This is a genomic window from Pseudoxanthomonas sp. PXM04 (assembly GCF_014851695.1).
GTDB classification, from domain to species: Bacteria; Pseudomonadota; Gammaproteobacteria; order Xanthomonadales; family Xanthomonadaceae; genus Pseudoxanthomonas_A; species Pseudoxanthomonas_A beigongshangi.
The window spans coordinates 226019-452353 of the sequence record NZ_JACVAG010000001.1 but is presented as its reverse complement, the minus strand read 5'-3'; the positions used below and the strand labels follow the sequence as shown (position 1 = coordinate 452353).

The following is a 226335-nucleotide window of genomic DNA, read 5'->3' as shown; positions in this document are numbered from 1 at the left end:
TTGCCCCTGAACGAACCATCCGGAGATTCCGGACAGTTGGGCGCGCTGGAGCAGCGGCCGTCCCCGAGGTGGCGGCCAATGGAAACCTGCCCTGTCGATACGAAAGTCCTGCTGTGGAACGACGACACACAGGAAATCTCCATCGGCCACATGCCGTCTGATGCGCCCCGGCCGGATTGCGTGGTCGTTGCACGCACGGCCAGCTATGCCGATGCCTGGCATCCACTGCCTGCCGAGCCCGAAGTCGCCGCCGAGGATTCCGACCATGTGTGACCTGGAAAAGCGGGCTCAAGATCTCTTCTGGGCCATGATGCAGGCGCCCTACGCGGACACCACCATCGGCAACATCGTGTGCGCCGAGACGACGCCCCAGAAGTTGGAGTCGGCGTGGATTCCCCTCATCACCGCCGCCCTCTCCGCGCAGCCGCGTGGCGGGGAGGCGTGTAAGGGTCCGTGCACGCCCAATGATTTCTTCAACGGCAAGGCGTGTGACAACTGCATCGCCAATCGATACGCACCCCAGTCGCGCGAGGTGCCGGGCGACGTGTGGGGCCAGCTGGAAAAGTGGCTCGGCACCTACGCCGATTCCATCCCTACCGCCGCATACCACGAACTGGTTTCGATCCAGCGCGCCACAACCCCGCAGGACGCCGCCGGGGTGGAGGGGAATGCCTCCAGTCACGACCTTTGGTGCCTGCACCTTCAAGGCCCGGATGACGTGCATGCGGCGCCTAGCAAGGCTGAGGCTGAGCGTGTCGCCACTCAGGTGAATGAGCGCTTCTCTAGCCATGAGGTGAGCCCGAATGCTGTTGCTGCGCTATGGCCGCACTCCCCAGAGTCCCACGCTGAATCATTGACGAACTGGTCGGCAGAATGGGGAGCTGGCTCGGCGACTGCTCGCGCCTCAATCTGGATTCAGTTCAGCGAGGACGGGAGAAACATTCGGTTTTGGACCAGAGACCAAGACCGCGCACTTTCGGAATCATTCTGTCACGCTCGCCCATTGACGGCGTTCTACACCACCCTTCCGCCGGGCGTCGATGTCGGAAAGTTGCGGGAGTTGGTGGCGCGGTGGAAGCACGAAGCTGGACAGATGCTCAATACCATTGGCAACACCGATGCCGGCGTTGCTGTGGCGGATTCGGTCGCGGTCTGTGCCGACGAACTAACCGCAGCCATCGACGCCGCCGCGCCGGGGGTGGGCAATGGTTGAGAAACTCCACATCGGCGGCGTTGACCCTGAACACGAGCGTTGCCTGCGTTGCGGTTCTCCGCACCTAGACACGGGCTGGGAGTGCAATGACTGCGGCTACGACAACATGCCGCACTACGCCAATCCAGCGAGTGAGCGGCCCACCACGCCCGACGGCGCGAAGGGGGAGCGGTGATGGGCTGGTCAATCGGCTTTGATTCAACGTGGAAGCGGGACATCGGCTACGGCGTCCCGGCAACGTGCGACCACCCTGGGTGCAGCGAAGAGATCGACCGTGGTCTGTCATATGTCTGCGGTGGTGATGCCTACGGCGGCGAACATGGCTGTGGACTGTTCTTCTGCGGTAAGCACCAGAAGACCGCAGGAGACCGGCGGGACAATGCCCAACTCTGCCGGCGGTGCTATCACGGCCGTGCGCCGTTCAAGCCAACCGCCGACCTCCCGGTCTGGATTCGATTCAAGTTGCGCGATTCCAGCTGGGCCGGATGGCGGAAGCGCCACCCTGATCTGGTAGACGCGATCCGCGCGCAACTACGGGCGGCTGCGAGGGGGAGATGATGTCTGATTCCTGGCTCACCCCTGAAGAGGTGCAGCAGTTGACCGAACGACAGAGGTGGTCAGCCCAGTGCCGCGCCCTTGCCGCCATGGGCATCCCCTTCCGTCCGAATGCTGTTGGTCGGCCGCTAGTGGAACGGGCCGCGGTGCTCAGCGCCGAGCGCAGCGGTTCGCCGCGGAAGAAGTCTGAACCCAACTGGGAGAACGTCGGTGGGAAGGCCGCGTAAGCACAACAAGCACCTGCCCCGCTCCATGTTCCAGCGGCGCGGGGCGTACTACTTCGTCAAGGACGGGAAATGGCATCCGCTGGGCCGCGAGTACGGCGCTGCGCTCACGAAATATGCCGCCTTCGTCGGCACCCCGAAGCGGGTGCGGACGATCAACGACGCCATGTGGAGCGCCATCGAGCACGGCAAGACGCGGAAGCACAAGCGCCCGCTATCGAAGGCTACGATTGAAGGCTACCAGCACAGCGCGACCAGGCTCGGTCCGGTATTCGGGCACATGCCGCTGGAGGACCTGGAGGCGGACCAGGTGACCCGCTACGTGATCTCCGAGGGCACCGTGCAGGCCAATCGCGACAAGGCGTTTCTGTCGCTCACCTACACCCACGCCCGCATCTTGCACGGGTTCCGTGGGCACGACCCGACGAAGGGATTGCAGCTGCGCAACGAGGAAAACCCGCGAGACCGATACGTGACCGACGAGGAACTGGACATACTGATCGAGGCGGCGAGCCCGAAACTCGGTTGCATCGCCCGCTTCATCGAGCTCACCGGCATGCGCCAGAGCGACGCGCTTCGGGTGAAGATGACCGACCTCGACGACGAGGGATTCACCTACTGGAACACGAAGAGCAAGAAGTGGCAGGGCCTGGAATGGTCCGACGAGCTCAAGTCCGTCGTGGAAGATGCGAAGCGCCTATGGCGGCGGTTCGGGCGCGAGTGGCTGTTCGAGAGCAAGCCCAAGGGCAAGCACGCGGCGCGCGGTGTCGGTCCGTACACCCCGAGCGGCCTGCGCGCTCTCTGGCGCACAGCGCGCGCGAATGCCGCCAAGGTCGATCCGCGGGTGGCCGACGTCCGACTCCATGACTTGCGCGCAAAGGCTGGCAGCGACAAAGCCACCGACGAAGAGGCGCAGGCCCTGCTCGGCCACTCCGATTCGAAGGTCACCCGCAGGCATTACCGGCGCAAAGTGCAGCGCCAGAAACCCACCCGTTAGCGTCCAATATGAGTAATCCTGCTAATTTGCTTTCGACGTTTCAGGGCATATCGCGCAGGCCAGTATTGGACGAGCCAAGCGACGGGGAATCCCTGGAAACAGGCTCCGAGCTCGATGTTGCAAAAGGAGACTGTTAATCAGGGGGTCGTTGGTTCGAGTCCAACTTCGGGCGCCAGATTCGAAAGCCTCGCAGCGATGCGGGGCTTTTTTGTTGGGCCGGCATATGCCGCAATGCGGCGCATCCGCGGAGTCGCCGCCCTATTCCGGCCGTGACCGGCAACCACCTGCCTTGACAACGCGTATTTCCGACGGCGGGTACCTGTCCAGCAGATGCGCCGGGCGTATGGGACGCGCGCTGAAGTTGCCGCCGCAATTGGGGCATATCCCGTTCAACACCTCGCGGGCGCAGTCCATGCAGAATGTGCATTCGAAGGTGCAGATGACCGCTTCCGGCGATTCCGGCGGCAGCGCTTTTCCGCAGCATTCGCAAAAAGGGCGCAGTTCAAGCATGGCTCGTACCGAGGTCGGGCGCTCCGGGAAATCGTATCCCGCCGCGCACGGATGGATGGTCGCGTGTCAACTCCTGTCGGCAAAGCACGACGACCACGCCGTGCCCGTGCTTCATCCCCTTGACGCGACGGCGGGCCAGCGGCCCGCGGCGCGTGTCACCAGCAATCCGCCACCGTCCCGGTTCCGCTCTCGCCCTTCTCTCCTCTGGAGTTCAGCGTGAGCGTGCCGCATTTGGGATCCGGCTGTTCTTCTGTCGGAACAGCCTCGATCGCATAACTGGTGTCGTCGAAATCGCCGACCGGTTCAATATTGTAGAACTGCGCCACTTCCGCATCGCACTCACCGAGTGGAGCTTCCCGGTAGGTCATATTCGTCGTGTAAAAACGCTCCAGGTACTGGGCCCGTTCCTGCAGGCAGGCGGCGCCCGCCGATCGCCGTGACTTGATGACCTGATCCCGATAACTGGCGTAGGCAATCGTCGCCAGGATGGCGGTGATCGCCAGCACGATCAGCAGTTCGAGCAGGGAGAATCCTCGTTGCTTCATTCCGGTTTCCTCAGGTTCGAACTTGGCTAGTCACGGACAATCTCGCGCCACGAGACCCGTCTGGGTGCGCCCATGTCGGGATCGATCGCGGTATCGTTCAGCGTGCCCTTCGAGCCGCCCACCACCATCAACTTGTCGATCACCGTCGGCAGTGTCGGCATGCCGACGCCCGGATCGAACGATCCCACCGGCAAGCGTGTATTGCCATTCGCGATCTGATCGGAGCTGTTGACGGTACCGTCATTGTTGGCATCGAAGAACGTCTTGCTGGTGCTGGTACCGGTGAACGCATCGATCGCGTTCAGGAAGCCGGAACCGCCGGCGGCGCAGGGGTTGTCATCCTGTGGCGGGATGATGCTGCTGAAGATCAGCACCTTGCCCAGGATCGCGGGTCGACTCACCACGCGCTCGCCCGCGGTGGGCGTGCCCAGGTTGAGGTACCAGCCCTTCGCGGTGTCCACCAGGCCACCATGGGTTTCGAAGCCGCGCACCACGGAGCCATTCATCGTGCCGGTCACCACGATGTCCCGGCTGATCAGGTCGTCACGCCCAATCGGCTCGCTCGAACTGTCGATGAGCGCGTACACGGACTGGGTCGTCGTGTTGTCCACGTCGTCTTCGCTGATGAAGCTGCCGGTGCCGACGAATACCCAGCGCCGTCCCGACTGCGGCTCGCGGGCGAGCGCGAGACCCGTCGTGATCGGCTGGCCGGAAGCGGTGGTGAACATCGGTTGGCCGCTGAAGGCGATCGAAGCGGTCGCACCGGTGAAGTCGAATTTCCACAGATTGCCGCGCATGTCGCCGGCATAGATGTAGTCGACCGTGCCGTCGCCATTTTCATCCCAGCCACGCGGCGCGGCCATGCCGTTGTCGCCGCTCACGCCGGTATCGATGGTCTGGATAACGGCGCCTGTAGCGATGTTGATCACGAACAGGACCGCATTGCCGCTGGTGCTGTTGATGCCGTTGCCGACCACGATGGCCTTGGTGTGGTTGGCGTCATTCAGCGTGACGATGAGTGGCTCGCCCAGGACGTTGCCCATATGGGTGCCGCTGGTGAGTTCCCACTTCACGTCGGTGGCGCGGAAGCGCGCGGGGTCGGTGACGTCCAGCCCGAACAGGCCCTTGCCGCCGCGCCCGAGCGCGCCAACCAGGTAGTTGCGGCCGCCGGTCTGCGCGCGGGTGGATACCACGATCGGGCCATCCACGAAGTACTTGTGCTGGTAGTTCGGGTTGCTCAGCGAAGCCAGGTCGGTGAAGTTCACCCCGGCCGGAACGTAGGCGAACAGCTCCCGTCCTCCCGGAATCGCGTTGTTGCCGCTACCCACGCTGATGGCCGAGAATGCGTGCAGCATGCCGTCGTTGGCGCCCACGAAGATCGTCTCGCTGTCCTTCACGTACATCGGCGACGAGTTGACGATGTCGCCCAGCAGCACATCCCGGTTGCGCAGGGTGCCATTGGTGTTCTTGCGCTCGCGCGACGCGTCGCCCTTGATGTAGTTGGCATTGTCCGTGCCATTGACCGGAGCGACCAGGCGCGAACTCTGGTTGAGCAGGGTGACCTGATCGCTGGTCGGGAACGTCGCCCCCTGGGTCCCGTTCCAGGTGAAGATGCTGCGGGAACTCCACACCGGGAACTGCCGCGAGGCCTCCCAGGCCGGGTTTCGCGCCACGCCCGCCGCGGTGGCGTCATAGGCGGACAACTCGCCGGTCCAGCTGCCCGACATGTACTTGGCCTGGTAGACACGCGTGTCCGATACGAATGAGGTACTGTTGGCGGTCACGTTGGATGCCGACCCCTGGCGCTTGGCCATGGTGTTGATGGCATCCTGCAGGCCCTGGACGAAGTTCTGGGTATTGTTGGCCACGATGAAATCGCCACGCCCATTGACCGCCGCGTGCCAGAGATCGTCGATGCGCTGTGCGCCGCTGTTGCTGATGGGGTCCGGCCAGCGCGTGCTGCCGTTGGTGATTGCATCCAGGGTGGCCTGGGTGGGATTCAGGGTGCCCTTCTGTCCGATGGAGACGCCGAAGGTGACCATGTGCTGCCAGAACGCCGGATCGTCGTCCGAATCGGGGACATCGTTTTCCAGGTCGCGCAGGTCGCGCTTCCAGTAGTACATGGCGATATCGGCCAGGGTGTTGCCCCGGCTGCCGGGCGAGGTCGCGAAATTGTCCCGGTAGGGCGAGGCGACCGCGTAGGTATAGCTCTTGTCGTTGGGACCGGTGACGGTGGGCCCAGCCGTGCCATCCGCGTCGCCCACGGCATTGAAGCCAGAATCGCTGTTCCAGTAGCCATCGGTGGTGAGAATGGTGAAGTTCTGGCGGCAGCTCAGCATGGAACCCTCGATCACCGGTCCCATCGGATCGGGCGCCCCCGTGGCCAGGCCCGAAAAATACTGTCCGGCCCGGTGCAATGCGCGCCGCAATGGCGTATTGCCACCGCCCGTCGCCGTTTGCAGGTAGGTGAACCAGGTTGTCTTGTTGGCGCCTTCGAACCGGCCGCCACTGGAATCCACGGGAATGTAATACGGCAGGCCGCTGATGTTGCGGTTGAGCGTGTCCAGGCCCACGCGGATGTTGCTTTCAAGCTGCGCGAATGCCTCGCTGGCGCCGGCCTTGGCGACCTTCATGCGGGTGCGGTGATAGGAATACCAGGTCGCATAATTGATCTTCTCGGCGGCCGCATCACGCCCCGTGGTCGGGGTCGTAACCATGCAGGCTCGCCAATAGACATCGTTGGTGCTGTCGTAGCCGCCATTCCGATTGTTGCCGCAGCCGGAATCCGCCACGCCGTTCGCATCGTTGCGATTGCCCACGGCGCTGCGGATGATGCGCCCGTCCGTCAGGATCTGGAAACGATAGTAGTCGCCGAGACCGGTGGCCGTTGTCGCCGTGGCGGGATTCTTCGGCACGAAGAAGGTCTGTACCTGCTCCCCCAGGTCGATGGCATCGGTCAGCGCGCTGGGATTCCAGTAGGCCGAACCGTAGGTGGTGCCGCCGGTGTAGCGGGACCGATTGGCGCCCATCCACGCGTGGTACGTCACCGCAGGGTTGTAGTAGATGCTGTTGTTGATATAGGACTTGTCGGCAAGGTTGTCGCGCAGCCCTATCCGCACACCGTAATCGTCGCGCTGCGGGTCCCAGGGGTCCGCCACGTCATGCGGCATGGCGATGAAATTCATCGAACCGGAGTCGTCCAGGATGAACATCATGTTCGGCGGAGGGTACGGCCGGCCGGACTGCAAAGGCACGTCCGGAACCGTGATCGCCCCGCCTGGCAGCGAAACAAGCGTGGCCGCGCAGGCCAGCAGCATCGGCAACAGGCGGCCACCATGGCTCCCCTTCCTGTTTCCACGCGGTTTGTTGTTGGGGATGTTCATAGGAATGTCCGTCACGGCACGGCGTAGGTGGATTGCAGCAGCACTTCGGCACGATCGTTGGCCTGGCTGCGCGCGGTGATGCGGTAGCGGTACTCGGTGCCCGTGCAGCCGCTGGTCAGCGACACGTCGCCGGTGGTGGTGCAGGTGCCCTTGGGAGGCACGTTGGTGGCCAGCAGCTCGATGATGTACTTCGGCTGCGCGGTCTGGTCGCCCAGTTGTGTCTGCGCTACCGGCGCCGCGGCCCAGACGTCCTCGCTGGTCCACACCGGCGCTGCCTGGGGATCCGGGATGCCGCAGCGTCCGTTGGCGCATCCGGCCGCATATATCTGCTTCTGCGCGGCGATGGCCTCACCTTCGCGCAGGGCGGCTTCGACGGCCTGGAAAGACAGACTGCGATCGCGCTGGTTGGCGCTCATGCGCTCCTCCAGCAGCGTACCGCGCATGCTCGCCAACGCCAGCAACGTCATCACCAGCAACAGGATGAGCACGACGATCAGGGTGGCGCCGCGCTGGCGTCCGGCACCCCGGCCTCGAGTGGAATGTTGTCGATTCATGGCGCGCGGTTCCTCAATGCCACGGTATGCTCGAGCCGGCGGTTGATCGGGTTGCCATCCGTGCCGACGTTCTCGTTGGTTCGCAGGGTCAGGACAATCTTGACCGCGACCACATTGGGCCAGTCGGGACTGGGGTCCGCATCGACATATTCATCGTCCCCCCGCACCAGGTATTCCAGTTGCATGTCGGTGACGCCGTCGGCGATTTCCTCGGCCTGGGCCTCGGGCGCGGCCCCGTTGAAGCGAAGCGTGCGGCGATACAGCGATCTTCCCCCGCGCGCATTGTTGCCGACGTACCATTGCATGGCGCGATACACGGCGATGACCGCGTTCTGGTCATACAGGTAGGGGCTGTTGCCCGCACCATTGGTGCAGACCACCGGATAACCCAGGTGCTTGGTGCAGTTACCCGGTGTGCCCGCACCGCTGTTGTGCTGGATCTTGAGGCCGGCCGGGGTCTGGGTGACCTGGACGATCGAGGCCTGGTTGAAATCGCAGATCATGATGACGTCGTTGTTCTGCAGGCCCGTGGTCGCGTTGACCTCGATGTCCGCCGAGGGTTCGGGCATCTTGACCACCACCCGGATGCTGCTGTCGACGCTGGCCTTGATTTCAATCGCATCCGTGCCCGCGACGCGCTCTGCGGTGCCACCACCGGTATTCAGTCCCTGGGCCGCGGTTCCGCCGTCGTAACCGATCAGCCCTCCGTTCCAGTTGGACCACCACGACGCCGCCGGGTCGTTCAGCACATTGGCTATGGGCAGGTCGTTGGCGCATGGGTTGCCGCCGGCTTCGCGCACGTCGCGTGCCATCAGCTCGAACGAGGTGCGAAGGTTCTCTTGGACGCGTCCCAGGTTGTCGGTCGCGCGATAGGTCTCGCGGTTGCTCATGAAGATGGTGATGGCCGCGCCCGCGACCAGCATGCCCAGCAGCATGGAGATCATCAACTCCACCAGCGAAAGGCCGCGGATGGAAAACCGGCGTTGGGGTTGCACGCGCCTCATAGCCGGGTCCTCGTGGTGACCTGCTGGGTGGTCTCTTCCTGTCCGCGGGCACTGCGCGATTCATCCCATTGCACCGTGATCTCGCAGCTCACGCCGCCACAATTGATCTGCCCGCAGGTTGTTTCACCGATCGTGGCGTGCAGGGACTGGATCCAGTTGTGCAGATCGGTGGCGGCCAGCGACGCACCCCCATCGGGGGCATTGCAGGTCATCGCGGTGAGGTTGTATCCCCCGATCCGCGCGACGTCGATGTTGGCCCGCATCGCATCCAGGATGGCGTAGGTCTGGATGATCGCCTGACTGCGCTCGAGCGAACTCTGGCTGTTGCGCAGGGCGGTTGCCTGCATCGCGGCGATGCCAAGCAGGCCGACCCCGAGAATCAACACGGCGATCAGCACTTCCAGCAGGCCCGCGCCGATCTGCTGCGTTCTGGCGGGAAAAGCATGACGCAATCGATTCATGGAAATGCCCATGGTTTCAGGGACAAACGCCGTTGCCATTGTTCGACGAGGTGGAAATGCGGCTGCCGCTTCCCATGTTGATGACGCGACGGTTTTCCGCGGGTTGCGTGGTGGGAATGCAGACGGTGACGATGTCGGCGGAAACCAGGGCGCCCCCCGTGCGGGCAAGACCATCGGCACGGAAGGTGATCGTTCCCTGCCCGCCGCTCAGGCGCAGCGGAGCGGTCGCGGTTCCCGAGCGAAGCACCTCGCCGTCGCTGGCCACCACCACCAGCCAGCGTCCCCAATTGCCGGCATCGTTGGCGCAGGTGGCGCCGTCGGTGGTCCGGCAGACCGAGACGCTGCCATTGCGCCGGATGGCCTCCATGCGCGCCTGCTGGAACGCCGCGATGATCTCGTTGGTCCCGCTGGCCAGCCGGTTGTTGTTGACCACGGCCAGCAGGTACGGCGATGCCACCGCCGCCAGGATGGCCAGCACGGCCGCGGTCACGAGCAGTTCAATCAGGCTGAAACCCGCTTGGCCGGCACCCCTGCCAGCCCATCTCCGGGCCTCACGCTTGCATCCAGATGACATAGGTTGCTTCCCCGGTGAGCAGGCGCACCGTAGACCCGGTGCGCCGCGACCGCCAGTCGGGAGCCGATGGGCGGCGGCGTTGAAGGCATCAACGGGCGGACGCTGCCAATCGCCGGTCCTTCGGGCATCATGCGGCCGGGTCTCCCCTTTTTCGCCGGTCCATGAAGGCAGTCCAGCAGAACGCGCCACTCGATGCCCTCTGGCAGGCCCCCGCCATCATCTGGGTCGTGCTCGCGGGGGAAGGCGTCGCAGCGGTACTGACCCTGGCACCGGGCGGAGGCGTCAGTCCCTGGGTCTATTTCGGGCTCACCTCGCTGGTCGTCCAATGGATCTCGCTGACCACCCTGGGCGCCCTTTATCTGCTGCGGCGCCCCTTGGGCAGGCTGCGTCCGCCCTATGTCGCATATACCGCGCTGTGCCTGCTGGTACTGACCACCTGGCTGTTCTGCGCAGCCACCTGGTTGTTGCTGGGCGATCTATGGTCAAGCCTGAAGGACGACTGGAAAGATATGTTCCTGCGCTTCACCGGCGTGGCCATCACCGTCGGCCTGCTCGGTCTGGCCGCCTTCCAGAATCATTGGCGCGCGCGCCAGATGGCGGTGAAGGCCAAGCAGGCGGAACTCGAGGCGCTGCAGGCGCGGATACGGCCGCACTTCCTGTTCAACACGCTCAACAGCGCCACCGCGCTGGTCCATCAACGACCGCAGGATGCCGAACGGATGCTGCTGGATCTGTCGGATCTGTTTCGCGCGGCCCTGGCCGGTCCCCGCGAGATCCCGCTGGCCGAGGAGTTGGCGCTGACCCGGCGCTACCTGGAGATCGAGGGCCTGCGCTTCGGCGAACGCCTGCACGCACGCTGGGACCTGCCCGACACCGTGCCGGAGGTGAGGGTTCCTACCCTGTCCATCCAGCCGCTCGTGGAGAACGCCATTCGCCACGGCATCGAACCCAGTCCGTCCGGCGGCACGCTCGACATCGGCGTGGCGGCATCGGTGCGCGACATCGTCATCACCATCCGCAATCCGATCCCGGAACGGGCGATGCCGACCCGCGGGCACCAGGTCGGCCAGAGCTCGGTGCGCGCCCGCATCCATGCGCTGACCCAGGGCCTGGGGCAACTGGAAACCCGCCAGGAAGACGGCCATTACCTGGCCGTCATCACCCTACCGCGCGAGGGCGGGAATGAAGCCGGGAAAGCGGCGCTTTCCGCTTTCCCGGATGGGCCTGATCAGGTCAGCACCCGGTAGCAGGGCTTGTACTCGCCGGCGATCTTCATGCGCCGCTGCTCGACGAAGGCGCGCAGGAGCGCGTCCAGCGCCTGCATCATGTCGGCGTCGCCATGGATCTCGAACGGACCGAACTCCTCGATCCGGCGCATGCCGTCTTCCTTGACGTTGCCGGCGACGATGCCGGAGAACGCGCGGCGCAGGTCCGCCGCCAGCGCGTGCGCGGGACGGCCATGGTGCAGATCCAGCGCGGCCATCGCTTCGTGGCTGGGCACGAACGGCTGCTGGAAATCGCCCGGGATATCCACCGCCCAGTTGAAGAAGAACGAGTCCTTCTGCTGGATTCGGTACTCGCGCACCTTGCGGATGCCGGCCCCCATCTTCTTCGCCACCGCGACCGGGTCACCGATGATGATTTCGTAGCGCCGGGTCGCTTCCTCGCCGAGGGTCAGGCGGATGAACTGATCAATCTGCTCGAAGTACGGCGCGGCGATGGTCGGTCCGGTCAGGAACAGCGGGAACGGCAGTTCGGCGTTTTCCTCGCGCAGCAGGATGCCCAGCAGATAGAGGATTTCCTCCGCCGTACCGACGCCGCCGGGGAACACGATGATGCCGTGGCCGATGCGCACGAACGCCTCCAGGCGCTTCTCGATGTCCGGCATGATCACCAGGTGGTTGACGATCGGGTTCGGCGATTCCGCGGCGATGATGCCCGGCTCGGTGATGCCGATGTAGCGCGTGGTGCGGCGGCGCTGCTTGGCGTGGGCGATGGTGGCGCCCTTCATCGGCCCCTTCATCGCGCCCGGACCGCAGCCGGTGCAGATGTCCAGCCCGCGCAGGCCCAGCTCGTAGCCGACCTGCTTGGTGTACAGGTATTCATCGCGCGAGATCGAGTGGCCGCCCCAGCACACCACCAGGTTCGGGTCGGCCGGGCGCAGGATGCGCGCATTGCGCAGCAGTCCGAACACCGCGTTGGTGATGCCCGAGGAGGTGTCCAGGTCGTCCTTGCAATCCGGCCCCAACTCGATGGCGGTATAGGCCAGGTCGCGAACCACCGCGAACAGCAGTTCGGCCACGCCCCGGATGATCTCGCCGTCGACGAAGGCCATCGCCGGCGCATTGAACAGATCGATGCGGACGCCACGGTCCTGCTGCAGCACCTGGATGTCGAAATCCGGGTACAGGTCGCGGGCGGCGCGCGGGTCGTCCGACGCGCTGCCGCTGGTCAGGACGGCCAGCGCGCAGCGGCGCAGCAGGTCGTGCATGCCGCCCGCCGAAGCGTCGCGCAGGCGGGCCACTTCGGCCCGGGACAGCACATCCAGCGCCCCGCGGGGGTGGATCTGCGCGTTCTGTACCGGCAACGCCCTCGATGGCGCTTCACTCATATGTTTGTTTCCCGTCGTTTTTTCGTGTCATGACCCGATGACTTTAGCGCAGTCCCGCGCTCAAGGCATTCCCATAAAAAAACGGCCGGGTTGCCCCGGCCGTTTCTGGTGTTCCCTGGCCTTGCGGCTTAGAACTTGTACTTCAGGCCCAACATGACCGACCAGCGCGACACGCCGGTGTTGCCCTTGTCGTTGTTGTTTTCCTGGATCTGCGAGCTGTCGGTGCTGCCGCTGAAGTGGTAGACGTACTTGCCGGTGGCCGGATCGATACCGGCGTAGCTGGCCACGCGGCGGGTCGAGTTGAAACCGTAGTCGTCGATCAGGCCCCACTTCTTGTTCAGCAGGTTGCCGATGTTCATGATGTCCAGCGACAGCTCGGTCTTGTGGCCCTTCATGAAGCCCGGCAGTTCCTGGCTGAAGCGCACGTCAAAGCTGTTGACCCACTTGGCGCGGAACGCATTGGCCGGCGCGATCTGGCCGCGATACTTCTGCAGTTCCGGGTTCTGGCTCAACCAGTCGAAGAACGCCTGCTCCATCTGGGCGCCGCCGGTGAACAGCACGTCGCCCGGGGCCGCCGGCACGTAGAACAGGTCGTTGAACAGACCGGCGTTGCTGGTGCTGGTGGTCGGGTTGCTGTCGCCGTTCAGATCGTTGTAGTAGATGTAGCTGTACGGACGGCCGGTGCGGCCTTCGTAGAACAGGCCGATGCGGGTGTCGTAGTCACCGAAGAACTGGTGCTTCCACTCCACGGTACCGGTGATGCGATCGCGGATGGCATAGCGCGAGTCCCACGCGGTATCGCCGTTGACCGCACCGATCAGGGTGCTGCCCCAGTTCGAGGTGTTCTGCGAGCTGGTCAGCGGGCTGACTTCGGTCGCCTTGGTGTAGGTGTACGCCAGCGACCAGGACCAGTCGTTGAGCATCGGCTTGTTCAGGCCGAAGGTGTACTGGCGGCTCTTGCCCTCGTCGGTGTTGCGCAGAAGCATCACATCGCCGATGCCGGCCGGGCGGTTGGCCTTGGGAGACGGGCCATTGGGCGTGTAGACAATGCCCCGGGTCGGATTGGCGTTGGCCGGGTTGAGGCCAGCCGCGTTCCAGAAGATTGGACGACCATCCTGACCGTAGGCGGTCGGGCCCTGGCCGGTGGCGTTGTACATGTCCAGGCGGTCCACCACGATGCCGTCGTTGACCTTGGTGAACAGCAGCTCGGCCGACGCGACAATGCCGTACCACGGCAGTTCGTGATCCAGGGCGATGTTCGCCTTCCACACCGACGGCAGCTTCAGGCCGGGCTCGACGATGTCGACGTTGGCGCGCGCGTTGCCGGCCTGGCAGTTGGCCGGGATGTTCGGCGCCGGGCTCGGCGAGAACACCGGGGCCTGGTCGCCGGAGCAGCTGTATTCGACGTAGTTCAGGCCGGTGTTCTGGTAGGTGCCGGCCAGCCACACGTTCGGGGCAGCGCCACCGAACAGGCCCACGCCACCACGCAGCTGGGTCGGGCGGTCGCTGTCGAAGGTGTAGTTGAAGCCGAAGCGCGGCTGCACCAGCTTGTCATCGACGGTCTGGGTGTTGTCGTAGCCGTAGGTCTGCTCGATCAGCGGGTTGTACAGGCGCTGGTCGCTGAAGTCCGGGATATCGACGCGCAGGCCGAAGGTCAGGGTCAGGTTGTAGTTGACCGCCCAGGTGTCCTGCGCGAACAGGCCGACGTTCTTCAGGGTGTACTCGGCCGGGATGTCGTTGATGCTGCCGCCCGGACGCGGGGCACGGATCTGGTAGTTGCTCGGCGTGCCGGCGCGGAACGCGTCGATATTGTCGAACGAATAGACGCCGTTCACCGCGCGGCCGTAGAAGTTCAGGATGTCGTTCTTCGAGTAGTCGAAGCCGAACTTCACGGTGTGGTCACCGATGTACCAGTTGGCCGCACCGAAAGCGGTCGTTTCCTTGGTCTCGATGATGTTGACATGGCTGTTGATCTCGGTGCCCAGGAACACCGACGACTGGCCGTTGGAGCCAAAACCGCGGACTTCGATCTGCGGCAGGTTCGAGAAGGTGCTGCGCACCGCCGAGTAGTCCTTGTAGCCGACCTTGAACTCGGTGGAGAAGTTCTCGTTCCAGTCGCTGAACAGTTCGCCGACGTAGCTTTCGAAGGTCTTCGGCAGCGCGTACCAGAAGCTGCTCAGCGAGACGCTGTTGTTGTCGATTTCCGGGAAGCGCAGGACGCTCTGCTCCAGCTTGCTGTAACGCAGGGCGGCGCGATGGTTTTCGTTGATGTTCCAGTCCAGCTTCAGCGCGTACTCTTCGATCTCGGTCTTGTTGGTGCCCGGCAGCGTGAAACCGCCCGCGCTGATGCCGTGGTCGTTGGCCGCCGAAACGAGGTCGGCGATGTCGGCGTCGGTGATGTTGCCGGTGCCGTAGGGGGTGTTGGTCAGGCTGGTGCCCGGCGCGCTGCGCTCGTACTTCTCGTAGTTGGCGAAGAAGAACAGCTTGTCCTTGACGATCGGGCCGCCGAAGGTGGCACCGTAGGTCATTTCGTCGTCGAAGCCGTTGAACTTGACGCCTTCCAGTTCCTCGCGCACCCAACTCTTGTCGCGATAGGTGCCGTAGACGGTGCCGTGGAATTCATTGGTACCCGACTTGGTGACCGCGTTGATCACCGCGCCGGTGCCGCCGACGATGGTCACGTCGTAGTTGGCCAGATCGATGTTGATTTCCTCGATGGCGTCCATCGAGACCGGCTGGCGTTCGGTCGGCAGGTTGTTGGATTCCAGGCCGAACGGGTCGGCGACGCTGACGCCGTCGATGCGGATGGCGTTGTAGCGCGTGTTCTGGCCGCCCGCGGAGATCGCGCCGTCCGCCTTGCTGACCTGCGAGATGCGCGGATCCAGGCGGATGTAGTCCTGGATGTTGCGGTTCGCCGACGGCAGCGCTTCGATGCTCTCGCGGTTGATGTTGGAACCGGTGCCCATCTTGGTGGCGCTGAACACTTCCGAGCCGCCCGCCACGCCGACCGCGGTGACGGTCTCGAGGGTGGTGGTGGCATCGCCGGTCAGCGCGGCATTGACCGTGTTGACCTGGTTGAGGTTCAGGTAGACGTTGTCTTCGGTCTTGGTACCGGAGCCGGACTTGGTCACGGTGATCTGGTACGGGCCGCCCACGCGCAGGCCGCGGGCGCTGTAACGGCCGCTGGCGTCGGTGGTGACGCGGCTGGTCGTGCCGGATTCGACGTGGGTGATGACCACCTCGGCACCGGTGACGGGCTGGCCATCGGCACCGGTGACCACGCCGCCGACGCCGGCGGAGGTGCTCTGGGCGAAGACCGGGGCGGCGGCAAGCGCGGCGACGAGGCCAAGGGTGAGCTTGGACATCCGGAGACAACGGGATTGATTCATGAGTGTGAGCCTCGGTACGGGAATTGGCGTTGCGAAACTGGCTGGCTAAATGCGGACGCGCAGGCGGCCCGCCTCTCGGCGGGTCGTGGGGGGGCATTTCTGGGGTTCCCTGAGCCTACGCGGAACGGCCGCGTTGGTTAATAACAGGTTAACACGATAGGACCATTTTGTGACCGCCGCGTGACAAAAATTCCGCGCTGCAGCACTTTTTCCCGGCGCCGGCTCAGATGCTCGGCGGCAGCTTGAGGTAGGTCCCGATGCCGTCCAGGAACATCTGCACGGAAAGGGCCACCAGCAGCATGCCCATCAGGCGTTCGACCGCGGTCAGGACGCGCCGGCCAAGCCATTTGTAGAGCAGTGTGGCGGAGAAAAGGATCGCCGAGGTCGCGCCCCAGGCCAGGATGAGGGCCAGGCTCCAGTCCGCCAGCCGGGCCGGCTCGTTGCTGCCCATCAGCATCACCGCCGCCATGCCGGACGGGCCGGCCACCAGCGGGATGGCCAGCGGCACGATGAATGGCTCGCCGCCGGGGATTTCCCCCATCAGGCCTTCCGGCCGCGGGAAGATCATGCGGATGCCGATCAGGAACAGCACGATGCCGCCGGCGATCGCCACCGACTCCTGCCGCAGGTGCATCATTTCCAGGAAATACTTGCCGCCCCACAGGAACATCATCAGCACGGCCAGCGCGATCAGCAGTTCGCGGGCCAGCACGACCCGCTGCCGCTGCGGCGTCAGTGGTTTGAGCACGCTCAGGAACACCGGGATGTTGCCCAGCGGGTCCAGGATCAGGAACAACAGCAGTGCGGCCGAAAGGATGGTCATGCCCGGACGGTCCAGACGCGGCCCCGGTGTTCGGCGCCCGCGGATGACAGCAATGTGACACAGGCGGCCCCGTACCGGGCCGGATCACAGGCCTGGCCGTCGCTGTCGTCGGCATAGGCGCGCGAGCGCAGGCCGGTGCTCATCGGCCCGGGCTGCAGGCCCGAGACCCTGACCGGTCCACCGGCCAGTTCGGCCGCCAGCATGTCCACCAGGCCGGCCAGCCCATGCTGGGCCACGCCGTAACCGCCCCAGTAGGCCTGCCCCACCCGGGACAGGTCGTCCATGGCGAATACCAGCGCGGCGTCATCGGACTGCTTGAGCAACGGCAGGCAGGCCTGCGACAGCCACCACGGCGCGGTCAGGTTGACGTGGAGCGCGCGCGCGAACGCCGCCGGATCCGTGTGCTCCAGCGGGGTCAGGCCGCGGAACTCGGCGGCGCAATGCAGCACGCCGTCCAACCTCCCCAGTTCCGCGTACAGGCGGTCGACCAGTTCGGCATAGTCGTCGGGCGAAGCGCCTTCCAGATCCAGCGGATACAAGAGGGGCTCCTGTCCCGCCTGCGCCACCGCGTCGTAGATGCGGTTCAACTTGGGCACCTTGCGTCCCAGCAGCACCAGGGTCGCGCCCGCTTCGGCGCATGCCAGCGCGGCGGCGGCGCCAAGGCCACCATGCGCGCCGCTGATCAGCACCACGCGGTTGTCCAGCGCGCGTACCGCGCGGGTAGGCAGATCGATGAGGCTCACGGACCTGGCCTCACGGCGACAGGGCTTCGGCGACGATGCGCCGCAGTTCGCCGGACTCGTGCAGTTCCAGCGTGATGTCGCAGCCACCGATCAGTTCACCCTGGATGAACAGTTGCGGGAACGTCGGCCAGTTGGAGAAGCGCGGGAGGTTGGCGCGGATTTCCGGCTCCTCCAGCACGTTGATGGTGTATAGCTGTTCGGCGCCGGCATCGCGCAGCGCCTGCACGGCGCGGCTGGAAAAGCCGCACATGGGAAATTCCGGCGTGCCCTTCATGAAGAGGACGATCGGATGGCTTTCGACTTCGGCCTGGATGCGTTCCATCACCGGCATGCTGTTTTCTCCTGCTTTTACGGTAACCCAACCGGTGTCGGGTACACTTCCGCCCGTCCCGACGGACCGCGTCCGCCGGGAACGCCATTGTAAGCCCCCGTGCGCCGCCCTGCCGACGCCCCCCTTCCACCGCCTAGCGCAAGGATCCCAGCCATGGCCATCGAACTGCCCCCCCTGCCCTACGACCGTACGGCGCTCGAGCCGCACATTTCCGGCGAAACCATCGACTACCACTACGGCAAGCATCACAAGACCTATGTGGACAACCTCAACAAGCTGATCGAAGGCACCGAGTTCGCCGATCTTTCGCTGGAAGAGATCGTGCGCAAGTCCCAGGGCGGCATGTTCAACAACGCGGCCCAGATCTGGAACCACACCTTCTACTGGAACTGCCTGAAGCCCAATGGCGGCGGCGAGCCGACCGGCAAGCTGGCCGAGCTGATCAACAAGGCGTTCGGCGATTTCGCCAAGTTCAAGGAAGAGTTCACCAAGACCGCCATCGGTACCTTCGGTTCCGGCTGGGGCTGGCTGGTGCAGCGTCCGGACGGTTCGCTGGCGCTGGCCAGCACCTCCAACGCCGCCACCCCGCTGACCGGCGAGGACAAGCCGCTGCTGACCATCGACGTGTGGGAACACGCCTACTACATCGACTACCGCAACGCGCGTCCGAAGTACGTGGAATCGTTCTGGGCGCTGGTGAACTGGGACTTCGTGGCCGGCAACCTGCGCTGAATCCAGAGTTTCACCGCCGCAAACCAGGGAAGGCCGGGGCATGCCCCGGCCTTCTGCTTTTCACGCAACCCGCCCGCGCTCAGCCGCGCAGGCGTTCGATGACCGGCGCCACCTGCGCCTCGCGGCCCAGCGCGCGGCCGGCACGCTCCAGCGCCTGCGCAAGTTCCGCCACGTCGTCGGCGCGCACGGTGGCGTGCCCGACCTTGCGGCCGGCGCGCGGCAGCTTGCCGTAATCGTGCCAATGTCCGCCGGCTTCGCCCAGCAGCGCCAGCGCATCCGGCATCTGGCCGATCCAGTTGAGCATGCACGCATGCCCGAGCATGCGCGTATCGCCCAGCGGCAGGCCGAGCACCGCGCGCAGGTGGTTCTGGAACTGCGAGGTTTCCGCGCCTTCGATGGTCCAGTGCCCGGAGTTGTGCACGCGCGGCGCCATCTCGTTGGCGAGCAGTTGGCCGTCGCGGTAGAACAGTTCCAGCGCGAACACGCCCACGTAGTCGGTGCGCTCGGCCAGGCGGCGCGCGTAATCGATCGCGGTCCTGGCGACCGCGTCATCGGCCCGCGCCGGCGCCAGGCTCGCCGACAGCACGCCGTCGACGTGCCAGTTCTCGGTCAGCGGCCAGGTGCGGAACTCGCCGTCGCGCCCCCTCACGGCGACCACGGAGAGCTCGCGCTCGAACGGCACGAAGGCTTCCACGATCAGGCCGACCTTGGCCGCCTGCGCGCCCAGCGCGTCCCATGCCGCGTCGGCATCGGCCAGTGCACGGATGCGGAACTGGCCCTTGCCGTCGTAACCCAGGCGGCGGGTCTTGAGGATGCACGGCACGCCGACGCTGGCCAGCGCCGCGTCCAGTTCCGCGCGGTTGGATACCGGCGCGAAATCGGGTACCGGGATATCCAGTTCGCGAAACAGCGTCTTCTCCGCCAGGCGATCCTGCGCGGTCGCCAGCGCGCGCGGGTTGGGGAACACCGGCACCCGCGCGGACAGCCATTCGGCACTTTCGGCCGGCACGTTCTCGAAATCGAAGGTGGCGACATCGACCTTGCCGGCGAACTCGGCCAGTGCGGCCTCGTCGCGGTAGTCGCCCACCAGCAGCGGCGCGAACTGGCCGGCGCAGGCGTCGGCCTCGGTGTCCATCACCAGGAAACGCAGGCCCAGGGGAGCGCCGGAAAGGGCGAGCATGCGGGCCAGTTGCCCGCCGCCGAGGATGCCGACCGTGGTCATGCCGGCAGGCGCGGATCGTCGTGCGCCATCACGTCGTCGGTCTGGCGCGCGCGGAACGTCGCCAGCGCGGCGCCGATCGCGGGGTATTCGGGAGACAGCAGGGCCGCGGCGAACAGCGCCGCGTTGGCGGCGCCGGCATTGCCGATCGCGAACGTGGCGACCGGGATGCCGGCCGGCATCTGCACGATCGACAGCAATGAATCCATGCCGTTCAGCGCCTTGGACTGCACCGGCACGCCGAGCACCGGCACCGCCGTCTTGGATGCCAGCATACCCGGCAGGTGGGCGGCGCCGCCGGCTCCGGCGATGATCGCGCGCAGGCCGCGGGGACCGGCGGTCTCGGCATAGGAGAACAGCACGTCCGGGGTCCGGTGCGCGGACACCACCTTCACCTCGTAGGGCACGCCCAGCGCGTCGAGCTTCTGGGCGGCGTTCTGCATGGTTTCCCAATCCGAACGGGAACCCATCACGATGCCCACGACGGGGCTGTCAACGGTGGCGGTCATGGCCGTCCTCTGTCGCAAAGACGTATTCTACCCTCCTTGCCGAACGACGTTGGACCCATGGACCGCAAACTGCTGGACATCCTCTGCTGCCCCACCACCCGCCAGTCCCTGTCGCTGCTCGACGGTCGTGGGCTGGACGCGGCCAACCGCGCGATCGCGGCGGGCGGGGTGACCCGCGCGGACGGTTCGCCCCAGGCCGAAGCGCTGCGCGAAGCGCTGGTCACCCAGGATCGACGGACGCTCTACCGGGTCGACGACGGCATTCCGGTATTGCTGGCCGAGGAGGCCATCGCCACTTCGCAGTTGGCGGATTTCCCCGCGCGATGAGCGGGTTGCAGCCACCTCCCGCCGAGGTCGTCGAAGGCGACGTTCGCCGCGCGCTGGCCGAGGACATCGGCGATGGCGACGTCACCGCCGCGCTGCTGCCCGACCGTCCCGACAGCGCCTACCTGCTGTGCAAGGAGGATGGCGTCATCGCCGGACGCCCGTGGTTCGACGCGGCCCATCGGATGCTCGACCCGCAGGTGCGGATCGATTGGCGCGTGGCCGAAGGCGATCGCATCACCGCCGGCACCGTGCTCGCCACCCTGCAGGGCCATTCGCGTGCGCTCGTCACCGCGGAGCGGACCTCGCTGAACTTCCTGCAGACCCTGTCCGGCACCGCCACCGCGACCGCGCGCCATGTCGAGGCGGTGGCGGGAACCCGCGCGAAGATCCTGGATACCCGCAAGACCCTGCCCGGCCTGCGCCTGGCGCAGAAGTACGCGGTGCGCTGCGGGGGCGGACACAATCACCGGATCGGCCTGTACGACGCGGTGATGCTGAAGGAGAACCACATCCGTGCCTACGGCTCGCTCGGCGGCGCCATCCGCGCGGCGCGGGAAGCCCGGCCCGGCCTGCCGTTGATCGTGGAAGTGGAAACGCTGGCGCAACTGGAAGAAGCGCTGCGCGAAGGTTGCGATCGCATCCTGATCGACGATTTCGACGCGCCGACGCGACGGGAAGCCGTACGCATCGCCGCCGGCCGCATTCCGCTGGAGGTTTCCGGCGGCGTGGACATGGGCACGCTGCGCGGCATCGCCGAGGACGGCGTCGACTGCATCTCCATCGGTGGGCTGACCAAGCACGTCCACGCCATCGACCTGTCGCTCAAGCTCGGTCCGCCGCCGGGCGAGCGCGGCTAGTTCCCGCCCGGTTCCGCCATCCCATGCCCAGCCTGATCCTGCTGATGATCGCCGGCGCCGCCGCCTTCGCGTACTGGAACGCCGCGCGCGCGGCCGCCGAGCGCGCCGAAGCGCTCGGCCGCAATGCCTGTTCCGCCGCGGGCGTCATCTGGCTGGACCAGACCGTGCACGCCGCCGGCCTGCGCCTGCGGCGCAACGAGGACGGCCGGCTGGGCTGGGAACGCACGTTCCGCTTCGAGTACTCCTACGACGGCATGGACCGGCATACCGGCCGGCTGGTGCTGCGCGGCGAAACGCTGGTCTCGTTCGTCGGTCCGGCGCGGCCCAGCGTGGTGCCGTTCGAGCACTGAGTCCCGGTCGGGCTCCTACAGTCGTTACCGTGGGATGGCCTCGCCTACTTGACCACCCGCAGGTGCGGACGCTTCGGCGGCGCGGGGGTGTCGTCGTCGCCCGGGCTGTCGGGACCGGCACCGTCATCGCCACCGTCATCGTCCGGTCCGGGCGAATGACCATCGTCGGGCAGGGCCATGCCCTGTCCGGTCTCGCGCGCATAGATCGCCAGCACGGCGGAAATCGGCACCATCACCGGGAAACTCACGCCACCGAAACGCGCCGTGAAGCTGACCGAATGATTGTCGATGTGCAGCTGCACGACCGCGCGCTCGGCGATGTTGAGCACCACCTTGCCTTCCTTCACCGCGCTGGCCGGCACCTGCACGCCCGCCTGGGTCGCGTCGACCAGCAGGTGCGGGGTCATGCCGTTGTCGGCGATCCATTCCACCAGTGCCCGCAACAGGTACGGACGGTGGCTGGTCATGCGGGGGGTTTCATCATTCATCGGTACTGCCTGGTGAAGTCGTCCGCTGCACGGACGTCGGAGCCGGCGGCATACGCCACCGACCTAGGATAAGTCACGACCGTCCCGCGGTTCCATGCCAGCGCCGCGGCAGCGACTTCACTCGCGTCGTCCCGGATTCAGTTCGGGATGTCGCGCAGCTTCTTCTCCGCATCGGTGAGACTGCGGATGAAGCCGGGGTTGCGGAAGATGCGGTTGCCGTAGTCCTCGATGGCCTTGCCATCCTTGGGCAGCGGGATGTCCAGCGACGGCAGCCGCCAGATGATCGGCGCCATGGCGCAATCGGCCAGGCTCATTTCGGGGTTGAGGAAGAACTTGCTCGCCTTGAACAGCGGCACCGACGCGGTCAGCAATTCCTTCAGGCGCTTGCGGCCGGCCTCGGCCTGCTGCTTGTTGCCCAGCTGGATGGCCTGCACCTGCGGCACCCAGTCGTGCTCGATGCGCAGCATCGCCAGGCGCAGGCGCGCGCGCGAAAGCGGATCCACCGGCATCAGCGGAGGATGCGGATAGCGTTCGTCCAGGTATTCGCTGACCACCGAGGCGGCGTACAGCACCAGATCCCGTTCCACCAGCGTGGGCACGGAATGGTAGGGATTCAGATCGATGAGATCTTCGGGCGGGTTCTGCGGATCCACCGGCACGAAGTCGTAGCTGACGCCCTTGGCGGCCAGCACCAGCCGTACCCGATGGCACAGCACGTCATCGATGGAGGAAAACAAAGTCAGTGTATTGCGCATACGTGGACTCGCAGCCATCAGGCTCTCCGACGATCGGAATCCGCCGATCGCACCGACGCCGCCAGCCCCTTGCCGGCGGTCGCCACGGTCCCCGAGTGTGCAATCCCTTCAGGAAAATGCCAAGCGGCTACCATGCCACCGGGCATTGCCCCGCGCCCGGCGTATGCGGCCGGACGGCATCAGGGAGCGCCGGACGTGTCAGTGCACGTCCTTCCAGTACTCCTGCTTGAGCAGATAGGCCAGGAACGACAGCGCCGCCAGGAACAGCACGACCCACACGCCCAGGCTCTGGCGCTTGAGGGCCGCCGGCTCGCCGGCGTACTCGAGGAAGTTGGTCACGTCGCGCGCGACCTGATCGAACTCCTGCGTGCTCAGGCGACCCGGCTGGGTCAGCTTCAGCGATTCGACGTGGCGTTCGCCGGTGGCCGCGTCGGGCTTGCCATACTCGGCGTGCTGCAGGCCCTGCAGTTCCCAGAACGGGTTCGGCATCGAGGCGTTCGGGAACAGCTTGTTGTTCCAGCCCAGCGGACGCGACTCGTCCAGGTAGAACGACTTGAGGTAGGTGTAGATCCAGTCGCTGCCGCGGACACGCGAGATGGTGCTCAGATCCGGCGGCATCTTGCCGAACCACTTGCCTGCCGGGTCGTGCGGCATCGATACCTGGATCTGCTCGCCGAACTTGGCGCCGGTGAAGTTGAGGTTGTTCATTACCTCTTCTTCGGTCAGGTCCAGATCCTCGGCCATGCGCGAATAGCGCAGGTACTTGAGCGAATGGCAGCCCGAGCAGTAGTTCATGTACAGCTGGGCGCCACGCTGAAGCGAGGCGCGGTCGCTCAGGTCGTTGCCGGCCTGGAGCTTGTCGCCGCCCTCGGCGGCCAGCGCGGAGAACGAGATCAGCAACCCGCTGGCGAATACGGCTAGCCGGGAAGTCAAGGTCTTAGTCATGCGTCGTCACCCGTTCCGGCACCGGCTTGGTCTTGTCGAACTTGGTCCACAGCGGCATGGTCAGGAAGAAAAGGAAGTAGTAAACGGTCAGCACGCGGCCGATGTAGGTCTCGACCATGTCGGTACCCGGGCCGGCGCCGATCTTGCCCAGCCACAGGAAGCTGACGGCGAAAGCCAGCAGCAGGGCCCACGACAGCTTGCCGCGATAGCGGTAGGACTTGACCTTGGCGCGGTCCAGCCACGGCACCAGGAACAGGATCGCGATGGCGCCGAACATCACCAGCACGCCGCTCAGCTTGTGCGGGACCACGCGCAGCATCGCGTAGTACGGGGTGTAGTACCACACCGGCTTGATGTGCTCCGGCGTCACCAGGCGGTTGGCCTCGGTGAAGTTGTCATGTTCCAGGAACCAGCCACCGAAGGCCGGCGCGAAGAAGATGATGAACGCGGCGACCATCACCAGCATGCACACGTAGAACAGGTCCTTGCCGACCGTGTAGTACGGGTGGAACGGGATGCCGTCGGCCGGCGCGGTCGGCGACCAGCGGTTGCCCTTCGGGCCCTTCTTGATTTCCACGCCGTCGGGGTTGTTGGAGCCGACTTCGTGCAGGGCGAAGATGTGCAGCACCACCAGCAGCAACAGCACCAGCGGCAGCGCGATCACGTGCAGGGCGAAGAAGCGGTTGAGGGTGGCGTCGCCGGGCAGGTAGTCGCCCATGATCCACTCGGTCAGGCCGTTGCCGATCACCGGGATGGCACCGAACAGCGAGATGATCACCTTGGCGCCCCAGAACGACATCTGGCCCCACGGCAGCACGTAGCCCATGAAGGCTTCGGCCATCAGCACCAGGTAGATCAGCATGCCCAGGATCCACACCATCTCGCGCGGCTTCTGGTAGCTGCCGTACATCAACCCGCGGAACATGTGCAGGTAGACGACGATGAAGAACAGCGAGGCGCCGGTGCTGTGCATGTACCGGATCAGCCAGCCCCACTCCACGTCGCGCATGATGTACTCGACCGAGGCGAACGCTTCCGCGGCGCTCGGCTTGAAGTGCATCGTCAGGAAGATGCCGGTCAGGATCTGGTTGACCAGCACGATCGAGGACAGGACGCCGAAGATGTACCAGATGTTGAAGTTCTTCGGAGCGTAGTACTCCGACATGTGCTTCCGGTAGAACGGCATGAAACTCGGCGCACGCGCAGTGAACCAATCCATCACGCCATCGGCGGTACGGGTAATGATGTTCGACATGGCTTACGCAGCTCCCTTCGGATCGACGCCGATCACGATCGTCGTGTCGTTCTCGTAGTAGTGCGGCGGCACCACCAGGTTGGTCGGGGCGGGAACGCCCTGGAACACGCGGCCGGCCATGTCGAAACGCGACTTGTGGCAGGGGCAGAAATAGCCGCCCTTCCAGTCCGGGTCGTACGGCTCGGGACGGATTTCCGCGACCATTTCCGGCGAGCAGCCCAGGTGGGTGCACAGGCCGACCAGCACGGAGATTTCCGGCTTCAGGGAGCGCGTCTCGCCCTTGATGTAGGCCGGCTGCTGGTCCGTGTTCTTGGACTCCGGATCCCGCAGGCGGCTGTCCAGGGTCGGCAGCGCGTCCAGGATCGCTTTGGAGCGCTTGACGATCCAGATCGGCTGGCCGCGCCATTCCAGGATCAGGCGTTGCCCTTCCTGCAGGCCGGTGAGGTCGGCGGTCACCGGGGCGCCGGCCAGCTTGGCCCTCGCACTCGGATTCCACGACTTGATAAACGGTACTGCTGCGAAACCGGCTCCGACCGCACCAACCACAGCCGTGGTCGCAGTCAGAAACCGGCGTCGGCCTGTATTCACAGGCCCATTGACCCCATCGTTGGCCATTCCGGCACTCCGCAAAACAATCAGGTAGCTAAAAGGCTGCCAGCACCCGCGCCCGAAGCTCGGGGCGGGCCGCAAAGACAGCAAAGTGTAGCGGAAGCCTTAACCGACCGACAACGTTTTGCCGTGGATCAAGGGTTTGCGACGGTCCGAACCCGCCGCGCGGCGGGATTCCGCGTCAACGCGCGGCGGCGATGTTGCCGCGATAGCGATCCGCCAGGACCGCCACCCGCTCGACGTAGCGCTGGGTTTCCCGGTATGGCGGCACCCCGCCGTGGCGGTCCACCGCGCCCTCGCCGGCGTTGTAGCCGGCCGCGGCCAGGCGCAGGTCGCCGTTGAAGCGCTTGAGCAACCAGGACAGGTACTGCACGCCGCCGCGGATGTTCTGGCCGGCGTTGAAGGCGTCGCTGACACCGAACCGTCGCGCGGTGGCCGGCATCAACTGCATCAGGCCCTGGGCTCCGGCGTGGGAAAGGGCCATCGGGTTGTACGAGGATTCGGCGTGCATGATCGCGCGGATCACCGCCTCGTCGACCCCGAATTCGCGGGACGCCGCGGCGATCTCGGCCTGGTAGGCCGCGGTGTTCAGGCGCAGGGTCCCGAAGTTGAGTCCCGGGTTGCCGCAGGCGAAGCAGGTTTCGATGAAGCTGTACTTGATGGTGCGCAGGCTGGCGACCGCACCGGCACCGCCGCGCGGACGGGCACTGGTGTAATGGCGCACGCCATCCTTGATGTAGGAGTAGACCTGTCCGCTGACCACCCGGCGGGTTCCGCCCGCGGGATTGGCGGCCGGCAGCGGTGCCGGGGTGATCGCCGTCGGTGTCGCCGATGCCGCGGTCGTGACCGGAGCGGCCGCGCTGGTCGTGCCGCCCATCGCGGTTCCGGGCCGGGTCGGCGGGGCCGCCGGCGCGGACAGGGTGGAAGCATCGGCCGGGCGGGACACGGACGAAACCCGGCGGCCGCCACGCTCGGGCGTGTACTGGCTGATCACCTCGCAGCGGGCACCGCTGACGCGCTTGCTGACATAGGCGGGAACGCCATCGGCGCCGGTGCACTTGTACAGCGTGCCGGCACTCGCGGCCGGCACCGCGCAGGCAAGCGCGGCCAGCATCCCCAATGGCAGTAGCGTCCCCCTCATGCGGGGCAGTGTCCAGGATCCGGGAGTGATTGCCAAGTCCTTGTCCAAGAAAGGAATCCTCGAATCTGTGCAGTGGGTCCGGGATCCGGATATCCACTCCGCATCCCGCCCGCGCGTCCGCCCCGACGGGCGTGTTCCTCACCTTCAACGCCGAATCGGCGCGGAACCGGACCGCCCCGCGTAAACTATGCGGTTTCCGCCCGCCCACCCGACTGGAATAAGCGCCATGACCGGGACGCAAGCCCCCGATACCGCCCTGACGGGCGAGCCGCCCGTCGCCTCCCCCGCCCGTCCGGCCGTCGCGCCGGCCCGCGGCAAGCTGTTCATCAAGACCCACGGTTGCCAGATGAACGAGTACGACTCGGCGAAGATGGCCGACGTGCTGGCCGCCGCCGAAGGCCTGGAACTGACCGACAACCCCGAAGAAGCCGACGTGGTGCTGGTCAACACCTGTTCCATCCGCGAGAAGGCGCAGGAAAAGGTGTTCAGCCAGCTTGGCCGCTGGAAGTCGCTGAAGAAGGACGGCAAGCCGGTCCTGATCGGCGTGGGCGGCTGCGTGGCCTCGCAGGAGGGCGAAGCCATCGTCAAGCGCGCGCCCTACGTGGATCTGGTGTTTGGTCCGCAGACCCTGCATCGCCTGCCCGAGCTGATCCGCGAGCGCCGCCAGTCAGGCCGGCCGCAGGTGGACATCAGCTTCCCGGAAATCGAGAAGTTCGATCGCCTGCCCGAGCCGCGCGCCGAAGGCCCGAGCGCGTTCGTCTCGATCATGGAAGGCTGCTCCAAGTATTGCTCGTTCTGCGTGGTGCCCTACACCCGCGGCGAGGAAGTCAGCCGGCCGTTCGAGGACGTGCTGGTGGAAGTGGCGCAACTGGCCGCCCAGGGCGTGCGCGAGATCAACCTGCTGGGCCAGAACGTCAACGCCTACCGAGGTCCCTATGGCGACGGCGAAGTGGCCGACCTGGGCCTGCTGATCCGCGCCATCGCCGAGATCGAGGGCGTCGGCCGGATCCGCTTCACCACCTCGCACCCGCTGGAGTTCAGCGATTCGCTGGTGGAGGCCTACCGCGACGTTCCGCAACTGGCGAACTACCTGCACCTGCCGGTGCAGGCCGGCAGCGATCGCATCCTGGCGGCGATGAAGCGCGGCTACACGACGCTGGAGTTCAAGCAGAAGATCCGCAAGTTGCGCGCGGTGCGGCCGGACATCTCGATCTCCTCTGACTTCATCGTCGGCTTTCCCGGCGAGACCGATGCGGATTTCGAGAAGACCATGAAGTTGATCGAGGACGTCGGCTTCGACCAGTCGTTCTCCTTCATCTACTCGCGCCGGCCCGGCACCCCTGCCGCGGATCTGGAAGACGACACCGCCGAGTCGACCAAGCACGCCCGCCTGGAGCAGTTGCAGGCGCATATCAACGCCTACGCCGCCGGCATCTCGCAACGGATGGTCGGCAGCGTGCAGTCGGTGCTGGTGGAAGGTCCCTCGCGCAAGAATCCGAACGAACTGACCGGCAAGACCGAGAACATGCGCTCGGTGAACTTCCCAGGCCACGCGCGGATGATCGGCCAGTTCGTCGACGTGGTGATCACCGAGGCGCTGACCAATTCGCTGCGCGGGCGGGTGGCCACGGTGGACGAGAACGCGGCTTGAAAACCTCTCTTGTGGGAGCGACGTAAGTCGCGAATTCGGACTCCGCGAGCGAAGAGCATCGCGACTTACGTCGCTCCCACAGGAGTTGTTCCGAAAAGAAGGGTGTTCAATCCAGCCGCTTGCGGAAGCGCAGGATGGCGGCGGACATCATGACCGTGGTGAAGGCCAGCAAGGCCAGCACGTCGGGCCACAGCTCCCACAGGCTGGCGCCGCGCAGCATGATGCCGCGGATCAGGCGCAGGAAATGGGTCAGCGGCAATGCTTCCGCCAGCCACTGCACCGGCCGCGGCATGCCCGAGAACGGGAACATGAAGCCCGACAGCAGGATCGACGGCAGGAACACGAAGAAGGTCATCTGCATCGCCTGGAACTGCGACTGCGCGCGGGTCGAAATCAGCAGGCCCAGGGTCAGGTTGGCGGCGATCAGCAGGATCGCCGCCACGTAGACGTGCCAGACGCTGCCGTTGAGCGGCACGTCGAACAGCCACATGCCCAGTGCCAGCACCACCGTGGTCTGGATCAGGCCGATAGCGATGTAGGGCAGCACCTTTCCGATCATCAGCTCGGCGCTGCTTACCGGCGTGGCGATCAGCAGTTCCATGTTGCCGCGTTCGCGTTCGCGCACGATGGCCACTCCGGTGAACAGCACCATGGTCATGGTCAGGATCACGCCAATCAGGCCCGGCACGATATTCACCGCGGAGCGTCGTTCCGGGTTGTAGAACGCCACCACGCTGATCGGGCGCTCGATCGGAACCACCGCGCGGACCGCGGTATCGGCGGGCATCTGGGCCAGTTGGGCGGCCGCGCTCTGCTCCGCGTTGTCGCTGCCGTCGACCAGGATCTGCACCTGTTCGCGGCCCTCGGCGCGACGGCGCTCGAAATCCGGCGGCACCACGATGCCCAGGCTGATCTCGCCGCGCCGGATGGCTTCCATCAGTTCCTGCGGCGTGCGTGCGGCCAGGGTCGGCTTGATCACCGTGGTTGCGACGATATCCATGACCATCGCGCGCGAGGCCGTGGTGTTCGCCTGGTCGGCCACGCCCGCCTTCAGGTCGCGCAGGTTGGTGTTGATGGCGTAGCCGAACAGCAGCAACTGCATGACCGGGATGGCGACGATCATCGCCAGGGTGATGCGATCGCGGCGCATCTGCCGCACTTCCTTCAGCATCACCGCCGACAGCCTGCGCCAGATCATGCCGCATGCTCCTGCCCGTCCTGATCGGGGCGGCCGCGGGTGGCGGCGACGAACACGTCTTCCAGGTTGGCCTGCGAAGGGGTGACTTCCGCCGCCATGCCCGCTTGGCGCAATCCCGCGGCGACCCGCCCGGCGGCATCACCATTGCCCGCCATCAGCACGCGCAGGGTATTGCCGATCTGGGCCACGCTGATCACGCCGGGCAGGCCCAGCAGGACCTTCTGCGCCTGGCGCGGCTGTTCCGCGTCCACCGCCAGCGTGCGTCCGGCCAGCTCGCCTGTCAGATCCGCCGGTGTGCCGTCGGCCACCAACACGCCGCGGTCGAGGATGGCGATGCGGTGGCAACGCTCGGCCTCGTCCATGTAGTGGGTGGACACGAGGATCGTGGTGCCGGCATCGGCCAGTTCGAACAGCTTCTCCCAGAAATCGCGGCGCGATTCCGGATCCACCGCGCTGGTGGGCTCGTCCAGGAACAGCAGTTCCGGCTGGTGGATCACCGCGCCGGCCAGCGCCAGGCGCTGCTTCTGGCCGCCACTCATGGTGCCGGCCAGTTGCTTCTGCCGATCCTGGAAGTGGTATTGCTCGACCAGTTCGTCGATGCGCTTGCGTGCCTCGGCTTTCGACAGGTTCTGCACGGCCGCGAGGAATTCCAGGTTCTCGCGCACGCTCAGGTCCTCGAACAGCGAGAACTTCTGGGTCATGTAACCGATGCGCATGCGCAGCTGCTCGGCCTGTTCGGGAATCCGCAGGCCCAGCACCTCGATGTCGCCCGCGCTGGGCGTCAGCAGACCGCACAGCATGCGGATGGTGGTCGATTTGCCGGAACCGTTGGGCCCGAGGAATCCATACACGTGGCGTCGCGGCACGCTCAGGTCCACCGCGTTCACCGCGACCAGTGGGCCGAAGCGCTTGGTCAGTTCGCGCGCCTGGATCGCCAGGCCGCCGGAGTCACTTGCCGTGGCCATCGCCGAACTCCACCCGCACCGGGAAACCCGCCGGCAGTTCCGCCGCGTCCTTGCCCAGGCTGACTTCCGCCAGATAACTCAGGCGCGCGGCGTCCTTGCCGGTCAGCGCGTAGTACGGGGTGAACACCGGCTCGCTGCGAATCATCCTGACCTTGCCGGCATACACCTGTTCGCGGCCGTCCACGTGCACGCGCACCGCGTCGCCGACCTTGACCCGCGCGCGCAGCGGTTCCGGCACGTAGATGCGCGCATACGGCGCCTCGCCGACCAGCATCACCGCCAGTGGCGCGCCAATCGGCGCCTGATCGCCCAGGCGATACGGCAAGCTGTCCACGCGCCCGGCGCGCGGCGCCACCACGTTGAGCTTGTCCAGGGTGACGGCCTGCACCGCCGCCTGCGCCTCGGCGGCGGCAAGCGCCGCTTCGCCCTGCGCGACCTGCTCGCGGCGGGTGCCGCGCTCCAGTTCCAGCAATGCCGCCTGCGCCGAACGCACCTGCGCGGCGGCGTTGTCGGCGGCGGCGCGGGCGCGATCCACTTCGGAAGCCGCTACCAGTTGCTGCCTGCCCAGCGGTTGCAGCCGATTGAAGTAGGCGCGGGTGTCACTGGCCTGCGCCTGCGCGGCGGCCAGCGCGGCGCGCGCCTGCGCGATGGCTTCCACCCTTGGTCCCGCCTGCAGCTCCGACAGCACGTCGCGACTCTGCCTGGCCTGCGCGCGCGCCGCTTCCAGTTGCGACTGCGTGCGGGTCAGTTCGAGCTGCAGCAGGGGCGCGCCGGCCGCGACCTGCTGGCCTTCGCGCACGTCGATGCGCACGATTCTCTCGGCCACCGGCGCGGGCAGGGTCACCCGGTCCCATTCCAGCGTTCCCAGCGCCTGCGGCGTGGCCGGCTTGCAGGCCGCCAGCGCCAGCAGCGCGCAGGCGGCGATCAGGTTGCGCTCACTTCGCATCATCAAGCTCCAGTCCACGATCAAGCAGCACCAGCGTGTGCCGGCGCAGGTCATCGAAATCGACATCGCCGGCACCGAACAGCGCGCGCCAGATCGGCGCGCTGGCCAGCGGGAAGAAGGTCAGCCCGACCAGCGAGACCATCAGCAGGCGGGGATCGAGATCGGCGTTCAACCGCCCCTGCCGCTGCGCTTCGGCGAAGCGCCCGGACATCATCCGCGGCAGCATCGGACCCACCTGTTCGATCAGCAGGTCGCGCAGCGCGCCGCCCTCGCACAGCACTTCGCGCACCCACAGGGTGGGCAGCCAGGGATGGCGCGCGACCAGCCCGCCAACGCCTTGCACGAACGCGGCGATCAGGGCGGCCACGTCGTCACCCGCCTGGCTGACCGGCTCGCGCAGTTGCGCTACCACCGGCAACAGCCGCTCGGCCACCACCGCCTGCTGCAACTGCGGCTTGTCGCCGAAGTAGTAATGCACCAGCGCCGGGGTCACCCCGGCCTCGCCGGCGATGTCGCGCAGCGAGGTCGCCGCGATGCCCTGGCGGACGAAGCAGGCCAGCGCGGCGTCGAGCAGGCGTTCGCGTTGATCGGCCTGATCGGCGCCGGGCCGGCCGGGGGCGCGCTTGCGGCGTCCGGCGGCGCCGCGCGCGCTTTCGGCGGCGGACGTGCGGGAACGGGAGGGAGTGGGTGATTTCGGCATGCGCGCATTATTTAATTCATCATTTAATTAATGCAAGACCGAGCCGACGGACGGTCGCCGTCGGGCCTTCCATGTGGCGCGGACGGGGTCAGCGGTTTAACCTTCCGCTCCAGACACCTCGGTCGAGAACGCCGCCGTGATCCCGCACTTCCGCTGATCTGCCGCTTGCAAATCCGCCGTGCCCGCTCCACATCGAAGCGGCCGTTCCCCATTTCCAATTCCGCCCTGCCCGTCCGGCACCGCCGGCCGTCTTCGGCCCGTCCGCCGCGGCAAGGCCATTTCCTCCGCTTCCCATGACTGCACCCAGCAAACGCGAATTCACCCTGGAACCCGAAACCGCCGAACGCCTGGCCAACCTGACCGGCCCGTTCGACGCCCACCTGCGCCAGATCGAGCTGCGCCTTGGCGTGGAGATTGCCAACCGCGGCGCGGTCTTCCGGGTCACCGGCCCGGAAAAGGCGGTCGCCGCCGCCGAGAAACTGCTGCGCTCGCTCTACGAGGAAACCGCCAGCGAAACCTTCGACAGCGAGGCCATCCATCTGCGCCTCAACGACGCCAACGTCGACCACGTCGCCGCCGGCGGCTTCGAACCGCAGGAAGTGGCGATCAAGGTCAAGCGCGGCACCGTGCGCGGGCGTGGCGCCAACCAGGCCAACTACCTGCACGCCATCGCCACCCACGACATCAATTTCGGCATCGGCCCGGCCGGCACCGGCAAGACCTTCCTGGCCGTGGCCAGCGCGGTCGAGGCGCTGAACGAATCGCGGGTGCAGCGGCTGATCCTGGTGCGCCCGGCGGTGGAGGCCGGCGAGAAGCTGGGCTTCCTGCCCGGTGATCTCACCCAGAAGGTCGATCCCTATCTGCGCCCGCTGTACGACGCCCTGTACGAGATGCTGGGCGTGGAGAAGGTGGTCAAGCTGCTCGAGAAGAACGTGATCGAGATCGCACCGCTGGCCTACATGCGCGGACGGACGCTTAACGATGCGTTTGTCATCCTCGACGAGGCGCAGAACACCAGCATCGAGCAGATGAAAATGTTCCTGACCCGCATCGGCTACGGCAGCACCGCGGTGGTCACCGGCGACCTGACCCAGATCGACCTGCCGCGCCACCAGAAGTCCGGGCTGAAGGACGCGCTGGACGTGCTGCGCAACGTGGACGGCATCTCCTTCACCTTCTTCAGCAGCCGCGACGTGGTCCGGCATCCGCTGGTCGCGCGCATCGTCCAGGCTTACGATGCGCGCGAGGGCAAGGATTCGGAGACAGGTCCGGCATGACGCAGGGTCCGACACGGCTGGAGGTTTCGGTCAGCTACGCGCTGCCGCGCGCGGGCCTGCCCGCGGCGGTCAGCTTCCGCAAGTGGGTGGCGGCGGCGCTGCACGGGCGCATCCGCGAGGCCGACCTGGCCATCCGCATCGTCGACAGCAAGGAAGGCCGCGCGCTCAACCGGCACTACCGTGGCCGCGACTACGCCACCAACGTGCTGAGTTTCCCGGCCGACGTCGCCGAGGGCGTCAAGCTGCCCAAGGGCGTGAAGATGCCCTTGCTGGGCGACTTGGTGATCTGTGCGCCAGTGGTGGCGCGCGAGGCGCGCGAGCAGAAGAAACCCCTCGCCGCCCACTACGCCCATCTCACCGTGCATGGCACCCTGCACCTGCTGGGCTGGGATCACGAGGACGACAAGGAAGCCGAGTGCATGGAGCAGTTGGAACGCGAGATCCTGGCCGAACTGGGCATCGACGATCCCTACGCCGAGCAGTAGTCCCGGCCGCGCGCAGCCGCTACGCTTCGCGCTTTCCCGATGTTCCGGATCCGTCACATGCGTCCTGCCCGTTCCGCTCTCGCCCTCCTGCTGCTGGCCGCGGCCGGCGGCGCGCCTGCGCAGGCATCGGAACAGGCGGCGGGGCCGGATCCCGCCAAGGTCGACCTTGCCCGGCTGATCGCCTGCCAGGGCCAGCCGGAGGAATTCATGGCGCTGGCGGTCGCGCAGCAGGATCCGCTGAAGGCGGTCGCGCTGGGCTGGCGGCCGCTGCCCCAGGCCAACATGTTCCTCAACGAATACGAACTGGCCGCGCCGCTGACGGTGTTCGGCCATCCCACCCGTCGCATCGCCTTCGCCGGTTCCAGCGTGATGGCGGTGCTCGACCTGCCGGACCCGCGCCCGCTGGCCCGGCAACTGGAACTGGAAACGGCGGTCGATACACCCGACAAGGCCATGTTCGGCAAGGAACTGGTCAGCGAGGAGGTCCGCGATCCGGCCACCGGCGCGGCCCTGGTCCGCTCGGCGGTACTCAACGTCTCCAACGTCACCTCCCACCCCGGCAAGACCCTGGTCGGCTGCACCTACAGCATTGATCCGCTTGAGGAAGAGCCGGCCGAGGCGCCCGCCGCCGGCTGAGCGTCCGCCGCGCCTGCTAGACTCTGCCCCGTCGCCCGCACCGCGGGCGCCCCTTTCCGAGAGATGTCAGAAGACGACAGTACCCCCGCGCCGGAGCACCACGAAAAACGGCGCAGCTGGCTGGAACGCCTGAGTTCGGCGTTTTCCGGCGAACCCACCTCCCGCGAAGACCTGGTCGCGATCCTGCGCGATGCGCAGAGCGACGGCCTGATCGGCGGCGACACCCTGCGGATGATGGAAGGCGCGCTGACGGTCGCCGAGCTGACCGTGGGCGACGTGATGGTGCCGCGCGCACAGATGATCTCGCTGCCGGTGGACGGCCGCTTCCTGGACCTGATGAAGCTGGTGGTCGAATCCGGCCATTCGCGCTTCCCGGTGCACGGCGACAACAAGGACGAGATCCTCGGCATCCTGCTGGCCAAGGATCTGCTGCGCGGCGTGGTCGCCGACAACGGCCCGGGCAGCATCCGCGAACTGCTGCGCCCGGCGGTGCTGATCCCCGAGTCCAAGAAGCTCAACCTGCTGCTCAAGGAATTCCGGCTGTCGCGCAACCACATGGCGATCGTGGTGGACGAGTACGGCGGCGTCGCCGGCGTGGTCACCATCGAGGACGTGCTGGAGCAGATCGTCGGCGAGATCGACGACGAGCACGACGAAGCCGAGGACGGCGCCTCGCTGATCGCGGTGCAGGCCGACGGGCAGTACGTGGTGGATGCGCTGACGCCCATCGCCGATTTCAACGAACGCTTTGGCGCGGATTTCCTGGATGACGAATACGACACCATCGGCGGCCTGGTCACCGCCGCCATCGGTCACCTGCCGGAAACCGGCGAGGAACTCACCCTGGGCCGTTTCGCCTTCCGTGTCGCCAAGGCCGACGCGCGCCGCGTGCATGCGTTCCACGTCGGCATCCTGGCCGACGCCTGACATGCTGCGCCGCCTGATCCTCGTCGCCGCGCTCTGGCTGCTGGCGGCGTCGGCCTTCGCCGCGCCGCGCATCGGGGTGGCGACGATGCAGCCGGGCGAGGTGTTCTTCGAACGCTTCGGCCACAACGCCATCGTGGTGGTGGATCCGGCCACCGGCGCGGCCACCTCCTACAACTTCGGTTATTTCGATCCGGGTGAATCCGACTTCGTCGGCAACTTCGCGCGCGGGGTGATGCAGTACTACCTGGTCGACCTGCCGCTCGGCGAGGACCTGGCCCAGTACCGCGACAGCGGCCGCGGGGTGCGCCTGCAATGGCTGGACCTGCCGCCGGAACAGGCGCAGGCGCTGGCCGCGGCGCTGGCCGTGCGGGCCAGGCCGGAAAACGCGCGCTACCGCTACGACTACTTCACCGCCAACTGCTCCACCCAGGTGCGCGACGCGCTGGACGCGGCGATGGGCGGCGCGCTGAAGCCGCAGCTGGCCGGCCGCTCGCGCGGCAATACCTACCGCAGCGAAAGCGTGCGGCTGGCCTCGCCGGCGACCTGGATGTGGCTGGGTTTCGACCTCGGCTTGGGGCCTTCGGCGGACCAGCCGATGTCGCGCTGGGAGGAAGCCTTCATTCCGATGCGCCTGGCCGACAGCCTGCGCGAGGCGAAGAACGCCGCCGGCCGTCCGCTGGTACAGGCCGAGGAAGCCCTGCTGCCGCACCGGATCGCGCCGGAACCGGCCGAAGCTCCGCGGCGCTGGTGGCCATGGCTGATCGCCGGCCTGGTCCTCGCGGCCTTGCTGGTGCTGGCAGGTCGCCGCCATCCGCGCGCGGTGGCCGCGGCCGCGCTGCCGTTCTGGCTGCTGTGCACGATCGCCGGTGGCCTGCTGGCGTACCTGTGGGGTTTCAGCGAGCACTGGGCCGCCTGGCGCAACCACAACCTGTTGCTGCTCAACCCGCTCTGCGTACTGCTGCTTCCCGGCGCAATCGCCGTGCTGCGCCGCCGCAATCCGGGCCGGCTGTTCCGTTCCACCCTGCTGGTGGTCGCGTTGTGCGCGCTGTTCGCGTGGTTCGTGCAGTGGCTGCCTTTCGCGTTCGGCTACCAGTTCAACCAGCCGTGGATTGCGTTGCTGCTGCCCGTCCACCTCGCGCTCGCATACGTATTCAGACGGTCGCCTCACGCCGGCTGACGCAGGATGCGGCCTTTCCCGCCGCATCCGCAGGGTCCGCATGCTGATTCGACTGTTCGCCCTGACCGTCCTGTCGCTTCCGCTCACCGCGCTGGCCGCGCCGCCGGTACGCGTCAGCTCGCCCGATGGCCGCATCGTGGTGGAACTGGATTCCGATCCCGATGGCCGCCCGACCTATGCGGTGCAACGCGACGGCAAGCCGCTGCTGGCGCCATCGCGGCTGGGCTTCCTGCTGGTCGACACGCCCAAGCTGGATCGCGCCATCGCGGTGACCGCGCCGCGCACGCGCAGCTTCGACGAGACCTGGGAACAGCCCTGGGGTGAGCGCCGCCGTATCCGCAACCATTACAACGAACTGCGGGTGACCCTGGCCGAGAACGCCAAACCGCGCCGGCACCTGGATCTGGTGTTCCGCGTGTACGACGATGGCCTCGGCTTCCGTTACGAGTTCCCGCGCCAGGAGGGACTGCCGACGGTGAGGATCCGCGAGGAGCTCACCGAGTTCACCCTCGCCGGCGATGCCACCGCGTGGTGGATTCCGGCCGGCGAATGGAACCGCGAGGAGTACCTGTACCACCGCACGCCGGTGGAAGCCGTCGGCGACGCGCAGACGCCGATTACCTTCCGGCTGGCCGACGGCACCCATCTGTCGATCCATGAAGCCGCGCTGGTCGACTATTCCGGCATGAACCTCACCCGCGTCGAAGGCCGGCGATTGAAGGCATCGCTGACACCCGGCATCGACGGCGCCAAGGTCACGCGCGAGGCACCGTTCAACACGCCCTGGCGCACCGTGCAGATCGCCGATGACGCGGGCGGACTGGTGACCTCCAGCCTGATCCTCAACCTCAACGAACCGAACGTGCTGGGCGACGTGTCGTGGGTCAAGCCGATGAAGTACGTCGGCGTTTGGTGGGAAATGCACCTGGACACCAAAACCTGGGCGTCGGGCCCGCGCCACGGCGCCACCAACGAGAACGTGATGAAGCACATCGACTTCGCCGCGAAGAACGGCTTCGGCGGGGTGCTGGTCGAAGGCTGGAATGTCGGTTGGGATGGCGACTGGTTCGGCAATGGCGAGGACTTCAGCTTCACCCGCTCGTATCCCGATTTCGATCTGGAGAAGCTGAGCGCGTACGCGAAGTCCAAGGGCGTGGTCCTGATCGGCCACCACGAGACCTCCGCCAACGCCGCCCACTACGAATCGCAGATGGGCGCGGCGTTCGATCTGTACCAGCGGGTCGGCGTGCCGGCGGTCAAGACCGGCTACGTGTCCGACGCCGGCCAGGCCAAGGTGATCGGTGCCGATGGCAAGGTCCACTACGTCTGGCACGAAGGCCAGGACCTGGCCCGCCATCACCTGAAGGTGGTGACCGAGGCGGCCAGGCGCCACATCGCGATCAACGCCCACGAGCCGATCAAGGACACCGGCCTGCGCCGCACCTATCCCAACTGGATCTCGCGCGAGGGCGCACGCGGCATGGAGTACAACGCCTGGGGCAACCCCGGCAATCCGCCCGAGCATGAAGCCATGCTGGTGTTCACCCGCCTGCTGGCCGGGCCGATGGATTTCACCCCCGGCGTCTTCGGCATGAAGACCCGCGCGCCGGACGGCGTGGCGACCACCTGGGCCAAGCAACTCGCCCTCTACGTGGTCATCTACAGCCCGATCCAGATGGCCGCGGATCTGCTGGAAAACTACGAGGCCAATCCGGGCCCGTTCCAGTTCATCAAGGACGTGCCGGTCGATTGGGAAGAGACCCGCGTGCTCAATGGCGAAGTCGGCGACTACGTGACCCTTGTGCGCAAGGAACGCGGGGGCGACAACTGGTACCTGGGCGCCATCACCGACGAGGAGCCGCGCACGCTGAAGGCGCCGTTGTCGTTCCTGGATCCCGGCCGCCGCTATACCGCGCAGATTTACCGCGATGGTCCAATGGCCGACTGGAAGGACCGGCGCGAGGACATCGTCATCGAGGAGCGCGAGGTCGGCTCGACCGACACACTGGAACTGAAACTGGCGCCCGGCGGCGGCCAAGCGATCCGCTTCGTGGCCCGGTAAAGCCAGCCTCCTGTAGGAGCGACGTAAGTCGCGACCGTCATCCCACCGTACAGGGCTTCCCGGCCGCGCTGGCAACGTTTGGCGGTGGGGACCGCGGGTCGCGACTCACGTCGCTCCTGCACGGCATGCCGGCGACCGCTTGCCGCTCAAGGTCAACTGGCGCACGATCCGGCACATGAACCAATCGCCTTCGCTGAACCCCGTCCAGAACGCCCTGCCCTCCTGCGTCATCAACTGCGTGGTCTATGACCAGCACGGCAAGCGCCGGGACATCGGCCTGGATGAAATCAGCGATGTGCTGGCGGTGGACGACGGCACGTTCATCTGGGTGGGCCTGTACGAGCCGGCCGATTCGGTGCTGGAGAAGCTGCAGGAGGAATTCTGCCTGCACGACCTGGCGGTCGAGGATGCGCAGAACGCGCACCAGCGGCCCAAGCTGGAAGCCTATGGCAATTCCCTGTTCATCGTCATGCAGACCGCGCAGGTGGTGGACGACAGGATCCGCTACGGCGAAACCCACGCCTTCCTCGGGCCACGCTACCTGGTCACCGTGCGCCATGGCGCCTCGCTGTCGTATGCGCCGGTGCGCGAGCGCGTGCAGCGCGAACCGGACCTGCTGGGACTGGGACCGTCGTACGGTCTGTATGCGGTGCTCGACTTCATCGTCGACAACTACCGCCCGATCGTCGACGAGTTCCGCCAGACACTGGACACGCTGGAAAAGGACATCTTCGCCGACACCTACCGGCGGGTGACCGTGGTCAAGCTGTACGAACTCAAGCGCGAGCTGACCAAGATGCGGCTGGCGGTGGCGCCGCTGCAGGACGTGCTGGCGCAACTGTCGCGCACGCAGAGCGCGCTGATCCCGGAAGAGGTGCGGCTGTATTTCCGCGATGTCCACGACCACGTGCTGCGGGTCAACGAATCCACCGACACCCTGCGCGAGATGCTGACCACCGCGTTGAGCGTCAACCTGTCGCTGGTAACCCTGGCCCAGGGCGAGACGGTCAAGCGCCTGGGCGCCTGGGCGGCGCTGCTCGCCGCGCCCACCCTGATCACCAGTTGGTACGGCATGAACTTCGAGCACATGCCCGAACTGGCGGGCCGGTTCTCCTATCCGCTGCTGATGATCGGCGTGGCGGCGGTCTGCATCGGCCTGTATCGCCTGTTCAAGCGCGTGCGCTGGTTGTGACGATCCGGTGACCGCCGGCCGGTTTCGACCAAAGTCGAAGGCGGGAATCCGGCTTACGGATTGACCCTCCCCCGGCATCGGAGGACTCTAGCGGCAGTCTCCGTGGAGGGTGGATTCATGAAAGGTCTGTCGAAACTCGGCTGGGCGGCGCTGGCCGTACTCGGCGCATTCGCGCTGGGCACGGTCGCGCTGCGCCGGGGCGAGCACATCAACGCGATCTGGATCGTCACCGCGGCGGTCTCGATCTATCTGATCGCGTACCGCTTCTACGCGCAGTTCATCGCCAGCCGGGTCATGCAACTGGATCCCACTCGGGCCACGCCGGCGGTGCTGCGCAACGACGGCCTGGATTACGTGCCCACCAACAAGCACGTGCTGTTCGGCCACCATTTCGCCGCCATCGCCGGTGCCGGCCCGCTGGTCGGCCCGGTGCTGGCCGCGCAGATGGGCTACCTGCCCGGCCTGTTGTGGCTGGTGGTCGGCGTGGTGCTGGCCGGCGCGGTGCAGGACTTCATGGTGCTGTTCATTTCCAGCCGCCGCGACGCGCGCTCGCTGGGTGACCTGGTGCGCGAGGAAATGGGGCCGATTCCCGGCACCATCGCGTTGTTCGGCGCCTTCCTGATCATGATCATCATCCTGGCGGTGCTGGCGATGGTGGTGGTCAACGCGCTGGCCGAAAGTCCGTGGGGCATGTTCACCGTCGCCGCGACCATGCCGATCGCGATCCTGATGGGCATCTACATGCGCTACATCCGGCCCGGCCGGATCGGCGAGATTTCGGTGGTCGGCCTGCTCCTGCTGCTGGGCGCGATCTGGCTGGGCGGCAAGGTCGCCGCGGATCCCACCTGGGGGCCGGCGTTCACCTTCTCCAAGGAATCCATCACCTGGATGATGGTCGCGTACGGCTTCATCGCCTCGGTGCTGCCGGTGTGGCTGCTGCTGGCACCGCGCGACTATCTGTCCACCTTCCTCAAGATCGGCACCATCGTCGCGCTGGCGATCGGCATCCTGATCGTGATGCCGGATCTGAAGATGCCGGCGGTGACCGAGTACGCCCGCACCGGCATGGGTCCGGTCTGGACCGGCGGCCTGTTCCCGTTCCTGTTCATCACCATCGCCTGCGGTGCGGTGTCCGGCTTCCATGCGCTGATTTCCTCCGGCACCACGCCCAAGCTGCTGGCCAGCGAGCGCCACATGCCCTACATCGGCTACGGCGGCATGCTGATGGAGTCCTTCGTCGCGGTGATGGCGCTGGTCGCGGCCTCGATCATCGAGCCGGGCGTGTACTTCGCGATGAATGCGCCGCCGGCCGCGGTCGGCAAGGACGTGATCGCGGTGGCCGCCAAGGTCAGCGAATGGGGCTTCGCGATCAGCCCGGACGTGCTCACGGCCACGGCCAGGGACATCGGCGAAAGCACCATCCTCAACCGTGCCGGTGGCGCGCCGACCCTGGCGGTGGGCATTGCCCAGATCCTGCACAGCGTGCTTCCCGGCGAAGACACGATGGCGTTCTGGTACCACTTCGCGATCCTGTTCGAGGCGTTGTTCATCCTGACCGCGGTCGACGCCGGCACCCGCGCGGGGCGCTTCATGCTGCAGGATCTGCTCGGCAACTTCGTCCCGGCGATGCGCCGCACCGAGTCCTGGACCGCGAACATCATCGCCACCGGCGGCTGCGTGGCGTTGTGGGGCTACCTGCTGTACACCGGCGTCACCGATCCGTTCGGCGGCATCAAGACCCTGTGGCCGCTGTTCGGCATCTCCAACCAGATGCTGGCGGGCATCGCGCTGATGCTGGGCACGGTGGTGCTGTTCAAGATGAAGCGCGATCGCTACGCCTGGGTCACCGCGGTTCCGGCGGTGTGGCTGCTGCTGTGCACGACCACCGCCGGCCTGCTGAAGATCTTCGACAGCAATCCGGCGCAGGGCTTCCTGGCGCAGGCGCACAAGTACCAGGCCGCCATCGCGACCAACACCGTCACCGCGCCGGCGCAGAACATGGGCGAGATGCACAAGATCGTGGTCAACGCCTACGTCAACACCGGCCTGACCGCACTGTTCCTGTTCGTGGTCGCGGCGATCCTGATCTACTCGATCAAGACCATCCTCGCCGCGCGCCGCAGCACGGTCCGCACCGATCGCGAGACGCCCTACGTGCAGGTCGATCCGCAGCAACTGGCGAACCTGTGATGGGTACCGCGCTCGTTCCCGTCAGCCACTACCAGATGCACCGCCGGGTGTGGCGCCGGCTGGTGCAGACGGCGCGGCTGTGCTGTGGCGTGCCGGACTACGACAACTATGTCCGGCACATGCTGGAGAAGCACCCGGATCGCGAGATCATGGATTACCGGACCTTCTTCCGCGAGCGCCAGGAGGCGCGCTACGGCGGCAGGAGCGGCTTCCGCTGCTGCTGAGGCCTTTTCCGTTCCAGGCCGGGGCGGGACCATCAGGTCCCGCCCTTTCTGTTTCCATCGACCGCTCATCGGCTGAACCGACATGCGCTGGCCGTATCGCCGACGGCCCGGCGTTTCCCCAGACACCAACGGAACTGCGCGCCGCGTAGCCGCCGTTTCACTCGACGCCAAAGGGGTTCGCCATGAATGCACCGTCCCGCCGCAAACCGGCGCGCACGCTCACATCCTTCCGCAGGTTCCTGTCCACCGTCACCGCCACCGCCGCGCTCGGCCTGGTGCTGTCAATGCCCGCCCACGCCACCGGTACCATCGGCACGCCGACGCCGGTCGACGTCGGCCTGAGCTGCAAGGACTTCGATACCGCCGGCATCCTCAGCGAACTGGTCATCAATCCGCTGCCGGACGGCGTGCAGGCGCACACCGACGGTGTCCTGACCGTGGATACCATCCATTTCGAATCCACCAGCGGCTGGCTGCTGTACTGGGAGCAGCTGAGCACCGGGCAATCCATCCACAGCGTGTCGATCAGCGACGATAACGGCGGCGTTCTCTACAGCTACGATCCGCCGGTCACCAGCGACGCCGGACTGCACCTGCCCGCCGCGCCGGGATTCACCATCCTCACCAACAATCCGTATCCGCACATCAGCCGCGCCAGCTTCTGCTACTCCATGCCGGATCAGACCGGCTTCGAGGGTTGCACGCTGGGCTACTGGAAGGTCAAGAAGCACCACGATTCCTGGCCGGCACCGTTCACCATCAACACGTCACTGCAGAGCTACTTCGGCAGCAGCGCGCCCGACGTGACCTTCCTGACCGCGCTCAATTTCCAGGGCGGCCCGGGCGTGGATGGCGGCGAGCGCATCCTGCTGAAGCAGGCGGTGGCATCGTTGTTGAACGCGGCATCGTCGGGCGTGGACTTCCCGCTGACCACCGCCCAGGTGATCCAGCAGGTCACCTTCGCGCTGGACAGTGGCGATCGCGACGTGATGATCTCGCTGTCCGCCACCCTGGATGCCTACAACAACCAGGGTTGCCCGCTGAACTGAAACGCGATACCCCTGAAAAAAACACGGCGGCCTGATGGCCGCCGTGTTTTTTCATGGGTCCAGTATCCGCATGGCCGGCGGCCTCCGGCTATCCCTGCCCCGCCATCGCGCGCAGGATGATGCCGACCAGATAGGCCGCGCCGGTACCGGTGGCGTAGCCCAGCGTGCCGAGCAGCACGCCCACGGGCGCCAGCGCCGGATGGAACGCGGTGGCCAGCACCGGTGCCGAAGCCGGACCGCCGATATTGCTCTGCGAGGCGATCGCGAAATAGAAGAACGGCGTGCGCAGCAGCTTGCCAACGCCCCACAGCAGCACGATATGCACTGCGATCCACATCACGCCGAGCAGGAACAGCCACGGACGTTCCAGCAGCGCCAGCAGATCCATCTGCATGCCGATGCAGGCGATCAGGAAATACAGGAACAGCGAGCCCCACTTGGACGCGCCCACGCCTTCCAGCGTGCGCATGCGGGTGAAACTCAATAGCAGACCGGCGAAGGTCGCCAGCAGCACCACCCACACGAACGGTTTGTCCAGGCTCACCATCGGTGACCATGCGATGTTGGCAGCGAACCAGTCCGCCAGCGGCGCGGCGACCGCATGTGCCAGACCAACGGTGCCGAAGGCAACGCCGCCCAGCACCATCAGATCCGTGAGCGTGGGAATGCGTGCATGCTGGGCCTGGTAGCTGGCGATGCGCTCGCGCAGCTCGTCAATGGCCGAAGTGTCTGCTCCGCTATGGCGATCCAGCGCCGGCGCGCGGGCGGCGAAGAAGATCAGCACTGCCATCCACACGTAGCCGACGCCGACATCGACCACGGCGAACTGGCCGAAAGTGGTCGCGTTGACCTCGAAGATCTCCTTCATCGCCAGCATGTTCGCACCGCCGCCAATCCAGCTGCCGGCCAGCGCGGCCATGCCGGCCCAAGTGTCGCCGGCGACGGTTTCGGGATGGAACCAGCCCATCAGCTTGAAGGCCACCACCGCGCCCAGCATGATGCTCAGCACCGCGGCGACGTACATCACCAGCATCTTCCAGCCCAGGCCGAGGATGCCCTTCAGGTCGATGCTCAGGGTCAGCAGCACCAGCGCGGCCGGCAGGAACACGTCGCGCGCCACCGGGTTGTAGAGCTTGGTGTTCTCGCCATCGATCAGGCCGATGGTGTTGTAGACGCCGGGAATGAAGTAGCACAGCAGCAGCGCCGGCACGAAACCGTAGAACTTGCGCAGGAAGCGGTTCTCGCTGCTCGAGGTCCAGAAGATCGCGCCGAGGGTGGCCGCGATCAGGCCGAACACGATGATGTCGTTGGTGATGAGTGCGCCGCCGGTGCCTGCTGCCGCCATCCGGTATGTCTCCCCTGGTGATGAAAGCGTGCCCCCGGCCCAGCCGTTTCCCTGGCACGAAAAAAGGGCACGCCGCGATCGCGGCGTGCCCTGCGTGCGTCACTGGCCGATATGCTGCTTCAGCCAGGCGTTGACGGTGTCATGCCACTGCACGCTGTTCTGCGGCTTCAGCACCCAGTGATTCTCGTCCGGGAAGTACAGGAACTGCGACTTGATGCCCTGGCGCTGCAGCGCGGTGAACGCCGCCAGGCCCTGCTCGACCGGAATGCGGTAATCGAGCTGGCCGTGCACGACCAGCATCGGCACCTTCCAGTCCTTGACGTGGTTGACCGGATTGAACTTCTCGTAATTGGCCGGCACCGCGTACGGCGTGCCGCCCTGCTCCCACTCGGTGAACCACAGCTCCTCGGTGGAGTAGCCCATCATGCGCTGGTCGAACACGCCGTCGTGGTTGACCAGGCACTTCCACGGCTGGTTCCAGTTGCCGGCTATCCAATTGACCATGAAGCCGCCGTAGCTGGCGCCCAGCGCGCAGGCCTTGTTGCCGTCGAGGAAGGAATACTTCTGTTGCGCCGCGGCCCAGCCCTTCTGCAGATCCTCCAGCGGGCGATCGCCCCAATGCTGGCTGATCGCGTCGGTGAAGGCCTGGCCGTAGCCGGTGGAGCCGTGGAAGTCGATCATCACCACCGCATAGCCCTGGCCGGCGTAGGTCTGCGGATTCCAGCGGTAGCTCCAGCCATTGCCGAAACTGCCCTGCGGACCGCCGTGGATCAGGAACGCCACCGGGTACTTCTTGCCTTCCTGGTAGTTGTACGGTTTGACCACGTAACCGTGCACGGTCTCGTCGTTCCAGCCCTTGAAGCTGAACTGCTCGAAGTCGCCGAACGACACATCCTTCAGCATGTCCTGCGCGCTGGACGTGATCGCGCGTTCCGGCGCGCCGGCGAGCGAAGTGGTGAACAGCTGGTCGCCGCTCTTGAGCGAATTGCGGGTGAAAGCCAGGGTGTCGCCGGCGATCTCGAACGCGGAGATGCTGCCGTTGCCGATCACCTTCTCCGCCTTGCCGCTGGCGATGTCGACGACGAACAGCGGATGCTCGCCCATGTCCTGCGCGGTGGTGTAGATGCGCTTGCCGTCGGCCGAGAGGGTGATGCCGTCGGCGGAACGATCCCAGTCCGCGGCGATTTCGCGCGCCGCGCCGCCGGCGGCATCCATCGCCATCAGCGCGAAGCGATCGGCTTCGAAGCCGGGGCGCTTCATCGCGCGGTAGTAGAGCGTCTTGCCATCGGCGCTGAATGCCGGACCGGTATCCCAGGCCGGGTTGGCGGCGGTCAGGTTGGCCGGCGTGCCCTGGCCGTCGGCGGACAGGCGATACAGATCGAAGTTGGTCGACCACGGCTCGCCCTTGGACTGCACGCGCAGGCTGGCGACCAGCGACTTGCCATCCGGCGCCCAGGTGTATTCATCGGCGCCGCCGAACGGTTTGGAAGGCACGTCGCCATCCAGGCTGTCGGTCAGCGAGGTCGCGCTGGCGACCGGCTGGGCGCCGGCGGCCGGCAAGGCGGCCACGAACAGGCGGCTGCGACGGCCATCGGCCCAGGTGTCCCAATGGCGCACGAACATGTTGTCGAACAGCACGCCGGTGTTCTTTTTCGCGGAAGTGGCTTCAAGCTTCTTCCGGGTGCAGGCGAAGTCGGCCTTGCAGTCGGCGAAGGTGTCGGCGCTGAAGGCGATGCGGCTGCCGTCCGGGGAGATCTTGTAGCTGCCCACGTCCAGCGCGAACCCGGTCAGCTGGCGCGGCTCGCCGCCGCTGGTCGGGATGGCGTACAGCTGCTGGCTGCCGGACTTGCCGCTGAGGAAGTAGACCGTCTGGCCATCGGCCGAGAAGGATGGGGAATTGACGTTCCAGCCTTCCGGGGTCAGCCGCTTCGGCGGCGCCAGGTCGCGGGTGAGCAGGTTGCGCACGTACAGCGCGCTGCCGGCCTTGGTCAGTTCCTTGTCGATCTGGCGCTTGGCGAACACCACCGCGCGGCCATCCGGCGACAGCGTCGGCGAGGAGACGCGATCCAGCGCGGCCAGATCGCGGATGTCCAGGCCCCGCTGGGCGGCAAGCGCCGGCAGGGTCGCCAGCAGGCAGAGGGGCAGTACGGCGAGACGCAATTTCATCCGGGGCTCCGGGCAAACAGGAAAACCCCGATGTTAGGCCGATACGGCGGCCCGGCGCAAAGGCATGAGGTCATGCCCCTGCGCCGCTATGGCGCGGCCAGGCGCCGGTTTCAGGCCTTTTCGCCGCGCTGGCCGGTCCGGTACAGCAGCCAGCCGACCACCGCCAGCACGGCCAGGCCGATCCACTGGCTGAAGTGCCAGGCTTCCGGCAGCGCCAGCACGTCGGCGCGGGCCGAGGCGACGATCGGAATCGCGATGGCGATGCCCATCAGCGCTTCGCCGGTGATCAGGCCGGCCGAGAACAGCACGCCCGGGCGATGCACGCGATCGCGCCCTTCCTCGTCGTCGGCGCGGACCTTGTGGAAACGTTCCACCAGGTGAGCCAGCAGGCCACCGAGGAAGATCGGCACCATCAATTCCAGCGGCAGGTAGATGCCGATCGCCGCGGCCAGCACCGGCACGCGGAAGCGGGCCTTGCGCGACTTCAGCCATTCGTCGAACGCAATCACCAGCGCACCGACCACCGCACCGATGCCGATCATCGCCCACGGCAGTTCGCCGCCGAACAGGCCGCGCGCCACCGACGCCATCAGGTTGGCCTGCGGCGCGGCCAGCGAATTGGGATGCTCCGGGGTCGGCGCGCCGATGCCGTAGGCCTGCGCCAGCAGGTTCAGCACCGGCGCCATGATCAGCGCGCAGGAGAACGCGCCGATGCCCAGCATCAACTGCTGCTTCCACGGAGTCGCGCCGACCAGGTAGCCAGCCTTGAGATCCTGCAGGTTGTCGCCGCCCACTGCCGCGGCGCAGCACACCACCGCGCCAATCATGATCGCCGCGACCGCGCCCAGCGGGGCGCCGCCGGCTCCGACCGGCGACATGCCGCTCTTGCCCAGCAACAGCACCAGTACCGCCGAGGCGAACAGGATGGTGGAAATCGTGATACCCGAAACCGGGTTGTTGGAGGAACCGATCAAGCCGGCCAGGTACGCCGAAACACTCACGAACAGGAAGCCGGCCGCGATCATGATCAGGGTCATCGGCACGCTGACGTGCCACTGGCCGACGATGGCCTGGTACAGGCCCAGCAGCGGCAGGGTGAACACCACCAGGGCCACCAGCATCCACTTCATCGGCAGATCGCGTTCGGTCTCCAGCAGCGCCTGGCCACCGGCACCGCTGCTACGCGCCGCGGCAAAGCCGCTCTTGATGCCCTTGAGCAGCGACTTGCGCAGCGAGAACAGCGTCCACACGCCGCCGACCAGCATCGCGCCCACGCCCAGGTAGCGGACCTTGGCGCCCCAGATGGCGAACGCCGCGTCGGCGGAGGCGGCGTTGGCGATCGAGGCCGCCAGATCCGGATCCGAACCGATGAAGAACGCCTGGTACAGCGGGATGGCGATATGCCAGGACAGCACCGCGCCGGACAGCACCACGATGCCGACGTTCAAGCCGACGATGTAGCCCACGCCCAGCAGCGCCGGCGACAGGTTGGTGCCAAGGAAGGCGGTGACTTTGGAGCTGCCGACGTAGGCCGACTGGGTCCAGGTATCCGGAATCATCCGCAGGCCGCTGGCCGCGGCCAGCTTGACCACCGCGCCGATCACGCCGGACAGGGCCAGGATCTTCAGGCCCGGGCCGGGGTTGTCACCGGCCTTGAGCACTTCCGCAGCGGCCTTGCCTTCCGGGAACGGCAGCGGGTCCTCGACGATCATCGAACGGCGCAGCGGCACCGAGAACAGCACGCCCAGCAATCCGCCCAGTCCGGCGATGCCCAGCACCCACCAGTACTTGAAGTCCGGCCAGTAGCCCATGATGACCAGCGCCGGGATGGTGAAGATGACACCGGCGGCGATCGACGAGCCGGCCGAGGCGCCGGTCTGAACGATGTTGTTCTCCAGGATGGAGCCGCCTCCCAGCACCCGCAGCACGCCCATGGACACCACCGCGGCCGGGATGGCGGTGGCGATGGTCAGGCCGGCGAACAGGCCCAGGTAGGCGTTGGCGGCGGACAGGACGACCGCCAGCACGACGGCCAGCAGCACGGCACGAAAGGTAAGTTGAGGCGTCGCAGCCTGGTTCATGACGCGGTTCCGGGGATACAGAAGCCCGACAAACTATCGGCTACGCCCCGGCAAGTCCAGCCGGAAAGGTCCGCGTGGCTATACTCGGCCGGTTCCGCATCGCCCGTCCGCCCATGGCCCAAGCCTCCGTTTCCGCCACGCCCCTGCCCGCCCGCGAGGACTTCCTCGGCCATCCCAAGGGCGTCTACATCTGCTTCTTCACCGAGATGTGGGAGCGCTTTTCCTTCTACGGGATGAAGGCGCTGCTGCTGCTCTACCTGACCAAGTACCACCTGTTCGGCGACAAGGCCGGCCTGGATCTCTTGGGTGCCTACGGGGGACTGGTGTACTGCATCCCGGTCATCGGCGGCGTGCTGGCCGATCGCTGGCTGGGCATGCGCAAGGCGGTGGTGTTCGGCGGCCTGCTGCTGGTTGCCGGCCATGTCGGCATGGCGTTCGAGGGCCATGCCGCCACCTACGTGGACGGCGGCGTCGTTCGAGACGAGGGCTCGCTGCGCATCACCTACCTGTCGCTGGCGCTGATCATCATGGGCGTGGGCTTCCTCAAGCCCAACATCTCCACCATCGTCGGCCGGCTCTATGCCGAGAACGACTCGCGCCGCGACGCAGGCTTCAGCCTGTTCTATGCCGGCATCAACCTGGGCGCGCTGTTCGCCTCGCTGGTCTGCGGCTACCTGGGCGAAACCCTGGGCTGGCGCTACGGCTTCGGCGCCGCCGGCATCGGCATGCTGCTGGGCCTGTGCATGTTCCTGTGGGGCCAGAAATACCTGCACGGCCATGCCGAACCAGCCATACCCGAACAACTGCGCGAGCGCGTCGCCGGCATCCCGCGCGAGTGGTTGATCTACCTCGGCGCGCTGCTGGGCGTGCTACCCGTGGCATGGCTGATGTGGGCCGCCGCCAACGGCGCGTTCTCGCTGGGTGGCGAAATCTCGCTGGCGCTGCTGTTGATGCTGGCGGTGCTGGCTTGCGTGCTGGCGTGGTTCGGCTGGTTCCTGTCGACCCAGTGCACGCCGGTGCAGCGGCAACAGATGCTCGCGCTGATGGCGCTGATCTTCATGGCGCTGATCTTCTTCACCCTCTACGAGCAGACCTACGGTTCATGGGTGACCTTCACGGATCGCCTGTTGACCAAGGATGTCGTCCCCGCACTGGTGCAGGCGCCCCTGGCGGTGAACTGGAGCGGACATTGGGGTGCGGATGCGATCACGTTGTTGGCGCGCGCGCCCTGGTCGACCTGGTCGCTGCTGCTGGCGCCGCTGGGTTTCGTGATTGCCGCGCGGCTGTCCGATCGCGATCCCGGTTCCTCCGCGCCGCGTGCCGTGTTCATCGCGGTGGTGGTGTTGATGCTGGTTTTCCTGTTGCGCGATTGCGTGGTGCTGCCGCAGACCGCCGGCTCGCTGACCTATCTCGGCGCGTTGTTCTTGGTGCTGCTGGCGCCGCTGTTCGCCGCGCTGTGGGCCTGGCTGGGCCGGCGTGGCCGGGATCCGTCCAAACCGTTCAAGTCGTCACTGGGCCTGGTCATCGCCGGCCTGTCCTTCATCCCGCTGGCCTGGGCCGCGCATCTCGTCGGCGAAAGCGGACAGATGGCCAGCGTGTGGTGGCTGGTGCTGGCCTACCTGGTGCTGGAAATCGGCGAGATGTGCCTGTCGCCGGTGGGCCTGTCGGCGGTCACCCAGTTGTCGGTCCCGCGCGTGGTCAGCCTGATGATGGGTACCTGGTTCCTCGCCACCGCCTTCTCCGAAGCGCTGGCGGCGCTGTTCGGCAAGCTCGCCGCCATCGACATTCCCGAGGGTGGCAGCCTGGTCATGGCCGACGCCGCCGGGCGCTATGCCGACCTGTTCTGGCTGATGACCGCGATCGGCGTGGGCTGTGGCCTGATCGCCTTCCTGTTCTCGCCACTGCTCCGGCGGATGATGCACGGGGTTCACTGAAAAAAGAACGGCGCCGCGAGGCGCCGTCCTGGTATTGCAGGCGAGTCGAACGACCTTACTGGGTCGCGCCCTTGCCACCAATGTGCTGGGCGAAGAAGTCCAGCATCTTGCTGTACAGGTTGAGGTTGTTCTCTTCCTTGTAGAAGCCGTGTCCTTCGCCCGACTGGATGATCACGCCCTGCGGCGCATTGCCGGCCGCGGTCAACGCCTTGGCCATCGCCTCGGTATGTTCCGGCGGGCAGCGCGCGTCACGCGCACCGGCGGCCAGGTAGATCGGCAGCTTCAGCTTGTCGACGTGGTTGATCGGCGACATCGCGTCCTGCTCGGCCTTGGTGCTGCCGTAGGCGCGGATCAGGTACTTCATGCCGTCCTCGCGCTTGCTGGTGTCGCTGAGCTTCATCTGGATCGCGGCGCTGTAATTGCCCACGTAGCCGAACGCGCACTTGTACAGCCCCGGCTCGCGCGCCGGCGCCATCATCGAGGCATAGCCGCCGAAGCTGCCGCCGTAGATGCAGATGCGATCCTTGTTGGCGTAGCCCTGCTGGATGGCCCAGTGGGTACCGTCGAGGATGTCGTTCATGATGCCGTCGGCCCACTGCCCGTAGGCCATTTCCTCGAACGCCTTGCCGAAGCCGCCGGAACCGCGGTAGTTCACCTGCAGCACCGCGTAGCCGCGGTTGGCGAACATCTGGTTCTCGAACTGGAAGCCCCAGTCGTCACGCGGGCCCATCGGACCACCGTGGACGTTGACGATCATCGGCAGGTTCTTGCCGTCGGACCCATTGGGGATGGTCAGGTAGCCATGGATGGTCAGGCCATCGCGGGACTTGAAGCTGACGGGTTTGACCGAGGCCATCTTGCTGGCATCGAGCCACTGGCGATTCTTCATCAGGAACCGGGCCTTGCCGGTGTCGCGGTCATACAGGTAGAGCTCGCCCGGGTTGGCGTCGCTGCGCACCGAGACGACGATCTTCTTGCCATCCTGGGTGGCGCTGGCGAAGTCGACGAACTGGCCCGGGAACGCCGCCGCCAGGGAGGCGTACAGCTCCGCGTCCGGATGGTCCTCGTTGATCAGCTTGACCTGCGGCGCGCCGGCCTCGGTGACCGTCGCGATCACGGTGTCGCCGTCGGCGGCCTGGATCAGCGTGGAGATTTCCGACACCGGATCCTGGTGCAGCACCGTGAAGCTGCCATCGTTGGTGTTGAGGGTGCCGAACGCCGAGGGCTTCTTGCCGTCGCCCTGGGTCGCGTAGACGGTGCCGTCAGCCGCGGTGCCGAGGATTTCGATGCGCTTGCCACTGGCCTTGGAACTGTTGATCAGCGTCCACTTGCCGCTGGCGTCGCGCCGATACAGTTCGTTGTGCGCGTCGGAGAAATTGCCTTCCTCGTCATAGCGGTCGTAGCAGACCGCGAAGCGCGGCTCCTTCTTCTCGTCCAACGCGATACCGCAGTCGTCGCGCGGCGCGCGCGCCAGCGACTTGCGACGTCCGCTCAGCGTGTCCATCAGCACGATTTCGGTTCCGGCGCCGGTGGAGGACCTTGCATACATCGCGGTCATCATGACGTTGTCCGGATCATCCTTCAGCGTGTCCAGCAGGTCGAAGCTCTCGTTGCCGACCTGCTTGCCACGCTGTGTGGCATCGCGGGTGCCGTAGAAAATCAGCGGCCGCGGCTGCGAACCGTCGGCATTGACGGCATACCATTCACCGGTGCCGAACGGCCGCGCATAGCTGCCGATCTTCTTGATCGAGTTGAACAGCAGGCGATCCGGCGAGGTCCAGTAGAAACTGCCGACGCTCTTTTCTTCCGGCAGCTGGTTGATCTTGACGATGCTCAGGTCCTTGGTCCGCAGCACGGTCAGGACATCCTGGTCGCCGCGGTCGACGGTCATCGCCAGGTATTCGCCATTGGGCGAAATCTTCACGCTGCTGTAGGTCGGATGCTTGACGAAATCCTGCACCGGGATCAGCTCGACGGCCTGCGCGGCGCACGACATCCCCACCGCGGCCGCGACGCCAGCCCACTTCCATTTCCCCATTTTCATTGTTCCCCCATGGTTGAAATCCGGCAGAAGCCGGATTACAGGGAGTCTAACGGCAAATCGGGGGAAATGTGATCCAGTACCGCTTCCAATCCGGTTTCCCAGGCGGGCATCGGCCGGCCCAGCAGCGCTTCCAGCTTTCCCGTATCCAGCCGCGAATAGGCCGGGCGCGAAGCCCGTGTGGGATAGGCGGAAGAAGGAATCGGCAGCACCCGCGGCAGGCGCGGAATCAGTCCGCGGCGATGCGCACCGGCCAGGATGGCCTCTGCGAATCCGTGCCAGCTGGTTTCGCCGGCGGCGGTCAGATGCAATATCCCTTGAGCATCCGGATGCGTAGCCACTATCTCGGCGGTCACGTCGGCAACCAGATGGGCCGGGGTCGGCGTTCCCCGTTGATCCGAGACCACTTGTAGTTCGGCGCGCTCACGCGCCTGGCACAACATCGTCTGCAGGAAATTGCTGCCGTAAGCGCTGTAGACCCACGACGTGCGGAGAATCACGCCTGGAGCGCCGGATTCGAGAATGGCCACTTCTCCCGCCCGCTTGGATGCGCCATACACGCCCAACGGCGAGGCCGGATCCTCTTCGCGATACGGCCGATCACCCGTGCCATCGAACACATAGTCCGTGGAGTAATGAATCAGGGGGATGCCATGCTCAAAACAATAACCGGCGAGCAGGGCCGGGGCTTCCGCGTTGGCGCGGTAGGCGGCATCGACATCTTCTTCGGCGCGATCCACCACCGTAAAGGCGGCCGCGTTCACGACGATTCCCGGCCGATGCCGCTCAAGCAGCGCGGGCAAGGATTCGGGGCGGTCGAAATCGGCGACTTCGCATGGCATGCCGTCGGGCAGCAGCCCCGTGCGGTTCGCCGGAATGATCATGCCTTGCGGAACCAGACTGCGTCTCAGTTCATGGCCGACCTGGCCGTTGGCGCCCAGCAGCAGGATCTTTTTCATGCGGCGAACAAGGGCAACCGATCCGGGGCCAGATCATCCAGGAAGGGAGCACCGGCATCCTTGTCCGAGAGCACGGGCTCACGGATGGGCCAGTCGATCCCGATGCGCGCATCGTCCCAGCGAATGGCCGCATCGCTGGCCTTGTCATAGCCGGCGGTGCAGAGATAGCTGAACGTGGCTCGTTCGGAGAGGACGGCGAAACCGTGCGCGAAACCTTCAGGAATCCACAATTGCCTCTTGTTGTCCCCGCTCAGCACCGCCGCGGCCCAGCGCCCGAAATGCGGTGAACCATGGCGAATGTCCACCGCCACGTCATACACCTCCCCTTCGAGCACGCTGACCAGCTTGCCCTGCGGATTCGGCCATTGGTAATGCAGACCTCGCAAGACGCCACGGGTGGATGAGGATATGTTGCTCTGCACGAAACGGGTGGGCAGGCCCTGCTCGCCGAACCGCTCGGCGTTCCATGCTTCGTAGAAGAAGCCGCGGTCGTCACTCCAAACCGCTGGCTCGATCACCAGGCAACCGGGCAACGAGGTCTCGACGATCTTCAAGGGACGATTCCCCGGTCCAGCAGCGCCAGCAGGTATTCGCCGTAGCCGTTTCTGGCCAACGGTGCCGCGAGACGCCGCAATTGCTCGCCGTCGATCCAACCATTCCTGTAGGCGATTTCCTCCGGACAGCAGACGCGCAGTCCCTGCCGGGCTTCGATGGTTTCGATGAAAGCCGAGGCGTCCAGCAGCGACTGGTGGGTACCCGTATCCAGCCAGGCATATCCGCGGCCCAGCGGCTCCAGGTGCAGGCTGCCATCTTCCAGGTAACGGCGGTTGAGATCCGTGATCTCCAGTTCACCGCGCGAGGACGGCCGCAGTGAACCGGCATAGTCGCTGGCACGGCCGTCATAGAAGTACAGGCCGGTGATCGCGTAATTCGACCGGGGGTTGGCGGGCTTCTCCTCGATGTCGACGACGGTCCCATCCGCTCCAAACCGGGCCACGCCATAGCGTTCCGGATCCCGTACCCAGTAACCGAACACGGTCGCGCCTTCCGTCCTCGCGTCGGCGCGCTTGAGAATCTGGCTGAAACCGTGTCCGTGGAAAATGTTGTCGCCCAAGACAAGGCAACTGGGTCCGCCGGCGAGAAAATCCCTGCCGATGAGGAATGCCTGCGCCAATCCATCCGGACTGGGCTGCACGGCATACTCGATCCGCATTCCCCACTGTGAGCCATCCCCGAGCAGGTTGCGGAACAGGATCTGTTCGTGCGGCGTGTTGATGATCAGGACTTCGCGGATTCCCGCCAGCATCAGCACGCTGAGCGGGTAGTAGATCATTGGTTTGTCATAGACGGGCAACAACTGCTTGCTGATGGCCTGGGTGATGGGATACAGGCGCGTGCCGGTTCCACCGGCCAGGATGATGCCCTTGCGTGTGCTCATGCGGGTTTCCTGCTCAAGCTGCGGTGCCGATGCGTTCCAGACGATAACTCCCGTCCAGCACGCGATTCACCCAATCCTGGTTCGCCAGGTACCAGTCCACGGTTTCGGCGATGCCCTGTTCGAAGGTGTGCTGCGGTTCCCACCCCAATTCGTCGCGCAATTTGGATGCGTCGATGGCATAGCGGCGATCGTGCCCGGGGCGGTCCGCCACGAATCTGATCTGGCTGCTGCGCGGCTTGCCATCGGCCCGTGGATGACGCTCGTCGAGCAGACGGCAGATGGTTTCCACCACGTCGAGATTCCGGCGCTCCGCGTTCCCGCCAACGTTGTAGGCCTCGCCCGCCCTTCCCCTCAACAGGACATCGCGGATGGCCGAGCAATGGTCGCCGACGAACAGCCAATCCCGGACATGCTGGCCATCACCGTAGACCGGCAGAGGTTCACCCGCCAGTGCACGCTGGATGATCAGGGGGATCAGTTTCTCGGGGAAATGGTAAGGGCCATAGTTGTTGGAGCAGTGGGTGGTGAGGGTTGGCAACCCATAGGTGTGATGGAATGCGCGCACCAGGTGATCCGATGCGGCCTTCGAGGCCGAATAGGGTGAATTCGGCGCATATGGCGTGGTTTCGGTGAATTTTCCCGTTTCACCCAGCGAACCATAGACCTCGTCGGTGGACACATGCAGGAAGCGGAAACGCTCCCGCTCCCCGTCGGGCAGCGAACGCCAATAATCACGCACGGCTTCCAGCAGGCCCAGGGTGCCGACCACGTTGGTCTGGATGAAGGCGCCGGGTCCGTCTATCGAACGATCCACGTGGCTCTCGGCGGCAAAGTTCAGAACGGCTTCGGGCCGATGTTCCGCCAACAGGGACGCAACGAGTCTCGAATCGCCGATGTCGCCCTTTACGAAGACATGGTTGGCATCGCCTGCCAGCGAGGAAAGCGTGTCCAGGTTGCCGGCGTAGGTCAGTGCATCGAGATTGACCACCCGGATGCCATCGGCAACGGCACGAAGCACGAAGTTGCCCCCGATGAAACCGGCCCCGCCGGTTACCAGCCATGTCGTCATCTCTCACCTCGTCCAGTTCTGTTGTTCCGCGGGACATCGGTCGGGCGGCATCTTCTTCGCATGCCTTTCCGACGGCCCTGCCGCAGCAAAAAAGCCTTGCCGGCACGCCATCCTGGCGCACACATGAAGATTGTAGTGAACGGGGCCGCCAAAAGGGCATCACGAGGAAACGTAGCGCGGGAAGCACCGAAAACAGAAAACCCGCCAGCTGGCGGGTTTTCCGAAGCATCGCCTGAACGCCGGGGCCGCCTCAGAACGGAATATCGTCGTCGGCGAAGTCGTCCATCGGCGCGGGCTGCTGGGCCGGGGCCTGCCGGCGCGGGGCCTGCTGGGAATATTCCTGCCGCTGCGGGCGCTGCGGGCGGTCCATGCCGCCACCGCCACCGCCGCCTTCGCCGCGCCCACCCAGCATCTGCATTTCATCGGCGATGATGTCGGTGGAGTACTTCTCCACGCCGTCCTGGCCGGTGTACTTGTCATAGCGGAGCGAGCCTTCCACATACACCTGGCTGCCCTTGCGCAGGTACTCGCCGGCGATTTCGCCCAGCTTGCCGAAGAACACCACGCGGTGCCATTCGGTGCGTTCCTGCTGGTTGCCGTCGCGGTCCTTGCGGACGCTGGTGGTGGCCAGGCTGATCCGGGTGATGGCCATGCCTCCCTGGGTGTACTTGGTTTCGGGGTCGTTGCCGAGATTGCCGACCAGGATGACTTTGTTGATGCCGCGGGCCATAGCGCTGATTTCCGTTAGTGATCGCCCGCCGGACGCGGGCATGGACCAGTGAAGTATACCCATGCCGGCCTGACCATCAGGTGGCTCCGTGACGTCCTGTAGGAATTCCCCGTCCCGCCCGCCTTATAATTCAGGCACTTCCCTGCCCGATTTCCCATGTCCGTCGTCGAATCCCCGCGTTCCGCCCTGGCCCTGCCCCAGATCCAGTCCCTCGCCGCGGCGGACATGGCCGCCATCGACGCCCTGATCCGGCGCCGGCTGGCCTCGGACGTGGTGCTGATCAACCAGATCGCGGACCACATCGTCTCGGCCGGCGGCAAGCGCCTGCGCCCGATGCTGGTGGCGCTGGCCGGGCGGGCCACCGGCGCGATCGGGCCGGATCACCACCAGTTGGCCGCCATCATCGAGTTCATCCATACCTCCACCCTGCTCCACGACGACGTGGTGGACGAGTCGGACCTGCGCCGTGGCCGCAGTACCGCCAACGCGCTGTGGGGCAACGCGCCCAGCGTGCTGGTCGGCGACTTCCTGTATTCGCGCAGCTTCCAGCTGATGGTGGAACTGGACCGCATGGACGTGATGCGGATCCTGGCCGACACCACCAACCGCATCGCCGAAGGCGAAGTGCTGCAGTTGCTGCACGTGCACAACCCCGATACCGACGAAGCCGCCTACCTGCGCGTCATCGAGCGCAAGACGGCGGTGCTGTTCGCCGCCGGTACCCAGTTGGGCGCGCTGGCGTCGCGGGTCGACGCCGCGACCCAGCAGCGCCTCTACGACTACGGCATGAACCTCGGCTATGCCTTCCAGATCGCCGACGACGTGCTGGACTACACCGCCGACGCCACCGACCTGGGCAAGAACCTGGGCGACGATCTGGCCGAAGGCAAGGCGACCCTGCCGCTGATCCACGCCATCCGTCATTCGGATGCCGCGACCACCGCCCGCCTGCGCGTGATCGTGCAGGAAGGCGACGCCGCGGCGATGCCGGAAGTGCTGGCGGCCATCCACGCGACCGGCGGGCTGGAATACAGCCAGCGGCGCGCACGCGAATACGCCGACGCCGCCGAGCGCTGCCTGGACGGCCTGGCCGAAAACGAAGCCGTCGCCGCATTGCGCGGCCTAGCCCGCTACGCGGTCGAACGCAGCCACTGATGCCGTTCGCCACGCACGAGCGGGAACGGCTGCTGGCCGCGCACGGCGTGGGGCCTACCGTGATCGCGCGACTGGAACAGATCGGCTACCACACCCTCGCCGATCTGGCCCAGGCCACGCCCACGGACATCAACGCGCAGATTGCGGCGATGCTGGGCACCACCTGCTGGCGCAACAGCCCGCAGGCGCGCACCGCGATCGCCAACGCGATCGCGGTGGCACAGGCTCAGTCGCCGAACACTTCCTCGAAGAAGTCATCCATCATCCGATAGGCGCGCTTGGCCGCGCGCGCGTTGTAGACGCATCCCGGCGGCCGGTTGGCATTCTCCAGCGCGAAGCAGTGCACCGCGCCGCTGAAGTTGACGAACTGCCAGTCGGCGCCCGCCTCGTTCATTTCCTTCTCGAACGCCGCGATGTGCGGTGCGGTGCCACGATCCTCGGCGCCATTCAGGACCAGGATCGGCGACTTCACCATACCCGCCTTTGCCGGCGATTGCGTGTCCAGGCCGCCGTGGAAGCTCACCACGCCGGAGACCGCGGCGCCACCGCGAGCCAGTTCCAGCACCGACGAGCCACCGAAGCAGAAACCGAACGCACCGATTTTCGCGGCATCCACGGGTGCCTTGCCGGCCTGCCCCTTCAGCGCCGCGAGCGCCGCGTCCATGCGCGCGCGCATCGTCGCCGGATCCGCGTACAGCGGCTTGACCTGGGCCAATGCCTGGTCCGGGTTCTGCGGCCGCACACCCTTGCCGTACATGTCGACCACCAGCACCACGTAGTCGTCGCCGGCGACCTGCTTGGCCTTGGCCACCGCATCGTCGGTCACGCCCAGCCAATCCGGCACCATCAGCAGGCCGGGACGCTGTTCCTTGCTGGCGTCGTCGTAGACCAGGAAACCGGAAAAGGTCTGCTTGCCGACTTTCCATTCCAGCGGTTTGGCCTGCGGCGCGGCAAGCAGCGGGAATACCCACAACGCGGCCAGCAGGGCCGCCAGTACGGACAACGGACGCATGACAGTTCCTTGCGAGGAAAGACCGGCGGAGTGTACGCCGGTCCGGGCGCCGCGAGTGTGCAGTGGCGGACCTGTTGTACTCAGGCGATGCCGATGCCGGGAATCGCCGAAATCAGCGCCGGGTCGAACCCGGCCAGCTCGGCGAAATGACGCCCGCGCGCCACGTAGTCGCGATACGGACCGTAGCTGGGGGCGCCCGGCGACAGCAGGATGACGCCGGGCGCGGACAGATGCGCGCGCGCCTTCGCCATCGCATCCGGCAGGCTTTCCGCCGCCAGCAGGACGAAGCGGCCCGCCGCCGCGAGCGGCGCCAGCAACGCGTGGATGCGTGGCCCGTTGGCACCCATGGTGACGATCACCCGTGGGGCGTCGTGCTCCATGCGGGCGGCGAATCCTTCCCACTCCAGGCCGCGGTCATGGCCACCGACCAGCAGCGCGATCGGCATGCCGGCGAAGCATTCCAGCGCCGCCAGGCTCGCGTGCGGCGTGGTGCTGATCGAGTCGTTAACATAGGTGTAGCCATCCCGTTCGCCCAGGGTCTGCAGGCGATTGGGCAACGGCCGGAAGTCCCGCGCCGCCGCGGCGACCTCGGCGCCATCGACGCCCACCGCTTCCAGCGCCGTCAGCACCGCGCACAGGTTGCTGCGGTTGTGCCGGCCGGGCACCGGCACCGAGGTGGTATCCATCACCCGCTGCTCGCCGCGGTACAGATCGTCGCCGCGCAGATGCCAGCCCCGCGGCGTGTTGAACCAGTGGATCTCGCTGTGCGGCAGCGACAGTGTGGCCAGTTGCGGATCGGTCGCGTTGAGCACGGCCACGCGCGGATGCGCGCGGGTCACCAGGGCCAGCTTGTCCTCGACATAGCGCGCCTGGCTGCCATGCCAGTCCAGATGCTCCGGAAACAGGTTCAGCACCACCGCCACGTCCGGACGCGCCCCGCTGGCGGCGACATCGCCGGTCTGGTAGCTGGACAGTTCGATGGCCCAGTACTCCGGCGCCGGCCGCGGTTCCAGCACTTCCAGCAGCGGCAGGCCGATGTTGCCGGCCAGCGCGGTGCGATGTCCGGCCGCGCGCAACAGGTGGGCCAGCAATGACGTGGTGGTGCTCTTGCCCTTGGTGCCGGTCACACAGAGGGTATGCGCGGCGACACCGTCGGCGCCGGCATGTTCGGCGAACCACAGCGCGGTACCGCCGATGAAGCGGGTGCCCCGCGCGGCGGCGGCGAGTGCCTCGGGCTTGTTGGGGCTGATGCCCGGCGACTTCACCACGATCTCGAAGGCGGACAGCGCGTCCGCATCGATCGTGGTGACGATGCGCAGTTGCCCGTCGCCGAGCGCGGCGGCGTCATCGGCCTCGCCCGTGCCGCAGAACAGCGTCAGTGGCAGCGCGGGCAGTCGCGCGCGAATCGCGTCATGCGCGGCGCGGCCTTCCCGGCCCCAGCCCCACAACGCGACCCGGCGTCCCTCAAGCTGCGAAATTCGCACGCAGTCGCTCCCACAGCGCGGCGGGGATGCGGTGTTCGCCCCCCACTTCCAGCAGCGGCGCGATCGCCAGTTCGGCCGGATCCAGCTGTGGCCGGATTTCGCGGTTGAAACGCGCCACCAGCGCGTCCTCGCGCCATTCCGGGCGTTCGCCCAGCGCGGCCATCGCCGCGCGCGATTCCTGGCCTTCGCCGACGCATTCGAACGGCTTGTGGTCCTGGTATTCCAGCAGCGCGTCGAAGCCGCCGATCTGGCCCGGGTCATCCAGCAGGTTGCGGCCGAAGATGCCGACCAGGCGCGGCTTGGGCATGAACGGTGCCAGCGCCAGGAACACGAAGTGGCACTTCGGGCAGACGCCGCACCAGCGGTTCACCGGGCGCTCGCCGAGGATGTGGAAGTTGCGGTTGCAACTGGAGAAATGCGCGTCGTAATGATCGGTGCGGGCGAACTGCCGCGCCACCGCCAGTTCGGACAGCGGCCGCAACAGCGAGTAGTAGTGCAGGTCCGCGGCCACGTGCCGCTGCACGTAGTCGCCCAGCAACTGCTCGCAGCGCCAGCCCTTGGACCACTGGTGGTTCACTTCGCCGGTGCCGGGGATGACGCTGCCGTAGCTGGCCGATCGCTCATTGGAGAACACCACCTGGTCGGCGTCCCGCAGCAGCGCCGCCAGCACCATGATCGCCGAATTGATCGCGGTGACCGGGATATGGCCGTTCCAGGCGCCCTGCCGGTTGTACTCGAACAGTTCCGGCGCCAGCGCGCGCCCCAGGTTGAAGGTCGGCAGACCGGTGCGCGACGCGCAGGCGGCGATCAGCTGCGAACCACCCACCCAGGTGACGGTCTGCCCGACGCCCGCGCCGCGCAACGCCTCGATGCTGACCAGCGAATCCTTGCCGCCGCCGATCGCGACCAGCGCGTGCTGGCGCAGGCCCAGCGCCGGTGCGGGCGCATCCGGCTCGGTCTTGCCGATCGGAAAGCGCACCCGACCATGCAGGTCCAAGCCGTTGCGGTAGGCGAACTCGCCCAGTCCATTGACGTAGATCTCTTCCATCATCGCCGCGGTATCGGCGTCGATGGCGTAGTCGTCGATGCGGATTTCCGGCGGCACCGCGGCCTTGTAGTAACTCACGCCGGTCAGCAGGTGCAGCAGCCGCAGCGCCTGCTGCGCGGCCTGCGCCCGTTGCGTGTCCAACGTGAAGGGGGCGCCGGGGAAAGTGACGGTCTCGATCAGTTCGGGACCGTCGTCGAAAGCGTAGACCAGGCACGCGATGCCGGTTTCCGGATCGAGGGAACAGCGGACGAACCGGAAACAGCGGATGGAGGAACGATCGAAATTGCTCATGCGGAACCTGTGGTGACGGCCGCCTGCCGGCGCAGGTAACGGCGGCTGACGAAGTATTCGAGGATGAAAGCGGGCACCGCGCCCAGCACGATGGCGAACACGGTGAACAGCAGCATGGTCAGCGGCAGCCAGGACAGGCTGTCTTCCACCGGTGCCGGGCTGGCCGCCCAGAGCTGGTCGCCGGCGGAGACGGCGGCGACCCACGCACCCAGCAAAAGCGGGAACGCCAGATAGGACAACAGCAACGTGCGCAGGGTCATGCCCCCAGCCGACCAGCGCCGCTGGCGCGCCAGTGCGCGGCGATGCCAGGCCGTGGTGCCCAACGCCCCCAGCAACGCGGCGAAGAACGCCGCTGGCGCCCACTTCAGTGCCTCCAGCGCTCCGGCCGGCCATTGCGAGAGGTTCCACTGGTGGAGCATCGCCACGAAGGCGACGATCGCCAGCACCAGCGCGATGGCCGCCGTGGTCAGCACGAACTCAGCGCGCGGTTTCATCGCCCACGGCCTCGTCAAGCACTTCCTCCGCCGGCAGATCGCGGAGGTTGTAGGTGTTGGCCATCGAGAAGCCGTAGGCACCGGCATCAGCGAACACCAGCACGTCGCCCTCGGCGGTCGCCGCCGGCAGGCGCCGGCGCTTGCCGAACACGTCGCTGGACTCGCAGATCGGGCCGACCACGTCGAAGCTGTCCTCCAGCGTGTCGCCCAGCCGGCTCAGATTGGCCACGTCGTGCCAGGCGTCGTACAGCGCCGGGCGGATCAGCGCGTTCATGCCGGCGTCCGCGCCAACCCTGCGGATGCCCTGCTTCTCCACCACCTGGGTGACATGGGTCAGCAGCGCCCCCGATTCGGCCACCAGGTAGCGGCCCGGTTCGATGATCAGCTGATAGGCGGGATACGCGGCCTTGATTTCGGCCAGCCCGGTCGCCCAGGACTCCAGATCGAAGGGCTCGTCCTCGGCCGCGTAAGGAATCGGCAATCCGCCGCCGATGTCGATGCTTTCGATGGTGCCGATCTGATCGGCCAGCCCGCCCAGCTCGTCGCTGACCTGCTTCCAGTGCAACGGCGTCTCCACTCCGCTGCCCAGGTGCGCATGCAGGCCGACGATGCGGATGTCGAGCGCGCGCGCGGCGGCGAGGAACTCGTCCAGGCGCGCCAGTGGCAAGCCGAACTTGGAGGTCTTGCCGCCGGTCTTGACCTTGTCGTGGTGACCGTCGCCTCGCCCCAGATCGATGCGCACCCACAGCCTGTGGCCGCGGAACACCTCGGGCCAGTTCCGCAGCGCCTCGACGTTGTCGAGGGTGACGATGACGCCGCGCGACAGCGCGAATTCGTATTCCCGGCGCGGCGCGAAGCTGGGGGTGAACAGCACGTTCTGCGGCGCCAGCGAAGGCACTTCCGCGAACACGCGCTCCAGTTCGCCCTGCGACACGCATTCCAGGCCGAAGCCCTCGCCGGCGATCGCGCGCAGTACGGCCGGATGCGAGTTGGCCTTGATCGCATAGAAGCGGCGATCGATGGCGGCGATGCCGGCCAGCGCGCGGGCGCGCGCCCGCACGGTCGGCAGGTGGTAGACGTAGCGCGGGGTGCCGACGCCGGCGAGCGACAGCAGGCGTTCGCGTTCCTTCGGCGCCTGCCACCACGGCATGCCGCGGCGGCGGATCGCGCCGTTGATCTCGCGCCAGCTCGGACCGAACACACTGGTCTCGTCGGTCGGCATCGCGCCGCTGTCGATCAGCGCCGCGTGCAGCACCGGCAACATGCCGTCGGCGGTGGCCTCGTCGATGACGAAGGTCAGGTTGAGGTCGTTGGACGATTGCGAAATCAGGTGCACGCGTTCGCGGCCGAACATCGCCCACACATCCGACAGCTTGTGCAGCAGCGAGCGCATGCCGCGGCCGACCAGGGTGATCGCGGTGCACGGCGCGATCACCTTGACCCGGCACACTTCGGCCAGATCCGCCGACAGCGCCGCCAGCACGTCGGTGCTGACCAGGTTCTCGCTGGGATCCAGCGACACGGTGACGTTGGTTTCCGACGAACCGATCAGGTCCACCGACAGGCCATGCTTCTTGAAGCGCGCGAACACGTCGGCCAGGAAGCCGACCTGCTGCCACATGCCGATGCCTTCCATCGACACCAGCACGATGCCGTTGCGCCGGCTCACCGCCTTCACGCCGGGCACCGTCGCGGCCTTGTCGTCGATGCTGGTACCCGGCAGATCCGGACGCTCGGTGTCCAGGATCGCCATCGGCACGCCGGCGTTGCGGCACGGCTTGATCGAGCGCGGATGCAGGACCTTGGCGCCGGTGGTGGCGATTTCCTGCGCTTCGTAATAGTCCAGCCGGGTCAGCAGGCGCGCATCCGGCACTTCGCGCGGGTTGGCGCTGAACATGCCGGGCACGTCGGTCCAGATTTCCACCCGGCGCGCGCCCAGCAGCGCGCCGAAGTAGGCCGCCGAGGTATCCGAGCCGCCGCGGCCCAGGATCGCGGTGCCGCCATCGCCGTGACGGGCGATGAAGCCCTGGGTCAGCAGCATCGCGCAGTCCTGGGCGGCAAAGGCGCGCCGCCAGTCCTGGTCCGGCGCGGTCGCGCAGGACACCGACAGGCGCTGCGCCCACGCGCTCTGGTTGGGCAGGATGCTGGCCTGCAACCAGTGGCGTGCGTCCATCCAGCCGAAGTCCAGTCCCTGCGATTTCAGGTAGGCCGCGCCCAGCGTGGAGGACAGCAATTCGCCCTGCGCCATCACCTCGGCCTGCCAGTCGAGGCTGCGGGCCGCGACGCGCGAATCGGCCAGCAAATCGCGCAACGCCGCCAGCCGGGTACCGAGCACCGCGTCGGCGTCCAGTTCCAGTTCGACGGCGAATTCGCGGTGGCGCTGCTCCAGTTTCTCGACACGCTCGGCGCTGTCGGCCGCGCCATCGGCAATCGCGGTCAGCTCGTTGGTGACGCCGGACAGCGCCGACACCACCACCAGCACGCGCGCGCCCTGCTCGTCCGCCCGTTTTTTCGCCAGCCGGCCAATCGTGTCCCAACGATGACGACGGGACACCGAAGTGCCACCGAACTTGAGGACGATCCAGGGATCAGGCGCGATAGGGGCGGAGGGCATGGATAGAATGGCGGGGAAATGCCCGAAACATTCGGGCGTGAACCCTCGATTCTAGCCGAACGCCCCGCCGAATTTGGCCCGGACCGGCACCGAAGGACAGCGACCCATGCGCCCTCGCCGCTACCTGCAGCTCGACGTCTTCGCCGACCGCCCCGGTGCCGGCAATCCGCTGGGGGTGGTGCTGGACGCGGCCGATCTGGACACCGCGGCCATGCAGGCGTTCGCGGCCTGGACCCGGCTGTCCAAAACCATCTTCTTCCTGCCGCCGACGTCGGCCGAGGCCGACTACCGCATCCGCATCTTCACCCCGCGCCGGGAACTGCCGTTCGCCGGCCATCCCAGCATCGGCGCGGCCTGGGCGGCGCTGGAGACCGGGCTGGCGCCGGAAACCGGCGCGCTGGTGCAGGAATGCGAGGCCGGCCTGCTGCCGGTGTCGGTGGAAGGCCGTGGCGCCGACCGGCTGGTGCGGTTGCGCGCGCCGGCGGCGCGTCCGCAGCCGGTATCCGCACCGGCGCGCGACCTGCTTGCCGCGGTGCTCGCGCAGCTCCCGCTCGGCCCCCTGCCCGCCGCGCTCTGGAACAACGGTCCGGCATGGTGGCTGGTGGAACTGGAGGATGCCGACGCGGTCCGCGCGCTGGTGCCCGACCTTTCCGCCATCGACGCACTGAGCCGGGCCAGCGGCGCGATCGGCCTGGCGGTGTTCGGCCTGGCGGTGTTCGGCCAGGCTGCGACGAATCAGGCCGCAACGGATCAGGCCGCAATGGATCAGAAGCACGCGCTCGCCGTGCGTGCGTTCTGTCCGGCCGACGACATACCGGAGGATCCGGTGACCGGCAGCGCGAACGCCGCCATCGGCGCGTTGCTGCACGCCGCGGGCCGCTTTCCGGGCCTGCACGGCCGCTACATCGCCAGCCAGGGCCGCGAACTGGGACGCGACGGGCGGGTCACGGTGGAGCTCGACGCCACCGGCGACATCTGGATCGGGGGGCAGGTGCAGGCGGTCATCGCCGGCAGCGCGACTTGGTAAGCTGCGCGCCCCCACCGAGATTCCCCCGATGACCCTTCGCCGCTACGTCCAACTGGACGTTTTCGCCGACCGCCCCGGCGCCGGCAATCCGCTCGCCGTGGTCCTGGACGCCGAGGGCCTGGACGACGACGCCATGCAGGCGATCGCCCGCTGGACCCGCCTGCCGGAAACCACCTTCGTGTTTCCCGCCCCGTCGGCGGAAGCCAGCTACGGCCTGCGCATCTTCAGTCCGCGCCGCGAGGTGCCGTTCGCCGGCCACCCCAGCGTGGGTACCGCACACGTGGTGCTGGAAGCGGGCCTGGCGGAGCCGCGCGAGGGCGTGCTGGTGCAGGAAGGCATCGCTGGCCGCCTGCCGCTGCGGGTGGATGGCGAGGGCCACGGGCGCAGCATCGCCGTGCGCACTCCGCGCGCCAGCGTGCTGAAAGCCGGCGAACCGGCCAACGATCCGTTATTGCAGGCGGCGCTCGCCACGCTGCCCGCCGGTGCGCTGCCTCCCGCGCTGGTCGACGGCGGCCGCCGCTGGTGGCTGGCCGAGGTTCGCGACGAACAGACGCTGCGCACGGCCGCGCCCGACTGGAACGCGATCGCCACGCTGGCCAAGGCCACCGACAGCATGGGCGTATGCGCCTACGCGCGCGCCGACGCAGGCCAGGACTACGACCTGGTGGTGCGCGCCTTCGTCGGCGCGCCGGCGGTGTTCGAGGACGCCGCGTCCGGCGCCGCCAATGCGACCCTGGCCGCCTGGTTGGCCGAACGCGGCGCGCTGCCCGCCGGACGCACCCGCTATACCGTCAGCCAGGGCCGCGAGGTCGGCCACGATGCCCGCCTGCAGCTGCACGTGGACGAGCATGGCGACGTCTGGTCCGGCGGTCACGTCCGCACGGTGGTCAGCGGCACGCTGGACTGGTGATCGGAGCCCCCTGCACCGCATCGTTCCGGCAAACGGGATGAGTCCGGCAAAGTAAAGACGGCAGCACGCGCCACTCGCGTGCTGCCGCCGGTTTCAGCGCGCCTCGTAAACCGGTTTGCCGTCCACCCAGGTGGAACGGATATGCAACTCGTCCAGCTGCGCGGCCGGCACCGCCAGCGGATCCTCGTCGAGGATCACGAAATCCGCGCGCAACCCCGGCGCCAATTGGCCCACTTCCTTCTCGTCGCGTCCCGCCCAGGCGGCATCGGCGGTGAACCCACGCACCGCCTCGGCGGCGCTGAGCCGCTGATCCGGCTGCCATCCACCGGGCGGCTGGCCGTCGCGATCCTGGCGGGTCACCGCCGCATACAGGCCCAGCCGCGGATCCACCGATTCCACCGGGAAATCCGAACCCAGCGCGAGCCGCGCGCCGCTATGCAGGAACCGCTGCCAGGCGTAGGCGCCGAGGATGCGCTGCGGGCCGACCCGGTCCTCCGCCCAGGGCATGTCGGAGGTCGCATGGGTCGGTTGCATCGAGGCGATCACGCCCAGCCTGGCGAACCGCGGGATGTCCTCCGGCGCGACGATCTGCGAGTGTTCGATACGCCAGCGGTGATCCGAGCCGGCGCCATCACCCAGCACCTTCTGGTAGGTGTCCAGCACGATCCGGTTGCCGCGATCGCCGATCGCGTGGGTCGCCACCTGCACGTCGCATCCGCGCGCCTTGCGCACCGCGGTTTCGTAGCTCGCGGGATCGGTGACCAGCAGGCCGCGATTGCCGTGATCATCGCTGTATTCCTCCAGCATGGCCGCGCCCCGGCTGCCCAGCGCACCGTCGATGTACAGCTTCACTCCACGCATTTCCAGACGTCCGCCGGAGTGGCGGTAGAGTCCGTTGGCGCACAGATCCGCCAGCGCGTTTCCGTCACCGTCGGCATAGGCGTCCACCCTCAGCGGGAGGCGGCCCTGATCGGCGAAGCGCTTGAACAGGGCCAGATCCTCGCGCGACACGCCCATGTCGTGCACGCCGGTCAGGCCATGCCGCACCGCCGCATCGAACGCCTTGGCGGCCGCCTGCTCGCGGGTCGCGTCATCGGCGGGAGGAATCACCGCGTACACCAGTCCCATCGCGCCATCGACGAATACGCCGTTCGGCTTGCCGCCGGCGCGCTCGATGCGGCCGCCATCCGGTTGCCAATCCCCTTCCAGCGACCTGGCGGATTTCGCCGCCACCGCGCGCAATGCAGCCGAATTCGCCCAGCCGGCATGCCCGTCCACGCGTTCCAGCCAAACCGGGCGTTCCGGGAACGCGGCATCCAGATCCGCGGCGGTCGGGAACCGCTTCTCGGGCCAGTCGTTCTGATCCCAGCCACCGCCCAGCAACCAGGCGTCCTTCGGCAATTGCGACGCGTAGGCGCGCAGGCGTTCCACGATTTCCTGCTTGCTGCGGGTACCGGTCAGGTCCGCGCGCATGAGCGCGAAGCCCAGCCCCATCAGGTGGCCATGCGCATCGATGAGTCCCGGAATCACCGTCTTGCCGGCGGCCTCGACGCGCTCGGCCTGTGGGTACTTCGCGCGCAGTTCCGCCGCATTACCCAACGCCAGCAACCGCCCCGCCGAATCCCAGGCCATGGCCTGGACCTGCGGCCGCCGCGGATCGGAGGTATGGATGCGATCGGCGGTCAGCACGGTAACCTCCGCCGCCAGTCCCGCTCCGGACATCGCACCCAACACCATCGCCAGCAAGCATCTGCGCATTCCCCGCTCCCGTGTGTTTGAACCCGGGCGACTATGCGTTCGATGGCCGGTGCGTTCAAGCGCCGGAAAACGGAAAGGGCCCCGCGGGGCCCCTTCGCGTGATGCGCCGGCTTACTCCGGCCGCACGTCCACCCTGACCCGGATCCGATCACCGGGGTGGTAGCTGGTGCGGGTGTGATAAGTGCGATTGGCGTATTCGTAAGTCACGTCGTAACCGGTGACCCGGCCATCGCCGCTGTAGCCGTCGTAACCGTTGTAACCACCATTGACCGGCTCGGGATCGCAGACCCGGACCGTGCCGCGCCGTGCCTGGCGGTTGCGCTGGGTGTTGTCGTAGATCGAACGCCCGGCCATCCCGCCGACCATCGAGCCCACCGCGGTACCCACGTAGCGGCCGCTGCCGTCGCCGATCTTGCTGCCGAGCACGGCACCGGCGATGCCGCCGATCACGGTGGCCACGGTGCGGCCGGTGTCGGTGCCGCGGTAGCGATCGTCGCCATAGCGGTCATCGCGATAACGATCATCGTCGCCGTAGTAACCATCGTTCCGGTAGCCGCCGTCGTCATGGACATACTGGTCGTCCGCGTCGCGGTAATAGCAACGCTGCGAGGTGCTGACGGTGCGGCCGCCGTAGCGATCGCCTTCGATGATCGGATCCACCCGGACGACCCTGGCGTAGTCATACTCGGCGGTGGAATAGCGATCTCCGTAGCCGCCGGAATAGGACTGCGCCGAGGCGGTGCCGGAAGCCAGCAGGCCGAACGCCAGCAGGGATGTGGAAAGGCGGTTCATGTGGAGCTCCCCACGCCGGGATGGCGTGCGCGCATCGTCGATTCGGACGGGTGAAAACAGACTGAACTCAAACGGTCGCGGCGGCGGCGTTTAGCCATTCGACAGCTTGCCGCGCGGCCCGCGGCGCGTCCCGGCCCATCAGCGGCGCCAGATGGTCGCCGCCCAGTTCGACGAACGCGCCGCCGGCCTGCCCGGCCAATCGCCGTACCGCCTGCGCGGGAACGTCCCCGTCCCGCCGCGAGGCCATGAACAGCGCCGGGCAGTCCGGCATCGGAATCTCGATGCCGGACTGGGCCGCGCGCAGCACCGCGCCGGATTCGTCGCGCCAGCGTCGCAGCGCGTACAGGATCGAGGCGGGATCGGATTCGGGCATCGCCCGACGCGTGGAAGCCAGCCGCGCGTGCCGCCGCCAGGCCACCCGCGCGGGCCATTCGCGGGCCGGCAACGCCGTGTGCAACGGTGCCGGCGGCAACGGATTGATCGCGACAAGCGCGTCGGCCTCCGCCGCCGCCTGCAACGCGAGCAGGCCGCCCATGCTCGCCCCGACCAGCACGCGCGGGCGCGGCAATGCCGCCAGCCATGCCGCGGCCTGCCGTCGATAGTCTTCCCATTCCGTCGCCTCGAGTCCGGCATCCGCCGGCTGCAGATCCGGCGCGTTCACGGCGATGCCCTGCGCGCGCCAGATGCCGCTCCAGAGGTTCCATTCCCAGCCACCGCCGCCCGCGCCGTGCAGGAACAACGCGCTCCAGGCCGACGCGCCCCGCTCAGGCAAGCAGGGTCGCTTCCATCGACACCGGCACCGCCAGCGCGCGCGAGATCAGGCAACCCGCCTTGGCCTGGTTCGCGATGTCATCGAACTGGGCGCCGCTGATGCCGGGTACGCGGGCCGACACGATCAGCTTGATGCCGGTGATGGTCGGTCCCGGATCCATGCCCGGCTCCATCGTCGCCTCGGCGCGGGTCTGGATGATCTCCGGGGTGAATCCGGCCTTCCCCAGCACCGCCGACAGCGCCATGCTGAAACAGCCCGCGTGCGCCGCCGCCAGAAGTTCTTCCGGATTGGTGCCCTTCTCGTCGCCGAAGCGGGTCTTGAACGAATAGTTCTGGGCGTCGAAAAGCCCGCTCTGCGGCGTGCTGATGTTGCCCTTGCCGGCCTGCAGGTCGCCCTTCCACACCGCGTCCGCGTAACGTTTCAAAGCCATGGCTGTCGCTCCTCGTCCAGGGGGAGCCCGGAGCTTACACCCGCGCGCGTGTAGCGCCGGTTGCGCGTTGCGACTTGACCCCGCCGCCGGTGCGTCCGATGCTGGCTCCCCGCCATGACCGCCCGCCGAGCGCACGCTCACGGGTCGCGCCGGCCCGGACAGCCATGACGGCCCTTCGACCCAACTCCCGGGAGGAACGGCCTCATGTCGTACAGCACACCCCAAATCCGCAACGTGGCCCTGGCAGGCCACCCTGGCGCCGGCAAAACAACGCTTTTCGAAGCCCTGCTGCATGCCGGCGGCACCCTCCAGACGGCAGGCACCATCGAGCGCGGCACCACCGTGTCCGATCACGATCCCATCGAAAAGGCCCGCGGCCACTCCATCGACACCGCCATCGCCAGCACCGACCATCTCGCGGCCTCCGGCGAACGCATCCATCTCAACCTGATCGACACGCCCGGCTATCCGGAATTCCGCGGCCCGGCGCTGTCGGCGCTGTCGGCGGTGGAAACCGCGCTGATCGTCGTCGATGCCGACACCGGCGTGGCCCACGGCACCCGCCGCCTGATGGAACGCGCCCGCCAGCGCAATCTGTGCCGGGCCATCGTGGTGAACAAGATCGACCACGAAGGCGCCGACTGCGCGCGCGTGCTGGCCGATTTGCGCGAATCCTTCGGCCCGGAAGTGCTGCCGCTCAATCTGCCGGCCGACGCCGGCCAAAAGGTGGTGGACTGCTTTGGCCATGCCCAGGGCGATTCCGATCTGGGTCCGGTGGCCGACTGGCACCAGAAGATCATCGACCAGGTGGTGGAGATCAACGAAACCGTGATGGAACACTTCCTGGATGCCGGCGAAGGCGGTCTGTCCGGCGCGGAACTGCACGACGCGTTCGAGCAGTGCCTGCGCGAGGGGCATCTGGTGCCGGTCTGCTTCGTGTCCGCGCGCACCGGGGTCGGCGTGCCCGAACTGCTGGATGTGGCCGAGCGCCTGTTCCCGCATCCGGGCGAGGGCAATCCGCCGCCGTTCCAGCGCACCAACGGCGCCGGCACCGAAGCGGTGCGGGCGCAGCCGGATCCGCAGGCGCATGTCATCGCCGACGTGTTCAAGATCGTCAACGATCCCTTCGTCGGCAAGCTGGGCATCTTCCGGGTCTACCAGGGCACGGTGAAGAAAGAGGGCTCGCTGTTCGTCGACGACGGCAAGAAGGCGTTCAAGGTCGCGCACCTGTTCAAGCTCAAGGGCAAGGACCACGCCGAAATCGACCAGGCCGTTCCCGGCGACATCGCCGCCGTTCCCAAGATCGAGGAACTGCATTTCGACGCCGTGCTCCACGACAGCCACGACGAGGACCACATCCACCTGGCGCCGGTGGATTTCCCCCGGCCGATGTTCGGCCTGGCCATCGAAGCGGCCAGCAAGGGCCAGGAGCAGAAACTGTCCACCGCCCTGCAGAAGCTGGCCGAGGAGGATCCGGCCTTCGTCGTCGAGCATTCGGCCGAGCTCAACGAGACGGTCATCCGCGGCCTGTCGGATCTGCATCTGCGGGTGATGCTGGAGCGGCTCAAGGATCGCCATGGCGTCGAGGTGAAGACCCGGCCGCCGCGCATCGCCTACCGCGAAACCATTTCCGCGAAGGCGGACGGCCACTACCGGCACAAGAAGCAGACCGGTGGCGCCGGCCAGTTCGGCGAGGTGTCGCTGCGGGTTGAACCGCTGGCGCGCGGCCAGGGCTTCGAGTTCGTGGACGAGGTCAAGGGCGGCACCATCCCCGGCCAGTTCATGCCCGCGGTGGAAAAGGGCGTGCGCCAGGTGCTCGCCAGCGGCGCCGTGGCCGGCTATCCCCTGCAGGACCTGCGCGTGGTGATCCTGGATGGCAAGCACCATCCGGTGGACAGCAAGGAGGTCGCGTTCGTCGCCGCCGGCAAGAAGGCCTTCCTGGATGCCATCGGCAAGGCGCGTCCGCAGGTGCTGGAGCCGGTGGTGGACCTGGAGGTCGCCGCGCCGGAAGCCCAGGTCGGCGACATCACCGGCGGGCTTTCCAGCAAGCGCGCGCGGATCAATGGCACCGATACGGTGCGCGGGGAAATCGTCGTCCGGGCGCAGGTGCCGCTCTCCGAACTCGACGGCTACGCAGCGGAACTGAAATCGGTGACCGCCGGCAGGGGTCGCTACAACCTGGATTTCAGCCACTACGAACCGGTGCCGGCCAACGTCCAGCAGAAGCTGGCCGAGGCCTACAAGCCCAAACCCGAGGACGACTGAGTGCCGCAGCGGGGCGGATCGCCAACGACGATCCGCCCGCCCGTCCACCCGCATCCGCACCGCCACCGCCACGTTCGTTGGCTGTTTCCAGGGCGGATTCCACGCTTCCCATCGCGCCATCCGCCGGAAACCGCAAAAAAAAGCGGTGAATTTGCACTTTGCTACTTGTGCGACGCGTTTTCTTTGTCCTACATTGCGCCTGCCGACGCGGTCGGCCCGATTACCCACCTACAGACTGTAAAAACAGGACACTTATGGCAAAGAGCACCAAGAAGGCAGCGCCGAAAAAGGCCGCCAAGAAAGCCGCACCGAAGGCCGCTGCCAAGCCGGCAGCCCCGAAGCCGATCAAGGAAGCGCTGAGCAAGTCCGGCCTGGTCGCCCACATCGCTGAAGCCACCGCCGTGGCTGCGAAGGACGTGCGCGCCGTGCTGGCTTCGCTGGAAAGCGCCGTGCACGCCTCCATCAGCAAGAAGGGCGCTGGCTCCTTCACCCTGCCGGGCCTGCTGAAGATCAGCGCCATCAACGTGCCGGCCAAGCCGAAGCGCAAGGGCATCAACCCGTTCACCAAGGAAGAGCAGTGGTTCGCCGCCAAGCCCGCCTCGGTGAAGGTGAAGGTCCGTCCGCTCAAGAAGCTGAAGGACGCCGCGGCCTGATCCAGGCGCGACACCCGCATCGAAAAACGGGACGGCCCAGCCGTCCCGTTTTTTTTTGCCCGGCGGCGTCCCCACTGTCGCCAACCCCATGCGACGGGCTGACGCCGGCTCCGCCCTGCCATCGGTCATGCTTGCGCCGCGCGCCGATCATCCCCATTGCAGGGGAGTCATTCCCTTTCCGCACAACCGAGGATCGTCCCGCATGAAGATTCAAGGCTTCCTGGAGCAGCTGCTCAAATCCCAGACCGGCGGCAGCCTGCTCAATGCCGACTTCGGCAAGGGCGCGGTGGCCGGCGGCGCGTTGGGCCTGCTGCTCGGCAAGAACCGCAAGACCCGCAAGCTGGCCACCTATGGCGGCCTGGCCGCGATCGGCGTGATGGCCTACCAGGCCTACCGCGACCACCAGCAGCAGACCGCGGCCACCGCCACCGAACCACGCACCGTCGATCGCCTGCCGCCGCCGCAGGCCGAGCAGCACAGCCAGGCCATCCTGCGGGCGCTGATTGCCGCCGCCAAGGCCGACGGCCACGTCGATGATCGCGAGCGCGCCGTGATCGAAGGCGAGTTCCGCCGTATCGGCGACGATGCCGAACTGCAACGCTGGCTGCAGGCGGAACTGCAGAAGCCGCTGGATCCGGCCGAGGTCGCGCAGGCCGGCGAGACCCCGGAAGTGGCGTCGGAGATGTACCTGGCCAGCCTGATGGTGGTCGACGAACAGAACTTCATGGAACGCGCCTACCTGGACGAACTGGCGCGGCAACTGAAGCTGGATGCCGACCTGAAGAACCGCCTGGAGCGCCAACTGGCGGAACAGGCCGCACGCGCCTGACATGCACGTGCCGCCCTCGCCCCACCGCCATCGCGCGCGTCGCGTCCTCGTCGTGCTGGCGGTGGCGGCACTGCTGGCCTGGCTGGCGGCGTGGTCGTGGCGGCAACCCTTCCTGTTGCCGCTGCGCACCCTTTGGGAACTGTCGCGCCTGCCCGCGTCCACCTCGTTGCCGGTGCCGGTGCATGGCGTGTCCGCGCGCGACATCGCGGCCACGTTTGGCGCTCCGCGCGGCAACGATCGCCAGCATGCCGGCGTGGACATTTTCGCGCGCCGGGGAACGCCGGTGCTCAGCAGCACCCGCGGCGTGATCACTACCATCCGCGACGGCGGCCTGGGCGGTCGCCAGGTCTGGGTGCTGGGGCCGGGAATGGAACGCTACTACTACGCCCACCTGGACGACTGGGCCCCCGGCCTGGCCAGCGGCGACGTGGTGGCGGCCGGGACGCCGCTGGGCACGGTGGGCACCACCGGCAACGCGAAGGGCACGCCACCACACCTGCATTTCGGCATCTATGCCCGCGACGGCGCACGGGATCCGCTGCCCAGGCTGCGCGCCGGCGCGGTATCGGGACGACGCTGAATCCGCGGCCCGGCGGAACACTCCATCGCGGCCGCGGGCCTCGTGCCGGCACCGGGGCGCGCCTATCTTGCCCCTGTCTCCCCGCGGTGCCCCTTCCATGGCCAATCGTCCCCAACGCTATCGCATCACCGTCACGCCCGTGGAGGCGGACGGCCTGCCCTGCACCAGCCGGTGCACCATTGAATTCGAGCATCACTGCCACGACGACTGGATGCGGGTGCTGGAGAACGTGCAGCGGCTCCGCGGCTTCACCGGCGACGAGCGCACCGCGCTGGTGATCGGCGCCAAGCTGCTCGGTGGCCTGATGGCCGACCACCGCAACGATCAGGACGATCTGTTCGCTTCCCTGCGGCCGCATGTCGAGGTGTTCCTGCAGGACCTGAAGCAGCGCGCGCCCGGTTGACTGAAGATTGCCGCCACCGGTTAGCCGGCGGACAGAATCCCCGCGTTATCGTGCAATGACTCCCTTTTTCATGGATCCCGGCAACGCATGACTCCACGCTTCCGCCCGCTGGCGTCGACCGCCCTGCTCGGCCTGCTGTTGCTGCTGGCCGGCTGCGGCACCATGAACGCCGTCACCGGTTTCTTCGGCGATCAGATCAGCTTCACCGAACCCCAGTTGCAAAAACGGCTCGACCGCAGCTTCCCGCGCGAGTTCGACAAGCTCGGCGGACTGGTGTCGGCCACGCTGAGCCATCCCCGCCTGTCGCTGGCCGGTGGCGACGATCGCCTGCGGCTGGATTTCGACATCGGCGTCAGCGCGATTGGCGCGGGCGACGTCGCCCGCGGGCGCTTCGCCGTCGCCAGCCGCCTGCGTTACGACCCGGCCACCCAGGGCCTGCATCTGGACACCCCGGAACTGCTGAGCGTGGATCTGCCCGGTTCCGGCAGCGTCATGAAGGGCGGCACCCGCGAACTCATCAACGCGGTGCTGGTCGAATACGCGCGCCAGGAACCGATATACCGCATCGACAGCGACGTGCTGGATCGCCTGCCGCGCGGCAAGCACATCGGTGCGACCCTCATCGAAAACGGAAAAATCGTGGTGAAACTGGATGGAAACTGATACCCGCACCCTGCGCCGATTGCGGCGCTCCCGTCGCCTGCTGGCCGCCGCGCTCGCCGCCAGCACGGCCGCACTGCCCTTCCCCGCGTGGCTCGCGCATGCCGAACCGGCCGCCGCCATCGCGGCGGACAGCCTGACCCTCACCCCCGCGCAGTTGCAGAGCGCTGCCGAACCGGCGTTTCCGCGCAAGGAGACCTGGCTGGGTGGTCTGGCACGCCTGACCCTCAGCCGGCCGGTGATCGCCATTCCGGCCGGCGGCGATCGCATCCAGATGGATCTCGACTACGACGCTTCGCTGGCCGGCAGCGGCAACCGGCAGGGACGCTTCCGGGTTGCCAGCGGACTGCGTTATGACCCGGCCACCCAGGGCCTGCACCTGGAGCGCCCGGAACTGATGGATCTGCAGGCGGATGGCCAGGGCAAGCCGATGGACGCGCAGACCCGCGAGATGATCAACGGCCTGCTGGAGCAATACGCGCAGGACGAACCGATTTATCGGCTCGACGCCGAGGCGCTGGCGCAAATCCCCGGCACCCTCTCGTCCGATGCCATCCGCATCCAGGACGGGCAGGTCCACCTGCGTCTGGGCCAGTGAACGCGAAGCGGCGGGGCGGCCCGCCGCTTCGGATTCCCGATCGCCTCACCGCGACCGGCCAACAGGTCACAGCTCGAAGCGATAGCTCAGCTTGACCAGCAGTTGTTCGTCGTCGCGCAACCCGAACGCATCGCCCAGCAACGCGCCTGCGCTATCCCCGAAGCGGTTGTTCTCGCGTCCGCCACGGCCGTAGACGACATACAGGTAGGACAGCGGCGCCAGCTCGTAGCGATAGCGGATCTGGAAACCCAGATTGCTCAGGCTGAAATCGTTGATCTCGTCGTCGCTGCGCAGCGCATCGCCGCCGGCCATCACCCGGTAGGCCTGGCGGGCACGGGCGTCGAGCGCGATCGACTGCAGCTTGACGCGCAGTTCCTGGCGGTCGCTGATGGTCCAGTTGAGGCCGGCATTCACATGCCACTCGCGCCCCTCGAAGCTGCCGATCAGGTTGTCGTACTGCCAGACCAGCCAGTCCGGGGTGCGATCGGCGTAGAAGCCGCCGTACAGGCTGAAGGCGTCGTTGATGAAATAGGTGGCCTGGTATTCGAAGGCGTAGCCGATCTCGTCGTTGCCGGCGAGGCCGCCGCTGACCAGATCCGCATAGACGTCGTGCGCCCAGTGTCCCTTGCGCGGACGTTCGTACTCGTAGTGCGCATTGAAGCGGGCCGGCACGTTCACCGAACCATGGCCGCGGGTCAGCAGGTCCTCGACGCCCGAGGTATTAATATTGATCTGGGCGTACTCGCTGGCGCCGTTGCGCAGCTGCCCCTGCCGGCTCATCCGGAACTGGTTGTTGAGCCGCTCGCCGTGGTTGTTGTAGACCGAACTGACCCGCCAGCGCCATTCCTTCGATGAGTAACGCGAGCTTTCGGGCTGGTCGGCGAAGCGCCGCTTCACCTCCCAGTGCAGGTAGTTCATGCTGTTGCGCGACAGGTAGCCGGCGTCGTTGATCTGCAGGTCGTTGCCGAAATGCATGGCGATCCACTGCTGGCGCCAGCCATGATCCATCTCGTAGTCGGCCCAGACCGTGGCGCCCAGATCGCGGGTGGTGTCGCCATGCTCGTCGATCTGGCTGCCGAACACGCGGGTGCGCACGTTCCAGCGCGCGGTCGGACGCCAGTTGTGGTCGATGCCGAACACGGTCGCCTCGCGATCAAGGTACGGACGATCCACGCGGGTCATCATCATGCCCAGGTTCTGGTCCTTGAAATCACGCACCAGCCGCAGCGCGTAGAACGAGCGCCCCACCTCGTCCGCCTCGTCGGCGGCAAACACGCCGTACTTGGTCTGCCCGAACGAGCCGTTGAGCTTGACCGCGGCGGTGATGTCGCCCGCGCCACGGCCATCGTCGGCCGGCCCGCCGACCCGGCGGGTATACAGCAACTGGCTGAAATCCGACGGCGTGGTGTATTCGAACAGCCCCTGGTTCTCGGTGAAGAACGGTCGCTTGTCGCTGATGAAGGTTTCGGTGGCGCTGAAGTTGACCACCAGGTCATCGCTCTCCACCTGGCCGAAATCGGGATTGAGCGTGGCGGTCATCTGGAACTGGCCGTTGGGCTTCCAGAACAGATCCACGCCGCCGTCGAAATCGCTGTCACCGCGAATGTTGTCGTACAGGCCCGATGCGTACGGCGTGATCGCCAGCAGCGACTGGCTGTACCGCGGCACTTCGACAGGCGTGAACTCGGACAGGAACCGTGACCGCTCGAAGCTCGCCACCGGCCAGGCCACGCGTTCCCCGGTGGAGCCGACCACGCGATCCAGATAGATCTTCATCCGGCGGACATCGCCCTCGCCACCGCGCATCGGTGCGATGTACCAGGGAATCAGCATTTCCGCCGACCAGCCGTCGGCATCCTCGCTGACCGCGTGCTTCCAGTTGCCGTCCCAGTCGTCGTTGAAATCGGACTCGTTGGTGATCACCGCGTCGGCGACGCCATCGGTCGAGGAAATGGTGAAGTTGTAGCCGGTGCGGCCGTCACCGTCGAAATCGATCATCAGGTTGACCCGGTCCACCTGATCCTCGAAATCCCGCTGCACGCGCTGGCGGGTACGACTGGCGGCCGGCTGGATATTGCGGAAGCCGATGGCAAGCCCATCGGGCGTGGCCAGCACCCACGCCTCGGTCGGGTGGGTCGCCGGCGTGCCGGTCAGCGGCTGCACCTTGCGGAAATCGGTGATGTGCCGCGCGCCCTGCCATTCGGCCGGATCGATGCGGCCGTCCACGTCGATGGCCAGGGCCGGCGCGGACAACGCCATCAGGATGGAGAGACTCAGGATTGCCGCGCGCATGTCGGGAGTTCCGTTGGGCTCGTGCCCGTTGGACGCCACCCTAGCGTTCCGGCAACCGGTCACCGACTGGCGTAGGTCATGTCAACCATTTGGCCGCCGCCTGCATCCCGTCACAGGCGGCACCCGGTGTAGCGGCGATTACGATTTGGGTTGCAGCATCGTGCCCGTGCACTTCTTGCTGCCGCACCGGCAGGCCCAGACCTTCTTCAGGCGGGCGGTGTGCGGCTCGTCCAGGACGATGCCGTAGTTGTAGGTCAGTTCCTCGCCGGGCTTGATGTCGCGGATGGCCTCGATGAACACCTTGTCCTTCTTGCGGTTCTTGCCGTCGTGTTCCTCGATGACCGCTTCGCAGTTGGGATCGCAGCTGTGGTTGATCCAGCGCGCCTTGTTGCCCTTGTGGTTGGCGTCGATGACGTATTCGTCGTTGAGGGTGAACAGGAAGGTGTGGCCGGATTCCACGTCGCCGCTGTCGTCCTCGTCCACTTCCTCGTGGGTGCGCCGCTTGCCCTTGTACTCGACGACGCGTTCGCCCTTCTCGAGGGGCGCGATGGCGAATACGCCATTGCCATGGATGTCGGACTTGCGGGCTTCAATCTTGCGGGGCATGCGGGTTCCGGTGGAGGGCGGGAGGGAGGATTCTCGCTCAGACCGCCGGGGATCCCAAGCATCCGCGACTCCGGCGAATCCCCGCCAACCGCAAACCGGGGCCGGCACGTCCATGGCCGGCGCATGAATCCCGCACGCACCGCGTGTCCGGTCGCCCCGGAACCGCGCGTTAAACCGCCTGCTTCCCAACCACCCTTCTCCGCAACCACCACGAGCCGCCGCCATGCCCAACCCCGTTTCCTCGCCAGGACTGCGGTCCTGCCTGCTGTCATCGATCGTGCTGCTCGGAGGCTGCCAGGCGCAGGCCGGCAAGCCGGGAACCTCTCCCGCCGCGCTCCCGCCCGTGGCGGACGCGGCCGCTGACGTCATGGCGCGTGGCGAATACCTGGTCCGGATCGGCGGGTGCAACGATTGCCATACGGCGGGCTATGCCGAGCGCCAGGGCGAGGTGCCGACCGCGCAGTGGCTGACCGGCTCGCCGCTGGGCTACCACGGCCCGTGGGGCACGACCTACGCCAGCAACCTGCGCCTGCGCGTGCAGGAGATGAGCGAAGCCCAGTGGCTGGCCTACAGCGGCAACCTGCGTACCCGGCCGATCATGCCGGACTTCACCCTGCGGGCCATGAGCGAAGCCGACCGCCGCGCGATCTACCGATTCGTGCACTCGTTGGGCCCGGCAGGAGAAACCGCGCCGGCCTACCTGCCTCCTGGCCAGACCCCGCCCGCTCCCTACTTCTCCCTGGTCCTGCCGGAAGCTCCGGCCCAGGGCGCTCCGGCCGCGCCAGCCACCGCCACGGCCCCGACGCGAAACTGAACAAGTTCACGCTTGGCGGGGCGCCGGGTTAAAGCGTACAATTTCGGTACGTTTTTAATTCCCCCATCCCGCCATGCTCCGCGTCACCAAGCTCACCGACTACGCCACCGTGGTGCTGACCGTGCTCGCCGCACGGCCGGGCGAGGTGCTGAGCGCCACCGATCTGGCCGATCATTCCGGGCTGGAATCGCCCACCGTCAGCAAGGTCCTCAAGCCGCTGGCCCAGGCCGGCCTGGTCGAGGGCCTGCGCGGCGTGCATGGCGGCTACCGGCTGAGCCGGGCCGCCGCCGACATCAGCCTGATCGAGATCGTCGAGGCCATGGAAGGGCCGCTGGCGATGACCGAATGCAGCCAGGCCGACAGCCACTGCGGGATCGCGCACCAGTGCGGCGCCCGCGCCAACTGGCGCCTGATCAACGACGTGGTCGCCGACGCCCTGCGCGGCGTGACCCTGGCGCAGATGCTCCACCCTCCCGCTTCCCCCGACGACGTCCGCCGGCGCCCGATCGCCGTGCGCGTCGCCAGCAGTTGAGTACACAGGCAGCCCAATGGCCACCGAGAACGCAGAAATCCTGGAGCAGCTGGGACGTCGCTATGACGCCGGCTTCATCACCGACATCGAATCCGATTCGCTGCCGCCCGGCCTCAACGAGGACGTGGTGCGGGCGCTGTCCGCCAAGAAGGACGAACCGGAGTGGATGACCGAATGGCGGCTGGCCGCCTACCGCCACTGGCTGACCATGCCGGTGCCGCACTGGGCCAAGCTGAAGATCGCCCCGATCGACTTCCAGGCCATCAGCTATTACAGCGCGCCCAAGGCCAAGTACAAGTCGCTGGACGAGGTGCCGCAGGAACTGCTCGACACCTATGACAAGCTGGGCGTGCCGCTGCACGAGCGCGCCAAGCTGGCCGGCGTCGCGGTCGACGCGGTGTTCGACTCGGTCTCGGTGGGCACCACCTTCCGCAAGGAACTGGCCGAGAAGGGCATCATCTTCTGCTCGATGAGCGAGGCCATCCGCGAGCACCCCGAACTGGTCCGCCAGTACCTGGGCAGCGTGGTGCCGACCGGCGACAACTACTTCGCCGCGCTGAATTCGGCGGTGTTCTCCGACGGCAGCTTCGTGTTCATCCCCAGGGGCGTGCGCTGCCCGATGGAACTGAGCACCTACTTCCGCATCAACGCCGGCCACACCGGCCAGTTCGAACGCACCCTGATCATCGCCGAGGACAAGAGCTACGTGTCCTACCTGGAAGGCTGCACGGCGCCGATGCGCGACGAGAACCAGCTGCATGCGGCGGTGGTCGAGCTGGTGGCGCTGGAAGACGCCGAGATCAAGTACAGCACGGTGCAGAACTGGTACCCGGGCGACGAGGAAGGCCGCGGCGGCATCTACAACTTCGTGACCAAGCGCGGCGAATGCCGCGGCGCGCGCAGCAAGATTTCCTGGACCCAGGTGGAGACCGGCTCGGCCATCACCTGGAAGTACCCGTCCTGCGTGCTGCTGGGCGACGACTCGGTCGGCGAATTCCACTCGGTGGCGCTGACCCATCACCGCCAACAGGCCGATACCGGCACCAAGATGATCCACATCGGCAGGAACACCAAGTCGAAGATCATCAGCAAGGGCATCAGCGCCGGCCGCGGCCAGAACACCTACCGCGGCCTGGTCAAGGTGGACCGCAACGCCGCCAACGCGCGCAACTACACCCAGTGCGACAGCCTGCTGATCGGCAAGCAGTGCGGCGCCCACACCTTCCCCTACATCGAGGTGAAGAATCCGAGCGCCACCCTGGAGCACGAGGCCACCACCTCCAAGATCTCCGACGACCAGCTGTTCTACTGTCGCGCCCGCGGCATCAGCGAGGAAGACGCGGTGTCGATGATCGTCGACGGCTTCTGCAAGCAGGTCTTCCGCGAGCTGCCGATGGAGTTCGCGGTGGAAGCCAAGAAGCTGCTGGAAGTGTCGCTGGAAGGCAGCGTCGGCTGACGCTTTCTTCCCGGGATTCGGGATTGGAGATTGGGGATTCGCAAGAGCGAAACCCGCTCCCCCGCTTCCCTCCTGCATTCAACGAATCCCTATTTCGAATCCCCAATCCCATGCTCAAGATCGAAAACCTCCACGCCAGCGTCGCCGGCAAGGAAATCCTCAAGGGCCTGTCCCTGGAAGTGAAGCCCGGCCAGGTCCACGCCATCATGGGCCCCAACGGCGCCGGCAAGTCCACGCTGGGCAACATCCTGGCCGGCCGCGAGGGCTATGAGGTCACCGCCGGTTCGGTCGAATTCGACGGCAAGGCGCTGCTGGAGCTGGAGCCGGAAGAACGCGCCGCCGCCGGCGTGTTCCTGGCCTTCCAGTACCCGGTCGAAATCCCGGGCGTGAACAACACCTACTTCCTGCGCGCGGCGCTCAACGCCCAGCGCAAGGCGCGCGGCGAGGACGAACTGGATTCCATGCAGTTCCTCAAGCTGGTGCGCGAGAAACTGGCCGTGCTGCACCTGCGCGACGATCTGCTGCACCGGGGCGTCAACGAGGGTTTCTCCGGCGGCGAGAAGAAGCGCAACGAGATCTTCCAGTTGGCCGTGCTGGAGCCCCGGCTGGCCATCCTCGACGAGACCGACAGCGGCCTGGACATCGATGCGCTGAAGAACGTCGCCGACGGCGTCAACGCGCTGCGTTCACCGGATCGCGCCTTCCTGGTCATCACCCACTACCAGCGCCTGCTCGATTACATCAAGCCGGACGTGGTGCACGTGCTGGCCGATGGCCGCATCGTCGAAACCGGCGGTCCGGAACTGGCGCTGGAACTGGAGCAGCACGGCTACGCCTGGATCAAGGATCGGGTGGCCCCCGAAAAGGTCGCCGGATGAGCGCCCTGCTGGATTCCCTCGCCACCGGCTTCAGCGGCGACGCCGCGCGCCGCGCGGTGCTGGACGAGGCGCTGCGCGACGGCCTGCCCGGTCCGCGCGCCGAGGCGTGGAAGTACACCTCGCTGCGCCAGCTCGAACGCCGCAGCTTCGCCCCGGTCGAAGCCCTGCCCGCGCTGGATCCGATGCTGCTGGCCGGCATCCCGGGCCCGCGCGCGGTGTTCGTCAATGGACGCTATTCGGTCGCGCTTTCGCTGACCAGCGACTTGCCGGAAGGCGTCAGCCTGCAGCTGTTGTCCGAGGCGCTGGCCGAGGGCGGCGAATCCGCCCGCTTCCTGCAACGCCGTTTCGAACGGAGCGATGAAGTGTTCGCCCGCCTCAACGCGGCCCTCGCCAATGAAGGCGTGCTGCTGCGGGTGGCCGAGTCCGTCGAAGTCGAGGCGCCGCTGCACCTGGTGTTCATCGGCGCGCCCGACGACACCGACCATGCCTGGCATCTGCGCAATCTCGTCGAACTGCGCGCGGGTGCCTCGCTCAAGGTGTTCGAACATCATTTCGGCACCGGCTCGCACGCCCATCTGGCCAACACGCTGGTCCATGTCCATGTCGGGCGCGGTGCGCGCCTGGCCCACGCGCGCGTGCTGGAAGACGGCGATCGCGCCACCCACCTGTTGCGCACGGATGCCGTGCTGGCCAGCGATGCCGAATACCGCCGCATCGATCTGGAACTGGGCGCGGCGCTGTCGCGGCACGAGTTCAACGTGCGGCTGGAAGGCGATCGGGCCCGCCTGATTGCCAACGGCGTGCTGCTCGCCGACGGCCGCCGCCACCTGGATACCCGGCTGGGCATCGACCACATCGCCCGCGACACCACCTGCGAACTGACCTGGCGCGGACTGGGCGCCGGGCGCGGCCGCGCGGTGTTCCATGGCGGCATCTTGATCCGCGAGGGTGCCGACGGTACCGACGCGGCGCTGTCGAACAAGAACCTGCTGCTGTCCGACAACGCCGAGATCGACACCCAGCCGGTGCTGGAAATCCATGCCGACGAAGTGAAGGCCGCGCACGGCGCGACCGTCGGCCGGCTGGACGCCAATGCGCTGTTCTACCTGCGTTCGCGCGGCCTTCCGGAAACGGAAGCGCAGCAGTTGCTGACCGCCGCGTTCTGCCGCGAGCCGATGTCCATCATCACCAACCCGGCGGTGCGTGAGCAGTTGTCGCAGCGCATCGACCAGGCCCTGGCCGGGCTGGGTGCGCCGTGAACGCCGGTCCCGCGCCACATCGCGATCCGGCCGGCACGCCGGACTGGGCGCGCGTGCGCGCCGACTTCCCGCTGCTGGAGCGCCAGGTCCACGGCAAGCCGCTGATCTATTTCGACAGCGCCAACACCGGCCAGAAACCGGCATCGGTAATCGCCGCCACGGACGCGTTCTACCGCCGCCACAACGCCAACGTCAGCCGCGCGGTGCACACGCTCGGCACCGAGGCCACCGACGCTTACGAAGGCGCGCGCCGCAAGCTGGCCCGCTTCCTCAACGTGCGCGCCGACGAACTGGTGCTGTGCAGCGGCACCACCTTCGCGATCAACCTGGTCGCCTACTCCTGGGCGCTGCCGCGCCTGGGCAAGGGCGATGTCATCCTGGTTTCGCGGATGGAGCATCACGCCAACATCGTGCCGTGGCAGCTGGTCGCCCAGCGCACCGGCGCCACCCTTCGCGTGGCCGAGATTCTTCCGGACGGTTCGCTGGACCTGCCCGGCCTGTACGCGGCGATGACGCCGGATGTGAAGCTGCTGGCGATTACCCACGTGTCCAACGTGCTGGGCACGGTCAATCCGGTCCGCGAGATCTGCAGGGAAGCGCGCAAGCACGGCATCGTCACGATGGTGGACGGTTCGCAGGCCACGCCGCACCGCCCGGTGGACGTGGCCGCGATCGGCTGCGATTTCTATGCCCTGACCGGCCACAAGATGTGCGGGCCCACCGGCACCGGCGCGCTGTGGGCCCGGCGCGAGCATCTGCAGGCCATGCCGCCCTTCATCGGTGGCGGCGAGATGATCAAGGAGGTCAGCTTCGACGGCACGGTGTTCAACGACCCGCCGCACAAGTTCGAGGCCGGCACGCCCAACATCGCCGGTTTCATCGGCCTGGGCGCGGCGGTGGACTACCTCGAGTCGGTCGGCATGGCCAACATCGAGGCGCGCGAAACCGAACTGCTGGCACACGCGACCGAAGAGCTGCGCAAGATCGACGGCCTGCGCATCTTCGGCACCGCGCCGGAGAAAGCCGCGGTCATCTCCTTCCTGGTCGAAGGCGCCCATGCGCACGATCTGGCGACCCTGCTGGACCTGGAAGGCGTGGCGATCCGTTCCGGCCAGCACTGCGCGCATCCGCTGCTGCAATTCTTCGGGGTCGCCGCGACCTGCCGGGCCTCGCTGGCCTTCTACAACACCCACGCCGAAATCGAAGCCTTCGCCGCCGCGCTGAAGAAAGCCCGCAGCCTGCTGGCCTGATTGCGGCGCGCATCCCCCTGCAGGAGCGACGTCAGTCGCGACCGGATAACTGGGCCGTCCGGGATCCCGGTCGCGACTGACGTCGCTCCTACAGTTGGGGGGCGGTTTTCCGTAAGATCGGCGCATGAGCACGCTGACCTTCCGTACCGCGACCGCCGCGGACATCCCCGCCCTCGTCTCGCTGGTGACCTCCGCCTACCGTGGCGAGGTCAGCAAGCAGGGCTGGACCACCGAAGCCGATCTGCTGGATGGCCAGCGCATCGATCCCGAAGGCTTGCTGCGTGACATCGAACGCGCCCGGAGCCGCATCCTTGTCGCCGAACGCGATGGGCAAATGCTGGCCTGCGCGCATGTCGCGGTGGAGGACGGCGCCGGCTACTTCGGCATGTTCTCGGTCCGGCCCGATCTGCAGGGCGGCGGCGTGGGCAAGGCGGTGATCGCCGAGGCCGAACGCGTGGTTCGCGAAGACTGGCGACAACCGGCCATCCGGATGAGTGTCATCGACGTGCGCGACGAACTCATCGCCTTCTACGAGCGTCGTGGCTACGCGCGCACCGGCATCAAGAAGCCCTTCCCCTACGGCGACGAGCGCTTCGGCATTCCCAAGCGCGACGATCTCCGCTTCGAGGTGCTGGAGAAGGCGCTGTGAGCGAGAACTGGACCTTCGTCTGCGCGCTGGGCGAAATGCTGCCCGGCGAGATGCGCACGGTATTCGACGAAGTCACCGGCACCCCGATCCTGGTGATGAACTACGACGGCGATTTCTACGCGCTGGAGGATCGCTGCAGCCACGAGGATTTCGAACTGTCCTCCGGCAATTACGACGGCGACGAGGCCACCATCGAATGCATCCTGCACGGGGCCAAGTTCGATATCCGCGATGGTCGGGCGCTGTGCGCGCCGGCCTATTCGCCGGTACCCAAGTTCCCGGTCAAGCAGGAACACGGCGGGCTCTGGACCCGCGACGACCGCGGCTGATCGGCACGCCGGCGGCGGCGCCCAAGGGCGGATTCCCCGGAATCCGCCTTTTTTGTTTCTTCCGCACCGCCATTCGGCGAGGCGCCTTTGCGAAAGAGAACAATTATCATTAAGATTATAAATTCGTTGTCCGGCTGACCCGCCCCGCTCCCCTTGCCCCGTCCGACCCGCCCCCGTGACGAACGTCGCAGCGCCCTCTTCTGGGCGCTGCTGGGACTGTTGTGGTCGCTGGTGTGGCTGCTTCCGGTCGCGTCGGCATCCGTCGCGGCCGTCACCGGCCCGACCGTGGTGGCGGCCGCGTTGTCCGAGGGGACTCCGGCAGCGGAGGCAAACACCCGGGACGCCGAAGAGAAAAGTCCCGCCACAGGCTGGCAACTCCCGTCCGTGGACCCGATCGCCGCCGTCGAACCTTCGCCCGAAGGCGAGTCCGACCCTGCGAGCGGCCCCGCCCCCGCTGACCGCCCCGGCTTCCAGTCCGCACGCTGCGCGTCCCTCCATTCCGGCGATGTCCGGTTCCGGTCCGACGCCTGCCGTCTGCCGCACGGCCACGCGCCCCCGCGCGCCTGAATCGCACTGGCGATCCGGATGCCCGGGCCGCCAGCGCCCCCGCTTCCCCATCGCCCGTCGCCACGGGGATTCCCTTCCGCAACCGCCAAGACACCCATGAACCCGATCAAGTCGCGCAAGCACGCCACTCCCGCGTCCCGTTCCCCGAACGGCCTGACCACCGCCACCCTGCTGACCAGCCTGGCGCTGGCCGTCCCCGCCGCCGCCCAGGTCGCCTCCGACAACGCGCCCAAGCCGGATCCGACCACCCTGCCGGAGGTGCACGTCGAAGGCACCTCGGTCGGCGAATACAAGGCGGACAAGCTGGCCTCGCCCAAGTTCACCCAGTCGCTGCAGGACACCCCGCAGACCATCCAGATCATCACCGACGATCTGTTCAACCAGCAGGGCGCGACCACTCTGACCGAGGCGCTGCGCAACAGCCCGGGCGTGGGCACCTTCTTCGTCGGCGAAAACGGCAATACCGCCACCGGCGATACCTTGTTCATGCGCGGCTTCGACAGCTCCAGCAGCATCTTCGTCGACGGCGTGCGCGACCTGGGTTCAATCTCGCGCGACGTGTTCAATGTCGAACAGGTCGAAGTCGAGAAGGGGCCGGCCGGCACCGACAACGGCCGCAGCGCACCGACCGGCGCAATCAACATGGTCAGCAAGCAGGCCACGCGGAAGGACGCGATCAGCGCGACCGTCTCGATCGGCAGTGACGACCAGAAGCGCGTCACCGCCGACTGGAACCAGTCGCTCGGCATCCCCGGCGCGGCGTTCCGCCTCAACGTGATGGCGCAGGACAGCGACGTGCCCGGCCGCGATCTGATCAACAACAAGCGCTGGGGTGTGGCCCCGTCGCTGGCGTTCGGCCTGGGCTCTGATACCCGTTACTTCCTCAACCTGCTGTACGTGAAGCAGGACAACGTCCCGGACGGCGGCGTGCCGACCATCGGCCTGCCGGGCTACAGTTCGCCCAATCCGGCTCGTCCTCAGATCGGTCTTGCCCCCCGGGTGGATAGCGAGAATTTCTACGGCACGCGCTTCGACCACGATGACGTGACTGCGCAGATGGCCACGTTCCGCTTCGAGCACGATTTCTCCGACAAGCTCAAGCTGACCAACGTCGCCCGTTGGGGCAAGAACGAGCAGGACTATCTGCTGACCGCGTTCATGGTCACCGCCACCGGCAATACCCCGACGCTGACCATTCCGGACATCAACAACCCGTACGGCTGGACGGTCAACCGTAACCTGCCGACCTTCAAGGATCAGGAGTACACCATCCTGACCGACCAGTTGAACCTGCGTGCGGACTTCAATACCGGCAGCGTCGAACACAACCTCAGCACCGGTGTCGAAATCACCAAGGAAGAACTGAAGGGTTTGCGCTATGGCACGAGCGGTGCGTGGACGCCGGCCAATCTGTACAACCCGGACCCAAACAGTGCCACCGGTCTGACCTGGTTCCGCAACGGTGCCTACACCCGCGCCAAGACGACCACCGGATCGTTCTACGTCTTCGATACCGCGCACCTTACCGATGCCTTCTTGCTGACCGGCGGCATCCGTTTCGATCGCTACGACACCGACTACCTGGGACACCTACCCTGCACCGCCAACAACTCGCAGCCCTGCGACGGTGCGCCCGTCGGCACGCTGACGACCAAGCGCCTGAAAAGCAAGGACACGCTGTTCAATTGGAAGCTCGGCGCGGTCTACAAGGTGGGCGACGTGGCCAGCATCTACGCCAACTACGCGGTTTCGCAGCAGCCTCCGGGCGGCTCCAACCTGGAACTGAGCCCGTCGGCCACCAACGCCAACAATCCGATCTACGATCCGCAGAAGGCCAAGACCTTCGAGGTGGGCAGCAAATGGAACCTGCTGGGTGACGATCTGCTGCTGACCCTGGCGGTGTTCCAGACCGACGTCAGCAACGAGGTGATCACCGAGGATGGCGAGACCTTCCAGGGCGGCGAGAAGCGCGTGCGTGGCGTGGAGATCTCCGCGGTCGGCAAGATCACCGATGACTGGTCCGTGTCCGCGGGCTACACCGCGATGGACGCGACGGTGCAGGGCGGTCCCCCGGTGGCGAACGACAAGACCCGCGATCTGGGCTACACCCCGGACAGCGCCTTCACCGCCTGGACCACCTACGAACTCCCCTTCGGCCTGACCGTCGGCGGTGGCGTGCGTTACTCCGGCGAAATGAAGCGCGGCACCGACGGTGCCGTGGGCACGCCGAACTTCGTCAAGTCGTACACGGTGTGGGACGCGGTTGTCAGTTATGCCTTCAGCCCGAACCTGGATCTGCGCTTGAACGCCTACAACCTGTTCGACAAGGACTACGTGGCGGCGATCAACAAGAGCGGCTACCGTTACACGCCGGGGGCGCCGCGTTCGGTGCTGCTGAGCCTGAACCTGCGGTTCTGACGCGGTCGTGGCGGGGAGGCGCGCGCCTCCCCGTTTTCCTCCAAGGAGCAAGACATGCTGCTGCATATTCCCCAGGTGCTCGCCCCACAGGAGGTCATGGCGATGCGGCAGGCACTGGACCAGGCCGACTGGACCGACGGCCGCGAGACCGTCGGCGTCCAGGGCGCGCAGGTCAAGCGCAACGAGCAGTTGCCGGACGCCTCGCCGCTGCGCGAACAACTGGGCCAGCGGATTCTGGCCGCGCTGGAACGCAATCCCCTGTACTTCGCCGCGGCGCTGCCGCTCCACGTCGTACCACCGCGTTTCAACCGCTACCAGGGCGGCGGTGAATACGGCTTCCACATCGACGGTTCGGTGATGCTCACCCGGACCCCGGATGGCCGCAGCCAGGCGGTACGCTCCGACGTGTCCTGCACGCTGTTCCTGTGCGAACCCGGCGAATACGACGGCGGCGAGTTGATCGTCAGCGACACCTATGGCGAGCACGAAGTGAAGCTGCCCGCCGGCGACATGGTGCTGTATCCGTCCAGCAGCCTGCACAAGGTCCAGCCGGTGACGCGTGGCGCGCGCCTGGCCTCGTTCTTCTGGGTGCAGAGCATGGTGCGCGACGACGCCTGCCGGCGCCTGCTGTTCGAGATGGATACTTCGCTGGAGACGTTGCGGCAGACCGGCGCGGACAACGCCGCGGTGGTCCGGTTGACCGGCGTGTACCACAACCTGCTGCGGCGCTGGGCCGAAACATGAGCGGCAAGATGCCTCTCATTTGCATTTGATAATGGTTCTCATTAAAATCCCTGCGCTTGCCGTCCCCTTGGGGCGGCCATCCATGCAGGGGTAAGTTTCTGTTCCAGGCGATCCGCCAGGCTGTCCAATCCCGCCGGTCGCGCCGCGAGGTGCGTCCGCGTGCGGCGTGGCTGGCCGTGCTGGCCTCCGTATGCCTGTTGCTGTCCACCCTGCACTTCGGCGCCATGGCCGGGCAGCGTCCGCATGGTTTCGGCCACTGGGACAATCGCGCCAGTCCCGTCGGAATGCTCCAGCAGGCGCCGGAAGATGGAGCGCCCGATGCGGGGCGCCATGACGATCAGCCGGCCAAGAAGCGGCGCGTCACCCTGCAGCCGGTTTCCCAGCACGCCGAACCGGAACCGGTGGCGACGCCGAGGGAACTCCTCCCCGTCCTGGCATTCTCCTTGTCCAGGCAACCGCCTTCCGGCGGCGCATGCCTGCGCACTTCCAGTCGCGTGCCGAGCAAGCCGGCGCCGCCATGCCAGCGCCATCGCGGCCAGGCGCCTCCCGTGCTGGCTTCGCTGCTCCAGATCGCCTGACCGGCTGACGCGCCAGACGCGTCATATCCGCCGTCACGTCTGCGGTCCGCACCGCGCCCTCTCCCAATCAGTCCCTTCCTTCTCCTTCGCGGGAGAGGGAACCACATGCCTGTCCGACGACCATGACCCAGCCCCGCTTCCCGCTTTCCCTCCGCCGCAACCGGCTCGCCGCCTGCCTGCTGCTTTCCCTTTCCGCACCCGTTGTCGCCCAGCAGATGCCCGACGGTTCCGACCGGCCCAGCACCCTCGACACCGTCGTCGTCACCGCGGCCGGCTTCGAGCAGAAAATCGTCGACGCGCCGGCCAGCATCAGCGTGGTCACCCGCGAGGATCTCAGCCAGCGCCCCTATACCAGCCTGATCGACGCACTGCGCGATGTGGAAGGCATCGATGTGGGCATGGAAACCACCGACAAGAATGGCGCGGCCACCGTCAGCATGCGCGGCATGCCCTCCGAGTACACCCTGGTGCTGATCGACGGTCGTCGCCAGAGCAACGTCGGCCAGCTCTACCCGAACAATTTCGGCGGCGGCCAGTTTGCATACGTGCCGCCGCTGGACGCGATCGAACGCATCGAAGTGGTCCGCGGCCCGATGTCCACGCTGTACGGCTCCGACGCGATGGGCGGCGTGATCAACATCATCACCCGCCGCAACAGGGAAGAATGGGGCGGCTCGATCACCCAGGGCTTCACGATCCAGCAGGAAGATCAGTTCGGCGACGCACGCACCACCGATCTCTATCTCAGTGGTCCGCTGGTCAAGGACCGGCTGGGCATGGCGGTGCGCGGCAGCTGGTACGACACCGACGAGTCGAACCCGGAGTGGCCGGCGCTGCCGCTGCCGGACGGTTCGATGTGGGAACGCACGCTGGGCTTCGGCGGCGGCGGCAAGGCGGTCGCGAACACCCGCTGGAACGCCGGCGTGCGCCTGGACTTCAGCCTCGACGAGCACAATGATTTCTGGCTGGACTACGACATCTCGCGGCAGAAGTACGACAACCGCAAGGGCCAGACCGGCACCCTGGACAGCCTGGAAAGCCTGTGGCGCAGCGGCAACGCCACCCTTCCCAATCCCGATGGTCCGGGCACGGTCAGCCGTCGCGTCGTGCAGCCGCGTGTCGGCTATACCGCATGGCAGCGCTACGAGCGCGATCAGCTGTCACTGACCCACCAGGGCCGCTATGACTTCGGCACCTGGCAGACCAGCTTGACCCACGCCACGAGCAACAACCTCGGCCGCTCGCTGCCGCTGACGCTGGAAGAACGCGGCAACCTGCAGACGCTGTGGAACGATGTCTGCGCACGTCGCGGCCAGGCCGCCCGCTGCAACATGGCCAACGGCAACCTGGGCGTGCTCAACGACGCCGAGCGCGCGCGCCTGTCCGCGTTCCTGCCGCGCCCGCTGCGCACGATGGAGCTGGAAGGCTACGTGCTGGACACGATGCTCGACATGACCTTCGGCGCCCACAAGCTGACCGTCGGTGGCCAGTACAACGACACCGACATGACCGACGGCGTGTTCGGCATGGACGGCGGCGGTTATCGCGACGGCGTGAAGCAGAAGCACCGGATGTGGTCGGTGTTCGCCGAGGACAACTGGTCGTTCACCGACACCCTGACCGCCACGCTGGGCGTGCGCTACGACGATCACAACGTGTTCGGCAGCCATGTCAGTCCGCGCGCCTACCTGGTCTGGAACGCCAGCGACGCCTGGACGGTCAAGGGCGGCGTCAGTACCGGCTACAAGACGCCGCGCCCGGATCAACTGTTCCCGGGCGTGACCGGCTTCGGCGGCCAGGGCGTGCTGCCGCTGGTCGGTTCGCCGAACCTGAAGCCCGAGACCAGCACCAACTACGAGCTGGCCGCCTACTACGAGGGCGACCGCTTCGGCTTCAACATCACCGGCTTCTTCAACAAGTTCGAGGACAAGATCGCCAGCGGCGGCACCTTCCCGAACTGCGAGGTCGCGCCCGCCGGCAGCGGCTACTGCGTGGATGTCGGTCCCGGCTGGGCCGAACTGGGCTACAGCACCTTCAGCCAGAGCGTGAACATCGACGAGGCCGAGACCCGCGGCGTCGAACTGGCCGCGCATGTGGACCTGCGGGACAACCTGGAGCTGCGCGGCAACTACACCTACACCAAGTCCGAGCAGACCAGCGGCGCGGCCAAGGGCATGCCCATCGCCGGCAACCCGGCCAGGCACATGGCCAACGCCAGCCTGAACTGGCGGATCAGCGACGCCCTCAGCCTGTCGCTGATCGGCGAGGGTCGCTACGACCGCTATCGCGACACCGTGGTCACCTCGGTCAACGGCGCGACCGTCTCCAACGTTCGCTATTACGAGGACTACACCGTGTTCCACCTGGGCGGCAGCTGGAAGGCCACCGACGCGCTGACCATCAACGCCCGGGTCAACAACGTGTTCGACAAGGATTTCGTGTCCCAGTCCTGCCTGCTGATCAGCGACAGCGAGTACAGCTGCGTGGACGACTACGCAGTGAAGGAACAGCGCCGCAGTTTCTGGGTGTCGCTGAACCTGCGCTTCTGACGCGGTATCCGGCCGGTCCGCCCATCGGCGGGCCGGCCACCTCAATTGAGAGGAATTCTCATTTGTGGTCTAATTCTCCCTTCCTTCGACCCGTCCCGCCCGCTTGAGCCCAGCGCCCGCACAATCCGTCACCAGCCAGCAGCTGCGCCGGGGTTACTGGCTGCGCACGCTGCACCAATGGCATTGGATCAGTTCGGCGATCTGCCTCATCGGCATGCTGCTGTTCGCGGCCACCGGCATTACCCTCAATCACGCCTCGAAAATCGAGGCCAAGCCCGAGGTGGTCAACCGGCAGGCGCAGTTGCCGCCCGCGCTGCTGGCCAAGCTGGGAAGCCGCCAGGAAGGCAATGCGCCGCTGCCCGCTCCGGTCGCCACCTGGCTGGGCGACGAGTTCTCCGTCGGTATCGGCCGCCGCCAGGCCGAGTGGTCGGACGTGGAAATCTATCTTTCGATGCCGCGCCCCGGCGCGGACGCCTGGCTGAGCATCGATCGCGAGACCGGCGCGGTGGAGTACGAAAGCACCGACCGCGGCTGGGTGTCCTACTTCAACGACCTGCACAAGGGCCGCAACGCCGGCGCGGCGTGGGGATGGTTCCTGGACATCTTCGCGATCGCCTGCCTGGTGTTCTGCATCACCGGCCTGTTCCTGCTGCAACTGCACGCGCGCCAGCGCCGCCTGACCTGGCCGATGGTCGGCCTGGGCCTGGTGGTGCCGCTGCTGCTGGCCCTGATCTTCATCCACTGATCCTTCGACGAGCCCGCCCATGACCAAGACCACCGTGTCCCTGACCCTGACGTTCGCATTGAGCGGGTTGCTGACCGTTCCGGCGTATGCCGGCGAACTGAACATCAACGTCGAAGTGCCCCAGCTCAACGTCGCCGAGTACCACCGGCCCTACGTCGCGATCTGGCTGGAGGGCGCCGACCAGAAAGTCGCCGCCAACCTGTCGGTCTGGTACCAGCAGCGCGATACCGCCGAAGGCCACGGCACCAAGTGGCTGCCGGACATGCGGCAGTGGTGGCGCAAGTCCGGCCGCACCCTGAAGGTGCCGGTGGACGGCGTCACCGGCCCGACCCGCCCGGTCGGCAAGCACGCGCTGAAGTTCACCGACAAGCAGCCGCAACTCGCGCAGCTGGCACCGGGCCAGTACACGCTGGTGGTGGAAGCCGCGCGCGAAGTCGGCGGCCGCGAACTGCTGAAGATTCCCTTCATCTGGCCGGCCAAGGGCGCCGCGCAGAGCGGCAAGGCCCAGGGCAGCAGCGAACTGGGCGCCGTCACCCTGACCGTCAAGCCGTAATCAATCCTGAGCGGATGCCGATGCATCCGCCCCTTCCCATACCCGACGAAAAGCTGGAGAAACCGATGAAGCGTTCCCTGACCCTCGCCATCGCGCTGGCGTCCGCACTGCCGCTGAGCGCGTTCGCGCACAAGGCCTGGCTGCAGCCGTCGCAGACGGTGATCGCCGGCCAGAATCCGTGGATCACCGTGGACGCCGCGGTGTCCAACGACCTGTTCTACTTCAACCACGTGCCGCTGCGCACCGAGGGCCTGGCGATCACCGCGCCGGACGGCAGCAAGGTCGATGCGCAGAACCTGGCCACCGGCAAGTACCGCACCGTGTTCGACGTCGAGCTCAAGCAGCAGGGCACCTACCGCATCGCGGTGGTCAACAGCGGCCTGTTCGGCACCTGGGAAGAAAACGGCAAGCCCAAGCGCTGGCGCGGCACTCCCGCCACGTTCGCCACCGAAGTGCCGAAGGACGCCAAGAACCTGCAGGTTTCGCAGTCGGTCGGCCGCATAGAGACCTTCGTGACCAACGGCTCGCCCAACGACACCGCGCTCAAGACCAGCGGCGAGGGCCTGGAACTGGTGCCGGTCACCCATCCGAACGATCTGTTCGCCGGCGAGCCGGCCAAGTTCCGCATGCTCAAGGACGGCAAGCCGGCCTCGGGCCTGGAGTTCGAGATCACCCGCGGCGGCACCCGCTATCGCAACGCGCAGGACGAGATCAAGGTCACCACCGATGCCAACGGCGAGTTCAGCGTGACCTGGCCGGAAGCCGGCATGTACTGGCTGGAAACCACCGCGCAGGACGACAAGACCTCGTTGCCGCAGGCCAAGCAGCGCCGCCTCAGCTACGTGGCCACGCTCGAAGTCCTGCCGCAGTAATCACCAAGACCGGCGCGTCCCCCGGGACGCGCCGCGGGTCATGAGTTCCCCTTTTCCCTCCGTGTCTCCCCCGTCCTTCCCCGCTCCGGACATGGCGCTGCACGCGCTGCATGGCGAAACCATGGGCACGAACTGGTCGGTCCGGCTGGTCGCGTCGCCACGCGAGGATCTGCATGCGCTGCACGCGCTGATCCAGGCCGAACTGGATCGCGTGGTGGCGCAGATGAGTACCTGGGAAACGGAATCGGACATCAGCCGTTTCAACCGTGCCCAGGCCGGGCATTGGCAGGTGCTTCCGGACGCGTTCTTCACCGTGCTGCGATGCGCGCTGGATATCGCCGAGGCCAGTGAAGGCGCCTTCGATCCCACGGTCGGGCCGCTAGTGGGACTGTGGGGGTTCGGCGCCCATGCGCAATCCCGCACGGTTCCCGACGACGACCGCCGCGATTCGACCCGGCAACAGGTCGGCTGGCCGCGATTGGTGCTGGACACCGACCACCGGCGCCTGCTGCAGCCCGGTGGCGTGCAACTGGATCTGTCGGCCATCGCCAAGGGCCATGCGGTCGATGCGGTGGCCGAAACCCTGCGCGCGCGCGGTTTCGTCGCCGCTCTGGTCGAAGTCGGCGGCGAACTCTTCGGTTATGGCCGCAAGCCGGATGGCGAGCACTGGCGGGTGCTGATCGAATCCTCGCCGGACGAGGAGGAAGCCGCCGGCCTGGAGCCACGCATCGCGATCATCGACGAACGGGCGGTCGCCACCTCGGGCGATCGCTGGCACTGGTTCGAGCAGGCCGGCGAACGCTACACGCATACCCTCGACCCGCGCACCGGCAAGCCGGTGTCCAGCGCGCGCGCGGCGGTCACCGTGCTGGCGCCCACCGCGATGGAAGCCGATGGCTGGGCCACCGCATTGACCGTGCTCGGCGCCGACGCCGGACTGGCGCTGGCCGAAGGGCGCGGGATCGCGGCGCGCTTCATCGTCCGCGAGGGCGACACGCTGGCGGAACGGGCCAGCAGCCGGTTCGCCTCGCATCTCGCCGCATGAGCGCGCAGTCCTCTCCCTCGCCGGTTTCCTTCGCCTGGCTGGGCAATGCCGCGGTCCTGCTTGCCCTGCTCGCCATCGTGGCGGCGATGGCGCTGCTGCAGGGCGAAACCTGGTGGCCGGCGTCGCCGCGCAGCGGCCGCTGGTTCGGCGCGGGCGCGGCGCTGCTGGCCTACGTCGGCGCATGGGCATGGCTGGCCGCGCGGCACCGTCGCCAGGATCGCGGCGCCGCCGTCGATACCTCGCAGGATGCGTTGCGGGTGGTGTACGCCAGCCAGACCGGTTTCGCGCACGTGCTGGCCACGCGCACGACCGACAGCCTGATCACCGCCGGCGTCGCCGCGCGCGCGCAGGCAATCGATACGCTGCAGGCCGGCGATCTCGCGCAGGGGCGGATCCTGTTCGTGGTCAGTACCACCGGCGAAGGCGATCCGCCCGATCACGCGCTGGGCTTCGTCCGCCGGATCATGTCGCAGGCGCTTTCCCTGCACGGCCTGCGCTATGCCGTGCTGGCGCTGGGCGATCGCGAATACGCGCAGTTCTGCGCCTTCGGTCATCAACTCGATGACTGGTTGCGCCAGCACGGCGCGCAACCGCTGTTTGACCGCGTGGACGTCGACAATGCCGACGAAAGCGCCCTGCGTCATTGGCAGCATCACCTGGGCCAATTGGGCGGTGTGGCCGAACTGCCGGATTGGGATCGGCCGCGCTACGAGGACTGGATTCTCGCCGATCGGCGCGTGCTGAATCCCGGCAGCCAGGGCGAAGCGGCGTTCCACATTGCCCTGCGCCCGGCCACCGGCGCGTTGCCGGCATGGCAGGCCGGCGACATCGCCGAAATCGGTCCGCGCAATCCGCTGCCGGCCGTGGGTGCCTTCGTCCAGGCGGTGGGCTGGGACCCGCAACGCCCGGTCGAATGGCAGGGGACGCGCCAACCGCTTGCCGACGTCCTGGCCCAGGTCCATCTGCCGGATCCGGAAACGCTGCGCGGCCGTGCGCCCGAAACCGCGATTGCGGAACTCACCGCGCTGCCGCATCGCGAATACTCCATCGCCTCGATTCCCGCCGATGGCAGCCTGCAATTGCTGGTCCGGCGCATGCGGCGTCCGGATGGACGACCCGGGCTGGGCAGCGGCTGGCTGTGCGATCACGCGGTCCTCGGCGGAACGATTGCCCTGCGCATCCGCGAGAACGCCAATTTCCATCTGCCGGGCAACGATCACCCAATGATCCTGATTGGCAACGGTACCGGCATCGCCGGCCTGCGCGCGCACCTGAAGGCTCGGGTGGCGGCAAAGGCGCAACGCAACTGGCTGGTGTTCGGCGAACGCCAGGCGGCGCACGATTTCTTCCATCGCGACGAGATCCTGGACTGGCAGGCGCGAGGCGCGCTGGAACGCCTGGATTTGGCGTTCTCGCGGGATCAGCCCGAGCGACGCTACGTCCAGCACGCCCTGCGCGAGGCCGCCGACGATCTGCGGCACTGGGTGGACGATGGAGCGGTCATCTATGTCTGCGGCAGCCTGGAGGGCATGGCCCCGGGCGTGGACGCCGCCCTGAACGATGCGCTCGGCGCGGAGCGGTTGGAGGAACTCCGCCTAACCGGCCGCTATCGCCGCGACGTCTACTGATCCGTCAAGGCGCTCCGCTTCACCGGCGACACGCGCGCGGCCAGCAGCTCTCCCCCGCCCTGCAGGGCGAAACGGCGGCGTTCCGGACCTGCGGGCAGTAGCGCGGTGTCTCCGGCAAACAGCGGCGGCAAGCCACTCGCCGCCTCGAATTCCGCCTGCCCGGCCAACAGGTGGATGGCCCAGGTGGTCTCGGCGTCTACGAAGAACAGCATCGAGCCGACCAGCGGACGGTGCAGCAGTTCGGCATCCACGACATCCCGCTTCCACATCAGGTTGAAATCGTGGGTGGATCCGTCCCGCAGGTAGCCGGTCACCTCGCGTTCCCCGGCGAAGCGAATCCGGCCGTGCGGCGGTTCCAGTTCGACCTGTTCGCCTTCCGCGAACGCCAGCCGCAGCCCATTTCCCTGCAGAAGGATCAGCTCGCGATCGATGCCGGGAAACGACGAGAACGCGGCATCCTGTTCGATTTCCGCAATCGACAGCCGCCACGTCCAATCGTCGCTGTCGGGCATGCGCAGGATTTCCCGCGTCCAGCCCTGGCCGTTCTTCCAGCGGGTCCTGCGGTACTCATTGGCGGGAATGACGCGCGCTTCGGACACGATGGTTGCTTCGCTGTAGGCCGGAACCGGATTCTAACGCCCCAAAAAGCATCGCCCGGACATGCTCCCTGCATGTCCGGGCGATGGATACATCCCTGTCGGCTCCTGCCGATCACAGGCGTCCTGCCTGCTCCTGTTCCCGTGCGTCCTGCACGCCGATACGAAATGGGTACATCCCTGTCGGCATCCGTGCCTGTCCCCTGGCATCCTGCCCCGTCAGCCGGGTCGATCTGCATCCTGCAGAAACCACGGCATGGGTTTTTCGTGCTGCCGTCAGCGCCGGGTGACCGGTGCCGGGCGTGCAGCCGTCGCCGGCTTGTTGGCCGGCTCGGCGGAGGAACGCAATTCGATCCGTTCGCGATTCCGTTCCACCGTCTTCAAACCGATGCCCTTGACCATCGCAAGTTCCTCGGGACTCTTGAACGGGCCGTTGGTCTTGCGGTACTCGATGATGGCTTCCGCCTTCGCCTGGCCGATCCCGATCAGGACCGTCTGCAGCGTGGCCGCATCCGCGGTGTTGATGTTCACCTTGTCGGCGGCGTGGGCGCTCAGGGCCAGGACCAGCGACAGGGCAACCGACTTCAACACGGTGCTCAGCGATTTCATGGGCAACTCTCCTTGTGGCAAATGGGTGATTCCTTTCGTACAGAGGTTTTGTCCCCTGTGGCTCCTGCCGGCGTCGAATCGCTTCGTTGGCCGGCGGAAACAGTCTCATCCGCCACTGCTGCAAAACATATCGCCCGCCACCGTCAAAAGCTGCCGGGAAACCCCGCAGCGTCATGTAGGAAAATTCCTACCCCATGGGGAGGCGTAGAATGGGCGTCTGATTCCGTACCGATTGGAGACTCCATGGATACCGCCAAGGTCGACCGCTACGTCGCCGAGAAATGGGACGACGACATCGTTCCGCAGCTGGTCGAATACATCCGCATCCCGAACAAGTCGCCGATGTTCGACAAGGACTGGGTGGCCAACGGATACATGGATGCGGCGGTGCGCCTGATGGAAGACTGGGCGCGCGCCCAGGCCATTCCCGGGATGCAGGTGGAAGTGGTCCGGCTGGAAGGCCGTACCCCGCTGATTTTCATCGAGATTCCCGCCAGCGGCCCGGAAACCGGCGCCGATACCGTGCTGCTGTACGGACACCTGGACAAGCAGCCGGAAATGACCGGCTGGGATGCCGACCTGGGTCCGTGGACACCGGTGCTGAAGGGGGATCGCCTGTATGGCCGCGGCGGCGCCGACGACGGCTACGCCATCTTCGGTTCGCTGGCCGCCCTCCAGGCCCTGCAGGCCCAGGGCGTGCCGCATGCGCGCTGCGTGGTGCTGATCGAAGCCTGTGAGGAATCCGGCAGCTACGACCTGCCGGCCTACGTCGATCATCTGGCCGATCGCATCGGCAAGCCATCGCTGGTGGTGTGCCTGGATTCGGGTTGCGGCAACTACGAGCAGTTGTGGTGCACGACCTCGCTGCGCGGCCTGGCCGGCGGCAACTTCACGGTCAAGGTGCTGGAGGAAGGCGTGCATTCGGGCGACGCGTCCGGCGTGGTGCCGTCCAGCTTCCGCCTGCTGCGCCAGTTGCTGTCGCGGCTGGAGGACGAGAACACCGGCCGGATTCTGCCGGAGGGCCTGCAGGTCGAGATTCCGGGCGATCGCCTGGCCCAGGCGAAGGAAGCCGCGCGGGTGCTGGACACGGCGGTGTTCGACAAATTCCCGTTCCTGCCCGGGATGACCCCGATGGCGGAGGACCTGACCGAACTGGTGCTCAACCGCACCTGGCGCCCGGCGCTGTCGGTGACCGGCGTGGACGGCATGCCGCCGCTGTCGTCGGCCGGCAACGTGCTGCGTCCGCACACCTCGGTCAAGCTGTCGCTGCGCCTGCCGCCGACCCTGGACGGCAAGCGCGCCGGTGAACTGCTCAAGGAACTGCTGCTCAAGGATCCGCCCAACGGCGCCCAGGTCAGCCTGGATCTGGAGAAGGCCAGCACCGGCTGGAATGCCCCGGCGATGTCGCCGTGGCTGGAGAAGGCGATCGACGCATCCAGCCGCGAGTTCTTCGGCGCGCCGGCCATGTACATGGGTGAAGGCGGCACCATCCCGTTCATGGGCATGCTGGGCGAGAAATTCCCGGGTGCGCAGTTCATGATCACCGGCGTGCTGGGCCCGCATTCCAACGCCCATGGTCCCAACGAGTTCCTGCACATCCCGATGGGCAAGAAGGTCACCGCGTGCGTGGCCCGGGTCATCGCCGAGCATCACGCGGCCAGCGTGCGTGGCGAAACCACCGGCGTGGCGGCCGTCGCCGGCGGCGACCAGCACGGCGATCACGGCTGCTGCTGACGCGGGCACACGCGGGTACGGGAAAAGAGCCGGGTCATCCCGGCTCTTTTCGTTTTCGCCCGTATTGACCGCGGCCGGGCGGGACGGATGTGCGCCGGGCATGGCTTGGGTTACCCTGCGGAGACCCCCCACTTTTTCCGACCGGAGTGTTCAGATGGAACAGATCTTTGGTGGCGGCATCCTGTGGACCCTGCTCATCGGCTTCCTGGCCGGCCTGTTGGCCCGGGCCATCAAGCCCGGCGACGACAAGCTCAACCTCATCTGGACGATCGTGCTGGGCGTGGCCGGGGCACTGCTCGCCCGTTTCGTCGGCGGCGCACTGGGATGGTACGGACCGGAGGAACCTGCCGGCTTCATCGCCTCCGTGGTCGGCGCGATCATCCTGCTCTTCATCTACGGCCTGGCGAAGAAGAAAAGGGCCTGAGCCCTGCCGGACGACATTCCCAAGCCCCGCTCCGGCGGGGCTTCTTCTTGGGAAATGACGTGGAAACCGCCGGCTTCACAATTCTTCATTCGGGTTTCAGGCGCTTCATCCGCGGACACCGTGCAATCCGGCTCCCAACCCAAGGAGCCGCGCCATGTCACCGTCCCTGTCCCGCCTGATCCTGTTGTCCTGCCTGGCCTTCGCCACGCCGGCGCCCATCTGGGCCGCTCCGGCCACTCCCCCTTACCGTGCCCCCGCGTCGGCAGGCGACGGCTGGGCGGTGGCCGACGCCGCCCGACAGGGCTGGAAGCTGGAGCGCTTCGGCGCGCTCGAAGCCGCCATCGCCCGCGGCGATTTTCCGGGCGTCACCAGCGTGCTCGTCGCGCAGGACGGGCACCTGCTCTATGAGCGCTACTTCAACGGCGGCGGTCCCGACGTGCTCAACGACACCCGCTCGGCGACCAAGAGCGTGACCGCGCTGCTGGTCGGCGCGGCCATCGATCGCGGCCTGATTCCGGATGCGCGGGCGCGCGTGCATGACTACTTCCGCGACCTGGCGCCCTGGCAGCACGATGGCCCGCGCAAGCAGGCGATCACCGTGGAAGACCTGCTGACGATGAGTTCGGCCTGGGACTGCGACGACGAAAACCCGTTTTCCTCCGGCAACGAGGAACGCATGTACGTCAGCGAGAACTGGACCCGATTCACCCTGGACCTGCCGCTGCGCGGCTACGCGCCGTGGGTGAAGCGGCCTGAGGACAGTCCGCACGGGCGCACGTTCTCCTACTGCACCGCCGGCAGTTTCCTGCTCGGCGCGGTGCTGGAGCGCGCCACCGGAAAGCCGCTGGCCGCTTTCGCCGCGGAAGCCCTCGAGCGTCCGCTGGGCATCAGCCAGGTGCAATGGAACCGTTCCAGCGAGGGCGTGGGCATGGGGGGCGGCGGCACCCGCTACCGCAGCCGCGATCTGGCCAAGCTCGGCCAACTGGTGGCCGCCGGCGGTATCTGGAACGGCAAGCGGGTCATCTCCGCCGACTGGATCCGGCAGGCCCTGACCGTGCATGCGCAGGCCCGCGAGGACGCCGACTACGGCTACCAGTTCTGGCGCTTCCGCTTCACCCGCGACGGGCGGGAACAGCCGGCCTGGACGATGTCGGGCAATGGCGGCAACTACGTGTTCATCGTTCCCGAGAAGAAACTGGTGGCGGTGATCACCCGCACCTCGTTCAACCAGCGCGACGTGCACCCGCAGTCGCAGCGGATGTTCGGCGACTACGTGCTTACGGCGATGCCGTGAGCCGGACCAGCAACGCCGGCGGCACCTTGGCGCGTTCGGCGGCGTTGTGCCGGTGGATGGCATCGATGCCACGGGCGAAGGCAGGTTCGTCCGCCATCGGCTTGAACAGGGGCGATACCTGCAGGTAGTCGGCGTCGCTGTAACCCGCGTCTATCGCGCGTTGCAGCGCACGCAGCGCGGCGGCGCGGTCGCCACCGGCATCGCGCAGCAGCGCCACCTCCAGCCAGTCGGAGGGGTAACCGGCGCCGGCGTCGAGTTCCGCCGCCAGGGTTTCCGCCCGCGCACGCGCCCAGGCGGCATCGACGCGACCGGCGTCGATGCGCGCCAGCGTGGTCGGCAGGCTGGACTGCGGCCGCAGCGCCACCGCTTCCTGGTAGGCGCCGGTGGCGGTGGCGGCATCGCCTTGCAGGCGCGCGAGTTCGGCGGCCAGCAGATGCAGGTCGGCGTGCGCGGTGCCCCGCTTCTGCGCCACATCCAATGCCGCCTGCGCCTCGCTCAGGCGGCCATGCCGGAACAGGTAGCGCGGCCAGGCGAGGTTGGAGAACACATTGTCCGGGTACAGCTCGAAACTTTGCCGGTACCGCGTTTCGGCCGCCTGCGGATAGCCAAGCAGGTCCAGGTTGTTGGCGATCTGCAGTTGCAGGAAACGCACCCGCGCCGGATCTCCGCGCAGCGAGGTGTTGGCGATCAGCGCGTCGGCCAGGCGTCCCTTGCGATCGTAAAGATACGCGGCCGACGCACGGCTGCCATCTGCGGCCGGATCCAGCGCGACGGCGCGCTCGTAACCGGCCAGCGCTTCGTCGATGCGACCGCGGCAGTCATGCGAATAGCCGAGCGCGGCGTAGGCCGCCGCCTGGTCCGGATGCGCATGGATGACCCGTTCGGCCAGTTGCTGCGCGCGCGCGGCCCATTCGGGCGGGAAATTGAACAGGCATACCCGCGCGCCGTAGCTCCGGCTGAGGCCGACCAGCGCGCGGGCATTGTCCGGCTGTTCCTGCAAGGCGCGCTCGTACAGTTCGATGGCGCGCTCGTTGTTGTCGCGCTGGCCGATGCCGGCGTAGTAGTCGGCGCGCTCGATCAGGCTGGCGGTACCCGATGCGCCGGAGGGGACAGAGGACGCCATCGCATTGGTTTTTGTCTTCTCCGCGTCGCCGGACGTCCAGGCGATCGCCAGGCCCACGGCAACCGCCGTCACGATCACTACCGCCACCGCCGCCCGCGACCACCGCCGGGACGCGGCGAACGATGCCTTCGGGACAGGCTCGACGTCATCGTCCAGCGGCTGCGGCCGCGCGCACAGTTGATAACCCTGTCCGCGCACCGAGCGCAGGTAGCGCGGCTGTCGTCCATCGTCGCCCAGTGCCTGCCGCAGCAGCTTCACCCGCTGAGTCACGGTTTCCTCGTTGACGACGGCCGGTGCCCAGACCCGCTCGATCAGCTCGTCGAAACCCACCACCCGATCGCCCTGGAGCACCAGGTAACGCAGCAGCTGGAAACTGAGTCCGGCAACATTGAGCACCTCGCCGGCGCGCTCGACGCGCTGGCGCTCCAGGTCGATCGCCAGATCCTCCAGGCGGAAGCGCGTGGGGTCGCCCACGGGATTACTCGCTGCGCCCGTAGATGTCCGAATAGCGGACGATGTCGTCCTCGCCCAGGTAGTCGCCGGACTGCACTTCGATCAGTTCCAGCGGTTCCTTGCCTGGATTCTCCAGGCGGTGCTTGGCGCCGATCGGAATGTAGGTGGACTGGTTCTCGTACAGCTCGAACACATCATTGTCGCGCGTCACCCGCGCCACGCCCTTGACCACTATCCAGTGCTCGGCACGATGCGCGTGCGATTGCAGGGACAGCTTGGCGCCGGGCTTGACCTTGATCCGCTTGACCTGATGGCGCTGGCCCATGTCCACCGAATCGTAGCTGCCCCACGGGCGATGCACTTCACGATGCAGGACCGCCTGGCTGCGCTGGCCGTCCTTCAGTTGCGCGACCACCTGCTTCACTTCCTGCACGCGGTCCTTGCGCGCGACCAGCACCGCGTCGTCGGTTTCCACCACCACGATGTCATCCACGCCCACCAGCGCGACCAGACGCTGCGCGTAGGCATAGCTGTTGCGTGTGTCGACCGCGATGACATCGCCATGGTGGGCATTTCCGCCGGCATCGCGCTCGGCGACGTCCCACAGCGCGGACCAGCTGCCGACATCGTTCCAGCCAATGTCCACCGGCAGCACCATCGCATGCGCGGTCTTTTCCATGACTGCGTAGTCGATGGAATCGGACGGGCTGGCGGCGAACGCATCCTTGTCCAGGCGTACGAAATCGCCATCCTGCCGGGCCTCGGTGAAGGCGGCGCGCACCGCGGCGACGATGTCGGGACGGAAGCGTTCCAGTTCCTCCAGGTAGCGGCTCGCGCGGAACAGGAACATGCCGCTGTTCCAGTAATAGCCACCGTCATCCAGGTACGACTGCGCGGTCGCGGCGTCGGGTTTCTCGACGAAACGCGACACCTTGCGCAGGCCTTCGCCGGACTCGGCATGGATGTAGCCGAAACCGGTCTCGGGCGCGTCGGGCACGATGCCGAACGTTACCAGCGCACCGTCCCCGGCGGCCGGCATCGCCGCCTCCACCGCACGCCGGAAGCCTTCCGCATCGCGGACGACATGATCGGACGGCAGCACCAGCAGGATCGGATCCGCACCTTCCGCCATCGCCTGCAATGCCGCCGCCGCGATCGCCGGCGCGGTGTTGCGCCCCACCGGCTCCAGCAGGATGTGCGGCGCCGGCGCACCGATCTGGCGCAACTGCTCGGCGACCAGGAACCGGTGCTCCTCGTTCGCCACCACGATCGGGGGGGTTGTCGCCAGCGGCGCGATCCGCAGCCAGGTGTCCTGGACCATCGTCCGTTCGCTGGCCAGCGGCAGGAACTGCTTGGGATAGGCTTCGCGCGACAGCGGCCACAGGCGCGTGCCGGAGCCGCCAGACAGCAGGACAGGTTGGAGTATGGCCATGGAGCTCTCGCACGAAATGAGGACGGCAGTTTACCCTTTAGTCCGCAACCACCCCTGTCTGGACACCGCATGCCCCCCGAGACGCACGACGACGTCCGTGCCACGCAACGCCTCGCCTGGACGAGGGCCGCCATGGACGCGCCCGGACTGGCGCTGGAACGGGCTTCGGTGGACGCCGGATTCCGCACCTACTGGCGCACGCGGGGCGTGGAGCCCAGCCGGATCGTGATGGATTCGCCGCCGGGACTGGAGGATGTCCGTCCCTGGCTGCGGGTCCGCGATCTGCTGGAGGCCGGTGGCGTGCGGGTGCCGCAGGTACTCGCGCGCGATGTGGAGTCGGGGTTCCTGCTGCTGGAGGATCTGGGCGGGCCGACCCTGGTCAAGACCATCGACGCCGACAGCGCCGACGAGTGGTTCGGCCTGGCCATCGGCGAACTGATCAAGCTGCAGGCGATCACGCCGCCAGCCGATGCCGGCGAGTTCGGCGAGGCGCTGCTGCAACGGGACGCCGGCCTGTTCGAGGAATGGTTCCTCGGCCGCCACCTGGGCATCACCCTCGACTGCGATGAAAGCGAGCGGCTGCAATTGGCGCAGCGCCGCCTGATGGACAACGCGCTCGGGCAGGCCCGCGTGCTGACCCATCGCGACTTCATGCCGCGCAACCTGATGCCTACCCGGCCGCTGCCGGCGGTGCTGGATTTCCAGGACTGCATCCGGGGGCCGGTGGCCTACGATCCCGTCAGCCTGTTCAAGGACGCCTTCCTCAGCTGGCCGCTGGAGCGCGTCGATGGCTGGCTGGCCCAGTACCACGCGCGTGCGCTGGAAGCAGGCATTCCGGTGCCGGGTGACTTCGCGGTGTTCCTGCGCGACGCCGACTGGATGGGCATCCAGCGACACCTGAAAATCCTCGGCATCTTCGCCCGCCTGCACTACCGCGACGGCAAGACCGGCTACCTGCACGACGCGCCACGCTTCATTGCCTTCCTGGACGAGGTGCTGCCCCGCCACCCGCAACTGGCGGAACTGGGCGATCTGCTGGGACGGCGCATCAAGCCCGCGATGCGGGCAAGGGACGCCGCATGAAGGCGCTCATCTTCGCCGCGGGACTGGGCGAGCGCATGCGCCCGCTGACCGATCACACGCCCAAGCCTTTGCTCGAAGCCGGCGGCAAGCCGCTGATCGTCTGGCACCTGGAAAAGCTCGCGGCGATGGGCATCCGTGATGTCGTGATCAACATCAGCTGGCTCGCCGAACAGTTTCCGCGCACGCTGGGCGACGGCGGGCGCTGGGGACTGCGGCTGCACTGGTCGCACGAGGGGCCGACGCCGCTGGAAACCGGCGGCGGCATGCTGCACGCGCGGCCGCTGCTGGGCGAAGAGCCCTTCCTGCTGGTCAACGGCGACGTCTGGACCGATTACGACTTCGCCCGCCTGCCCGCCGAACCGGACGGACTGGCACACCTGGTCATGGTGGATACACCCGCGCACAAGACCCGCGGCGACTTCACGCTGGGGGACGACGGCACGATCCGCGACGACGGCGCACGACGCCTGACCTATGCCGGCCTGGGTGTCTACCGCCCCGCCCTGCTCGACGACTGGAACGCGATTGTTGGCGATCAGGTCGGCATGCCGCCGCGCTTCGCGCTCGTGCACCTGTTGCGCGCGCACATGCCCGAGGGCGCCATCCATGGCGAGTACTGGGGCGGGCGCTGGACCGACGTCGGCACGCCGGAGCGGCTGGCGCAACTGGATGCGTCCCTGCGCGCCTGAACGGCGTCGAAGGATTGTCCACAATCGGTGTGGATGAAAAACCGGCAAAGATGTGGATAAGTGACGGACCGCCCCACGGGGCGGGCGTGTCAAGCCGGTTGGCTATTTTTTCACCAGTGGAGGGAACGGCGGCGCACCGTCACGCCGACCACCGCGCGCGATGCTCAGCGCGGCTCCAGCACGCTGCGCAGGAACGGCACGGTGATCCGGCGCTGGGCCGCCAGCGACGCCCGATCCAACTGCTCGAACACCGTCACCAGGCGGCCCAGATCGCGATCGGTGCGGGTCAGCAGCCAATCGATGGCCGCATCCTCCAGCACCAGGCCGCGTCGCTGCGCGCGTTCCCGCAACACCTCGCGGCGCCCGTCGTCATCCAGCGGCACCAGCATCACCCGCGTGCACTGCGACAACCGCGAGCGCAGGTCCGGCAATACCAGTCCGATCTCGGCGGGCACGTCGCGCGCGGTGTACAGCACACGGATGCCGGCGGGGCGCGCGCGGTTGTGGAAATCGAACAGCGCGACCTCGTCCTCGCGGTTGCCCGCGATCAGGTCCAGTCCGTCCAGCGCCACCACGTCATGGCCTTCCAGCGACTCCAGCGCCTCGCGCAGCCGGCCCGCGGCGGCGGCCATCGGCAGGAACGCGGCACGCGCGCCGTTCTGTTCGGCATGCGCGCACAGCGCGAGCGAGAGATGGGTCTTGCCGGTCCGCGGCGCGCCGCCCAGGTACAGCCAGTCGGTCGAGCTACCCTCGGCCAGCGCGCGCAGCTGCGCCAGCGCACCTTCCGGCGCGCCGACGAAACTCTCGAAACGCTGATCCGGCGGATAGCGCAATGCCAGCGGCAGCTGTGGCGTCAGCCCGCCGGGAGACGAGGAACGGCTCACTTCACTTGTCTTCCGTCTTCGGCTTGTCGCCGGCGTCCTCGTCCAGCACGTTCTTGTCGACGTAGGAGTCGAGCAGGATGGTCGGGTGGTCGCCCGCGTAAAGCTTGCTCTGCGTGTAGCGCTCATGCGCATAGCGCAGCAGCACGTTGGCGACCGCCGCCACCGGCAGCGCCAGCAGCATGCCGAGGAAACCGAACAGCTGGCCGCCGGCCATGATCGCGAAGATCACCGCCACCGGGTGCAGGCCGATGCGATCACCGACGATGCGCGGGGTCAGCACGTAGCCTTCCAGCATCTGGCCGATCACGAACACCACCAGCACCAGCGCCACCAGGCTCCAGTCGCCGCCGGTCTGGACCAGTGCGGCGATCACGCCCAGCACGATGCCGGTGGCGGTGCCCAGGTACGGGACGAAACTGATCAGGCCGGCGATGATGCCGATCAGCAGGCCCAGCTTCAGTCCCACCACCGACAGGCCCACCGCGTAGATCGCGCCCAGCGCCAGCATCACCAGGAACTGTCCGCGCAGGAACGCGCCCAGCACATCGTTGGATTCCAGCGCCAGCCGATCCACGGTGGCGACATGATCGCGCGGTATCAGCGCGGCCACGCGTTCGACCAGCTTGTCCCAGTCGCGCAGGAAGTAGAAGGTGAGGATCGGCAGCAGCACGATGTTGGCCACCCAGGCCATCATCGCGAAGCCCGAGCGCGACAGGTAGCCGAAGAACGTCGCCGCCACGCCGCCGGCCTGCTGCCAGTGGCCGCGCAGCCATTCCATGATCCGGTCCGGATCCAGCCAGGCCACCAGTTCCAGTCCGGTGTGCTGTTCGATCCACGGCAGCGCGCGCTGCACGAACCAGTCCCGATACTCCGGCAGCGATTCCACCAGCGTCACGATCTGCCGTTCCAGCATCGGCACCAGGATCAACAGCGCCAGCACCAGCAACAGCAACATCAGGGTGAACACCAGCACCACCGAGGTCGTGCGCGAGCGGCCGGTGCGTTCCAGCCGGTCCACCCAGGGATCGCCCAGCCACCCCAGCAGCGCCGCGCACACGAACGGCGTCAGCACCGGTGCCAGCAGGTAGATCACCCAGCCGACGATGGCGGCGATCAGCAGCCATTGCCAGCGCCTCGCCAGCGTGCCGACCGGAGTGGAAGAAAGATCCATGCGAATGAACGTCCTGTGGGTGCGGGTGGAGTTACTTCAGGCGGAACACCGGCGGTTCGCCTTCGCCGCCGACCAGCGGGCTGTCGTCGCCCAGCATGCGGCGGAAACCGGACAGGCCGGAAATCAGTTCCAGATCCAGTTCCAGGGTGTCGCCGCTGGCGCGCACCGGGGTGATCCGGCGCACCACCGCCATCTTCTGCAGTTGCCCCATCAGGCGCAGGTAATCGTCGGTGCTGCGGATGCCGGCGAACACCACCCGGTAGGTACCGGCCGGACCGGCGGTGCCCCGCTTGGCGTAGCGCTTGACCAACGCATCGGCGGTGCCGTCCGCGCCGCCGGCCATGGCCCGGCGCGCGTCGGTGTCACTGGTCGACCAGGTGGACAGGACCTTGCCGCCGTCGACGAACACCCAGTCGGCGGTCCAGCCGCCCTTGGCGCGGTAGAGCTTGCCGATCAACTGCATCGGCGGGCTGTAGCGGGACGAGGCGCGGGCCACGGCGGCGGTGTCCTGGCGCCAGATCGCGCCCACCAGCGCCTGTTCGGCGGCGTTGCCGGTGGGCAGGCCCAGGCTGTAGCCGCGATCCTGCGCGCGGCTGAGCAGCGGGCGCACCGCGTTGGCCTGCTGCAGGCCCACCAGGCGCGGGCCGCTGCCGTCGTTGATGGCCAGCCACACCACCGGCTTGGGCCGCGGCTGCGGCCATACCGGCAGGCCGAGCACGGCCGCCATGCCGTCCACGCTTTCGGGATCGAAGCGGACGATCAAAGTGGTTCGGAAGGTCGGCGCACCGCTGGGTGAGGTGCCCTGGTCCTGCCGGTAGTCGTAGCTGTCGACCAGGTTGCGGGCATTGCGCAGTTCCTGGCCCACGCCGGGCCGGCCGGTCACCGCGCGGTCGCCGGACATCTTGGCCAGCACCTGGCCCAGCGCGCGCGCGAACGCGCCATTGCGTTCGGCCTCGCCCTGCCCGTTCACCGGCACCTCGGCCTCGTAGGTGCCGCGCGCGGCGGCGACGTCCCCCTCGGTCCGCAGCCCGCTCTGGGCCTGGGCCGGGATGGCCGTCCACGAGGCGGCCACCAGCGTGGCCGCGGCGAATACGAAAGCTCTCATCCAGCGCATCGAGCGTCCCTGTGCTCCGCAAATCGAGGGAATTGTTGCCCGAATGGATGCCCGGCGCCAACGCCAGCCGTTCAGGGAACGTCCGAACCGGGCACGGATTCCTTTAAAATCACGCGCCTTGCCCTTCCGATGCATGCCCGTGACCCAGCCGACGCCTCCCGCCTCCACCCCGATGACCTACCGCGACGCGGGGGTCGACATCGACGCCGGCAACGAGGTGGTCGAACGCATCAAGCCGCTGGTCCGGCGCAGCTTCCGCCCCGAGGTGATGGGCGGCCTGGGCGGTTTCGGCGCGCTGTTCGACCTGTCCGGCAAGTACAAGGAGCCCGTGCTGGTGTCGGGCACCGACGGCGTGGGCACCAAGCTCAAACTGGCCCAGCAGTTGAACCGCCACGACACCATCGGCATCGACCTGGTCGGCATGTGCGTCAACGACGTGCTGGTCCAGGGCGCGGAACCGCTGTTCTTCCTCGACTATTTCGCCACCGGCAAGCTGGACGTGGAGACCACGGTCGCGGTGGTCGGCGGCATCGCCAAGGGCTGCGAGTTGTCCGGATGCGCGCTGATCGGCGGCGAGACCGCCGAGATGCCCGACATGTACCCGCCGGGCGAATACGACCTGGCCGGCTTCACCGTCGGCGCGGTGGAGAAGTCGAAGCTGCTTGATGGCGCCAGGGTGCGCGCCGGCGATCTGCTCATCGGCATCGCCTCCAGCGGCCCGCATTCCAACGGTTATTCGCTGATCCGGCGCATCTACGATCGCGCCGGCCGTCCGGGCGATCTGGATCTGGGCGGCGTGAAGCTGGTCGACGCGCTGATGGCCCCGACCCGCCTGTACGTCAAGCCGGTGCTGGAACTGCTGAAGACACACGACATGCACGCGATGGCGCACATCACCGGTGGTGGCCTGACCGAGAACATCATCCGCGTCATTCCCGACGGCCTGGGCCTGCGCATCGACACCACCGCCTGGACCCTGCCGCCGGTGTTCGACTGGCTGCAGCGCGAAGGTGCGGTGGAAAACAACGAAATGTGGCGTACCTTCAACTGCGGTATCGGCTTCGTGCTGGTGGTCGCGCCCGGCGATGCCGCCGCGGTGGAAGCCGACCTGGCCCGCCTGCAGTTGCCGAACTGGCGCATTGGTGAAGTGACCACCGCCGGCGGCCCCGAGCGCGTGTCCATCGGCTGATTCCGATGCAGCCCGGCAAGCGGATCGCCTTCGCCACGGCGCTGGCGATCTTCGCCCTCAGCTGGATCGCGCCGCGCTGGCCGTTCGAGCAGGCGCTGCACAGCAGCCTGACCGTGGTCGGGCTGGTCTGGCTGTGGCTCCATGACCGCCGCTGGCCGATGCACACCTCGCACTTCGCGCTGATCTGCTTCTTCATCGCCCTGCACTGCATCGGCGCGCGCTGGCTGTATTCCAACGTGCCCTACGACTCGTGGGCGCACGCGCTGACCGGGCATACGCTGAGTGAACTGTTCGGCTGGCGACGCAATCATTTCGATCGCCTCATCCACCTGCTCTACGGCATCTGCTTCACCCCGGCGGTGTGGCACTGGCTGCGCCAGCGCTGGCCGCTGGCGGCCGGCCAGGGCTTCGTCATCGCGGTGATGCTGATCATGTGCACCAGCCTGCTGTACGAATGGCTGGAATGGGCGATCGCGCTGGGACTCTCGCCGGAAGCCGCCGAGTCCTACAACGGCCAGCAGGGAGATGTCTGGGATGCCCACGCCGACATGCTGCTTGCCACCCTCGGCGCGTTGGCGACGTGGCCACTGATGCGGCGCGAACGCCGGGAACCGGTCCATCCATGAGCAAGAACCGCATCGCCATCCTGGTCTCCGGCCGTGGCAGCAACCTGCAGGCGCTGCTGGACGCCATCGATGCCGGCCGGCTCGACGCCCGCATCGTGGGCGTGTTCTCCGACAGGCCCAGGGCGGCGGCGCTGGAACGCGTGCCGGAACCGCTGCGCTGGAGCGCGGACGCGCGCCGGTTTCCGGATCGCGCCGGCTTCGACGCGACGCTGGCCGATGCGGTGGACGCGGTGCGGCCCGACTGGGTGATCTGCGCCGGTTACATGCGCATCCTCGGCGAAGCGTTCATCAGCCGCTTCCGCGGCCGCCTGCTCAACATCCATCCGTCGTTGCTGCCGAAGTACCGTGGCCTGCACACCCACGCGCGCGCCCTGGAAGCCGGCGATCGCGAGCATGGCGCGAGCGTGCACTGGGTGGTGCCGGAACTGGACGCCGGGGCGGTGATCGCCCAGGCGGTCATTCCCGTGCTGCCGGGCGACAAGCCCGAGGACCTGGCCGCCCGCCTGCTGCCAAGGGAACACGCGCTGCTGGCGGCGGTGGCCGCGCTGGCGGTTTCCGGCCGTCTCACTGAACAGGGAGACGAAGCCTGGCTGGATGGTCAGCCCTTATTAAAACCCCTGTCCCTAGATTCTGCCGGTCAACTGACCCTCCCCTTCGCGACATGACGCCGCTTCCGACCCGCGCAATGCTGCTGGCCACCCTGCTGCTGATCAGCGCCCCCACGTGGGCGCTGGAGCCGTTCGTGGCCACCTACGACGCCTATCGCGCCGGCAAGCTGGCCGGCAGCGCGACCATGAAGGTGGCGCAGGTGGCCGGTGACAACCGCTGGCAGGTCGATCTGGGCGTGCGCGGTACCCGCGGCCTGGCCCGGCTGTCGGGACTGGATATCCAGCAGAGCACCCTGTTCGACACGGTCGGCACGGACTTCCGCCCGCTCAGCCAGGCCACGACCCAGAGCGCGCTTTTCACCGGCAAGAAAGTGGTCGGTGTCTATGATTGGAGCGCGCGATCGGCCCAATGGCAGGGTGATCTGAAGAAGAACCGCCGCGCGCCCGTGCCGCTGCAGCCTGGCGACATGAGCGCGTTGCTGGTCAACCTGGCGGTCATCCGCGATGCCGAACCCGGCCGCCAGTTGAACTACCGGGTGGTCGATTTCGGAAAGACCCGCGATTATCGGTACGCGGTCGCGCCGCAGACGGAAATCGTCGCGGTGGACGATCTCAGCTATGACGCCATGCGGGTGGATCGCACCAATGGCGGCAACGACGAAACCATTTTCTGGGTGGCCCAGGGCGTTCCGACGCCGATTCGCATCCTCCAGCGCGAGGATGGCGAGGACAAACTGGATCTGCGCCTGGTCGAGTACCAAGGAGTACCGTAAGCCATGAAAAAAATGTCTCCCCTCCTCCGTTTCCGCATGCCGGCGCTGGCCCTGGTGCTGGCCGTGGCCACCGCACCGGCGTGGGCCGTGGATGCTTTCACCGCGCAGTACCAGGCGAGCGCGCTGGGCATGCTCGGCGAAGGCCAGATGAGCGTTGCCGCGCAGGGCAACAACCGCTGGCAGTACAGCCTGAGCATCCGCAACCAATTGGTCGACCTGAGCCAGAAGACCGTGTTCGACGAACAGAACGGTCGCCTGCGCCCGCTGTCCAGCAGCGACAGTTCGCGCATCCTGGTCAAGAAGAAGTCCGTCGACACGGTCTACGACTGGAGCAAGTCGCAGGCCACCTGGACCGGCGACATCAAGCCGGACCGCGCCGGACCGCTCAAGCTGCAGCCCGGCGACATGGACGCGCTGCTGGTCAACCTGGCGATCGTGCGCGACGTCGCCGCCGGCAAGCCGCTGCGCTACCGCATGGTCGAAAACGGCCGCGCCAAGCCGATGAGCTACCAGGTCGCCGGCAAGGAGCAGATCACCGTGGCCGGCAAGTCCCAGGAGGCGACCAAGCTGGTGCGCACCGACGGCAACAAGCAGATGATCGTCTGGGTGGTGCCGAACATGCCGGTTCCGGCGCGCATCCTGCAGCGCGAGAATGGTCAGGACTCCATCGACCTGACCATCAAGTCCTGGCGCTGAGCCTGGCTTCAAGGCAGAAAAAAGCCCGGCATTGCCGGGCTTTTTTCTTGCGTTAGTTCCGCCGTCATTTCTTGGCGCTGGCTTCGGCTTCGTCGGCGACGGTGGTCCGGCAGTCCACCCGGATCGACTGGCCGTTGCTGCGCCAGGCATAGGAACGGCACTCACGCCGGCCTTCGGTCTGCTTCTCCACCACCACCGCGTAGAAGGCCTGCATGATTTCCTGTTCGGTGACGGTGCCGTCGCCGTTCCAGTCCATGTCCTTGTTGGAAATGCCGCTGGTGCCGGCGGCACCGGTGAAGTGCAGATAGGCCAGGATCGCCAGCAGCAAGGCGAAAAACACCAGCAGGGCCTTGCGCCGGGGCGAGAGACGGGTGCGTTTGGTTGTCGACATCGTGGCGTGCTCAGGAAATCCGGCGGATCTTGGCGCCCAGCGCGCCCAGCTTTTCTTCGATGTTCTCGTAGCCGCGATCCAGGTGGTAGATGCGGTCGATCACGGTGTCGCCCTCGGCGACCAGGCCGGCGAGGATCAGCGAGGCCGAGGCACGCAGGTCCGTGGCCATGACCGGCGCGCCACTCAGCTTCTCCACGCCGCGCACGATCGCCGTATGCCCTTCCACGCGGATGTCCGCACCCAGGCGCAGCAGCTCGTTCACGTGCATGAAGCGGTTCTCGAAGATGGTCTCGTTGATCACGCCCACACCCTCGGCCACGCAATTCAGCGCCATCAGCTGCGCCTGCATGTCGGTCGGGAACGCCGGATACGGCGCGGTGGTCAGGCTGACCGCGCGCGGACGCCTGCCCTGCATGTCCAGGCTGATGCTGTCTTCGGTCGTCTCGATGGATGCGCCGGCCTCGCTCAGCTTGTCCAGCACGGCGTCGAGGGTATCGCCACGGGCGCGGCGGGCGATGATGCGGCCGCCGGTCATCGCCGCGGCCACCAGGAACGTGCCGGTCTCGATGCGGTCCGGCAGCACCGCGTGGCGGCCACCGTTGAGGCGCTCGACACCACGGATGACGATGCGCGGCGTACCGGCGCCCTCGATGTCCGCGCCCAGCGCGATCAGGCAGTTGGCCAGATCGGTGATTTCGGGTTCCATCGCGGCGTTCTCGAGCACCGTGGTGCCGTCGGCCAGCGTGGCGGCCATCAGCACGTTCTCGGTGCCGGTGACGGTGACCATGTCGAACACGTAGCGACCGCCCTTCAGGCGCTTGGCCTTGGCCTTCACGTAGCCGTTCTCGACCACGATATCGGCGCCCAGCGCCTGCAGTCCCTTGATGTGCTGGTCGACCGGACGCGAACCGATCGCGCAGCCACCCGGCAGCGAGACTTCCGCCGCGCCGTACTTGGCCAGCAACGGGCCCAGCACCAGGATCGAGGCGCGCATGGTCTTGACCAGTTCGTACGGCGCCACGTGCTGGTTGACGCTGCGTGGATCGACGGTGATGCCGCTGCCGCGCGACAGCGTGCCTTCGTCGATGCTGATGCCCGCGCCCAGCTCGCCGAGCAGCTTGATGGTGGTGACCACGTCATGCAGGTGCGGCACGTTGGTGATTTCCACCGGCGCGTCGGCGAGCAAGGTGGCGCAAAGAATCGGCAATACCGCGTTCTTGGCGCCGGAAATGGTGACTTCACCCTGGAGCGGGATACCGCCGGTCACTACGATTTTCTGCATGGATCACTCGAATGGGATGAGGGTGACGGGAAGATGCGATTGAAGAGAGGAGCGCCCGGCTCATTCGCCGGGACGGGTCCGGTGCTGCTCGGCGTCGTCGTGGATGTCGTACCACTCCGCCTTGGAACCGACAAAGATGTGCATCGACGGCCCGGCCGACAAGGGGGTATCCAGCGTTCCCACCCGCAGCCGCAGCATTTCCGGCATGGTGTCGCGACGACTGTACAACGGCGACGCGCAGCGCCGGCAGAACATCCGGTGGACGCCGGGCGAGGATTCGTAGCCGGCCAGCCATTCCGCGCCTTCCAGCAACTCGAAATCACCGGTGGCGATCGGCACCACCGCCTGGAAAGCCGAACCGTTGGCCTTGCGGCAGCGCGAGCAATGGCAGACCACCATCGCCCCCGGTTCACCGCGCACCTGGTAGCGGATGCCTCCGCACAGGCAACTGCCGGAAAGCGCGGGTGCCGTTGGCGCGGTCATCCGGCTTATTTGCCGTCCGGGGTGACCGTCTTCAGGGCCAGCGCGTGGATGGCGCCTCCCATCAGATCGCCCAGGGTGGCGTAGACCATCCGGTGCCGGGCCAGCGGCAACTTGCCGCGGAAGGCTTCCGCCACCACCGTCGCCTCGAAGTGCACGCCGTCCTCGCCCTCGACCTGCGCCTGCGCGCCAGGGAGGCCGGATTCGATGAGTTTACGGATGGTTTCGGCGTCCAACGGGCATTTCCTAATAAAATGGCCGCCTATTCTACTCCCGGCACGACGCGCGCATGCCCCAGACGCTTCCCCACAACCCGGCCGTGCAGGACGCCCAACTGGCCGCCAGCGGGCGACGCGTGATCGACATCGAGGCACAGGCGCTGACCGCGCTGGCCAGCCGGCTCGATGGCAGTTTCTCCACGGCCTGCCAGGCGATCCTGGCCAGCCGCGGCCGGGTCGTGGCGACCGGCATGGGCAAGTCCGGGCATATCGCCCGCAAGATCGCCGCCACCCTCGCCTCCACCGGCACCCCGGCCTTCTACGTGCATCCCGGTGAGGCCGGACACGGCGATCTGGGCATGATCACCGACGCCGACGTGGTGCTGGCGATCTCCTATTCCGGCGAATCGGACGAACTGCTGATGTTGCTGCCGGTGCTCAAGCGCCAGGGCAACACCGTCATCGCCATGACCGGCCGGCCGGGTTCCACGCTCGCGCGCGAATCCAGCCTGCACCTGGACGTGAGCGTGCCGGCCGAAGCCTGCCCGCTCGACCTGGCCCCGACCAGCAGCACCACCGCGACCCTGGCGATGGGCGACGCGCTGGCGGTGGCCCTGCTGGAAGCCCGCGGCTTCACCGCCGACGACTTCGCCCGCTCCCACCCGGCCGGCAGCCTTGGCCGCCGTCTGCTGCTGCACATCACCGACGTCATGCACGCCGGCGCCGACGTGCCGCGGGTCGGCGAAGACGCCACCCTCAGCGAAGCCCTGATGGAAATGAGCCGCAAGCGCCTGGGCATGACCGCGGTGGTCGACGCCGACGGGCGCCTGGCCGGGCTGTTCACCGATGGCGACCTGCGCCGGACCCTGGACAATCCCGGACTGGACATCCGCCACGCGCGCATCGCCGAGCTGATGACCCGCCAGCCCAAGACCATCGGCGCCGACCAGCTGGCCGTGGAAGCGGCCCGGATGATGGAAACCCATAAAATCAGCGGCCTGATCGTGGTCGACGCTGAACAGCGGCCGGTCGGAGCCCTTAACATTCATGACCTGTTGCGCGCACGCGTGGTCTAAGGTGCGCTGATAGCCGGAAGAGGTTGCCGGGGATCGCCATTCCCTGTCCTTCCGGCCCTTTCCCGTCGCGCCGCGCCCGCTTGCCCTGATTCACGGCTCCCTGATTCCCCTCTTCCAGCACACGCCATGCCCCTGTCCCACCTCGCCGACGTCGACGATGCCCTGATTGCCCGCGCCCGCCAGGTGCGGCTGGCCTGCTTCGACGTCGACGGCACGCTGACCGACGGGCGCCTGGTCTACGACGACGAGGGCCGTGAATCCAAGGCGTTCCACATCCACGACGGCCAGGGCCTGGTGCTGCTGCGCCGGGCCGGCATCGAAGTGGCCCTGATCACCGCGCGCCACAGTCCCGCCGCCGAACGCCGCGCGCGCGAACTGGGCGTACGCATCCACGCCGGGGTCAAGGACAAGCTGGCCCAGGTCGACGCCCTGTGCGCCGAACTGGGGCTGGAACGCGTCCAGGTGGCCTTCATGGGCGACGATCTGCCGGACCTGCCGCCACTGCGCGCGGTCGGACTGGCCATCGCCCCGGCCGACGCCCACGCCTGGACCGCCCGCCACGCCCACTGGCGCACCCGCGCCCGCGCCGGCCGTGGCGCCGCCCGCGAGGCCTGCGACCTGTTGCTGGGCGCGCAGGGTCAGGCCGCTGGCCTGCGGGAAGGCATCGCATGAACTGGCGCCTGAGCCTTGGCCTGGTCCTGCTGGTGGCCGCCATCTTCAGCGGCTGGTCGGCCTGGAAGCAGCGCGCGCGCCCGGAAGCCGCCGCCGGCGGGCCGGACCGATCCGACTACGTGATGCACGATTTCGAGATCGTCGCCCTCGACAAGCAGGGCAAGGAAGCGGTCACCTTGCGGGCGCCGGAAATGCACCGCAATCCCGCCGACCAGAGCCTGTCGATCACCACGCCGCTGTTCCTGCTGCCCGACAATGCCGGCAAGTACTGGCAGATGCGCTCCAAGACCGGCTGGATGAGCCCGGACCACTCCCAGTTGCGGCTGCTCACCGACGTCCAGGGCACCAGCCCGTCCGATGCGCCGCCGCCGACGGCCTTCCGCACCGAGCGGCTGGACATCTTCCCGGACAAGAACCTGGCGACCACCGAGCTTCCGGTCACCATCACCCGGCCCGGTTCTATACTCAGCGGGGTAGGCTTCGAAACCCACCTCAAGAACAAAACCTACGAATTCAAATCCCAGGTCAAAAGTGTCTATGCACCCAAGTCTGCGCGCTAGCGCCCTGCTGCTTCCGCTCCTGCTGGCCTGCGCCGCGGCCTGGGCCAAGTCGTCCGATCGCAACCAGGAAATGGTCATCGATGCCGGCCACCAGAACGGCTCTTACGAAGGCAACAGCAAGATCATGCTGAGCAAGGGCGTGACCGTCACCCAGGGTTCGCTGGACATCCGCTCCAGCACCGGCGAGATCTACATGAACGACGGCGAGATCTCGCGCGCCGTGTTCACCGGCAAGCAGGTCAAGCTGAAACAGCAGATGGACGACGGCTCCTGGATGGACGCCACCGCCGATCGCGTCGAGTACGACATGACGTCCGAGACCATCACCTTCATCGGCAACTACACGGTGAAGTCGCCGCGCGGCTCCAACAGCGGCCAGAAGATGGTCTACAACACCAAGACCGGCAACATGGAAAGCGGCGGCGACGGCACCCGCGTGCGCACCGTGATCAAGCCGAAGTCGGCGCAGCCGCAGGGTACCAAGTGATGCTGACCGCAAATGGGCTGCGCAAGACCTACCGCCAGCGCAAGGTCGTCAGCGACTTCGGACTGAGCCTGGAAGCCGGCGAGGTGGTCGGCCTGCTGGGCCCCAACGGCGCCGGCAAGACCACCTGCTTCTACATGATCGTCGGCCTGGTCGCCGCCGACGCGGGCAAGATCGAACTGGACGGACAGGACATCACCGCCGAGCCGATGTACCGGCGCGCCAAGCTCGGCGTGGGCTACCTGCCGCAGGAACCCTCGGTGTTCCGCAAGCTGACCGTGGCCGACAACATCCGCCTGGTGCTGGAACTGCGCGAGGACCTGGACCAGGCCGGCATCGAGAAGGAACTGGCCTCGCTGCTGGACGAACTGCAGATCGGCCACGTCTCCGAGCAACTGGGCGCCAGTCTGTCCGGCGGCGAACGTCGGCGCTGCGAAATCGCCCGGGCGCTGGCCGCACGGCCGCGCCTGATGCTGCTGGACGAGCCATTCGCCGGCGTGGACCCCATCTCGGTCGGCGAGATCCAGCGCATCGTCAAGCACCTCAAGAACCGCGGCATCGGCGTGCTGATCACCGACCACAACGTGCGCGAGACCTTGGGAATCTGCGACCGGGCGTATATCCTCAACGAAGGCAGCGTGCTGGCGCAGGGGGCACCGGACGCGTTGCTGGCCAATCCGGACGTGCGGCGCGTGTACCTGGGGGAAACTTTCCGTCTCTGAGGGCGATGCCGCACCATCCGGACCGCAGGCCATGCCGTCGCCTTCGGACATCGGATGAAACCACGCCTCCAGACATCGCTGGGACAGCAACTGGTCATGACGCCGCAGCTGCGTCAGGCCATCCGCTTGCTGCAGATGTCGACCGCGGAGCTGGAGGTGGAAATCACCCAGGCCGTGGAATCCAACCCCCTGCTGGACTGGGCCGACGACGCCCCCGCCACCGGCGAAGACGGTCCGCCGGCCGAGGCCGAGCGCGGCAGCCAGGAAGAATCCCGCCACGACGGGGATGGAAGCTCCGGCGATGACGACTGGGCGCCGGACGAAGGGCCCTGGGCCTCTTCCGGCGGCGGTTCCTTCGACGATGACGATCCCGGCAGCGCCGCCGAGCGGATCGCCGAAGCCGACACCCTGCGCGACCACCTGCTCTGGCAGCTCCACCTATCGCACCTGTCGCCGCGGGATCGCCGCATCGGCAGCGCGCTGATTGATGCCCTGGAGGAGGACGGTTACCTGCGCGAACCGCTCTCCGGCATCGCCGAAACCCTGAAGCCGGATCTGGAAGCCAGCGAGGACGAGATCAGCGTGGTGCTGCACCAGTTGCAGCGCTTCGATCCGGTCGGCGTGGGCGCCCGCAACCTGGGCGAATGCCTGCGCCTGCAATTGCTGGTGCTCAGCGACGACACGCCCGGCAAGGCACTGGCGATGCGCATCGCCGACGGCCCGCTGGATCGGCTGCCGCGCAGCGGCGTGGCCGGCATCGCCACCGAGCTCAGGCAACCGCTGGTCGAGGTGGAAACCGCAGTCGCCCTGCTGCGCACCCTGGATCCCAAGCCCGGCGCGCAGATCGGCGAGCTCGGCAGCGATACCTACGTGGTGCCCGACTGCGTGGTCTGGCGCCAGCGCGGCGTCTGGCGGGCGGCCCTGGCCGGCAACAACCTGCCCCGGATCGGTATCCATCGCGGCTACGAACAGATGATCCGGCGCTGCGGCGAGAGCGACGCCGGCTACCTCAAGGGGCAACTGCAGGAAGCCCGCTGGCTGCTCAAGAGCCTGGAGGCGCGCGGCGAGACCCTGCTCAAGGTCACCCGCTGCCTGATCCGCGAGCAGGCCGGCTTCCTGGAATTCGGCGAACAGGCGCTGCGCCCGCTGACCCTGCGCGAGGTCGCCAGCGAGGTCGGCCTACACGAATCCACGGTTTCACGGGCGATCGCGCGCAAGTACGTGCGTACGCCGCGTGGAACCTTGCCGCTGCGGGCCTTCTTCGCCTCGGGCATCGACACCGAGGGCGGCGGCGAGGCGTCCAGCACCGCCATCCAGGCCATGATCCGCCGCCTGATCGAACAGGAAAATCCGCGCAAACCCTTGTCCGACGCCAAGCTCGCGGACCTGTTGAAGGCCTCCGGCATCCCGGTGGCGCGGCGTACGGTCGCCAAATACCGTGAAGCCCTGCACATCCTTTCGTCGCACGAACGCGTGCGCCTGGACTGAATCCGCGTTTTTCCTTCGCACCGCTTGATCACGGTCGGGATCAGGCCCATCTTGTCAGTGCGGCGTTTGGCCGCGTTGACGGAGATGTCCTGGAACCCAAGCCTGATTCCGTTGTCACAGATACACGACAACGCGTTCTCAGCAGTGCCGACAGCACTGCATCACCGACAGAAGGAGGCAAGCGATGCGTATCGAGACCTACGGGCATGAAATCGAAGTCACCCCCGCCCTGCGCGAATACGTGGAAACCAAGCTGAAGCGCCTGGAGCGCCATTTCGACCAACCCTTCGAAGTCCGTACCCAACTCTGTACGCGCAAACCCGACTACGTCGCCGAAGCGACCGTCTCCCTCGCGGGCCGTACCCTCCATGCCGACGCCGGTGCGCAGACCATGTACGCCGCCATCGACATCCTGGCTGACAAGCTCGATCGCCTGCTGGTCAAGCACAAGGAAAAGAAGACCGACGTGCAGCGCGGCCTCCGCGTGGAAGCCGTCGGCTGAGGCAATTCCCGCCCCCAACCGCCCTTGCCTGCGACCATCGCGGTCCGGGCAGGGGCGCAGTAGCAGCATTCTTCACGCTGCATTAGCAGTTCCCATCCCTCCGGATTACACTCCCCCTGCCTGCGCCGTCCGCGCCCGGCGGGTCGCACCGACGCACCCGTCCCGTGCGCACGCCAGTACGACGACGCGCCGCATCTTCCCACTTCCCCGTCCGTCCTCGCATGATGAACACCAGTATCACCGCACGCGAACTGTTCGAGCAGCAGAAGGAGAAGCTGGCCCTGCGCTGGGTGGCCGGACAGAAGGGCGAGAACCGGATCCTCGAAGCCGGCGACACGATCGCGCGGCGTCCGTCGCTGGCCGGCTATCTCAACGCGGTCTATCCCAACAAGGTGCAGATCCTGGGTACCGAGGAACTGACCTGGCTGGATTCGCTGGATTCGCGCCAGCGCTGGGAAACCATCGAGAAGATCGTCCAGTTCCGGCCGTTGGCGCTGGTCATCAGCAAGAACCAGCAGTGCCCGGAGGATCTGCGCGAGGCGGCGAACGAAACCGATACGCCGCTGTGGATCTCGCCCAAGCGCGGCCATGAGCTGCTCAACCACCTCTCCTACCACCTTGCGCGCACGCTGGCGCCGCGGGTGACGCTGCACGGCGTGTTCATGGAGATCTATTCGATCGGCGTGCTGATCACCGGCGAAGCCGGTTCCGGCAAGAGCGAACTGGCGCTGGAGCTGTTGAGCCGCGGCCACCGCCTGGTGGCCGACGACGCGCCCGAGTTCACCCAGATCGCGCCGGACGTGCTCGACGGCACCTGCCCCGAGCTGTTGCAGGATCTGCTCGAGGTACGCGGGCTGGGCGTGCTCAACGTGCGCGAGATGTTCGGCGACACCGCGGTGAAGAAGAACAAGTACCTGCGCCTGATCGTGCATCTGACCCGGCCGATGACCGAACCCAACCCGCACGGCTACGAACGCCTGACCGGCGACTCCGGCACCCGTCACGTGCTGGATCTCGATGTGCCGCTGATTACCCTGCCGGTGATGCCGGGCCGCAACCTGGCCGTGCTGACCGAGGCCGCCACCCGCCTGCACATCCTGCGCACCAAGGGCATCGATCCCGCGGCGATGTTCATCGCCCGCCACAGCAACCTGCTGGAGCGGAGCACGCCATGAACCTGCCGGAAGAGGACATCCCCCCGGCGGTGCGCGCGGCACCCCCGACCGTGGTCATCGTCAGCGGCCTGTCCGGCTCGGGCAAGTCGGTGGCGCTGAAGACCTTCGAGGATCTGGACTACTACTGCGTCGACAACCTGCCGGTGGAACTGCTGCCGCCGTTCGTGCGCAGCCTGATGAAAGGCGACACCCTGCCGCAGAAGATCGCGGTCGGCATCGACGCCCGCAGCGGCCACGCCGAATTGGGCAAGCTGGCGCAGTGGCGCGCGGCGCTGGCGCAACTGGGCCTGGAAGGGACGCTGCTGTTCTTCGACGCCGCCGACGACATCCTGCTGCGGCGCTATTCCGACACCCGCCGCCGGCATCCGCTCAGCCACAGCCATACCGGCCTGTCGCTGCAGGAAGCCATCCGCCGCGAGCGCGAGGTCACCGCGCCGCTGCGCGAGGCGGCCGATGTCGTCATCGACACCAGCCAGCTCAACGTGCACCAGCTGCGCCGCCGCATCATCGCCGAATTCGCGCTCAACCGCGGCGCGGCGCTGTCGCTGCTGTTCGAGTCCTTCGCCTACAAGCGCGGCGTGCCGGCCGACGCCGATTTCGTGTTCGACGCGCGGGTGCTGCCCAACCCGCACTGGAATCCGGAACTGCGCCCGTATTCCGGGCGTGATGCGAAGGTGCGCGAGTACCTGCGCTCCCAGGCGGAGGTCTCCGAATACGTCGGCCAGGTCAGCCAGTTCCTCGATACCTGGTTGCCGCGCCTGCGCGGGGAGACCCGCAGCTACGTGACCATCGCCTTCGGTTGCACCGGCGGCAAGCACCGCTCGGTCTACCTGGCCGAGACCCTCGCCCAGCACGCCCGCAACCAGGGCTGGGAAGAAGTCGCCACCTTCCACCGGGAACTCGACTAGGCATCCACCAGCGCCGAGGGCAACCGTCCCGCCTCGTCTTGACCCACCCTTCACGCGCAACGCCGCGTCCCGCGAAAACCGCTTCCGGCTTGTCATCCCGGTCTGTTAACGTTCCGGAATGGCTTGTGGCATCCTCCTGATCACCCATCCCGGCATCGGCGCGTCGGTCCTGGCCGTCGCGGCGACCCTGTTGCGCCAACTGCCGTTGAAGGCGGAAGCCTTCGAGGTGCCGTTCGACGCCGACCTGGACGCCTTGCTGCCGCAGGCATCGGCCGCGCTGCGACGGGTCGACGCTGGCGATGGCGTGCTGGTGCTGACCGATCTGTACGGCGCCAGCCCCAGCAATCTCGCCGGCAGGCTGGCGCGCCTGGGCACGCCGATCCGGCGGGTGTCCGCATTGAGCCTGCCGATGCTGTTGCGGGTGATGAACTATTCGGAACAGGGACTGGACGAACTGCCGGCGACCGCGGCCGCCGGCGCACGCAACGGAGTCATCCACGACGATGCTTGAACGCGAACTCACCGTTTCCAACCGCCTGGGCCTGCACGCCCGCGCCACCGCCAAGCTGGTCCAGGCCCTGGCCGGCTTCCGCTGCAACGTGACGCTGGCCGCCAAGGGACGCGAGGTCAACGCCAAGAGCATCATGGGCGTGATGCTGCTGGCCGCCGGCCAGGGCACGCCGGTGATCGTGCGCGTGGACGGCGAGGACGAGAGCGCCGCGATGGACGCGGTCGCCGCCCTGTTCGAACGACGGTTCGACGAGGACGCCTGATGCGGACGCTGCTGTCGGGCCATGGCGCATCGCGCGGAAGCGCGCTGGGGCGCGCCCGGGTCCGCATGCCGCACGCACTGGAAGTCGCCGAGCAGCGCATCCACGCCAACCAGGTGGAAGCCGAGCTGCAACGCCTGCACGTGGCGGTCGACGCCACCCGCGAAGAGATGCACCGGCTGCGCGATCGCCTGCATGGTGCGCTGGCGCGGGAAGTCGGCGAGTTCCTCGACCTGCACGCCCTGCTGCTGGACGACCCCGAACTGCTGTACGGCCTGGACGAGCTGATCCGCACCGGCCGCTATAGCGCGGACTATGCGCTGCGCCTGCAGCGGGATCGGCTGGCGGCGGTGTTCGAGGGCATGGACGATGCCTACCTGAAGAGCCGGATGGACGATCTCGACCACGTGATCGGCCGCATCCACGCCCATCTCCAGCAGCGCGCGGTCGATGCCGAGGGCGTGGCCGGCGACATCCTGGTCTGCGACAACATCGCCCCGTCAGAACTGGCGCAGCTGCAATCGCAGGGCGTGGTCGCGATCGTCACCGCCGCCGGCAGCACGCTCTCGCACAGCGCGATCCTGGCGCGCAGCCTGCACATGCCGCTGGTGGTCGGCGCGGCCCAGGCGCTGCAGCGGGTCAACGATGGCGACGCCCTGATCGTCGACGGCGCCACCGGCCGGGTGGTGGTCGAACCGAACGCGGCGGACCTGCGCGGCTACCGCGATCGCCTGCGCAAGGCCGCGCGCGAGGAACGCGAGCTGGGCCGGCTGCGGTCCAAGCCCAGCCGCACCCGCGACGGCATGGACATCGCGCTGTACGCCAATGCCGAATCGCTCGACGACGTGGCGCGCGCGCATGCGCTGGGCGCGGCCGGCGTGGGGCTGTACCGCACCGAATTCCTGTTCCTGCAGCGCAATGAGTTGCCGGACGAGGACGAGCAGTTCCGCGCCTACCGCGACGTGGTGCTGGGCATGAGCGGCCGGCCGGTCACCATCCGCACCCTGGATCTGGGTGCCGACAAGGCCGACCGCACCGGGCTGGTGCTGGACGACGAGGACAACCCCGCGCTCGGCCTGCGCGGAGTGCGCCTGTCGCTGGCCCGGGACGGCGTGTTCGATACCCAACTGCGCGCCATCCTGCGCGCGTCGGCCTACGGCCCGGTGCGCATCCTGATCCCGATGATCAGCAGTCGCGAGGAGATCCTGGCCATCCGGCGACTGATCAAGCGCGTCTCCACCCAGTTGCGCAAGCGTGGGCTGGAGATCGCCGGCCAGGTGCAACTGGGCGCGATGATCGAGGTGCCGGCGGCGGCGATCGCCATGCACGGCTTCGTCGACGTGGTCGATTTCGTTTCCATCGGCACCAATGATCTGGTGCAGTACCTGTTGGCCGCCGATCGCAACAACGAGGCCCTGGGCGAACTGTATTCGCCGCTGCACCCGGGCGTGATCCGGCTGCTGCGGCACGTGATCGCCATTGGCCAGGCCCATGAAGTGCCGGTGGCCGTGTGCGGCGAAATGGCCGGCGACCCTCGGCTGGCACCGTTGCTGCTGGCGCTGGGGCTGCGGGAATTCAGCCTGCACCCCAACACCCTGCTGGAACTGCGCCGGGTCATCCGCGGCAGCGACTGGGAAGCCCTGCAGGCCTCCACCGACAAGCTGCTCAAGGCCCGCGATCGCGCCGGCATCGAGCGCTGGCTGAAGTCCGCCTCCGCCTGATCGCGGCGGCCGCGCGGAAAATGCCCCGCATGGGGTGTCCATAATCTCAATGGCAAGCGATAATGGCGCGATGAACATCTGATGCCACGGTCGCATCCGTCCCGCGGATCGGCCCCGTTTCGGAGCACTGCATGGCCGAAGCCGTCCGCCACGACAAGACCGCGCGTCAACTGCGCCTGCTCTCCGACGCCCTCGACAGCGGCCGGCTGGGGCCGGTGCGTCGACTCGTCAACACCCTCGCCCCCGCCGAAATCGGCAACCTGCTCGAATCGCTGCCGCCCGGCAAGCGCGAGGTGGTGTGGGGCCTGGTGGACGCCGAGGACGACGGCGAGGTGCTGGTCCACGTCGGCGACGAGGTCCGCGAGAGCCTGCTGGCGGAGATGGACCCGGACGAAATCGTCGCCGCGGTCGAAGACCTGGACATCGACGATCTGGCCGATCTGGTCGAGGACCTGCCGGACACCGTCATCGACGAAGTCCTCAAGTCGATGGACCGGGAGAACCGCGAGCGGCTGGAGCAGGTGCTGTCCTACCCGGAGGACTCCGCGGGCCGCCTGATGAACCCGGACGTGGTGACCGTGCGCGCCGACGTCAACGTCGACGTGGTGCTGCGCTACCTGCGCCTGCGCGGCGAACTGCCGGACCACACCGATCACCTGTTCGTGGTCAGCCGCCGCCACCAGTACCTGGGCCGGGTCTCGCTGGCCTCGCTGGTCACCCACGAGGACAGCACGCCGATCAATCGCCTGATCGACGACGAGCAACCGGCCATCGACGTCGGCGAGAGCGCCGAGGAAGTCGCCCGCCAGTTCTCCGACCACGACTGGATTTCCGCGCCGGTGGTGGACGACAACAACATCCTGCTCGGCCGCATCACCATCGACGACGTGGTCGACATCATCCGCGAAACGGCCGAGCACCAGGCGCTGGGCGCCGCCGGCCTGGACGAGGACGAGGATCTGTTCTCGCCGGTGCGGCGCGCGTTCCGGCGCCGCCTGATCTGGCTGGGCATCAACCTGTGCACGGCCTTCCTCGCCGCCAGCGTGGTCGGCCAGTTCGAGGGCAGCATCGCCAAGCTGGTCGCGCTGGCCGCGCTGATGCCGATCGTCGCCGGCATGGGCGGCAACGCCGGCACCCAGGTGCTGGCGCTGATGGTGCGCGGCCTGGCGCTGGGCCAGATCGGCGCGTCCAACGTGATGACGCTGCTGAAGAAGGAATTGGCGGTCGCGCTGATCAACGGCCTGTGCCTGGGCGTGGGCCTGGGCATCATCGTGTTCCTGTGGTTCCGCCAGCCCGGCCTGTCGCTGGTCATCGGCAGCGCCCTGACCATCAACCTGTTGACCGCGGCGACCGCCGGCGTGCTGGTGCCGCTGACGCTCAAGCGGCTCGGCTTCGACCCGGCGCTGGCCGGCGGCGTCATCCTCACCACCGTCACCGACGTGATGGGCTTCCTCAGCTTCCTGGGCCTGGCCACGGTCATCCTGTTGCAGTGATCACGCGGCTGCGCCACCCTGCGCCCGGCGGCGCATACGGGAGGCGACGGCATGCTGGCGAAGATCGCGACATCCGGCCTGGCCAACCTGATCCTGCTGGCCGGCATTCCTTTCCTGCTCTACTGGGGCTGGCACCGCTGGCGGCACCGGCGCGCCTTGGCCGAGGTCGCCTGCCGCGCCGGGCTGCGGCTCGGCGCGCCCCGCTATCTGGCCTATGCGGCGGTTGCCGCGCTCTTCAACATCGCCGTCCTGCTCGCCTGGTCGCCGCCGATCTCGTCCTTCACCAGCCACGATTCGCCGCAACGGGTGTTTGAAGGACTGGGATTGAGCGGAACTTCGCTGCTGATGGCGCTGATCTACGGCGTCGTCACCACGGGCTTCTGCGAGGAATTCCTGTTCCGCGGCCTGCTTGCCGGCAGCCTGTCGCGGCGACTGCCGGCCTGGCTCGCCAACGGTTTGCAGGCTTTCCTGTTCCTGCTGCCACACCTGCTGGTGCTGCGGGTACGGCCGGAGCTGTGGCCACTGCTGCCGGTGGTGTTCGTGGCCGCGCTGTTCCTGGGCTGGCTGCGAATCCGTTCCGGATCCATCATGGGGCCCTGGCTGTTCCATGCCGCCATCAACGTCGCCACCTGCCTTTACGTCGCCCTGGGAAGCTCCGCATGATCACCCCCGCATCGCCCGGCTCCACCCGCCCGTCTTCTTTCCGGATTCCATCCCTTCGCCTCGCCCTGCGAATGCTCGCCCTGCTCTCCACCGCCATGTTGCTGGCCGGCTGCGCCACCCGGCCGGTGTCCCCGCATGGCGGGTTCGTCGAGCGCCAGGTCGAGGTCGCCGGCAAGACGCATCGCTACCAGGTGTTCGTGCCGGCCGGCCATGGCCGCGGCAGGATGCCGGTGATCCTGTTCCTGCACGGTTCCGGCGAACGCGGCGAGGACAACCAGTTGCAGATGAAGGTCGGCCTGCCGCCGCACCTGCGCCAGCACCTGGATGACTTTCCCGCCATCGTGGTGATTCCGCAGGCGCCGGCCGAAACCGAATGGACCCAGGAGGCCGGTACGATCGCGCTGGCCGCGCTGGATGCTTCGATGAAGGAATTCGACGGCGATCCCGATCGCGTCTACCTGACCGGCCTGTCGATGGGCGGTTATGGCACCTGGGAACTGGCCTTGCAGCAGCCTCAGCGCTTCGCCGCGCTGGTGCCCATCTGCGGCGGCCTGACCGTGGACTGGACCGACCAGCGTCCGAGCATGGTCGCGCACAGCGTGGCCAACGTGCCGGATCCGTTCGCCGAAGCCGCGCGCCGGCTCAAGCACGTGCCGGTCTGGATCTTCCACGGTGGCAAGGATGATCTGGTGCCGCCGGTGCAGTCGCGCCGGATGGACGCGGCGCTCAGGCAGGCCGGCGGCGACGTGCGCTACACCGAATTCCCCGACGCCAACCACAACTCCTGGGATCCGGCCTACGCCACCCCGGAACTGTGGACCTGGCTGTTCCAACAACATCGCTGAGATTCCATGGCCGAACTGCTCCACGACTACTTCACTCCCGGCTGGCGCGAGCGCGCGCAGGCCTGCGCCTGCGGCTGGCAGGGCGATTCGCGCGCCATGCAGATGGATCTGCAGGACGAAGTCACCGACTACGCCTGTCCCGAATGCGGCAACCTGCTGCTGATCGTCAGCCATCCGGATCGGGAGCAGGTCCGGCGGGCCGCCGCCGCCGGCCATCCCGAGGCCATCCAGCAACTGGCCCTGCTGGAAGAGGCGGAGCGCTTCCTGGGCGAACGCTGACGCCGTCCGTCGCCCGGCCCTCAACCGGCGCCCGCCGCCGCCGATAACCCGGCGCCCCTTCACGAAAAGATCCGCGCCGAGCACTGTCCATGGCCGAACCTTCCGATGCCCCTCCCGGCCTGACCGGCGGTTTCCGTCGCCTGTGGGCGCGCGGCCACAAGCGCGCGCAGCCGTCGGCCGGCACGGGACTGGCGCCGCACGACGCCGCGCGCCCGCTCATCAATGCCGCGCAGTTGCAGGCCCTGTTCGCCCACGCCGACACGCCGCCGGCGCTGGTCGCCGCGTTCGCCGATGGACTCGCGGGCCTGGGCGGCGAACTGCGCGGCATGGGCCAGCGCCTGCAGGCCGCCTGCGCCGACGGTGACTGGAATGCCTACGGGCGCGCCATGCGCCAGTTGATCGACAAGTACATCCGCACCATTCCCGACGAACCGGTACCCGGTAGCGATGTTCCCAGCGAATCGGAGCAACTGCGCGGCCTGCTCCACCACACCCTGGTGATGGCGGTGGAAACACTGCTGCGCGAGGACGCGCGCCTGTACCCCCAGGCCCAGTCGGTGGCCGATCAGCTCAAGGGCTGGCAACCGGGCCAGCCGCTGGCCGCGCTCGAGGGCCAACTCAAGGATCTGTGCCACGCCATCGGCCAGGCCAGCCACGAGACCAGCGACGCGCAGGAATTGCTGCGCAGCCTGTTCGATCTGTTGCTGGAGAACGTCGGCGAGCTGCTGGAGGACGGCAGCTGGCTGCAGGATCAGATCGCGGCCGCGCGCAGCCTGCTGTCCGGCCCGCTGGATCGCGAACGCCTGGAGGAAACCCGCAGCGGCCTGCGCGAGGTGATCTACAAGCAGGGCCTGCTCAAGCAGGGACTCAACGAATCGAAGGCGGCGATGAAGGACATGATGGTCACCTTCGTCGAACGACTCGACGGGATGGCCAGCAGCACCGGCGAATTCCACGACCGCATCAGCTTCCACGCGCAGGCGGTCCGCGACAGCCGCAGCATCGCCGAACTCGGCAAGCGGATGGAGGACATCCTGGAAGACACCGCCCAGCTGCAACGGCAGGCGCTGCGCGCCCGCGACGATCTGTGCGCGGTGCGCGAGGAAGCCGAGGCGGCCGAACGCCGCGTCGCCAGCCTGGAGCAGGAATTGCAGTCGGTGTCCAACCTGGTGCGGATCGATCAGCTCACCGAGGCCCTGAACCGGCGCGGCTTCGAGGAACTGTTCCGGCGCGAATCCAGCCGTGCCCTGCGCAGCGGCCAGCCGCTGTGCCTGGCACTGCTGGACCTCGACGACTTCCGCCTGGTCAACGCCACCCACGGCCATCTCGGCGGCGACGCTGCGCTGCGCCATGTGGTCGCGGTGGTGCGCGGCGCGCTGCGCGGCAGCGATGCGATCGGCCGTTTCGGCGGCGAGGAATTCGTGCTGCTGCTGCCGGACACCTCGTTGCGCGAGGCGGAGGCGATCGTCGCGCGCGCCCTGCAACGGCTGGCGCAGCGTCCGCTCCTGCACGAGGGCGAACGATTGGCGGTGACCTTCAGCGCCGGCGTGGCGCCGTGGCGCGCCGGCGAAACGCAGGACGCGCTGGTCGAGCGCGCCGATCGCGCGATGTACGAGGCCAAGGCCGCCGGAAAGAACCGGGTGGCGGCGGCGCGCGACTGAAACGCGCCGCCTCCGGACTCAACCGAGCAGCGTTTCCAGCACCGCCATGCGGATGGCCACGCCGTTGCTGACCTGGCGCAGCACCAGCGACTGCGGGCCGTCGGCGACCTCGTCGGTGATTTCCACGCCGCGGTTGATCGGGCCCGGATGCAGCACCACCGCGTCCCTGGCCGCGCGGCCCAACCGGGCCTGGGTCAGGCCGTAGTCGCGGTGGTAGTCGTCGAGCGAGGCGACCAGGCCCTCCTCCATCCGCTCGCGTTGCAGGCGCAGCATCATCACCGCGTCCACGCCTTCGAGCATGGCGTCGAAATCATCCCCCACGGTACAGCCGGCCAGGGTGTCGTCGTCGGGCAGCAGCGACTGCGGGCCGCATACCCGGATCTCGCCGGTGCCCAGCGTGCGCAGCGCATGCAGGTCCGAACGCGCCACGCGCGAATGCTTGACGTCGCCGACGATCAGCACCTTCAACCGCGAGAAATCCGCGCCCTTGGCCTGGCGCAGGGTCAGCGCGTCCAGCAGGCCCTGGGTGGGATGGGCGCTGCGGCCATCGCCGGCGTTGACCAGGGTGGTGCCCTCGCCCGCCACTTCGGCCAGCGCGTCCACCGCGCCGTCCTCCGAATGCCGCACCACGAAACCGCGCACGCCCATGGCTTCCAGGTTGCGCAGGGTGTCGCGGGCGGTCTCGCCCTTGCGCGTGGAGGAGGCGGAGGCGTCGAAGTTCAGCACGTCCGCGCCCAGCCGCTGCGCCGCGATCTGGAACGAACTGCGCGTGCGGGTGGAAGGTTCGAAAAAGAGCGTGCACACCGTGGTGCCGTCCAGCAGGTTGCGGCGCTGGGTGCGGCCCAGCGCGGTGTCGCGGATCTGGCCGGCGCGATCCAGCAGGCGGCAAAGGGTTTCGCGGGGAAGACCATCGAGGGTCAGCAGGTGCCGCAGGCGTCCATCCGAATCGATTTGCTGGGTCATTGGCTCAGTTCTGGAATGCAAGGGTCGGGACCGGCATGCCGCGGCGACGCCGGGTTCCGGAGGGTGGGTGGATGGCGGGTTTGCCGGTCGCGGCGACGGAAGCCGGGGCCGGAAGCAATGAAAACGGAACGGGAGCGTGCCCGGTGATGGCCAGGAGGATCGCCGCCTCGCTCAAAGGGTCACCTGCGTGGCGTCCTGCGGCGCCGCCAGCCAGCGCTCGATGATCACCGCCGCGGCCACCGCGTCCAGCGCCGCCGCGTCGCGCTTGCGCTTGCGGCCTTCGGCGCGATCCAGCGCGAACCGCTGCGCGGCTTCGACCGAACTGGCGCGTTCGTCCACCAGCACCACCGGCAGCTTGTAGCGCGCATGCAGTTCGCGCGCGAACGCCTGCGCGCGCTTGCGGTTGGGCTGGTCGCCGCCTTCCAGGGTCATCGGATCGCCGACCACCAGGCCGTCCGGCCGCCATTCCGCATGCAGGCGATCCAGCGCCGGCCAGTCCGGTCCGTGCGCGTGCACGTCCACCACCGCCAAAGCGCGCGCGCCGCTGCCGAAGGCGCTGCCCACGGCCACGCCGATGCGTCGCGCACCGACGTCGAACCCCAACACCGTGCCATCCAACTTCATGGCCGACTCCGGGAACGCCGGCCGGACTCCGGCGGCGGGCAGGCTTGCCTTCCGGGAGCGGCGTGGCGGTTCCGGCGACAGGGTTTCATGCGTGCCCGCTGTAGTCTGTGAGCCTGGTCATGTCTACACCGATCAGGCCGCCAGCGGCCTGCCAGCGCCGTTCCAGCGGCATCCCGAACAGCACGCCCGCATCGGCCGGCGCGGTCAGCCAGGCGTTCTCGCCCAGTTCGAATTCCAGTTGTCCTGCGCCCCAGCCTGCGCAGCCCAGGGTGACGATGGCGTGTTCCGGCCCGTTGCCGGCGGCCATCGCCTCCAGGATGTCGCGCGAAGTGGTCAGGTACAGGCCATCGGCGACGGTCAGGGTGGAATCCCACGCCCGCGCATCATCGTGCAGCACGAATCCGCGCTCGGGATGGACCGGGCCGCCGTTGAGCACGATCTGCTCGCGCAGGCCCTCGTCCGGCGTGTCCAGTTGCATCTGCTGCAGGACTTCGCCCAGGGTGTACTCGGAGGGACGATTGACCATCACTCCCATCGCCCCCTCCCCGTCGTGCTGGCAGATCAGGGTCACGCTGCGGGCGAAATTGGGGTCATCCAACGCCGGCGAGGCGATCAGCAGCTGGTTGGCGAGGAAGGGTTCGGCGGACATGGGCGCCATTTTAGCCCGACCGCGCTACCCTGACCGCATGAGCGGATACTGCGACATCGCCCCGGGCCATCCGGTCCACGGCCCCTATCACGACCACGAATACGGCTTTCCCCAGCGGGAAGAGGCGGTCCTGTTCGAGCGCCTGCTGCTGGAAATCAACCAGGCCGGGCTCAGCTGGGAAACCATCCTGCGCAAGCGCGAGGGGTTCCGGCGCGCCTACCATGGCTTCGACGTGGATACCGTGGCCGCCTATGGAGATGCGGACCGGGCCCGGCTGCTGGCCGACCCGGGCATCATCCGCAACCGCCTGAAGGTGGACGCGGCGATCCACAACGCCGGGGTCATCCAGGCGCTGCGCGGATCCCATGGCGGCTTCGCCGCCTGGCTGGACACCCACCACCCGCTCGGCAAGCCCGAATGGATCAAGCTGTTCAAGCGGACCTTCCGCTTCACCGGCGGCGAGATCACCGGCGAGTTCCTGATGAGCCTGGGTTACCTGCGCGGCGCGCATCGCGATAGTTGCCCGGCCCATGCGCGCATCACCGCGTTGTCCCCGCCCTGGCAGACAGCGGGCTGATCCGGACGCCGGAAGCATGCGTCCGGTGCTCCGCTGAAAACTGGTAAGCGCTGCTTACCACCCTGGATTCAATCTTCCCCGCCCGCGTCCGATATCGGAAGGGCGCGTCGCGCATTGGTTGATGCAGCGGTTGCGGGCATACTCCGGCCATCATGGCCACTCGGGGGAGACAGGCATGAAGGGAGTCGTGTTCACCGAGTTCATGGAGATGATGGACAGCCGCTTCGGTCCCGAACTGACCGAACGCGTGCTGGAAGCCGCGCATCTGCCCAGCGGCGGCATCTACACCGCCGTCGGCACCTACGATCACACCGAACTGCTGGCCCTGGTCGAGCAACTCAGCCTTGCGGTCGGATTGCCCGCAACCACGCTCGTGCGCGAATTCGGCCACTACCTGTTCGGGCGTTTCGTGAAGAGCTATCCGCGCTTCTTCCAGGATGTGCACTCCGCGTTCGATTTCATCGAACAGGTGGACAACCACGTGCACGTCGAAGTGCTGAAACTCTATCCCGGCGCCGAGTTGCCAAGCTTCCGCAGCGAACGCCCCGACGATCGCCGGATGCTGTTCGACTACCGCTCCAGCCGCCCGCTGGCGGATCTGGCCGAAGGCCTGATCGCCGGATGCGTGGATCACTACGGCGAACGCGTGCGCATCGAACGCATGCCGCTGGCCGCCGACGGCGGCGGCACCGCGGTCCGCTTCCAGCTGACCCGGATGGACTGATCCCGGACGCCCCGCATGGACGAACTGCAACTGCTCAGACGGAGACTGGAGCGCGAAAAACAGGCACGTCGCGCGGCCGAGCTGTTCATCGAGGAAAAGAGCCTGGAGCTGTACATCGAGCAGCAGAAGCGCGAGCAGGCATTCCAGGCCCTGCAGGCGCAGACCGTCGCCACCAACACGCTCAACCGGCAACTGCAGGAAGAAATCAGCCGCCGCATCCAGGCCGAAACGCTGGAGAGCTTCCTCGAACGGATCGTGCAGGATCATCCGCTGCACAGCATCCTGGTCGAACTCACCCGCATGGTCGAGGCGCAGACGCCCGGCGGCCGCTGCTTCATCGCCGTGCACGCCGACGGCGAACTCTTCCACGCCGAGCGCGAATCCTCGGAAGGACGCGATCCAATCATCCAGGCGCCGCTGCACTGGCTGCCCGGCGGCGCCCACGAACAGCGCCACATCCAGTGGGTCGAGGACGTCCACCGGCATCCGGTCTGGCGCCGCCATTGCGACAGTGGCCTGCTCGACGGCCTGGGCAGCGCGTGGACGGTGCCGCTGACCACCGCGCATGGCGAACACATCGGCGAGTTCGCCCTGCATCCGCCGGACGGGCGCGCGCCCAGCGAATCGGAGCTGGAATGGATGATGATGATCAGCGGCCTGGCCGCGCTGGCGATCGGCCATCGGCAACTGGCCGACAACCTCAATCACCAGGCCCACCACGACGCCCTGACCGACCTGCCCAACCGCTTCCTGTTCCGCGACCGGCTGAACCAGGCCATCGCGCACGCGCGTCGCGAGGATCACCGGGTCGGCGTGCTGTTCCTGGATCTGGACGGCTTCAAGCACATCAACGACACCCTCGGCCACCAGCAGGGCGACAACGTGCTGATGGCGACCACCCGCCGCATCCGCCGCCTGCTGCGTGAAACCGATACCCTGGCGCGCATGGGTGGCGACGAGTTCACCCTCATCCTGCCGGGCATGAAGAGCGTCGCCGACGCCACCCGCATGGCGGAACGCTGCCTGGAATCGCTGCGCCGGCCCATCCCGATGGACGGGCACGAGCTGTATGTCACCGGCAGTATCGGTATTGCCCTGTTTCCCGATGACGCCCGCGATGCCGAACAATTGCAGCGCAACGCGGACGCGGCGATGTACCGCGCCAAGGCGCGCGGCAAGAACTGCTTCGAGTTCTTCACGCCCGCCCTGACCGCCGGCAGCCGCGAGTTGCTCGACCTGCGCGCGGATCTGCACCACGCGCTGGAAGAGGGCCAGTTGTCGCTGCATTACCAGCCCCAGTACCGCGCCGACGGCGTGCTGCTCGGCTTCGAAGCGCTGATGCGCTGGCACCATCCGCGCCATGGCGCCATCCCGCCCAGCCGCTTCATTCCCATCGCCGAGGAATCCGGGCTGATCCTGGCCATCGGCCAATGGGCGCTGGAACACGCCTGCCGGCAGATGGCGCAATGGCAGGCCAGCGGCGTCGCCCACCTGCTGATGGCGGTCAACCTGTCGGCGGTGCAGTTGCAGCAGGAGGACTGGACCCGCACCGTCGCCCGCATCCTGGACGCCACCGGCCTGCCGGCCGCATCGCTGGAACTGGAACTGACCGAGAGCCTGGTGATGCAGGACGTCCAGTCCACCGCCCGCCACCTGCGCGAACTCCGCGAACTGGGCGTACGCGTGGCCATCGACGACTTCGGCACCGGCTATTCGTCGTTGAACTACCTGCGCCAGCTGCTGGTGGACACGCTGAAGATCGATCGCTCCTTCATCAGCGAGATCGAGGCCTCCGCCGATACCGGACTGCACTATCCGATCATCCGCAGCATCATCGAACTCGGCCACAGCCTGGGCCTGTCCCTGATCGCCGAAGGCGTGGAAACCGAACACCAGGCCAGCATCCTGCGCGCGCTCGGCTGCGACGGCCTGCAAGGCCACCTGTTCGCCCCGCCGATGACCGCCAGCGACTGCGAAACCCTGCTCCGCCAGCTCCGCGCCCTTCCGTAGAGCGGTCCAACCGCGCACAGACCCCTAACATCCCAGCGCGCGTGATTTCCCTTCCCCCGCTTGCGGAGGAAGGTGCCGAAGGCGGATGGGGGCAAATCCTTCCGCACATGGCGACCCCACATCAGGCGCCGCACCCCGACGTTCCCTTATGCGGGCAGATGACGCCTAAAGCGCCCTCTTCCGGCGCTTCGCGCCACCTTCTCCCGCAAGCGGGAGAAGAGTTTCACCCTGCACGGCCAGCAGCCCCGCCACGCAGTCCACATCGAACACCAACAACTCCCTTCCCCCGCAACGCGGGGGAAGGTGCCGAAGGCGGATGGGGGCAAATCCGTCCGCACATGGCGCCCCACATCAGGCGCCGCACCCCGACGTTCCCTTATGCGGGCAGATGACGCCTAAAGCGCCCTCTTCCGGCGCTTCGCGCCACCTTCTCCCGCAAGCGGGAGAAGAGTTTCACCCTGCACGGCCAGCAGCCCCGCCACGCAGTCCACATCGAACACCAACAACTCCCTTCCCCCGCAACGCGGGGGAAGGTGCCGAAGGCGGATGGGGGCAACACCGATAGCGCACAAAGCACCTCTTCCCGCGCCGCGCGCCACCTTCTCCCACACCCTACACGGCAGGCAACACCGCCACGCAATCAGCATCCAGCTTCAAATCCGCCAGCGCATCCGCTCGGGTCTGCCCACGATTGAGCAAGGCAATCGGCTTGCCCGCCTCATGCGCGATGCGGGCGAAACGGAAGCCCGAATAGACCATCAGCGAAGACCCCACCACCAGCAATGCCTCCGATGCGTCCAGCGCCGCCAACGCCCGCTCATAACGCTCACGCGGCACGTTCTCGCCGAAGAACACCACGTCCGGCTTCAGCATGCCGCCGCAGACATCACACGGCGGCACCCGGAACCGGCTGAAATCCAGCCCCTCCAGATCCGCATCGCCATCCGGCGCGGTCGCCGCCTCCAGTCCATGCCAACCAGGATTCGCAGCGTGCAGGCGTTCCTGCAACGCCGCCCGCGCAGACAACGCCCGGCATTGCAGGCACACCACCTGATCGATGCGCCCATGCAGATCGATCACATCGCGGCTACGCGCACGCTCGTGCAGGCCATCGACGTTCTGGGTCAGCAACTGCGACAACCGCCCGCCCTGCCACGCCGCCAGCGTCCAGTGCGCCGCATTCGGTTGCGACTGCGCCATCCGCGGCCAGCCCACGAAACTGCGCGCCCAGTAGCGCGCATTGGTCAACGGATCCCCGGTGAACGCCTGATACGTCACCGGCGGCGTGCGCTTCCACTGGCCGTCGGCGTCGCGATAGTCGGGAATCCCGGAGGCCGTGCTGCAACCGGCTCCGGTCAATACGAACACACGGTCGAACGGAAGCAACCATTCGCGCAGGCGTTCGGCGGCATCGGTGTGCGGAGCGGTCAGGGCGATCGACATGCCGTCATCATACGGCGGGCCAGGCACGGGAGCTGTCTTTGAACCGCGCGCCGCCCCGCCGTCATGAATCTCCGGCCCCGGTAATCATTGAGAAAGGTACTGCGCCCTGCTTCCGCTAAGCCGCTGGCACAAGGGTCGACAAAAAATAAATCAGCAAACCCAGCAACAAGATCGCCCAGCAGGCGCCACCGACGACGATCCCCAGCCAGTTCCAGGCATTGAAGCCGTCTTCGTCCCGATACACCGTGGCGTCGATGAACTGGTTGTAGCGACGTGCCCTCGCGTTCATCGGCAACAGCGGCAGCACCGATAGCGGAGACAGCAACCACAGCGGGCCGGGCAACAGCACGGAGAGCGCCAGCACGACATAGGCGATGGCCAGCAGTCCCGCCGGAGCCCTTTTTTCCCGCGTGCCATCGGCGGCGATTCGGTTGATCGCACGGAAACAGGCGTAGGCATAGAAGAGGGCGAAGATCGAGCGCCAGGCAGGATTGAATTGCCTGCGATCATGCTGCCTGACCGCGCGCCAGGCGCGGTAGAACCACCAGACGGCGTACCAGCCCAGGGTAAACACCATCATCACCACCAGCTTCAAGGTGGGTGGTGCGAGGAAAAATGGCTTGGCGCGCGTGGCCGGCCGCTCTTCGATGGCCCCATCGGGTGCCCGATAGGGGCTGCTGTCCAGACCGGTATCCATCCCGTCAGATCATGCGCCTCAGCGCACTTCCGCCACTTCCACCCCATCCAGCCCCTGCGCCAGGGTGCGGGCGTCGCCGCCCTGGGAGAGTTTGATGCGCAGGCGGACTTCGTTCTGGGAGTCCGCGTAGCGCAGGGCGTCCTCGTAGGAGATTTCGCCGGCCTGGTACAGCTCGAACAGGCTCTGGTCGAAGGTCTTCATGCCGAGGTTGGTGGATTCCTTCATCAGTTCCTTCAGCTTGTGGATCTCGCCGTCGCGGATGTAGTCCTGGACCAGCGGGGTGCCGAGCAGGATTTCCATCGCCACGCGGCGGCCCTTGCCGTCCGGCGTGGGAATCAGCTGCTGCGCGACCACGCCCTTGAGATTGAGCGAGAGGTCCATCAGCAGCTGGGTGCGGCGGTCTTCCGGGAAGAAGTTGATGATGCGGTCCATCGCCTGGTTGGCGTTGTTGGCATGCAGGGTGCACAGCACCAGGTGGCCGGTTTCGGCGAAGGCGATGGCGTGGTCCATGCCCTCGCGGGTACGCACCTCGCCGATCATGATCACGTCCGGCGCCTGGCGCAGGGTGTTCTTCAGCGCGGCGTCCCAGCTGTCGGTGTCGATGCCGACCTCGCGCTGGGTGATGATGCAACCCTCGTGCTTGTGCACGAATTCGATCGGGTCCTCGATGGTGATGATGTGGCCGGTCGAGTTCTGGTTGCGGTAGCCGATCATCGCCGCCAGCGAGGTCGATTTGCCGGTGCCGGTGGCGCCGACGAAGATGATGATGCCGCGCTTGGTCATCGCCAGCGTCTTGATCACCGGCGGCAGGTTCAACTCCTCCACCGTCGGGATGCGGGTCTCGATGCGGCGCAGGACCATGCCGACCTGGTTGCGCTGGTAGAAACAGCTCACGCGGAAACGGCCCACGCCAGCCACGCCGATGGCGAAGTTGCACTCGTGGGTCTTTTCGAATTCCTCGCGCTGGGCCGGCGTCATCACGTTCAGCACCAGGTCGCGCGACTGCTGCGGCGTCAGCGGCGTCTGGGTGATCGGCGAAATCTTGCCGTGGACCTTGATCGACGGCGGCATGCCGGCGGTGATGAACAGGTCCGACGCCTTCTGGTGCGCCATCAGCTTGAGGAAGGAGGTGAAGTCGATGCTGCTCATGGGTGGCTCCCTGTGGGAGCCGGGATTGGGGATTGGAGATTGGGGATTCGCATCCCGTCTCGACTCTTGAATCCCGGCTTTTGCGAATCTCTAATCCCGAATCTCGAATCCCGACGCTTACTCGAACAACCGCTTGTCCTTCGCGTATTCCTTCGCCTGCTGGCGGGTGACCAGGCTGCGCTTGACCAGGTCCTGCAAGTGCTGGTCGAGGGTCATCATGCCGTACTGCTGGCCGGTCTGGATGGACGAATACATCTGCGCCACCTTGTCCTCGCGGATCAGGTTGCGGATGGCGGGGGTGCCGACCATGATTTCCCAGGCCGCGGTACGTCCGCCGCCGACCTTCTTCAGCAGCGCCTGGCTGATCACCGCGCGCAGCGATTCGGACAGCATCGAGCGGACCATCGGCTTCTCGCCGGCCGGGAACACGTCGATGATGCGGTCGACGGTCTTGGCCGCCGAACTGGTATGCAGGGTCGCGAACACCAGGTGGCCGGTCTCGGCGGCGGTCAGCGCCAGCCGGATGGTTTCCAGGTCACGCAATTCGCCCACCAGGATGTAATCCGGGTCCTCGCGCAGCGCCGAGCGCAGCGCCTCGTTGAAACCGTGGGTGTCGCGGTGCACTTCGCGCTGGTTGATCAGGCACTTCTGCGAGGTGTGCACGAACTCGATGGGGTCTTCCACCGTCAGGATGTGCGCGTACTCGTTCTTGTTGATGTGGTCGATCATCGCCGCCAGCGTGGTCGACTTGCCCGAACCGGTCGGGCCGGTCACCAGGATCAGGCCCTGCGGCTGGGCGATCAGGTCGCGGAACAGCGGCGGGCAGCCCAGGTCTTCCAGGGTCAGCACGTCGGAGGGAATGGTACGGAACACGGCGCCGGCGCCGCGGTTCTGGTTGAACGCGTTGACGCGGAAGCGGGCCAGGCTGGGAATCTCGAACGAGAAGTCCACTTCCAGGAATTCTTCGTAATCGCGCCGCTGCTTGTCCGACATGATGTCGTAGACCAGCGCGTGGACCTGCTTGTGGTCCAGGGCCGGGATGTTGATGCGGCGGACGTCGCCGTCGACGCGGATCATCGGCGGCAGGCCTGCCGACAGATGCAGGTCCGATGCCTTGTTCTTGACCGAAAACGCCAACAGCTCGGCGATATCCATAGGTTTGCCTTCCCCCGAAATAGTGCTGCAAAACTGGAACGATGCTGCCCCTGAAGGCAGTATAGCGCTCCCCAATGACCTTCCAACCGCCCCCGGATGATGCTCGCCGACACCCTTCGCGACACCCTGCAACGTATTGAAAACGCTGCGGATGCCGCCCATCGGCCAGCCCCCCGCCTGCTGGCCGTGTCCAAGACCCAGCCGGGCGCGGCGGTGGCCGCGCTGGCCGCCGCCGGACAGCGGTCGTTTGGTGAGAATTATGTGCAGGAAGCGGCCGCCAAGGTCCGTGATCTGGTCGAGCTTTCGCTGGATTGGCACCTGATCGGGCACCTGCAATCCAACAAGGCCGAGCTCGCCGCGCAGTTGTTCGACTGGGTGGAAACGGTGGACCGGCCCAAGCTGGTGGCCGCGCTCGCCCGCCATCGCCCGGCCAACCGACCGCCCTTGAACGTGCTCATCCAGGTCAACATCGACGACGAAGCCAGCAAGCACGGCTGTGCGCCCGCCGAGCTGCCCGCGCTCGCCGCCGCCATTGCCGCCGAACCCCGGCTGGCCCTGCGCGGACTGATGTGCATCCCCATTCCGCATGCGGATCCGGAGCTGCGCCGTCCGGCGTTCGTGCGCATGAAGGCGCTGTACGACGCGCTGGCGACGGCGCATCCCGGCGTGGACACGCTGTCGATGGGCATGAGCGACGACTACCCGATCGCCATCGCCGAAGGCGCCACCCAGATCCGCATCGGCACCGCGCTGTTCGGGCGCCGGCCGGATTGATGCTTTAAGCCGGATACACAGTCTCTAGAACTCCCCGAGGTCATGCCCCTCCCCCGCCTGCGGTGGCGGGCATTGCATGGGCAGTGGGACTGGGGACGATGTTCGCGTGGCATCTGCATCGCGTGCGGAAGCACCGGCGGTTGTCCATCCTGTTGTCCGACGCGGCGATTCTGGCGGTGGTGCTGTTTTTCGTTGGCGTCATGCTCGGCGCGACCTTGGGCCAGGGCGGGCGTTGCAGCCTGTTCTAGCGGCGGCCCTTGCCGGCGCGGAGGCTGCGCTAGAATCACCGCGGTTCTCCAACGGATCGCATCCATGCCATCGCCCGCCTCGTCTTCGTCCACTCCGCTCGCTTTCATCGGTGGCGGCAACATGGCGCGCAGCCTGATTGGCGGGCTGATTGCGCGCGGGCATGCGCCGGAGGCCATTCACGTGGCCGAGCCGGTGGAGGCGCTGCGCGACGCGCTGGCGCGGGACTTCGGCGTGCGGGTGCACGCGAGCGCCACCGATGCGGCCGCTGATGCCGATATCTGGCTGCTGGCGGTCAAGCCGCAGGTGATGCGCACGGTCTGCGGCGATCTGTCCGCATTGGCGCGGGCGCGGCGACCGCTGGCGATTTCGATTGCCGCCGGCATCACTGCCGCGCAACTGGAGCGGTGGCTGGGCGGCGATGTGGCGGTGGTACGGGCGATGCCCAATACGCCAGCGCTGCTGGGCGCCGGTATCACCGGGCTGTATGCGAACGATCGCGCCGACGCCGCGCAGCGCGACGCCGCGGCGGCCTTGCTGGCGGCGGTGGGTCCGACGGTGGCGATTGGCGAGGAACCGTTGATGGACGCGGTCACCGCGGTGTCCGGCAGCGGGCCGGCCTATGTGTTCCTGCTGGCCGAAGCGATGCAGGCGGCCGGCGAAGCCGAGGGCCTGTCCCCGGACGCGGCGCGCGAGCTGGCCACGCAGACCCTGCTGGGCGCGGCGCGCATGCTGGTCGAATCCGGCGAGCCGGCCGGCGTGCTGCGCGCGCGGGTGACCTCGCCCAACGGCACCACCCAGGCGGCCATCGAGACCTTCCAGGCCGGCGGCTTTGAAGCGCTGGTCGCAAAAGCCATCCACGCCGCCACCGAACGCGGACGCGAACTGTCCGCCGCCAACGACTGACACCGACGACTGCCATGAAGACCATCAAGACCGCCTGGATTGCCTGCACCCTGTCCCTCGCCCTGGCCGCGTGTTCGGCCGGCGAGGCGCCACGCGCCGCCGAGTTCGTGCAGCCGGTGCAGGCGCAGCAGGATTTCGGCTCGCTGCGCGTGCATTTCAACGCGCTGCCGACGCTGTCGCTGAGCGAGGCGGTGGCGCGCGAGTACCAGGTGCAGCGCGAGGCCGGCACCGCGCTGGTGGTGATTGCCCTGCGCCGGGTGGCCGGCGGCGAGGAAAGCGTCACCGAGGGCGAGGTCGAGGGCGAAGCGCGCGACCTGTCCGGCAAGCGGCAGGCGCTGGCGTTCCGCGCGGTGCGCACCGGTGATTACGTTGACCACATCGGCACGCTCAAGGTCGGTCCGCGCGACACCTATCGTTTCGATCTGACCGTGCGCGCCGACGGCCGCAGCGAGAAGCTGCAGTTCCAGCGCAATTTCTGAGCGGCGTACGCGCCTTCCCGGGCGCGCGATGCGGGTATCGTCGCCATCGTGGGTGCGCATGAACGCGCCGGTTGACCTCAACCGCGCTTGAGGGCGCAAGCTCCGCGACTCCCCCGCTCCGCTTCTCCTTCCATGGAATCGTCGTCCCTGTCTTCCTCCGCCGGCCCCGATATCGCGGCCGATCCGGCTCCGGCCATCACCACAACCGCCGAGGACGGCCTGCTGTCGCCGCGCCGTCGCGCGATGACCCTGGGCATGGTGGCGCTGGTGTCGCTGGGCGCATTCGAGGCGCTCGCCGTCGCGACCGCGATGCCGACCGTGGCGCGGGCGCTGGACGGCCTGTCGTTGTACGCGCTGGCGTTCGCCGGCACCTTGGCCGCGAGTGTGGTCGGCATGGTGCACGCCGGCCGCGCCAGTGATCGGCACGGTCCCGCGCGCGTGGTCTGGTGGGGCGTGGCGTGGTTCGTCGCCGGACTGATCGTGGCGGGACTGGCGCCGAACATGCCGGTGCTGCTGCTGGGGCGCGTTGTACAGGGCTTTGGCGGCGGCGCGATGTCGGTGGCGCTGTACGTGGTGGTGGCGCGCGCGTATCCGGAGGCGCTGCGCCCGCGCGTGTTTGCCGCGTTCTCGGCGGCATGGGTGGTGCCTTCGCTGATCGGCCCGAGCGTCAGTGGATTGATCGTGGAGCATGTGGGCTGGCGCTGGGTGTTCCTGGCGGTGCCGCTGCTGGCGATTCCGGCGGCCTGGGCATTGCGACCCGGCCTGAAGGCGTTGCCACCGACGATCGCCGAAACCACCGGCGGGCGATCGCTGCTGCCGTGGGCCGGGCTTGCGGCGGCGGCGGCCTGCCTGTTGCATCTGGCCGGACAGCGGCACGACGCGCGCGGCGCGCTGCTGCTGGCGGTGGCGCTGACGGGTTTGATCTGGGCGACGCGCAAGCTGTTGCCGGACGGCAGCCTCAGCCTGCGGCGCGGGTTGCCGAGCGTGATCGCGCTGCGCGGATTGGCAAGCGCGACCTTCTTTGGCGCCGAGGTGTTCATTCCGCTGATGCTGGCGCAGCAGTTCAAGTTGTCGCCGCTGTGGGCGGGTGTGGCGCTGAGTGTCGGCGCGCTGGGCTGGTCGATGGGTTCCTGGTACCAGGGCAACACGCGGCGTGCGTGGTCGCGCGCGACGCTGCTGCGGATTGGCCTGACGATGATGGCGATCGGCATCCTGCCGTTGCCGCTGGCGGTGTTCCTGCCAGGTGGATTGGGGCTGGCGCTGGTGGGCTGGGCGATCACCGGCATCGGCATGGGCCTGACCTACCCCAGCCTGTCGGTGCTGACGCTCTCGCTGTCGCCGCCGCAGGCGCAGGGGCGCAACAGTTCCGCCTTGCAGTTGATGGACGCGCTGGCGATCGCGACGGTGCTGGCACTGGCCGGATCGCTGGTGGCGGCGCTGCTGGATCGCGCGCCGACGCTGGCGTTCGGACTGAGTTTCGGGATGACCGTCGCCTTGGCGATCCTCGGTGCGCTGCTGGCCGGGCGCGTGCGTCCGGCCGATTGAAGCGTGCCGATTCGCCCGCTACTCAGGCGTGGCGCGCGGCCCAGGCCTGCACGATATCGGCGATCGCGCGCACGCCGTCGGTGAGCGCGGCCGGGCCGGGCTGGAGGATCAGCGGTGATTTGATCTCGTGCAGTTCGCCGTGGCGCACCGCCGGGATCGTGTCCCAGCCGGGCCGCGCGGCGACCCGCTCGGGGCGGAATTTCTTGCCGCACCACGATCCCAGGATGATGTCGGGCGCGCGCCGCACCACTTCGTCACCATTGGCGAGGATGCGCTGCTTCGCCAGCGGTTCAATCGACAGTTCCGGAAACACGTCGTCGCCACCGGCGATGCGCACGATTTCGGCGACCCAGCGGATGCCGGTGATGATCGGCTCGTCCCATTCCTCGAAGTACACGCGCGGGCGGCGCGGCAGTGCGGCGGCGGCCTGTTCGATGGTGCGCAGGCCATCCTCGATGCCGCGCGCGTAGGCGTCGGCCTTGTCGCTCGCGCCGACCAGCGCGCCCAGCCGGCGGATGTAGTCGAGGATGCCGTCCACGCTGCGGTGGTTGGCGATCCACACTTCCACGCCCTGCTTGATCAGCTCGGCGGCGATCTCGGACTGGATGTCGGAGAAACCGATGGCCAGATCCGGCTTGAGCGCCATGATCTCGCCGATCTTGGCGCTGGTGAACGCGCTGACCTTGGGTTTCTCGCGGCGCGCCTGCGGCGGCCGCACGGTGAAGCCGCTGATGCCGACGATGCGGTGCTGCTCGCCGAGCGCGTACAGCGTTTCGGTGGGTTCCTCGGTCAGGCAGACGATGCGTTGCGGGCCCATGCGTCAGTCGTCCAGGCGCTTGCGGAAATACACCACGCGCTCGGTTTCCTCGAAGCCGCAGGCGGCGTGCGCGGCCTGGCTGTCGCGGTTGTCGAGCAGCGCGTCGGATGCCAGTTCGCTGCATCCCTGTTCGCGCGTCCACGCTTCCACCGCCCGCACCAGCGCGCGGCCGATGCCACGGCCGCGCCAGGCCGGATCCACGTACCAGCCCTCCAGGAAGCCGACCGGCGAGGCCTCGGTGCCGTTGACGTAGTCATGCCGCAGGCTGGCCTCGGCGAAGGCGATGACCTGCCCGTCCGCATGGGTGGCCAGGAAACCGGCCGCGTCACCGGCGAGGAAATCCAGGATGTCGGCGGCCTGCTGGCCGGGCTCGTCCATCGGCCACAGATCCTGGCGCAGGCGCGCCCAGCCGGCGGTGTCGCGCGGTTGCGCCTGGCGGATGCTCCAGCCATCGCTCACGGGAACAGCATCCGCTTGGTCCACTGGCCGGCGGCGTCGCGCTCGTAGCGCCAGCGTTCGTGCAGGCGGAACTGCGCGCCGTACCAGAACTCGAACGCCTCCGGCACCACCCGGAAACCGCTCCAGCCGCTCGGGCGCGGCACGTCCTGGCCGGCGAAGCGCGCTTCGGTTTCGGCGATGCGCTGGTCGAAGGCGTCGGCCGAGGCCAGCGTTTCCGATTGATGGGAGGCCCAGGCACCGATCTGGCTCATGCGCGGGCGCGAGGCGAAGTAGGCGTCGGCCTCGGCCGCGTCGACCTGCTCCACCGCGCCTTCGATGCGCACCTGGATGCCGGCATCGCGCAGGCTGCGCCACAGGAACAGCAGCGCCGCGCGCGGATTGGTCTCCAGCTCGCGGCCCTTGTGGCTGTGCAGGTGGGTGTAGAACACGAAGCCGCGTTCGTCGAAGGCCTTCAGCAGCACGGTGCGCGCGGACGGGTGGCCGTCGGGGGTGGCGGTGGCCACGGTCATGGCATTGGCTTCCAGTTCGCGCGGGGAAGCCTGGGCTTCCTCGTAGAGTCCGGCGAACGTGGTCAGGGCTTCGGCGTACAGATCGGTCATTGCGCACCCGGCAGGTCGAGGGTGCCGCGCGGCGCGCGGCGGTCATGCGCTATTGTCGCGCGATGTCCGCATCCACGCATCCCGGCAACGGCGAGGGCTTCGCATCCGAATGGGTCGAGGCCGCGCTGGCGGCGGCGCTGTCGGTGCGCGCGGCGGTGCCGGTGCTGGCGATCAGCGGTTTGCAGGGTTCCGGCAAGTCCACGTTCGCGGCACAGATCGCCGCGCTGGCGCGGGCGCGCGGCCGGCATCCGGCGGTGCTGTCCATCGACGATGTCTACCTGACCCGCGCCGAACGCCAGCAACGGGCGCGCGCGGTCCATCCCCTGCTCGCCACCCGCGGTCCGCCCGGCACGCACGACGTGGGACTGGCCTGCGATCTGCTGGATGCACTGCGCGCGGGGCGGCCGGCGACGCTGCCGCGCTTCGACAAGTTGGCGGACGACCGTGCGCCCGAGTCGGCGTGGGAACGGCTGGAGGTGGCGGATCTGGTGATCTTCGAGGGCTGGTTCCTCGGCACGCCGGCCGAGCGGGACAACGCGCTGCGCGAGCCACTGAACGCGCTGGAGCGCGAGCAGGACGGCGATGGCCGCTGGCGGCAGTATTGCAACGACGCGCTGCGCCGCGACTATCCGGCGCTGTGGCGGCGATTCGATCGCCTGTGGTTCCTGCAACCGCCGGGCTTCGAGGTGGTCGCCGGCTGGCGCGCGCAGCAGGAGCGGGAGCTGGCGCGGGCGCGGCCGGACGCCGCGGCGATGGACGACGCCGGCGTGGCGAGGTTCGTGCAGTTCTTCGAGCGGGTCAGCCGGCAGGCGCTGCGCACGCTGCCGGATCTGGCCGATCGGACGCTGGCGCTGGATGAGCGCCGGCGGCCTCGGTGAGGCCTCCCCTCCTCCTTCCTTCCTCCTTGTGGGAGCGACGTAAGTCGCGATAGCCGCCGCGGGAAAGCCTCATCGCGACTGACACCCTGGGAAAGCCCCATCGCGACTTACGTCGCTCCCACAGGGAGGGTTGTTGTGGGGTTACGCCACCACGAAGCTGATGCGCAGGTTGACGCGCCATTCGGTGACGTTGCCGGCGTCGTCGGTCACCACCTTGATCTCGTTGACCCAGGCGCCCTTGATGCCCTTGACCGTCTCGGAGGTCTTCTTCAAGCCGACCTTCACCGCGTCTTCCATGCTGGTCTTGGAGGCGGCGTTGATTTCGATGATCTTGGCGACAGACATGGCGTTTCTTCCTTTTGCTGTGGCTGGGCGGGCATCCGCCGGGGTGTCCACCCTAGGCCAGTGCGTGTTAAGGGCCCGCCACGGGTGCTAGCATCCCCGGCGATGAATCCCGCCCCCAACCTCGTCCTGGTCGGCCCGATGGGCGCCGGCAAAACCTCAATCGGCAAGCGTGTGGCCGAGCGGTTCGGGCTGGTGTTCGTCGATGCCGACCAGGTCATCGTCGAGCGGGCGGGCGCCACCATCCCGGAAATCTTCGAGCATGCCGGCGAGGCCGGTTTCCGCGAGCGCGAGACCGAGGTGCTGCGCGATCTGCTGGCCGGCGAAGGCCGGTTGATCTCCACCGGCGGCGGCGCGGTGTTGTCGGCCGACAACCGCGCCCTGCTGGGCCGGCGCGGTTTCGTCGTCCACCTGGGCGTGAGCGTGCCGGCGCAGCTCAAGCGCCTGGCCCGCTGCACCAACCGCCCGCTGCTGCAACGCCCGGATCGCGAGCAGGTGCTGGAGGAAATGGCGCGCACCCGCACGCCGCTGTATGCCGAAGTCGCCGATCTCACCCTCGATACCGATCACCTGATGCCGCCCGAGGCCACCCTGCGCCTGTGCCACCTGCTGGCCACGCACTGGCGGCGGCAAGAGACCCCCGCATGAATCCGCTTTTCCGCACCGTCGCCGTCGGCGGCGACGCTCCCTACACGATCACCATCGGTCCCGGCCTGCTGGCCGATGGCGCGGCCCTGGCCCGCCATGTGCGCGGCCGCCACGTGCTGCTGGTCAGCGATTCGACGGTGGCGCCGCTGTATGCGGCGGCAGTACGCGAAGCGCTGCACGCCGCGCGCCCGGAACTGGGCATCGGCACTTTCATCCTGCCGGCCGGCGAAGCCTCCAAGACACTGGCGCATTTCGGCCACGCCATCGACGCGCTGGCCACCCTGGGCGCGACCCGCGACGCCTGCGTGTTCGCGCTGGGCGGCGGCGTGGTCGGCGATCTGGCCGGATTCGCCGCCGCCTGCTGGATGCGCGGCGTGGACTGCGTGCAGTTGCCGACCACTCTGCTGTCGATGGTGGATTCCTCGGTGGGCGGCAAGACCGCGGTGGACATTCCGCAGGGCAAGAACCTGGTCGGCGCATTCCATCCGCCGCGCGCGGTGTTCGCCGACACCGACGCGCTGCGCACGCTGCCGCCGCGCGAACTGCGCGCCGGCCTGGCCGAGGTGATCAAGTACGGCGCGATCCGCGACCCGCTGTTCTTCCAGTGGCTGGAGGCCGAACGCGACGCGCTGCTGGAAAGCGATCCGACCGTTCTGGCACAGGCGATCGCGCGCAGTTGCGAGCACAAGGCGGAAATCGTCGAACGGGATCCGCTGGAGCGCGGCGAGCGCGCGCTGCTTAACCTGGGCCACACTTTCGGCCACGCCATCGAGACCGAACAGGGGTACGGTAGCCCGGACAACGACAACCTCAACCACGGCGAAGCGGTGGCGGTGGGCATGGTGCTGGCGGCGCGGCTGTCGGCGATGCTGGGCCTTTCAGGCGATGCCGATACAGAACGGTTGATTGCGTTGCTGCATGCGTACGGCCTGCCGATCGCCATTCCGGCCGGACTGGCGCCGGAGGCTTTGCTGGCGCGGATGCGGTTGGACAAGAAGAACCAGGCCGGCCGCCTGCGGCTGGTGCTGTGGCGTGGCATCGGCCGCGCCGAGGTGGTGCCGGACGTGGACGAGGCGCAGGTGTTGCGGGTCCTCGGGGGAGGCTGAACTTCCCCATCCTTGTGGGGGGCGACGTCAGTCGCGATGGAGATCGCGAGAAAGCCCCATCGCGACTGACGTCGCTCCCACAAAGTGGAATCCTGTGCGCGCGAAACGGTTCCTTTCTTCTCCGCATGCGGGGAATCGAACGACCCACGGACTTGGCCTCCCTCCCCCGCCTGCGGGGGAGGGCTGGGGTGGGGGCGAACGTCCCGGTATTCCCGCGCCGCTGGAAGCGGCCCCCATCCCGACCTTCCCCCGCAGGCGGTGGAAGGGGCAAAAGCCTGGCGCTGCGGGTGCCCGTCGGTCGCGCCAAGGTGCTGCCGGATGTGGATGAGGCGCAAATGTTGAGGATGCTCGGGCGAGGTTGAATTCCTCCTCCCTTGTGGGAGCGACGTGAGTCGCGATGAAGATCACGGGAAAGCCTCATCGCGGCTGACGTCGCTCCTACAGGTTGCGTAGCGCGCACGTACACGAATTCCACCCCCTCCCCCGCCTGCGGGGGAGGGCTGGGGTGGGGGCGAACGTCCCGATGTTCCCGCGCCGCTGGAAGCGGCCCCCATCCCGACCTTCCCCCGCAAGCGGGGGAAGGGGCAAAAGCTGGGCGCTGCCGGTACCTGCGCGTTCGACGGCTACTCGCTGCCTTCGCGTTCAATCACCAGGATTCGCGCCACGCCGAGCGGTTCGGCCCGATGCTCGGTGCCGGTTTGCGCATGGAACATGTCGCCGGATTCCAGTACCGCCGAGTGTTCGACACCGTGCTCGCGCCAATGCATGCGCACGCGGCCGTCCATCACCGCGAACACCTCCTGGCCGTCGTTGACGTGCCAGCGGTATGGCTGGTCGGTCCAGTGCAGGCGAACGCTGGTGCCGTCCAGATGGGCGACGTCGAGTGCGCCCCAGGCACGATCGGCGGTGTAGTCGCGGCTGCGGATGAGGTTCATGGGGGCTCCGTGGAGGCAAGTAATATCGAGATCCGATCGCTTCCTTGTGGGAGCGACGTCAGTCGCGATGAAGATCGCGGGAAAGCCCCATCGCGACTGACGTCGCTCCCACAGGTTGAGGATCAGGCCACGGCTTCACGGGCGCGCAGGTTGGATTGCGGCACGTTGTCGATCGGCAGCGGTGCCTGCGCGTCGAGCGCGGCGATCCATTCGGCGGTGGAAGCCACGGCGGCGAAGTTGCTGTGGAAGACCACGCTGAAGACGCGGTGGATTTCCTCGGCGCTGGCCGAACCGGCCGCGTTGGCGTAGGGCAGCGCGCCGGTGGCGTCGTGCAGGAATTCCATCCGCAGGCCGCGATGCGCGCCTTCGTAGATTGTCGAGGCGTCGCAGTTGTGGGTCATGTAGCCGACCACGGCGAGCGTGTCGATGCCGCGCGTGGCCAGCCAGTCGGCCAGATCGGTGCCGGTGAACGCGCTGGCGAGCGATTTCTCGATGTAGTGATCGCGCGGGCGGCCGGCGACGTCCGGATGCAGTTCCCAGGTCGCGGTGCCGGGCGCGAACACCGGCGCGCCGGCCGAGGCGCTGTGCTGGACCACGATCACCGGGATGCCGCGCGCCTGGGCGGCGTCCATCGCCCGCAGCAGGTTGGGCAGGGATTCGCCGACCGGCGGGTGCTCGATGGGCAGGCCGCCGGTGAAGTACTCGTTCTGGACGTCGATGACGATGAGGGCGCGGCGGGGGGAGGTCATGGCAGTCGGTTCCGGTGGGGTGTGGCGGCATTCTGGGCAGCGGGCCGGAACGCCACGAGTGGCCCGAAGCGCATCTTTCGATAGAATCGGGCCATGCCCCTGCACCGCATTGCCGTGGTCGCCTTCGACCGCATCAGCCCCTTCCACCTGTCGGTGCCCTGCCTGGTGTTCGAGTCGCGGCCGGCGCCGGGCCTGCCCGACTTCGACCTGCGGGTCTGCGCGGTGGAGCCGGGTCCGCTGCGCACAGACGCCGGCTTCGCCCTGCAACCGGAGTACGGGCTGGAAGGGCTGGAAGGCGCCGATACCGTGGTCGTCCCGTCCTGGCGGGATCAGGACGAGCCGGCCCCCGAGGCTTTGTGCCAAGCCCTGCGCCGGGCCCATGCGGACGGCGCCCGGCTGGTGGGCCTGTGCCTGGGCACCTTCGTGCTGGCCGACGCCGGGCTGCTGGACGGGCGTCCGGCCACCACCCACTGGGCCGCGCTGGACACCTTCGCCCGCCGCTACCCGAAGGTGCGGCTGGAGCCGGACGTGCTGTACGTGGACGACGGCGAACTGCTGACCTCGGCCGGCACCGCCGCCGGCATCGATTGCTGCCTGCACCTGGTCCGTCGCCATCACGGCGCCGAGGTCGCCAACCGGATCGCCCGCCGGCTGGTGGTGGCGCCGCATCGCCAGGGCGGCCAGACCCAGTACATCGAGCAGCCGCTGCCGGCCGATCCAGGCGACGACCGCCTGCGCGCGGTGCTGGCCTGGGCGCTGGCGCACCTGGACAAGCGGCTGGGGGTGGACGAACTGGCCGACCGGGCGCTGATGAGCCGGCGCACCTTCACCCGCCGGTTCCGCCGGGCCACCGGCGCCAGCGTCGGCGACTGGCTGGCCCACCAGCGGCTGGCGCGGGCGCAGCGGCTGCTGGAAACCACCGACCGGCCGCTGGACCACATCGCCGCCGAGGCCGGTTTCGGCAGCGCCGTCTCCCTGCGCCAGCGGTTCGCCGCCGCCCTGGGCACCTCGCCCTCGGCCTACCGGCGCAGCTTCCGCGGCGGCTGAACGGCCGCCGCTTCGCTACAATCCGCCCTATGCGCGTCTTCCTCCAGCAACGCCCCGAGACGGGCGAAGCTCCCCGCTACGTCCAGCTGACCCTGCAACCGGACCTGTTCGGCGGCTGGGAGCTGCTGCGCGAAAGCGGACAGATCGGCGGGCGCGCGCAACTCAAGCGCGAGCAGTACCTGCTGCAGTCCGAGGCCGACGCGGCCTTCGAGAAAGCGCGCGACACCCACCTCAAGCGTGGCTACCAGATCACCTTCACGCAGGGAGCGCCACAGCCGTGAGCCTCTCCGCGGCGGCCGCCGTCCGCGCCGCCTGAAGGTCCGCATGCGTCGCCCGCGCCACGCCTCTTTTTCCACCCGGCGGAACCACTGCCGGATTCCCCCACAAGGAACATGATGTCCAGCTCCCTGAAGAATGATCGCCTGCTGCGCGCGCTCAAGCGCGAACCCGTCGACTGCACGCCCGTCTGGCTGATGCGCCAGGCCGGCCGCTACCTGCCGGAGTACCGCGCCACCCGCGCCGCCGCCGGCAGCTTCCTGGGCATGGCGAAAAATCCGGACATCGCCTGCGAGGTCACCCTGCAACCACTGCGCCGTTTCAAGCTGGACGCGGCGATCCTGTTCTCCGACATCCTGACCGTGCCCGACGCGATGGGCCTGGGCCTGTACTTCGTCGAAGGCGAAGGCCCGAAGTTCGAACGCACCGTGCGCACCGCCGCCGATGCGGAAAAGCTGGCCGTGCCCGACATGGAAACCGAACTGCGCTACGTGATGGACGCGGTGCGCCTGATCCGCCGCGAACTGGATGGCCAGGTGCCGCTGATCGGTTTCTCCGGCAGCCCGTGGACGCTGGCCTGCTACATGGTCGAAGGCGGCGGCAGCAAGGATTACGCGCGCATCAAGGCGATGGCGCTGAACGATCCGGCCACCCTGCACAGGCTGCTGTCGGTGAACACCGACGCGGTGATCGCCTACCTGTCGGCGCAGCGCGCGGCCGGCGCGCAGGCGCTGCAGGTGTTCGACACCTGGGGCGGCGTGCTGTCGCCGGCGATGTACCGCGAATTCTCGCTGCCTTACCTGACCCGCATCGCGCGTGAACTGGAACGCGGCGAGGGCGCGGATCGCACGCCGCTGATCCTGTTCGGCAAGGGCAACGCCGCGCACCTGGAAGCGCTGGCCGACAGCGGCGCCGAAGGCGTGGGCGTGGACTGGCTGATCGAACTGGCCGACGCGCGCCGCCGCACCGCCGGCAAGGTGGCGCTGCAGGGCAACCTGGACCCGGCCGTGCTGTACGGTTCGCCGGACGCGATCCGCGCGCAGGTGAAGGCGACCCTGGACAGCTACGCCGCGGGTGCGGACGGCAGCCGCGACGGCCACGTCTTCAACCTCGGCCACGGCATGTCGCCCGACATGAATCCCGAGCACGTTGCCGTGCTGGTGGATGCCGTGCACGAGTTCAGCGCCCGGTAGGCGCGACGTTTCCGGAGCCCGCAATGGACGGCCGCCCCCACGCGCTTTCCCTCGCCCTCGTCCTGATGACCACCGGCCTGGCCGCCTCCGCGGCGCTGGCCGACGAACGCGCACCGGTGACGATCGAAGTGCGCGGCGACGACTTCCCGATGCTGGTGCAGGACACCGGCCTGCCGCCGCCGCTGGACGACAACGGCCTGCCGCGCACACCCGGCTGCGAGGCCGTGCGCGCGCGCCGCGTGGACGAACTGCCCTATCCCTGGCGCGAGGCGGTGGATCGCATTCACCTGGATTGCCAGCCGATGGAAGCGCCCGAGGGCGAGACCGCGCTGATGGCGCTGACCGCGACCGCGTTCCTCAAGCCCGGCCGGGTCTGGCTGGCCGGCCACACGGTGAGCGAGATCCGGCGGATGGATTCCGAACTCTGGGGCGATCACCAGTACGTACTGGCCGAACCCTACGCGCAGGTCGCCGCCGATCTGCGCGCGCAGCTGGAAGCAGATTGCGTGAAGCGCCATACGCGCCAGGAACGCGAAGGCGCGCCCGAATGCACGATGGAAGAAAGCGAAGGCGCGCTGTACCTGCGCGTGGACGAAATCAGCGGCATCTGGATTCATGCGGATCCGGACGATGCATCGCGGACGATCTACGCGGAAGGGTGGGCTGATTAGGCGGGGATTGGGGATTGGGGATTGGGGATTGGGGAAGGCTAGGCTTTTGCCTCCCCCTTTGAAAAAGGGGGATTGAGGGGGATTTTGCTTTGGGCGCAAAAAGCAAATCCCCCGTCCCCCGCTTCGCGGGCGCCCGCCTCCTTTTTCAAAGGGGGCTAATCAGGCATTGACCCAAGGCCAGCGCAGATCAACGAAAGCAAACTCGCTTCGCCTCCCCCTTTGAAAAAAGGGGGATTGAGGGGGATTTGCTTTTGGCGCCCGCCCCCGGTTGGCCAGTCATGCGCCGTCCGCCCGCCCGTCACAGACACGCAGGATCGCATCGGCCAGCATGTCGCCGGTGACCGGCTTGCGCAGGAAGTCGTCGAAGCCGGCCGCGCGCGCCTGTGGTTCGGCCTCGGCGTCGGCGCGTGCGGTGATGGCGATCAACGGCGCGTTGAAGCCGCCCAGGCGCAATTGCCGCGCCAGTGCCAGCCCGTCCAGTCCCGGCAGATCGAGATCCAGCAGGGCGACGTCGAACGATTGCCCGGCGGTTTCGCCCAGCGCCGCCAGTCCGTGCGCGGCATGCACGACATGATGTCCGCGCGCGCGCAGCAGTCCGGCGATCACTTCGGCCACGGTGATGTCGTCTTCCACCAGCAGGATCCGCCGAGCCTGCGCCGACACCGCCGCCCGCGGCGTGCCGGCCGTCGCCGGCACGATGTGCGGAAGCGGCAGCTCCACGATGAAGCGGGTGCCCAGGCCCGGTCGGCTTTCGACCCGGATGCTGCCGCCCATCGCGACCGCCAGCTCCTGGCAGATCGCCAGGCCCAGTCCGCTGCCGCCGTAGCGCGAGGTGGTGCGCGCGCCATCGCCCTGCTCGAAACGCTGGAACAGGCGCGCCTGTTGTTCGGCATTGATGCCCGGCCCGGTGTCGCTGACTTCGAAGCGCACGCCCTGCGGGTGCAGCGGGAGCACGCGCAGGCCCACCCCGCCGCGCTCGGTGAACTTGATGGCGTTGCCCAGCAGGTTGAGCAGGATCTGCCGCATCCGCATCGGATCGACGATCACGTGCGAAGGCACGTCCTCGTCGCATTCGTCGGAGAACGACAGCCCGCGCTTCTCGGCCATCGGCGCGGTCATGTCGATGACCTCGCGGATCAACGCGCGCAAATCGACTTCCTGCGCATCCATGTCCAGCTTGCCGGCCTCGATGCGGGCCAGGTCCAGTGCGTCGTTGACCAGCCGCAGCAGGTGCGAACCGGCGCGCTGGATGGCGTTGGTGTAATGGCGCTGGGTGTCGGTCAGCGGCGTCGCCAGCAGCAGTTCGCTCATGCCCAGCACGCCGGTCATCGGCGTGCGCACTTCATGGCCGAGGGTGGCGAGGAAGCGGGTCTTGGCCAGTGAAGCCTGTTCGGCCACTTCGCGCTTGTGTTCGTTGAGCTGCCATTCGGTGCGACGACGCACCCGGCGCCGGTAGGCAGCGGCCAGCAGCGCCAGCAGCAAGGCGCCGGCCGCGGTCAGCAGGCTGATGCCCCAGACGCTGCGGTACCAGGGTGGCAGCACTTCGAACGAAAGCTGCTTTTCCTCCGAAGCGTTGCCCGCCGCGTCGAACGCCTGCAGGCGCAGGCGATAGTGGCCGGGACGCAGGTTCGAAAAAGAACGCTCGCCGCTGGCGCCCTGTTCGACCCAGCCCTGATCGAAGCCTTCCAGCCAGGAACGGTAACGATGCGCCAGCGGATCCTCGTAGCTGAGCAGGCGCAGGCTGACCTGCAGGTCGTGATCGTCCGGCAGCAGTTCGAAGCCGCCATTCATCGGCAACTGCACGGTGCGGTCGCGCTGGTTCACCTGCAATCCGGCCAGCAGCAGGTGCGGGGTGAGCGGCGGCGGATCCGGCAGCGCCGTGTCCAGCAGCATCACCGAACCATCGGCGGTGCTGCCGGCCAAAAGGCCGCCGCCCGCCATCAGCAGGCCGCGGTCGTTGAATTCCTGGCTCATCAGGCCATCGCGCACGCCGAAATTGCGCACCCGCACCGGCGCCTGATCATCGGGTGCCTCGATCCGGAACAGGCCACGGCGGGTCGCCAGCCACACCCGCTTTTCCGGATCGATGGTCATGCCGGTCGATTCCAGCGCCGGCAATCCCTGTCGGGGCGCGATCTGCCGCACCTGTACCCATCGGCCTTCCCGCTGCCGCCAGTGCTCCAGGCCGGAGAGCCGATGCAGCCACAATTCGTCGGGCGCGACGAAGGCGAAGGACAGCACCCGCTCCACGCCCGCGCCGATGACGGTGACGAACCGGTGCTGACCGGGATCCCAGCGCTCGATGCCGCGATTGCTCGCCGTCCACAACTGGCCGTCGGGGCCGGCGAGCATCGTTTCGATCTCGCTCGGCTCGCTGTCCTGTTCCGAGCGGGCCAGACTGTCGATGACCTGCCCGGTCGCGCCATCCCGGTGCTGCAGCGACCCCATCTGGGTCGCCAGCCACAGCGTGCCGTCGCCGGTCTGCACCAGCCAGTCCACCGACGTGCCGTCGGGCACCTGATCCGGGCCTTCGGCATTCGACCATTCGCGCTTCTCGCCGCTGCGCGGATCGATGCGGATGATGCCGTTGCGATGGCCGAGCCAGAGGCGTCCCTCGCGATCCTCCAGCACCGAGGTGAAGCGCAGTTCCTTCAACCGCTGCGCGTGCACGCCCAACGGCTCCACCTCGCCACTGGCCGTGTCCAGTCGCTCGACCCCGCCGATGCTGCTGACCAGCCACACGCCGGTACCGGTGGCCGAGGTGGCCAGGCCGCGATACAGCCCGCCTCCCAGGCCCTGCGTGGGCGTGAACGACGCAATCCGCCGCCAGTCCGAGCGCAGGTAGGCGACGCCACGCGTCGGCACCGGCACCCAGAGGCCACCATCGGGCTGCATCAACAGCGTCTGCAACACGCGGCCGACACCCACGCCCTGGCTGTCCTGCGCGATCGGCGCGGGCGCGCGATCGCCGTCGGTATGCCAGAGCCCGCCCTGGCTGGCCAGCCAGTATTCGCCGTGCCCATCGGCGGCCATCGCCATCACCGCGTTGGGTCGTTCGAACATCGGCGACCATGGCGGCGTGCTCCAACCGCCCTGGCGACGCCAGCGATACATGCCGGACGATGTGCCCGCCCAGATCGAATCGCCGTCGACGGTGACCGAATAGATGATCAGCGACTCCCCGCCGGGCAGGGCTTCGCGCAGCATGCGCTTGCCGTCGTACCGGACCAGGCCGCTCATGGTGCCGATCCACAACTGGCCGGTCGGATCGAAGGCCAGCGACAGCACGTTGTCGGACGGCAGGCTGGAGGGATCGCCTTCCACCGCGTTGAAGCGCTGGACGCGACCGTCGGTGCCGATCCGATGCAGGCCGCCGCCGAAGGTGCCGAACCAGACCTCGCCACCGTGGCTGGCGATGGCGAATGCATCGTCGCTGCCCATCTGCGGATACTGGGCCCTGCGGAAATGGCGGAATCCGCGGCGCTCGGGTCCCATCATGCTGAGGCCGCCGTTCTCGGTGGCGACCCAGACCCGGTCGAGGCCATCCACGTGCAGCGCCTGGACGACGTTGCCGGGCAGCGAGGCCGGATCATCCGGATCATGCCGCCACACCTTGAAGTTCACGCCGTCATAGCGGGCCACGCCATCCCAGGTGGCCAGCCACAGGTAGCCGGCGCGGTCGCGGGCCATGGCGGGGATGGTGGTGGACGGCAATCCGTCGGCCACCGTCATCATCCGGAAACGCGGAATCTCCGGCACGCCCGCCTGCACTGTCGCGCAGGCCAGCCATGCCGCCAACATCCAGATCCGCCATCCCATGCCGTCGTGTCCTGTTCTGCCGTGGTTCCCCGGCCCGAATCGTCGCAACGGACCGTTGCAGGCGCAAGCGGGGTATCTTCAGCCGGGCCCGCCTAGAATCCCGGTCATGACTCCAACGCGCCCATATCGCCGTGCCCGGACCAGCGCCCTGCTCGCGCTGCTCGCCTGCGCATGCCCTGCCTGGGCGGCGGGTCCGGTGGCGTACGCGCTGGATCCGGTCCACACGCGGGTCATGCTCGCGGTGGAGCATGCCGGCTTCTCCAAGGCCATCGGCACGATCTCCGGCAGCACGGGCACGCTGGTGTTCGATCCCGAGGACTGGAGCACCGCGCGGCTCGATGTCACGGTACCGCTGGCACGCACGGATTTCGGCGACGAGAAGTGGAACCGGGCGGTGCTGGCCGGCAACCTGCTGGATGCCGAGCGATTCCCCGAAGCGCGTTTCGTTTCCAACCGGATTGAACCCACTGGACCGGATCGCGCCTCGGTCTGCGGCACCCTGTCCCTGCATGGCACCGATCGCGCGCTGTGCCTGGACGTCAAACTCAATGCGCTCAAGCGCCATCCGCTGCCGCCGTTCCGGCGCACGGCCGGCTTTTCCGCCACCACCACGCTGCAACGCTCGGATTTCGGCATCACCGCATGGAAGTCGGTGATTGGCGATTCCGTCGAACTCCGCATCGAGGCCGAAGCCACACGGACGGGCAAGGTCGACGATAGCGAAGAAGCGGCCGCCGACGCGGCCACCATCCCAGCCACCCCTCGGGAGCCCACCCTCAATGACCCTGAAGAACACCCCTGAACGCTGGGGCGTCGTCAGCCAGACGCTGCACTGGCTGATCGTCGTCCTGCTGCTGGTCATCGCCTACATCGGCCTGACCATGGGCGAGCTGCCCAACGGACCGCGCAAGATCAACATCTATGCGCTGCACAAGTCGATCGGCCTGACCATCCTGGCGCTGGTGACGCTGCGCCTTGTCTGGCGCGTGTACGCCGGCGCGCCGCTGGCGATCCCCGGCACGCCCGGCTGGCAGCAGCGCATCGCCTCGCTCACCCACGTGGCGCTGTACGGGCTGATGTTCGCCATGCCGTTGTCGGGCTGGGTGCTGAACTCCTCGGCGGGCTATCCGCTGCAATGGTTCAAGCTGGTCAACCTGCCGGCCATCACCGCCCGCAATCCGGAGCTGCACGAGCTGGCCGAAACCCTGCACGAATCGATGTTCTGGGTGCTGGTCGTCGTGGTGCTGCTGCATGCGGGCGCCGCGTTCTACCACCACCTGTTCCAGAACGACGACACCCTGCGGCGGATGCTGCCGGGCCGCCGCCGGCAGGCCACTGCTTCCCCCACCGTGTCCACCACCGAGGATATCGCGCCATGATCCGCTTCCCCCACCCCCGCCTGTTTGCCGCCAGTCTCCTGCTGGCCGCCATCGCGCCCGCGTTCGCCGCCGACTACGTGCAGGCGCCGGGCTCCACGCTGGTGTTCGCCAGCAACTACCAGGGCGAAACCTTCACCGGCAAGTTCGGCGGCTTCAACACCACCCTGAGTTTCGATCCGGCCAACCTGGCCACCTCGAAGCTGGACGTGACCATCCAGCTCGCCGGCACTAATACCGGCAACGACGATCGCGACAGCACGCTGCAGACCGGCGATTTCTTCAACGTTGCCAAGTTCGCCCAGGCCCGCTACACCGCGACCAAATTCCGCGCGCTGGGCGGCAACCAGTACGCCGCCGACGGCAGCCTGAGCCTGCGCGGCGTCAGCAAGCCGGTCACCCTGACCTTCACCTGGACCCCGGGCGCGCAGCCGGTGCTGACCGGCAAGGCCACGGTCAAGCGCCTGGACTTCGGCGTCGGCGGCGGCGAATGGGCCGATACCAAGACCATTCCGAACGATGTCGCCATCAGCACCAAGGTGGTGCTGAAGCCGGCGAAGTAAGCTGCTCCCATGCGGCGCGTCATCCTGCGCGCCGCGCTGGTGGTCGCGTTGCTCTGCTTCGCGACCCTCCTGGCGGCCTGGTTCGTGGGTGGCGAGCTGTTGGCCCCGCGCCTGGCCGCCATGGGTGACGCGCCCGCTGATCTGCCCATTGAAGCGGTAACCATTCCGGTCCCCGACGCGCCGCCGCTGCGTGGATGGTGGGTGACCGGAACCACGGCGCGGCCCGCCGTACTCCTGCTGCATGGCATCCGCGCGGATCGGCGCGCGATGCTGGGACGCGCCCGTCTGCTGCATCGTCATGGCTATTCGGTCCTGCTGGTCGATTTGCAGGCACATGGCGAGAGCCAGGGCGATGCGATCACGCTGGGCGCACGCGAGTCTCGCGGTGTTGTCGCCGCGCGGGACTGGATGAGGCAACGTGTTCCCGGCAGTCGCCTGGCCGCCATCGGCGTATCCCTTGGAGGCGCCTCGATATTGCTGGCGCCGCAACCCGGCGGATTCGATGCGGTGGTGCTGGAAGCGGTCTATTCGAACGCGCGCCAGGCCGTCCGCAACCGCATCGCCATGCGCCTCGGCGATGGCATGGCGGAATTGCTGGCGCCGCTGCTGACCCTGCAGACGCAATGGCGGATCGGCGTGTCCGTCGATGAACTGTCGCCGCTGGACCGGATCGGGAAGCTGGATGCGCCCGTGCTGGTCGTGGCCGGTGGCCGCGACCGGCATGCCCTGCCCGCTGAGTCGCGCGCCCTGTTCGAACGCGCCAAGAATGCCAAGGCATTCTGGTTGCTGCCGAATGCCGCGCACGTGGATTTCCTCGCGCACGCCCCCGATGAGTACGAGAAGCGGGTGGTCGGCTTTCTCGAACACCAGTTGTCCGGTCCGTCCTCGCAGCAGACCGCGCGCCACGCTTCACCGGCTTCGATGCCCGACTCCGCATCCCGCCACGATCCGACGGCACCCTGACCCGACTCGTCAGGCAACAGGAAATCCGCGCCATGGCGCGGACTTCCTGTTGCGGGGAGGACCCGCGGGCGCAATCGACCTGCGCGACGGCGAGGCACGGTCCCCGTCGGATGACCACCAGTGCCGCCACGCCGGAACCGGCCAGAACAGCGGCCATATCGTGGATACGTGCAGCGGACGACCTGGCCGGATTCGACGTGAGGTCCCGCGCCTGCACCTGAACTATGCGCTGCTGTTCACCCTCGAAGACGAGGTACTACTCCCCCATCCTTCGCGATCGTCCGCGCCCGTACGACAGCATCGCCGCCAGCTCCCTCAACCGGCGAGGAAGCGCGCCAGCCCCGCCGCATCGAACGGCCAGTCCAGTTCGGTCCCGTCCGCGCGGCGCAGGACCGGTACCCGTACGCCGTAGCGCGCCTCCAGATCATCGTCGCCGTCAATGAACGCGCTCTCGAATTCCAGCACCCGCGCCTCGGCCAGTACGGCCAGGGCCAGGTCGCACAGATGGCAGTCGTCGCGCTGGTAGAGGGTCAGGGCTGGGGACAAGGGTGCAATCTCCGGATCCGATCTGTTGCGTCGCGGGAGCGGCTTTCACCGGCGACGGCATAGAATACGCGCCATGGCAGTCAGCACCTTCGACCTCTTCAAGATCGGCATCGGGCCGAGTTCCTCCCACACCGTCGGCCCCATGCGGGCGGCGGCGCGGTTCGTCGCGCGCTGGCTGGAGGAACCCGGCCGCCTGCGCGACGTCGCGCGGATCCGCGCCGAAGTGTTCGGCTCGCTGGCCCTGACCGGGCGCGGCCACGGCACCGACAAGGCCGTGCTGATGGGCCTGGAAGGCCACTATCCGAACGAAATCGACCCGGACATCATCCCGCCGGCACTGGAACGCATCCGCGGCAGCAAGACCCTGCAGCTGGGTGGTGTCCACGCGATCGCCTTCGACGAGAAGCGCGACCTGCTGATGAACAAGCGGCAGAAGCTGCCCTACCACACCAACGGCATGCGCTTCACCGCCTATGACGCCAGCGACGAAGTCATCGCGACGCGCGATTACTACTCGGTCGGCGGCGGCTTCGTGGTCAACCAGGACGACGCGGCGGTGGATCGCATCGTCGCCGACGAGACCCCGCTGCCGTATCCGTTCAAGAGCGGCGACGAGTTGCTGGCCCAGTGCCAACGCAGCGGGCTGAGCATCGCCCAGCTGATGTTCGAGAACGAGAAGTGCTGGCGCGGCGAGGACGAGATCCGCGAAGGCCTGCGCGCGATCTGGAGCGCGATGCAGGCCTGCGTGACCCGCGGCATCCGCGAGGAAGGCACCCTGCCCGGCGGCCTGCACGTCTCGCGACGCGCCCCCGCCCTGCACCGCGAACTGGCCAGCAAGCCGGAAGCCAACATGCGCGACCCGTTGACCACGCTGGACTGGGTCAACCTGTACGCGCTGGCGGTCAACGAGGAAAACGCCGCCGGCGGGCGTGTGGTCACCGCGCCCACCAACGGCGCGGCCGGCATCATCCCGTCGGTCATGCACTACTTCGACCGGTTCTGCCCCGGCTCCAGCGAACAGCGGATCTTCGACTTCCTGCTCACCGCCGCCGCCATCGGCATCCTCTACAAGGAAAACGCCAGCATCTCCGGCGCCGAGGTCGGCTGCCAGGGCGAGGTCGGCGTGGCCTGCTCGATGGCCGCCGGCGGCCTGGTCGCCGCGCTCGGTGGTTCGCCCAGCCAGATCGAGAACGCCGCCGAAATCGGCATGGAACACAACCTGGGCCTGACCTGCGATCCGATCGGCGGACTGGTGCAGATTCCCTGCATCGAGCGCAACGCGATGGGTGCGGTGAAGGCAATCAATGCCAGCCGCATGGCGATGCGCGGCGACGGCAAGCACAAGGTGTCACTGGACAAGGTCATCAAGACCATGCGCGACACCGGCCGCGACATGCAGGACAAGTACAAGGAAACTAGCCGCGGCGGCCTGGCCGTCAACGTCATCGAGTGCTGACGGAACCCGGCGGCCCGTAGAGCGGAGCTTGCTCCGCTGCCCTTTCTCCGCAACCTCCCCGCCAGCCGAGCAAGCTCGGCTCTACGGGTTGGCGGTGATCGCCAATACGTCATCCAGCAACGCGGCCGCGGTCACTTCCGCGCCCGCGCCCGGGCCCTGCACCACCAGCGGCTGGTCCGGATAGCGATCGCTGAAGATCGCGACCCGATTGTCGGTGCCGCCACCGCCGCACAGCGGATGATCCGCGGCCAGCGTGCGCAGTCCGACGCTGGCGCCTTCGGCGTCGAAACGCCCCAGGAAACGCAGCTTTTCGCCGTTGCGGTAGGCCTCGCGGAAATGCGCGCCCAGCGGCGCGTCGAACTGGCCAAGCGCCCCGTCCAGCTCGGCGATCGTCAGCGTTGCCAATGCCGCCGGCACCAGCGACTCGACCTTCACGTCTTCCGACTGCAACGGCAGGCCGGCCGCCCGCGCCAGGATCAGCAGCTTGCGGCGCACGTCCTCGCCGGACAGATCGATGCGCGGATCCGGTTCGGTGTAGCCGGCCTCGCGCGCCTGGCGCACGAAGCCGGAGAACGGCCGCATGCCGTCGTAATGATTGAACAGCCACGCCAGCGAACCGGACAGCACGCCTTCCACCCGATGGATGCGATCGCCGCCGGCGACCAGCGCGCGCAGGCTGCGCAGCAGCGGCAGGCCCGCGCCGACCGTGGCGCTGTCGCCGTAATGCGCGCCCGAATCCCGGCGCGCGCGCTGGATGGCCTGTGCACGCACCAGCGCGCCACCGTTGCCCAGCTTGTTGGCAGTGACCACGTGGATGCCGCGCGCCAGCCATTCGGCGTGCCAATCGGCCACCGCGTCGCTGGCGGTGGCATCGACGATGATGTCGCCGTCGCGCAGCGATTCGGCTTCCGCCCACGGCGGCAGTTCCGCATCGCGCGCCGGCGCGGCGCGGGCGGCATCCAGCGCATCGGCGGGCGCGGCGGCGCAGGCCTGCATGCTGCGCGAGTTGGCCAGCCAGGCGAACTCGGGCAGGCCCTCGATGCGCTCGCTCAGACGACCGTAGCGATCCACGAATGCGCTGCCGACCACGCCGGTGCCCAGCAGCGCCAGGCGCGGCGACGGCCGGCGGCGCGCCGCCGGAAGCTGGACGACTGCGCTCATGCGTCGGCGAGTTTTCGATCGGCCTCCGCGGCGGCGCGCTGCGCGCGCGCCAGGCCGGCGGACAGATCGGCCAGCAGATCCTCGGTGGCCTCGATACCAACCGACAGGCGCAGCAGGCCATCGGAAATGCCCGCCTTGGCACGCGCTTCGGCGGTCATCGCCGCATGCGTCATCGAAGCCGGGTGCGCTACCAGGCTCTCCACCCCTCCCAGCGATTCGGCCAGGGTGAAATATCGCAGGCCTTCCACGAACGCACGCACGGCCGCTTCGCCGCCATGCAATTCCACGCTCAGCATCGCGCCGAAGCCCTTCTGCTGGCGCGCCGCCAGCGCGTGCCCCGGATGCGAGGCCAGCCCGGGGAAGTACACCTTCGATACCGCCGGATGCCCGTCCAGCAGGCTGGCGATGGCGTCGGCGTTCTCCTGGTGCACGCGCAGGCGCGCATCCAGCGTGCGCAGGCCGCGCAGGGTCAGGAAGCTGTCGAACGGCGAACCGGTCAGGCCCAGCGCGTTGGCCCACCACACCAGTTGCTGGTGCACTTCCGGATCGCGCGCGACGACCGCGCCGCCGACCACGTCGCTGTGGCCATTGATGTACTTGGTGGTCGAATGCACCACCAGATCCGCGCCGAACTCAATCGGCTTCTGCAAGGCCGGCGACAGGAAGGTGTTGTCGACCACGGTCAATGCGCCGGCCTTGTGCGCGGCATCGATGACGAACCGCAGGTCGGTGATCCGCAGCAACGGGTTGGAGGGCGTCTCGATCAGCACCAGCCGCGGCGACTGCGCCAGTGCGTCGGCCAGCGAGCGCGGGTCGGTCAGGTCGGCGGTGATCAGCTCGAAGTGGCCCTTCTTCGCCAGCGCGTTGAACAGGCGCCAGCTGCCGCCGTACGCGTCATGCGGCACCACCAGGCGATCGCCCGGCTGCAGCAGCGCGTTGAGGACAAGGTTGATCGCGCCCATGCCGGTGGAGGTGATCACGCCGCCAACGCCGCCTTCCAGTTCGGCCAGCGCCTCGCCCAGCAGATCCCGCGTCGGGTTGCCGCTGCGGGTGTAGTCGTACTCGCGCTTGTTGCCGAAGCCGTCGAAGCTGAAGTTCGACGACAGCACGATGGGCGGCGTCACCGCGCCGTAGGCGGTATCGCGGTCGATGCCGGCGCGGACGGCGGCGGTGGCGGGACGACAGGGGTTGTCGCCGGCGGCGTCGAACTGGCTCATGCGTTTTCTCCGTTGCCGCGCAGGGCAGTGCTGAGGATCGCGTCGATGCGATCGGTTTCTTTCAGGAAGGCGTCGTGGCCATAGGGCGAGCGCAGCACGCGCAGGTTGCCCCGCGTGCCCAGTCCCTCGACCAGGGCCACGGAATCGGACAGCGGCACCAGCCGGTCACCCTCGACCGCGACCACCGTGGTGGGCACGCGCACGGCGGCCGGATCGATGCGATGCAGGTCGATGGATTCGGACAGGCGCAGGTAGGCGGTGACCGGGGTGCGCGCCACGTACTGCGCGCCGGCGGCGTCCAGGTAGTCCTCGGCGGCGCAGCGCACGCGGCCATGCACGATCTCGGCAGCGGCGTCGAAGCGCTCCTCGAATTCTTCCGGCGTGCGGTAGCTGAGCATGGCGAACTGGCGCGCCAGCGAAAGTCCTGCCGCGTCGGCGCACTGCAGCTGGCCCAGGCTGACCGCGCGACGCTGCAGCGCGCGCCAGGCGGCGGCATACGGATGGGCGCGGTGCGCGCCGCTGACCGCCACCAGCTTTGCCAGCCGTGCCGGATGGCGCACCGCCAGTTGCAGGCCCACCAGCGCGCCATAGGAATAGCCGACGAAGGCATGCAGCTGGCGGATGCCCAGCGCGTCCAGCAGCTTCACTATCGCGTCGGCCTGGTCGGCGGTATCGATGGGCGCGTCGAGCTTGCCGTCGGCGCCGATGAAATCGATCGCCAGCAGGCAGCGGTGTGCCGGATCCAGCGCGCGGCCGGTGCCGACCAGATCGTTCAACCAGCCCTTTTCCGCGAACGTGGCGCTGGCGGCCAGGTGCCGGTGCGCGGAAATGCCGCCGGCGACGAACACCACCGGCGCGTCCACCGCGCCCGACAGTTCATAGCGCAGCCGGATCAGATGCCGGCCCGCGTGGCGCATGTCCAGTTCCAGCGCGATTTCGCCACGGCGGGCGGTGATGCCGTCCTGGGCAAGGAGAACGGCATCGGCCGTACAGGACGCGGGCACGGAAGACAGGGAAGACGCGGCGGCGGTGGCGAAGCTCATGGCGGTGTCCGGTGAAGAGGGGACTTGCGGCCATCGAGCTTTCGCGGAGCTCGCGTTCGCCGTGCAGAGGCACGGTACGAACCATCTTTCGGGCAGACGCAAAGGTCCCCGCAGGATTTGGCACCGACCACGACGCTTGCGCATCGCTGGTTGCCCCGGCTTCTTCGGGCCTGTCCCTCTGCCGGTCTCGATGGTGACCGGCACTTTGCCAGCGGCTTTTCCCAATGTCAATCGCTTTATGCGGATGGAGCGATGGATCTTCCGTGATGCCCCTCCCGGCTCCGTGACCCATGCCGCATAATCCCGCCATGACCCGGAAATACCTGTTTGCGGGCGCCCTGGCCCTGCTGGCCGGTTGCGCCACCCAGAGCCACCACACCTCCCGCCCTCCCGCACCGACGCCGACCACCGCCGCCGACGTCATCGTCCCCGAAGCCTGGGTCTCCGCCCCGGTCCCGGAAGACGAACTAGACTCGCTGGCCGCCTGGCCGACCGAAGACGGACGGGTCTGGCTGATCGCCACCGCCAAATCCAGCCACCGCCTGGCGGTGTACGACGGCGACACCGGCGAACGCCTGCGCACGGTCGGCGGCCCGGGCCAGGCACCGGGACAGTTCAACCGGCCCAACGGCATCGCCGTGTTCGGCGACCTGCTGTTCGTCGCCGAACGCGACAACCACCGGGTGCAGGTGATGCGCCTGCCGGAATTCACCCCGGTGGCGCAGATCGGCCAGGACGCGCTGAAGGTGCCCTACGGGCTCTGGCTGGACGAAACCGGACCCGGCCAGCTGGAACTGTTCGTCACCGACAGCTTCATGGCCGACTTCCGCACCGGCAAGCTGCCGCCGCTCAGCGAGCTCGACCAGCGCATTAAGCATTTCCGCGTCGAGGAAGACGGGGACGGAAGCGTGCGGTGGCGCCTGCTGGGAAGCTTCGGTGCGACCGACGAGGCCGGCGCGTTGCGCATGGTCGAATCCATCGCCGGGGATCCCCTGCACGACCGGCTGCTGATCGCGGACGAGGACCGCCGAGTCGGTTCGACCCTGCGCGACTACACCCTGTCCGGGCGGTACCGCGGACTCAGCCTTCCCGCGTTCGACGCGGACGCCGAGGGCATCGCGCTGTGGCCCTGCGCGGTCGATCGCGGCTACTGGATCGCGGTGGACCAGCTCACCCCCACCCTGTTCCGCGTATTCGATCGCACCAGCTTGGCACCGCGCGGTATCTTCCGCGGTGAACAGGTCAGCAACACCGATGGTGAGACCCTGTACGCGGCATCAACCCGGCGCTTCCCGGCCGGTGCGCTGTTCGCCCTGCACAATGATCAATCACTGGCCGCGTTCGACCTGCGTGACGTCGCGCGCGCCCTGAACCTCGGAAACGACTGCCTGCCGTGAACCCCGCCCTGCGCACGTCCCTGCTCTGCCTCGCCGCCGCCACGCTGCTCGCTGGCGCCGTCCCCGGCGAGGCGGCGCGGCTGTACCGCTGGAAGGACAAGCACGGCTATACCCAGTACGGCGACAAACCGCCGGAGGCCGGCGAACTGGTGGATGCCAGCGTGGACGTGCTGCGCTTCCACAACGCCCCCAGCGCGCAAGTGCGGCTGCGGCTGGAACGCAGCGGCCTGCGCTACCAGGCGTGGGCGGACAACCTGCTGCACGGGCCGGTCGAGGTGCGCCTGGGTTTCAAGCGCAACAGCAACGTCGCCGCCCAGCCGGCGCTGCCGGCGACCGCGGTGGTGCCGGCGCGCAGCAGCGTCCTGGTCGCCAGCATTTCGATGCGCGATCCCCTGCGTGGCGGCGATTTCGAACTGGCGCTGGACTCCCTGCCCGGTGACCCCGCCGCGCACGGCCAGGATTACGAATACCGCCTGCCCTTCGAATACGGGCGGGTGCGGGTGGACCAGGGCCCGGGCGGCGGATTCAGCCACAACGACGCGCAGAACCTGTACGCCATCGACTTCGCGGTCCCGGTGGGCACGCCGATCCTCGCCGCGCGCGAGGGCATGGTGATGCAGGTGGAGTCCGACTTCGACAAGGCCGGCCTGAACCGCGAACGATTCGGCGGCCGCGCCAATTTCATCCGCATCGTCCACGGCGACGGGAGCATGGCCGTCTACGCGCATCTCAAGCCGGAAGGCGTGCAGGTGCGCGAGGGCCAGTACGTGCGCAAGGGGCAGCGCATCGGGCTGTCCGGCAACACCGGGTTCAGCACCGCCCCGCACCTGCATTTCGTGGTCCAGGTGAACCGCGGCATGGCGCTGGAATCCATTCCGTTCAGGATGTTCGGCCCGCTGGGCCAACTCCAGTTCCCCAGCCAGCACGCCGGATCCGGTCCCATCGAACCGCCCGCCGGCGCCGCCCCGGCGGACCGGGCCAACCCGCTATAATTCGCGACTTTCCCCGTCTCCCAGCGCCCGCGCGGGCGCCCTTGCCATGTCCGAAGTCGCCACCGAAGCCGCGCGCCGCCGCACCTTCGCCATCATCTCCCACCCTGACGCCGGCAAGACCACGCTGACCGAAAAGCTGCTGCTGTTCGGCGGCGCGATCCAGATGGCCGGTTCGGTCAAGGGCCGCAAGGCCGCCCGCCACGCCACCTCCGACTGGATGGCGCTGGAAAAGGAGCGTGGCATCTCGGTCACCTCCTCGGTCATGCAGTTCCCGTACGAAGGCAAGATCGTCAATTTGCTGGACACGCCCGGCCACGCCGACTTCGGCGAAGACACCTACCGCGTGCTGACCGCGGTGGACTCGGCGCTGATGGTCATCGACGTGGCCAAGGGCGTGGAAGAGCGGACCATCAAGCTGATGGAAGTGTGCCGCCTGCGCGACACCCCCATCATGACCTTCATCAACAAGCTCGACCGCGAAGGCCGCGAGCCGATCGAACTGCTGGACGAAGTCGAGCGCGTGCTTGGCATCCAGTGCGCGCCGGTGACCTGGCCGATCGGCATGGGCAGCCGCCTGAAGGGCGTGGTACACCTGCTGACCGGCGAGGTCCACCTGTACGAGCAGGGCCGCAATTTCACCCGCCAGGATTCGACCATCTTCGCCTCGCTGGACGATCCGCAGCTGGAAGCGCGCATCGGCGCCGAGATGCTGGCCAGCCTGCGCGACGAACTGGAACTGGTGCAGGGCGCCTCGCATCCCTTCGATCTGCAGGCTTATCGCGAAGGCCGGCAGACCCCGGTGTTCTTCGGTTCGGCGGTGAACAACTTCGGCGTGCAGCCGCTGCTGGACTTCTTCGTCGAGCACGCGCCCTCGCCACAGGCCCGCGCAACCACCGGCCGCAACGTGCAGCCGACCGAGAACAAGCTGACCGGCTTCGTCTTCAAGATCCAGGCCAACATGGATCCGCAGCACCGCGATCGCGTCGCCTTCATGCGCGTGTGCTCGGGTCGTTTCGAAGCCGGCATGAAGGCCTTCCACGTGCGCAGCGGCAAGGACATCAAGCTGGCCAACGCACTGACCTTCATGGCCAGCGATCGCGAGATCGCCGCCGAGGCCTGGCCGGGCGATGTCATCGGCATCCACAACCACGGCACCATCTCGATCGGCGACACCTTCACCGAGGGCGAATCGCTGAGCTTCACCGGCATCCCCAACTTCGCGCCGGAACTGTTCCGCCGCGCGCGCCTGCGGGATCCGCTCAAGCTCAAGCAGTTGCAGAAGGGCCTGGCCCAGCTCAGCGAGGAAGGCGCGACCCAGTTCTTCCGCCCGCTGATGAGCAACGACCTCATCCTCGGCGCGGTCGGCATGCTGCAGTTCGACGTGGTCGCCTACCGCCTGAAGGACGAGTACGGCGTGGACGCTAGCTTCGAGAACGTCAGCGTCGCCACCGCCCGCTGGATCCGCTGCGACGACGCGAAGAAGCTGGAAGAGTTCCGCGACAAGAACGCGATGAACCTGGCCGTCGACGCCGCCGGGCAACTGGTCTACCTCGCGCCGACGCGGGTCAACCTGCAACTGGCGCAGGAACGCGCGCCGGCCGTGCAGTTCCTGGCCACCCGCGAACACGCGCACGCCGCCGCGGTGGATTGATCGCCGCGCGCCGCCCGTGTTTTCCGGCTCCATGCTGAAGACACGGGCGGCGTATGGATGCAGCGCTTGCTGCATTGCGGTAACGTCCGCGCATGACCGCCGAACACTCCCATCCGCGCGCCGCGCACATCCGTGACGAGATCGCCAGCGCCCTGACCCATGGCCTGGGCGCGATGGCCGCCCTGGCCGGTGGCGCGGTGCTGATCACCCTGGCCGCCATCTACGGCGACGGTTGGCAACTCGGCGCGTCGATCGTGTTCGGCGTGACCCTGTTGCTGCTGTACACGGCTTCCACGCTTTACCACGCCATCCAGCACCCAGTCGCCAAGGGCCGCCTGAAGGTGTTCGATCACTGCGCGATCTACCTGTTGATCGCCGGCACCTACACGCCGTTCACCCTCATCGGCCTGCGCGGTCCCTGGGGCTGGAGCCTGTTCGCGGCGATCTGGACGCTGGCGGTGGGCGGGGTGATCTTCAAGCTGTTCTACACCGGCCGCTTCAAGCTGCTGTCCACGCTGATCTACATCGCGATGGGCTGGCTGGTGATGGTGGCCATCAAGCCGATGCTGACCTCGCTCGATGCCTGGACCCTGGGCTGGCTGCTGGCCGGCGGCCTCTTCTACACCCTGGGCACCTATTTCTACCATCGCGAGTCGATCCGCTATTCGCACGCGATCTGGCACCTGTTCGTGATCGCCGGCAGCGTCTGCCACTACATCGCGGTCACCGAACAGGTCCTGCGGCCGCGCCTGGCCGGCGGCTGAGCGCGCCGCACGCCGGCTGAACACGCGAAACCCGGCTTGACCCGGCTTTCGCATGGCCTGAACAACCGCGCTGGCTAAGTGGGCGCATGAATCGCGTCCCTGCCCGCAAGACGCCATTCCGCTGGCCCCGGCCCTCACGCCGCACGGGCATGGTCCTCGCGCTGCTGGTGGCGCTCGTGGCCGTGCTGATCGCCTTGTTCGACTGGAACTGGTTCAAGGGTCCGCTCGAACGGCAGGTCCAGGCCCGTACCGGCCGCGAATTCCGCATTGGCGGCAACCTGGACGTGGACCTTGGGCGCGTCACCACCGTGCGCGGCGACGCGCTGCGTTTCGGCAACGCGGCATGGTCGCGGGAACCGACCATGGCGGCGGCGCGGCGGGCGGAACTGGACATCGAAATCTGGCCGCTGCTGCGGGGACAGGTCCGCATTCCCGAGATCCGCCTGATCGAACCCACCCTGCGCCTGGAAACCGGACCGGGTGACAAGGGCAACTGGGACTTCGGGGCTTCCGGCGAGACGGATCTGCGCTTCCATCGCCTCTGGGTCCGCGACGGTCGCCTGCGCTATCTCGACGCGCCGGAAAAAACCGACATCGATATCTGGTTGAACAGCGTGGCGTCGCCCGGCAAGGAAAATGCGCCATCGGTGGCCATCGATGGAGGCGGCCATTGGAGCGGCGAGCCCTTCCGGCTGCAGGGACAGGCCGCCTCGCCGCTGGCGCTGCGCGATGCCAGCCAACCCTATCGCATCGACCTGCGCGCGCAGGCCGGCGCCACCCGCGCCCACGCCCGTGGCAGCCTGCTGGATCCGCTGCGCCTGCGCGGCTTCGATCTGAAGCTGCAATTGGCCGGCCGCGACATGCAGGATCTGTATCCGCTGCTTGGCATCGCCATCCCACCCACGCCCCCATACCGATTGGACGGACGCTTCACCCGCGACGGCAATACCTGGCGCTACGACGGCTTCACCGGTCAGGTCGGCGACAGCGATCTTGGCGGTTCGGCCAGCGTGACGGTCGGCCGCGCGCGTCCATTGCTGAAAGCGGATCTGGTCTCGCGACGCCTCGACTTCGACGATCTGGCCGGCTTCGTGGGCGCGGCGCCGCAGACCGGTGGCGAGGAAACCAGCAACGCCGAACAAAAGGCCGAAGCGGCCGAGCAGCGCGCCGATGCGCGCGTGCTTCCTGACACGCCCTACCAGTTGGCCAAGCTGCGCGCGATGGATGCGGACGTGCGCTGGAAGGCACATCGCATCAACGCGCCGAAACTGCCCCTGGACGACATGGACGCGCACCTGCGCCTGGACGGCGGCCTGCTGCACCTGGATCCGCTCAACTTCGGCGTCGCCGAAGGCGACATCCGCTCGAACATCCGCATGGATGCGCGCACCGACACCATCCGTACCCGCGCCGACATCTCGCTGCGCCGGCTGAACCTGGCGCGGTTGTTCCCGGATGCCGAAATCACCCGCACGGCCATCGGCCGCATCGGCGGCGATGTCGCCATCACCGGCACCGGCAACTCGGTCGCGCGCATTCTCGGCAGCGCCGACGGCGACATCGCGATCGGCATGGGCCAGGGCCGGATCAGCAACCTGCTGATGGAACTCGCCGGACTGGACGTCGCCGAGTCGCTCAAGTTCCTGCTGACCAGGGACAAGACCGTTCCGGTACGCTGCGCGTTCGGCGACTTCGCCGTGCAGGACGGCGTGATGCACGCGCGCACGCTGGCCTTCGATACCACCGACACGCTGATCGTCGGCAAGGGCGATATCAGCCTGAAGGAGGAAACCCTGGATCTGGAACTGCGGCCGCGACCGAAGGACCGCAGCATCCTGGCCCTGCGTTCTCCGCTGGTGGTGCAGGGCACCTTCCGGGATCCCTCGTTCCGTCCCGACTTCAAGCGCCTGGGCCTGCGCGGCGCGACCGCGCTGGCGCTGGGCAGCATCGCGCCGCCGGCCGCGCTGCTGGCCACCCTGGAACTGGGTCCGGGCAAGGACGCCGGCTGCGGCGGCCAGTACGCGCGTTGAGCGTCAGCTGGCGATGTAGCGCTGCAGTTGGTCCAGTTCCAGTTGCTGGTCCTCGATCACCGCCTTGACCAGATCGCCGATCGAGATCACGCCGGCCACGCGATCGCCTTCCAGCACCGGCAGGTGGCGGATGCGGTGTTCGGTGACGATCTGCATGCAGCGATCGACCGTGTCGTCCGGGCCGACGGTGATCACCCGCCCGGTCATGATGTCGCGCACCGGCGTGTTGGCCGAGGAACGCCCCTGCAGCACCACCTTGCGTGCGTAGTCACGCTCGGAAACGATGCCGCACAGTCTGGCTCCCTGCATGGCCAGCACCGCGCCCACGCTTTTCTGCGCCATCAACTTGATGGCGTCGAGCACCGAATCGTCCGGGGAAACCGCGAAAACCTCAGGGCTCTTGGCCCCCAACAACTGGCGAACCGTGCGCATGACTGCCTCCATCGGATGGTCGAGAGGGCTGGCCCAAGGATACTCCTGCGGCGCCGGGTTGCCATACATCGACCAGGTACAGCGGGCGCTGCTTGGACTCCTCGTAAAGCCGGCCCAGGTACTCGCCGATGATGCCCAGCGCGACCAGTTGCACGCCGCCCAGGAACAGGATGACCGCCATCATCGTCGGCCAGCCGGCCACCGGGTCGCCCCACAGCATCGCCTTGACCACCACCCACAGCGCGGCCAGGAACGCCAGCAGCGCGGTCAGCACACCCAGGTAGGTCGCCGCCCGCAGGGGCGCGGTGGAGAAGCTGGTGATGCCCTCCAGGGCGAAGTTCCACAGCTTCCAGAAACCGAAGTTGGTGTCGCCCGCCAGCCGAGGCTCGCGCCGGTAGGCGATGGCGGTCTGGCGGTAGCCCACCCAGCCGAACAGCCCCTTCATGAAGCGGTGGCGCTCACGCAACCCGCGCAACGCCTCCAGCGCGCGCGGCGACAGCAGGCGGAAATCGCCGGTGTCGGCCGGGATGGGCGTCTTGGAGAGCCGGCCGATGACGCGGTAGAACAGGTGCGCGGTCGAACGCTTGAGCCAGCCCTCGCCTTCGCGCTCGCTGCGGGTGCCATGCACGTTGTCGTAGCCCTGCCGCCAAAGTTCGACGAAGCGGGGAATCAGTTCCGGCGGGTCCTGCCCATCCGCGTCCAGGATGATCGCCGCACCCGCGTGGACCTGATCCAGCCCGGCGGTCAGCGCCGCCTCCTTGCCGAAGTTGCGCGATAGCCGCAGCAGCGACACCCGCGGATCCTGCGCCGCCAGCCGCTGCATGACCGCCCAGGTCGCATCGGTGCTGCCGTCGTCCACGTACACCACGCGCGCGCGCAGGCTGCCTTCCATGCCCTCCAGCGTGGACGCCAGCCGCGGGTGCAGCAACGGCAGCGCATCGGCTTCGTTGCGCGCCGCGACCACTACCGTCAGCAGATCATCGCTCATGGCTCGCTCAGTCCAGTTGCTCGAGATACCCGGTGCCACCGATCTGGCGGACCTGGCGCTGGATCCAGTTGGCCCGGCGCTGCACGTAAGGCCCGGGATTGCGCGCGTTGTAGCGGCGCGGCGCCGGCAGCACCGCCGCCAGCCGCGCGCTCTCGGCGGGCGACAGGCGCGATGCGTCCTTGCCCCAGTAGCGGCGGGCGGCCGCCTGGGCGCCGTAGACGCCGTCGCCGAACTCGGCGATGTTCACGTGCATTTCCAGGATCCGCGACTTCGGCCAGAAGGTCTCGATCAGCAAGGTGTACCAGACCTCGAATCCCTTGCGTACCCAGCGCGAAGGCCGGCTGCTGCCCTGCCACAGGAACAGGTTCTTGGCGACCTGCTGGCTGAGGGTGCTGGCGCCGCGCAGCCGCCGCCCCTTGGCATTGCTCGCGCGCGCCTTCTCGATGGCCTTGAAATCGAAACCGTTGTGCCCGGCGAAGTTCTGATCCTCGGCCGCCACCACGGACAACGGCAGGCTCGGCGCAATCCTGTCCAGATCCTGCCAGGCATGCTGGATGCGGAAACCCCAGTCGCCCTCGGACCAGGCTTCGATCTGGCGCGCGACCATGAAGGCCGACAGCGGCGGGTCGACGAAGCGCAGGACCACGACCTGCAGGACGCTCGCCGCCGCGAACAGGAATGGCAGCGCCAACAGCCATCGGCCCCAGCGGCGTCGGCGGCGGACCGGTCTCCCGCCCGCTTCCTGGCCCGCCGTCTTGAGGAAGGCCGGATTCGCCCCCATCGTCACACCATCCTTTGCCATCGCAATGCCGCATTATGCCGATGCGGCCGGTTTTCCCGCATCCCGGAGTCCTCGTGAACCCCAGCCCCGACAACGACACCCAGATCCGTTTCCTGCTGCCCAAGGCCGGCGTGCGCGGCGTGACCGTGCACCTGGATCAGTCGTGGCGCGAACTGCTTTCGCACCAGGCCTATCCCCCCGCCGCCGCGGCATTGCTGGGCGAAGCCAGCGCGGCGGCGGTGCTGTTCACCGGACACACCAAGGTGGATGGCCGCCTCTCCATCCAGCTGCGCAGCCGCGCGTCGTTGCGCACCCTGTTCGCCGAATGCACGGCGGCGGGCACGCTGCGTGGCATCGCCCAACTCGAGGACGGCCATGACGCCCCGCGCGACCTGCGCGACCTCGGCGAGGACGCCCTACTGGCCATCACCATCGAGAACCCGGGCCTGGACCCGCGCGAGCCGCAGCGCTACCAGAGCCTGGTGTCGCTGGACGCCGAATCGCTGGCCGGGGCCTTCGAGGACTACTTCCGCCAGTCGGAGCAGTTGCCGACCCGCCTGCTGCTGGCCAGCGACGGCGAACGCGCCGCCGGCCTGATGCTGCAGAAGCTGCCCGGCGACGAGGGCGACGCCGACGGCTGGCATCGGGTCGGCGCGCTGTTCGACACCCTGTCCGAGGACGAACTCCTGGCCACCCCTCCTCATCTGCTGGTCCATCGCCTGTTCCATGAGGAAGCTCCCGAACGGATGGCCGAACGGCCACTGCGCTTTGGCTGCTCCTGTTCCCGTGATCGGGTCGCGGCCATGCTGCAGTCGCTGGGGGAAGAAGAAGCCCACGCCGCGCTGGTGGACGGGACGGCGGAGGTTCGTTGCGAGTTCTGCGGTCAGAAATACCAATTCAATACCAATCAGATCGCGGAACTTTTTGTCCAACCGCCGGTCGGAATCGAGGCCCCGGCCAGGCTCCAGTAGCGTTATTTTTGGAAGCAGGCGGGTCGTGGGGACTTGTTAAAGAAACATAAACGGCATAGCATCAGTTCCCCTTCGGGAGGGGAACTCCGCGTCAACGATCGGGGTCTGAAGCGAGCCATGAAACTGCGTCATCTGCGACTACCGTTAGCCGTTCTGCTCGCCCTTGGCGTGGCGACGGGCGCGGCTGCGCAGACCAAGCAGAAGAAGTCCGAGCGCGCCGCGCCGACCGCACTCCCCATCCTGAACAACGCCAACGGCAAGGTCGAAGCCGTGCTGCTGCTCGAGCCCACCGGCGAAGCCTCCGCGGGCGCGCGCTGGCGCTTCGGCAGCAACACGCTGAGCGCGGCCTTCGGCCTGGAAGCCGGCGATTCGCTGGGCCTGGTGTGCAACCGGCAGAGCGGCATCGTCGGCAACATCGGCAGCCTGGCCAGCCACTGCATGCTGGCGGCACTGGACAGCGATGAAGCCAACGGCCAGCGCATCAGCGCCGGTGCGACCCTCAGCCGTCCCGGCGGCCGTCTCGGCCTGTCGGCCGGCACCGGTCGCGACACCCTCCCCGTCTGGCTGTCCGGTGGCAAGGTTTCCGGCGGACGCGTCGAGCAGAACGATTTGGCGGTGTTCGGCGAGAAGAACATCGGCCGCGAAGGCTTCGTCTCCATCGGCGGCGCGGTCGCGCGCGCCCGCCTGGTGCCGGCGTCGGACCTGCCGGCGATCGCCGATCACTGGAACAGCAAGACCTTCACGGTTGGCGGCGGCTACGGTCCCTTCAGTGCCAACATCATCGGCCGCGTCATCGATGTGCCGGGCCAGCCGGGCAAGTGGGAAGGCCTGGGCCTGGGCTTCACCTGGCGAACCCCGTGGAGCGGCCAGTTGACCGTGGGCGCGGAAAACGTCATCAGCCGCGGCAAGAATCCGTTCTCGCTGAGCAACGACAAGGCTGACGAAGGCACGGTGCCCTACGTGCGCTACGAGCAGGATCTCTGATTCACCGGGCTCCCGGAACGGTTCCTTGCAACAAAACCCGGATACAGGAAAGGCCGCGATTTCCGCGGCCTTTCTGCTTTCCGGATACCAATGCGGCTTACTCGAAGCGGAGCTCCGCATTGCCGGAGAAGGTCTCCAGGCTGATGTCGCCATCGCCGCTGCCGTAGCGGGTCTGGAAACTGGCGCCCGGTCCGGCGCCACGCTCGACCTTCACCCCCGGCGCACGCAGATCGCCACTGAAGGTTTCGCCCCGGACCGAGGCCGAAAGGTTCTTTGGCACGATCAACAGCACGTTGCCGCTGACCGTCTCCATGTGGAACTCCGCCTTGGGCGCCACACCGGTACTGACCCGGAGATCGCCACTGACCGTATTGGCCTTGAATTCGCGCAGGCGCTCATCCTTGACGGCGACATTGACGTTGCCGGAGACACTCTCGACGGTGACCTCGCCATTCAGGCGTCCATTGAGGGTCAGGCTGCCACTGACGGTCTGGGCATCGACTTCCGCGCTGTTGAGGGTCAGACGGACATCGCCGCTGACCGAACTGATGTCCGCGCTCCGCGGCGCGCCGATCGCCACCACCTGGCCGCTGACCGCTTCGATCGACAGCGAACCCGCCGCCACGCCCTCGACATCGACGTCGGCCGACACCGAATCAATCTCGAGGTCCGCGCGCAGCGGCACCATGAGCTGCAGATCGGTCGGTTCGCTGCGGCGCTCCCCCCAGCCACCGCCATTCGGGTACTCGACGGAGACATTCAGGTGTTCGCCGCCGCCGTCGATCTCCAGCTTTTCGACCCCGGCCCCCAGGGTACCGGTGATTTTGACCTCGGGCCGGTCCCAGGTGCGAACCTGGATCCGTCCCTTGAGGTTGCTGACGTCCACGCGCCCGCGCGGATCCAGCGGGCGACTCTCGTTGATCGGCGTACCGGCCAGTGCCGGACATGCCATGACCAGCGACAGCAGCAGCACGGAAGTTCTGAACATGTACATGGGAGGCTCCTTGGTCAACTCATCATTGCGCGCTGGGTCAACGCCAGGCGCTTGGCATAGGTGCGGCGCAACTGCTCCAGCAGGAAGCGCGTGTTGGGTGCGCGGTCCAGCGCGGCAAGGATTTCCTCGGCGCTGCGATCGAGCTCCTGCAGGGCGCCCCCCAGTTCCGGATGGGCCTCTGCCCCCTGGATCTGCGCCAGCGCTCCCTGGTAGTCGCGGGTCAGCTGCACCGCTTCCTGCCTGATCAGGGGCTCCTCCTGGGGCGATGTCAGATGCGTGGCCTGCCACAGGAAGCCCACGGTCAACAGGACGGAGGCCGCCATCGCCCAGGGCACCAGCCGACGCGCGCGCAAAGGCAGGCTGGCAACTCGTTCCCGGCCTGCCGAAGACCCAGTGGACGGCTGCGGCAGCTCCGCAATGCGGGCGGCGATACCCGGCCACAGGTCGCGGGACGGTGGAACATCCTGGCGCAGGCCCTTCAACTGCCAGCGCAGGCGATCGTTTTCTTCGTTCATGCTTCTACTCCCAATCTTTCGCGCAGCAGCTGCCGGGCGCGATGCAGTTGCGCCTTGGAACTGCCAACCGCCATGCCCAGTTCGCTGGCGATTTCCTCATGTTTCCAGCCTTCCACGTCGTACAGCACCAACACCGCGCGCGCGCGTGGCGGCAGCGTCGCCACCGCCCGTTCCAGATCCAGCGAGAGCGCGGTCTGGTGGCCCGCGGAATCGGCCATGCCCAGATCGTCCAGGCGGTCCTCGTCTTCATCGAACAGCGGCTGCGACCGGCGCGAGCGCAGTTCCATCAGCGCGGTATTGACCGCCAACCGGTGCAGCCAGGTGCTGAAAGCGCTTTCGAAACGGAACTTTGGCAGTGCCTGCCAGGCACGCACGAAGGCTTCCTGGGTCAGGTCATCCGCACGCACGCCCTGGCCACCGACCAGGCGCTGGATGACGCCATGGATGCGGCTGGCATGCCGGCGGTAAATCGCTTCGAAGGCGCGCATGTCGCCGCCGACGGCGGCCCGGACCAGGCCATTGTCGGTCTCGGCGGCCGCCAGGGCGGTCGTGTCGGTCATCAGGTCGGTCACGGCGGCGTTCAGCATATCCCTTTGGATGTGCCACCGACGGGAAAGGTTTAAGCCGTTTCCGCCCTCAGACCGCGAATCAGCGGCTGCAGGTAGTCCTCGTAGGGCGCCCACTTGGGCCGTTCCAGCGCGACCACCCGGTCACGCACCTGCACGGCGCTGGCCGTCGCGACCCCGCGGGTCCGCTCCTGCAGCGCCAGCATGCCCGGCTCGAATTCTAAGCCGCAGAAATCGGCCACTTCCCGCAGCACCGTCTCGGTATCGCGGGTCAGCCGGCCATAGTCCACGTCCAGCACCCGGCCGGGGTAAGCCTGGCGCCAATGCGCCATCAGGCGCTCGTACTGCCGATGGTAGTACGCCAGTTCGTCCTGGTCGTAGGAATAAGGATTGGCGTCGGAGAACAGCTCGCGCAGATTGGAGAAACAGGTCTCCACCGGGTCGCGGACCATATGCAGGATCTTCGCCTGCGGCAACGCCTGGCAGATGAAGCCGATGTTGAGGAAGTTGGAGGGCAGCTTGTCGGTGAAGAAGCGCTCCTTCCCCAGCCGCCATTCCATTTTCTGCAGATAGCCCTGCCCCGCCGCGGCATAGTCCACGCCCACCGCCGCCTTCCGCGCCAGCGTCTCGTCGATGACGCCTCGGCAGTGGTAGTCGGTCGCCCAGCGCATCTGACTGGTGAAGTCGTACAACTCGCCGACACCGTGGATGTCGCCATGCCCGTCCAGCAACTGCTCCAGCAGGGTGGTCCCGGAGCGGTGCATGCCGACGATGAAGATCGGCACGCGTCCCGCATCAGACTCGCCTGGCGTCCGCATATCGCCCGTTCCCGTGGGAAGCGCGATCAGCGCATCCACCAGCCGCCGCGATTCCTCGCTCTGATATTTCAGCGTCGACCGCTTGGCCCGGCAGGCCAGCGTCAATGCCTCGCCCGCGCCGGCGAAATCACCAATGTCGTCCAGCTCCTTGTGCAGCGCATAGGCCAGCAGCGCCACCTCGTCCGGACGCTTGCCCGGCGCGGCCAGCAGGCGGCGCAACCGCTCCACATGGTTCGCATCCTTGCTCTGCTTGCGCAGGCGGGAGACCAGCCACCACGCCTGGGCGATTTCCGGTGCGCGCCGCAGGCAGTACTGGAGGTCTTGTTCTGCCGCCTGGAACCGACCCAGATAGGTCAGGATCTGCGCGCGCGCCATCAGCGTCGGCGGATAATCCGGATCCGCGCGCTTGGCTTCGTCCAGCAGCCGCAGGGCATCTTCCTGCCGATTGAGGTAGCTCAGCTGGGCGGCAAAGGCCAGCAGCAAGGGGATCGGAACCCGATCCAGGCCACCCAGCCCACGCAGGCAGTCCTGCAAGACCTCGGCCTCGTTGAATGTGCGCAGGCGCTTGGCGAGTTCGGCCAGCACCGGAAGTTCTCTGGGCTTCGCCGCAGCCGCGCCCAATGCATATTCCCGCGCAGCCCGGTAGTGACCTTGCAGGGATTCGACATATGAAAGCTGGGTCAATGCCCCTGCATGTCCGGGCTGCCGCGCGAGAATCGCCTTGTAGGCTTCCCGCGCCGCATGCCAATTGCCCTGTCCGGCCAGTTGTTCGGCACGCTGGGATAACTCGGAAATCGATGGATTCATGCCTTGATCATACAAAAGGCGGCCACCCCGAGGTGGCCGCCTCCTGTTTGAGAAGGTCTGAAGACCTTAGAAGTCGTACTGAATCATGAAGCGGACCGAACGCGGTGCCTGGAACGTCACAGGCGCCAGGTATGTTTCAACGGGCAGACCGGATGCCTGATCTTCGGCAATTTCGTTCACCGCCACCACTTTCTGCGTGTCAAACAGGTTGAATACATCGACCTTGACCTGCAGCCCCTTGGCGAACGATGGCCGATAGGCCACGTTCAAATCGAATGTACTGGTCCAAGGCAACCGCCCCGCAGTACCACGCGGCACAGGAATATTGTTGCAGCGGAAGAACGAGGCTCCGTATGGGTGCGGATTGTAGGTACCGTCCGGCGCCGGCAGGCTCGGCGGGTCGCCGGCTGCACGGTTCGGGTCACGATCGAGGACGCCAATGCAGTTGTACGGACGACCCGACTGGATCAGCAAGTTGCCGCCCACCGACCACTCTTCGGTGATCTGGTAGTTGCCGAACAGCTTCAGGCTATGCCTGCGATCGTTCGGCAGGTAGCCATAGGTATTTTCCGTCAACTCGATGTAGTCGAAGTCCTGCGTCACGTTCGTGTCCGCCTGACCGATATCCGACTTCACGCCACCCTCGGTGTTGCCCTTGCTCTTCGCATAGGTATAGGAACCCTGCAGGAAGAACTTTTCCCAATTGCCGTCGGCGAAAATTTCCAGGGCCGAATAGGTACGCTTTGCCTTGGGGCTGAGACGGTCGCCGGGGATGGTGATGGTGCGCAGGGTGCCGTCGGCTTCGATGTCAGTCACGAACACCGCATCCTCACCCGGATTGAACATGCGGCAATAAGGGAAGCCGGGATTCGGGATCACCGGATCCAGGCCGTTGGCTTCCGCGTATTCCAGAATCGCCGTGTAGTCGCAGTTGTCATCGATCGCCTGCTTCAACTCACGAAAAATACCGCGAGCGCCCAACGTCAGGTTCTCGGTCAATGCGGCCTGGAAACCAATGATGTATTCATCCTGGTACTGCGGATCCAGCGTCTTCGATGCAATCGTCGCGGGGTTCTTTCCGCGGCCATCTTCGCCATTGATGAAAGCAGGGCCGGTGGTTCCGCGCGGAGTCAATCCCAGCGGCGCACCCGTGACGGGGTCAACACCCGTGAAGTTGAAGTTCTGCCGCGTGAACAAGGATGCGCTCGCGCCACGCAGGGCAACGCTCGGCGTCAACGGGAGTGCATAGCGACCGGCATTGGCGAACAGCTTGAAGGTCGAGTCGCCATTCACGTCCCAAGAGAAACCCAGGCGTGGGCCGAACTGGTTGTCGATCTTGACATATGTCTGTCCGCTACCGTTCAAGTTCTCAAAGCTGTCCCAGCGAACACCAAGATAGGCGATGAAGTTGTCGGTAATGTTCCAGCTATCCTGCAGATAGAACGCGCGCTGCTTGACCTTCAGCTTTGCTCCCGACGTGGTGATTTGCTCACGGACAATATCGAACTCATCGCCGGAGTTCGCACCGTCCACGCCCGGGGTGGGATCGACCGTCGAGTAGCGCCAGAGGCGGCCGCCCTCATTTGCCTGGCCCGCCACGGACTCGTAGTCGTCCAGATCATAACCGAAGCGCAACAGGTGATCGCCCAACTGCCATTCGGCGTCCAGACGGAACTGATCACGGGTGTCCTTTGAATTTTCAGCCTGCAGCAAAGCGCCTGCGCCGATGTTGCATTGGCTGCTGTATGCCCCACCGGTAGCTGCACGCCGATAGGCCGGGCGGACATCGAGAATGAACGGGCAACCACCGACGGGCTGGTTGAGGTTGCCGTTGTAGCTGACGTTCTCCCCGCTCGCCGTCTTGATGCTTTGACTACGCGAAAATTCACCGTGTCCGGCGAGAGCGGACAATGTGAAATTGTCGGTGAAGTACCCGGTGTACTTCAGCACGTAGTTCTCGCCGCCTTGCTCGCTGTGCAGTGTTCCGATGTAGTTCTTTCGATCCACCCTCCCCACGGTGTTGAGATAGGTATCGGCATCCTGCTTTTGCTTGTCGGAGAAAGCAGTGAATTCCAGCAAACTGTTATCGGTAATGTTCCAATCCATCTTCAACAACCAGTTCGGATTCTTGGTTGTCGTGCTGGTATTGGTCGAAGCCAGGATATTGCCCCATGCCTCGGCCTCGGTACGACCATACTGGACCAGGCCATACGCAAAGAGCCTGTCTTTTATCAGCGCGCCACTGGCCCAAACCGCGGTGGTTGCGTTCCAGGTTTCATCGCGTGAGTTGTCTGCGCGCAGCGTTCCGTTAGTCAGATAGACGTTGCGCGGATTGGAAGTCAGGCTTTCCGGCGTATAGAAGACGTTGGCACCCGCATGAAACTCATTGGTACCACGTTTGGTGATCTGGTTGACCACGCCGCCCAGCGATCGGCCAAACTCAGCGCCATAACCGCCCGTCTTGATCTGCTGTTCCTGTATCGCTTCGAAAGGAACCTGTGAGAAATTCAGGCTTCGGAACGAATTGGTGATATTGAAGCCGTTGACGAAGTACTGGTTTTCCGCAACCGATGCACCGCCGAACGAAGCCAGGTTGCCGAACGCCGCATCGCCACGCACCGTGCCCGGTGCAAGAAGCGCGACACTGGTGGTATCTCGCGGAACAGGAATACGCGCGATCTGCTCCGAAGTCAGGATGGTGGTCGATTCCACCGACGTAACGTCGATCGGGTTGACGAAGCCACTTCCGACCACGGTCACCGCGTCCAGCGTCGTGGCACTTCCGTCCCCGCGGCTAACGAAGTCCGCATTGGCTGCCACGCCCACGTTGACCGAAACATTACGGGAACCTCCCGCGCTGCTGGTGACTGTGTACTGGCCGGTTGGAAGCGCCGAGAAGCGATAGAGCCCATCCGACCCCACCGTGATCGTTCTCGAGAAACCGGTGTTCGGGTTGGTAACGGTTATGGTGTCCCCGGCGTTGGCTCGTCCCGCGATCGCGCCGGCGGTATTTGACTGCGCATTGACCCCACCCACGACGCACAAGCCGAGGGCAAGTGCGAGCGTGGTTCTTTTCATACGCATTTTGCTGATATTCGTTTTGGCAACCATGCTTCTCTCTCCGCGAAGATGAATTAAAGACTTGGCCTACCCAACCCATGCCACGTACATCTGGCGCGGCGAGAATAACGCTTATTTAAGGTTTTAAAAGCGCTGGCCGTTTCGTTCTTCATCAGTCACGTACAAAGCCGAATTAATCCGTCGTTTTTGTTCCGAATTACGCCTGGTATGCCCCGCTCACGCATCAAATCGCTTTAATTAATATTTGCATCCTTTCTGTGAAAGGCCATTCAGTACGTAACCTGGATTCTCAATGGTGCAATGCAAAAAAAAGAAGGCCACCCCTAGGGGTGGCCTTCAAGCAACTCTGTGGTTCTATTTTTTCTGACTTTGATTAGAAGTCGTATTGGACCATGAAGCGTACCGAGCGCGGAGCCTGGAACGATGCCGGCAGCAGATAGGTTTCCGAACGGGCACCGGTGGTGCCGTCTTCGCCGATCTCGTTCACCGAGGTGTACTTGTCCGAGCCGAACGCATTGAACACGTCGACCTTGAACTGGAGACCTTCCGCCCACGACGGACGGTAGGCCAGGTTCAGGTCAACCGAGTTGGTCCACGGCAGGCGACCTGCGGTACCGCGCGGAACCGCCTCGTTGTTGCAACGCATGAAGGACGCGCCATAGCCGTGCAGCGAGCCGTCCGGCAGCGTCAGAACGCCCAGGCAGTTCACCGGACGACCGGACTGGATCAGCAGGTTCGCACCCAGTGACCACTCTTCGTTGAACTGATAGTTACCAAACACCTTCAGGCTGTGGCGACGATCGTTCGGCAGGTAGCCATAGGTATCGGTGGTCAGCTCCAGGTAGTCGAAGTCCTGCGTGACGCTGGTGTCATCCTGACCGATGTCCGACTTAACGCCACCTTCGGTGTTGCCCTTGCTCTTGGCGTAGGTGTACGAACCCTGCAGGAAGAAGTTATCCCAGCTGCCTTCGAAGAAGACTTCCATCGCGGAATAGGTACGCTTGGCCTTCGGGCTCAGGAGGGCGCCATCGATCGTGTTGGTGGTCAGCTGGCCATTGCCCAACAGATCGGTCACGAACACCGCGTCCTTGCCCGGGTTGAACATGCGGCAGTACGGGAAGCCCGCACCCGGGATATTGGCGACGTCGCCGTTCGCGTTCACCCAGCCATCATCCGTCAGCTCGAAGCCGTTGGCCGCCATGATCGGAGAGTAGTCACAGGTATCGTCGATCGCCTGCTTCAGGTCACGATAAATACCGCGGACACCCAGCGAGAAGTGGTCGGTCAGCTGCGCCTGGAAACCCAGGATGAACTCGTCCTGATACATCGGATCGAGGTTCTTCGCGGCAATGGTCGCCGGATTCTTGCCAACGCCGAATTCGCCGTTGATGTAGCTCAGCGGACCACGGGCCACCGGATCAATCGGCGCGCCCGTCACAGGGTCAACGCTGACGTAGTTGAAGTTCTGGCGGGTGAACAGCGAGGCGCTGGCGCCACGCACGGCCACGCTCGGGGTCAGCGGCAGCGCGTAGCGACCGGCATTACCGAAGATCTTGAAGGTCGAGTCGCCATTCACGTCCCAGGAGAAGCCCAGGCGCGGGCCGAACTGGTTGTCGATCTTGACGAAGCTTTGGCCGGCACCGTTCTTGTTGTTGAAGCTATCCCAGCGCAGGCCGACATACGCCATGAAGTTGTCGGTGATGTTCCAGTTGTCCTGGATGTAGAACGCCCGCTGCTCGACCTTGACCGTGGCGCCCTGATTGACGATCTGCTCGCGCACGATGTCGGTTTCGTCACCACTGTTGGCAACGGTATCGGGGTCGATCGTCGAATAGCGCCATGCACGACCGCCTTCGATGGACGTACCGGCGATGGACTCGTAATCATCCAGGTCGAAGCCGAACTTCACCAGGTGGTCACCCAGCTGCCATTCCGCGTCGATACGGAACTGGTCGCGGGTATCGCCCGAGTCAACGCGATCGATGGCGCCGGCCAGCGAGGGGATGTTGGCGCTGATGTTGCAGGTGCTGCCGTAAGTGCCCGTCAGCGCACGACGATAGCCGGGACGCGCATCCACGATCACCGGGCAGCCGGTTGCGGGCACGTTCAGGTCACCGCCGTAGGAAACGTCCAGGCCACTTGCCGTACGCATGCGGACCGAGCGCGAGAACTCGCCATGACCGTACAGGGCGGACAGGGTGAAGTTGTCGGTCAGATAACCCGTGTACTTCAGGACGTAGTTCTCGCCACCGTTCTCGGTGAACACGGTGCCAATCTTGCCCGTGCGATTGAGCACGCCGGGAGTATTGCCGTACACGTCCGAATCCGTCTCGGTCTTGTCCGAGAACGCGGTCAGTTCCAGGACGTGGTTGTCGGTCAGGTACCAGTCCAACTTGGCCAGCCACGTCGGCGTCTTGGTCTCGTTGTAGGTGTTGTTGAAGGCCAGGACGTTGCCCCAGGAATCGGCTTCGGTACGGCCGTACTGCAGCAGGCCATAGGCAAACAGGCGATCCTTGACAAGCGCGCCGCTGGCCCACACCGCCACGGTCGCGTTCTCCTCGGAATCCTTGGAATTGTCAGAACGCAGGGTGCCGTTGCGCAGGTAGGCATTCGGCACCGCCGAACGCATGCTGTCGGGGCTGTAGAACACATTGCCACCGGCATGGAACTCGTTGCTACCGCGCTTGGTGACCAGGTTGATCACGCCGCCCAGCGAACGACCGAACTCGGCGCCGTAGCCGCCAGTCTTGATCTGCTGCTCCGCAATGCCTTCGAACGGGACCTGGGCGAAGTTGAGGTTGCGGAAGGAGTTGGTGACGTTGAAGCCGTTGATGAAGTAGGCGTTCTCAGCGACCGAGGCACCGCCGAAGGAAGCCAGGTTGCCGAACGCGGCGTCGCCGCGGACGGTACCCGGAGCCAGCAATGCAACGCTGGTGATATCGCGCGGCACCGGCAGCTTGGCGATCTGCTCGGAGGTCAGGATGGTGGTGGACTCAACCGAGGAGACATCGATCGGGTTGATGAAACCGGTACCGGTCACCGTAACCGCGCCCAGGGTGGTCGCATCGCCGCCGCCGGCGCTGACGAAGCTCACCGTGGCCGCGGTACCGATGTTCACGGAGATGTCGCGGCTCGAGGTGCTGCCATCGGCCGCCTTGCGGGTCACCGTGTACTTGCCCGTCGGCAATGCAGAGAAGCGATAGGAGCCATCTCCGCCGACCGTGATGGTGCGGGTGAAGCCGGTGCTCGGGTTGACGACGGTGATGGTATCGCCCGAGGCGGCCTGACCGACGACGGCACCCGAAGTATTGGACTGCGCGTGAACGCCGCCCACGAAGCAGGCGCCGAGTGCGAGGCTGAGGGCGGTCCGCTTGATGCTGGCATGAACGAGACTGGACTTTCGATTACGCATTGACTCTCTCTCTCTGTTGTTCCAAGAAATGTTTGGAAGCCAAAAGGATTGCCGGCTTCTATGAGCCGGCTGACAGTGAGAGTAACGCAATTTTCACAGCCTGAACCGTAATTAAAGTTACCTTTGCAATATTTTTATACATAAAAATCAATAACTTAATCTAAATAACCCCCTTGAAACGGAATTACGTCTCGCCAAGTTGGCATCTCTTTTCGGCCTAGCCTACCAACCGGCCGTTCCCCCAATCAGGCCAAGTCCCAGTACAGGTGCGCTGGGCGAAAAGCTGAATTACGCGCCTTTGAGGGATCTGATAGCGGTCCGGTAATCGAACGGCGCGTACGTTCGCAATGTGCGCTCACGTAGTATGGGTTCGACTCACTGTTCCAGGACGGCCATGGCTCACTCTACGACCTCGCCAGTGCCTGCTCCAACGCGCCGAGATGACGGGCATATCTCTTCCATCCCCACAAGTTGTCTGTGTGTACACCGCGTCTCACCTGAACACTGCTCGCTGTGGTAACGGGAGTGGCATTTCGAGTCACATCTTCCAGTCCAGTTTCCATGGGCAGCGCGCAATGCTCGAGCATTTTCCCGACCGTTGGGCCTGGGTCCCGGACAAGATCTTCATAGTCCACCGTCAGGATCCTTCCCGGATCCAGACTTTTCAACTCATCCATGAACCGGTGGCAGATCGAGTAATAGGCCGCGACTTCTTCAATATCATAGCTGTATTCGTAATATGAAGGCCGGAAGAATTCCTTGAGGTTTGAAAAGCAGGCGTCCATCGGATTCCGCTTAACAAAGACAATGCGCGCTTCGGGAAGAGAGTGAAGAACCGCACCAGTCAGTGCCAGGTTGCCCGGGTGCTTGTCCGTGAACCAGTCCGTATCGGAACGCCAGTACGTGGCGTTCCGATAGATCTTTCCCATCATAGCCAAATCGGCCAGTGCTGCACGTTGTGCGGACGGCTCATCCACTATTCCGGGACTGTAATAATCGACCGACCACTTGTACGCCATCCTCAGCTCGCTCAGCTCTCCGCATGCGGTCACATTTGGGTGATTTCCCAGCATGCGCTCAACGAGCGTAGTCCCCGTCCTCGGCATTCCGACAATGAATATCGGACATTTACCCGTGGGATCCACATCTACTTTTTCTGAGCGCGACCTTCGGACTCGAAAGTCATCCAGCAATAGTGAAAATGTTCGCTCGCTCGATGACGATGAGTACTGAATCGTTCTTCTTTTCTGAAAAAGTGCCGTCCTCAATGCACACCATGCCGCATCAACATCGTCGACTGCATCCAGTTCCCTGAAGAGTGCGAAGCCAGCGGCGGTAAGGCTTCCCAAATCAGTTTCTTTCTGCGGGTGATTGGCCATCAGCCGCCGAAGTCTATCGATACGCTGCGCCGCGCCCTCACCACCCAACGTAGCCAAGGCCAGATGCAAGTAGCCATCGAAAGGGCTTTGACTTATCGCGTCCTCGTACGCAGCTCGAGCCTCCTCCAACTTTCCCGTGAACTTGAGAGCATTTCCACGCAAGTAGGAAAGCGTGGATGTTCTAACTCCCCTCTTCTCGGCCGCCTTCAGCCACGCGAGAACTTCACGGGGAGAATCCAGCATCGCGGAGATCTGGCATGCCTCTTCGATATCCCGTGCATCAGGCAATGCCGACTTATCAAAGGTCTGCAGTAAGTCCATTGCCGCCCGATACTCTCCCGTGGATACAAGGCGACGGGATACATTCAACCTTTCCCTTCTCGAGGATGCTTCTGTCAACAGTCTTGCAGCCTGTCTTGCATGGAAAACCGCGAGACGGAATCTGGTTTTGGCCTGGTGAATGTTGGAAGCCATCCAATGCCCCCCCGGGAATTCCGGCGCGCTTTCAAGTACCTGCATGCAGAAGTCCAATGCCGCATTCAGTTCTCCATTCGAGAACGCACGCTGCGCCATTTCCCACGCCGATGAAATACTTTGCTGCTTCAAGGTTTATCTACGCAATTGTTAACGAAGCCAGTATTCCACAAAAGTATGGGCGCCAGCTTTCGCTGGCGCCCATATTCCCAACCAAGGAACGAAAATCGGTCAGAAATCGTAACGAGCGGAAAAGCGTACGGCGCGCGGGGCCTGGAAGTTCACCGCATTAAGGAAGTTCGGATTGTAGACGGGAGCTGCGCGCTCCTTATCACCCGTCTCCGAGTACTCCGTTACACGATCCGAATTAAAGACATTGAAGACGTCGACCTGCAGGCGAAGCTTTCCAGTGCCCAACGTTGGCGTCCAGGCCAGCGATAGGTCAAGGGTGTTTGTCCAGGGCGTACGCCCATAATCACCACGCTTGCCGAGGTGCGGAACGCCATCAGCATCGTGGCAGTAGAAGCTGGACGCCGAGTACGCACTGATCGAGCTTTCATAGCCCGGGTCGCTTTCAGGAATGAAACCATTGCAGTTGATGGGGCGACCGGACTGCACGAGCAGGTTGCCGGATACATGCCACTGGTCCGTGATGTCATACGTACCGAACAGCTTGAAGGTATGGCGACGATCGTTGGGAAGATAGCCATAGCTTCCCTTGGCAAAAGCCGCGAAGTCCCAGTCCTGGGTGATGCCGGCATCTGCCTGCTCCAGGGTTGAGTTCACATAGCCCTCTGAATTGCCGATGCTCTTCGCGTAGGTATAAGAGCCCTGCAGGTACCAGTTATCCGTCTTGATTCGCTCGAAGAAGACTTCCATCGCCTCATACTTACGGCTGTACTTCGGCAACCCGAAATAGTCCTTGGGGATCGAGACGACCGTGAAATTGCCATCGTTATGCAGGTCAAGCGCGAGGTCGGTATCCTGACCGGGATTGACCAGATAGCACTGCGCAGCGGTCGAGGAATCGTATTCCGTGTATCCGTTGTCGGCGGCCCATTGCTCCAGGGGGCCATGCATACAGATATCATCGAATCCGCTCTTGACTTTGCGCTTGATGCCCCGCACGCCCAAAGTCCAGTTTTCTGTGAGCTGGGTCTGGATGCCGAGAATGAACTCATCCTGATACATCGGATCCAGATTGTCCGCCGCAACGGTGGCCGGGTTCGGAGCCACGCGGGAACCATTGACGCCAGTCGGCCCCAACTGGGCGCCCAGAGTCGGTGCGCCGGTGACAGGATCGATAGCGGTGAACTGGTAGTAATCGGTCAGCGTTTCCTCGGCACCCGACGCACGGATGCTGGTGTTGTTGGCGACCGGAATGAAGTAGCGACCGGCATTGCCAAACACCTTGAAGGTAGAGTCTCCATTCACGTCCCACGAGAAACCGATTCGCGGGGCAACCAAATCGTCAGACTTCACGAAGGAAACGCCATCGGCATTCATGTTGTCGAAACGCTCGACGCGGACACCCGCATACAGCAGGAAGTTATCGGTGACGTTCCAATGGTCCTCGATGTACGCTGCTTCGTTCTTTGTTTCATATCCGCCGCTGGATCGATAAAGGTGGCGCACGCGAACGTACTCTTGCGTGTTGGGCACACCATTGGTGGTTCCATTGGCGGGCGCGGCATAGTAACGATAGTAAACGCCGCCCGCGAAAGTCGACGCCGTGAAGGTTGAGGTGAACTTCTCGCTATCCACACCGGCACGCAGCGTATGGTCTCCCAAACGCCATTCCGCGTCGATGCGCCAAGCCTTGCGGGTGTCGATATCCGGGCCCGCGTTGGCCGGCCTCACAGCGGCAAAAGTGGCCGCCGGCCAGCAGCCAACATAATCCAAGCCACCAGATCGACCATCATACACGGTAGGGCAATCTTCACCGGGCAGGCCGCCCTTCACGTAAGGGTTGTCAAATTTGAGGTCGCCATACTGCGCCGACACGGTAAAGTTGTCGGTCAGATAGCCGGTGTACTTTCCGATGAGTACGCGCCCTCCACTCGGACTCTCGTATGAGTAGTCTGCCGCATCATGGTTCCTGCTGAACTTGCTATTGTTCGTGTAGTGGTCAACTTTGTCTTTCTGCTTGTTATAGATGCCCGTGAACTCAAGCAGATGATTATCGGTAAGGTTCCAGTCTAGCTTGACAATGCCCTGCGGAGAATTGTTCTTGGTCCGAGTGCTATCGTTCTCGAAGTACCGGTCGCTGGTCTCATCACGCCCCTCGACCAGGCCGAAGAAGAACAGGCGATCCTTAATCAGCGGGCCGCCGCCATAGATGTTGTATCGAACTCGGTCATCTTCGTTGGCGGACCGATAAACGAAGTAACTGCCATCGTCAATGGGATCGCGACTTATCACGTCCTTGCCAGACTTCTGCAGACTAGCCGGCTCCCAGTACGCGCTGACGCCCCCTTTCCATTCATTGGTACCGCGCTTCGTCACGATATTGATGACGCCACCGAGCGAACGACCATATTCCGCGCCGTAACCGCCGGTTTTGACCTGCTGTTCGCCGATGGCGTCGAACGGCATATTGGCGTATGAGAGTAGAGAACGCAGATTGGTAACGTCGAAGCCATTGATGTAGTAGCCATTCTCTGCAACAGACGCGCCACCGAAGGAGGCCAGGTTGCCCAGCCCGGTGTCACCCCGGACAGTGCCTGGTGCCAACAGGGCCACGTTGGTGATGTCGCGCGCAACCGGCAGTGCCTGGATCTGTTCAGCGGTAAAGACTGTGGTTGATTCCACCGAAGACACATCGATAGGGTTGATTGCACCCGTACCCACGACGGTGACTGTATCCAGCGTATTCGCCGACGACGAGCCGGTGAAGTTCAATTCGGTACCCGTACCCACGGTGACGGCGACTTCACGACTATTGCCGTTAGCTGTAATCCGGTAGCGTCCCGTTGGCAGCTGCGTGGCGGCGTAGCGGCCACTACTGTCGGCCGTGATCTCGCGCTTTGTTCCAGTATCGGTGTTCTCAATTGTGATGGTCGAGCCTGCTTCGGCTCGCCCGAAAACCGAACCAGCTGCGCTCTGTGCCTGCACGCCACCAACGACGCAAAGGCTGAGCGCCATGCTCAGTGCCGTCCGCTTGATGCCCCTAGACAAATAGCTGGGCCCCATGTGGGTTGTCATCGTGCTCTCTCTCTCTCAAGTCAAAAAAAGACCGGTACGGACCGGCCCCGAATGCAGGCGAAACCTAAACGCCTGGTGACCAGAGAATAACGTAACTTTTACGAGCGGGAGCGGAACTTACATTACGCTTTCAGATGAAAAAAATCAATGCAATCAATTACTTATAATACAATACGGCAATGGTGAAAAATAATGACGGTAGTGAAACGATGGCCGATCAGTTATCCCGGAGGCACATCTCCTCCCCTACCTCTTTCCGTCAGTCCCTCGCTTCGAATGAAGCTACCAACCTGCCCAATTGGCCCTCATATCGCTTCCAGCTTTCGAGGTTCCTCGTATGGATTCCTTCGCGCACTTGCGAGCTACTTGCGGTCGCTGAAGGCGTCAAATTCTTCTTCACATCTTCCATCCCTGCATGGGTCGACAGACCACAGAATGCGGCAACCCGGGAGAGCGCTTCTTCCGGGCTCGTTACCAAAGCCTCGTAGTCCACGCACAGGAATGCATTCGGCATGAGTCTCTGCCAGTGTTCCGTCAAATGGATGAAACGGCGGTAATGATTGGCCATTTCAGTCAAGTCATAGCTGTAGGGATAGCTCGTTCCCGAGAACAGGTGCTTGAAGGTAGAAAAGCAGCTATCCATGGCTCCCCGACGCAGGCAGATAATCTTCGCGTCAGGCAACGCACGATGGATAAAGGCCGCGTTGATTACATTGTTGGGCAATTTGTCGACAAGCAGTTTCTTTTCTTCTAGACGCCAGGAGGTTCTCTCTTGGTAGCCAGCCCCAAGTGCGCGAAAATCCATCTCCAGGTAGTTCTGGAGGCCCTGCTTGTCAACTATTTCGCCAATGAATCGACCGCTTTCCCATGCCATCTGCATTGGAAAATCGTTCAGCTCGCCAGCCAGCATCACGTCCGGGTGATTCCCAAGCATGCGTTCAAGCAGGGTAGTGCCACTCCTTGGAAGACCCACCACAAATATGGGCCCTTGTTGTGGAAGATAACGCGGTTCATCACGCCGCGCATCTAGGAAAAACGCTTCGTTGCAGGCGTGCATCAGTGCGTGATAATTCTCCTCGTATGCGGAATCTGCATAGCGAATCCCTTGCCGCTTGGCCGACGCTCCTACCTGCAACGCTTGCCATGCTTCTTCCGTACGGTCGGCATCATCCAGTTCCTTGAACAGGGCATATTGCAGGTAGATTGCGTCTTCTAAACCCGGCTTGGTATGCGCGATCGCCCTTCGGATTCGAGTAACTCTATCCCCTGGACGCGCGCTTCGCTGGTGATGTGCCAACGCCCAGTGCGCCTCGGCGTTCATGGGGTCCGATGCTATGCACCGTTCAAAGGCTTCTGTGGCCTCTTGCATGCGCCCCAAGTGCCGCAGCGCATTCGCGCGTGCGAGAAGGAGTGAAGATGGGGGATTGCCAATCCTGGACAGAGCGTGATCTGCGAGAGCCAATGCCTCTTGGTGGGCGTCTGTCAGGCCAAGATACTGGACCAGTCCCATGCTGTAACGCAGCACTACCGGATCTGACCAATCAGACAAAGCGATGATGTCCCTTGCGTCCTTGTATTCACCGAGCACCAAAAGACGCATGCTCAGTTCGGTGATGAACTGCTGGCTTCCACTTCGCTTCCAGGCAGGTACGGCAGAACGGACCGCGCGCACCGATTCACGGAAATCGCCTTGGCTCTGGGCCAACGCGGACAACGCCAGCCAAGCACGCGGTTGCGCGGGATCCAGCGCGAGAATCTGCTGGTAGATCTCGCGTGCATCGTCGAAACGACGTTCCATCATTGCCTGGCGGCCACGCTGGACGTAGGCACCGATGTCGGGATTTTGCACGCTGGGCTCCGAGGGGCAAAGCAAAAAGGATAGTGCAAAAACAAGACGGCCGCCCAAAGGCGGCCGTCTCCTTCACGCTGACTTCCCGATATTGCTTAGAAGTCGTACTGCACCATGAAGCGGACCGAGCGCGGGGTCTGCCAGGACAGCGGGGTCTTGTAGGTTTCGGTCTGCACGATCGGGTCACCCGCGTCGTTCTCGCCTTCCTCGTTGACCGCGATGGCCTTGTCCGCGTTGAACACGTTGAACACGTCGACTTTGAAGGCAAGCTTGCCGTCGGCGAATGCCGGACGATAGGCGACATTGAGGTCGAAGGTCGTCGTCCACGAGGTGCGTCCGGCGGTGCCGCGGTCCACGACGGTGGTACCGCCATGCTGGCCAATCGGATCGCAGGAGAAGTACGCCGCGCGGTAGCCGACCGGGTCGTCGCCGTAGACACCGAAACAGTTGATCGGACGTCCCGACTGGACCAGCAGGTTGCCACCCACGGACCACTCATCCGTGATGTCCCAGTTGCCGAACATCTTCAGGGTGTGGCGACGGTCGTTCGGCAGGTAACCGAAAGAACCCAGCATCAGCTCCGGATAGTCGAAGTCCTGCGTGGTGCCGGTATCACCTTGGCCGATGTCGGACTTCACGCCGCCTTCGGTGTTGCCCTTGCTCTTGCCGTAGGTGTAGGAACCCTGCAGGAAGAACTTGTCCCACGCGCCTTCCCAGAAGAACTCCAGTGCGGAGTAGGTACGCTTGGCTTCCGGGCCCAACGCGTTCGCGGCGATGGAGACGCGCTCGGTGGTGCCGTCGCCATCAACGTCGATGTTCCAGATGCCATCGCTGCCGGGGTTGTACAGGCGGCAGTACGGGAACGACGGATTGCCGACGGCCACGTCCGTATACCCGTTCGCTTCAGCCCAATCCTCGATCGGACGGATGTCGCAGGTATCGTCGATCGCACGCTTGAGCTCACGGTAGACACCGCGAACGCCGGCGGACAGGTGCTCGGTGATCTGGGCCTGGAAGCCGAGGATGAATTCATCCTGATACATCGGCTTCAGGTTGGTCGACGCGATGGAGGCCGGGTTCTTGTTCTGACCGGTTTCGCCATTCGCATAATAGGGTTCCACCAACGGGCCGCCACCCGGCGTCATGTTGATGGGCACGCCCGTAACCGGATCGACACCCGTGTAGATGAAGTCCTGCATCTCGTAGATCGACGCGCTCGCCCCACGGACGGCAACGTTCGCGGTCAGTGGCAGAGCGAAACGACCGGCATTACCGAAGATCTTGAAGGACGAATCACCATTCACGTCCCACGAGAAGCCAAGGCGGGGAGCGAACTGATTGTCGATCTTGACGTAGCTCTGGCCCAGTCCGTTCTTGTTCTCGAAGCTGTCCCAGCGCAAGCCACCGTAGACCAGGAAATTGTCGGTGACGTTCCAGGTATCTTCCACATAGAACGCACGCTGCTCGACCTTCACCGTCGAACCTTGGCGGATGTTGATGCGGCGAACGAAATCGTTTCCGGTGTTCGGGTTGTTGTTGTACTGGTAGTAGTAGTTGCCCGAATACGCAGTGCCATCCACCGTCTCGAAGTCGTCCAGGTCGTAACCGAACTTGACCACGTGATCGCCCAGCAACCATTCGGCGTCGATGCGGAACTGGTCGCGAGTGTCCTTGGCATCGGAGCGATTCAGGGAGGTCGCAAAGTCGCAACCGGAGTAGATGCCGGTGGCATCCTTGCGGGCGCTGGGACGGTTGTCACGCACGATCGGGCAACCGCCCACCACGCTGTTGAGATTGCCGTCATAGGAGATGCGGCTGCCGTCGGCCTGGATGGCGTGGTTCGAACGCGAGAATTCACCGTGGCCCGCGAGCGCCGTCAAGGTGAAATTTTCACTCAGGTAGCCGGTGTACTTCAGCGCATAGTTCTCGCCGCCATCTTCTTCATGCAGCGTGCCCAGATAGGTACCACGATTCGGCTTGACCGAATCACCTTCGAAGGTCGTGTAGTAATACGCGGTGTTGGTCTTGCGCTTGTCCGAGAACGCAGTCAGCGCCAGCAGGTGGTCATCGGTGATGTTCCAGTCCAGCTTGACCAGCCAGGACGGCGACTTCTGCTCTTCCTGGGTGTTCTTGCCGCCGCTCAGCACATTCGGATAGGCGGCTTCGTCGGTGCGGCCATACTGCAGCAGCGCATAGGCGAACAGCTTGTCCTTCACCAGCGCGCCGCTGGCCCAGACCGAAGCGGTCGCGGCCCAGCCCAGGTCCTTGGAATTATCCGAAACCAGTCGACCATTGCGGTAGTACAGGTTCGGCGTGCTCTCGCGCAGCGATTCCGGTTCCCAGAAGATGTTGCCGCCGGCGTGGAACTCGTTCGAACCACGCTTGGTGATCAGGTTGATCACACCACCGGTGGAACGACCGAATTCGGCACCGTAGCCGCCGGTCTTGACCTGCTGCTCGGCGATCGCCTCAAAGGGGATCTGCGCGAAATTGAGGTTCTTGAAGGTATTGGTGATGTTGAAGCCGTTGACGTAATACTGGTTCTCCGACACCGAAGATCCGCCGAACGACGCCAGGTTTCCGAACGCGGCATCACCCTTGATGGTGCCGGGAGCCAGCAGCGCGACGCCAGTGATGTTGCGGGCAACCGGAATCTTGGCAATCTGTTCAGCGGTCAGCACCGTGGTGGATTCCACGGAGGACACGTCGATCGGGTTGATGGCATTGGTGCCGACGACCTGCACCGCATCCAACGTGGTGGCACCACCCGAAGCGGCGGCCGCACGGGCGAAATCCACATTCGCGGCCGTGCCCACCGTCACGGTGATATCGCGGCTCGACGAGGCGCCGTCCGCAGCCTTGCGGGTGATCGTGTACTTACCGGTCGGCAGCGCGGAGAAACGATAGCTGCCGTCGCCGCTGACGTTGATGGTGCGGGTGAATCCGGTGTCCGGGCTGACGATGGTGATGGTGTCGCCGTCGACGGCGCGACCGGTGATGGCACCGGCCGAGTTCGACTGCGCCTGTACCCCACCCACGAAGCAGGCACCCAGGGCCAGGCTCAGGGCCGTGCGCTTGATGCCTTTCGACAAGTAACTGGAACCCATTTGTCTCTCTCTCTTGAGTTGTAAACGGCCGGTGCCAACGCGGCGCCGGAATCCGAAGTGACAGGCCTCACATAGCCTGTGAACCAAAGAGTAACGCAAATTTCTTTATTAAGAAAGAGTTATGAGCCCTTATAAATCAAACACTTGTCCTATTCATTTTGATGAACTGTAAGTAAAAATACGTTTGTGGCATCCCGCATTCAGCGCCACCAGAAACAGAAAACGGCTGCAGAAGCAGCCGTTTCCGTTGGACGAAGGTCAGATTTAACCCAACTGGCTGGCAATGCGCTCCTGCTCACCCTTCAACGCCCCCGGCATCCTCCCACCGAACTCCTCCAGATAGGCCCCGATACTTTCCACCTCGGACCGCCAGCCGTCCCGGTCGAAGCCGAACAGCTTGGCCTCGGCTTCCTGCGAAAGCGCCACGCCTTCGAGATTGAGGTCAGCGGGCCGCGGGAGATGGCCGATCGGCGTTTCCACAGCGTCCGCCTGCCCTTCCACCCGCTTGATCATCCACTCCAGCACGCGCAGGTTCTCGCCGAAACCCGGCCACAGGAACTTGCCGTCGTCGCCCTTGCGGAACCAGTTGACGTGGAAAATCTTGGGCAGCTTCGCGCCGGGCTGGTCGAACGACAGCCAATGGGTGAAGTAGTCGGCGAAGTTGTAGCCGCAGAACGGTTTCATCGCCATCGGGTCGCGACGCATCACGCCAACCGCGCCGGTGGCGGCGGCGGTGGTTTCCGACCCCATCGCGGCGCCGACCAGGACGCCATGGGTCCAGTCGCGGGCTTCGAACACCAGCGGAACCAGCGATGCCCGCCGGCCACCGAACACGATCGCCGAAATCGGGACGCCCTGCGGATCTTCGGCGCGCGGCGAGTAGCTGGGGCACTGGCGGGCGGACACGGTGAAGCGCGAGTTCGGATGCGCGGCCGGGCCGTTGGCGGGATCGTACGGGCGTCCCTGCCAGTCCAGCGCCGGCGTGCGTCCGTCCAGGCCTTCCCACCACGGTTCCTGCTCGTCGGTCACCGCGACGTTGGTGAAGATGGTGTGGTGGCTGATGGTGGCCAGCGCGTTAGGGTTGGAACTGTCCGAGGTGCCCGGAGCGACGCCGAAGAAGCCGGCTTCCGGATTGATGGCGTACAGCCGGCCATCGGCGCCCGGACGCATCCAGCAGATGTCGTCGCCGACGGTCCACACCTTCCAGCCGGCCTGGCGGTAGCCCTCCGGCGGAATCAGCATGGCCAGGTTGGTCTTGCCGCAGGCGGAAGGGAACGCGGCGGCGACATAGTGGGTCTGGCCCTGCGGGTTCTCGATGCCGACGATCAGCATGTGCTCGGCCAGCCAGCCTTCCTGGCGTGCCTGGTGCGAGGCGATGCGCAGCGCGTGGCACTTCTTGCCGAGCAGCGCGTTGCCGCCGTAGCCGGAGCCGTAGCTCTTGATGGTCAACTCTTCCGGGAAATGCATGATGAAGCGGCGCTCCGGATCCAGTTCGCCGATCGAGTGCAGGCCCTTGACGAAGCTGCCCTCGCGTTCGATCCGCGCCAGTGCCGCCGCGCCCATGCGGGTCATGATGCGCATGTTGGCGACCACGTAGGGCGAGTCGGTGATTTCCACACCGCAACGCGCCAGCGGTGAATCGATCGGGCCCATGCAATACGGCACCACGTACAGGGTGCGACCGCGCATGCAGCCGGCGAACAGCGCGTCCATCTTGGCGTGTGCCTCGGCCGGCGCCATCCAGTGGTTGTTCGGGCCGGCGTCGTCGCGCTCCGGGGTGCAGACGAAAGTCAGATGCTCGACCCGCGCCACGTCGCTGGGGCTGGAACGGTGCAGCCAGCTGTGCGGATGGGTTTCGCGGTTGAGCGGCAGCAGGGTGCCGTCGGCCTGCATGCGGGCGATGAGCGCGGCGTTTTCGGCATCGCTGCCATCGCACCAATGGACGTGGTCGGGCTGGGTCAGCGCGGCGACTTCCGCGACCCAGGCGTTCAGCGCATCCAGCCTGCACCCCTGGGAGTCCTGCGATTTGAAAACGTCGACCGCTGCGTTCATGCCGTGCCCTCGAAAAATGAGACCAAAATGATACCAATGTCCGGTCCCGATGACGAGGAGAACGCCGAATGGGATTCAGGAAGGTCAGGACTTGTCCCGGAGGGCACGCCCGGGCCTCCCGGAATCGGCGTCAGAGGCAGCGGTCCACATACATATGTAGACGCGGCGCCGGCAGGCTCCCCCTCGCGGCAGGCCAGGAGTTCCGGGGGCGGGCTCAGCCGGTGCGCGATCGCCGGTAGGGGTTGAAGAGCTGGAGCAGCCAGGGCTTCTGCGCCAGCACCAGGCTCACCCCGATGCGCTCGGACGCCGGCAGGGTCGCATCCCGCGCCAACAGGGCATCGAACTCGCGCGCCACTTCCTCCAGCCTTTGCCGCAATTGCTTGATGCCTTCGATGCTGAGGCTGCCGCTGAGCAGCAGCAACGCATCCTGCTCGCCGTCGAAGGCATCGGCGAAGTAATCCGTCAGCAGGGTGTGGCGGAAATAGCGTTCCATCGGCCCATCGGCGCGCCACCGGAAGTTGCGCGCGGTCAGGGTGCGCGTGCGGTTGCCGGGCATCAGCTCGATGATGCCGAGGCGATCCAGTTTCACCAGCAGGCCGGTCCACTGGGCGGAGGTGAAGCCGAAGTGTTCCAGCACATCTTCCTGCCGCCATCGATTGAGGGTCAGGAACAGCGCCATCAGCAGCGCGGGCTCCTTCACCAGCGCCTGTTCCTGCGCCGCCTCCAACTGGGCCATCGGCTTGCGCCCGCGCGACGCCTCGGCGCTGAGCTCGGCCAGGCCGACATCCAGGACCTCGCAGATCTGCTCCAGCCGCTGCAGGCTCATGGCGCGACGGGAGAACATGCGCTTGATCGCCGCCTCGCTCATCTTCATCTGCGCCGCCAGATCGCGGTAGGTCATGCCCTGCCCGCGCAGGCAGCGCTTGAGCGCGTCGACCAGTTCCAGGGATACGGCCATGGGTAGCGGATTCCTATACCTTTCGTCCTCCGGAAGCTTACCTTGTCAAAGTTAGTTGAATCCGGACGGCGTCTGCGCCCACCTTGCGCTGCGCAAGGAGACCTGCCGATGACCCTGTCCAAATCCCCCGTCCCGTACTTCCGTGCCCTGCTGCTGGCGACCGCACTGTTCGCCGCCGCCGTTCCCGCCCGGGCCGCCGTCCAGTCCGATGGCGCCAGCCGGCACTCGCAGGCCAGCCTCGCCGCTTCCGTCGAAGTGCCCGTGGCCGTCGTGCACGCGTTGGCGCATGGCGCGTCGGCCGTGGTGTCGGGGGTCGCCGTGGTGGGCGGCAGTGTGGCGGTGACCGTGTCGGCCACCGCCGCCGGCGCCTCGTTCGTGGTCTACCTGTCGGTGGAAGCGGTTCGCCGGCTGGGCATCGCGGTGGGAACCGCGATCAGCGTGACCGCCGTTGCCACCGGCTGGCTGCTGAGCGCTGCCGGCGAGACGCTGTGCTTCATCGCCAACGACAGCGTCCGTCCGCACATCCACAGCCATCGCTACGGGAGTTGAGCCGATGAACCGCCTGTTGATGCGCTGCGCGTGGCTGTTGTGCCTGCCGCTGGCGGCCCACGCCGGCAACGATTGCCGGGAGCAACAACTGTCGCCGGCCAAGGTCGCCTTGGCGGCGGAGACCGCCCTGCTGGCCGCCGCCGCGCTGGATCAGAGGGATGCGCCGGTGGCACTGATTGCGCGGGTGGGTACGGATCTGTCCAAGCAGGGTCTGGTCTACAGCCATGCCGGCTTTGTCGTCCGCGATCATCCCCGGGGACGCTGGACGGTGGTGCACCTGCTCAACGACTGCGGAAGCGATCGTTCGGGACTGTACGCGCAGGGGCTGGTGAATTTCTTCTCCGACGATCTGGTCAACCAGGATCTGCGCATCGTCTGGTTCAAGCCGGATTTCGCGCAGCGACTGGCCGGACGACTGCAACAGTTGCCGCGCCACAGCCTGCACCATCCGCGTTACAACCTGATCGCGCGTCCCGGCGGCCGCAACTATCAGAACTCGACCGCCTGGCTGGTCGAAATGATGGCCAGCGCGATCGCCGACAAGCCGGTATACGACCGCGCCACGGCGTACGCCTTCGCGCGCGGCGATGGTTTCATCCCGGATACCATCCATGTTCCGTACACCAAGCGCGTGCTGGGCGGATTGTTCACCGCCAACGTCGACTTCACCGACCATCCGGTCGCCACCCGCCTGTCAGGCGACTATCCCGTGGTCACTGTACGCTCGATCTTCCGCTATCTGGACAGTGCGGGATACACCGAGCACGTGCGGGAATGGCGCAATGGCCGATTGATGAGCACACCCGGTCCCGCATGATTCCCGCGAGGCGACTTTGTGCCCGCTCATGCTCGCCGCCCTGCTTTCCGCGAGCGAGGTGCGCCTGCGCTCAGGTGGGAATGAGGGTGGAGATGACGTGTTCCAGATAGGCTTCGAACTCGTCGTGGGTCATGCGTGGCTGCTGCAGTTGCAGTGACAGCTGCAGGAAGCCCACATACGCGGCATAGGTCAGGCGGGCACGATGGATCGCGTCCTGGCGCGCCAGCCCCGCCTGACGGAACGACGCCATCAGGTATTCGAGTCGACGCTGCGACACACGATCGATCACCGGCTGGACCGCCGGATGATCCAGCGCCTTCAGCAACTCGCTGTAGATGATGTGCGGTTTGACCTCGTGTCCGACCAGTTGGAACAGCGCGCGCAGGCGCTCGCGCGGATCCGGCACTTTCTCCAGGTTGCCGAACACGCTTTCCTGCTCCACCGCTTCCCAGCGCTCCAGCGCCGCCTGCAACAAGGCGTCGCGGGAAGGAAAGTGCCAGTAAAAGCTGCCCTTGGTCACGCCGAGACGACGCGCCAGGGGTTCGACCGCCACCGCGGAGACACCCTGTTCGGCGATGAGATCGAGCGCGGCCTGCGCCCAGTCGTCGGCACTGAGACGGGCATTCCGCGGAGATGCGGCGGGAGCTGGGTCGGGGCTTGGAGTCGTCATGACCCCATTTAACCATACGGCGAAGTTTGTTGGAGTACGTTTGCTGCGATGCAGCAAAACTTTCGCCAAATCAAACGCTTGCGATGGCGAAGAATCCCGCCGACCGATTGACTGCTCTAAACCGGCAAGCCCATACTAGTCCGTATGGTCAATGCCTCCTCTCCTGCCATGTCCCTCTCCGCAACCGGTGTCGGCGAAGCGCTGGGGCTGACCGGAGCCGGCGATCTGCGGCTCGCTGCCAGCCGGTTCGCTTCACCCGCCCCGCTGCAGGCGGAACCCGCATTGATCTACGCGCATGGCTTTGGCCAGACCCGCCATGCCTGGGCGCGGACCGCGCAGGTCCTCGCCGCGAAGGGCTATGCCGGCCTTGCCTATGACGCCCGCGGGCACGGTGACTCGCAACGGAATCCGGCCGAATTGCCTTACGCCGGCGAGCAGTTCGCCGATGATCTGATCATCGTTGCCGGCGAACAGGCCCAGGCGCCCATCCTCGTCGGTGCATCGATGGGCGGGCTGTTCGGCCTGATCGCCGAATCGCGCTGGCCTGGTCTGCTGCGGGCAATGGTGCTGGTCGACATCACCCCGCGCTGGGAATCGGCGGGCCTGGAGCGCATCCTCGGTTTCATGACCGCGTTTCCCGACGGTTTCGAGTCCCCGGAACAGGCCAGCGACATCATCGCCGCCTACCTGCCGCACCGCCGCAACCGCAAATCGCCGGATGAACTGCGCGCGTTGCTGCGTCCGGACGCAAACGGCCGCTGGCATTGGCATTGGGACCCGCGCCTGATCGACGAACTGGCCCGCGACAGCGAGCAGCACCAGGATGCCCTTGCCGAGGCCGCCAGCCGCATCCGCTGTCCGATCCTGCTGATCAGCGGCGGACGCAGCGACCTGGTCTCCGCAAGGACCGTCGAGGAGTTCCGCGCGCTGGTTCCCCACGCGCGGCACGTCCATCTGCCGGACGCCACCCACATGGTGGCCGGCGACGACAACGACACCTTCACCGCCGCCGTACTCGAGTACCTGGCCGAACTGCGGTCGCCGCAGGCGTCCTTCGCGCCAGCCCCCACCGAATCGTCCGCCGAAAGCGGATCCGCAACCGGAGCAAGTCCATGAGCATCCTAGCCCCCTTCCTCGCCTTCCTGTTGGCGGGCGCGTTCGCGGCCTATCACCGCCTGCGGCTGGCCTATTGGGCGGCGATCACCGCGACCCTGCTGGTAGCCTGCTGGCTGCTCGGCGCCAATCCGACCGCCACGATCATCGCCGCCGTCATCGTGGCCCTCATCGCCGTCCCGCTGCTGATTCCGGCCATCCGCAAGCCGTTGATCACCGCACCGCTGCTGACCTTCTACCGCAAGATCCTGCCGCCGCTGTCGCAGACCGAGCGCATCGCGCTGGAATCCGGCTCGGTCGGCTTCGAGGGTGAACTGTTCTCCGGCGATCCGGACTGGAATCAGCTCCTGTCCCAGCCGAAGCCCGAACTGACGGCCGAGGAGCAGGCCTTCCTGGACGGTCCGGTGGAAGATCTTTGCCGGATGACCAACGACTGGGAAATCACCCACGTCCACGCCGATCTGCCGCCGGAAATGTGGGAGTTCATCAAGAAGAACAAGTTCTTCGGCATGATCATTCCCAAGTCCTACGGCGGCTTGGGCTTCTCGGCGCTGGCCCACCACAAGGTGATCCAGAAGCTGGCTTCGGTTTCCAGCGTGGTCAGCTCCACCGTCGGCGTGCCCAACTCGCTGGGCCCGGGCGAACTGCTGATGCATTACGGCACCGAGCAGCAGAAGGACTACTACCTGCCGCGCCTGGCCGACGGCCGCGAGGTGCCGTGCTTTGGCTTGACCGGTCCGTTCGCCGGTTCCGACGCGACCTCCATTCCGGACTACGGCATCGTCTGCGAGGGCGACTGGGACGGCGCCAAGGTGGTCGGCATCAAGCTGACTTTCGACAAGCGCTACATCACCCTGGCGCCGATCGCCAGCATCATCGGCCTGGCCTTCCGCATGTACGACCCGGACGGCCTGCTGGGCGACAAGCGCGATCTGGGCATCACCCTGGCGCTGATGCCGCGCGAAACCCCGGGCGTGGAAGTCGGCCGCCGCCACTTCCCGCTGAACTCGCCGTTCCAGAACGGCCCGGTGCGCGGCCATGAAGTGTTCCTGCCGCTGTCGCAGATCATCGGCGAGGAGAAGGGCATCGGCGAAGGCTGGCGCATGCTCAGCGAGTGCCTGTCGATCGGCCGCTCGATCACCCTGCCCTCCACCGCCAGCGGCGGTGCCAAGATGGGCGCGGTCGTCACCGGCGCCTATGCGCGCATCCGCAAGCAGTTCGGCCTGTCGGTCGGTCGTTTCGAAGGCGTCGAGGAAGCGCTCGCCCGCATCGCCGGCAAGGCCTACGCGATCAGCGCGTTGTCGCAGGCGACCGCGGCGGCCGTGGACCGTGGCGAGAAGCCGGCGGTGCCGTCGGCGATCGCCAAGTACCACTGCACCAACATGAGCCGCGACGTGGTCAAGGACGTGATGGACGTGGTCGGCGGCAAGGGCATCATCCTGGGGCCGCGCAACTTCGTCGGCCGCGCCTGGCAGGCCTCGCCGATCGCGATCACGGTGGAAGGCGCCAACATCATGACCCGCAGCCTGCTGATCTTCGGCCAGGGCGCGATCCTGTGCCATCCGTGGGTGCTGAAGGAAATGAAGGCGGCGCAGAATCCGGATACCGTCGCCGGCACCAACGAGTTCGATCGCAACCTGTTCGGCCATATCGGCTATGCGATTTCCAACGCGGTGCGTTCGTTCTGGTTCGGCCTGACCGCTTCGCGCATCGGCGCGGCCCCGGGGGACGAGTACACCCGCCGCTTCTTCCGCAAGATGGATCGCTACTCCGCCAACCTCGCGCTGATGGCCGACATCTCGATGCTGACGCTGGGCGGCAAGCTGAAGTTCAAGGAATCGCTGTCCGGCCGCCTGGGCGACGTGCTGAGCCATCTGTACATGACCAGCGCGATGCTCAAGCGCTACCACGACGAAGGCGCGCCGGCGGCGGATCGGACCCTGCTGGCCTGGGCCTTCCACGACAGCGTGCACCAGATCGAACTGTCGCTGTCAGCGGCGCTGCGCAACTTCCCGATCCGTCCGGTCGGCTGGCTGATGTGGGCGCTGATCTTCCCGTGGGGCCGCCGCGCGCACGCACCGGGCGATCGCCTGGGCCACCGTGCCGCCGCCCTGCTGATGACGCCCAACGAAGCACGCGATCGCCTGGCCAAGGGCGTTTTCACCACTCCGTGCGAGAACAATCCGGCCGGCCGCATCAACAGCTATCTGGCCAAGGCCGTGCTGGCCGAACCGGTGGAGCGCAAGTTCCTGAAGGCGCTGAAGAGCAAGGGCATCGAGGCGCTGGACTTCGCCAGCCAGCTGGACGAGGGCGTGCGCGAAGGCTGGATCACCGCGGAAGAGCGCAAGCAGTTGGAAGAACTGCGCACGATGACGCTGGATACCATCACCGTCGACGATTTCGATGCGCACGAGCTGCGCGCGGCCAGCTACTACGATCGACACCAGCCCGGCGACAAGTCACGCGCCGCGGCCTGACCCGCAACACCCGCGACGGCGAGCTTCGGCTCGCCGTCCTTGCATGGAGACCCCATGAGCGCATCCGTCCTGTCGATGTACCGCAGACTCTCGGCGCGGCCATTCGGCCATTGGCTGTTCTCGCGCCTGGTCTGTTTCAAGGCGCCCTACTTCGCCAGCATCCGCCCGCGCATCACCCGGCTGGAACCGAATCGCGGCGAGGCGACCATTTCCCACCGGCGCGGCGTCACCAACCACCTGGGCACCGTGCACGCCATCGCCCTGTGCAACCTGGCCGAATTCGTCGGCGGCCTGACCACCGATGTGAGCATCCCGGCCTCGATGCGCTGGATTCCGCGCGGCATGACCGTGGAATACCTGAAGAAGGCGGTCGGCACGATGCATGCGGTCGCCACTCCCGCCTTCCCGCCGCACGCCGCGGAAGAGGGCTACGAGTTGCCGATGGATGTGGTGGTGAGCAATCCGCAGGGCGAGGCGGTATTCCGCGCACGCATCGCGATGTGGGTGTCGCCGCGGCCGGCAAGCCCCGGCGTCTGACCTGATGGAAGCCGCGGGCGACTGGCTGGTCCGGCTGGCAGGCGTCCACAGCCTGGGCTTCGCCCTGTTCCACTTGGGTTTCTGGAAGCTGTTCCGCTGGAAGGACGAACTGACCCGGGTCGGATTCGCCACCCGCGCGATCACCCAGATCCTCAACCTCCGCCTGATCTACCTGTTCCTCGGCATCGGCGCGGCCTGTTTCGCCTTCACCGGCGAACTGCAGGACAGCGGACTGGGACGCGCGGTACTGGCCTTCATGGCGTTGTTCTGGATCGGGCGGACGATCGAACAGTTCGTGTTCCTGCGGCGCCATCATTGGCTGCTGCATCTGCTGACCGCACTGTTCGTGCTGGGAGCGCTGTTGTTCACGCTGCCGCTGGGCCTGTCTTTTCTGTAGGAGCGACGTCAGTCGCGACCGGAAATCGTCATCCCGGACGGCACTCGGTCGCGACTGACGTCGCTCCTACAAGGAAAAGCCGGTTCAGCCGAAGAAGATGGCGGCAAGCGCGGCGACGGCGGGGATGCCCTGCACGAAGAATATCCGCCGGCTCACGCTGTAGGCGCCGTACAGCGCGGCCACGACCACGCAGACGAGGAAGAACACCACCACGTTCCATTGCTGGCTGAGCAGTCCCCACAGCAGGCCGGCGGCGAGGAAGCCGTTGTAGAGACCCTGGTTGGCCGCCAGCACCCGCGTGATCGCCGCTTTCTCCGGTGTATTGCGGAAAGTCTTCAGGCCTATCGGGCGCGTCCACAGGAACATCTCCAGCACCATGAAGTACAGGTGCAGCAGGGCGACCAGGAAGCTCAGCGATACGGCAATCAGCATGTCTTTCGTCCAGCGCGGCGGCCTCGACAGGATAGCCAAATGAGCCCGCGCGCGTCGCGCGCATGTTCAGGCGGTTCCTGTTGAAGCCGGGACATCGGCGCGAACGCGAGGGCGGCGTCGTGCCCGGTCTCCAAGCGTTGGCTGGACGGTCTTGCCGGTCCGTCCACCGTTGTCCCCACCTCAGGCCGCCTTGCCCTCGGCGGCGACCGACGCCGGTTCCGGCAACCGACGCTGCGCCTGGATCACGCGCCATGCGCCCAAGGTCATGCCGGCGGCCACGCCGATACCGACCAGGAACACCACGCTGGATCCCAGCGCGGACAGCGCCTTGTGCAACCAGACGAAGCTGAGATCGCCGCCGCGGTAGACCACGGTATCGATGACCGCCTTGGCCTTGTAGCGCGATTCGCGATCGACCCGGGTGTAGAGGGTTTCGCGGGCCGGCTTGGCCAGCGAGAACTCACCCGCGCGGGTCGCCACCTGGACCACCCAGATCAGCGCCGGCAGCGGCGCGGCCGCCAGCAGCGCGTAGCCCAGCAGGATGGCGGTAGCCGGTATCAGCAGCAGCGGCGCGATGCCGAACCGGCGCAGCAGCCAACGGGTCAGGAATACCTGCACGAGGATGGTCAGCAGATTCACGCCCAGATCCAGGTTGGCGTAATACGCGGTCCGCGAAGCGTCCTGCGCCAGTTGCCGCGCGATCGCCGCCTGCTCGTTGTACAGCAGGGTGCCGACGCCGACCCCGAAGAACATCAGCATCGCCAGCGAACGCAGCAGCGGATCCCGCCAGACCAGCCGCAGGCCGGCCAGCACCGAACCGCCCATCGCATCCTCGCCGCTGGCCTCGCGGTTGCGCTGCTCGCGGCGCACCGCCCACGGCCGCAGGCGCAGGATGCACAGCAGGCATACCGCCAGGAACAGCGCCGAGACCAGCAGCAGGTTGCCCACGCCGATGCGTTCGACCAGCAGGCTGGTGATCGTCGGGCCCACCAGCGCGCCGGTGGTGCCGCCGGCGCCGATATAGCCGTAGACCTTCTTGGCGTCCTCGTTATCGAACACGTCGGCCATGTAGCTCCAGAACACCGAGACCGCGAACAGGTTGAACACGGCCACCCAGATGAAGAACGCCGCGCCGCGTCCCGGCAGTTCCCGGTTGAAGGCCCAGTAGAAGAACCCCAGGCAGGCGATGAAAGCCAGGTACACCACCGGCAGGAACACCCGCCGCGGGTATCGCGACACCAGCGCGCCATAGATGGGCTGCAGCAGCACCATGCAGACGAAGGTGCCGGTGAACAGCACCTGCAGGGTGAAGTCCTTGAGGTTGATGCCGTGCTGCCCCGCCCAGCCGATCAACCGGGCGGGAAACACCGCCGCGACATCGCCCGAGGCGCCCATCGCGTCGCGTACCGGGCGCAGGACGTAGTAGCCGCTGAGCAGGCAGAAGAAATAAAGCAGCGACCACCACAGGGCCGGGGAATCCACGCCCAACTGCGAAATCACCTGGCGAAAGCCGGTGGGACGGGAGGCTTCGTGAGCGGGAGAATTCATGCGGATTGCCGTCGCCTGGCCGCCGGGATGGGAAGGACGGGCACTGCGGCCGGCGTCACGCGCGCAAGGTATCCGATGCACTGCAACATCGCCAGCGTTTTCAGGCGCCGCTGTGTTCCATCGCTGCGGAAGGCGCGCATCTGGTCGAGGCCCGCCGAGCATTTGCTCTATCCCCGCCCGATAGCTTCGATCCATCCCGGTTGCAGGCTTCCACGTGTACGACTACATCATCATCGGTGCCGGTTCGGCCGGCTGCGTGCTTGCCAACCGCCTCTCCGAAGATCCCGCCTGCCGCGTGCTGCTGCTGGAAGCCGGCCCCCGCGACTGGCATCCCTTCATCCACATGCCGGCCGGACTGGCCAGGCTGGTCGGCCAGAAGGGCGTGAACTGGAACTACGACACCGTGCCGGAAGCGCAACTCGACGGCCGGCGCCTGTGGTGGCCGCGCGGCAAGGTACTGGGCGGCTCCAGTTCAATCAACGCCATGTGCTACGTCCGCGGCGTGCCGGAGGACTACGACCGCTGGGATGCGGCAGGCGCGGAGGGCTGGGACTGGCAGGGCGTGCTTCCCTACTTCAAGCGCTCCGAGCGCAACAGCCGCGGCGCCGACGCGCTGCATGGCGCAGACGGCCCGCTGCACGTGTCCGACCTGCGCTACACCAACCCACTGTCCTCCGCCTTCATCGAGGCCGGACAACAGGCCGGCTACTCCCGCAACGACGATTTCAACGGGCCGGCGCAATCGGGTTTCGGTTTCTACCAGGTCACCCAGAAGGATGGCGCGCGCTGCTCCTCGGCCGTGGCCTACCTGCATCCGGTGCGGCACCGCTCGAATCTGGAAGTCTGCACCGGCACCCTCGCCCGCCGCATCCTGATCGAGGACGGCCGCGCGGTCGGCGTGGCCTATGCCCACCGCGGCCGCGAGATCCGGGTGCGCGCCGAGCGGGAAGTGCTGCTGGCCGGAGGCGCGATCAATTCGCCGCAGTTGCTGATGCTGTCCGGGATCGGACCGGCCGATCATCTGCGCCAGCACGGCATCACGGTACGGATGGACGCGCCGCAGGTCGGCCTGAACCTGCAGGATCACCTGGATATCTGCACGCTGCGGCATTCGACCCGGCCGGTCACCTACGACCGTACCAGCGAGTTGAAGACGGCCTTCGACTATTTCCTGCGCGGGCATCGCGGCCCCGGCACCAGCAATATCGCCGAAGCCGGCGCATTCGTGCGCTCGTCGCTGGCGCCCGACCCGCATGCCGATATCCAGTTGCACTTCGTGCCGGCCATGCTCGACGACCACGGGCGGCATCGCCTGGCCGGTGACGGCTATACGCTGCATGCCTGCTTCCTCCGTCCACGCAGTCGCGGGCGCATCCGCCTGGAGGACGCGGACGCGCGCACCCCGGCCCGCATCGAAGCCAACTACCTGAGCGATCCCGAGGGCTTCGATCTGAAGATGATGATCGAATGCGCGCGGCTGTCGCGCGAGCTGTTCGTCCAGCGTGCGTTCGACGACTATCGCGGCACGCCGATCTTCCCGGTCCGGGACGATCTGGACGACGCCGGGCTGGCGGCATTCGTGCGCGCCAAGGCCGAGACGGTCTATCACCCGATCGGCACCTGCCGGATGGGCAACGACGGCAACGCGGTGGTGGATCCGCAGCTTCGCGTGAACGGCATCGGCGGACTGCGGGTAATCGATGCCTCGGTGATGCCCACCCTCATCGGCGGCAACACCAACGCGCCGACGATGATGATTGCCGAACGTGCTGCCGACCTCATCCGTGGCCATGATCCCCTTCGCGTTGCGCACTGAATTACCTGCTGAAAATGCCTGCTCAGGGAGCTGAACAGGGCGCGCCGAAAATGCGACGGACGACACCCGGATCTTCAACTAGATGAACGACATGCGTGCGGAAGTTGCCGCCATTTGTGCAATCTGAAACAGCAACGTTATTATCGCGTCCAGCAACCGTTGCGCAGGCGATCAGTACATGAAGAAGAAGGTAACTCGGCGGCCGTTGCGCCCGTTCCGTATTGGGCTGCTCGGACTGCTGATACCTCTGACGCTGGCTTCCACGGCCCAGACGCCGCCCGTCGGCGCCGCCCGCACCGTCTCGCCGGCCCCGACCGCCACGACTTCCGTTCCCGCCGCTCAAGCCGCCACGGTTGCCGCCGCGACCGCACCCGCGCTCGCGCCTGGCTTCGACGTCGCCCGTTTCGAAGCCATGGCGCAACAGCTGACCCTGGGCGAACGCGTTCCCGGCCTGGCGCTGGCGATCGTCCACAACGGCCGCGTGTTGACGGCGAAGGGCTATGGCGTCACCGACGTCAGCGCGCCGCAGACGATCGACGGACACACCGTGTTCCGGCTGGCGTCACTCTCCAAGGCGTTCGCCGGTACCCTCGCCGGTTTGCTGGTCAACGACGGATCGCTGCGCTGGGACAGCCGGGTGGCCGACTACGTGCCCAACTTCCGCCTCAGTGATCCGATGGCGACCCGCCAGGTGACCGTGGCGGATCTGCTGAGCCACCGGGTCGGCCTGCAGGCGCACAACGCCTTCGATCGCGACATCGAGGGCAATGCCGACTATTACGCGGTGACCCAGAAGTTGGCCTACGCGCCGATGAGCTGCGTGCCCGGCCAGTGCTACGCCTACCAGAACGTCGCCTTCAGCGTGTTCGGCGACGTGGTGTTCGCCGCCACCGGCGGTTTCTACGAACAGGCGGTCGACAAGCGCATCTTCAAGCCGCTGGGCATGAACGACGCCAGCCTGGGACTGGAGGGCATCGAGAACAGCGCGCGCTGGGCGCGTCCGCACGTGCGCAGCCGTAATGGCTGGGTCGCCCTGACGCCCAAGCCGACCTACTACCGCCTGGCCCCGGCCGCCGGCGTCAACGCCAGCATCAGCGACATGGCGCAGTGGCTGGTCGCGCAGACCGGGCATCGCCAGGACGTGCTGCCGGCGCCGCTGCTGGCCACGCTGCATGCCTCGCTGGTGTCCACGCCGGGCGAGATGCGGGCCGGCTGGCGCCGCGATCGCATCTATTCCGCCGGCTATGCGCTGGGCTGGCGCGTCTTCGACTACGCCAGCCACCCGGTGGTCTTCCACGCCGGCGCCGTGCAGGGCTATCGCGGCATGGTCGCGCTGGTGCCCGAGCGCGACCTGGGCATCGCCATCCTCTGGAACAGCGACAGCTCGGTACCGTCCGGCCTGCTGCCGACGATCCTGGACCGCGCGATGGGCCTGCCGCCGCAGCAGTGGCTGGACACGCCGATGGATACCAGCGATCTGCTGATGGCCGATTCGCCGCAGCCGGACAACAAGAGCGGCGCCGCCGCCAGCCAGGCAACCGCCTCACCGCGTTGACGTCCACTACCCGCGATGTTCCGCACGCGCCCCGCTATCCGCGGGGCGCGCCGGTTTTGGACCGCGGATTCGATCAGCGCGCGGGCGCCTGCTCCAGCACGGTCTTGAGCTGGCCCAGGCCACGCTCGTAGTCGGCGCCGATCATGCGATCGAACAGCAGGCCGAACCAGCGCGATATCGGGTTGTAGCCGTGTTCGGTATCGAAGGCCCAGGTCAGCCGGGTCGCGTTGCCGCCCTCGGCCACCAGCGTGTAGGTGGCGACGGAGGGATGGCCGCCGAAATCCAGGGCGACGATCACCTGCTCCGGCGCGCGGCTGCCGGTGATCCGCTGGCTGCCGGTTCCGACCGCCTGGTTGCCGGACCAGCGCATGCTGGCGCCCACGCCTTCGGCGGGGCCTTCGTAGGTGTACTTGGCCTGCGGATCGGCGGCGAACCAGGGCGACCACTCGTTGAAGCGGCGGAACGAATTGAGGGTGGCGAACACTTCCGCCGGCGGCCGCTGGATGGTGATGGAACGTTCGACGTGGGTGCGCGCCGGCAGCAACAGGCTTCCGGCCACCAGCACCACGCCCAGCACGACCAGGATGCCCAGGGCCCATTTCAGCAACTTCATGTCATTCCTCCGCTTCGACGGCCGCCAGCTTAATCCCGCGCAAAAAAAAACTCTCCCCCTGCTGGGCACAGGGAGAGAGTCTGATGGATACGGCTAATCGGGGTTTGGCTTAGATCAGCGGAGCCGGGGTGGCCGGCAGCGCGACCGGAGCCGCTTTCTTCTTGGACTTGCGGGCAGGCTTCTTGGCGGCCTTCTTCGCAGCCTTCTTGGCCGGCTTCTTGGCAGCCTTCTTGGCGGCCTTCTTCACGGTCTTCTTGGCAGCCTTCTTGGTGGCCTTCTTCGCAGCCTTCTTCGCGGGCTTGCGGGCGACCTTCTTGGCAGCCTTCTTGGCAGCCTTCTTGGTGGCCTTCTTCGCAGTCTTCTTCGCAGCCTTCTTGGCCGGCTTCTTGGCAACCTTCTTGGCAGCCTTCTTCACGGTCTTCTTGGCGGCCTTCTTGGTGACCTTCTTGGCAGCCTTCTTGGCGGCCTTCTTCACGGTCTTCTTGGCGGCTGCCTTCTTGGTCGCCTTCTTGGCGGCCTTCTTGGCAGGTTTCTTCTTAGCAGCTTTCTTCATTGCCATGTGATGGCTCCTCGTCAGTGAACTTGGATTGGGTACATCGGGGTACGACACCTCTGCCCGAAGGCAGGCCCAGTTGCGGAATTGGCCGCGGGAGTCGGACCCGCAGGCAACCGTCGACGCGCCAGGCGCGTTGAACCGGATTCTTTTGTCGGGACCCTTCTGACGTGGTCCCCTACAAATACGAAAACACCCGGGTCGCCGGGCGACACGGGTGCGGAATGGATGGTGCTGGTCATTTTTTCGGGGGAAGCGAGCCCTGCGTCCGCCGCTGCCTGGGCTGGGACGATTGGCCTTGTTGTCACTCGCGCTGTCGTATTGATCCGACTCACTCGCTTCCGCAGCACTCTCTGCTGCGCGAAACCTAATCACGGTTTTTGGACGTGTCAACACCTCGGCGAAATTTTTTTGGGGCCGCCGCCGCCGCCTGCCCGCCGGGATGGCGGCGAACGAGGATGGGAAATCGCGGTAACGGATCCCGCCAGCAACGTCGGCGCTGAAGCGGCAAGAAAAAAAAAGCGCAAAAACGAGCGCTTTTTTGACATGCATTCGCCTGATGCGGAATCCGGATCGTGATTCGCGCTCCCCGCGACAGCATCGCGGAGCTGCCGTCGGAGGGCTAAACGGCACCTAAAAATTTTTCCGCTGGGCGGTCCGGTTTGGGGCGGCGCACAAGCCCGATTGCGCGGATCTGCGCAAAAAAAATCCGCTTTCGCGACCGTCTTCGCGGTCGTCCGACGACGCTTCGACGACGTCGGATGGATGGCCGACGATGCATGCCGGCATCCGTCTGGCGGCATCGCCGGTCGTGTCCGGCACCGTCGTCGGCACCGTTCGCGTCGACGATCGGATCGCCCGCGGCGAGGCATGGAAGAAAACCATCGACGGAATTCCGTCACCCGGCTCCGGACGCCGCGCTCCCGATTCACCTGCATCGCGCCTCCCGTCCGTCACGACGTTGCCGGACGGGGAGGCAAAAAAAAACCGGCCGCGCGAGGCGGCCGGTCCAGGCTGGGTGAAGATGCCGGACTCAGTGGTCCTCGTCTTCCAGCAGCTCGGCGTAGTCGTCGGGGGACAGCAGCTCGTTGAGCTGCTCCGGCTCCTCGGCTTCCACCACGAAGATCCAGCCTTCGCCATAGGCATCCTCGTTGATGGTTTCGGGCTTGTCGGCCAGCGCCGCGTTGACCTCGATCACCTTGCCGGTTACCGGGCTGTACACGTCGGACGCCGCCTTCACCGACTCGACAACGGCGCTGGCGTTGCCTGCCTCGACGCGGTCGCCGACGTTCGGCAGCTCGACATAGACGAGGTCGCCGAGCAGGCCCTGCGCGTGATCGGAAATGCCGACGGTGACGCGGCGATCGCCTTCAGCGCGGGCCCACTCGTGGGACTTCAGGAATTTGAGATCGCCGGGAATCTCGCTCATGTTGGCTACTCCGGATTTGTAACGGGTGGGCGGGAAAGAGGACGCTAGTTTAGCTGCTTATGCCGGGCATGAAAGTGGCCCGGCCGAAGCCGGGCCACCCTCGTGTCATTCGCCCAGCACGCCGGGCTGGGCCTGGCCGTCGCGGACGAACGGGAACTTCACCACCCGCACCGGCACTTCCTTGCCGCGGATGTCCACGCGGACCACACCGGGCTCGCCGGCCGGCACGCGCGCGAAGGCGATGGCCTTGCCCAGGGTGGGCGAGAACGTGCCCGACAGGATCTCGCCATCGCCGTTGGCGGTCAGGACCTTCTGGCCGTGCCGCAGCACGCCCTTCTCGTCCATCACCAGGCCGATCATCTGGCGCGGCGCGCCATCCGCCTTCTGCTGCTCCAGCACCGGGCGGCCGATGAAGTCGCGGCCCGCGTCCAGGGCGACGGTCCAGGCCAGCGCGGCCTCGTAGGGAGAGACCGATTCATCCATGTCCTGGCCATACAGGTTCATGCCCGCTTCCAGGCGCAGGGTGTCGCGGGCGCCGAGGCCGGCAGGCTTCACCCCCGCTTCCAGCAGCGCGTTCCAGAACCCGACCGCGTCCTGTTCCGGCAGGACGATCTCGTAACCGTCCTCACCGGTGTAGCCGGTGCGGGCGACGAACAGCGGCACGCCGGCCATGCTCTGCGCCTGCACCGCGGCGAACCGCGACAGCTTGTCGGCGGCGGCGCGATCGGATTCGCGCAGCAGGCCGATGACCTTCGCGCGGGCGGTCGGGCCCTGCACGGCGATCATCGCGAACTCGGGACGCTCCCTCACTTCGACGTCGAACGCGGCGGCCTGGGACTGGATCCACGCCAGGTCCTTGTCGCGGGTGGCGGCGTTGACGACCAGGCGAAAGAACGCGTCGTCCATGAAATAGATGATGAGATCATCGATCACCCCGCCGTTGGCATCCAGCATGCAGGTATAGAGCGCCTTGCCCGGCACCTTCAGCTTGTCGACCGAGTTGGCGACCAGATGGCGGAGGAATTCACGGGTGCGCTGACCATGCAGGTCCACCACGGTCATGTGGCTGACGTCGAACATGCCGGCGTCGCGACGCACCTGGTGGTGCTCCTCGATCTGGGAGCCGTAGTGGATCGGCATGTCCCAGCCGCCGAAATCGACCATCTTGGCGCCGAGCGCGCGATGGGTGTCGTTGAGGATGGTCTTCTTGGTCATGGCCGCTCCCGGGCAAAGAACGCCATTATCCCAGATGGGGAGCGCCCATGCCCCCGACGCCGCCGCATGGTGCGGCGAAGGCCTGAAACGGTGCGAGGGAAGACATCCGGGGAATGGGTTTCCGGACGGGCGGATAGCCGAGATTCGGCGCGCCGGCCGGGCACACGGCCCGGCCGGTGGCGCACGGGTCAGTGCGCCTGCACCTTCAGGACCATGCCGTCCACGGCGATCACGCGGACGCGCGCGCCGACCGGCAAGTCCGGACCGCTGACCGACCAGAAGGCATCGTCCACCTTGACCCGTCCCAGGCCGCCGGCGATGGCCTGGTCCAGTTCCAGCACACGCCCGATCAGCTGTTCGGCACGCCGGTTCAGCAGCGGCTGATCGCTGCGGCGGCCACGCCCGCGGAACCATTTCAGGTAGATCCCGACCGAGATGACCGCGAACACCGAGAACAGGATCGCCTGCCACAGCCAGCCCAGTTCCGGCAGCAGCAGGACCACCACCGCCATCGCCGTGGCGGCGAAACCGAACCAGAGCATGAAAGCTCCCGGCGCCATCGTCTCGGCCGCGAACAGCAGCAGCGCGGCGCCGGCCCAGATCGCGAACTTGAGGCTCATCTCAGCCTCCGATACGCGGCGGCCGTGAGGCGATCGACGCCTGCTGCTGGCTCAACGCGTCCTTGGCCAGTTCGGCGATGCCGGCGATGGAACCGATCACGCCGCTGGCCTCCATCGGCATCAACACGAATTTCTGGTTGGGCGCCGTCGCCAGTTCCTTGAAGGCCTCCACGTACTTTTGCGCGATGAAGTAGTTGATGGCCTGCACGTCGCCCTTGGCGATCGCCTCGGACACCAGCGAGGTCGCCTTGGCTTCCGCCTCGGCCAGGCGCTCGCGTGCCTCCGCTTCGCGGTAGGCGGCCTCGCGCTTGCCCTCGGCCTCCAGGATCGCCGACTGCTTCTCGCCCTCGGCGCGCAGGATCTCCGACTGGCGCGAACCTTCCGCTTCCAGGATCGAAGCGCGCTTGTCGCGTTCGGCCTTCATCTGCCGCGCCATCGAATCGACCAGATCGCGCGGCGGCTGGATGTCCTTGATCTCGATGCGGTTGACCTTCACGCCCCAGGGGCTGGTGGCGTGATCGACCACGCCCAGCAGCTTGGCGTTGATGGTTTCGCGCTGGCTGAGCGACTCGTCCAGGTCCATGGAACCGATGACGGTACGGATGTTGGTCTGCACCAGCGCGATCATCGCCTGGTCCAGATTGGCCACTTCATAGGCCGCCTTGGCCGCATCCAGCACCTGGAAGAACACCACCCCGTCCACCTTCACCACGGCATTGTCCTTGGTGATCACGTCCTGGGAAGGCACCTCGAAGACCTGCTCCATCATGTTGACCTTGCGTCCCACGCCCTGCATGTAGGGAATCAGGAAGTGCAGCCCGGGGGACATCGTATGGGTGTACTTGCCGAAGTGCTCGACGGTGAACTCGTACCCCTGCGGCACCACCCGCACGCCCTTGAGGAAGGTGACGACGATGAAGATGGCGATTGCGATGACCACGAACGTGGTCAGACCCGAAGAAAACATCATTACCCCCTTCTGTCCTTAGTTATAGGGGAGTATAGACGGCCCCGGGGTACCGCCGGTCCGGGATCTGGCAAATGTGATTCCGGCTGCGACCCTTTTGCCACCCCCGGCATCTGGATGAATGCATGCCACCCGTATCCAGTTTTGCCATCGACGTGCCCGACACCCTCCTGGCCCGCGCCCGCGCGGGGCGGCAGGACGCCTTCGAGCAGTTGTACCGCTGGTTCGAGCGGCCCGTATTCACCTTGGCGCTGCGCATCTGTGGCGATCGAGAGGAAGCCTCCGACGTGTTGCAGGACACCATGCTGAAACTCTTCCACCACCTTGACGACTTCCGCGGCGGCAGCCCGTTCTGGGGTTGGCTGCGCCAGATCGCGGTCAACGAGGCGCTGATGAAACTGCGCCGCAACCGCCGCTTCGACATGGAGATCGCCATGGACGAGGAGGACTTGCCGGAAGACGGCGGCCGCCTGCCGCCCGCCGCCGCCGATGCCGCCTTGCTGCAGCGGGCGCTCGGCGCGCTGCCGGCCGCGACCCGCAGCGTGCTGTGGCTGTACCACGCCGAAGGCTATACGCACGAGGAAATCGCCCGGCTGATGCAACGCACCCCCAGCTTTTCCAAATCGCAGCTCTCGCGCGGCACCCGCCGCCTGCGGGCGCTGCTGCAGATCGAGGAACCCGCCCATGCCTGACGCACGCCAACCGGGGAGCCCGGCTCCCGAGGACTGGGGCCAGGCCTTCGCCGCCTTGCCGCTGGAAACCCCGCCCGCCGGCGGCTGGAGCCGGGTCGCCACGGCCCTGCCGGCACGCCGTTCGCGTGCGCGTGTCTGGATTCCGGCCGCGGCCGCCGCCTGCCTGGCGCTCGCGGTGGCGGTGCCGTGGCGCGACACCTCGCCCGACCCGTCGTCGGCGACGACGGTTGCGCGCACGCCCGCTGGCACGTCACCGGCGGGAGCTCCCGCGACGCCGGTCGTGTCTCCCGCGCCATCGCCCGTTCCGACGACGGCCATCGCTTCGAACGGAGAGGATGCACCGCCCCCCGCGCCGCTCGCGGACACTGTCCCGCGCGACACGACGCTGGCGACGACAGATTCGCAGCACGGTTCGGTACCGCCCAAAGCGACCGAGCGCCGACGCGCTTCCAGCGCGCGCGCACGCGACGGGCAAACCGCCGACAGCGCGCTGGCCAACGCAGGCAATCGGGCGCCCGCGCCCAAGGCCGGGGACACGGCGACGAGTGGTTCACCCGCCGCACTGGAAACGCTGTACGCCGAATCCGCGCGCCTGGAAGCACTGCTCTCGCAGATCCGCGACGACCGCGTCGCCAGCGGCCCCGCCATGGCATTGAGCGCGGCCCTGAACGAGCGCATGGCCGGTATCGACGTCGCCCTGTCGCAGCCCGAACTGTCCGCCGATACCCGCGTCGACCTGTGGCGCGAGCGGGTCGCCGTCCTGCAACGGCTGACGGGCGTGGAAGGCACCCAGCGCTGGATGGCGGCCAATGGGTACCGTGCCGATGGCACGGTCGCCCAGGTCTATTGAGGAACACGAGGAACAACCCGAGGTGATCATGAAATCCAAGATCCGAAACATGAGCGCCGCCGCGCTCGCCATCGCCATCGGCATGGCCTTCGCCACCCAGGCCCAGGACAGCGCCCGGACCGCGCGGGCGCAGGCGGGCGACGTGCAATCCGCCGCCGCGCGCGAAGCGCAGCGCAAGGAACTGGAATCGGCGCGCGAGGATCTACAACGTGCGGCGCGGCGTCTGGCCGAACTCTCGCGCAGCGAAGAGATGGCGGCGATGCGCCAGCGCATCGAGCGCCGGCCGATGCTGGGCGTGCTGCTGGCGCCGGACGCCAGGACCGGCGTCCGCGTCACCGGCGTCACCCCGGACAGCGGCGCGGCGCGGGTCGGCCTGCGCTCCGGCGATCAGCTGCTGAAGATCAACGGCAAGGCGATCGCGGGTGGCACGCCGGAACAGCGCCTGGAAAACGCACGCGCTGCGCTGTCGAGCCTGAAGGTGGACGTGCCGGTGAAGATCTCGTTCCAGCGCGACGGCGGTGCCCATGACGTGCAGGTCACACCCCAGGCCGGCCGGCCGGTGCTGGTCTTCACCGACGACGGTTCCACCGGCGAACGCGGGACACGCATCGTCCTGTCACCGGAAGACGAGGGCTTCGCGACCATCGACAACTTCGACTTCGGCACCTTCGACTTCAACCCGGCCGAGCTGGCGATCACGCCGGATATCCAGCGTGAACTGATGCGGGTGCGGGAACTCACCGACTGCACCGACGGCAAGGACTGCCTGATGCCGCGGCTGGCCGAAGCCTATCGCTGGAACGGACTGAACCTGTCGTCGGTGGATCCGCAACTGGGTCGCTACTTCGGCACCGATAGCGGTGTGCTGGTGTTGTCGACCGGACCGGAACTGGAAGGCCTGCAGGCGGGCGACGTGATCCGCCGCATCGAAGGCCGGGACGTGGCGACGCCGCGCGAGGTGATGGAAGCCCTGCGCGGAAAACCGGCCGACAGCGCCGTCAAGGTGGAATACCTGCGCGATCGCCGGACCGCGACCAGTTCGATCCGGATTCCGCGCGCCACGCCGCTGCGGATTCCCGTTCCCCCCACGCCGCCCGCTCCGCCGGCGGCGCCGCCGACGCCCCCTTCACCCGTGCCTCCCGCTGCACCAACACCCCCCGCCGCGGCTGCGGTGCCCACCCCGCCGGCACCGCCCGCGCCTGCGGCCGTGATCACGAACCGCCGTCAGCAGGTGGTCATGGTCGATCGCGACGGCCGGATCCACGAATACAGCGGCGACGCCAGAGCGCCCTTTCCGCAGCCTCCCACGCCACCAACGGCGCCGCGGGCGCCTGCGATGCCCAAGGCACCGCCTGCGCCGCCGCCCCCGTCACCGGGCGTGCCGGTCTGAGTATTCCGACAAGAACATTCGTGTGAATCCCCTGCCCCGGAGCTCTCCGGGGCATTTTTTTTCAGCGCCGCAGCAGGCTCACGCCGCTTCGTCGGCAGGCCGGGCAACGGCGGGCTCGCGGGCCGTGCCGACCCAAAAGGCGATCGACGCCAACATCAAAGCGCCGACCACGAACGGCACCGCCGGTGCGATGCCGTACAGCAGCGTCCCCGCCAGCGGTCCCAGCACCATCCCGATGCCCTGCGCGGCGGATACGGTGCCGGCGACGGTTCCCTGTTCGTGCGCGGCCACCGCGTTGGCGGCCATCGCCGAGAATGCCGGGAACACCAGCCCCATTCCCAGCGCCATCACGAAGTAGCTGGCGATCAGTTGCCAGGGCGCCGCGGTGAAGCCCGCGACCAGGAATCCCAGCATCGCCACGACCGCGCCACGCCGGATCAACACATGCGGCGGCCATTGCAGGCGGCGCACGCCGACCTGCGCGGCAATCAGCGCCACTCCGACCGCCGTCAGCGCATAGCCGGCCACGCGTCCGGCGTGCTCGCGCGACAACCCCCAGCGATCCATCGCATAGAACCCCACGCAGATCTGGGCGATGGCGACGCTGCCCATCGCCACCAGCGCGACGACCACCGGCATCCGCAGGCGCGGGTCCCCCATCCGCACCGGCGTCGCGTCACGCGGCGCCAGCGGCGCGTCGCCTCCGGGCAGTCCGTATATCGCGACGATCAGGGCGACCACCGCGAGCCCCGCCATCGCATACAGCGGCAACACCAGTCCCCCGCCCACCAGCCAGCCGGCCAGCGATGGGCCGAGCACCAGTCCGATGGCACTGGAGGCGCCCAGCGTCGCCATCGCGGCCGCACGCCGCTCGACCGGCGTGCGGTCGGCGATCATCGCGTTGGCCGCCGCGGGTATCGCCGCGTAGAACGCGCCGATCGCGCCGCGCCCCGCCAGCAGCAGCAGGAAACCCGCCAGTGTTCCCGGCAGCGTCAGCAGGGCCCAATGGATCCCGGCCGCCAGCGCCAGATAGGCCGCCGCGAAACCGGCGATGCCGGTGGCAATCACCCGCTTGCGTCCCCAGCGATCGCTCAGCCTTCCCCATGGCCGCGCCAGCAGGAACCACAGCACGCCAGCCACGGTCACCGACGCCCCGGCCTGCCATTCGTTCAGCGCCAATGTCCGCGCCAGCGGTGCCAGCAGGGCGATGAACGCGTTCATCGCCATCATGCACGCCGCGTTGGCCAGAATCAGCGGCAGCAGTTTCAGCGGCGGCGCCGACGGCGCGGACATCGAAGACTTACCTGGCGACGGTGCGGCCAGCCGGCGCCGGTTCCACCCACGCCGCGAACACCTTGTCGATTTCCGCATCGCTTACCGCCTTGCCTTCCTGTGCTTCGCCGGCCTGGGTGAACAGCGGGATGATCATCGCCATGCCGTCGATCTTGGTCTTGAGGTGGACACCGGTATCACGCTCGAGGAAGCGCTCCCAGCGCGTGCGCACGCGGGCCCAGTAGTCAGACGTGCCCTTCCAGTACTCGTACGCCGGCTTGAAGTCGATGTCCTTGGTCTTGATGTAATCGTTGAAGCCGAACTCGCGCGCCAGTTGCACTTCGCTGCCATCGGGCTTGCGCAGCACCTTGGTGTTGAACTGCTCATGGGTCCAGCCACCCGGGGTCAGGGTATGGCGATTGATCACCGACATCGCGTTGTAGTCGCTGCGACGGGTGTATTCGCGACGCGGCAACGGACGCCAGGACAGGTCGCTGGTCCAGGTCGGATGGCCTTCGCGGTAGTCCCAGCGACCGGTGCCGCAATAGCGCGGCGCATCACTGACCTCGTAGACGCACTGGGTCCAGGCGCCACGGGTCACCTCGGCAGGAATGGCCTGGCGGGTCCAGGTCTGATCCGCACTGAATTCGAAGCGCTGCGGGGCCTCATAGATCCAGTCCTGCCGCCAGTGCTTGGTGACGTGGCCGCTCTTGGCATCCACCAGGATGTGCTGCAGGACGATCCGGCGCGGGGTGTCCTCGACCACGATGACGGTCTCGTCGCCACCGCTGCGCATGGCCGCCTGGCGCTCGTAGCCGGGCTGCAGCAACACGGTTTCGTCGAAGGCAAAATCGACCGTGTACTCGCCCTGCATGGCCAGGATCGACTGGCGGTCACGGGCGGGATCGGCATTCTGCGCGGCGGCATCGCCGGCACCGGCCAGCAGCATCGTCAGGAGGATAAGAGGCAGGAATTTCATGCGTGGGTTCTCTCGTTTGGCTTCCAGGAAATCACGGCATCCGGGTAGCTACCGTGTGGCATGTCGCGGATTCGCGACGGTGCGGACGAGAGACAGCAGCACTCGTCCGACAGGGTTTCATCATCGATGCCCTCGTTGCGGGCAATCGCGCGCGCGGTGGCGGCGCCGAGCGGGGACAGCCGCGCCAGGCTGGCGGCCAGCACCGGACGTCCGCCTTCGCCCGGCAGTTCATGCAGGCGCAGGATCGCCGCTCGCCATTGCTCGCCGCGCAGGCGGCCGGCCAGGCGGCGCCACAAGCGCTCGCCGACACCGGCCGCGGATTCCGCGCCGGCCTCTTCCGGCCAACGCGACAACAGGCGATCCCAGGCCAGGAAGTCGCTGTCGGGCAGCAGGAACAGGCGCCAGCAGCAACGGCCGCCGGCGTCGAGGAACTGCAGCGATTCGCGCAGGCAATCGCTGTCCAGGCCGGCGCGGACCCGAACACTGGCGGCCTGCTGCCAGCCGGCCAGTTCGCCGCCATGTTCGGAGCGGTACAGACACAGCACCGTGCCCAGCGTGGCGAGCTGATGCGGTTGCGGCAGGCGCGCGGCCTCCCGCCAATCGCCCGGCATCCGGACTTCCGGCGGAAGCGCGCGCGCCACCATGGCTACCAGCTCACCGCGACGCTGGCCGACAGCGTGCGGCCGGGCGCGGTGTACCGATCCAGGGTATTGCTGGTAGCGGCCACCAGGGCGAGATCCCCGGCATCGAAGTAACGCCGGTCGGCCAGGTTGAACACGCCCAGGTTGAACTTCGCGCCGGGGGCGAATTCCCAATGCGCGTAAAGATCCAGGACGCCGTAACCACCCGGGCGATAGAGG

At 66.7% G+C, this 226335-nt stretch carries 216 protein-coding genes and 1 riboswitch (2 of these 217 only partly in view); of the genes, 114 read left to right on the top strand and 102 right to left on the bottom strand.

Annotated features, from left to right (window positions below; genetic code table 11):
* The 3 genes from IB228_RS02155 to IB228_RS02140 all read left to right on the top strand — a co-directional run.
* Positions 1 to 273 carry the 3' end of a hypothetical protein gene (locus tag IB228_RS02155; protein WP_192197436.1) on the top strand. It extends 429 nt beyond the left edge of the window, so 273 of the gene's 702 nt are visible here — the last part of the coding sequence; the start codon falls outside the window, past its left edge; its stop codon occupies positions 271 to 273.
* Positions 266 to 1213: a hypothetical protein gene (locus tag IB228_RS19900; RefSeq protein WP_192197435.1), complete on the top strand. Its 948-nt coding sequence runs from the start codon at positions 266 to 268 to the stop codon at positions 1211 to 1213. Before IB228_RS02155 ends, IB228_RS19900 begins: the two co-directional genes overlap by 8 nt.
* An 807-nt stretch (positions 1214 to 2020) precedes the next feature.
* Positions 2021 to 2989 carry a tyrosine-type recombinase/integrase gene (locus IB228_RS02140; protein WP_192197433.1) on the top strand — a complete coding sequence of 323 codons (969 nt, stop codon included), beginning with the start codon at positions 2021 to 2023 and terminating at the stop codon, positions 2987 to 2989.
* A 258-nt stretch (positions 2990 to 3247) separates the two neighbouring features.
* Here IB228_RS02140 and IB228_RS02135 read toward each other — a convergent pair whose 3' ends face one another.
* From IB228_RS02135 to IB228_RS02105, 7 genes are all read right to left on the bottom strand, one after another.
* Positions 3248 to 3499 carry a DUF1272 domain-containing protein gene (locus IB228_RS02135; protein ID WP_192197432.1) on the bottom strand — a complete coding sequence of 84 codons (252 nt, stop codon included), beginning with the start codon at positions 3497 to 3499 and terminating at the stop codon, positions 3248 to 3250.
* 155 nt (positions 3500 to 3654) lie between these two features.
* Positions 3655 to 4044 carry a type IV pilin protein gene (locus IB228_RS02130; protein ID WP_192197431.1) on the bottom strand — a complete coding sequence of 130 codons (390 nt, stop codon included), beginning with the start codon at positions 4042 to 4044 and terminating at the stop codon, positions 3655 to 3657.
* Between the two features lie 26 nt (positions 4045 to 4070).
* Entirely contained in the window at positions 4071 to 7427 is a 3357-nt protein-coding gene (locus IB228_RS02125) for a PilC/PilY family type IV pilus protein (protein ID WP_225562191.1), read from the bottom strand.
* A gap of 11 nt (positions 7428 to 7438) precedes the next feature.
* Entirely contained in the window at positions 7439 to 7981 is a 543-nt protein-coding gene (locus tag IB228_RS02120) for a PilX N-terminal domain-containing pilus assembly protein (RefSeq protein WP_183643467.1), read from the bottom strand.
* Positions 7978 to 8976, bottom strand: coding sequence for a PilW family protein (locus IB228_RS20030; protein ID WP_192197430.1), 999 nt, complete (start codon positions 8974 to 8976; stop codon positions 7978 to 7980). The genes IB228_RS02120 and IB228_RS20030 overlap by 4 nt, the downstream gene beginning before the upstream one ends.
* A 5-nt stretch (positions 8977 to 8981) precedes the next feature.
* Positions 8982 to 9446: a type IV pilus modification protein PilV gene (pilV, locus tag IB228_RS02110; RefSeq protein ID WP_183644782.1), complete on the bottom strand. Its 465-nt coding sequence runs from the start codon at positions 9444 to 9446 to the stop codon at positions 8982 to 8984.
* A 16-nt stretch (positions 9447 to 9462) separates the two neighbouring features.
* Entirely contained in the window at positions 9463 to 10020 is a 558-nt protein-coding gene (locus IB228_RS02105) for a GspH/FimT family pseudopilin (RefSeq protein WP_183643473.1), read from the bottom strand.
* Positions 10021 to 10181: 161 nt separating this feature from the next.
* Here IB228_RS02105 and IB228_RS02100 point away from each other — a divergent pair, with 161 nt between their 5' ends.
* Entirely contained in the window at positions 10182 to 11267 is a 1086-nt protein-coding gene (locus tag IB228_RS02100) for a histidine kinase (RefSeq protein ID WP_192197429.1), read from the top strand.
* On the opposite strand, the gene ppnN is transcribed toward IB228_RS02100, so the two are convergent.
* The 5 genes from ppnN to grxD all read right to left on the bottom strand — a co-directional run bounded on the left by ppnN (position 11249) and on the right by grxD (position 17917).
* Positions 11249 to 12631: a nucleotide 5'-monophosphate nucleosidase PpnN gene (gene ppnN, locus IB228_RS02095; RefSeq protein WP_192197428.1), complete on the bottom strand. Its 1383-nt coding sequence runs from the start codon at positions 12629 to 12631 to the stop codon at positions 11249 to 11251. The two genes, IB228_RS02100 and ppnN, sit on opposite strands and share 19 nt — an antisense overlap.
* Positions 12632 to 12759: 128 nt before the next feature.
* Positions 12760 to 15996: a carboxypeptidase regulatory-like domain-containing protein gene (locus IB228_RS02090; RefSeq protein WP_183643483.1), complete on the bottom strand. Its 3237-nt coding sequence runs from the start codon at positions 15994 to 15996 to the stop codon at positions 12760 to 12762.
* Positions 15997 to 16243: 247 nt separating this feature from the next.
* A complete protein-coding gene (locus tag IB228_RS02085) occupies positions 16244 to 16843 on the bottom strand; it encodes a YhgN family NAAT transporter (protein ID WP_183643487.1) in 600 nt (199 codons plus the stop codon).
* On the bottom strand, positions 16840 to 17586 hold the full coding sequence (locus IB228_RS02080) for an SDR family NAD(P)-dependent oxidoreductase (protein WP_192197427.1): 747 nt from the start codon (positions 17584 to 17586) through the stop codon (positions 16840 to 16842). Before IB228_RS02080 ends, IB228_RS02085 begins: the two co-directional genes overlap by 4 nt.
* A 10-nt stretch (positions 17587 to 17596) precedes the next feature.
* Positions 17597 to 17917: a Grx4 family monothiol glutaredoxin gene (gene grxD, locus IB228_RS02075; RefSeq protein ID WP_183643493.1), complete on the bottom strand. Its 321-nt coding sequence runs from the start codon at positions 17915 to 17917 to the stop codon at positions 17597 to 17599.
* Between the two features lie 153 nt (positions 17918 to 18070).
* Between grxD and sodB the strand changes: the two genes are divergently transcribed.
* Positions 18071 to 18649, top strand: coding sequence for a superoxide dismutase [Fe] (gene sodB, locus IB228_RS02070; protein ID WP_141453672.1), 579 nt, complete (start codon positions 18071 to 18073; stop codon positions 18647 to 18649).
* A gap of 79 nt (positions 18650 to 18728) precedes the next feature.
* Here the strand turns inward: sodB and IB228_RS02065 are convergent, their stop codons facing one another.
* Together IB228_RS02065 and purE are read right to left on the bottom strand one after the other, a co-directional pair.
* A complete protein-coding gene (locus tag IB228_RS02065) occupies positions 18729 to 19871 on the bottom strand; it encodes a 5-(carboxyamino)imidazole ribonucleotide synthase (protein ID WP_183643496.1) in 1143 nt (380 codons plus the stop codon).
* Complete coding sequence (gene purE / locus IB228_RS02060) at positions 19868 to 20377, bottom strand: 5-(carboxyamino)imidazole ribonucleotide mutase (RefSeq protein ID WP_183643499.1); 510 nt, start codon at positions 20375 to 20377, stop codon at positions 19868 to 19870. The genes IB228_RS02065 and purE overlap by 4 nt, the downstream gene beginning before the upstream one ends.
* 57 nt (positions 20378 to 20434) lie before the next feature.
* On the opposite strand from purE, the gene IB228_RS02055 reads away from it, so the two are divergent.
* Genes IB228_RS02055 through IB228_RS02045 form a run of 3 tightly spaced genes read left to right on the top strand, consistent with a single transcriptional unit; the run spans position 20435 to position 21911 of the window.
* Positions 20435 to 20704 (top strand): Trm112 family protein, encoded by a 270-nt coding sequence (locus IB228_RS02055; protein WP_192197426.1) that lies wholly within the window; start codon positions 20435 to 20437, stop codon positions 20702 to 20704.
* Positions 20701 to 21561, top strand: coding sequence for a carboxylating nicotinate-nucleotide diphosphorylase (gene nadC, locus IB228_RS02050; protein WP_183643505.1), 861 nt, complete (start codon positions 20701 to 20703; stop codon positions 21559 to 21561). Before IB228_RS02055 ends, nadC begins: the two co-directional genes overlap by 4 nt.
* 23 nt (positions 21562 to 21584) lie before the next feature.
* On the top strand, positions 21585 to 21911 hold the full coding sequence (locus tag IB228_RS02045) for a DUF3301 domain-containing protein (RefSeq protein ID WP_192197425.1): 327 nt from the start codon (positions 21585 to 21587) through the stop codon (positions 21909 to 21911).
* A 44-nt stretch (positions 21912 to 21955) separates the two neighbouring features.
* Here the strand turns inward: IB228_RS02045 and IB228_RS02040 are convergent, their stop codons facing one another.
* The 6 genes from IB228_RS02040 to IB228_RS02015 form a co-directional block, all read right to left on the bottom strand.
* Positions 21956 to 22399 (bottom strand): ClpXP protease specificity-enhancing factor, encoded by a 444-nt coding sequence (locus IB228_RS02040; RefSeq protein ID WP_183643511.1) that lies wholly within the window; start codon positions 22397 to 22399, stop codon positions 21956 to 21958.
* 137 nt (positions 22400 to 22536) lie between these two features.
* On the bottom strand, positions 22537 to 23172 hold the full coding sequence (locus IB228_RS02035) for a glutathione S-transferase N-terminal domain-containing protein (RefSeq protein WP_141453679.1): 636 nt from the start codon (positions 23170 to 23172) through the stop codon (positions 22537 to 22539).
* A gap of 180 nt (positions 23173 to 23352) precedes the next feature.
* Positions 23353 to 24099 carry a cytochrome c1 gene (locus IB228_RS02030; RefSeq protein ID WP_192197424.1) on the bottom strand — a complete coding sequence of 249 codons (747 nt, stop codon included), beginning with the start codon at positions 24097 to 24099 and terminating at the stop codon, positions 23353 to 23355.
* A complete protein-coding gene (locus tag IB228_RS02025; RefSeq protein ID WP_183643517.1) occupies positions 24092 to 25354 on the bottom strand; it encodes a cytochrome bc complex cytochrome b subunit in 1263 nt (420 codons plus the stop codon). Before IB228_RS02025 ends, IB228_RS02030 begins: the two co-directional genes overlap by 8 nt.
* Before the next feature lie 3 nt (positions 25355 to 25357).
* Positions 25358 to 25969 (bottom strand): ubiquinol-cytochrome c reductase iron-sulfur subunit, encoded by a 612-nt coding sequence (petA, locus tag IB228_RS02020; RefSeq protein WP_141453682.1) that lies wholly within the window; start codon positions 25967 to 25969, stop codon positions 25358 to 25360.
* Between the two features lie 175 nt (positions 25970 to 26144).
* The gene (locus IB228_RS02015) at positions 26145 to 27104 is read right to left on the bottom strand and encodes a lytic transglycosylase domain-containing protein (protein WP_183643520.1); all 960 of its coding nucleotides are present in this window, start codon (positions 27102 to 27104) and stop codon (positions 26145 to 26147) included.
* 226 nt (positions 27105 to 27330) lie between these two features.
* Between IB228_RS02015 and miaB the strand changes: the two genes are divergently transcribed.
* Positions 27331 to 28755 carry a tRNA (N6-isopentenyl adenosine(37)-C2)-methylthiotransferase MiaB gene (gene miaB, locus IB228_RS02010; protein WP_183643522.1) on the top strand — a complete coding sequence of 475 codons (1425 nt, stop codon included), beginning with the start codon at positions 27331 to 27333 and terminating at the stop codon, positions 28753 to 28755.
* Positions 28756 to 28861: 106 nt separating this feature from the next.
* Here the strand turns inward: miaB and IB228_RS02005 are convergent, their stop codons facing one another.
* From IB228_RS02005 to IB228_RS01990, 4 genes are read right to left on the bottom strand one after another with little or no spacing between them, the layout of a single operon-like run.
* Entirely contained in the window at positions 28862 to 29953 is a 1092-nt protein-coding gene (locus IB228_RS02005; RefSeq protein WP_192197423.1) for an ABC transporter permease, read from the bottom strand.
* On the bottom strand, positions 29950 to 30885 hold the full coding sequence (locus IB228_RS02000; protein ID WP_192197837.1) for an ABC transporter ATP-binding protein: 936 nt from the start codon (positions 30883 to 30885) through the stop codon (positions 29950 to 29952). The genes IB228_RS02005 and IB228_RS02000 overlap by 4 nt, the downstream gene beginning before the upstream one ends.
* A gap of 16 nt (positions 30886 to 30901) precedes the next feature.
* The gene (locus IB228_RS01995; RefSeq protein WP_192197422.1) at positions 30902 to 31867 is read right to left on the bottom strand and encodes an HlyD family efflux transporter periplasmic adaptor subunit; all 966 of its coding nucleotides are present in this window, start codon (positions 31865 to 31867) and stop codon (positions 30902 to 30904) included.
* Entirely contained in the window at positions 31854 to 32564 is a 711-nt protein-coding gene (locus IB228_RS01990) for a TetR/AcrR family transcriptional regulator (protein ID WP_183643528.1), read from the bottom strand. Before IB228_RS01990 ends, IB228_RS01995 begins: the two co-directional genes overlap by 14 nt.
* 293 nt (positions 32565 to 32857) lie before the next feature.
* Between IB228_RS01990 and IB228_RS01985 the strand changes: the two genes are divergently transcribed.
* From IB228_RS01985 to IB228_RS01940, 10 genes are all read left to right on the top strand, one after another.
* Positions 32858 to 33841 (top strand): PhoH family protein, encoded by a 984-nt coding sequence (locus IB228_RS01985; protein ID WP_183643531.1) that lies wholly within the window; start codon positions 32858 to 32860, stop codon positions 33839 to 33841.
* Positions 33838 to 34326: an rRNA maturation RNase YbeY gene (gene ybeY, locus IB228_RS01980; protein ID WP_183643534.1), complete on the top strand. Its 489-nt coding sequence runs from the start codon at positions 33838 to 33840 to the stop codon at positions 34324 to 34326. Before IB228_RS01985 ends, ybeY begins: the two co-directional genes overlap by 4 nt.
* Before the next feature lie 57 nt (positions 34327 to 34383).
* The gene (locus tag IB228_RS01975) at positions 34384 to 34962 is read left to right on the top strand and encodes a hypothetical protein (RefSeq protein ID WP_192197421.1); all 579 of its coding nucleotides are present in this window, start codon (positions 34384 to 34386) and stop codon (positions 34960 to 34962) included.
* 63 nt (positions 34963 to 35025) lie between these two features.
* Positions 35026 to 35889: a transporter associated domain-containing protein gene (locus tag IB228_RS01970; protein ID WP_183643540.1), complete on the top strand. Its 864-nt coding sequence runs from the start codon at positions 35026 to 35028 to the stop codon at positions 35887 to 35889.
* Position 35890: 1 nt separating this feature from the next.
* Positions 35891 to 37066, top strand: a complete 1176-nt coding sequence (locus tag IB228_RS01965; RefSeq protein ID WP_225562189.1) for a DUF4105 domain-containing protein — start codon at positions 35891 to 35893, stop codon at positions 37064 to 37066.
* 40 nt (positions 37067 to 37106) lie between these two features.
* Complete coding sequence (locus tag IB228_RS01960) at positions 37107 to 39128, top strand: glycoside hydrolase family 97 protein (RefSeq protein WP_192197419.1); 2022 nt, start codon at positions 37107 to 37109, stop codon at positions 39126 to 39128.
* 175 nt (positions 39129 to 39303) lie between these two features.
* Positions 39304 to 40320, top strand: a complete 1017-nt coding sequence (locus tag IB228_RS01955) for a magnesium and cobalt transport protein CorA (RefSeq protein WP_183643549.1) — start codon at positions 39304 to 39306, stop codon at positions 40318 to 40320.
* A gap of 117 nt (positions 40321 to 40437) precedes the next feature.
* Positions 40438 to 42510 carry a carbon starvation CstA family protein gene (locus tag IB228_RS01950; RefSeq protein WP_183643552.1) on the top strand — a complete coding sequence of 691 codons (2073 nt, stop codon included), beginning with the start codon at positions 40438 to 40440 and terminating at the stop codon, positions 42508 to 42510.
* Entirely contained in the window at positions 42510 to 42734 is a 225-nt protein-coding gene (locus IB228_RS01945) for a CstA-like transporter-associated (seleno)protein (protein ID WP_141453696.1), read from the top strand. The genes IB228_RS01950 and IB228_RS01945 overlap by 1 nt, the downstream gene beginning before the upstream one ends.
* 182 nt (positions 42735 to 42916) lie before the next feature.
* Positions 42917 to 43783 (top strand): hypothetical protein, encoded by an 867-nt coding sequence (locus IB228_RS01940; RefSeq protein WP_192197418.1) that lies wholly within the window; start codon positions 42917 to 42919, stop codon positions 43781 to 43783.
* Between the two features lie 88 nt (positions 43784 to 43871).
* Here IB228_RS01940 and IB228_RS01935 read toward each other — a convergent pair whose 3' ends face one another.
* The 3 genes from IB228_RS01935 to IB228_RS01925 all read right to left on the bottom strand — a co-directional run bounded on the left by IB228_RS01935 (position 43872) and on the right by IB228_RS01925 (position 49375).
* A complete protein-coding gene (locus IB228_RS01935) occupies positions 43872 to 45128 on the bottom strand; it encodes a DUF819 family protein (RefSeq protein WP_192197417.1) in 1257 nt (418 codons plus the stop codon).
* A gap of 99 nt (positions 45129 to 45227) precedes the next feature.
* Complete coding sequence (locus tag IB228_RS01930) at positions 45228 to 47294, bottom strand: S9 family peptidase (protein ID WP_192197416.1); 2067 nt, start codon at positions 47292 to 47294, stop codon at positions 45228 to 45230.
* Between the two features lie 110 nt (positions 47295 to 47404).
* Complete coding sequence (locus tag IB228_RS01925; protein ID WP_183643565.1) at positions 47405 to 49375, bottom strand: oligopeptide transporter, OPT family; 1971 nt, start codon at positions 49373 to 49375, stop codon at positions 47405 to 47407.
* Positions 49376 to 49488: 113 nt separating this feature from the next.
* Between IB228_RS01925 and IB228_RS01920 the strand changes: the two genes are divergently transcribed.
* Positions 49489 to 51309, top strand: a complete 1821-nt coding sequence (locus IB228_RS01920) for a peptide MFS transporter (RefSeq protein WP_183644793.1) — start codon at positions 49489 to 49491, stop codon at positions 51307 to 51309.
* Between the two features lie 55 nt (positions 51310 to 51364).
* On the opposite strand, the gene IB228_RS01915 is transcribed toward IB228_RS01920, so the two are convergent.
* From IB228_RS01915 to IB228_RS01890, 6 genes are all read right to left on the bottom strand, one after another.
* On the bottom strand, positions 51365 to 53347 hold the full coding sequence (locus IB228_RS01915; RefSeq protein ID WP_225562188.1) for a S9 family peptidase: 1983 nt from the start codon (positions 53345 to 53347) through the stop codon (positions 51365 to 51367).
* Between the two features lie 41 nt (positions 53348 to 53388).
* Complete coding sequence (gene rfbD / locus IB228_RS01910; RefSeq protein ID WP_183643568.1) at positions 53389 to 54309, bottom strand: dTDP-4-dehydrorhamnose reductase; 921 nt, start codon at positions 54307 to 54309, stop codon at positions 53389 to 53391.
* Positions 54306 to 54863, bottom strand: coding sequence for a dTDP-4-dehydrorhamnose 3,5-epimerase (rfbC, locus tag IB228_RS01905; protein ID WP_192197415.1), 558 nt, complete (start codon positions 54861 to 54863; stop codon positions 54306 to 54308). Before rfbC ends, rfbD begins: the two co-directional genes overlap by 4 nt.
* Entirely contained in the window at positions 54860 to 55747 is an 888-nt protein-coding gene (gene rfbA, locus IB228_RS01900; protein WP_183643575.1) for a glucose-1-phosphate thymidylyltransferase RfbA, read from the bottom strand. Before rfbA ends, rfbC begins: the two co-directional genes overlap by 4 nt.
* A 13-nt stretch (positions 55748 to 55760) precedes the next feature.
* The gene (gene rfbB / locus IB228_RS01895; protein WP_192197414.1) at positions 55761 to 56816 is read right to left on the bottom strand and encodes a dTDP-glucose 4,6-dehydratase; all 1056 of its coding nucleotides are present in this window, start codon (positions 56814 to 56816) and stop codon (positions 55761 to 55763) included.
* 250 nt (positions 56817 to 57066) lie between these two features.
* Positions 57067 to 57546: a single-stranded DNA-binding protein gene (locus IB228_RS01890; protein ID WP_192197413.1), complete on the bottom strand. Its 480-nt coding sequence runs from the start codon at positions 57544 to 57546 to the stop codon at positions 57067 to 57069.
* Between the two features lie 156 nt (positions 57547 to 57702).
* On the opposite strand from IB228_RS01890, the gene IB228_RS01885 reads away from it, so the two are divergent.
* Both IB228_RS01885 and IB228_RS01880 read left to right on the top strand, forming a co-directional pair.
* On the top strand, positions 57703 to 58701 hold the full coding sequence (locus tag IB228_RS01885) for a polyprenyl synthetase family protein (RefSeq protein WP_192197412.1): 999 nt from the start codon (positions 57703 to 57705) through the stop codon (positions 58699 to 58701).
* The gene (locus IB228_RS01880; RefSeq protein WP_192197411.1) at positions 58701 to 58973 is read left to right on the top strand and encodes a helix-hairpin-helix domain-containing protein; all 273 of its coding nucleotides are present in this window, start codon (positions 58701 to 58703) and stop codon (positions 58971 to 58973) included. Before IB228_RS01885 ends, IB228_RS01880 begins: the two co-directional genes overlap by 1 nt.
* On the opposite strand, the gene IB228_RS01875 is transcribed toward IB228_RS01880, so the two are convergent.
* The 5 genes from IB228_RS01875 to IB228_RS01855 form a co-directional block, all read right to left on the bottom strand.
* A complete protein-coding gene (locus tag IB228_RS01875) occupies positions 58928 to 59713 on the bottom strand; it encodes a dienelactone hydrolase family protein (RefSeq protein WP_192197410.1) in 786 nt (261 codons plus the stop codon). The genes IB228_RS01880 and IB228_RS01875 overlap by 46 nt on opposite strands.
* An 80-nt stretch (positions 59714 to 59793) precedes the next feature.
* Entirely contained in the window at positions 59794 to 61197 is a 1404-nt protein-coding gene (gene murD / locus IB228_RS01870; protein ID WP_192197409.1) for a UDP-N-acetylmuramoyl-L-alanine--D-glutamate ligase, read from the bottom strand.
* Positions 61178 to 62536 (bottom strand): UDP-N-acetyl-alpha-D-muramoyl-L-alanyl-L-glutamate epimerase, encoded by a 1359-nt coding sequence (gene murL / locus IB228_RS01865; protein ID WP_192197408.1) that lies wholly within the window; start codon positions 62534 to 62536, stop codon positions 61178 to 61180. Before murL ends, murD begins: the two co-directional genes overlap by 20 nt.
* Positions 62533 to 63030, bottom strand: coding sequence for a hypothetical protein (locus IB228_RS01860; protein WP_192197407.1), 498 nt, complete (start codon positions 63028 to 63030; stop codon positions 62533 to 62535). The genes murL and IB228_RS01860 overlap by 4 nt, the downstream gene beginning before the upstream one ends.
* Positions 63014 to 65644 (bottom strand): bifunctional aspartate kinase/diaminopimelate decarboxylase, encoded by a 2631-nt coding sequence (locus IB228_RS01855; RefSeq protein ID WP_192197406.1) that lies wholly within the window; start codon positions 65642 to 65644, stop codon positions 63014 to 63016. Before IB228_RS01855 ends, IB228_RS01860 begins: the two co-directional genes overlap by 17 nt.
* 106 nt (positions 65645 to 65750) lie before the next feature.
* Here IB228_RS01855 and IB228_RS01850 point away from each other — a divergent pair, with 106 nt between their 5' ends.
* Positions 65751 to 66671 (top strand): PhzF family phenazine biosynthesis protein, encoded by a 921-nt coding sequence (locus IB228_RS01850; RefSeq protein WP_192197405.1) that lies wholly within the window; start codon positions 65751 to 65753, stop codon positions 66669 to 66671.
* A 28-nt stretch (positions 66672 to 66699) separates the two neighbouring features.
* Entirely contained in the window at positions 66700 to 67581 is an 882-nt protein-coding gene (locus IB228_RS01845; protein ID WP_192197404.1) for a PhzF family phenazine biosynthesis protein, read from the top strand.
* Between the two features lie 93 nt (positions 67582 to 67674).
* On the opposite strand, the gene IB228_RS01840 is transcribed toward IB228_RS01845, so the two are convergent.
* The 4 genes from IB228_RS01840 to IB228_RS01825 all read right to left on the bottom strand — a co-directional run bounded on the left by IB228_RS01840 (position 67675) and on the right by IB228_RS01825 (position 71333).
* On the bottom strand, positions 67675 to 69339 hold the full coding sequence (locus IB228_RS01840) for an amidohydrolase (RefSeq protein ID WP_192197403.1): 1665 nt from the start codon (positions 69337 to 69339) through the stop codon (positions 67675 to 67677).
* A 111-nt stretch (positions 69340 to 69450) separates the two neighbouring features.
* Positions 69451 to 70131: a glycine zipper 2TM domain-containing protein gene (locus tag IB228_RS01835; RefSeq protein ID WP_192197402.1), complete on the bottom strand. Its 681-nt coding sequence runs from the start codon at positions 70129 to 70131 to the stop codon at positions 69451 to 69453.
* A gap of 67 nt (positions 70132 to 70198) precedes the next feature.
* Positions 70199 to 70903 (bottom strand): alpha/beta fold hydrolase, encoded by a 705-nt coding sequence (locus tag IB228_RS01830; protein WP_192197401.1) that lies wholly within the window; start codon positions 70901 to 70903, stop codon positions 70199 to 70201.
* Positions 70896 to 71333, bottom strand: a complete 438-nt coding sequence (locus tag IB228_RS01825) for an OsmC family protein (RefSeq protein WP_181444101.1) — start codon at positions 71331 to 71333, stop codon at positions 70896 to 70898. The genes IB228_RS01830 and IB228_RS01825 overlap by 8 nt, the downstream gene beginning before the upstream one ends.
* 204 nt (positions 71334 to 71537) lie before the next feature.
* Here IB228_RS01825 and fusA point away from each other — a divergent pair, with 204 nt between their 5' ends.
* From fusA to IB228_RS01790, 7 genes are all read left to right on the top strand, one after another.
* Positions 71538 to 73598: an elongation factor G gene (gene fusA / locus IB228_RS01820; RefSeq protein ID WP_183643623.1), complete on the top strand. Its 2061-nt coding sequence runs from the start codon at positions 71538 to 71540 to the stop codon at positions 73596 to 73598.
* A 254-nt stretch (positions 73599 to 73852) separates the two neighbouring features.
* Entirely contained in the window at positions 73853 to 74251 is a 399-nt protein-coding gene (locus IB228_RS01815) for an HU family DNA-binding protein (protein WP_141453719.1), read from the top strand.
* A 202-nt stretch (positions 74252 to 74453) separates the two neighbouring features.
* On the top strand, positions 74454 to 75080 hold the full coding sequence (locus IB228_RS01810) for a tellurite resistance TerB family protein (RefSeq protein WP_192197400.1): 627 nt from the start codon (positions 74454 to 74456) through the stop codon (positions 75078 to 75080).
* Position 75081: 1 nt separating this feature from the next.
* On the top strand, positions 75082 to 75660 hold the full coding sequence (locus IB228_RS01805; RefSeq protein ID WP_192197399.1) for a M23 family metallopeptidase: 579 nt from the start codon (positions 75082 to 75084) through the stop codon (positions 75658 to 75660).
* A 97-nt stretch (positions 75661 to 75757) separates the two neighbouring features.
* A complete protein-coding gene (locus IB228_RS01800) occupies positions 75758 to 76063 on the top strand; it encodes a DUF3861 domain-containing protein (protein ID WP_183643632.1) in 306 nt (101 codons plus the stop codon).
* Positions 76064 to 76150: 87 nt separating this feature from the next.
* On the top strand, positions 76151 to 76726 hold the full coding sequence (locus IB228_RS01795) for a DUF1439 domain-containing protein (RefSeq protein ID WP_192197398.1): 576 nt from the start codon (positions 76151 to 76153) through the stop codon (positions 76724 to 76726).
* The gene (locus IB228_RS01790) at positions 76716 to 77321 is read left to right on the top strand and encodes a DUF1439 domain-containing protein (protein ID WP_192197397.1); all 606 of its coding nucleotides are present in this window, start codon (positions 76716 to 76718) and stop codon (positions 77319 to 77321) included. The genes IB228_RS01795 and IB228_RS01790 overlap by 11 nt, the downstream gene beginning before the upstream one ends.
* 66 nt (positions 77322 to 77387) lie before the next feature.
* Here IB228_RS01790 and IB228_RS01785 read toward each other — a convergent pair whose 3' ends face one another.
* Both IB228_RS01785 and IB228_RS01780 read right to left on the bottom strand, forming a co-directional pair.
* Positions 77388 to 79613 carry a DUF5916 domain-containing protein gene (locus IB228_RS01785; protein WP_183643641.1) on the bottom strand — a complete coding sequence of 742 codons (2226 nt, stop codon included), beginning with the start codon at positions 79611 to 79613 and terminating at the stop codon, positions 77388 to 77390.
* Positions 79614 to 79751: 138 nt separating this feature from the next.
* Complete coding sequence (locus tag IB228_RS01780) at positions 79752 to 80219, bottom strand: SET domain-containing protein-lysine N-methyltransferase (protein WP_183643644.1); 468 nt, start codon at positions 80217 to 80219, stop codon at positions 79752 to 79754.
* Between the two features lie 223 nt (positions 80220 to 80442).
* Here IB228_RS01780 and IB228_RS01775 point away from each other — a divergent pair, with 223 nt between their 5' ends.
* The 17 genes from IB228_RS01775 (at position 80443) to IB228_RS01695 (ending at position 99085) form a co-directional block, all read left to right on the top strand.
* Positions 80443 to 81033 carry a cytochrome C gene (locus tag IB228_RS01775; protein WP_192197396.1) on the top strand — a complete coding sequence of 197 codons (591 nt, stop codon included), beginning with the start codon at positions 80443 to 80445 and terminating at the stop codon, positions 81031 to 81033.
* Positions 81034 to 81106: 73 nt separating this feature from the next.
* Positions 81107 to 81565 carry an SUF system Fe-S cluster assembly regulator gene (locus tag IB228_RS01770; RefSeq protein ID WP_183643652.1) on the top strand — a complete coding sequence of 153 codons (459 nt, stop codon included), beginning with the start codon at positions 81107 to 81109 and terminating at the stop codon, positions 81563 to 81565.
* A gap of 16 nt (positions 81566 to 81581) precedes the next feature.
* Positions 81582 to 83021 carry a Fe-S cluster assembly protein SufB gene (gene sufB, locus IB228_RS01765; RefSeq protein WP_192197395.1) on the top strand — a complete coding sequence of 480 codons (1440 nt, stop codon included), beginning with the start codon at positions 81582 to 81584 and terminating at the stop codon, positions 83019 to 83021.
* A 110-nt stretch (positions 83022 to 83131) separates the two neighbouring features.
* Positions 83132 to 83899, top strand: coding sequence for a Fe-S cluster assembly ATPase SufC (sufC, locus tag IB228_RS01760; protein ID WP_141453729.1), 768 nt, complete (start codon positions 83132 to 83134; stop codon positions 83897 to 83899).
* On the top strand, positions 83896 to 85158 hold the full coding sequence (sufD, locus tag IB228_RS01755; protein WP_192197394.1) for a Fe-S cluster assembly protein SufD: 1263 nt from the start codon (positions 83896 to 83898) through the stop codon (positions 85156 to 85158). The genes sufC and sufD overlap by 4 nt, the downstream gene beginning before the upstream one ends.
* Positions 85155 to 86408 carry a cysteine desulfurase gene (locus tag IB228_RS01750; protein ID WP_192197393.1) on the top strand — a complete coding sequence of 418 codons (1254 nt, stop codon included), beginning with the start codon at positions 85155 to 85157 and terminating at the stop codon, positions 86406 to 86408. The genes sufD and IB228_RS01750 overlap by 4 nt, the downstream gene beginning before the upstream one ends.
* A 124-nt stretch (positions 86409 to 86532) precedes the next feature.
* Positions 86533 to 87057, top strand: a complete 525-nt coding sequence (locus IB228_RS01745) for a GNAT family N-acetyltransferase (protein ID WP_183643667.1) — start codon at positions 86533 to 86535, stop codon at positions 87055 to 87057.
* Positions 87054 to 87386, top strand: a complete 333-nt coding sequence (locus IB228_RS01740) for a non-heme iron oxygenase ferredoxin subunit (protein WP_183643670.1) — start codon at positions 87054 to 87056, stop codon at positions 87384 to 87386. The genes IB228_RS01745 and IB228_RS01740 overlap by 4 nt, the downstream gene beginning before the upstream one ends.
* Before the next feature lie 663 nt (positions 87387 to 88049).
* Positions 88050 to 90371, top strand: coding sequence for a catecholate siderophore receptor Fiu (locus tag IB228_RS01735; RefSeq protein WP_192197392.1), 2322 nt, complete (start codon positions 88050 to 88052; stop codon positions 90369 to 90371).
* 54 nt (positions 90372 to 90425) lie between these two features.
* Positions 90426 to 91115, top strand: a complete 690-nt coding sequence (locus IB228_RS01730; protein WP_192197391.1) for a Fe2+-dependent dioxygenase — start codon at positions 90426 to 90428, stop codon at positions 91113 to 91115.
* A 149-nt stretch (positions 91116 to 91264) separates the two neighbouring features.
* Entirely contained in the window at positions 91265 to 91693 is a 429-nt protein-coding gene (locus IB228_RS01725) for a hypothetical protein (RefSeq protein ID WP_192197390.1), read from the top strand.
* Positions 91694 to 91815: 122 nt separating this feature from the next.
* The gene (locus IB228_RS01720) at positions 91816 to 94242 is read left to right on the top strand and encodes a TonB-dependent receptor (protein ID WP_192197389.1); all 2427 of its coding nucleotides are present in this window, start codon (positions 91816 to 91818) and stop codon (positions 94240 to 94242) included.
* A 103-nt stretch (positions 94243 to 94345) separates the two neighbouring features.
* Positions 94346 to 94987, top strand: coding sequence for a PepSY-associated TM helix domain-containing protein (locus tag IB228_RS01715; protein WP_192197388.1), 642 nt, complete (start codon positions 94346 to 94348; stop codon positions 94985 to 94987).
* Positions 94988 to 95021: 34 nt separating this feature from the next.
* Complete coding sequence (locus IB228_RS01710) at positions 95022 to 95540, top strand: DUF2271 domain-containing protein (RefSeq protein WP_192197835.1); 519 nt, start codon at positions 95022 to 95024, stop codon at positions 95538 to 95540.
* A 65-nt stretch (positions 95541 to 95605) separates the two neighbouring features.
* On the top strand, positions 95606 to 96412 hold the full coding sequence (locus IB228_RS01705; protein WP_183643690.1) for a DUF4198 domain-containing protein: 807 nt from the start codon (positions 95606 to 95608) through the stop codon (positions 96410 to 96412).
* A gap of 91 nt (positions 96413 to 96503) precedes the next feature.
* Positions 96504 to 97457: an FAD:protein FMN transferase gene (locus IB228_RS01700; RefSeq protein ID WP_225562186.1), complete on the top strand. Its 954-nt coding sequence runs from the start codon at positions 96504 to 96506 to the stop codon at positions 97455 to 97457.
* Positions 97454 to 99085 (top strand): sulfite reductase flavoprotein subunit alpha, encoded by a 1632-nt coding sequence (locus tag IB228_RS01695; RefSeq protein ID WP_192197387.1) that lies wholly within the window; start codon positions 97454 to 97456, stop codon positions 99083 to 99085. Before IB228_RS01700 ends, IB228_RS01695 begins: the two co-directional genes overlap by 4 nt.
* On the opposite strand, the gene IB228_RS01690 is transcribed toward IB228_RS01695, so the two are convergent.
* Positions 99079 to 99684, bottom strand: a complete 606-nt coding sequence (locus IB228_RS01690) for a HutD family protein (protein ID WP_343227045.1) — start codon at positions 99682 to 99684, stop codon at positions 99079 to 99081. The genes IB228_RS01695 and IB228_RS01690 overlap by 7 nt on opposite strands.
* A gap of 273 nt (positions 99685 to 99957) precedes the next feature.
* Positions 99958 to 100290 carry a ComEA family DNA-binding protein gene (locus tag IB228_RS01685; protein WP_141453741.1) on the bottom strand — a complete coding sequence of 111 codons (333 nt, stop codon included), beginning with the start codon at positions 100288 to 100290 and terminating at the stop codon, positions 99958 to 99960.
* A 243-nt stretch (positions 100291 to 100533) separates the two neighbouring features.
* On the opposite strand from IB228_RS01685, the gene IB228_RS01680 reads away from it, so the two are divergent.
* The 3 genes from IB228_RS01680 (at position 100534) to IB228_RS01670 (ending at position 103742) form a co-directional block, all read left to right on the top strand.
* Entirely contained in the window at positions 100534 to 102024 is a 1491-nt protein-coding gene (locus IB228_RS01680) for a M20 family metallopeptidase (protein ID WP_141453742.1), read from the top strand.
* A gap of 154 nt (positions 102025 to 102178) precedes the next feature.
* The gene (locus IB228_RS01675; protein WP_141453743.1) at positions 102179 to 102448 is read left to right on the top strand and encodes a GlsB/YeaQ/YmgE family stress response membrane protein; all 270 of its coding nucleotides are present in this window, start codon (positions 102179 to 102181) and stop codon (positions 102446 to 102448) included.
* 154 nt (positions 102449 to 102602) lie between these two features.
* Positions 102603 to 103742, top strand: coding sequence for a serine hydrolase (locus tag IB228_RS01670; protein ID WP_192197386.1), 1140 nt, complete (start codon positions 102603 to 102605; stop codon positions 103740 to 103742).
* On the opposite strand, the gene IB228_RS01665 is transcribed toward IB228_RS01670, so the two are convergent.
* Both IB228_RS01665 and IB228_RS01660 read right to left on the bottom strand, forming a co-directional pair.
* Entirely contained in the window at positions 103726 to 105339 is a 1614-nt protein-coding gene (locus IB228_RS01665; RefSeq protein ID WP_192197385.1) for a winged helix-turn-helix transcriptional regulator, read from the bottom strand. The two genes, IB228_RS01670 and IB228_RS01665, sit on opposite strands and share 17 nt — an antisense overlap.
* Before the next feature lie 4 nt (positions 105340 to 105343).
* Positions 105344 to 106750 carry a mannose-1-phosphate guanylyltransferase/mannose-6-phosphate isomerase gene (locus IB228_RS01660; protein ID WP_183643702.1) on the bottom strand — a complete coding sequence of 469 codons (1407 nt, stop codon included), beginning with the start codon at positions 106748 to 106750 and terminating at the stop codon, positions 105344 to 105346.
* A gap of 69 nt (positions 106751 to 106819) precedes the next feature.
* Here IB228_RS01660 and IB228_RS01655 point away from each other — a divergent pair, with 69 nt between their 5' ends.
* Together IB228_RS01655 and murU are read left to right on the top strand one after the other, a co-directional pair.
* On the top strand, positions 106820 to 107833 hold the full coding sequence (locus IB228_RS01655) for a phosphotransferase (RefSeq protein ID WP_192197384.1): 1014 nt from the start codon (positions 106820 to 106822) through the stop codon (positions 107831 to 107833).
* Positions 107830 to 108522 (top strand): N-acetylmuramate alpha-1-phosphate uridylyltransferase MurU, encoded by a 693-nt coding sequence (murU, locus tag IB228_RS01650; RefSeq protein ID WP_192197383.1) that lies wholly within the window; start codon positions 107830 to 107832, stop codon positions 108520 to 108522. The genes IB228_RS01655 and murU overlap by 4 nt, the downstream gene beginning before the upstream one ends.
* 164 nt (positions 108523 to 108686) lie before the next feature.
* Here the strand turns inward: murU and hda are convergent, their stop codons facing one another.
* Genes hda through IB228_RS01635 form a run of 3 tightly spaced genes read right to left on the bottom strand, consistent with a single transcriptional unit; the run spans position 108687 to position 111682 of the window.
* A complete protein-coding gene (gene hda, locus IB228_RS01645) occupies positions 108687 to 109406 on the bottom strand; it encodes a DnaA regulatory inactivator Hda (RefSeq protein WP_192197873.1) in 720 nt (239 codons plus the stop codon).
* Position 109407: 1 nt separating this feature from the next.
* Positions 109408 to 110577, bottom strand: a complete 1170-nt coding sequence (locus IB228_RS01640; RefSeq protein ID WP_183643709.1) for an AI-2E family transporter — start codon at positions 110575 to 110577, stop codon at positions 109408 to 109410.
* Positions 110578 to 110608: 31 nt separating this feature from the next.
* Positions 110609 to 111682, bottom strand: a complete 1074-nt coding sequence (locus IB228_RS01635) for a DUF2066 domain-containing protein (protein WP_343227044.1) — start codon at positions 111680 to 111682, stop codon at positions 110609 to 110611.
* A 181-nt stretch (positions 111683 to 111863) separates the two neighbouring features.
* Here IB228_RS01635 and purM point away from each other — a divergent pair, with 181 nt between their 5' ends.
* Genes purM through IB228_RS01610 form a run of 5 tightly spaced genes read left to right on the top strand, consistent with a single transcriptional unit; the run spans position 111864 to position 115583 of the window.
* Positions 111864 to 112880 carry a phosphoribosylformylglycinamidine cyclo-ligase gene (gene purM, locus IB228_RS01630; RefSeq protein ID WP_192197832.1) on the top strand — a complete coding sequence of 339 codons (1017 nt, stop codon included), beginning with the start codon at positions 111864 to 111866 and terminating at the stop codon, positions 112878 to 112880.
* 5 nt (positions 112881 to 112885) lie between these two features.
* Positions 112886 to 113506 carry a DUF2238 domain-containing protein gene (locus tag IB228_RS01625; RefSeq protein WP_192197381.1) on the top strand — a complete coding sequence of 207 codons (621 nt, stop codon included), beginning with the start codon at positions 112886 to 112888 and terminating at the stop codon, positions 113504 to 113506.
* A complete protein-coding gene (gene purN, locus IB228_RS01620) occupies positions 113503 to 114171 on the top strand; it encodes a phosphoribosylglycinamide formyltransferase (protein ID WP_192197380.1) in 669 nt (222 codons plus the stop codon). Before IB228_RS01625 ends, purN begins: the two co-directional genes overlap by 4 nt.
* A 20-nt stretch (positions 114172 to 114191) precedes the next feature.
* Positions 114192 to 114887: a DUF3108 domain-containing protein gene (locus IB228_RS01615; protein ID WP_225562184.1), complete on the top strand. Its 696-nt coding sequence runs from the start codon at positions 114192 to 114194 to the stop codon at positions 114885 to 114887.
* Positions 114888 to 114899: 12 nt separating this feature from the next.
* Positions 114900 to 115583: a DUF3108 domain-containing protein gene (locus IB228_RS01610; RefSeq protein ID WP_183643724.1), complete on the top strand. Its 684-nt coding sequence runs from the start codon at positions 114900 to 114902 to the stop codon at positions 115581 to 115583.
* A gap of 64 nt (positions 115584 to 115647) precedes the next feature.
* Here IB228_RS01610 and IB228_RS01605 read toward each other — a convergent pair whose 3' ends face one another.
* The 4 genes from IB228_RS01605 to IB228_RS01590 are packed head-to-tail and all read right to left on the bottom strand — an operon-like array spanning position 115648 to position 117972.
* Entirely contained in the window at positions 115648 to 115974 is a 327-nt protein-coding gene (locus tag IB228_RS01605) for an EF-hand domain-containing protein (protein ID WP_183643727.1), read from the bottom strand.
* Between the two features lie 10 nt (positions 115975 to 115984).
* The gene (gene murA / locus IB228_RS01600; protein ID WP_183643730.1) at positions 115985 to 117256 is read right to left on the bottom strand and encodes a UDP-N-acetylglucosamine 1-carboxyvinyltransferase; all 1272 of its coding nucleotides are present in this window, start codon (positions 117254 to 117256) and stop codon (positions 115985 to 115987) included.
* Between the two features lie 60 nt (positions 117257 to 117316).
* Positions 117317 to 117739 (bottom strand): GFA family protein, encoded by a 423-nt coding sequence (locus tag IB228_RS01595; protein WP_183643734.1) that lies wholly within the window; start codon positions 117737 to 117739, stop codon positions 117317 to 117319.
* A gap of 5 nt (positions 117740 to 117744) precedes the next feature.
* A complete protein-coding gene (locus IB228_RS01590) occupies positions 117745 to 117972 on the bottom strand; it encodes a BolA/IbaG family iron-sulfur metabolism protein (RefSeq protein WP_141453755.1) in 228 nt (75 codons plus the stop codon).
* 53 nt (positions 117973 to 118025) lie between these two features.
* Between IB228_RS01590 and IB228_RS01585 the strand changes: the two genes are divergently transcribed.
* The 17 genes from IB228_RS01585 (at position 118026) to IB228_RS01505 (ending at position 132973) form a co-directional block, all read left to right on the top strand.
* Positions 118026 to 119030, top strand: a complete 1005-nt coding sequence (locus IB228_RS01585; protein ID WP_183643738.1) for a KpsF/GutQ family sugar-phosphate isomerase — start codon at positions 118026 to 118028, stop codon at positions 119028 to 119030.
* Between the two features lie 126 nt (positions 119031 to 119156).
* Positions 119157 to 119702 carry an HAD family hydrolase gene (locus IB228_RS01580; RefSeq protein WP_183643741.1) on the top strand — a complete coding sequence of 182 codons (546 nt, stop codon included), beginning with the start codon at positions 119157 to 119159 and terminating at the stop codon, positions 119700 to 119702.
* The gene (gene lptC, locus IB228_RS01575) at positions 119699 to 120262 is read left to right on the top strand and encodes an LPS export ABC transporter periplasmic protein LptC (protein WP_183643744.1); all 564 of its coding nucleotides are present in this window, start codon (positions 119699 to 119701) and stop codon (positions 120260 to 120262) included. Before IB228_RS01580 ends, lptC begins: the two co-directional genes overlap by 4 nt.
* A complete protein-coding gene (lptA, locus tag IB228_RS01570) occupies positions 120240 to 120749 on the top strand; it encodes a lipopolysaccharide transport periplasmic protein LptA (RefSeq protein ID WP_141453759.1) in 510 nt (169 codons plus the stop codon). Before lptC ends, lptA begins: the two co-directional genes overlap by 23 nt.
* Complete coding sequence (gene lptB, locus IB228_RS01565) at positions 120749 to 121468, top strand: LPS export ABC transporter ATP-binding protein (RefSeq protein WP_183643747.1); 720 nt, start codon at positions 120749 to 120751, stop codon at positions 121466 to 121468. The genes lptA and lptB overlap by 1 nt, the downstream gene beginning before the upstream one ends.
* Positions 121469 to 121522: 54 nt before the next feature.
* Positions 121523 to 122956, top strand: coding sequence for an RNA polymerase factor sigma-54 (locus IB228_RS01560; protein ID WP_183643750.1), 1434 nt, complete (start codon positions 121523 to 121525; stop codon positions 122954 to 122956).
* Between the two features lie 184 nt (positions 122957 to 123140).
* Entirely contained in the window at positions 123141 to 123458 is a 318-nt protein-coding gene (gene raiA / locus IB228_RS01555; RefSeq protein ID WP_141453762.1) for a ribosome-associated translation inhibitor RaiA, read from the top strand.
* A 224-nt stretch (positions 123459 to 123682) separates the two neighbouring features.
* On the top strand, positions 123683 to 124633 hold the full coding sequence (hprK, locus tag IB228_RS01550; protein ID WP_183643753.1) for an HPr(Ser) kinase/phosphatase: 951 nt from the start codon (positions 123683 to 123685) through the stop codon (positions 124631 to 124633).
* A gap of 29 nt (positions 124634 to 124662) precedes the next feature.
* Entirely contained in the window at positions 124663 to 125541 is an 879-nt protein-coding gene (rapZ, locus tag IB228_RS01545) for an RNase adapter RapZ (protein ID WP_192197831.1), read from the top strand.
* Positions 125542 to 125659: 118 nt separating this feature from the next.
* Entirely contained in the window at positions 125660 to 126052 is a 393-nt protein-coding gene (locus IB228_RS01540; protein WP_183643756.1) for a PTS fructose IIA subunit family protein, read from the top strand.
* Complete coding sequence (locus IB228_RS01535; protein WP_141453765.1) at positions 126045 to 126314, top strand: HPr family phosphocarrier protein; 270 nt, start codon at positions 126045 to 126047, stop codon at positions 126312 to 126314. The genes IB228_RS01540 and IB228_RS01535 overlap by 8 nt, the downstream gene beginning before the upstream one ends.
* Positions 126314 to 128032 (top strand): phosphoenolpyruvate--protein phosphotransferase, encoded by a 1719-nt coding sequence (gene ptsP / locus IB228_RS01530; RefSeq protein ID WP_192197378.1) that lies wholly within the window; start codon positions 126314 to 126316, stop codon positions 128030 to 128032. Before IB228_RS01535 ends, ptsP begins: the two co-directional genes overlap by 1 nt.
* Before the next feature lie 131 nt (positions 128033 to 128163).
* On the top strand, positions 128164 to 129525 hold the full coding sequence (gene mgtE, locus IB228_RS01525; protein ID WP_141453767.1) for a magnesium transporter: 1362 nt from the start codon (positions 128164 to 128166) through the stop codon (positions 129523 to 129525).
* A 51-nt stretch (positions 129526 to 129576) separates the two neighbouring features.
* Positions 129577 to 130188 (top strand): CPBP family intramembrane glutamic endopeptidase, encoded by a 612-nt coding sequence (locus IB228_RS01520; RefSeq protein ID WP_183643762.1) that lies wholly within the window; start codon positions 129577 to 129579, stop codon positions 130186 to 130188.
* Positions 130189 to 130259: 71 nt separating this feature from the next.
* On the top strand, positions 130260 to 131033 hold the full coding sequence (locus tag IB228_RS01515) for a prolyl oligopeptidase family serine peptidase (RefSeq protein WP_225562248.1): 774 nt from the start codon (positions 130260 to 130262) through the stop codon (positions 131031 to 131033).
* 6 nt (positions 131034 to 131039) lie between these two features.
* A complete protein-coding gene (locus tag IB228_RS01510) occupies positions 131040 to 131312 on the top strand; it encodes a hypothetical protein (RefSeq protein WP_183643768.1) in 273 nt (90 codons plus the stop codon).
* Positions 131313 to 131401: 89 nt separating this feature from the next.
* Entirely contained in the window at positions 131402 to 132973 is a 1572-nt protein-coding gene (locus tag IB228_RS01505; RefSeq protein WP_183643770.1) for a GGDEF domain-containing protein, read from the top strand.
* 18 nt (positions 132974 to 132991) lie between these two features.
* Here IB228_RS01505 and IB228_RS01500 read toward each other — a convergent pair whose 3' ends face one another.
* The 3 genes from IB228_RS01500 to IB228_RS01490 form a co-directional block, all read right to left on the bottom strand.
* Entirely contained in the window at positions 132992 to 133936 is a 945-nt protein-coding gene (locus tag IB228_RS01500) for an aspartate carbamoyltransferase catalytic subunit (protein ID WP_192197377.1), read from the bottom strand.
* 171 nt (positions 133937 to 134107) lie between these two features.
* On the bottom strand, positions 134108 to 134560 hold the full coding sequence (gene ruvX / locus IB228_RS01495) for a Holliday junction resolvase RuvX (RefSeq protein ID WP_141453772.1): 453 nt from the start codon (positions 134558 to 134560) through the stop codon (positions 134108 to 134110).
* 85 nt (positions 134561 to 134645) lie between these two features.
* On the bottom strand, positions 134646 to 135209 hold the full coding sequence (locus IB228_RS01490) for a YqgE/AlgH family protein (RefSeq protein ID WP_183643775.1): 564 nt from the start codon (positions 135207 to 135209) through the stop codon (positions 134646 to 134648).
* 37 nt (positions 135210 to 135246) lie between these two features.
* Between IB228_RS01490 and IB228_RS01485 the strand changes: the two genes are divergently transcribed.
* The 3 genes from IB228_RS01485 to IB228_RS01475 all read left to right on the top strand — a co-directional run bounded on the left by IB228_RS01485 (position 135247) and on the right by IB228_RS01475 (position 138520).
* Positions 135247 to 135786, top strand: coding sequence for a DNA-3-methyladenine glycosylase I (locus IB228_RS01485; protein WP_183643778.1), 540 nt, complete (start codon positions 135247 to 135249; stop codon positions 135784 to 135786).
* A gap of 175 nt (positions 135787 to 135961) precedes the next feature.
* Positions 135962 to 136510, top strand: coding sequence for a heme NO-binding domain-containing protein (locus IB228_RS01480; RefSeq protein WP_192197376.1), 549 nt, complete (start codon positions 135962 to 135964; stop codon positions 136508 to 136510).
* A 15-nt stretch (positions 136511 to 136525) separates the two neighbouring features.
* The gene (locus IB228_RS01475) at positions 136526 to 138520 is read left to right on the top strand and encodes an EAL domain-containing protein (protein ID WP_192197375.1); all 1995 of its coding nucleotides are present in this window, start codon (positions 136526 to 136528) and stop codon (positions 138518 to 138520) included.
* 612 nt (positions 138521 to 139132) lie between these two features.
* Here IB228_RS01475 and IB228_RS01470 read toward each other — a convergent pair.
* From IB228_RS01470 to IB228_RS01455, 4 genes are all read right to left on the bottom strand, one after another.
* The gene (locus tag IB228_RS01470; protein WP_192197374.1) at positions 139133 to 139963 is read right to left on the bottom strand and encodes an NAD-dependent protein deacetylase; all 831 of its coding nucleotides are present in this window, start codon (positions 139961 to 139963) and stop codon (positions 139133 to 139135) included.
* A 115-nt stretch (positions 139964 to 140078) separates the two neighbouring features.
* A complete protein-coding gene (locus tag IB228_RS01465; RefSeq protein WP_183643794.1) occupies positions 140079 to 140660 on the bottom strand; it encodes a hypothetical protein in 582 nt (193 codons plus the stop codon).
* Positions 140661 to 140678: 18 nt separating this feature from the next.
* Positions 140679 to 141809 carry a PilT/PilU family type 4a pilus ATPase gene (locus IB228_RS01460; protein ID WP_183643797.1) on the bottom strand — a complete coding sequence of 377 codons (1131 nt, stop codon included), beginning with the start codon at positions 141807 to 141809 and terminating at the stop codon, positions 140679 to 140681.
* Positions 141810 to 141926: 117 nt separating this feature from the next.
* Positions 141927 to 142964, bottom strand: coding sequence for a type IV pilus twitching motility protein PilT (locus tag IB228_RS01455; RefSeq protein ID WP_141453781.1), 1038 nt, complete (start codon positions 142962 to 142964; stop codon positions 141927 to 141929).
* A gap of 99 nt (positions 142965 to 143063) precedes the next feature.
* Here IB228_RS01455 and IB228_RS01450 point away from each other — a divergent pair, with 99 nt between their 5' ends.
* From IB228_RS01450 to IB228_RS01430, 5 genes are all read left to right on the top strand, one after another.
* Positions 143064 to 143738, top strand: a complete 675-nt coding sequence (locus IB228_RS01450) for a YggS family pyridoxal phosphate-dependent enzyme (RefSeq protein WP_192197373.1) — start codon at positions 143064 to 143066, stop codon at positions 143736 to 143738.
* Between the two features lie 98 nt (positions 143739 to 143836).
* Positions 143837 to 143986, top strand: a complete 150-nt coding sequence (locus IB228_RS01445) for a hypothetical protein (protein ID WP_192197372.1) — start codon at positions 143837 to 143839, stop codon at positions 143984 to 143986.
* A gap of 64 nt (positions 143987 to 144050) precedes the next feature.
* Positions 144051 to 144890: a pyrroline-5-carboxylate reductase gene (proC, locus tag IB228_RS01440; RefSeq protein WP_192197371.1), complete on the top strand. Its 840-nt coding sequence runs from the start codon at positions 144051 to 144053 to the stop codon at positions 144888 to 144890.
* A gap of 14 nt (positions 144891 to 144904) precedes the next feature.
* On the top strand, positions 144905 to 145369 hold the full coding sequence (locus IB228_RS01435; protein ID WP_183643852.1) for a DUF4426 domain-containing protein: 465 nt from the start codon (positions 144905 to 144907) through the stop codon (positions 145367 to 145369).
* A 132-nt stretch (positions 145370 to 145501) separates the two neighbouring features.
* Positions 145502 to 146914 (top strand): MFS transporter, encoded by a 1413-nt coding sequence (locus tag IB228_RS01430; RefSeq protein ID WP_183643855.1) that lies wholly within the window; start codon positions 145502 to 145504, stop codon positions 146912 to 146914.
* A 22-nt stretch (positions 146915 to 146936) separates the two neighbouring features.
* On the opposite strand, the gene IB228_RS01425 is transcribed toward IB228_RS01430, so the two are convergent.
* The 3 genes from IB228_RS01425 to pdxH are packed head-to-tail and all read right to left on the bottom strand — an operon-like array spanning position 146937 to position 148789.
* Entirely contained in the window at positions 146937 to 147731 is a 795-nt protein-coding gene (locus IB228_RS01425; RefSeq protein ID WP_192197370.1) for an ABC transporter substrate-binding protein, read from the bottom strand.
* 3 nt (positions 147732 to 147734) lie between these two features.
* Positions 147735 to 148190 carry an aminoglycoside 6'-N-acetyltransferase gene (gene aac(6'), locus IB228_RS01420; protein WP_183643862.1) on the bottom strand — a complete coding sequence of 152 codons (456 nt, stop codon included), beginning with the start codon at positions 148188 to 148190 and terminating at the stop codon, positions 147735 to 147737.
* Entirely contained in the window at positions 148187 to 148789 is a 603-nt protein-coding gene (pdxH, locus tag IB228_RS01415) for a pyridoxamine 5'-phosphate oxidase (RefSeq protein ID WP_192197369.1), read from the bottom strand. Before pdxH ends, aac(6') begins: the two co-directional genes overlap by 4 nt.
* 62 nt (positions 148790 to 148851) lie before the next feature.
* Between pdxH and IB228_RS01410 the strand changes: the two genes are divergently transcribed.
* Positions 148852 to 149667 (top strand): kinase, encoded by an 816-nt coding sequence (locus IB228_RS01410; RefSeq protein WP_192197368.1) that lies wholly within the window; start codon positions 148852 to 148854, stop codon positions 149665 to 149667.
* A gap of 141 nt (positions 149668 to 149808) precedes the next feature.
* On the opposite strand, the gene IB228_RS01405 is transcribed toward IB228_RS01410, so the two are convergent.
* The gene (locus tag IB228_RS01405; protein ID WP_141453826.1) at positions 149809 to 150012 is read right to left on the bottom strand and encodes a dodecin family protein; all 204 of its coding nucleotides are present in this window, start codon (positions 150010 to 150012) and stop codon (positions 149809 to 149811) included.
* Between the two features lie 102 nt (positions 150013 to 150114).
* Here IB228_RS01405 and IB228_RS01400 point away from each other — a divergent pair, with 102 nt between their 5' ends.
* Both IB228_RS01400 and aroB read left to right on the top strand, forming a co-directional pair.
* Positions 150115 to 150657: a shikimate kinase gene (locus IB228_RS01400; RefSeq protein ID WP_192197367.1), complete on the top strand. Its 543-nt coding sequence runs from the start codon at positions 150115 to 150117 to the stop codon at positions 150655 to 150657.
* Positions 150654 to 151763 carry a 3-dehydroquinate synthase gene (gene aroB, locus IB228_RS01395; RefSeq protein ID WP_192197366.1) on the top strand — a complete coding sequence of 370 codons (1110 nt, stop codon included), beginning with the start codon at positions 150654 to 150656 and terminating at the stop codon, positions 151761 to 151763. Before IB228_RS01400 ends, aroB begins: the two co-directional genes overlap by 4 nt.
* A gap of 623 nt (positions 151764 to 152386) precedes the next feature.
* Here the strand turns inward: aroB and IB228_RS01390 are convergent.
* Positions 152387 to 152698: a cupin gene (locus IB228_RS01390; RefSeq protein ID WP_192197365.1), complete on the bottom strand. Its 312-nt coding sequence runs from the start codon at positions 152696 to 152698 to the stop codon at positions 152387 to 152389.
* 122 nt (positions 152699 to 152820) lie between these two features.
* Positions 152821 to 153447 (bottom strand): cysteine hydrolase family protein, encoded by a 627-nt coding sequence (locus IB228_RS01385; protein WP_192197364.1) that lies wholly within the window; start codon positions 153445 to 153447, stop codon positions 152821 to 152823.
* A 93-nt stretch (positions 153448 to 153540) separates the two neighbouring features.
* Here IB228_RS01385 and IB228_RS01380 point away from each other — a divergent pair, with 93 nt between their 5' ends.
* From IB228_RS01380 to IB228_RS01365, 4 genes are all read left to right on the top strand, one after another.
* Positions 153541 to 154494, top strand: a complete 954-nt coding sequence (locus IB228_RS01380; protein ID WP_192197363.1) for a helix-turn-helix domain-containing protein — start codon at positions 153541 to 153543, stop codon at positions 154492 to 154494.
* Positions 154495 to 154523: 29 nt separating this feature from the next.
* Positions 154524 to 154775 (top strand): WGR domain-containing protein, encoded by a 252-nt coding sequence (locus IB228_RS01375; RefSeq protein ID WP_183643884.1) that lies wholly within the window; start codon positions 154524 to 154526, stop codon positions 154773 to 154775.
* Positions 154776 to 154889: 114 nt separating this feature from the next.
* Positions 154890 to 155963 (top strand): uroporphyrinogen decarboxylase, encoded by a 1074-nt coding sequence (gene hemE / locus IB228_RS01370; protein WP_183643887.1) that lies wholly within the window; start codon positions 154890 to 154892, stop codon positions 155961 to 155963.
* A 23-nt stretch (positions 155964 to 155986) separates the two neighbouring features.
* Positions 155987 to 156634, top strand: a complete 648-nt coding sequence (locus IB228_RS01365) for a hypothetical protein (protein WP_192197362.1) — start codon at positions 155987 to 155989, stop codon at positions 156632 to 156634.
* Between the two features lie 276 nt (positions 156635 to 156910).
* On the opposite strand, the gene IB228_RS01360 is transcribed toward IB228_RS01365, so the two are convergent.
* Positions 156911 to 160324: an ATP-binding protein gene (locus IB228_RS01360; protein ID WP_255431404.1), complete on the bottom strand. Its 3414-nt coding sequence runs from the start codon at positions 160322 to 160324 to the stop codon at positions 156911 to 156913.
* A 235-nt stretch (positions 160325 to 160559) separates the two neighbouring features.
* On the opposite strand from IB228_RS01360, the gene IB228_RS01355 reads away from it, so the two are divergent.
* Genes IB228_RS01355 through IB228_RS01340 form a run of 4 tightly spaced genes read left to right on the top strand, consistent with a single transcriptional unit; the run spans position 160560 to position 163355 of the window.
* Positions 160560 to 161255: a YceI family protein gene (locus tag IB228_RS01355; protein ID WP_192197360.1), complete on the top strand. Its 696-nt coding sequence runs from the start codon at positions 160560 to 160562 to the stop codon at positions 161253 to 161255.
* Positions 161233 to 161832 carry a cytochrome b gene (locus IB228_RS01350; protein ID WP_192197359.1) on the top strand — a complete coding sequence of 200 codons (600 nt, stop codon included), beginning with the start codon at positions 161233 to 161235 and terminating at the stop codon, positions 161830 to 161832. The genes IB228_RS01355 and IB228_RS01350 overlap by 23 nt, the downstream gene beginning before the upstream one ends.
* Positions 161829 to 162392: a YceI family protein gene (locus IB228_RS01345; RefSeq protein WP_192197358.1), complete on the top strand. Its 564-nt coding sequence runs from the start codon at positions 161829 to 161831 to the stop codon at positions 162390 to 162392. The genes IB228_RS01350 and IB228_RS01345 overlap by 4 nt, the downstream gene beginning before the upstream one ends.
* A 9-nt stretch (positions 162393 to 162401) precedes the next feature.
* Positions 162402 to 163355 (top strand): alpha/beta hydrolase, encoded by a 954-nt coding sequence (locus IB228_RS01340; protein ID WP_192197357.1) that lies wholly within the window; start codon positions 162402 to 162404, stop codon positions 163353 to 163355.
* A gap of 315 nt (positions 163356 to 163670) precedes the next feature.
* Here IB228_RS01340 and IB228_RS01335 read toward each other — a convergent pair whose 3' ends face one another.
* Positions 163671 to 163901, bottom strand: coding sequence for a glutaredoxin family protein (locus IB228_RS01335; RefSeq protein ID WP_192197356.1), 231 nt, complete (start codon positions 163899 to 163901; stop codon positions 163671 to 163673).
* Positions 163902 to 163974: 73 nt separating this feature from the next.
* Between IB228_RS01335 and IB228_RS01330 the strand changes: the two genes are divergently transcribed.
* Complete coding sequence (locus IB228_RS01330) at positions 163975 to 165357, top strand: L-serine ammonia-lyase (RefSeq protein ID WP_192197355.1); 1383 nt, start codon at positions 163975 to 163977, stop codon at positions 165355 to 165357.
* A gap of 81 nt (positions 165358 to 165438) precedes the next feature.
* Here IB228_RS01330 and IB228_RS01325 read toward each other — a convergent pair whose 3' ends face one another.
* From IB228_RS01325 to IB228_RS01315, 3 genes are read right to left on the bottom strand one after another with little or no spacing between them, the layout of a single operon-like run.
* The gene (locus tag IB228_RS01325) at positions 165439 to 166518 is read right to left on the bottom strand and encodes a homoserine dehydrogenase (RefSeq protein ID WP_192197354.1); all 1080 of its coding nucleotides are present in this window, start codon (positions 166516 to 166518) and stop codon (positions 165439 to 165441) included.
* On the bottom strand, positions 166515 to 167735 hold the full coding sequence (locus IB228_RS01320; RefSeq protein WP_192197353.1) for an O-succinylhomoserine (thiol)-lyase: 1221 nt from the start codon (positions 167733 to 167735) through the stop codon (positions 166515 to 166517). Before IB228_RS01320 ends, IB228_RS01325 begins: the two co-directional genes overlap by 4 nt.
* Complete coding sequence (locus IB228_RS01315; RefSeq protein ID WP_225562182.1) at positions 167732 to 168778, bottom strand: homoserine O-succinyltransferase; 1047 nt, start codon at positions 168776 to 168778, stop codon at positions 167732 to 167734. Before IB228_RS01315 ends, IB228_RS01320 begins: the two co-directional genes overlap by 4 nt.
* 78 nt (positions 168779 to 168856) lie before the next feature.
* A riboswitch (SAM riboswitch) is annotated at positions 168857 to 168975 on the bottom strand.
* A gap of 111 nt (positions 168976 to 169086) precedes the next feature.
* Between IB228_RS01315 and IB228_RS01310 the strand changes: the two genes are divergently transcribed.
* The 5 genes from IB228_RS01310 (at position 169087) to IB228_RS01290 (ending at position 175612) form a co-directional block, all read left to right on the top strand.
* A complete protein-coding gene (locus IB228_RS01310) occupies positions 169087 to 170175 on the top strand; it encodes a phytase (protein WP_192197352.1) in 1089 nt (362 codons plus the stop codon).
* Positions 170172 to 171167: a peptidoglycan DD-metalloendopeptidase family protein gene (locus IB228_RS01305; protein ID WP_318288607.1), complete on the top strand. Its 996-nt coding sequence runs from the start codon at positions 170172 to 170174 to the stop codon at positions 171165 to 171167. The genes IB228_RS01310 and IB228_RS01305 overlap by 4 nt, the downstream gene beginning before the upstream one ends.
* A 46-nt stretch (positions 171168 to 171213) precedes the next feature.
* Complete coding sequence (locus tag IB228_RS01300; protein WP_192197351.1) at positions 171214 to 172818, top strand: peptide chain release factor 3; 1605 nt, start codon at positions 171214 to 171216, stop codon at positions 172816 to 172818.
* A 92-nt stretch (positions 172819 to 172910) separates the two neighbouring features.
* Positions 172911 to 173582, top strand: coding sequence for a hemolysin III family protein (locus tag IB228_RS01295; RefSeq protein WP_183643927.1), 672 nt, complete (start codon positions 172911 to 172913; stop codon positions 173580 to 173582).
* Between the two features lie 86 nt (positions 173583 to 173668).
* Complete coding sequence (locus IB228_RS01290; RefSeq protein WP_192197350.1) at positions 173669 to 175612, top strand: AsmA family protein; 1944 nt, start codon at positions 173669 to 173671, stop codon at positions 175610 to 175612.
* A 3-nt stretch (positions 175613 to 175615) separates the two neighbouring features.
* Here the strand turns inward: IB228_RS01290 and IB228_RS01285 are convergent, their stop codons facing one another.
* From IB228_RS01285 to mtgA, 3 genes are read right to left on the bottom strand one after another with little or no spacing between them, the layout of a single operon-like run.
* On the bottom strand, positions 175616 to 176044 hold the full coding sequence (locus IB228_RS01285; RefSeq protein WP_141453858.1) for a CBS domain-containing protein: 429 nt from the start codon (positions 176042 to 176044) through the stop codon (positions 175616 to 175618).
* A complete protein-coding gene (locus tag IB228_RS01280; RefSeq protein ID WP_183643932.1) occupies positions 176004 to 177032 on the bottom strand; it encodes a glycosyltransferase family 2 protein in 1029 nt (342 codons plus the stop codon). The genes IB228_RS01285 and IB228_RS01280 overlap by 41 nt, the downstream gene beginning before the upstream one ends.
* Before the next feature lie 7 nt (positions 177033 to 177039).
* A complete protein-coding gene (gene mtgA, locus IB228_RS01275; protein ID WP_192197349.1) occupies positions 177040 to 177813 on the bottom strand; it encodes a monofunctional biosynthetic peptidoglycan transglycosylase in 774 nt (257 codons plus the stop codon).
* 74 nt (positions 177814 to 177887) lie between these two features.
* Here mtgA and IB228_RS01270 point away from each other — a divergent pair, with 74 nt between their 5' ends.
* The gene (locus IB228_RS01270; protein ID WP_343227043.1) at positions 177888 to 178784 is read left to right on the top strand and encodes an Hsp33 family molecular chaperone HslO; all 897 of its coding nucleotides are present in this window, start codon (positions 177888 to 177890) and stop codon (positions 178782 to 178784) included.
* 153 nt (positions 178785 to 178937) lie between these two features.
* Complete coding sequence (locus tag IB228_RS01265; protein ID WP_183644828.1) at positions 178938 to 179768, top strand: hypothetical protein; 831 nt, start codon at positions 178938 to 178940, stop codon at positions 179766 to 179768.
* 97 nt (positions 179769 to 179865) lie between these two features.
* Here IB228_RS01265 and IB228_RS01260 read toward each other — a convergent pair whose 3' ends face one another.
* From IB228_RS01260 to IB228_RS01205, 12 genes are all read right to left on the bottom strand, one after another.
* Positions 179866 to 180756: a DUF4097 family beta strand repeat-containing protein gene (locus IB228_RS01260; protein WP_183643939.1), complete on the bottom strand. Its 891-nt coding sequence runs from the start codon at positions 180754 to 180756 to the stop codon at positions 179866 to 179868.
* A 20-nt stretch (positions 180757 to 180776) separates the two neighbouring features.
* Positions 180777 to 181277, bottom strand: coding sequence for an anti-sigma factor (locus IB228_RS01255; RefSeq protein ID WP_183643942.1), 501 nt, complete (start codon positions 181275 to 181277; stop codon positions 180777 to 180779).
* Positions 181274 to 181837 (bottom strand): sigma-70 family RNA polymerase sigma factor, encoded by a 564-nt coding sequence (locus IB228_RS01250; RefSeq protein ID WP_183644831.1) that lies wholly within the window; start codon positions 181835 to 181837, stop codon positions 181274 to 181276. Before IB228_RS01250 ends, IB228_RS01255 begins: the two co-directional genes overlap by 4 nt.
* Positions 181838 to 181896: 59 nt before the next feature.
* Positions 181897 to 183468, bottom strand: a complete 1572-nt coding sequence (locus tag IB228_RS01245; protein ID WP_192197347.1) for a sulfotransferase — start codon at positions 183466 to 183468, stop codon at positions 181897 to 181899.
* 66 nt (positions 183469 to 183534) lie between these two features.
* Entirely contained in the window at positions 183535 to 186579 is a 3045-nt protein-coding gene (locus IB228_RS01240; RefSeq protein ID WP_183643948.1) for a TonB-dependent receptor, read from the bottom strand.
* Positions 186580 to 186922: 343 nt separating this feature from the next.
* Complete coding sequence (locus tag IB228_RS01235) at positions 186923 to 189961, bottom strand: TonB-dependent receptor (protein ID WP_183643951.1); 3039 nt, start codon at positions 189959 to 189961, stop codon at positions 186923 to 186925.
* A gap of 404 nt (positions 189962 to 190365) precedes the next feature.
* The gene (locus IB228_RS01230; RefSeq protein WP_183643957.1) at positions 190366 to 191946 is read right to left on the bottom strand and encodes a sulfotransferase; all 1581 of its coding nucleotides are present in this window, start codon (positions 191944 to 191946) and stop codon (positions 190366 to 190368) included.
* A gap of 99 nt (positions 191947 to 192045) precedes the next feature.
* On the bottom strand, positions 192046 to 194958 hold the full coding sequence (locus tag IB228_RS01225; RefSeq protein WP_225562181.1) for a TonB-dependent receptor: 2913 nt from the start codon (positions 194956 to 194958) through the stop codon (positions 192046 to 192048).
* A 319-nt stretch (positions 194959 to 195277) separates the two neighbouring features.
* The gene (locus IB228_RS01220; protein WP_192197346.1) at positions 195278 to 196867 is read right to left on the bottom strand and encodes a sulfotransferase; all 1590 of its coding nucleotides are present in this window, start codon (positions 196865 to 196867) and stop codon (positions 195278 to 195280) included.
* A 95-nt stretch (positions 196868 to 196962) separates the two neighbouring features.
* Positions 196963 to 199974: a TonB-dependent receptor gene (locus tag IB228_RS01215; RefSeq protein ID WP_183643963.1), complete on the bottom strand. Its 3012-nt coding sequence runs from the start codon at positions 199972 to 199974 to the stop codon at positions 196963 to 196965.
* A 264-nt stretch (positions 199975 to 200238) separates the two neighbouring features.
* Complete coding sequence (locus IB228_RS01210) at positions 200239 to 202026, bottom strand: phosphoenolpyruvate carboxykinase (GTP) (RefSeq protein ID WP_192197345.1); 1788 nt, start codon at positions 202024 to 202026, stop codon at positions 200239 to 200241.
* Between the two features lie 214 nt (positions 202027 to 202240).
* Positions 202241 to 202984 (bottom strand): helix-turn-helix transcriptional regulator, encoded by a 744-nt coding sequence (locus IB228_RS01205; RefSeq protein WP_183643970.1) that lies wholly within the window; start codon positions 202982 to 202984, stop codon positions 202241 to 202243.
* 108 nt (positions 202985 to 203092) lie between these two features.
* On the opposite strand from IB228_RS01205, the gene IB228_RS01200 reads away from it, so the two are divergent.
* On the top strand, positions 203093 to 203533 hold the full coding sequence (locus tag IB228_RS01200; RefSeq protein WP_183643973.1) for a hypothetical protein: 441 nt from the start codon (positions 203093 to 203095) through the stop codon (positions 203531 to 203533).
* Positions 203534 to 203537: 4 nt separating this feature from the next.
* Positions 203538 to 204350 (top strand): DUF2145 domain-containing protein, encoded by an 813-nt coding sequence (locus tag IB228_RS01195; RefSeq protein WP_192197344.1) that lies wholly within the window; start codon positions 203538 to 203540, stop codon positions 204348 to 204350.
* Between the two features lie 70 nt (positions 204351 to 204420).
* On the opposite strand, the gene IB228_RS01190 is transcribed toward IB228_RS01195, so the two are convergent.
* Positions 204421 to 205020 (bottom strand): TetR/AcrR family transcriptional regulator, encoded by a 600-nt coding sequence (locus tag IB228_RS01190; RefSeq protein ID WP_183643979.1) that lies wholly within the window; start codon positions 205018 to 205020, stop codon positions 204421 to 204423.
* A 168-nt stretch (positions 205021 to 205188) separates the two neighbouring features.
* Here IB228_RS01190 and IB228_RS01185 point away from each other — a divergent pair, with 168 nt between their 5' ends.
* From IB228_RS01185 to IB228_RS01170, 4 genes are read left to right on the top strand one after another with little or no spacing between them, the layout of a single operon-like run.
* Complete coding sequence (locus IB228_RS01185) at positions 205189 to 206136, top strand: alpha/beta hydrolase (protein WP_225562180.1); 948 nt, start codon at positions 205189 to 205191, stop codon at positions 206134 to 206136.
* Positions 206133 to 208610 (top strand): acyl-CoA dehydrogenase, encoded by a 2478-nt coding sequence (locus IB228_RS01180; RefSeq protein ID WP_192197342.1) that lies wholly within the window; start codon positions 206133 to 206135, stop codon positions 208608 to 208610. Before IB228_RS01185 ends, IB228_RS01180 begins: the two co-directional genes overlap by 4 nt.
* 54 nt (positions 208611 to 208664) lie before the next feature.
* Positions 208665 to 209147: a hotdog fold domain-containing protein gene (locus tag IB228_RS01175; RefSeq protein ID WP_183643985.1), complete on the top strand. Its 483-nt coding sequence runs from the start codon at positions 208665 to 208667 to the stop codon at positions 209145 to 209147.
* A 4-nt stretch (positions 209148 to 209151) separates the two neighbouring features.
* On the top strand, positions 209152 to 209544 hold the full coding sequence (locus IB228_RS01170; protein ID WP_192197341.1) for a hypothetical protein: 393 nt from the start codon (positions 209152 to 209154) through the stop codon (positions 209542 to 209544).
* 84 nt (positions 209545 to 209628) lie between these two features.
* Here the strand turns inward: IB228_RS01170 and IB228_RS01165 are convergent, their stop codons facing one another.
* Together IB228_RS01165 and IB228_RS01160 are read right to left on the bottom strand one after the other, a co-directional pair.
* Positions 209629 to 209976, bottom strand: a complete 348-nt coding sequence (locus tag IB228_RS01165; RefSeq protein WP_192197340.1) for a DUF1304 domain-containing protein — start codon at positions 209974 to 209976, stop codon at positions 209629 to 209631.
* Positions 209977 to 210156: 180 nt separating this feature from the next.
* Positions 210157 to 211524 carry an MFS transporter gene (locus IB228_RS01160; RefSeq protein ID WP_192197339.1) on the bottom strand — a complete coding sequence of 456 codons (1368 nt, stop codon included), beginning with the start codon at positions 211522 to 211524 and terminating at the stop codon, positions 210157 to 210159.
* A 214-nt stretch (positions 211525 to 211738) separates the two neighbouring features.
* On the opposite strand from IB228_RS01160, the gene IB228_RS01155 reads away from it, so the two are divergent.
* Both IB228_RS01155 and IB228_RS01150 read left to right on the top strand, forming a co-directional pair.
* Positions 211739 to 213340: a choline dehydrogenase gene (locus IB228_RS01155; RefSeq protein WP_192197338.1), complete on the top strand. Its 1602-nt coding sequence runs from the start codon at positions 211739 to 211741 to the stop codon at positions 213338 to 213340.
* A gap of 178 nt (positions 213341 to 213518) precedes the next feature.
* On the top strand, positions 213519 to 214895 hold the full coding sequence (locus tag IB228_RS01150; RefSeq protein WP_183644000.1) for a serine hydrolase domain-containing protein: 1377 nt from the start codon (positions 213519 to 213521) through the stop codon (positions 214893 to 214895).
* Between the two features lie 73 nt (positions 214896 to 214968).
* Here IB228_RS01150 and IB228_RS01145 read toward each other — a convergent pair whose 3' ends face one another.
* Both IB228_RS01145 and IB228_RS01140 read right to left on the bottom strand, forming a co-directional pair.
* Entirely contained in the window at positions 214969 to 215508 is a 540-nt protein-coding gene (locus IB228_RS01145; protein ID WP_183644003.1) for an SRPBCC family protein, read from the bottom strand.
* 109 nt (positions 215509 to 215617) lie between these two features.
* Positions 215618 to 216067 (bottom strand): hypothetical protein, encoded by a 450-nt coding sequence (locus IB228_RS01140; RefSeq protein WP_192197337.1) that lies wholly within the window; start codon positions 216065 to 216067, stop codon positions 215618 to 215620.
* Positions 216068 to 216289: 222 nt separating this feature from the next.
* Here IB228_RS01140 and IB228_RS01135 point away from each other — a divergent pair, with 222 nt between their 5' ends.
* Complete coding sequence (locus tag IB228_RS01135; protein ID WP_183644009.1) at positions 216290 to 216640, top strand: hypothetical protein; 351 nt, start codon at positions 216290 to 216292, stop codon at positions 216638 to 216640.
* A gap of 54 nt (positions 216641 to 216694) precedes the next feature.
* Here the strand turns inward: IB228_RS01135 and IB228_RS01130 are convergent, their stop codons facing one another.
* From IB228_RS01130 to IB228_RS01110, 5 genes are all read right to left on the bottom strand, one after another.
* The gene (locus IB228_RS01130) at positions 216695 to 216946 is read right to left on the bottom strand and encodes a hypothetical protein (protein WP_183644012.1); all 252 of its coding nucleotides are present in this window, start codon (positions 216944 to 216946) and stop codon (positions 216695 to 216697) included.
* Positions 216947 to 217094: 148 nt separating this feature from the next.
* Positions 217095 to 217490: a glycine cleavage system protein GcvH gene (gene gcvH, locus IB228_RS01125; protein WP_141453884.1), complete on the bottom strand. Its 396-nt coding sequence runs from the start codon at positions 217488 to 217490 to the stop codon at positions 217095 to 217097.
* A 105-nt stretch (positions 217491 to 217595) separates the two neighbouring features.
* A complete protein-coding gene (gcvT, locus tag IB228_RS01120) occupies positions 217596 to 218705 on the bottom strand; it encodes a glycine cleavage system aminomethyltransferase GcvT (RefSeq protein ID WP_183644016.1) in 1110 nt (369 codons plus the stop codon).
* 188 nt (positions 218706 to 218893) lie between these two features.
* The gene (locus tag IB228_RS01115) at positions 218894 to 219325 is read right to left on the bottom strand and encodes an NfeD family protein (protein WP_183644019.1); all 432 of its coding nucleotides are present in this window, start codon (positions 219323 to 219325) and stop codon (positions 218894 to 218896) included.
* A gap of 1 nt (position 219326) precedes the next feature.
* Positions 219327 to 220292, bottom strand: coding sequence for an SPFH domain-containing protein (locus IB228_RS01110; protein WP_183644837.1), 966 nt, complete (start codon positions 220290 to 220292; stop codon positions 219327 to 219329).
* Positions 220293 to 220417: 125 nt separating this feature from the next.
* Here IB228_RS01110 and IB228_RS01105 point away from each other — a divergent pair, with 125 nt between their 5' ends.
* From IB228_RS01105 to IB228_RS01095, 3 genes are read left to right on the top strand one after another with little or no spacing between them, the layout of a single operon-like run.
* The gene (locus IB228_RS01105; protein WP_183644022.1) at positions 220418 to 220984 is read left to right on the top strand and encodes a sigma-70 family RNA polymerase sigma factor; all 567 of its coding nucleotides are present in this window, start codon (positions 220418 to 220420) and stop codon (positions 220982 to 220984) included.
* A complete protein-coding gene (locus tag IB228_RS01100) occupies positions 220977 to 221834 on the top strand; it encodes a hypothetical protein (RefSeq protein WP_183644025.1) in 858 nt (285 codons plus the stop codon). The genes IB228_RS01105 and IB228_RS01100 overlap by 8 nt, the downstream gene beginning before the upstream one ends.
* Before the next feature lie 28 nt (positions 221835 to 221862).
* The gene (locus tag IB228_RS01095) at positions 221863 to 223224 is read left to right on the top strand and encodes a PDZ domain-containing protein (RefSeq protein ID WP_183644028.1); all 1362 of its coding nucleotides are present in this window, start codon (positions 221863 to 221865) and stop codon (positions 223222 to 223224) included.
* A 78-nt stretch (positions 223225 to 223302) separates the two neighbouring features.
* Here IB228_RS01095 and IB228_RS01090 read toward each other — a convergent pair whose 3' ends face one another.
* The 4 genes in view from IB228_RS01090 to IB228_RS01075 are tightly spaced (at most 35 nt apart) and all read right to left on the bottom strand, a layout consistent with a single transcriptional unit that may run on beyond the window.
* Positions 223303 to 224517: an MFS transporter gene (locus IB228_RS01090; protein ID WP_183644031.1), complete on the bottom strand. Its 1215-nt coding sequence runs from the start codon at positions 224515 to 224517 to the stop codon at positions 223303 to 223305.
* Between the two features lie 7 nt (positions 224518 to 224524).
* Positions 224525 to 225445, bottom strand: a complete 921-nt coding sequence (locus IB228_RS01085) for a DUF6607 family protein (RefSeq protein ID WP_183644840.1) — start codon at positions 225443 to 225445, stop codon at positions 224525 to 224527.
* 26 nt (positions 225446 to 225471) lie between these two features.
* Positions 225472 to 226086: a Hemin transport protein gene (locus IB228_RS01080; protein WP_183644034.1), complete on the bottom strand. Its 615-nt coding sequence runs from the start codon at positions 226084 to 226086 to the stop codon at positions 225472 to 225474.
* 35 nt (positions 226087 to 226121) lie between these two features.
* Positions 226122 to 226335 carry the 3' portion of a TonB-dependent hemoglobin/transferrin/lactoferrin family receptor gene (locus tag IB228_RS01075; RefSeq protein WP_225562243.1) on the bottom strand. It continues 1970 nt past the right edge of the window, so only the last 214 of its 2184 coding nucleotides appear in the window; its start codon lies beyond the right edge, outside the window; the stop codon is at positions 226122 to 226124.

Bases quoted from the DNA above. Each gene is read 5' to 3' on its own strand.
- IB228_RS19900 (WP_192197435.1), top strand. From the start codon at position 266: ATGTGTGACCTGGAAAAGCGGGCTCAAGATCTCTTCTGGGCCATGATG.
- IB228_RS02140 (WP_192197433.1), top strand. From the start codon at position 2,021: ATGTTCCAGCGGCGCGGGGCGTACTACTTCGTCAAGGACGGGAAATGG.
- IB228_RS02135 (WP_192197432.1), bottom strand. From the start codon at position 3,499: ATGCTTGAACTGCGCCCTTTTTGCGAATGCTGCGGAAAAGCGCTGCCG.
- IB228_RS02130 (WP_192197431.1), bottom strand. From the start codon at position 4,044: ATGAAGCAACGAGGATTCTCCCTGCTCGAACTGCTGATCGTGCTGGCG.
- IB228_RS02125 (WP_225562191.1), bottom strand. From the start codon at position 7,427: ATGAACATCCCCAACAACAAACCGCGTGGAAACAGGAAGGGGAGCCAT.
- IB228_RS02120 (WP_183643467.1), bottom strand. From the start codon at position 7,981: ATGAATCGACAACATTCCACTCGAGGCCGGGGTGCCGGACGCCAGCGC.
- pilV (WP_183644782.1), bottom strand. From the start codon at position 9,446: ATGAATCGATTGCGTCATGCTTTTCCCGCCAGAACGCAGCAGATCGGC.
- IB228_RS02105 (WP_183643473.1), bottom strand. From the start codon at position 10,020: ATGTCATCTGGATGCAAGCGTGAGGCCCGGAGATGGGCTGGCAGGGGT.
- IB228_RS02100 (WP_192197429.1), top strand. From the start codon at position 10,182: ATGAAGGCAGTCCAGCAGAACGCGCCACTCGATGCCCTCTGGCAGGCC.
- ppnN (WP_192197428.1), bottom strand. From the start codon at position 12,631: ATGAGTGAAGCGCCATCGAGGGCGTTGCCGGTACAGAACGCGCAGATC.
- IB228_RS02090 (WP_183643483.1), bottom strand. From the start codon at position 15,996: ATGTCCAAGCTCACCCTTGGCCTCGTCGCCGCGCTTGCCGCCGCCCCG.
- IB228_RS02085 (WP_183643487.1), bottom strand. From the start codon at position 16,843: ATGACCATCCTTTCGGCCGCACTGCTGTTGTTCCTGATCCTGGACCCG.
- grxD (WP_183643493.1), bottom strand. From the start codon at position 17,917: ATGCCGGTGATGGAACGCATCCAGGCCGAAGTCGAAAGCCATCCGATC.
- sodB (WP_141453672.1), top strand. From the start codon at position 18,071: ATGGCCATCGAACTGCCCCCCCTGCCCTACGACCGTACGGCGCTCGAG.
- IB228_RS02065 (WP_183643496.1), bottom strand. From the start codon at position 19,871: ATGACCACGGTCGGCATCCTCGGCGGCGGGCAACTGGCCCGCATGCTC.
- purE (WP_183643499.1), bottom strand. From the start codon at position 20,377: ATGACCGCCACCGTTGACAGCCCCGTCGTGGGCATCGTGATGGGTTCC.
- IB228_RS02055 (WP_192197426.1), top strand. From the start codon at position 20,435: ATGGACCGCAAACTGCTGGACATCCTCTGCTGCCCCACCACCCGCCAG.
- nadC (WP_183643505.1), top strand. From the start codon at position 20,701: ATGAGCGGGTTGCAGCCACCTCCCGCCGAGGTCGTCGAAGGCGACGTT.
- IB228_RS02045 (WP_192197425.1), top strand. From the start codon at position 21,585: ATGCCCAGCCTGATCCTGCTGATGATCGCCGGCGCCGCCGCCTTCGCG.
- IB228_RS02040 (WP_183643511.1), bottom strand. From the start codon at position 22,399: ATGAATGATGAAACCCCCCGCATGACCAGCCACCGTCCGTACCTGTTG.
- IB228_RS02035 (WP_141453679.1), bottom strand. From the start codon at position 23,172: ATGGCTGCGAGTCCACGTATGCGCAATACACTGACTTTGTTTTCCTCC.
- IB228_RS02030 (WP_192197424.1), bottom strand. From the start codon at position 24,099: ATGACTAAGACCTTGACTTCCCGGCTAGCCGTATTCGCCAGCGGGTTG.
- IB228_RS02025 (WP_183643517.1), bottom strand. From the start codon at position 25,354: ATGTCGAACATCATTACCCGTACCGCCGATGGCGTGATGGATTGGTTC.
- petA (WP_141453682.1), bottom strand. From the start codon at position 25,969: ATGGCCAACGATGGGGTCAATGGGCCTGTGAATACAGGCCGACGCCGG.
- IB228_RS02015 (WP_183643520.1), bottom strand. From the start codon at position 27,104: ATGAGGGGGACGCTACTGCCATTGGGGATGCTGGCCGCGCTTGCCTGC.
- miaB (WP_183643522.1), top strand. From the start codon at position 27,331: ATGACCGGGACGCAAGCCCCCGATACCGCCCTGACGGGCGAGCCGCCC.
- IB228_RS02005 (WP_192197423.1), bottom strand. From the start codon at position 29,953: ATGATCTGGCGCAGGCTGTCGGCGGTGATGCTGAAGGAAGTGCGGCAG.
- IB228_RS01995 (WP_192197422.1), bottom strand. From the start codon at position 31,867: ATGATGCGAAGTGAGCGCAACCTGATCGCCGCCTGCGCGCTGCTGGCG.
- IB228_RS01990 (WP_183643528.1), bottom strand. From the start codon at position 32,564: ATGCCGAAATCACCCACTCCCTCCCGTTCCCGCACGTCCGCCGCCGAA.
- IB228_RS01985 (WP_183643531.1), top strand. From the start codon at position 32,858: ATGACTGCACCCAGCAAACGCGAATTCACCCTGGAACCCGAAACCGCC.
- ybeY (WP_183643534.1), top strand. From the start codon at position 33,838: ATGACGCAGGGTCCGACACGGCTGGAGGTTTCGGTCAGCTACGCGCTG.
- IB228_RS01975 (WP_192197421.1), top strand. From the start codon at position 34,384: ATGCGTCCTGCCCGTTCCGCTCTCGCCCTCCTGCTGCTGGCCGCGGCC.
- IB228_RS01970 (WP_183643540.1), top strand. From the start codon at position 35,026: ATGTCAGAAGACGACAGTACCCCCGCGCCGGAGCACCACGAAAAACGG.
- IB228_RS01965 (WP_225562189.1), top strand. From the start codon at position 35,891: ATGCTGCGCCGCCTGATCCTCGTCGCCGCGCTCTGGCTGCTGGCGGCG.
- IB228_RS01960 (WP_192197419.1), top strand. From the start codon at position 37,107: ATGCTGATTCGACTGTTCGCCCTGACCGTCCTGTCGCTTCCGCTCACC.
- IB228_RS01955 (WP_183643549.1), top strand. From the start codon at position 39,304: ATGAACCAATCGCCTTCGCTGAACCCCGTCCAGAACGCCCTGCCCTCC.
- IB228_RS01950 (WP_183643552.1), top strand. From the start codon at position 40,438: ATGAAAGGTCTGTCGAAACTCGGCTGGGCGGCGCTGGCCGTACTCGGC.
- IB228_RS01945 (WP_141453696.1), top strand. From the start codon at position 42,510: ATGGGTACCGCGCTCGTTCCCGTCAGCCACTACCAGATGCACCGCCGG.
- IB228_RS01940 (WP_192197418.1), top strand. From the start codon at position 42,917: ATGAATGCACCGTCCCGCCGCAAACCGGCGCGCACGCTCACATCCTTC.
- IB228_RS01935 (WP_192197417.1), bottom strand. From the start codon at position 45,128: ATGGCGGCAGCAGGCACCGGCGGCGCACTCATCACCAACGACATCATC.
- IB228_RS01930 (WP_192197416.1), bottom strand. From the start codon at position 47,294: ATGAAATTGCGTCTCGCCGTACTGCCCCTCTGCCTGCTGGCGACCCTG.
- IB228_RS01925 (WP_183643565.1), bottom strand. From the start codon at position 49,375: ATGAACCAGGCTGCGACGCCTCAACTTACCTTTCGTGCCGTGCTGCTG.
- IB228_RS01920 (WP_183644793.1), top strand. From the start codon at position 49,489: ATGGCCCAAGCCTCCGTTTCCGCCACGCCCCTGCCCGCCCGCGAGGAC.
- IB228_RS01915 (WP_225562188.1), bottom strand. From the start codon at position 53,347: ATGGGGAAATGGAAGTGGGCTGGCGTCGCGGCCGCGGTGGGGATGTCG.
- rfbD (WP_183643568.1), bottom strand. From the start codon at position 54,309: ATGAAAAAGATCCTGCTGCTGGGCGCCAACGGCCAGGTCGGCCATGAA.
- rfbA (WP_183643575.1), bottom strand. From the start codon at position 55,747: ATGAGCACACGCAAGGGCATCATCCTGGCCGGTGGAACCGGCACGCGC.
- rfbB (WP_192197414.1), bottom strand. From the start codon at position 56,816: ATGACGACATGGCTGGTAACCGGCGGGGCCGGTTTCATCGGGGGCAAC.
- IB228_RS01890 (WP_192197413.1), bottom strand. From the start codon at position 57,546: ATGGCCCGCGGCATCAACAAAGTCATCCTGGTCGGCAATCTCGGCAAC.
- IB228_RS01885 (WP_192197412.1), top strand. From the start codon at position 57,703: ATGTCCGTCGTCGAATCCCCGCGTTCCGCCCTGGCCCTGCCCCAGATC.
- IB228_RS01880 (WP_192197411.1), top strand. From the start codon at position 58,701: ATGCCGTTCGCCACGCACGAGCGGGAACGGCTGCTGGCCGCGCACGGC.
- IB228_RS01875 (WP_192197410.1), bottom strand. From the start codon at position 59,713: ATGCGTCCGTTGTCCGTACTGGCGGCCCTGCTGGCCGCGTTGTGGGTA.
- murL (WP_192197408.1), bottom strand. From the start codon at position 62,536: ATGAGCAATTTCGATCGTTCCTCCATCCGCTGTTTCCGGTTCGTCCGC.
- IB228_RS01860 (WP_192197407.1), bottom strand. From the start codon at position 63,030: ATGAAACCGCGCGCTGAGTTCGTGCTGACCACGGCGGCCATCGCGCTG.
- IB228_RS01855 (WP_192197406.1), bottom strand. From the start codon at position 65,644: ATGCCCTCCGCCCCTATCGCGCCTGATCCCTGGATCGTCCTCAAGTTC.
- IB228_RS01850 (WP_192197405.1), top strand. From the start codon at position 65,751: ATGCGCCCTCGCCGCTACCTGCAGCTCGACGTCTTCGCCGACCGCCCC.
- IB228_RS01845 (WP_192197404.1), top strand. From the start codon at position 66,700: ATGACCCTTCGCCGCTACGTCCAACTGGACGTTTTCGCCGACCGCCCC.
- IB228_RS01840 (WP_192197403.1), bottom strand. From the start codon at position 69,339: ATGCGCAGATGCTTGCTGGCGATGGTGTTGGGTGCGATGTCCGGAGCG.
- IB228_RS01835 (WP_192197402.1), bottom strand. From the start codon at position 70,131: ATGAACCGCCTTTCCACATCCCTGCTGGCGTTCGGCCTGCTGGCTTCC.
- IB228_RS01825 (WP_181444101.1), bottom strand. From the start codon at position 71,333: ATGGCTTTGAAACGTTACGCGGACGCGGTGTGGAAGGGCGACCTGCAG.
- fusA (WP_183643623.1), top strand. From the start codon at position 71,538: ATGTCGTACAGCACACCCCAAATCCGCAACGTGGCCCTGGCAGGCCAC.
- IB228_RS01815 (WP_141453719.1), top strand. From the start codon at position 73,853: ATGGCAAAGAGCACCAAGAAGGCAGCGCCGAAAAAGGCCGCCAAGAAA.
- IB228_RS01810 (WP_192197400.1), top strand. From the start codon at position 74,454: ATGAAGATTCAAGGCTTCCTGGAGCAGCTGCTCAAATCCCAGACCGGC.
- IB228_RS01805 (WP_192197399.1), top strand. From the start codon at position 75,082: ATGCACGTGCCGCCCTCGCCCCACCGCCATCGCGCGCGTCGCGTCCTC.
- IB228_RS01800 (WP_183643632.1), top strand. From the start codon at position 75,758: ATGGCCAATCGTCCCCAACGCTATCGCATCACCGTCACGCCCGTGGAG.
- IB228_RS01795 (WP_192197398.1), top strand. From the start codon at position 76,151: ATGACTCCACGCTTCCGCCCGCTGGCGTCGACCGCCCTGCTCGGCCTG.
- IB228_RS01790 (WP_192197397.1), top strand. From the start codon at position 76,716: ATGGAAACTGATACCCGCACCCTGCGCCGATTGCGGCGCTCCCGTCGC.
- IB228_RS01785 (WP_183643641.1), bottom strand. From the start codon at position 79,613: ATGCGCGCGGCAATCCTGAGTCTCTCCATCCTGATGGCGTTGTCCGCG.
- IB228_RS01780 (WP_183643644.1), bottom strand. From the start codon at position 80,219: ATGCCCCGCAAGATTGAAGCCCGCAAGTCCGACATCCATGGCAATGGC.
- IB228_RS01775 (WP_192197396.1), top strand. From the start codon at position 80,443: ATGCCCAACCCCGTTTCCTCGCCAGGACTGCGGTCCTGCCTGCTGTCA.
- IB228_RS01770 (WP_183643652.1), top strand. From the start codon at position 81,107: ATGCTCCGCGTCACCAAGCTCACCGACTACGCCACCGTGGTGCTGACC.
- sufB (WP_192197395.1), top strand. From the start codon at position 81,582: ATGGCCACCGAGAACGCAGAAATCCTGGAGCAGCTGGGACGTCGCTAT.
- sufC (WP_141453729.1), top strand. From the start codon at position 83,132: ATGCTCAAGATCGAAAACCTCCACGCCAGCGTCGCCGGCAAGGAAATC.
- sufD (WP_192197394.1), top strand. From the start codon at position 83,896: ATGAGCGCCCTGCTGGATTCCCTCGCCACCGGCTTCAGCGGCGACGCC.
- IB228_RS01745 (WP_183643667.1), top strand. From the start codon at position 86,533: ATGAGCACGCTGACCTTCCGTACCGCGACCGCCGCGGACATCCCCGCC.
- IB228_RS01735 (WP_192197392.1), top strand. From the start codon at position 88,050: ATGAACCCGATCAAGTCGCGCAAGCACGCCACTCCCGCGTCCCGTTCC.
- IB228_RS01730 (WP_192197391.1), top strand. From the start codon at position 90,426: ATGCTGCTGCATATTCCCCAGGTGCTCGCCCCACAGGAGGTCATGGCG.
- IB228_RS01720 (WP_192197389.1), top strand. From the start codon at position 91,816: ATGACCCAGCCCCGCTTCCCGCTTTCCCTCCGCCGCAACCGGCTCGCC.
- IB228_RS01705 (WP_183643690.1), top strand. From the start codon at position 95,606: ATGAAGCGTTCCCTGACCCTCGCCATCGCGCTGGCGTCCGCACTGCCG.
- IB228_RS01700 (WP_225562186.1), top strand. From the start codon at position 96,504: ATGGCGCTGCACGCGCTGCATGGCGAAACCATGGGCACGAACTGGTCG.
- IB228_RS01695 (WP_192197387.1), top strand. From the start codon at position 97,454: ATGAGCGCGCAGTCCTCTCCCTCGCCGGTTTCCTTCGCCTGGCTGGGC.
- IB228_RS01685 (WP_141453741.1), bottom strand. From the start codon at position 100,290: ATGAAATCGCTGAGCACCGTGTTGAAGTCGGTTGCCCTGTCGCTGGTC.
- IB228_RS01680 (WP_141453742.1), top strand. From the start codon at position 100,534: ATGGATACCGCCAAGGTCGACCGCTACGTCGCCGAGAAATGGGACGAC.
- IB228_RS01675 (WP_141453743.1), top strand. From the start codon at position 102,179: ATGGAACAGATCTTTGGTGGCGGCATCCTGTGGACCCTGCTCATCGGC.
- IB228_RS01670 (WP_192197386.1), top strand. From the start codon at position 102,603: ATGTCACCGTCCCTGTCCCGCCTGATCCTGTTGTCCTGCCTGGCCTTC.
- IB228_RS01660 (WP_183643702.1), bottom strand. From the start codon at position 106,750: ATGGCCATACTCCAACCTGTCCTGCTGTCTGGCGGCTCCGGCACGCGC.
- IB228_RS01655 (WP_192197384.1), top strand. From the start codon at position 106,820: ATGCCCCCCGAGACGCACGACGACGTCCGTGCCACGCAACGCCTCGCC.
- murU (WP_192197383.1), top strand. From the start codon at position 107,830: ATGAAGGCGCTCATCTTCGCCGCGGGACTGGGCGAGCGCATGCGCCCG.
- IB228_RS01640 (WP_183643709.1), bottom strand. From the start codon at position 110,577: ATGGATCTTTCTTCCACTCCGGTCGGCACGCTGGCGAGGCGCTGGCAA.
- IB228_RS01635 (WP_343227044.1), bottom strand. From the start codon at position 111,682: ATGAGAGCTTTCGTATTCGCCGCGGCCACGCTGGTGGCCGCCTCGTGG.
- purM (WP_192197832.1), top strand. From the start codon at position 111,864: ATGACCTACCGCGACGCGGGGGTCGACATCGACGCCGGCAACGAGGTG.
- IB228_RS01625 (WP_192197381.1), top strand. From the start codon at position 112,886: ATGCAGCCCGGCAAGCGGATCGCCTTCGCCACGGCGCTGGCGATCTTC.
- purN (WP_192197380.1), top strand. From the start codon at position 113,503: ATGAGCAAGAACCGCATCGCCATCCTGGTCTCCGGCCGTGGCAGCAAC.
- IB228_RS01615 (WP_225562184.1), top strand. From the start codon at position 114,192: ATGCTGCTGGCCACCCTGCTGCTGATCAGCGCCCCCACGTGGGCGCTG.
- IB228_RS01610 (WP_183643724.1), top strand. From the start codon at position 114,900: ATGTCTCCCCTCCTCCGTTTCCGCATGCCGGCGCTGGCCCTGGTGCTG.
- IB228_RS01605 (WP_183643727.1), bottom strand. From the start codon at position 115,974: ATGTCGACAACCAAACGCACCCGTCTCTCGCCCCGGCGCAAGGCCCTG.
- murA (WP_183643730.1), bottom strand. From the start codon at position 117,256: ATGCAGAAAATCGTAGTGACCGGCGGTATCCCGCTCCAGGGTGAAGTC.
- IB228_RS01595 (WP_183643734.1), bottom strand. From the start codon at position 117,739: ATGACCGCGCCAACGGCACCCGCGCTTTCCGGCAGTTGCCTGTGCGGA.
- IB228_RS01585 (WP_183643738.1), top strand. From the start codon at position 118,026: ATGCCCCAGACGCTTCCCCACAACCCGGCCGTGCAGGACGCCCAACTG.
- IB228_RS01580 (WP_183643741.1), top strand. From the start codon at position 119,157: ATGCCCCTGTCCCACCTCGCCGACGTCGACGATGCCCTGATTGCCCGC.
- lptC (WP_183643744.1), top strand. From the start codon at position 119,699: ATGAACTGGCGCCTGAGCCTTGGCCTGGTCCTGCTGGTGGCCGCCATC.
- lptA (WP_141453759.1), top strand. From the start codon at position 120,240: ATGCACCCAAGTCTGCGCGCTAGCGCCCTGCTGCTTCCGCTCCTGCTG.
- lptB (WP_183643747.1), top strand. From the start codon at position 120,749: ATGCTGACCGCAAATGGGCTGCGCAAGACCTACCGCCAGCGCAAGGTC.
- IB228_RS01560 (WP_183643750.1), top strand. From the start codon at position 121,523: ATGAAACCACGCCTCCAGACATCGCTGGGACAGCAACTGGTCATGACG.
- raiA (WP_141453762.1), top strand. From the start codon at position 123,141: ATGCGTATCGAGACCTACGGGCATGAAATCGAAGTCACCCCCGCCCTG.
- hprK (WP_183643753.1), top strand. From the start codon at position 123,683: ATGAACACCAGTATCACCGCACGCGAACTGTTCGAGCAGCAGAAGGAG.
- IB228_RS01540 (WP_183643756.1), top strand. From the start codon at position 125,660: ATGGCTTGTGGCATCCTCCTGATCACCCATCCCGGCATCGGCGCGTCG.
- IB228_RS01535 (WP_141453765.1), top strand. From the start codon at position 126,045: ATGCTTGAACGCGAACTCACCGTTTCCAACCGCCTGGGCCTGCACGCC.
- ptsP (WP_192197378.1), top strand. From the start codon at position 126,314: ATGCGGACGCTGCTGTCGGGCCATGGCGCATCGCGCGGAAGCGCGCTG.
- mgtE (WP_141453767.1), top strand. From the start codon at position 128,164: ATGGCCGAAGCCGTCCGCCACGACAAGACCGCGCGTCAACTGCGCCTG.
- IB228_RS01520 (WP_183643762.1), top strand. From the start codon at position 129,577: ATGCTGGCGAAGATCGCGACATCCGGCCTGGCCAACCTGATCCTGCTG.
- IB228_RS01515 (WP_225562248.1), top strand. From the start codon at position 130,260: ATGCTCGCCCTGCTCTCCACCGCCATGTTGCTGGCCGGCTGCGCCACC.
- IB228_RS01510 (WP_183643768.1), top strand. From the start codon at position 131,040: ATGGCCGAACTGCTCCACGACTACTTCACTCCCGGCTGGCGCGAGCGC.
- IB228_RS01505 (WP_183643770.1), top strand. From the start codon at position 131,402: ATGGCCGAACCTTCCGATGCCCCTCCCGGCCTGACCGGCGGTTTCCGT.
- IB228_RS01500 (WP_192197377.1), bottom strand. From the start codon at position 133,936: ATGACCCAGCAAATCGATTCGGATGGACGCCTGCGGCACCTGCTGACC.
- ruvX (WP_141453772.1), bottom strand. From the start codon at position 134,560: ATGAAGTTGGATGGCACGGTGTTGGGGTTCGACGTCGGTGCGCGACGC.
- IB228_RS01490 (WP_183643775.1), bottom strand. From the start codon at position 135,209: ATGTCCGCCGAACCCTTCCTCGCCAACCAGCTGCTGATCGCCTCGCCG.
- IB228_RS01485 (WP_183643778.1), top strand. From the start codon at position 135,247: ATGAGCGGATACTGCGACATCGCCCCGGGCCATCCGGTCCACGGCCCC.
- IB228_RS01480 (WP_192197376.1), top strand. From the start codon at position 135,962: ATGAAGGGAGTCGTGTTCACCGAGTTCATGGAGATGATGGACAGCCGC.
- IB228_RS01475 (WP_192197375.1), top strand. From the start codon at position 136,526: ATGGACGAACTGCAACTGCTCAGACGGAGACTGGAGCGCGAAAAACAG.
- IB228_RS01470 (WP_192197374.1), bottom strand. From the start codon at position 139,963: ATGTCGATCGCCCTGACCGCTCCGCACACCGATGCCGCCGAACGCCTG.
- IB228_RS01465 (WP_183643794.1), bottom strand. From the start codon at position 140,660: ATGGATACCGGTCTGGACAGCAGCCCCTATCGGGCACCCGATGGGGCC.
- IB228_RS01460 (WP_183643797.1), bottom strand. From the start codon at position 141,809: ATGAGCAGCATCGACTTCACCTCCTTCCTCAAGCTGATGGCGCACCAG.
- IB228_RS01455 (WP_141453781.1), bottom strand. From the start codon at position 142,964: ATGGATATCGCCGAGCTGTTGGCGTTTTCGGTCAAGAACAAGGCATCG.
- IB228_RS01450 (WP_192197373.1), top strand. From the start codon at position 143,064: ATGCTCGCCGACACCCTTCGCGACACCCTGCAACGTATTGAAAACGCT.
- IB228_RS01445 (WP_192197372.1), top strand. From the start codon at position 143,837: ATGTTCGCGTGGCATCTGCATCGCGTGCGGAAGCACCGGCGGTTGTCC.
- proC (WP_192197371.1), top strand. From the start codon at position 144,051: ATGCCATCGCCCGCCTCGTCTTCGTCCACTCCGCTCGCTTTCATCGGT.
- IB228_RS01435 (WP_183643852.1), top strand. From the start codon at position 144,905: ATGAAGACCATCAAGACCGCCTGGATTGCCTGCACCCTGTCCCTCGCC.
- IB228_RS01430 (WP_183643855.1), top strand. From the start codon at position 145,502: ATGGAATCGTCGTCCCTGTCTTCCTCCGCCGGCCCCGATATCGCGGCC.
- IB228_RS01425 (WP_192197370.1), bottom strand. From the start codon at position 147,731: ATGGGCCCGCAACGCATCGTCTGCCTGACCGAGGAACCCACCGAAACG.
- pdxH (WP_192197369.1), bottom strand. From the start codon at position 148,789: ATGACCGATCTGTACGCCGAAGCCCTGACCACGTTCGCCGGACTCTAC.
- IB228_RS01410 (WP_192197368.1), top strand. From the start codon at position 148,852: ATGTCCGCATCCACGCATCCCGGCAACGGCGAGGGCTTCGCATCCGAA.
- IB228_RS01405 (WP_141453826.1), bottom strand. From the start codon at position 150,012: ATGTCTGTCGCCAAGATCATCGAAATCAACGCCGCCTCCAAGACCAGC.
- IB228_RS01400 (WP_192197367.1), top strand. From the start codon at position 150,115: ATGAATCCCGCCCCCAACCTCGTCCTGGTCGGCCCGATGGGCGCCGGC.
- aroB (WP_192197366.1), top strand. From the start codon at position 150,654: ATGAATCCGCTTTTCCGCACCGTCGCCGTCGGCGGCGACGCTCCCTAC.
- IB228_RS01390 (WP_192197365.1), bottom strand. From the start codon at position 152,698: ATGAACCTCATCCGCAGCCGCGACTACACCGCCGATCGTGCCTGGGGC.
- IB228_RS01385 (WP_192197364.1), bottom strand. From the start codon at position 153,447: ATGACCTCCCCCCGCCGCGCCCTCATCGTCATCGACGTCCAGAACGAG.
- IB228_RS01380 (WP_192197363.1), top strand. From the start codon at position 153,541: ATGCCCCTGCACCGCATTGCCGTGGTCGCCTTCGACCGCATCAGCCCC.
- IB228_RS01375 (WP_183643884.1), top strand. From the start codon at position 154,524: ATGCGCGTCTTCCTCCAGCAACGCCCCGAGACGGGCGAAGCTCCCCGC.
- hemE (WP_183643887.1), top strand. From the start codon at position 154,890: ATGTCCAGCTCCCTGAAGAATGATCGCCTGCTGCGCGCGCTCAAGCGC.
- IB228_RS01365 (WP_192197362.1), top strand. From the start codon at position 155,987: ATGGACGGCCGCCCCCACGCGCTTTCCCTCGCCCTCGTCCTGATGACC.
- IB228_RS01360 (WP_255431404.1), bottom strand. From the start codon at position 160,324: ATGGCCCGCGACCGCGCCGGCTACCTGTGGCTGGCCACCTGGGATGGC.
- IB228_RS01355 (WP_192197360.1), top strand. From the start codon at position 160,560: ATGACTCCAACGCGCCCATATCGCCGTGCCCGGACCAGCGCCCTGCTC.
- IB228_RS01350 (WP_192197359.1), top strand. From the start codon at position 161,233: ATGACCCTGAAGAACACCCCTGAACGCTGGGGCGTCGTCAGCCAGACG.
- IB228_RS01345 (WP_192197358.1), top strand. From the start codon at position 161,829: ATGATCCGCTTCCCCCACCCCCGCCTGTTTGCCGCCAGTCTCCTGCTG.
- IB228_RS01340 (WP_192197357.1), top strand. From the start codon at position 162,402: ATGCGGCGCGTCATCCTGCGCGCCGCGCTGGTGGTCGCGTTGCTCTGC.
- IB228_RS01330 (WP_192197355.1), top strand. From the start codon at position 163,975: ATGGCAGTCAGCACCTTCGACCTCTTCAAGATCGGCATCGGGCCGAGT.
- IB228_RS01325 (WP_192197354.1), bottom strand. From the start codon at position 166,518: ATGAGCGCAGTCGTCCAGCTTCCGGCGGCGCGCCGCCGGCCGTCGCCG.
- IB228_RS01320 (WP_192197353.1), bottom strand. From the start codon at position 167,735: ATGAGCCAGTTCGACGCCGCCGGCGACAACCCCTGTCGTCCCGCCACC.
- IB228_RS01315 (WP_225562182.1), bottom strand. From the start codon at position 168,778: ATGAGCTTCGCCACCGCCGCCGCGTCTTCCCTGTCTTCCGTGCCCGCG.
- IB228_RS01310 (WP_192197352.1), top strand. From the start codon at position 169,087: ATGACCCGGAAATACCTGTTTGCGGGCGCCCTGGCCCTGCTGGCCGGT.
- IB228_RS01300 (WP_192197351.1), top strand. From the start codon at position 171,214: ATGTCCGAAGTCGCCACCGAAGCCGCGCGCCGCCGCACCTTCGCCATC.
- IB228_RS01295 (WP_183643927.1), top strand. From the start codon at position 172,911: ATGACCGCCGAACACTCCCATCCGCGCGCCGCGCACATCCGTGACGAG.
- IB228_RS01290 (WP_192197350.1), top strand. From the start codon at position 173,669: ATGAATCGCGTCCCTGCCCGCAAGACGCCATTCCGCTGGCCCCGGCCC.
- IB228_RS01285 (WP_141453858.1), bottom strand. From the start codon at position 176,044: ATGCGCACGGTTCGCCAGTTGTTGGGGGCCAAGAGCCCTGAGGTTTTC.
- IB228_RS01280 (WP_183643932.1), bottom strand. From the start codon at position 177,032: ATGAGCGATGATCTGCTGACGGTAGTGGTCGCGGCGCGCAACGAAGCC.
- mtgA (WP_192197349.1), bottom strand. From the start codon at position 177,813: ATGGGGGCGAATCCGGCCTTCCTCAAGACGGCGGGCCAGGAAGCGGGC.
- IB228_RS01260 (WP_183643939.1), bottom strand. From the start codon at position 180,756: ATGTTCAGAACTTCCGTGCTGCTGCTGTCGCTGGTCATGGCATGTCCG.
- IB228_RS01255 (WP_183643942.1), bottom strand. From the start codon at position 181,277: ATGAACGAAGAAAACGATCGCCTGCGCTGGCAGTTGAAGGGCCTGCGC.
- IB228_RS01250 (WP_183644831.1), bottom strand. From the start codon at position 181,837: ATGACCGACACGACCGCCCTGGCGGCCGCCGAGACCGACAATGGCCTG.
- IB228_RS01245 (WP_192197347.1), bottom strand. From the start codon at position 183,468: ATGAATCCATCGATTTCCGAGTTATCCCAGCGTGCCGAACAACTGGCC.
- IB228_RS01240 (WP_183643948.1), bottom strand. From the start codon at position 186,579: ATGGTTGCCAAAACGAATATCAGCAAAATGCGTATGAAAAGAACCACG.
- IB228_RS01235 (WP_183643951.1), bottom strand. From the start codon at position 189,961: ATGCGTAATCGAAAGTCCAGTCTCGTTCATGCCAGCATCAAGCGGACC.
- IB228_RS01225 (WP_225562181.1), bottom strand. From the start codon at position 194,958: ATGGCGCTCAGCCTTTGCGTCGTTGGTGGCGTGCAGGCACAGAGCGCA.
- IB228_RS01215 (WP_183643963.1), bottom strand. From the start codon at position 199,974: ATGGGTTCCAGTTACTTGTCGAAAGGCATCAAGCGCACGGCCCTGAGC.
- IB228_RS01210 (WP_192197345.1), bottom strand. From the start codon at position 202,026: ATGAACGCAGCGGTCGACGTTTTCAAATCGCAGGACTCCCAGGGGTGC.
- IB228_RS01205 (WP_183643970.1), bottom strand. From the start codon at position 202,984: ATGGCCGTATCCCTGGAACTGGTCGACGCGCTCAAGCGCTGCCTGCGC.
- IB228_RS01200 (WP_183643973.1), top strand. From the start codon at position 203,093: ATGACCCTGTCCAAATCCCCCGTCCCGTACTTCCGTGCCCTGCTGCTG.
- IB228_RS01195 (WP_192197344.1), top strand. From the start codon at position 203,538: ATGAACCGCCTGTTGATGCGCTGCGCGTGGCTGTTGTGCCTGCCGCTG.
- IB228_RS01190 (WP_183643979.1), bottom strand. From the start codon at position 205,020: ATGACGACTCCAAGCCCCGACCCAGCTCCCGCCGCATCTCCGCGGAAT.
- IB228_RS01185 (WP_225562180.1), top strand. From the start codon at position 205,189: ATGTCCCTCTCCGCAACCGGTGTCGGCGAAGCGCTGGGGCTGACCGGA.
- IB228_RS01180 (WP_192197342.1), top strand. From the start codon at position 206,133: ATGAGCATCCTAGCCCCCTTCCTCGCCTTCCTGTTGGCGGGCGCGTTC.
- IB228_RS01175 (WP_183643985.1), top strand. From the start codon at position 208,665: ATGAGCGCATCCGTCCTGTCGATGTACCGCAGACTCTCGGCGCGGCCA.
- IB228_RS01170 (WP_192197341.1), top strand. From the start codon at position 209,152: ATGGAAGCCGCGGGCGACTGGCTGGTCCGGCTGGCAGGCGTCCACAGC.
- IB228_RS01165 (WP_192197340.1), bottom strand. From the start codon at position 209,976: ATGCTGATTGCCGTATCGCTGAGCTTCCTGGTCGCCCTGCTGCACCTG.
- IB228_RS01160 (WP_192197339.1), bottom strand. From the start codon at position 211,524: ATGAATTCTCCCGCTCACGAAGCCTCCCGTCCCACCGGCTTTCGCCAG.
- IB228_RS01150 (WP_183644000.1), top strand. From the start codon at position 213,519: ATGAAGAAGAAGGTAACTCGGCGGCCGTTGCGCCCGTTCCGTATTGGG.
- IB228_RS01145 (WP_183644003.1), bottom strand. From the start codon at position 215,508: ATGAAGTTGCTGAAATGGGCCCTGGGCATCCTGGTCGTGCTGGGCGTG.
- IB228_RS01140 (WP_192197337.1), bottom strand. From the start codon at position 216,067: ATGGCAATGAAGAAAGCTGCTAAGAAGAAACCTGCCAAGAAGGCCGCC.
- IB228_RS01135 (WP_183644009.1), top strand. From the start codon at position 216,290: ATGGTGCTGGTCATTTTTTCGGGGGAAGCGAGCCCTGCGTCCGCCGCT.
- IB228_RS01130 (WP_183644012.1), bottom strand. From the start codon at position 216,946: ATGGTTTTCTTCCATGCCTCGCCGCGGGCGATCCGATCGTCGACGCGA.
- gcvH (WP_141453884.1), bottom strand. From the start codon at position 217,490: ATGAGCGAGATTCCCGGCGATCTCAAATTCCTGAAGTCCCACGAGTGG.
- gcvT (WP_183644016.1), bottom strand. From the start codon at position 218,705: ATGACCAAGAAGACCATCCTCAACGACACCCATCGCGCGCTCGGCGCC.
- IB228_RS01115 (WP_183644019.1), bottom strand. From the start codon at position 219,325: ATGAGCCTCAAGTTCGCGATCTGGGCCGGCGCCGCGCTGCTGCTGTTC.
- IB228_RS01110 (WP_183644837.1), bottom strand. From the start codon at position 220,292: ATGTTTTCTTCGGGTCTGACCACGTTCGTGGTCATCGCAATCGCCATC.
- IB228_RS01105 (WP_183644022.1), top strand. From the start codon at position 220,418: ATGCCACCCGTATCCAGTTTTGCCATCGACGTGCCCGACACCCTCCTG.
- IB228_RS01100 (WP_183644025.1), top strand. From the start codon at position 220,977: ATGCCTGACGCACGCCAACCGGGGAGCCCGGCTCCCGAGGACTGGGGC.
- IB228_RS01095 (WP_183644028.1), top strand. From the start codon at position 221,863: ATGAAATCCAAGATCCGAAACATGAGCGCCGCCGCGCTCGCCATCGCC.
- IB228_RS01090 (WP_183644031.1), bottom strand. From the start codon at position 224,517: ATGTCCGCGCCGTCGGCGCCGCCGCTGAAACTGCTGCCGCTGATTCTG.
- IB228_RS01085 (WP_183644840.1), bottom strand. From the start codon at position 225,445: ATGCTGCTGGCCGGTGCCGGCGATGCCGCCGCGCAGAATGCCGATCCC.
- IB228_RS01080 (WP_183644034.1), bottom strand. From the start codon at position 226,086: ATGCCGGGCGATTGGCGGGAGGCCGCGCGCCTGCCGCAACCGCATCAG.